Raw genomic sequence first — 227,601 nt, 5'->3', positions numbered from 1 at the left:
GTCGATGAACTGGCAGTGGATGTGTCGGCGCGCCGTCATGGCGTAGCCCGGTCACTGTTGGACGTGGCGCAGTTCTGGAGTCGCAAGCGCGAATTGGCAGGGGTGATGCTGGAAACCCAGAACAACAACCTGGCGGCCTGTCGTTTATACGAGCGCTGCGGTTTTGTCGTGGGCGGGGTCGATCACCTGCGATATCGCGGTATCAACCCGCAGAGCCGCGAGGCGGCGGTGTTCTGGTATCTATTGTTTTAGCTAGCGCCTGATTCCGCCCTGCTGGAGCGAGGCTTGCCCGCGAAGGCGGCTTTTGAGCCTCAAAAAAAGTGTCGGATATACCGATTTTTTCGCGGGCAAGCCTCGCTATAACAAGGAGCGTTAAATCAGGGCGTACGCGTCATCTTCACGCCGGACTGCAATAGTTCGAAATCGTCGCCACCCAGATGCGTCACACGGTCGCCGATCGCCAGACGGTAGCTCGAAACCGGCGCGCTGGCGCCAGGTTCAGCCCCGGCGGGCGAAGATTCCTGGAACTCATGCACCGAGTAGACCCGTCCCTCCGCGTCCCTTGCATGAAATTTTCCAACCAGAACTGCAACCATTTGCTTTGTAACCTCTGAAAATAACCGCTTGTTTACCACGCCAGCCTGCCATCGATGTGGGCTGACTCTGTGCCAGCCAAGACTTGTAACATCTTTGCAGGCGCTCTGTAGACCGATGTTTTTCCATGTAGTTTTCTTCTGGCGAAAAAATACCGGGTTCATGGCCGTTAATGGGCAACGTGCGAATTAAGGCAAGGCAGGGAGGCAGGATCATCTATAACTACAGTTCCGATTTTTCCTGAACTGATAACGGATGTATGCCATGAGCCAGATCTATTCAATTGCAGTAGTTGTCGGCAGTCTCAGAAAGGATTCGATCAACCGCAAGATCGCCCAGGCCCTGGCTGACCTGGCTCCTCCCAGCCTGAAGCTGTATATCGTCGAAATTGGCGAACTGGCGCTGTACAACGAAGACATCGATACCGCTACCCATACGCCGCCAACCTATGCGGCATTCCGCCTGCAGCTCAATGCCGCCGATGGCGTTCTGTTCGTGACTCCGGAGTACAACCGTTCGGTGCCCGGCGTGCTGAAAAACGCCATCGATGTAGGGTCGCGCCCTTACGGGCAGAGTGCCTGGTCCGGCAAACCCGGTGCGGTACTCAGTGCATCGCCGGGCGCCATCGGCGGTTTTGGAGCCAACCATCACCTGCGCCAGTCCCTGGTCTTCCTCAACGTGCCCTGCATGCAGCAGCCGGAAGCCTACCTGGGCAATGCCGGGTCCTTCTTCGATGAGTCCGGCACGTTGTCCGAGAAAACCCGGCCATTCCTGCAGACGTTCATCGACGCCTACGCGGCCTGGGTGGCCAGACACGTCTGAGCGAAATAAGCAGCGGCGAGTATCTATCTACCGCTTTCTCCGAGGCGTCCCTCATTAAGCTCTTTTTCATTCTCGACCCCGTGCGCCTTGCTCGCACGGGGTTTCAGCGTGAAAAGGACAGGCTTGATGACTTCTATACTCTCCGCTCATTTTCAGATCGAACTGCTGCGACGACGATTTATCCAGAACGTCGATGACGCGTTTCGCGATGGCGGTATTTCTGCCGACGAGCGCCGCTGGCTGGCGCAATTGGGAACTCTGGGCGACGACAACGATGTACCGTTGAACCCGCCGCGGGTAGACCGCCTGCTGCTTGAGGACGGCTCGCTGGCAGGCTCGGAAATGACCGGCGCGCTGTTACTCAGCAGCCGGGATTCCGCAGTCGGGACGGTTTATCTCGATACCCTGCTATACGGCCTGATGCGTTTTGACACTCGAGATGCCTTGCTTGTCGCGGTCAAGCGGCTCTTTTCCGAGGAGGCCAGCGGTAACGGAACCTTCGAATACCAGTTGCTCGAAGGCGACCCCTTTGAGCAGCGCATGTACCTGTTGGTCGATCAGCAGATGCAGTATCTGCGTCTGCTCAATCAGGTCCTGCAGCGCCTGCCCTCCCTGCGCGAGGCTTTGGCCGACACCCTGATCGACAATCTGGGTGCTGCCTTGCCCGATACCACGATTGATGTAAAAGGCCTGGCAATCCAGATTGTTCGCGACGAACCGCAGGCGGCCGAGAGCATCCCCCTGAACTCCGTGCTCCGTTTGCAGACTCTGGAACAGGCTCTGGTCGGTGACTTCATGGACGATGTTCCGGGGGCGGGAAAGAAGCGCCAATGGCTTGGCAACACGGGGAAATTGCTCAACGAAGAGGTCGCGGCGGTTTGTCAACAGGCGTTGACCCGCACCTGTACGCAATTCAAATCAGCGTATGCGGCCTTGCTCCATGGCTTTTGGGATGAGCCCGACGACAAGGGCACGACACAGCGCGAAGTGCTGGCGCAGGCGGTAGCAGAAACCTTCCATCAGGAGCTGCTGAGCCGCTGCGAGGACGGCACCTTCGGTGCGGATGAGTTCCGTCAGTTGGCGAGCCTGCTGCAGCCCATGGCCGTGCGTCTGGCCCTGGAATATCGGGCTCAGACCCATCGGTTGGCAATCAGGCTGGGTGCACAGGAACCGAAACTGCTGGCGGGGTTGTTTACCCTGACCTGCGATAACTGGCCCGGCCTGCTGTTGTACTCGACTATCAACGGTCTGCGTCGGTTCCAGGACAGCGCTGCTCTGGCCGAGTATTGCGCCAGTATGATCGGTCGTGAGGAGTTATTGCATTATCTGAGCGCCAGCGATCAGCTTCTGCTGAGGGCCGCGGCCTCTTTCTCACTGAGCTCTGCGGCGGTCAAGGATGCACTGTTTATCGAGATCAGCGACTCGATCATCGCGTTGCAGTTGGAGAACCTTGAGTTCGTTCTCGATCAGCCACGCAAGGATTTTGGCGCCCTTGCCGCGATGGTCGATGATGCTCTGGATATCCGTCACCTGGTGGATCGCCGCTTGTTGCGCCTTGACGGGGGTGGCCGCTGGCTTGGCCAGCTTCAGGCCTTTACCCGACGCTGGCCGGAGGCCGTTCCCGTGCCTGAGCCGCGCAAGGTTCAGATCGTGCGCGATCTGCTGACGTCCAGGGATCCGGCCCTGATGTCCTGGGGTGATCAGGTTGTTGCGCTGGAGTCTCTCACCCGGCAACGGATACAGAATTGTCCTGACCCCCGACGTCATGCCTGTGCAGCGCTTGATGAGTATCTGGCAGCGATGGGGGCGGCGGCCCCTGATGCGCAAAGCATCGTCGTACAGTGGGTAGACAATGGCGGTACGAGTGACACGGCGCGCTCCGTTAGTACGAACATTGACCTGCCCGACCTGCTGTTGGACCGGGTCATGGGCCTGCGCGCCGCAAACTTGCCCACTGGCAGCCGGATAGTGCGTCATAGCAGTGATGGCAGCGCTCTCCTGCCCGAGCCTCTCTTGACCCCCGGCCTGATCGATCACCTGACGACACGTGTTGCCGACGGCTTCGTTATCGATCACCTAGCACTGGTGCAGCGTTATATGGGGCGCTCCCTGCGCTTGCCTGAGCGGCGACTGGAGCCTGAAGCGACTGGCACGCAAATACTCCATGAACTGCTGTACCTGGACAGCCTGTTGCTCAAGCGCAGTGGTTTCATGACCGAGTACATTCTCAACGCCATCACCCAGGTCCTGACGCGGCCTGTGGCGAACCTGCGTGAAGTCTTCGGTGATGAACGGGTTGAGGTGTGCTCCGTCTCAGTGATTATCGACGGTCGGCAAGCACCACTGCCCATGACCAATGTGTTTCTCCTGCGCCATCCCGCACACGGTGAACGGCTCAAGCTGTTCTGGTCGGTCATTTCCGGCCTGGATCTTTTCCGCACGCAGCAAGCTCTGGAAGAGAAACTCGATGAGCGCTTGAGTACCGGCGATTTTCAGGACAGGTACTTGTCACTGTTCAGCGATGCAGATCAGTGGGTATTGCGCGAGCATCTGCGTACGCCGAATCGCTCACCTCTGAAAGTCAGCCTTTCGTCGGTCGAGGGACACTTTATCCGGGAGTTGCAGCGTAACGAACAGGCCCGACACATCGCCGGTATTTCCCAGGCACTGGATCGATCCGTGGCCAGTCGGCTTCCCGCCGCGCTGTTCAATCGCTTTGTCGAGATCGCCCAGAGCGATGACAAACTGTCCCTGGCCGTTGACTTGCTGTCGTCGGAAATTCAGAACCTGAGCTACACCGTGCAGATCCTCGACTGGCTTAAAGCCGCCTCAGTCGACGATCTGGTGAGCTACGTTCAGATGCTTGAACGCTACTATCTGAGTAATACCCCCAGTGAGGACTTCCTGTCCGGCATTGCCGGGCTCAAGAGTTTTTCCGCCCAGGCGCTGCAAAAGCAACTCAAGCTGGACTTCCCCGATTACGCCCTGGATTCCGACGCCATAACGGTGAAAATGACTCGTTATGTGGGCACTCCCGTTGCCATTGGCGATACACCCTCCGGTATCGCGGCTGTGACTCAGGTCTATCAGGAAAGCCTGACGCTGTTTGCCCTCAATCACTTTGCCGAACTGCAGAATGCGCTGCTGACCCTTGAATTTGTGCCCGATACCCCTGTCCCGGCGGGGCTGACTCCTCAGTATGTCAATACTCTGGTAAGCAAGCTGGATGTAGGACATCACTACCGCGTCATGCTGGAAAGCAGGCTGGATGTGCGCGATCCGGAGTATGTCCTGCGCCGCGAGCGCTTCATCGCCCAGATACCGTCGCGCATGCTGATCGTTGCGCTCGAACTGAAGATGCGCAACCTGCTAAGCGCCAAGGCGTACGCTTATATCGAAGGCTTGCTCGATATGCCCGACGGTCTTGCCCGCCAGCAGGTGCTGGGACAGGACATCACCTTGCGCCCCCTGCAATTGCTGCCGCGTGCGGGCATGCCGGTGGACCCTGTCGAGGGGGCGTACCTGATTGGCCCGAAGGATCGGACCCAGGGGCCGGTGATCCTGCATGCGTTGTTCAATCATTCCTACAGTTTCAAGGAGTTTCGCGATGAGGCGCACTTGCTGACCGAACTGCGTTCGTCGCCGTCCTTGCAGGCGATCGTGCTGGGGCGTCTTGATCCCAAGCGAATCGCGCGTTACAGCAACGGCGGGTTCCTTGAAGCACATGTGCCATGGATTGTCGGGGCGTCGTTCGACGATCCCATACCGCAGCGAGAAACAGTGACCCTGGGGGAAGCCCCGGTTATGGGTAACGCGCTGCAGTTCCTGTTTGTTGAAACCTTTAGTGTGCTCAAGTCCATGAGCCGTAAGCAGACGGTGACCACGGCCCAGGCCGATTGGGATGCGTTTGTTTACCTGATGGGCCTGGGGGTTGACCAGATTCTCATGTTCACGCCAGGCAGGCTGGGCATGCTCATCAACCTGCTGCAGAGCCAAAGCTTGTTCAAGGCTTCGTTCGAGGCCGTTTATGATCAGCAATGGGGCAAGGCCCTGTCGGAGATGTCTGCGGCGATAGGGGGCATCATTTCATTTCGCAGCGGCAAGGAAGATATTAAGAGCAACAGGCACGAGCCAACCGCAACCGAAACGGTTCTGACCGGCCTGCCGACATTTTCCTGGAGAAACTCCCAACTGACCCCGGCACTGAAAAGCCGTCTGCGGCTGTTCGAGGTGCATGACGTGGCCTTGAACACCCTGGAAAAAGATCCCTTGCTCAATGTCTACCGGGACCCGGCAACGAGACGCCAATACGCCGCAGTGGTCGGGCAGGTCTATCGGGTGCAGTTTGCCAGCAATCATTGGCACATCATCGACGATACCCAGAAAGGCCCGCGGATAAAACTGAACGGCCAGCAGCACTGGGAGCTGGATCTGCAGCTGGGCCTGTACGGCGGCGGTGGCACTGTCAGCAGGCTGCGCGCTTCCAGCCTGACACCGTCCATGGTCGAGCAGATTTTCGTTCCTGAGTTTTACGGCATGCGGGAGATTCGCACGTCGGCACGTTACAAAGCGCGGATGATCATTGAGGCGTATCACCAGGCGGTGAATTATCTGGAGACCTGTCTGACCAACCTCAATCCGTTGCATCAGCTGGATGCGCGAGTCAGTCAGATACTGAGCGAATTTTTCGGCGTGACGACCGTCGATAGCCAACTGCTCACCGAGGTCAAGAGCAAAGTGACGATGTTATTCAGGGAGTTCAGCGACCCGAGCCTGAGGCCTTACACCTCCGATCGATTCGTTATCGGGCAAAACCGTCCCGGCCAGGAAGGCACTACGGCTTTTATCTCCAAGAGCGATCCGCAAAAGCGTATCTACCTCACCGACGAGTATTTCTCCATCCCGGGGCGGGATCTCAACCGGCAGTTATTTACGATCTCGGGCTTTAATACCGGCACGCATTTTCGCGCCACCATCCTGCTGCATGAGCTGTCCCATATGGCGCTCGATACCCACGACCTGGCCTATGTCAGGGCGGCGGCACCTTTCCCTGACCTGCTGGATGAGGCGGATGCGTTCAAAGCGATGATCAAGCGGGAACTGGTACGGTTACGGACTCAGGGCTTTTCCCATATGTCACCACCGGCCGACCTGTTCGTCACGTTGGAGGGGCACCAGTGGCGTGACTTTGTCGATGCTGACGGCGCCGAGTTTTCGACGATCCTGGATGTCACCAACACGTTCGCATTGCCCCAGGCGCGTGCGGTGTTCCTTAGTGATGCCGTGAAGCGACGGGAGTTGATGCTGAAAAATGCCGACTCCGTTGCCTTGCTTATCACGCTTTTGGGGCGCCAACGCTATACCGCCCCGGTGCCCCCGCTATCCGCTGTCGTACCGTCGCCGCAGCCGGTTCCGTGAGCCCGCTTATGCGAGATAGTGACGCAGCTCCCTGGCAATCAGCAGGCGCTGGATTTCACTGGAGCCTTCGTAGATCTGGGTGATGCGGGCATCGCGGTAATAGCGCTCTACCGGGTAGTCCTCCAGATAGCCGTAGCCGCCATGGATCTGGATCGCCTTGGAGCAGACCCATTCGGCCATCTCCGAGGCGAACAGCTTGGCCTGGGACGCTTCCGATAAGCAGGGCTTGCCGGCACTGCGCAAGCGCGCCGCATGCAACACCAGCAGGCGCGTGGCGTTGATGCGGGTGTGCATGTCGGCGAGCATGTTCGACACGCTCTGGTGCTCGATGATCGGTTTGTCGAACTGCACCCGGTCGCGGGCATAGAGTAACGCGGCGTCGAACGCCGCCCGGGCGATCCCCAGGGCCTGAGCGGCGATGCCGATGCGCCCGCCTTCCAGATTGGACAAGGCAATCGCCAGGCCCTTGCCGCGTTCGCCCAGCAGGTTGGCGGCGGGAATGTGGCAGTCATTGAGGGTGACTGCGCAGGTGTCAGAGGCGCGGATGCCCATCTTGTGTTCGCTGCGATCGACGCTGAAGCCGGGGGTATCGGTGGGTACGAGGAATGCCGACAGGCCTTTCTTGCCCAGATCCGGATCGGTCACGGCAAAGACAATGGCCAGTTGCGCGCGCTTGCCGTTGCTGACGAACTGCTTGGCGCCATTGAGGATCCACTGGCCGTCACGCAGCTCGGCGCGGGTACGCAGGTTGTGGGCTTCTGATCCGGCCTGGGGCTCGGTCAGGCAGAAGCAGCCAATGGCACTGCCGCTGGCCAGGCGCGGCAGCCACTCCTGCTGTTGTTCGGGGCTGCCGTACTTGAGCAGCGGGCCGCAGCCTACCGAACTGTGCACACTCATCAAGGTGCCAGTAGCGGCGTCGCCTGCCGAGATTTCCTCTACGGCCAGGGCGTAGGCGACGTAATCGATATAGGTGCCGTCCCATTGTTCCGGGACGATCATGCCGAGCAAGCCCAGCTCGCCCATCTTGCTGATCATCGCATCGTCGATCCAGCCAGCCTTTTCCCAGCGCTGGGCATGGGGGGCGATTTCGTTGCGGGCGAATTCGCGAGCCATGTCGCGGATCATGATCTGTTCTTCGCTCAATTCCAGGTCTTGCATGGTTCAGTTCTCCTGGCCACTGAAGAAACTCGCCACATGCTCGGCGTTCAGTTCCTGCACGCGGGGTGGGTTCCAGTGTGGCTTCTTGTCTTTATCGATAATGAGGGCACGCACGCCTTCGAGTAGATCGCCACGGGCAAACCACTGGCGGTCCAGATGCAATTCGAGGGCAAAGCAGTCTTCCAGTGACAGATGACGGCCGCGACGAAGCAGCTCAAGCGTCACCGCCATGGCCAGGGGCGAGCGGCTTTCCAGCAGTCCGGCGGTGGCCAGGGCCCATTCATGAGTGTCGGCGACGGTGACCGCACGCAGTTGTTCGATGATGCTCGCCAGGTCCGGCAGAGCGAAGAAGTGATCGATGACCGGGCGCAGTTGCTCAAGTGGGGGATTGGGCAGGCGTTGAGTGGCGATTTTTGCCAGTACGCCTTGCAGATCCTTGAGCGGGTTTTTCTTCCAGGCCAGGTGATCGAGCATATGGTCCAGGCGTGGCAGCATGTCGCTGTTCAGGCACCAGTCGGCCAGGCCGCAGTACAGCGCGTCGGCGGCGCGAATCTGTACGCCGCTGACCCCGAGATAGATGCCCAGCTCGCCGGGCACCCGTGGCAGGAAATGACTGCCGCCGACATCCGGGAAATAACCAATGGCGACTTCCGGCATGCCCAGGCGGCTGCGTTCGGTGACCACCCGCAGATCGGCCCCCTGCACCAGCCCCATGCCACCACCGAGGACAAAACCGTCCATCAGCGCCAGCACCGGCTTGCGGTAGTGGTGGATCGCCAGATCCAGAGCGTATTCCTCTTCGAAAAAGTCCAGATGCAGGCGCTGGCCACTTTTGTAACTGTCGTACAGTGCGCGGATATCACCGCCGGCGCAGAAGGCCTTGTCCCCGGCGCCACGCAGGACTACGGCATGCAAGGCATCATCCTCAGCCCACAACTCGAGTTGCCGGTGCAGCGTGCGGACCATGTCCAGATCGATGGCATTCAGCCCGGCCGGGCGGTTCAGGGTCAGGTGCCCGATGTGGTTGCGCACCTCGACCAGAATGCTGTCGTTGACCGGTTGCCGGTCAGCGGCATGGGCAGGTAAAACCTGTGAACTCATTACTAGCTCCCTGCAATTTTTATTGTTTTGCATGTGCCAGACACACTAGCAGTGCACCTGCAAAAGACAATTGGCAAATGTGACAGGCAGAGTGGGCATTTTTGCGATAGGGGCGGCGCAACCGGCACCTGATTTACGTAGGACCGGCTTTAGCCGGGAGGAAGCCGGTACATCCGTCGTATATTTTAAATCAGGACCAGCTGCTCCCGGCTAAGGCCGGTCCTACATTATTTATTGCATCTGCTGATCAGAGCCCTTCCGGCAACCGCGCATCCCGCGCCAGCCGTAACCCCGAACACACCCAGCGCTTTTCAGTCGGGAAGAAATTGCGGTAGGTCGCCCGGCAATGCCCCGGTGAGGTGTTGCTGGCGCCGCCGCGCAGGACGATCTGGTTGATCATGAACTTGCCGTTGTATTCGCCTACTGCACTGGATGCCGGCCGAAAGCCGGGGTAGGCGTTAAAGGCCGTTTGCGTCCATTGCCACGCGACATCGTCGACCTGTTCCAGCAGCCCGGCGACGGCGGCGGCTTCCCATTCAGCCTCGGTGGGCAGGCGGGCGTCGGCCCAGTGGGCAAAAGCGGCGGCTTCGTAATAGCTGATGTGTGTGACGGGGGCATCCGGGTCGATGGCCTCCATGCCGCGCAGGGTCATGCACTGCCAACCCTGTTGCTCGTCGTGCTGCCAGTACATCGGCGCATCCCAACCATTGTCCTGAATCAGGCTCCAGCCTGCGGACAACCACAGGCCAGCCTGGCGATAGCCGCCGTCGCGCATGAATGCCAGCCATTCGCCATTGGTCACCAGACGGTCACTGATCTCGAAGGGTTGCAGGTAGGTCGTGTGGCGCGGGCCTTCATGGTCAAACGCGAAATCCGGCCCGGCATGGCCGATCTGGGTCAGGCCGCCCTTGAGCGGTTTGAATTGACCGCGACGCCCCGGCAGATCCCGTGGCCATTGCGTGTCGTAAGCCGGGCGCAGGGGCGACAGGCTGAACAGATGGAGGATGTCCATCAACAGCAGTTCCTGATGCTGCTCTTCATGGGCCAGGCCCAGTTCGATCAGGCTGCGCAGCTCCTCGGATTGGGGAGATTGCAGCAGCGCGGCCATATGCTCATCGACATGCTTGCGATAGGCCAGCACCCGATCCACGCCGGGACGAGTCATTAGCCCGCGCTGGGGGCGTGGATGGCGCGGGCCGAGGGCTTCGTAGTAGGAATTGAACAGGTAGGCGAAGTTCGCATCGAAAATCGGGTAATCGGCAAGCGCGTCCTTGAGCAGGAAGGTTTCGAAAAACCAGGTGGTATGGGCCATGTGCCATTTGGCCGGGCTGGCATCGGGCATCGACTGCACGACCATATCCTCGGCGTCCAGCGGTGCGATCAACTGTTCGCTACGGCTGCGCATGCTGCGGTAGCGTTGCAGCAGAGTCTGGGGCTCAGCGGTTTCGTAGCATTCGCTTGCAGGGCTGCTCATCAGGGCGTTCTCCGGTCTTAACGGTGCTCAGCTGTTTATAGGGCAAATGGGTATGATGTTCGCTGTTCGATGAATGTTCCATGTCGTACGACAGATAATGAATTTAATTCACCGCCTGCCGTCACAATGGCATCGGTCTTGAATCAAGGCCTCCTGGTCATTCAATTCATGCAACGCCGATTCAATTGTCGTGCCTGCGGGTCTGCGACTATGGGGATGGCTTTATCAGGTTCAGGGGACATCCGATGAACGATCAATCGCAACTGCTCGCTGCACTGGACGCTGCGCAGGCGCAAGGACAGGATGCAGTCATCGCCACGGTGATCAAGGTCGAAGGCTCGGCCTATCGCCGCCCGGGCGCGCGCATGATCATTCCACAGTTGGGCGGCGCTACAGGTACGGTCAGCGGCGGTTGCCTGGAAAGCGACGTCAGCAAAAAGGCCTGGTGGCTGACCGAGAGCGGCAAGCCGGTTATCCGTACCTATAGCACCGGCGAAGACGATGACGACCTGGAAGAGGCGGAACTGAGTTTCGGACTGGGCTGCAACGGTACGGTGCATATTCTGTTCGAACGGGTCATGGCGGGGCAGTTTTCGCTGCCGGTGCAGATGCTGCGGCAGGTGCAGACCAGTCAGCAGCCTGCTGCGTTGGCGACCGTGATCGATACACAGAACCCGCGCTTTACCGCTATTGGCGAGCGCCTGGCCCTGGCGCCGGTCGATGGTCTGTTGAGCGAGATGCGCGATCAGGGTCTGGCCGCCAGCATTGCCGAAGACTTGCAGGCGGTGCTGACCCTGGGGCGTTCGGCGAGCTGCTTGTATGAAGGTCTCGGCGGAACCGTCGAAGTGCTGCTGGAGTTCATTCCGGCGCCTCGGCGTCTGGTGATTTTCGGTGCAGGCCATGATGCTGCGCCGTTGCTGGGCATGGCACGTTTGCAGGGCTGGCATACCACCGTTATCGACGCACGACCGCAGTATGCGCGTGCCGAGCGCTTCCCCGAGGCCGATCAGGTCCTGGCCATGACGCTCAATCAGCCTCTGCCTGACGTGCTCGACGGCGCCGCAGTGGTGATCATGACTCACAGCTACAGCCAGGACCGCCACTGGCTGGAAGCCGCGCTGAACGCGCAACCGGTGTATATCGGCCAGCTCGGTCCGCGCAGCCGCACCGAACGTTTGCTGGATGAAATGGACCACGGCTTGCGCGAACAGCCTGCGTTCGCTGGACTGCATTATCCGGTCGGCCTGGACCTGGGGGGCGATACACCTGAGAGCGTCGCCTTGTCGGTTCTGGCGGAGATCAATGCAGTAGCCAATCGCCGTAATGGCGGCATGCTCAAGCATCGCGTTGCCAGTATTCATGGGGTCGAGCCCGCCAAGACGGCTGGCTCGGCGTTGCGCATGATTGGCTAAAATCCTGCGCCATATCCCTGTAGGACCGGCTTTTGCCGGGAGGGCGCTCTCGCGGCTAAAGCCGTTCCTACAAGAAAATTGTATTTTCGTGCGCCTCCTGCATTGACCGAACCATCTGATCACGCCTCGCTCCAACGGTCCGTGTCGTCTCAAATGGCTATATGCTATTTGCTACGAATATCCCGGCACCGCATCCTTCAGGCTCAGGTCAATGACTGACAAGTACGCCCCGCACAATTGGGCACCCCATGAGCGACCGACCTTGCCGGGTTCGCCGTCCACGCCGTTGCACCCCACGGCCAAGCGCCTGGCTTTTGCCGTCGTGGGTGTGATCGTGGCCCTGACTGGGGGCCTGGGCAATGCTCTGGTTGTGGCTAACCTGCCCTACCTGCAGGGGCCGCTGGGGGTGACGTCGGCGGAAATCGCCTGGCTGCCCGCTGCCTATGTCATGACCAACGTATCGATGAACCTGCTGTTGGTGAAATTTCGCCAGCAGTTCGGCCTGCGTGCCTTTACCGAAGTGTTTCTGGTGCTCTATGCCCTGGTGACCCTGGCCCATTTGTTCGTCAATGACATCGCCTCGGCCGTCGCCGTGCGGGCCGCCCATGGCATGGTTGGCGCAGCGCTCAGCTCTCTGGGGCTGTATTACATGATCCAGGCCTTTCCGCAAAAGTGGCGAATCAAGGCGTTGGTGTTGGGCTTGGGCACCTCGCAACTGGCGATTCCCCTGGCCCGGCTGTTCTCCGAGGACCTGCTGGAAATCGCCGAATGGCGCGGTCTGTACCTGTTCGAACTGGGCATGGCGCTGCTGGCCCTGGGTTGCGTGCTGCTGCTCAAGTTGCCGCCGGGCGACCGTTTCAAGGCCTTCGAGAAACTTGATTTCCTCACCTTCGGCCTGTTGGCCGGCGGTTTTGCTGCGCTCTGTGCGGTGCTGTCCCTGGGGCGTATTGTCTGGTGGCTGGAAGCGCCGTGGATCGGCATCACGTCGGTGTGCGCCATTGTCCTGATCATCAGCGGCCTGGCCATCGAACATAACCGCGCCCGGCCTCTATTGATCACGCGCTGGCTGGGCAGTGGACGAATCCTGCGCCTGGCCCTGGGGGTGACGCTGTTCCGGGTCGTGCTGTCGGAGCCGGCAACCGGGGCCATCGGTTTCTTGCAGACACTGAACATGGGCGCCGAACAATTGCGAACCCTGTATCTGGTCATGCTGCTGGGCAGTGTCGCAGGGCTTGCCACCAGCGTCCTGACGATCAACCCCCAGCACCTGTTCAAGCCGCTGATCATCTGCCTGGCCCTGATCGCCACAGGCTCCTGGATGGACAGCGGCTCGACCAGCCTGACCCGGCAATCGAACATGTATTTCAGCCAGTTCCTGCTGGCCTTTGGCGGCACCTTCTTTCTTGGCCCGACCATGGTTCTCGGGATCAGCGGGGTGATCAGCAACTCGCGCAACCTGATCAGCTTTTCCGTGCTGTTCGGGATTACCCAGAGCGTCGGCGGGCTGATCGGTTCGGCGGCGTTCGGCACCTTTCAGGTGGTGCGGGAAAAATTTCATTCCAGCCTGCTGGTCGAGCATGTGACCTTGCTTGACCCCCAGGTGGTGGCTCGTTTGCAGAGTGCCGGGGGCGCCTACGCGAGCTTTTTCGCCGACCCGGCCCTGCGTACCAGCCAGGGCATGCGCAGTCTTGCGGCTCTGGCGACTCGCGAAGCCAACGTTCTGGCCTATAACGATATGTTCATGCTCATTGCCTTGATCGCCGTGCTGACCATGGTCTGGACCTCGGCACGGGCGCTCTGGCTGAAAATGAGCACAAAACCCATAGAACCGGCGCCACCAGTGCCGGTAAGTTCGCTCCCAGTTCAACCCGACGGCGCCCACTCTTCATGACTGAAACGACTCCGCCAGCAGCACCTGTACCCACGCCGCCACCCGCTGTACCGCCACCGCCGGTGACGGCAGCGCCGACCAGCGAGCCGCGGTCAGTGCGCACCCGCGTCATCTCCTCGATGATCTTCGCCAGCGTCGCCCTGGCCGGTGTGCTGATTGTGCTGTACGCCTGGCAGTTGCCGCCGTTCAGCAGCCCCATCGAAACCACGGACAACGCCCTGGTCCGGGGTCAGACCACCATCATCGGCCCGCAGTTGAGTGGCTATGTCTATGAAGTACCGGTCAAAGACTTCCAGTTCGTCAAGACCGGCGACCTGCTGGTGCGCCTGGATGACCGCATCTACCGCCAGCATCTGGACCAGTCCCTGGCCCAACTGGGCGTGCAAAAGGCCGCCCTGGCCAATAACCTGCAGCAACGCCGCAGTGCCGAGGCGACCATCGCCCAGCGCCAGGCGGCCCTGGACAGCAGCATCGCGCAAAGCCGCAAGGCCGCCGCCGATCTGCGCCGCAGCCAGGCACTGGTTACTGATGGTTCGGTGTCGAAAAGCGAGCTGGACGTCGCCCGTGCCGCCGATGCCCAGGCGACTGCCGCTGTGGCAGAGGCCAAGGCAACCCTGGAAATCTCCCGCCAGGACCTGCAGACCGTGATCGTCAACCGTGGGTCCCTGGAAGCCTCGGTGGCCAATGCCGAGGCGGCCATCGAACTGGCGCGCATCGATTTGACCAACACGCGCATTCTCGCGCCCCGGGATGGCCAGCTCGGCCAGATCGGCGTGCGCCTTGGGGCCTACGTCAACTCCGGGGCGCAGCTCATGGCCCTGGTGCCCAGGTATCTGTGGGTGATTGCCAACATGAAAGAAACCCAGATGGCTAACGTGCGCCTCGGCCAGCCGGTAAGTTTCACGGTCGATGCGCTGAATCATCAGAAGATGCACGGTCGTGTGCAGCGCATTTCCCCGGCGGCCGGCTCCGAGTTCAGCCTGTTGCCGGCGGACAACGCCACCGGCAACTTCGTCAAGATCGCCCAGCGCATCCCTGTACGCATCATCGTCGACGCCGACCAGCCCCAGGCCGACCGCCTGCGGCCGGGGATGTCGGTGGTGGTGAGTATCGATACCAGTGCCGATGGCGGCGAGGTGCCGCAGAATCCATTGGATCAATAGCCTCTTGCTCTGTGGGACCGGCTTTAGCCGGGAAAGGGCCGGTACAGCCGCTACATTTCTTTAATCAATGAGCACGCCTTCCCGGCTGAAGCCGGTCCCACGGGACCTATGCAGGCCCAAGGTTCTCAGAAAGCAAAAAGCCCACGCATTGGCGTGGGCTTTTTGTTTAGCTGGCAGAGTTCTTAGAACAACTTGGTAAACACCCAGTACAACGAACCCGACAGCAGGATCGCCGCTGGCAGGGTCAGGACCCAGGCCATCGCCAGATTGCGCAGGGTCCGCAGTTGCAGGCCGGAGCCGTTGGCGACCATGGAGCCGGCGACACCCGATGACAGCACATGGGTGGTGGAGACCGGCAGGCCGTACATGTCCGCAGCGCCGATGGTGACCATCGCCACCACTTCCGCCGAGGCACCCTGGGCGTAGGTCATATGGGTCTTGCCGATCTTCTCGCCGACGGTCACCACGATGCGCTTCCAGCCGACCATGGTGCCCAGACCCAGGGCGATGGCCACCGCGATCTTGACCCACAGCGGGATAAAGCGCGTGGCGTTATCGATCTGGTCCTTGAACAGCTTGAGCTTGCCCTGGGTATCGGCGTCGAAGCTGACCGCCTTGTTCTTGTCCATCAGGCGGATGGTTTCGGACGTCAGGTACATGTCGTTACGTACGTTGGAAACCGCTTCGGCCGGTACTTTGTCGAGAGAACCGTAGCCTTTCACGTCGTTACCGATCTTGCCGACCATCACTGCCAGTGCTGGCGTCAGCTCGGGAGTGGCTTGTTTGCTGACCAGATAGGCCGACAACACCTGGCGCGAATCGGCGGGAGCAGGCTGGGACACGCTCTTGACCAGTGCCTGTTGGGTCACTTCGGCCACGGCCGAGAAGCGCAGGGCCTCATCGGCGGGCATGGTGCGGTTCAGGGCGTAAGCCATCGGCAGGGTGCCGACCAGAATCAGCATGATCAGGCCCATGCCTTTCTGACCATCGTTGGAACCGTGGGCGAAGGACACGCCGGTGCAGGTCAGGATCAGCAGGCCGCGAATCCACCATGGCGGCGGTGCGTCGCCTTCAGGTGCCTTGTACAGGGCGCGGTTCTTGATGAACAGGCGCATGGCCAGCAGCAACAACGCGGCAGCACCGAAACCGACCAGCGGCGAAACCAGCAGCGAGTAGCCGATCTTGCTGGCCTGGGTCCAGTCCACGCCGCTGGTGCCGTCACGACCGTGCATCAGGGCGTTGGCGACGCCGACACCGATAATCGAACCGATCAGGGTATGGGAAGACGAGGCAGGCAGGCCCAGCCACCAGGTGCCGAGGTTCCAGAGGATGGCGGCGATCAGCAGGGCGAAGATCATGGCGAAACCGGCAGAAGAGCCGACTTGCAGAATCAGCTCGACCGGCAGCAGGGCGATGATGCCGAAGGCCACCGCACCGCTGGAAAACAACACACCGAGGAAGTTGAACAGACCCGACCAGGCCACCGCGAAGCTGGGCGGCAGGGAGTGGGTGTAGATCACTGTGGCGACGGCGTTGGCGGTGTCATGGAAGCCGTTGACGAATTCGAAGCCCAGGGCGATCAGCAACGCCACGCCCAACAGCAGGAACGGTGTCCAGGTGGTGACGACCGTGTGCAGATCGTCCATGTCCTGCTTGAGACTGAAAGCGGTATACAGCAGGCCCAGGGCGAGCACGGCGAAGAACATCACCATGGTCATGACGCCCGGCTTGCCGCCGAACTTGTGACTGGCCCCGGCGCTTTTTCCCAGCGCGTCAGCCGTCATTGTGTTGGTCGCCATCATGCAAATCCTGTTTTGTAAGGGTATTGAGCATGATCATTTCAAAATGTTACAGATGTGCGACCTGGATCAACCCTCAGTCGGAAATAAGATTCCGTTGGAGCGTGGCTTGCCCGCGAAATGGGCAAATCAGGTCCATCAGATGTATCGCAGCGAATCATTCGCGGGCAAGCCTCACTCCAACAACACCACGATTCAATCCGAACGCTTGCGAAACGCCCAGCGCGCGGTGATCAGGGTGAAGCTGGCTACCACCGCCACCAGCACCCAGAAGCCGTTCGGATCAGTGGCCAGTGGTACGCCGCCGACGTTCATGCCAAAGAAACCGGCGACGATATTGATCGGCAGGGCCAGTACCGTGACCACGGTCAGGGTGTACAGGGTGCGGCTGCTCTGCTCGTTGAGGTTGGCGGCGATTTCTTCCTGCAACAGCTTGATCCGTTCGCCCAGGGCCGTAAGGTCGTTGATCACCAGAGAGGATTCCTCGGTGGACTGACGCAATTCCTGCACGTCTTCCTCAAGCAGCCACACCGGCGGCTTGTGCAGCAGACGCATCAGTGAGCCGGGCTCCAGGGCCAGCAGGCGTTGCAGGCGTACCAGCACCCGACGCATGGCGCCCAGTTCCGAGCGATTGGCACTCAGGCGCTGGGACAGCAACTGGTCTTCGATCTTGTCCACGCTGATGCTGGTCTTGCGCAGGAACTGGGTCAGTACTTCGCCCTGATCGCGCAACAGGTGTACGAGCAGCTCCAGGGGCGAGCGGAACTGTTCACCACGCTTGACCGACGAGCGCAGTTTGTCCACCGAGCGCAAGGGTTGCAGGCGCGCAGTGATCAGCAGATGGCCGAGTGTGCAGACCCACAGCGTCGAAATATCGGTGGACACCATGTTGAAGTCGAAGACCACGTCGTTGACCACTGCCAGCAGGGCTGAGTCGACGTGTTCGATGCGGGTCGAGCGCGAGCCTTCGTGCAGCGCTTCGAAGAACTCTTCGGGCAGATCCAGATTGGCCTTCATCCAGCGTTCGCAACCGGCATGGGCCAGGTTAAGGTGCAGCCAGATGAACTCCTCTGGATCTTCCGGTTCGCGCAGGCAACCCAGGGCGGTCGCCGAGCCGATTTCCCGACCGCTTTCGCCGGGGCGAAAGCGAAAACCGTAAAGCAGGCCGAAGAGATCGGAATCCTTTTGATTCTGGACGATGCTTTGGTTCATGGTTGCTCGCTGGACGGGAGGCTGCCAATCCTTGGCAATCTGAAATGTGTCCGGAGCATGACAAGCTGTTATTTCAGTTTTGTGTCAGTTTGTTGCTTGTTGTTACTGCATCGCTGCTGCGTTCAGACCATAGACAGGCGCTGCTTGCGGATGGGGGCTGGCCAGGCTCGATCGAGGTCGCGCAGGTCTTCGTCCGTCAGTTGCAAATCGGCTGCTGCCGCATTGAGGCGTAGATGCAGCGGATCCACCGCTTTGGGAATCGCCACGACGCCTGGATTGCGCAGCACCCAGGCGAGGCTGATCTGCGCGGCGCTGGCGTTGTGCCGGGCAGCGACCTTGAGCAATTCGGGATGATGCAGCAGATTGCCCGCCTGGCCGATCGGGCAGTAGGCCATCAGCGGCATGTGCTGAGTCTGCATCCACGGCAACAGGTCGAACTCGATACCTCGGGCTTCGGGGTTGTACAACACCTGATTGGTTGCACAAGCCGGATCGCCCAGTTCGAACATATCGGCGACGTCGAAATTGGACACGCCCCAGCGGCCGATCTTGCCGCTGGCGCGCAGGCGTTCGAAGGCTTCGACGGTCTCTTCCAGGGGATGCTGGCCGGGCCAGTGCAGCAGATAGAGATCGATGTAGTCGGTCTTCATGCGCCGCAGGCTGCGCTCGCAGGCATCTGCGACGCCCTGGCGGCTGGCATTGTGCGGGTAGACCTTGCTGACCACGAAGACTTTGTCGCGCTGCCCGGCAATGGCCTTGCCGACCACTTCCTCGGCGCCGCCTTCGCCGTACATCTCGGCGGTATCAATCAGCGTCATGCCCAGTTCGATGCCCTGGCACAGCGCTGAAATCTCGGCCGAGCCTTGCGCCGGATTCTCACCCATATGCCAGGTGCCCTGGCCGATCACCGGTACATTCTTGCCTGCCAGTTCGAGAGTGCGCATGGGGGGGCTCCGTCTTTATAAAAAAGGTGTGAAGACCCATAGGACAGGGTAGGAGCGAATTTATTCGCGAAGAGGCCGGTAGTATCGACACATTTGTATCGTTCTCACCATGGTCTTCGCGGATAAATCCGCTCCCACCAGTCCTCGCTGCGTGCGGCAAGGCTATTTCTTCGGCGCGGCGGGCGTTGCCTCCCAACCCCCACCCAATGCGAGGAACAGGTTGATCTGCCCCATGGCCACTTGAGTATTGGCGGCGGCGAGTTGGGCGCGTACATCGGTGTAGGTACGGGTCGCCTGCAAGTCGGCGAGGAAGGAAGCGCGACCGGCCTGATAGAAACGGTGAGTCTGGTCGGCGGCCTGTTGCGCGGAGGTCTCGGCATCGGCCAGGGCGTCGCGGCGTTCCAGCAGGGCGGTGTATTCGGCAAGGCCGGTCTGGGTTTCACGGATGGCGTTGAGCACCACACCGTCGAAATGCGCCAGGGCGGCCTGGGTCGAGGCTTCGGCTTCATGAATCCGTGCGCGGGAGCCATTGCTGGGGATCGTCCAGCTGATCAGCGGGCCAAAGCCCCAGCGGTTGGTCGAAGGCTTGCCCAGATCATCGAGGATACCCACGGTGGCCACGGTGGCGCCGATACTGACGCTCGGATACAGCTCGCCGGTAGCGACGCCGATGCCAGCGGTATACATCGCCAGACGTCGTTCGGCCTGGCGCACATCCGGACGGCGGGCCAGCAGCGAGGCGCCATCACCCACCGGCATGACCTGGGCGATATGGGGCAGCTCGTTGCAGCTTTCGACGCCCTTGGGCAATTGCTCCAGGGGCTTGGCCAGCAGCATCGACAGGCGATACAGCCCGGTCTGCCGTGCGGCCTGGTAGCGCGGCAGTTCGGCGCGCAGGGACTTGAATTGGGTCTGGGAGCGGGTGACCTGGGTCTCGTCGCCGCGCCCGGCATCGCGCAGGCGCTGGGTCAGGTTCACGCTCTGCTGTTGCAGGTCCAGCGAGTGCAGGGCGATTTCATGTTCTTCGTTGGCCGCGCAGATCTGCGTATAGGCCCGCACCACATCGGCAACCAGGGTGATCCGCGCTGTGTCGGCGGCGGCCTGGCTCGCATCGATATTGGCCTGGCTCGCCTCGATGCCGCGCTGCAGCGTGCCGAAAAGATCGAACTGGTACGAAGTGCTGATGCCGACGTCGCCGATATTGGCCACCGGGACTTTCTCCGTCAGCAGGAAGGCCTGCCCGGACTCCTGAATGCGTTCTGCCGCAGCGCTGGCCTTGCCGCTCCAGCCACCGGCGGCCTCGGCCTCGGCATTCTGATAGCGGGCCCGCTGCAGGTTGGCGGCGGCGACGCGCAGGTCGGTATTGGAGGCCAGTGCCTGCTGTACCAGAGCGTCGAGGCGCGGGTCCTGATACAGGCGCCACCAGTCCTGGGGAACCGGCGCAGAGACGACATTGACCGAGGTGCCAGCCAGTTCGCCCTGCAAATCCGGGCGATTGACGGCGGCGTCCTTGGGCAGGTGGTAATCCGGGCCGACCATCTGGCAGCCCGCCAGCAGCATGCTGAAACCGAGAGCTGTCAGGCGTGCACTGCGTATCATTGCGCGGCTCCTGGGGCGGCAGCGCCGTCTTTGTGTGCCTTGCTGTCATCGATGATCGACACCGTGGCGGTACGTCCGGCGATCATGCGAAAGTTCTTGGGCACGTCATCGAAGGCAATACGCACTGGAATGCGCTGGGCCAGGCGTACCCAACTGAAAGCCGGGTTAACGTTGGGCAGCAGGTTGCTGCCGCTGGTGCGGTCACGGTCTTCGATACCGGCGACGATGCTCACCACATGGCCGCGCAGACGGGCGTTGTCGCCGATCACGCGGATATCCACGCCCTGGCCGATATGAATGCCGTCGAGCTTGGTTTCCTCGAAGTAGCCGTCGATATGGAACGAGTTGCTGTCCACTATCGCCAGCACCGGGCGGCCGGCGCTGACGAATTCATGTTCACGAGGTGCGCGGTCGTTGAGGTAGCCGTCTACCGGGCTCTTGATCACCGAGCGGTCCAGGTTCAACTGCGCAGCATCCACCGCCACCTGGGATTCATTCAGCGCCGACAGGGCGCGGGCTTCCTTGGACTGGCTTTCTTCCAGTTGCTCCCGAGCGACCAGGTTGCCCAGGCCACGGTTACGCTTGCTCTCGCGCTGAGCCTGTTCCCAGGTTTCCTTGCGCTCGGCCACGGTGGCCTGGGCCTGGCGCAGGGCCAGGCGGAAGCGGTCCTGATCGATGGTGAACAGCACCTGGCCCTTGCGTACCGGCTGGTTGTCGGTCACCTCGACTTTCTGGATCAGCCCGGACACGTCCGGGGCGATCTGGATGATATCGGCGCGGATATGTCCGTCGCGGGTCCAGGGCGCATACATGTAGTACAGCACCATGCGCCAGACGACGATGGCGGCAAAGATCACTATCAGCAGGGTCAGGACCACACGGCCCAAAGTCAGCAGCGGTTTTTTCATGTCATCAGATATCGGCTGAGAGTGTCCACAGCGCCGAGCAGCAGGGCGTAGAGACAGACGTTGAACAAGGCCCGGTGCCAGACCAGGCGGTAAAAATGGGCCCGCAGCAACAGGGCGTGCAGCGGCACGAACAGCAGGTAGGCGATGCCCATCAGCGCCAGAAAGGTCGGAACGAAGACCCCGCTGATATCCAGGTCACCGATCATATGGGTGCTCCATCAATGCCATAGGGCGGTTGTTCTTCCGGCTCGCTGGCCACGTCGACGATCTCCACACCCGGCAACAGGGCCAGGCGCAGGCCGCTGAGGGCGTGCAGCAGGTGCAGGCGTGACGGGTCGTCGGCCAGGGTCTGACTGTTCAGGGCGCGGCGGGCGCGGTCCATGGTCATCAGCAGACCCTTGGGCGCGGCCAGGCGTTCGCGGGCCTTGAGACAGGCTTTGAAATAGTTGCCGACCTCATTCACCACCTGGCGCAGTAATAGTTGTTGCGCCGCATGGACCCGGGGAATGTGGGCCAGCAGGTCGAGCAGATTCAGCGCCACGCGCAGTTCGCGCAGGGCAATGCCGGTGTCCTGGGCGGTGGCGGCCAGGCGGGGCAGGTGCTGCATCAGCCGGTCGAGCATTTTCACGCCCATGCGCCGATGTTCGGCGAGGGTGGCGGGTTCGGTCAGGGTGACGATGTCCTTCCAGCTGAAGCGGGTCAGGCGCCGGGCGGCCATTTCCGTGCCGAACGGGCGCATTACCAGGGTCCAGATAAAGGCGAACAGCAAACCTGCCGGCCCGGCCAGGTTGGAATTGAGAAAGTTGAGGAAGTCGGCGTCGTAGGCGCTCTGGATGCTGATAAAGGACGAGGTGTTGACGATGGTCAGCAGGGTGCCCAGGTAAAAGCGCGGTTGTACGGTCAGGGTGCCGACGCAGATGAATGGCACGGCGAAGGCCAGGACCAGCATCGGGAAGTCATGCAGGTTGGGCAGTACCACGAACAGATACAGGCTGGCGAACAGCACCGAGAGCAGGGTCCAGAAGAAGAACCGGTAGATCTGCGGCGCCGGGTCGTCCATGGCGGCGAAGAAACTGCACGCCACGGCGGCCAGGGCCACGGCGGCACCGCCGTCCTGCCAGCCCAACAGTATCCACAGTAACGACGCGACGATGATTGCCAGCACCGAAGTCGCGACTGAATAGAGCATCAGGCCGCGGTCGAGGAACGGCGTCAGTCGCCCCAGGCGCCAGTGCCGATAGACTGCGCGCCACGGCGACTGGTCGTCGGTATTGATGGCCAGTTGCAGACTGCGGCAGTCCTGCCACAGGTCGATCCACTCGCCCAGCCGATAGAGGGCGTTGGACAGCACCAGTTGGCGGCGGTCGTCCAGTTGCGTGGCGGTGGGTTGCAGGCGTTCCAGCTCGGCGTGCAGGGCCTGCCATTGTTGATCCTGCGGGCCCTGGGCGGTATTTTCCAGCCAGGCCCGGGCCTCGATCAGCAGCGGTGCGAGGTTGGCCAGTTGTTCCGGAGTGCGCCGTTCCAGTGCCCACAGGGCGTCGTCGAGGGCGTCCATCACCGGCAGCAGGTGGATCATCCGTCCGCGCAGTTCCTTGGCATTGCGTACGGTCTGGGCCCGTGCGCCTTCATGGGGTAACTGGCCGATCATGATTTCCAGACCGTTGAAGGTGGTGACCATGGCGGTGCGCAGCGACGCGATGGCGTCGGCCTGGACATCACGGCCGAGGAAGCGGTCGCTATAGGCCGAGGCGTCGCTGAACCACTTAGCCGTAGCGTCACGCAGTACTGGAGCCAGACGCCGCGGCCAGAACATGCTGCCGACCACGGCGGCGCAGACGATACCGAGGAAAATCTCTTCGGTACGGGCTACGGCGATATCGAACACTGCCAGGGGGTTATCCACCACCGGCAGGGAAATCAGCGGCATGGTGTAGCCGGCCAGCATCAACGCATAGCTGTTGGCCGTGCGCAGGTGCAGGGACAGAAACAGCAGGGTGCCGGTCCATAAAGCGATGACGATCGCCAGTAATAGTGGGGTCTGCACGAACATCGGTACGATGAAGACCGACGCCGCCGCCCCGGCGAGCGTGCCCAGTGCGCGGTACAGTGCTTTGGAACTGGTGGGGCCGACAAAAGGACTTGAGACGATATAGACCGTGGCCATGGCCCAGTAAGGACGGGGCATTTCCATGATCAGGGCGATATACAGCGCCAGCATGGACGCCGCAAAGGTGCGCACGCCGTAGAACCAGTCCCGCGCCGGTGGCACGCCATCGAAAAAGCCTTTCACTGGGCCTCCGGGTTGTCCGGATTGGTGGCATCGGCGAAGGCCTTGAACACCCGCAGTGCTGCGTCCAGGTCGGCCGGGGCGACGTTTTGCAGCACGTCGCGGCGCAGGCGGATCAGCTCGTTCTCGATCTTCAGGCCTATGGTGCGACCACTGGCGGTGAGGCTCAGGCACTTGGCGCGACGGTCGGTGGGGTCTTCGCTGCGCAGGACGATATCGGCCTTGCACAGTTGGTCCAGCAGGCGCACCAGAGACGGGCTTTCCATCCCGCAGGCGTGGGCCACGGTGACCTGACGCACGCCATCACCCAGGCGCATGATCATCAACAGCGGTGCTGCGCAGGCTTCGGACACGCCGGAAGAACCCAGCGTGGTCTGGCAGATGCGTCGCCATTGGCGAGACGCTGCGACCATGCCGCCGGTGACGTTCATTTGCAGGAGATCGAGTTGCATGGCTGGACCATTTGGCGCGAAGTGAATAGTTAGGCTTCATATTGCTAGCTGCAACATTATTAGGAAGCTAACTAAATATCTCGTAACAAATGTCTGCCGTCAAATGAAAAATGCCGAGCGGCAGCGTTAACTCATTGTTAACCGGGATGGCCTATCCTGACGGGCTGATCTGACGAGGGATGTGTATGCACGGTTTATCGCGATATCTGCGCCGCAGCTGCTGGGCGACCGGCGCTCTGCTATTGGGCCTGACGGGCATGGCCGAGGCTGGCGAACCTTTTAATGTGCAGACCCCGGGGGCGGGGGATGGCGCTTTTTTCAGTCGCCAGAACGCCAGTAACGTCGGTGATTGCGGCGGTGACAATGTCTCCCCGGCGCTGCATTGGGGCCAGGTCCCGGCCGGGACCCAAAGTTTTGCCCTGATCCTGCAGGATCCTGACGGTCAGAAAGGGTTGGGTGTCGATCACTGGGTGCATTACGGTTTGCCGGCCGATCTCGGCAAGCTGGCCGAGAATGTCGGCGGCGAGGGCAAGCTGCCCGGTGTCGGCGGCAAGAACACCCGCGGCGTGACGACTTATCTGGGCCCATGTCCGCCGATAGGCGATAGCCCGCATCATTATGTGATTCAGCTCTATGCCCTGGACCTGGCGCCCGATGCCCTGGAAGCGGGGCTGACTGCCAGCGAATTGCGCACGCGGATCAAGGGGCATGTGCTGGGTAATACCAGTGTGGTGCGGCGATATCAGCGCTGATGTGACACTCGCTTCGCCACTGCGATTTTGTGGGAGCGGATTCATCCGCGAAGAGGGCCGAATATCAAAAGATATGTGTCGCCTGAAAGTATTCGCGAATAAATTCGCTCCCACAGGTGCACCGGAGCTAGTGTCAGGCATTACCGCTTGTCGGTAAATGAGGTTTTTCAGGAACTATTTTTCGCTAAATCCGTCACGCCTGAATCAAAAAACTGACGCCCCTTCTGTAGTCCCCCGCCACGACTTTCAATGCCTGCGTTGAAACGCCGCTTTTTGCTCCGCGTCCAAGCACGATCTCAAAATAGTGGCACAGCCCCACTCCAGCGGCCTTTTCGCCAGTTTGTTGGCGAGCACCCTGTTTAAAAACTAAACGATTCAGCCGATAGCCGTGAGGTCACAAATCCGGTGTCGCAGGCACCGGTCCGAAACCTTGAACCGGTGTGCAAAGCGCACCAACGAGCTACTGTCATGATCGATCTCGCCACCTGGAATCTCTCAGTCCCCGTCGGCACACCCGCCCTGACCATTGCCACCCCGCGTCTGGTCCAGGGTTACCAGGATGGTTATTTCCGCTCAGGCGACACGTTGTTCTTCTGGGCTCCGGTCACCGGCAGCAAGACTGACAACGCCATTTACCCGCGCACCGAGCTGCGCGAGACCAATGCCGATGGCAGCGTGCACAACTGGCTGTTTTCCCAGGCTGACAACTTTCTGCGGGCGGCGCTGATGGTCAGCCAGGTGCCGTCCACCGGCAAGATCGTCATCGGCCAGATCCATTGCTATCAGAGCACTGAGCCGCTGGTGAAGCTGGAGTATCAGTACAAGGAGAAGACCGCGACCGGCAACATCGTCGCCAAGTTTCGCCCGACGCCGACTTCCGAGCCGCTGGTGATCGAGATCGCTACCGGTGTGAAGCTCAATCAGCGTTTCACCTACACCATCCACCTCACGGCCAATGGCAATCTGAGCATCAACGCCGCCAACTTCTACTGGAGTGCCGCTCTCGATCCGTCCTGGGGCAGCAAGCAGCTGTACTTCAAGGCCGGGGTGTATACCCAGGACAACACCGGATATGCCACCGAAGGCGGGGCGGCGACGTTCTATACGCTGACGATCAACCACGACAAGAAGTCCTGAGGCGGCACGACTTTAGCTAGGAAAGGATAAAAAGCGGGGGTGTCGCAGGGTTATTGACACTCCCGGAATCCAGACCAAGAGAGCATGTATGGCGATTTCCTATGGCGTAAAGATGTCGTTCTTCGATTTCTGGAGGGGATTGGCCAGGGGCCATTTCTTCATTCACCGGCGCCTGCGACGGCACTTGAATGAACAAAAGAAAAACTGGCCCAAGGGCAAGCAGTACACCCAGGGTTACTACTACCAGGGGCTTGAGGAGATCGGCATCACGGGGGCCAAGCCAACAGGTTTCCGCTTTCGCCAATATGACGTCGACAGCCTGCTGGACAATGCCGAAGTGCTCGATATCGGCAGTAACTGTGGATTCGTTGCAGCCTACTGCGCGCGTCGGGCCAAGTCGGTGCTGGGTGTTGAGCTCAATCCGTATCTCAACAAGATTGCCGTGGATACGGCCAAGTATTTGAAGCGCACTAATGTGCGGATTGTTGAGGGTGACTTCACCCAATACCAGCCGCAGCAGAAGTTCGATGTAGTGCTGTCGTTTTCCAACCACCATACGATCGATGGCAACCTGAATATGGGGTTTGAAAACTACATCAGGAAAATCGCGTTATGCCTGAAGCCCGGTGGCTATCTGCTCTTCGAAAGTCATAACGTCTATGGTCCCGGCAGCGGGGCAGAAGGCGACGACGGCGATATGGAGGAAAAGATGCGGATCATGAATCAGTGGTTCACCATCGAGCGCTATCGCATGGTCAATTGCTTCCTTGAACACATGGTCTACGACGTCAACAAGTTGTTCATTGTCGCGCGATTGAGCGAGCAACCTGAGCCGGTATCTTTCAGCCTGCCGGAAGCCATCAAGCGCTTTCACTACTGATCAGTGCGTTGTCGCAAAAGCCAGCGTGAAGCAGATCCGGCCATAGGTCGACTGCGCCACGCTGACCCGACCACCGTGCAAATGCATGATGGCGGCGACAATGGCCAGCCCGAGGCCATTGGAGTCGGAGCTCTGGTTGCGCGAGGCGTCACCCCGGTAGAAGCGGTCGAACAGTTTGCCCAGGGCCGCCTCGGTCAGCACCGGTCCCTGATTGTCGACCTCGATCAGGCAATGACCGTCGCGCTGTTCGACCCGCAGGGTAATGGTGCTGTCCGGGTCGGCATAGCGGATGGCATTGGCTACCAGATTGCTTAATGCCCGGCGCAGCAGGATCGGGTCTGCCTCCACGCTACCGTCGCCCTGGGTATGCAGAATCAGCTGGCGCTCTTCAGCCAGTCCCTCGAAATACCCGGCCACCCGTTGCAGCTCGTCATGCAGTTGCAGGGGCTGGCGTTCCAGTACTGATTGCGCTTCATCGGCCCGGGCCAGGAACAGGATGCTTTCCACCAACCGCGATATCCGCTCCAGTTCTTCCAGATTGGAGGCCAACAATGCCTGGTATTCGTCGGCGCTGCGTGGCTGGCGCAACGCGACTTGGCAATGGCCCATCAACGAACCCAGCGGGGTGCGAATTTCATGGGCCAGGTCGGCGGAAAACTGGGTCAGGCGCTGATAGCCATCGTGCAGGCGATCGAGCATGGCATTGAAGGCCTCGCCCAATTGGTGCAGCTCGACGGGGGTGTCGTGGTAGTCCAGACGATTGTGCAGGCGTGCCGGGGTGATGACGGCAGCATGGGCGGCCATGTCGCGCAACGGTCGCAGGCCCCGGCGCAGCAGGACATAACCGAGCAGCGCAGTGATCAAAAAAGCCATGACCATGGCGGCATAGATGCGCTGGCGAAAGGTCGCGAGCATGGCCATTTCCCTGGTCAGGACATGGGCGGCCTGCAGATGCAGCTCAATGCCATTGGCCAGTACCTGCACCGACGCTGCCCGCAGAGGAATACCCTGGGGGCTGGCGCCGCTGCGCAGATCGGAAATATGCAGCGGTTGATCCTGTTTGACGGTTTCCAGACTCGGCAATCGGGCTTGCAGCGGATTGACCTGAATCACCGGCACCTTGCCCGGCTCGCCGAGGATGAAAATATCGTCCTCGTTATTGAGCATGTTTTCGAACAACTGCGGGCTGGCCATCAACTGATCGAGGGTCAGGTCATAGCGCAGCAGCTTGCGAAAATGATCCAGACGCGCCAGTACGCCACCGTCGGAGCGTTCGAACACCGTGGCCTTGGTGGTTTCGTAGAGGAACATGCCAGCGCTGCCGACACTGATCATAGCCACCAGGGCAAAGGCCAGGGTCGAGCGCAGGGTCAGGCTGGGCGGTCGGGCTCGCATGGCCGCACCTCGCAGACGTAGCCGATGCCGCGCACGGTATGGATGAGTTTGACCGGGTAGGGCAGGTCGACCTTACTGCGCAGGCGCTTGATCGCCACGTCGACGACATTGGTGTCGCTGTCGAAATTCATGTCCCAGACTTCCGAAGCGATCTGCGCCCGTGACAGCACGTCGCCTTCGCGACGCAGCAACAGATGCAACAGCGCAAATTCTTTGTTGGTCAGGACGATGACCTGCTGCTGGCGGGTGACCCGTCGGCGCAACAGATCCAACTCCAGATCGGCCAGATGAAAATGATCAGCCTCGCGCACCACGCCACGGCGCAGGATGGTGCGGATGCGCAGCAGCAGTTCGGTAAAGGAAAATGGCTTGACCAGATAATCATCGGCGCCCAGTTCAAGGCCACGGATGCGGTCCTGCAACTGGTCCCGTGCGGTCAGGAACAACACCGGTACGTCCTGTTTGGCCCGCAGCACTTCGATGATCTGCCAGCCGTCTATGCCGGGCAGCATCACATCCAGCACGATCAGGTCATAGCGGTTCTCCAGGGCCAGATGCAGGCCATCGGCCCCATGCTGAGCCCAATCGACTTTATAGCCGGACTCGCCAAGGCCCTTCTTAAGGTACTCGCCGGTCTTTGTGTCGTCTTCGATGAGGAGAATATGCATGGCGCAGGCCGTCTGGTGCAGCGGGGCTTGAAGTCTAACCAAGTGGTCGGCGCTTGTCGGTTACATTTCTGTCATCGAGTGCGGGTGATGTCCAATTGTGGGAGCGAATTCATTCGCGAAGAGGCCGCTGAAATCGGCATAAATTCATCATTTGAAATACAGTGTTCGCGGATAAATCCGCTCCCACCGGCCATGGAGTAAGTCTTTTCATACACGAAATGCAGAAACTCCCTTCCTCATTGTCAGGTCAGCGTTTTTTGAAGACTGCCGTTAAGCCGATTGGAATCGCTGATAATGAGGAATAACCGTGACGTTGTGTATAAATATCAACCCCAATCATACTTATAAACAGGCGGTGGAAGCCGCCTACCACAAAGCGAAAAAAGAAGGCGTTGTTCTTGATAAGGGTATCGAGGAGGACTGCCTGCGAGTGATGAGCGAACCGGGAACTCCGGAAGGGGCGGTTTATCATGAGTTTGAATTAAGGCAAGTGGTTACCAAGGGTGCAAGTGGTGGTACAACTATCTCCAACACGTCGAGCTGGAAAAGTTATGAGTATGAGAAAATACATAAGATGAAGAGTTATGCCAGCGCACTGGCCCGAGACATGGACTCGATTGCTGATGATTTGCAAAAAGAGTTGGTTGCGGCAGGATTAGATCCGAAGGATGTACGTTTTTCAGTGGGTGAAGCAGGTGAGTTAAGAGCGTGTTCGCCATCGGGTAAATTAAGTTCGGATGAAATAAGCTTGTTCTCCAAGCTGGCAAATGAGCATTCTGAATTTAAATCACACGCTGTCCAGTATACCCGGGCGTTGATCAGTTTCGTCGATCGTACAATTGACGGAATGAATGGAAAATTTGCACGGTATTTCTCTCGTTTTTGATAAAACAGGCGCAGACCATGCTGACGAATGGCTTTCCGTTAGCATGGTCAATTTAGCTACGTATTCCCCGACTATTTTTTGGGTGCAAATATGTACCAATGGCACGCGATCACCGTATCGTCTGCCAACGCCTCCCTCCTCATGACCTTCAGGACTCATATACCAATTGCCGGTGTTGTAAGTCAGTTGCCACTTGGTCCTGAAGTCGAACACGCCTACGAATGGAGTCGTCGTATACCTACCCACGCAGGCGGGTAGGGTGATATTGGTGAGCATGGCTCCACCGTGATTACTGTCTTTGCGGTAAACCTGGCCGCCAAAGGGGGATTTATCATCTATATCCATGCGTAGCTCGATAGTGACTCCTTTTAGAGGGTGGCCTGTTGAGTCACGCACGTGGGTAAACCATTCGAAGGTGTTGACGAATTTATAAACAGGGAAGTGAATGGCATAGCGATCAGCATCCCCGATAACCCTGTGATTGACGAGATAAGGGGCCGAACTGATTTGCAGTCCATAAGGCGTCCCGGGTGGGACTGGTTTTCCAGGGTCGTTTGAGATTCTAACCTTCACCTGCTGATTGGGGATTAGCGTATCTGTGATTTCGGACTTGCCGGGTGTCACAATCGTCCAATGCTGATCAACCTTATACTCGATTTTCCACGGAGATTGCTGATCGTTATAGCGAATCTCACGAATCATCACCTTTTGCCCTCGGATAGCCGTAAAGCTGTAGTACTTCACAGACTCGCCAATCTCCAGACTACCCCTGATCTTGTTCAGTTCGTCCGGCAAATCAATTGCCACAGGCTCAGTCTGTTCTACTTTCATTATTTTCGGCGTAATTGATTGCGCTGCATGCCCGTCAGCATGAAGAAAAGCCATCGGGTGACCTGAACTCATAGCAGCGCCAGAATACGCAAGAAACAGCGCGGCGAAAAAAGTATTGGATTTACAAAATTTACTTGGCATAAAAAGCTCCATTTTTATTTTGGATAGCCGCTACCGTGCAATGCGCAACTGCGCCTGCCGGATAGCCGTGCTGTTTATATCGATTAAGTTAAGGGCCCGTTTTGTTCCAGGCCTTTGCCAGTGGTGTTTATCAACTGACAGCCCGACGTAACCAATAGTCAGAAATGTTGTCAATCCCTTTGAACGACTTAAACGATCTGCGTGGCCGCCCGGTTAAATGACAAAAATGTCACGCCCCGGTCATGCCTGAGTGCCGGTAGCCGCGCAATGATCGGTACACATTCAACCCTGCCAAGGAATCTTTGATGAAGACTGCATTGCACACCACGTTCGGCTTGCTCATGCTCGGCGCTGCGATTGCCGCACAGGCAGCCGATATGCCGGTGGTCAAGCCGCTGCGCGGCACCATCGACAGCGTTCAGGCCGATACCCTGAACTACACCACTCGCGCCGGTCAGCACCAGAGCATCATGCTGACCGACAAGACCGGTATCCGCCTGATCTCCAAGACTGATCTGGATTCGATCAAGGCCGACAGTTTTGTCGGTTCTGCCGCGATCCCGCAGTCCGACGGCAGCCTCAAAGCCCTGGAAGTGACCGTATTCGAAGCCAGCCTCAAGGGCAGCGGCGAAGGTCACTACGGTTGGGAAAATGCTGATGGCACCACCGGCACCATGACCAATGGCACCGTGGGCAAGCTGTCCAAGGCCAATGGCCGGACCCTGACCGTGCAGTACAAAGGCGGCGAGAAACAGCTGGTGGTTCCAGAAGACGTGCCGATTGCCTACGTGCAACCGGGTGAGCGCAGCGAACTCAAGGCCGGTGCCAAGATCGTGCTGTTCCCGGCCGATGACGGCAAGAGCGCCCGTGGCGTAGCCGTTGGCAAGGATGGTTTCACTCCGCCGATGTAAGCTGAGCGATGCCTGCACCGAGCCTGCCTGCATCCCTTCGCGGGCAGGCTCGGTGCGCCTATAAGGAGATCCCGATGAAACCTCGTCGCATTCATCCCTGGCCGGTGCGCCTGACCCATTGGCTCAACGCCATCGGCATGACCTGTATGTTCATGAGCGGCTGGGAGATCTTCAATGCATCGCCCCTGTTCGCCTTTACCTTTCCCAAATCCCTCACTCTCGGTGGCTGGCTCGGCGGCGCTATCGCCTGGCACTTCGCCGTGATGTGGCTGTTGGTGATCAATGGGCTGATCTATGTGCTGTATGGCCTGTTCAGCCGCCATTTCAAGCGTGACCTGTTACCCGTCTCGCCGATTGCGGTGAAGCGCGACCTGATCGCCGCACTGCGCTTGCGCCTGGTCCATGAGCATGGGCGCTATAACGCCGTGCAGCGGCTGATGTACTGGCTGGTACTGGCCATGGGTGTGCTGATCGTGCTCTCGGGCCTGGCGATCTGGAAGCCGGTGCAGTTTCAGGAACTGGCGGCCTTGATGGGCGGCTTCGACACCGCGCGCAAGGTGCATTTCGTTGCCATGGCCGCCATCGGCGCCTTTGTCGTCGTGCATCTGGCACTGGTGCTGTTGGTGCCCAAGACCCTGCTGCCGATGATCACGGGCGGGCGTCATTCTGCGGAGCAAGGCCATGAATAAACCGCGCAAGCGCATTACCACGGCCGTTCGCCTGGAACCGGCACAGCAGACGCAACTGGCCAATATCCAGCGCCGGGCTTTCCTGCGTGGCGGTTTGACCGTTGGCGCCATGGCCATGCTCACCGGCTGCAATCTGCAGGACGGCGATCAGGTCGACAAGGCGTTGTGGGCCATGTCGCGCTGGAATGACCGGGTCCAGGCCTGGCTGTTCAGCGGGCAGAAACTGGCGCCGGTCTACAGCAAGGCGCAGTTGACCAATCCGTTCCCCTTCAACGCGTTCTACCCCGAGTACAACGTTCCGGACCTGGACATCTCCGACTACAAACTGGCGGTCTCGGGCCTAGTGCGGGACAAACAATCCTGGACCCTGGACGGCCTGCGCAAGCTGCCGCAACGCACGGATATCACCCGGCTGATCTGCATCGAAGGCTGGAGCGCCATTGGCCAGTGGGGTGGGGTGCCGCTCAAGACCTTCCTCGAAGCCATCGGCGCCGATACCACAGCGCGTTATGTCGGCTTCAAGTGTGCGGATCGCTATTACTCGACCCTGGACATGCCCACGGCGTTGCATCCCCAGACCCTGCTGGCACTGGACTTCGGTGAAGTCGCCTTGCCACCGGACTACGGTTATCCACTGCGGGTGCGGGTGCCGACCAAACTGGGCTTCAAGAATCCCAAGCATATCGTCGAGATTATCGTCAGCAACGAGAACCTGGGCGGGTATTGGGAAGATCAGGGGTATAACTGGTTTAGCGGGATTTGATGGGTGAGAAAGCGTAACGAGTCCTATCAGTGAAACCATTGTGGGAGCGAATTCATTCGCGAAGGCGGTAGTACATTCGATGCATGAGCGTCGCCAGTAAGATCGCTTTCGCGGATGAATCCGCTCCCACATAGGTATCACACCGGACAACCCTTGCGGCTGTCCGGCACCGAGTCTTAGTTCAGACCCAGTTTGCCACGCAGGGTGGACAGGTCTTCAGCCAGGGTGTTGACTGGGCCGACCAGGGCTTTACGGTCGTTTTCTTTGACTTTGTCATAAGTCTCGAAACCGCCGTCCTTGGTTTTGTACTTGGCCAGGATCTTGTCCACGGTGGCGAAGTTCTTGTCGACCTTGGCAGCGAAAGCCTTGTCGGATTTCTCGATCTGCGGACGGAACAGGTCAACGATTTTCTTCGCGCCGTCTACGTTGCCCTGGAAGTCATACAGGTCAGTGTGGCTGTAGCGGTCTTCTTCACCGGAGATCTTGGTCGCGGCAACTTCTTCCAGCAGTGCAGCTGCACCACCGACGACTTTCTCAGGCGGGAAGGTCAGGCCGGCGATGCGGGTCTGCAGGTCCTTGACGTCAGTCATCAGCTTGTCGGCCAGGGCAGCCTGGTCCTTGGTGCTGTTCTGCGAGAACAGGGCGTATTCCAGACGATGGAAGCCGGTGAAGTCTTCAGCGCTTACGCCTTGCTCGTGGTCATCGACGCGGGAGTCGATGGAGGCGTCCAGGTCACTGAACAGCTCGGCGATCGGCTCGATGGCTTCGTAGTGAACGCGGGTTGGCGCGTACAGTTTCTTGGCGGTGGCGATGTCACCTTTCTTCACTGCATCGGTGAACTTCTGGGTTTCATCGACCAGTTTGCCGACTTCCTCAGTCACATAGATTTTGTAGTCCGAAACCGGACCAACCAGATCCAGCGGCGCGGTTGCGGCGAAGGCGGCCAATGGGGTCTGGAGCAAGCCCAGGGTAAGCAGCAAAGCGAGAGGCGTCTTTTTCATGGATGGTTTCCGGTTAAGGGTTGTGGGTTCAAGCGGTTTTTGTTGAAGGGGGAGCCGACGCCGCGAGCAGCGAGCGACCGATGAAGTCCTGGTCATTGACCACGCCCGGAAGGGTGAAGAAATAACCGCCGCCCACAGGCTTGAGGTATTCCTCCAGCGGCTCGCCGTTAAGGCGGGTCTGCACGGTGATAAAGCCTTTCTCCAGATCATGCTGGTAGCAGATGAACAACAGGCCCATGTCAAGCTGGCCGTTCTTCATCACGCCATTGGAGTAGTTGAACGGACGACGCAGGATCAGGTTGGCCTGACTCTCACGGGTGCGCGGGTTGGCCAGGCGGATATGGGCATCCATGGGCGTTTTCTTGCCCGCGGCATCGGCCACGTAATCGGGGATGTCGGTTTCCTTGTGGCCGTCCATTGGCGCGCCGGTGGTCTTGACCCGGCCGATGATGCCTTCCTGTTCCTGCAGCGGCGTACGATCCCAGCGCTCGACCAGGTTGCGGATGATGCGCACTGCCTGATAACTGCCGTGTACCGCCCAGGCCGGTTCATCGCTGCCCGGCTGGACCCAGACCACTTCGTTCATGGTCTTCTGGTTGTTGGAGTCCGGGTTGGCCGAGCCATCGCGGAAACCGAGGAAGTTGCGTGCGCTTTCGGCCGGTTCGCTGGCCTTTTTCGGCGCCTGGGCCGGAACGCTGCCTTCCTGTTTCCAGCGCACCAGCAGCAGGTCAGGCAGGTTCTTGATCACATCACGCAGGGCGTGAATGTTGCTGTCCGGGGTGTTGGAGCAGAACTGCAGGCTCAGGTCGCCGTGGCAGCAGTCCTTTTCCAGCGCGTCGTTAGGGAAACCGACCATGCGGATCAGGCGCTTGGGCTTGACCGCAGCCAGGCCGAAACGCTCGTCGAACAGCGATTCGCCCACCGAAACGGTGATGGTCAGGTTGTCCGGCGTGACCACCGGGCCAAGGATGCCCGAGTCCAGCGGTGGCAGCTTCGGATCAACCTGGGGCACGGCGCCGCCGGTCATCAGGAAGGCAATGCGCTCGTTGAGGGTGCGGAACAGGCGCTCCAGGTCGTCGCGGTCCTGAGCCAGCACGTCGAACGACACCAGCATGCCGGCTGCCGGACGCGGCGTGACGATGCCGGTCTGGTGCTGGCCGCGGAAATCGTTATGTTCCTGGGTCTTGTCGCTCGGCGGTGCTTCGGTGACCTGGGCAGGGGCGGTCGCGGCCAGGGCATTGCCCGCCAGACTGCTGCCTGCCAGTGCGGCACCGGCGGCGCCAAGGCCCATCAGGACCCGGCGGCGATCCACGGAAACAGGGGCGTTGCTTTGATCTGCGTCTTTCTTCACGGCAATTTTCACTCGATAGTCAGCTTAAAGGGCTCTCGATCAGAGAGGCCGACAAGGCATCGGGGGCCTGGGTGGCCCCTCTTGTTAATGACCGGCTACTGTCACAGACCGGACAAGCCGAGCGCAGGGTCGATTCCATCGAGTACATCCGCCAGAGCCTTGGCGTTATCTGCAAGTTGTTTGCGTTGCGCGGCATCGACCTGATCGTACGGGCGATAGCCACTGTCGGTTTTCAGGTTATGAATGCTGCTGTCCAGTGCTGTCATGGCGCTGTCGATCTTGCCGAGCAGTTCACCGGCGGACTTGGCCAGCAGAGGGCGCAGCAGGTCGATGACCTTGCGTGTGCCTTCCAGGTTGGCGGCAAAGCCGTTCAGGTCGGTGTGGCTGTAGCGTTCTTCTTCGCCATTGCTGCGGATCTCGGCCAGGCTGCGCATGTTGCGGGCAACGATACCGGCCAGTTGCTCAGGGGCGATGCTCTGGGCCAGCAGCTGTTGCTTGAGGCTGTCGCTGTCCGTGCGCAGGCGCTGCACCACAGGGGCCAGGCCGTCGAGGGAGTGCTGTTGGAACAGCGCGTATTCGACGCGGTGGAAGCCATTGAAGCCCGGATCCTGCTCGCGTTTTTCGTAGTAGTCGGCGCGGGCGTTGATGGCGTTGTCCAGTTCGGACAGACGCTGTGCCGCCGGGGCGATCCGCTGGTAGGCGGCTCGGGCCGGGGCGTAGGCGGCCTGGGCGAGGCTCAGGTCACCGGCATCCACGGCTTGTTGCAGGGCGTCGATCGCCTTGAGCAACTGCGAACCCTGCATGCTCAGGTAGACGCGGTATTCCGACAGCGGGCCGATAAAGGCCACCATTGATGGGCGGGCCTTGGCCAGGGCATCGGACTCGGCAGTCGGCGTGACGTGCAGGGTGCCGCGCGGGTTGCTCAGCAGGCCGCAGGTGATGGTGTAGTCGCCGGGCATCAGGTTGGCGTTGATCACTTGGCTCAGGCCGGGGGCGATGTTCTCGCGCTCTTCGATGACCAGCACGCCATCGAGAATTTCCCACTCAACGGCACGTTCCGAACGGTTGACGATGCGGAAAGCATTCTTGCCGGCTGCGACCGTCAGGGCGTTAGGCTCGCAACTGTGGGCGTGAATGGTGACCAGTGTTTCGGCACCGGCAGTGGCGGCGCGTTTTTTCATGGCGGTCTGGGAGGCGGTGTAGAACATCGCGCCGCCAGCGATCATGAGGATTACGGAGCCAGCCAGCACCCAACGCAAGGCGCGGGGAGGCGTGGCTTGCGGCGCAAGCCCTGAGGGACTGTTGGTCATGGAGGCCCTTATTTATTCGTAACGGAAGAAGACGGGAGATGCGCAGGCTTGGTGGGCAGACTCACCACCGGGGCGTGCGGCAGGAAAAACAGCACCAGGGCCCCGATCAGATAGACCAGGTAGACCGTCAGGGTGCTGATGGTCGGCGCGTCCTGATAACCGAACATGCCGGCCAGAACCGAGCCGGTCGGGCCATCCATCGGCAGGGTGGCGCTGATATCGAAGACCACGGTCTGGAAGTGATTCCACAGGCCGGCTTCATGCAGTGCCTGCACGGAGTTTGCGAGGATCCCGGCCGCGACCACGAGAATGAACAGCCCGGTCCAGCGGAAGAAGCGGCTCAGGTTCAGGCGCATGCTGCCCTTATAGATGGCGATGCCGACGCCAATGGCCAGCAACAGGCCGAGCAGGGCGCCCAGAGGTGCACCGACGCCTTCGCTCTGCTGGAACACGGCGAGCAGGAAGAACACAGTTTCCAGACCTTCCCGGGCTACGGCAAAGAACACCATGCCGATCAGGGCGTAGGTCTGGTTTTTCGAGCCGGCGAGGGCGGCATCGAGGGAGACATGCAGCTCATGCTTGATCGAGCGCGCTACTTTGCGCATCCAGAACACCATGGAACTGAGGATGATCACGGCAAGCAGCCCGACCAGGCCTTCGAACAGTTCCTGTTGTTTCTGCGGGAATTCAGCGCTGACCATTTCCAGGCCGCCACCGACGAACAGGGCCAGGGCACCGGCCAGGAAGACACCGATCCACACGGCGGGCATCCACTCGCCACGGCCGGTCTGACGCAGGTAGCTGGCGATGATGCCAACGATGAGCGCGGCTTCAATACCTTCGCGCAGCATGATCAAAAAAGGAACGAGCATGTTTCATCCGAGGTAAATGCTTTAAAGTGTCTCGCTTCGTTGCGTGCCTTGGGCTTCTGTCAACGAAACAACGTGTAACATAATGATACTCATTATTGAATGCGCATAGTTGTTTTTTTGCAAAGGTTTCATTTCGCATTCGCGTTCAGCTGCAGTTCAGTTGACCTGAATCAGCTCGCAAACGGCTCCGCATCAACTTCGGTGGGACCGGCTTTAGCCGGGAAGAGGCCGCTGTATTCGCCGCATCTCTATATAGTGTTCAAAGACGCCTTCCCGGCTAAAGCCGGTCCCACAGTCAGGTGTTGGCATTTCTCATCAATTCGACAAACCGCTGCGCCGCCGGGCTCAGGCCGTGCCCCACGCGGGTAATCAGGCCGATCTCCCTTGCCACGTCGGGATGGTCAACCGGCACTCGTACCAGCTCGCCGCGACCTTCGTCGGCGGATTCTGGCAGCAGTGTCATCCCCAGCCCCTGACGCACCAGAGCCAGTACCGTGGACATGTAGTTGGCTTCCAGGCCCGGCACCAGGGGCAGTTCCTCACTGGCAAACAGCTGCTCCACGCGTTCGCGCACACTGCTGTCGCGGCCGGTCAGGATGATCGGCTGACCGGCCAGGGCTGCCAGTTTCACCGAGCGTTTGTGCGCCAACGGGTGATCGGCGGGGACGAACAGGCATAAGCGGTCGACCCATACCACCTCAAAGTCCAGGCCATGGCCCATGCGTGCCCGTACGCCCAGGCCGAAATCCACTTCGCCTTCGCGCACCAACGCATCAATACGCTGCGCTACGACGTCACGCAGGCGCACCTCGACACCGGGAAACTGTTCGCGGAAAACGCGCAAAACCGGTGGCAGCACGCTGGAACACATGGATGGCAACGCCGCCAGGGTGACCACACCGCGGCGCAGGGCGGCCAGATCCCGCGAGCCGCTGACGATGTTGTCCAGGTCCAGCAAGAGCTTTTCCATGGGCCCCAGCATGTTCTGCCCGGCCGCCGTCAGGCTGACCTGGCGCGGGCTGCGTTCGAGCAGGACGACGCCGAGCCAGTCTTCCAGTTGCTGGATCTGCACGGTCAGGGCCGAGGGCGACAGGTTCAACTGGATCGCTGCCTTGGTAAAACTGGCGCTGTGAGCGACGGCGAGGAAAGCACGGATGTGCTGGATGGAGTTTTTCATGGCCACCTGGAGTGCGGAGACAGTAGGACCGGCTTTAGCCGGGAGAGCGGCCTCGCGGCTAAAGCCGCTCCTGCGGGTGAGTGCGCATCGATGATTCGTATTTTTAGAATATGAGGCGGTGAACATTTCAATTTACAAAGCATACCCCGCTTTCAATACTCGCTGAAAACAACAATGAAAATCGGAACCCACCCATGCTCGCTACCCTTGGCGTCATCACGATTCTCTGTTTGCTCGCCGCTGTCATGAGCAAACGCCTGTCTCCCCTGGTTGCCCTGATCGCCTTGCCGATCATTGCCGCGTTGCTCGGCGGCTTCGGCCTGCAGACCAGTGCCTTCATCATTACCGGTATCAAGAACGTCGCCCCGGTGGTCGGCATGTTTGTGTTCGCCATCCTGTTCTTCGGGGTGATGACCGACGCGGGCATGCTCGACCCCATCATCGACCGCATCCTGCGCACCGTCGGCACAAGGCCGACACGGATTGTCATGGGCACTGCATTGCTGGCCCTGCTGGTGCATCTGGATGGCTCCGGCGCGGTGACCTTTTTGGTCACGGTGCCAGCCATGCTGCCGCTGTATATAAGGCTGGGCATGGACAAGCGCATTCTCGCCTGCGTCGCGGCCATGGCGGCGGGGGTCAACTTCCTGCCCTGGACCGGCCCGGTGCTGCGCTCCTCGGCCGCCTTGCATGTGCCGGTGGCGGAGCTGTTCCAGCCGCTGATCCCGGTGCAGATCGTCGGCCTGCTGTTCGTCTTTGCCTGTGCCTGGTGGCTGGGCCGTCGTGAAGAGCGGCGTCTGGGCCTGGGTGCCGATGCGGCGGTGGATGTGGTGCCGCAACGTGTTCTCAGCGCCGACGAAGAAGTGCTGCGTCGCCCGCGCCTGTTCGTCCTCAACCTGATCCTCACGGTACTGGTGATGGCGGTGATGATTGCCGGTTGGGTCGACCCGGTGGTGATGTTCATGCTCGGCACCGTCGTCGCCCTGTGCATCAACTACCCCAATGTCGACGCCCAGCGTGCCCGCATCGATGCTCATGCGAAAACTGCCCTGACCATGGCCAGTATCCTGCTGGCCGCCGGGGTGTTCACCGGCATCATGCAAGGCACCGGCATGCTCAAGGCCATGGCCGAAGTGGCGGTGGCGCAGATTCCGGCCGGGCATGGTCATTTGATTCCGGCGCTGGTGGGTTTCCTGTCGATGCCGTTGAGCCTGCTGTTCGATCCTGACTCTTTCTATTTCGGTGTCATGCCGGTGATTGCCGAAGTCGGCAAGGCTCTGGGCGTCGAACCGCTGCAAGTGGCCCAGGCCTCGCTGTTGGGCGTGCACACCACCGGTTTCCCGGTCAGCCCGCTGACCCCCGCGACCTTCCTGTTGGTGGGCCTGTGCAAGGTCGAGTTGGCCGATCACCAACGTTTCACCATCCCTTTCCTGTTTGCCGCGTCGGTCCTGATGACCCTGACGGCATTGCTCCTGGGAGTGTTCTGAATGAAAACCCTACGTATCGGTTCCGGCGCCGGATATTCAGGCGACCGCATCGAGCCGGCGGTTGAACTGGCCGAGCTTGGCGAGCTGGATTACCTGGTCTTCGAATGCCTGGCCGAACGCACCATCGCCCTGGCCCAGCAGGCGCGCCTGAGCGACCCTGAAGCCGGTTACGACCCGCTGCTCAGCGAGCGCATGCGCCGGGTGCTGCCCTTTGTCGGCGCTGGCCGCGGTCGGCGCCTGCGCCTGATCACCAACATGGGCGCGGCCAACCCCCTGGCGGCGGCGCGGGAAGTGCGGCGCATTGCCAGTGAACTGGGTCTGCATGGCCTCAAAGTAGCAGCCATCACCGGCGACGACGTGCTCGATACCCTCAAGCGTGAGCCGCAACAGTTACTGGATAACGGTGCGACCCTGGCCTCGCTGGGTGAACGGCTGATCTCCGCCAATGCCTATCTGGGCGCCGAAGGTATTGTCCAGGCATTGCGCGCCGATGCCGACGTGGTGATCACCGGCCGTGTGGCCGATCCATCGCTGTTTCTCGCACCGCAGCTGTTTGAATTCGGTTGGGCCAGTGATAACTGGGCGCTTTTGGGGCGCGGCACCTTGATCGGCCATTTGCTCGAATGTGCCGGGCAGATCAGCGGCGGTTACTTTGCTGACCCCGGTTTCAAGGACGTGCCCGATCTGGCGCGTCTGGGCTTTCCCCTGGCCGAGGTCAACGAGCGGGGCGAGGCAACTATCTGCAAGGTGGCAGGTAGCGGCGGGCGTATCGATACCGCCACCTGCACTGAGCAGATGCTCTATGAAGTGCATGACCCGGCGGCGTACCTGACCCCGGATGTCTGCGCGGATTTCAGCGCAGTGTCGTTCGATGCGGTGGCGACCAATCGGGTCGCGGTCAGCGGCGCTGATGGTCGTGAGCGACCGCAGAACTTGAAGGTCTCGGTGGGTTACCTCGATGGTTGGATCGGTGAAGGGCAGATGTCCTACGGTGGGCCGGGAGCAGTCGCACGAGCGCAGTTGGCGCGGCAAGTGGTGCTTGAGCGTCTGCAACTGATGGGCGTGGTTTATGACGATCTGCGCGCCGAGTTGATCGGCGTCGACAGCCTGCACGGCGGCGAGCTGGGCGCCCGGGCCAGTGGCGAGCCGTGGGAGGTGCGCCTGCGCGTGGCGGCCCGTTGTGCCGACAAGGCCTGCGCGGTGCGCGTTGCCAACGAAGTCGAAACCCTCTACACCAACGGTCCCTACGGCGGCGGTGGCGCAAGCAAAAACCTGCGTCAGGTGGTGGCCGTGGCATCGCTGTTCCTGCCGCGCACTGCTGTCACCGTGGCCGTGCATATGGAGGCAGCCTCATGAAGCTGCGTGAACTGGCCCACTCCCGTACCGGGGACAAGGGCGACACCTCGAACATTTCCCTGATCGCCTACCGCGGCGAAGACTATGCACGCCTGGCTGAGTTTCTGACGGTGGAGCGGGTCAGCGCCTATTTCGCCGAACTGCTCGATCCGGCAGCGGCACCGATTCGTCGGTATGAGCTGCCGAACGTTCATGCGCTGAATTTTGTCTTGCCCGGCATCCTGCGCGGCGGCGTGACCCGTTCCCTGGCGCTGGACGCCCATGGCAAGGCGCTGGGAGCGGCGTTGCTGGATATGGACATCTGATGCCTGTGACCTTGTGGGACCGGCTTTAGCGTGGAAGGAGCTCGTACATTCGTTACATCTGTATGTTCAGGAGCGATGCCCTCCCGGCTGAAGCCGGTCCTACAGTAATGCGTGGACCTCACGGATTCTGCAAAAACACCACATACCCCCTGAACCACTCGCTGCCTTGCAAGTATCCCGGCACCTGCCATTCACCACCCTGGATCAGGCCGATTTTGTAGGGCAGGCCCAGACGGTTGATGCGGGGCAGATAGGCGCCATAGTCGGGGATGCTGTGGCGGCCCTGGTAGGTCTGTACCACCACTTCGTCGACGATGCCTTTGAGCTGGCCGATGGCCGCTGGGTCAGCGTTGCTGCTCCAGTCCATTAGGCCCGTAATGCTCAGACGGTATTCGCCGGGCAGGCGCTGGCGCAGATCGCGCAGGAATTCGACGTATTCATTCAGATAGCGAGTGCGCGCGTCGAAGTCGATCTGGATGCCGACTACGTGATTGCCTGCCCGCTTCCAGCGTTCAACCTGTCCGAATAACTGTCGATAGACCGATTCCGGCCAGTGCAGGGTGTGGGCGCGGTAGACGATCCACAGGTCCGGCTGGGGCAGGGCCTTGACGCTCATGCCCTGGGCAATGAAGTTGACCCGCTGTTGCGGGTCGCGTTTGGCGATGCTGATCTGCCCTTGCAGCAGGTACAGGGTCTTGGCCTGGGCCAGCACCGGCTGGCCGTTGACCCCACCCCACAGCCAGAAGGCGTCATAGTCCCGGGCATCCACCGCGGCTGTTGCCGAGGTCGCCAGCAGCAACAGCAGCCAGGCCAGCAGGCGCATCCGACCTTACCAGTAGAACTGCAGGGATTTGCCCCAGCTGGTGTCGGCGTAAGTGGTTTTCAGCTGTTTGAACCAGGCTTTGCGCGTGGACGGTTCGACCTCCTTACCGCCACAGCTGTTATTGCCCGACGGCGCATAGCAGTTGATGGCGCGGAACAGCGCATAGGCCTGGTCCTTGTGCTCGGCCTTGGTGTTGCCGAGCACCTGCTTGTAGCCCTCCAGACGCGAGAACACTTCCCCGGCATAGCCCGGCGCTGTACCACCGAGGCGGTCGGCGTTACGCCGTTGGTCCAGGCTCATACCGTCCAGACCGTTGCGCAGGATGAATTCGCCCTGACACAGCAAGCCTTTGGGGTCCTTGGCGTCCTTTTGCAGACGCGCGGCGATTTCCGGCAGGCTCGGGCAGGCATAACCGGAGTCGGCCTTGTCGCCGTTCCACAGAAACAGGGTCAGGTTGGAGCTACTGTAGCTGTCCCCCAGGGCGTAACCGAGTTTCTCTTCCGACGGCTTGGCGGGCAGGCGCTTGACGTCTTCGGCGTAGGCGGCGTATTGGCTGCGCATCAGGTCCTTGTAGAGCAGCACGAACAGCGCGGTATTGCGTTCGGTTTCGCTGACGCCTTTGGTCACTTGCTGACGCAGCAGGTCAGCATCGGCGACCTGGCGCAACAGGGTGTAACGCACCTGACTGGCCTTGATTGGCGAGCCCTCGGCGAACACCCTGGACAGCTGCTGATCCCGCTCGTAGTTCATGGCCAGGGCCAGTTCCAGCTGATCCTGTTGCAGCGGCTGGGTGCTCAGCGGCATCAGTTGCAGCCACAGTGCTGCGGCGCCCTTGAAGTCCTGCTTGGCTTCCATGGCCAGACCACGCAGGGTCTGCTGGCTGAAGGCCAGGTAATTGAGCTTCTCCGGCAACTGGGTCGGCAGCAGTTTGAGGGCTGCGTCCGGATCATTGCCGACATAGAACGCCTGGGCGGCCTGCAAGTAACCGAACAGCTCCGGCTGCTCGGCGAAGGTGGCCTTTTGTGCCAGCAGTTGCTCGCGGGTCAGTTTGCTTTTCGATTGCTCGCGCATCCACATCAGGTCGTTGAGCGCGGCCACCAGATAGGATTTCACTGGCTGGGTATTGCCCGCGATCAGTTTGGCGTCGGCTTCCTGTACCAGGCTGTCGAGGTAGTCCTCGTCACGCTCGTTATCGCCGGTGGCGAAGAATTCGTTCTGGTAGTCCTCGGCGAGCTTGTCGGTGTCGGCGCCCAGCCAGTGAACGCGGCGCAGCAGGCCGGTGGCGGAGGTGGAGTAGTAACCGAACGGATCGCTGTCGACATACGCCTTGAAGCCATCTTCGGCGCGCTTGAGTGCGGCCTTGTCGACCTTGCTGCGGTCCAGGTCGCCGTATTCGGTAAGGGCGTTTTCCTGGGCGAGATTCAGCTCGGTGCGCGCCACCATATAGACGGCTGTTTCATGCAGCCAGGGCAGCGCCGTGTCGCTGACTGCAGTGAAGCCTTGCTTGGCGTCGTCGAAGCGGCCGCTATAGAAGTCGCCGGCCGCCTTGAGGTACTGCACCAGCTCCTTGGCCGACGCCGAGTTCATATCGGTTGGCAACAGGGCCTGCAATTGTTCCGGCTCCCAGGCACAGGCTTGCAGCATCTTCATCCGCGCGCCGGCCAAGGCCTGGCGCTCGCTGTCCGAGAGGTTAATGCTCTCGACGACCTGATTCACAAAGCTCAGTGCGCTGTTATTGTTGTTGCTCTGACAACGGCTGCCTTCCCCCTGGATCAGGTCGGCCGAACCATTGGCAACCTCTTCTCGCTGGATATGCAGTTTGGCCAATGCCTTGTCCAGCGTGCTGCTGACCGAGTCAACAACGGTGACGTCAGTGCTCTCACCTTCGCTGTTCGCCGCCGGCGCCTGGCTCAGGTACAGGCGCGACAGGGCAAACGGCATCTCGCCATAGCCTTCGGCAAGATCATCCGCTGTCAGCGGGTTGGGCGTGACCTGCATGGAACCGCCGCTGGCCAGCAGCAGGCGCAGGTTGACCTGGCTGTCGTTGCCGGGGCTGAGGAAGGCCAGGTTGCTGCACGCGTCGTAGTTTTTCTTGAGCATGGAAAAGCTCGGCGAGCATGAGTCATCGCTACTGGCATGAGCCTGGGCACACACGGTTGCACTGATGGCAAGGGTCAGGGAAGTCAGCAAGGGGGAGCGCATGGAAGGTCCTTTCCGATACAGCCTGGAGGGCGGGGGAGTCGCAGTCATTGGCGCTGGCGATGATACCTGCGGTACAGGTTGGGTTGCGGAGATGTAACCAAATATTTTTCAAAAATGAGAGCTCCTGAGCACATGTGTGCCTCGCTCCAACGGCCTGATGGCGAGTTCTAAAGCATGCGTTTGAGGGTGTCGTCCTTGCGCACCAGGTGATGCCACAACGCCGCGATCCCATGCAGGCCGATCACCCAGTAGAAAATGCTGGCAAGCAGTTTGTGCAGGTCTTCGAACTTTTCCGCCAGGCGATCCGAGGTGGGGAAGGGCGAGGGGATTTGCAGGTCGGTCAAGGGGATTGGCAGCGCGCCGGTTTCGATGACCACTGCCGACAAGCCGAGGATCGGTTGGACAAAAAGAAAGGCATACAGCGCGTAGTGGGTCAGGGTAGCGGCCCGACGCAGGGCGGTTTGCAGAGGCGGGGTAATGGGCGGCGGTGTATGCCGACGGCGCTCTGCTATACGAAAGAAAGCCATGCCCAACACAAGCAGGCCGGTCCAGAAGTGGCTATGCACGACAAAGGCCCGCACGGGGGATGATTTGCCAAACTCGACGCGGCTGAGGATCAGGCCATAGGCCAGTACGACCAGCGCCGCCATGCTCCAATGGAACCAGCGGGCTTTGGCACTGTAGCGGTGCGCCGAAGATGTGCTCACAAATCGGATTTCCTGATCAGGTAACCAAAAGTGCCAGTTTTTCAGGCACGTAGCTCACATAGCAATCCCCATGCCGTTTATTTGTGTCTGTCATGGGGCAGAAGTATTCAATATATCGGCAAATTTTATACAGGCATTAGCCCAAACTATAAGCATTGTATAATCATGGCTGTTTGATATTTCTTTAGTATGGAAGAGTCTGTGTTTGGTTATCTTTATTGCGAGCTTTAAGGTTGACATGTATTGCAATGGGTCGCATTGTTACTGGTGCGCCTAGTTGGCGGCAGGTCACTGTTAAAATAAAGCTTTGCGCTCAATAAGAGCGTGTTGTCCGGGCGTTACATTCAGTCGAGTGGAACAGCCATCATGAGTTTGCTGAATCCTCTCCATTTGTTGGTTTCATTCTGCGTATCGCCTTCCGTCCGCTGTCCGCTCGCGAGGGCCAGTACTTCGCAGGGGGAATAATGATAATGATTCTTATAATGGATGCTTGTCCAGCGCAGCATCAAGGAATGATTCGTGGACAAAAAGAAACTTCTTATCGTGGGCGGTGGAAAGTTGGGTCGGCAGATTCTGCAAATACTGGCCCCGCGCAATGTATTCATCTTCTATGTCGCCAGTCGTGAACTGGACCACGCTGTGCGCACGTGTAATCTGATTCGCCAGGGTTGTCTGCAGATGGGAGTTAGTTGTGTGTTACATCCGGTCGCTCTTGAACTGGGTGCCAGCCAGATCGACGAGAATGCCGCAGTAATCGCCCGCATCAGGCCTGACATTATTTTGAACTGTGCCTCCCTGCACTCATGGCGCTGGCTACGCGATCTGCCTGCACCTCTGTATGCCGCTCTTGGCGAAGCGCAATTAGGGCCGTGGCTGCCCATGCACCTAGCCCCGGCCTATGACCTGATGCGCGCGGTGGTAAGTTCGCGGGTCAAGGCGCTGACCGTCAATGCAGCCTACCCCGATGTGGTCAACGTGGTGCTGGACAAGGTAGGCCTGGCGCCGGATGTCGGGGTGGGTAATGTCGCCAACCTGATACCGGCCATGCGCCTGGCTATTGCCCGGTTGGCGTTGTGTGACAGCCAGCAGGTGCAGGTCAAGCTGGCGGCGCAGCATTTTCTCAGCCATCAGTTGACCCGGGTCGGCATGCCGCTGCAGTCGCATTACCGCCTTGCCTATCGAATCGGTGGCAAGGACTGCACGGGGGCGTTTGACGACGCGCTGATCTTCAACGGCGTCTGCACGCATTTTCGCAGTCTGGACGATCAATTCCTGACGGCGGCTTCTGCGGTGAGCGTGATAGAAAACCTGTTCTCGCTGAATGAGGCCGAGACTCATGCGCCGGGACCTCACGGCTTGCCAGGCGGTTATCCGGTGCGCATCGGCATGGGCCAGGTGTTGTTGTCATTGCCTTATGGGGTGTCGCGTAGTGATGCGATCAGCGTCAATCAGCAGGGCCAGCGTCAGGATGGCATTCGTGAAGTGCACGCCGATGGTCGGGTATCGTTTGAGAGCGAGCAGATGGCGATCATGGAAAGTCTGCTGGGTTATTCCATCCAGTGCCTGCATCTGACCGATGTACATGCCTGTGCCGCAGAGCTTGGGCGCAAATATCAGGCGCTGGTCAACCAGAGCCGTAGCTGAAGCCCATCTGTGCAGAGAGCTTCAGCCAGACCGGTCATTTCTGGGCAAAGATGCGCACTGCATCTACAGCATTATTGGTGCCCTGGCTGATCTGCACAATCACGGAACCGGCCTGGTCTGCCAGATCGACACCTTTAGTTGCACTGCTGCGGGTGTTGTCCATGCTGTCGATGGCCTGTTGTGTCTCGCTCTGGATCTTGCCGATCATTTCCGAGATCTCGGCTGTCGAGCGACTGGTGCGTCCGGCCAGTTGGCGTACCTCGTCTGCGACCACGGCAAAGCCGCGGCCCTGATCACCGGCGCGGGCAGCCTCGATAGCAGCGTTGAGGGCCAGCAGGTTGGTCTGTTCAGCGATGCTGCGAATGGTATTGACGATGGCGGTGATCTGCTCGGAGCGCGAACCCAGTTGGGCGATGATGCGCGATGAGTCTTCGATGTTGGAAGAGATCTGGCGCATCTCGCTGGCGGCCTGCTGAATCACTTCGGTGCCTTGCTCGGTGACTTTCTGGGTCTCCACGGAAATATGGTAGGCCTGTGCCGCGCTGTGGCTGTCCTGCTCGTGTTTTTCGACCCGCGAGGTGATATCGGAAGCAAACTTGATGATTTTGCTTAACTTGCCGTTGGCGTCATACACCGGGTTATAAGTCGCCTCGAGCCAGAGTGTCTGCCCGTTACGACCGGTGCGCTTGAACTGCCCACTAAAGAACTCGCCCTTATTCAGACGGCGCCAAAAGTCTGCGTATTCAGAACTGTTGGAAACTTCCGGCGGGCAGAGCTGGCGGTGATTCTTGCCGATCAACTCTGCTGCGCTATAACCGACTAACTGCAACAGATTCTTGTTGGCGGACAAAATGCGTCCTTCCAGATCGAACTCAATCACGGCCATGGCGCGGTCAATGGCTTCCAGTTTGCTCCTGGCGTACTGCTCGGCTTCGATACGCTCGGTGACATCCAGGGCGTACTTGACCACCTTGAGCACCTTGCCGGATTCATCCTTGACCGGGTTGTAGGTTGCTTCGAGCCAGACGGTGTGGCCGTCTGAAGCGACCCGACGAAAGGTCTCGGAGACAAAGTCACCCGCACGCAGGCGCGACCAGAACTGCTTATAAGCCGCGCTTTGGGCTTCTTCAGCAGAGCAGAACATGCGGTGTTCGCGGCCAATCACATCTTCACGGCGGTAGCGCATGGCGGCCAGGAAGTTATCGTTGGCACTGAGTACGACTCCGTTGAGATCGAACTCAATGGTCGCCATCGAGCGATTGATTGCGTGCAGCAAGCCTGCTTGTTGATCGATGGTCTGCTGAAGTACGGCCAGTTCTTTCTTGGAAGATGTGAATAACATGATGGCTGCCCGGCAAATAATGGGAATAAGGGGGTGTCCAGCTCAATGGCCGATCAACGGTCGGCCTCAGGCTTCTCCTTATGCCATGTTGCCATCATAGGGTGCAGGCTAGAGTTTTGTACAACTAATTGTAAATAGTATTTTAGTTGTAACAACGGTCCATTCCTTTGAGTGGGTTGGGAAGAATCATTCTCGGTATTATTCAGGAAATGCCCGATTTCCCGCCTTCTGTGGCGGAAACTTGGCGTCAATATAGTCGGCGATCGACGGGGTTGGGTCAACAGGGTTTGTAGTGATTATGTATAGGTTTTGTATAAGATTTGTCATGGCCTTTAGCCATAATTCTTAAAGGGCTGTATCTATGTATTCTTCCAGCCCGATTCAAGCAAAGACAGGGAGTAAGCCATGCGCATTGGATTAGTCGGGTACGGTAAGGGCGGACGGTTCTTTCATGCTCCTTTGATCGCCAGCCTGCCGGATGCGACGTTTGTCGGCGTAGTGACACGCTCCGCCGAGCGCCGCCGGGAACTGTTGGCGGATCACCCGGGGGTAGCGGCCTTTGACAGCCTCGCCGAACTTGCCGCAGCCGGTGTCGAGGCGGTGGCTATTTCCACTCCACTGGCGACGCGGCGGGCTTTGATTCTCCAGGCCATCGAGCTTGGCCTGGCTGTTGTGAGTGATAAGCCATTCAGTGCCGACGCCGCTCAGGCGCAGGAGCTGCTGGAGGCGGCTGAACGACGTGCGGTGTTGCTCAGCGTCTATCAGAACCGCCGTTGGGACTCGGATTTTCTTACCCTGCGCAAACTGTTGGCCGACGGCGTCCTGGGCGTTATCAGTCGCTTCGAGTCGAGCATAGAGCGTTATTCGCCGCGCTCCGTGGGCAAGCTGGCCGGAGGCGGTGTGCTGCTTGATCTGGGCAGCCATCTGGTGGATCAGGCCCTGCAATTGTTCGGTCCTGTCGCCAGGGTGTACGCCGAGTTGCAATACGCCAGCCCGCAACAAAGCGTCGATCACGGCTTCTTTATAGCCTTGACTCACCGCAATGGCGTTGTCTCGCATCTGTCGGGCAGTTGCCTGCAGAGCACACCGAGGCCGCGCTTTCGCCTTAGCGGTAGCGAGGGCTGTTACAGCGTCCATGGGCTGGACGGTCAGGAAGCTGCCGTATTGGCCGGTCTGACGCCAAAATCCGCGGGCGAAGGCTGGGGCGTCGAGGCCGAAGATTGCTGGGGATGGCTGGAGCAGGGCGAGCGGCGCGAACGGGTTCCTTCGCAGCGGGGTGAGTGGTTGTCCTTCTATATAGCATTCCAGCGGGCGTTGGTCGGGCAGAGCGGCAATCCGGTAACGGCCGGGGAAGTCCTGGCGAATGCGCAGGTGTTGGACGCGGCGCGCCTGAGTGCACTGGAAGGGCGGGTGGTGGTTTTGTAAATTACCTGCCTGAATTGGAATGCGCTCAGTGTAGGAGCTGCCGGAGGCTGCGAAGGCGGTGTGTCAGGCAGTCCCATTCGCAGCCTTCGGCAGCTCCTACAAATCTCATCTCAATTCAGATTTTTTAAGCCTGTCAGGACACCCGCGCCGCCTTTTGCGTCCCGCCACTGACTTCAAACTGCCCTACCAGTTTCTGCAGTTTGTTGGCGTTCATGCGTACGGTCTCGGCGCTGCTTTGCAGGACCACGACGTTTTCGCGCATTTCCCCGCAGGCACCGTCGACGCGGCGTATGGTCTTGCCGTAGTCCAGGCTGCGCTCGCTCAGTTGCTGAATGATGCCGATCATGCTCTGCACTTCATGATGCAGTTCGGCGTTGTCCGAGGCGCCGTCAACGCTGGAGCGCAGGTGGTTGTCGACATCCTGCACGCCGCTTTCCATGAAGGCCACGGCCTGCTGGGTCTCGCTTTGCAGGCCCTCGACCATCTGGCGAATTTCCTCTGCGGCGCTGGCGGTGCGCACGGCCAGTGAGCGGACTTCGTCGGCGACCACGGCAAAGCCGCGACCATGTTCACCGGCTCGGGCCGCTTCGATGGCGGCATTGAGGGCCAGCAGGTTGGTCTGGTTGGTGATGTTGGTGATCAGGCCAATGATATTGCTGATCTGCGCCATCTTCGAGTCCAGGGACTGCACGCTGGAAGCCGAGCGCTCGACCACGTCACGAATCGACTGAGTGCCGACCCGCGCCGCCTCGAACTGCTCGCGGGCACGCAGTACCACATCGTCCATGGCGCGCTTCATCTGTTCGGCAGTCAGTGAGGCCTGGCGGATTTCTTCCAGCTGGCCTTCGACGATAAGCATCATGCGATTGACCGCTTCGGTGACTTCACCGGAGGTCAGCCCGGCTTCCTGGCTACTGCCGAGCATGCGTTCGTTGGTCTTGCGCATGCTCTGGGAGGCGTGGATTACCTGACCGACCACGGCGTCGAGGTTGTCGATGAAGCTGTTGATCCAACGGCCCATGTCGCCGGTTTCGTCGTTGACCATGGTGCCGGTGTCCAGGCGCTGGCGCAGGTTGCCTTCGCCCTCGGCAATGGTGCGGATCACATCCGTCATGCCGCTCATGCGTGCCGCCAGACGCTTTGGCCCCAGTGACGAGAAGGCCAGAGCCGTGACACTCAGCCCGACCACCTTGGCCGCGTCGATCTGCCACTGGTTCCAGCCACTGAAGTGCTGCAGCACATAGTCAATCGCGAAGAAGCTGCCGATGGTCGCCAGGTAAGGCTTCATCAGGCCGTAGCTCAGGGAGCGGCGGCGGTATACCTCTTCAAGGTCGGCCTCGCACATCATGCCCCAGCGGTCAGGAGAGCCGGGCAACTGGAAGGTCACGCCCTTGCCAATCACCGGGATATGGCGGTAGTCGGCGTAACCGGGGTAGGTGGTGAACAGGTTCGAGCCGTTGCGGATGGTTTCCCGTACGCCGGGGTGCAGCTGCTGGGTGGCCGGGTCGGTAAAGCGCAGTTCCAGCTCGGTATGACGGTTGATACGCACGGTGCCCCATTCGGTCTTGACGCCGCTGCGCAGGTTGTCGCCGTGGGTGAAGGCGTCGTCCTCGAAACGCGAGCGCGACAGGGCAATGCCCGGCTGCACGCTGGGATCGAACACCGACTTGACCATGAACAGGTAGTTGTCTCCGGACTCAGGATAGATATGGCCTGCCTCGCGCTGGATCAGGTCACCCAGCACATCATTGGGGACGCGCCCGCACAGACAGCCCACGACCCGGCCCTGGGCATGCAGCGGCTGGTAGAACATCAGGGTTACTTCATCGTGAAAGCGCGATGAGGAGGGGCCGATTTTCAGGGTCAGCGGATCTACGTAAGGTCCATGTAGAAACGGTTTTTTCAGGCCTTCAGCCAGTGCACGAGGGTTCGAATCCCTTGCGTCACTTTGCCCGGTCGCCGTAGTGGCCAGAAGCTGCCCATGAGGATCGACGACAAACAGTTCGGAGAAATCTGACGCTTGTTGCAGCTTGTCCTGAAGCTGGCGCAGGTCGATTCGCTCGATGTCCCGGGCAATGCCTGCGGCCAACTCAGCCAGGTGATCCCAGTACTCCTGTGTCCAGTGTTGCAGCAGCTTCACCCGGGTTTCGGCGATGGACTCGAACGTGCGCTCGATCACCGGATAGATGGACTTGTTCAGCAGGCACGAGCGGCCCATGGCCAGTTTGCCGGTGTTGCCAAACCAGGGCAGCCAACGCTTCTCAGCGGGGGAGAGCTGCATCGAATCACTACGCAGGGTCATGCTCAAAGCTCCAAGCCAGACATCAAGGGGCCATCACCAAGGCAAAGAGCGCGCCACGAAAAAAAGCTGATCATTCAGTTAGTTACATTTCGTCTTCGCTGACAGGACAAAAACCGGCGCTCAGAGACAAGTGCTGAGCAGTGATATGTGATGGTGGGTTGTCTGATGACTTGGAAGGTTTCGCCGATCAAATCCAGAGCTTGCCGGTGAAAAACGGGTGCGAGGTGGCGACAGTGCTTGCCGGCATTTGGCCCAATGAAATCGGGGCTAAGAAGCGGTGTTGGGTCGGGTATCGCGGCTGCAACTATTTCCACTGAAAACGAAATCATAAACACGAGAAAATGCTGTTTTTAATGGCTGAATCAGCATCTTTTTGCGTGATCTTCGAAACGGTGTCTGTGCTGGTATAGACAAGGCATATGACCGTTCGTCGGAACGCATTCTCGCTCTTGTATCGACTTGCTCCGACCCGCTTCGTCCCAGAGTGACGCTGCATTTGAAGGTTGTTTTTTGCTTGCTTGTGGTGCAAAAAATCAAAAAAAGAACTGTTACGGTGCAATTTTTAAATTATATGGCGCGTTGATTGTCTGCAAATGTCGCTTTTCGGAAAGCTTTTTTTGCAAGGTAAAATCATCTTTTGTTTTTGCACTGATAGGGTGCGTTTTGCGGGCGTGGCCATAGCGTGCGCTCGACCGATTTCGGCTGTGGTTAAGGCAGGCGGCTTTACCTTTATAGGCGGGGCCGCTTATATTCGAGGTCGTCATCAGGAGCCTGACCAGGCTTCTGAGCGGATACACATCTTAAAGGGCCGATTTCGGCCCTTTTTGTGTTTTTGCCATCTGGCTGGAACCGAACGCCATGGATGCCCTCAAAGCCCCGCGCTACAAGGCTTTTACGATCAATCGCGTCAATTAGGTTGCCGATGACACAAGCCGGCCTTAGACTGCCGCCCCTCGTAAATTGAGTGCCAGGTGGCGCTTGGAGACTGTGGCGCTTTTACGGCAACGACGAGCCGCTCCCTAAATCGCCTTAATGCACGTTTTTTTTATAGAGAAATCAATGACAAAGGAAAAGTTGCTGGCCATGCCGGCCGATGACTACATGAATGCCGAACAGCACGCTTTCTTCGTCGAGCTGCTGCAGGGCATGAAGGTCGAAATCCACGAGCGCATCGAGCAGAGCCGCATTGCCATCGAAAGCCTGGATACACCTGCAGACCCGGCTGACGCTGCTTCCGTTGAAGAAGAGCGCCACTGGCTGGTCAATGTCATCGATCGTGATCAGCGCATGCTCCCACAGCTGGAAATGGCCTTGGCGCGTATCGCCGATGACAGTTTCGGCTGGTGCGACGACAGCGGCGAGCCTATCGGGCTCAAGCGTCTGCTGATCAGCCCGACCACCAAATATTGCATCGAGGCGCAAGAGCGTCACGAGCAGATCGACAAGCACCAGCGCCAGGCCTGATAGCCGCCGCTGATCCACTGCTTGTCTGTCCGACGCCGGGGGCCATCAATGGATGGCCCCCGGCGTTCTTGTGTCTGCAATAAGCCTGCGGTCGCCAATTTGCGAATTCTGCGCTGCTGAATGTTGCCTATCCTCTCTATCTTCTTCGGTTACAACTAACGACTCATGGCGCCTTGCCGGTATCTGACGTTTAATCCGTACAAATAACGATAAAACAGAGGGAGTGAGGCATATGGCAAACGGATCGTTGCTGGGGTCGCTGCCGGTGCCGGGCGAGTCCGGCGATGGGGCTGGCAGTGCCCGCGCCTTGGGTTGGCTGATGCCCGTCGTGCAGACTGTAGTGCTGTGCCTGGTGCTGGCGGCCGTGGTTCTATGGGGGCTGTCTCTCTATTTGGCAGTGCCGATCGTGCTCGTGGCGGTCTGGCTGCCCCGGGTCTTCGCGGCGCGTCCGGCCGCTGTCGACACACAGGCGGATGACGGCGGTATTGCTCGTCTGACCCGGGATTTGTCCTACACCACGAGTCATAACGCGCTATCCGCCGCCGGAGTGGCGTTTTCCGTGCGGCAGTTGGCTGGCAAGGTGCAGTCCCAGCTTGATGCGGCAGAGAAGATCGTCAGCAGCGCCGATGCCATGATCGCTACCGAGCATCAGACCTCGCTGCTCAGTCAGCAGGCGCTGTCTGCGGCCACGGAGGCAAGGCACAGCAGCGCTGCCGGTAGCGGCGTGCTGGCCGAGTCCATTGAGCGCATGCGCATGTTGAGCAAGCGTGCGGTGGGCAGTCGCGAGCTGATCGAGGCGCTGAGCCAGCGCAGTGAGGAGATCCAGCGCGTGACCCTGGTGATCCAGTCCATCGCCAGTCAGACCAATCTGTTGGCCTTGAACGCGGCCATTGAAGCCGCCCGTGCCGGTGAGCATGGGCGCGGGTTTGCGGTGGTCGCCGATGAGGTCCGTGGACTGGCGGCGCGAACCGCCAGTGCGACCGAGGAGGTCGGGCAGATGGTCGCCGATATCCAACTGCGCACGGGGCAGGTCGTGGAGCAGATTCGTCAGTTGTCCAGCGATCTGGACAGCGGTCTTGAGCAGGTCGAACACACCGGCGCGCAGCTGGAAAATATCGCCCGCCTGGCGGCTGGCGTAGAGAGTGAGGTCAGCGAGATCGCCCTGGGCGCGCAGACCAATCAGGAGCAGCTCGCCAGTCTCTTCGTCGCCGTGCAGCAGATGCGCAGCGACCTGGCGATCAGCGACGAGCAGACTCGTCATCTGGCCAAGACCGCCGTGCAGATGGAAGGACAGGCGGAAACCATCAGCGAGCGCCTGGCCGAGGTGGGCCTGGACGATTATCACCAGCGTATCTACGACCTGGCCCGGGAAGGGGCGGCGCAGATTACTGCCAGGTTCGAACAGGATATCGATCAGGGCCGGGTAAGCCTGGAAGACCTGTTCGACCGCAGCTACCAGCCAATCGCCAAGACGGTGCCAGCCAAGTATCAGACCCGCTTTGATCGTTATACCGATCAGGTCCTCCCGGCGATTCAGGAGCCCTTGCTGCCACGCCATGAGGGGCTGGTCTTTGCCATCGCCTGTACGCCTCAAGGCTATGTACCCACCCATAACAATGCTTTTGCCGAAGCGCCGACGGGGGATCCGGCAGTGGATATGGTGCGCAGCCGCAGCAAGCGCAAATTTGACGACCGCACCGGCATTCGCTGCGGCAGCCATCAGAAGCCCGTGCTGTTGCAGACCTACACCCGTGATACGGGAGAGCTGATGCATGACCTGTCGGTGCCTATCATGATCAAGGGGCGGCACTGGGGCGGTTTGCGTATGGGTTATAAGCCCGAGGGAGCGGGCACCGCCAAGCGCTGAACAGCCACTAAGCGGCAATCCGGCCCTGTTCGCGATTATTTCGCGAGCGGGGCTTTTCTTTTTATGGAAAACGGGATTAGGTGCATTGGTTGCGGAAATTAATGCTGCATTTGAATTGTTTATTTACGTTGAACGTTTTTTTGTTTTTTATAAGTTTTACCTTGGTTTGATGTAGGAGCTTTCTGATATGTAAGGTTTCTACTTGACGTTCTTTTGCTGTGTATCAATATATTAAACTTAATAAGGATTTTGATGTTGGCGGCGAGCTTCATCGTCGCGCACAAAAGGGAAGCAATCATGGAAAGTACAAGGAAAGTACAGGCGACAGGGGCTTTGTCAGCCGCTATCGCATCGGCGGTGGTCGTGCGCGTCGGCTTGTTTTTTGACGGCACGGGAAACAATCGGGTCAATAGTCGTATTGGTGCCGATTGCCGCGCCATGGCTGAAGTCAATGAGTACGAGCATATTATTGAGTGTCGGGGCTGTCGCGATAATCCCCTCAGCAGTTATGCCAGTGCGCTGAGCAATATTGCCCGGTTGTTCGAGTTATATCCCGACCGGCCTAAAGCCATTGCACAAGCGGGGCAGTTAAATGTGTATTGGCCTGTTTATATCAGCGGCGTGGGAACAACTTCCAAAGGCAGTGATTCGTTGTGGCCGGGGCAGAGTTTTGGCCGGGGTTCAACAGGAGTGGTCGCCAAGGCAGAACAGGCAATCAGAAAGATCGGTCGCTGTCTGGACGCGTTCAGGACGCATAACCCGGATTGCTGCATTGTACGCCTTGAACTGGACCTGTTCGGTTTCAGTCGCGGCGCCGCCTCGGCGCGGCATTTTGCCAATGAAGTGCTGAAACGCGACAAGGGTGGGCTGGATCCACTGTTCAACCGTTACGCCAGCGCATTCAGTGAGGATTTCGCCTGGGGTGATGACGCTGTGCAGCTCAAGGTCATCGGGCTGTTCGACACGGTCGCTGCGGTTGCCGGTCTGCTGGACATGGGCAATGTGCGGGACTCCACGAACAGTCAGGTCAACCTGTATCTGCCGCCGGGCTGTGCGCAGCAGGTTTTGCATCTGGTGGCGCGGGATGAGCAGCGGCGCAATTTCGCCCTCAACAGTATTAACCCGCAATGGCCTCGGGAAATCCTGCTACCTGGGGTGCACTCGGATATTGGCGGGGGTTATCACCCGCAGATCAGGGAAAAGGTTCTGGTGACCCGTCCCCGACGTTGTGTGGTCAGCTGTGGCACGCCCAAAGAGTCGACATCTGCCTGGATTCAGGCCCAGGCAGATCTGCAGGCACTGGACGCCGGGCATTGGCTGGACCCTGAGGATTCGCTGGCGTCGTTGCAGGTGGAGTGTGCCGAAGAGGACACGACCCGTTTGCGTGGACGCTGTTCGTTGGGGCTCAAATCGGTGGTGGCGGCGTGTTGCCTGCGGCGTCAGGTATTCGGCCATCTGGCCTTGGTGTCATTGCGGGTGATGCACGCTCTGGCCTGCGACGAAGGTGTGCCCTTCGCCCCGATCGGGGGGCAGCATGAGCTGCAGTTGCTGCCGGAGCTGTTCGATATCAACGCCAAGTTGATTCGCTATGCCCGGGGTGCTGATTATGAGCTTGATGCCCGTGAGGAGCGCATGTTGCGTCATCGCTACATTCATCGTTCGGCGCACTGGCACAGTCTGATCGGGCGCAGCGGCCGTCTTGGTCATATGTGGTTCGTGCATGCGCCGCAGCCTGGGGGGCGGATTCGTCATCCGAATCGGCTGCAGCCGGGGTAGGGGCATCTGCCCATTTGAGGGGCAAGCATAATGTGGGACCGGCTTTGGCCGGTCCCACGAAACAGCGCTTGATCCCAGCAACAGGCCGGCCGCATCACTCGCTGTGCAGCAGCACATTCAGCTCGTCGACTACCGGTGCCCAGTCATCATCGCCGCGCAGTTTTTCCTTGAGCAGCGCTTTTTGGCTTTCATTCCAGAACTCGGCATCCACCAGTTTTAGGTCATCGGGCAGTGAGTGACTGCGGACAAAATCGTCGATGTCTGCCTGCCCACTGAGCAGCCCCAATTGGTCGAACAGGGTGCTCAGGGTCGGAGTTTCAATATCCATGTCATCACCTCGGGGTGTGGGATTTATGCGCCAATACATCAAATGTGAGCCCGGTGCACTGGCGTTAGTTCAGTCTTTCATCCCTGCCTGATAATCACTGGTGAATCTGTGCTCTTTTTCAGCCGGGTGGTAAGTGATAGTGTGCGTGTCTTGCAGGATGCGCATCACCATGACGGCCCTGAGCCGACTGAATAACCCGTCGCTGTCAACACCAGTCAATGTCTGCTGCCGATGCAGTGGTGGACCGTGCGCGTGAGCGTGCATGCATTTGATGGCTGAGTCCTGTGGCCTTGCCCAGGCCCGAGGCGGCGAAGGGGCCGATTCCGTATTTTTCCACTGTCCGTGGTCCATGGCTGGCTGGACAGCATCATTTGTCATGTTTGGGGGTTGGTACTTTGGCAGTCAGTAATCTGGATACGCACGCGCTGTTCGTGCTGGGCGACCTTCGGGCCAAGTTGGTCAAGCAATTCCAGTCGCGCTTCGTTTATGTCTGTGAGCAAACCGCCGAAGGTATTTATATTGCCGAGATCGATACCGAAACCGCACTGGTAGTGGACGACAAGCCACGCCTGGAGCTCAAGGTCGGCGATCATTTCCGTGCGGCGGTATTGCCCAGCCGTGAAGGCGGCAAGTTCGAATTGAAGTTTCGCGAAGTCAAACTGACCGTCTATGGGCTGGGTGAGTACGCCTTTGTCTCGACGGCAGACGGCACGGGTATTGTCTTCAAGGAAGGTCATACCGTGATGATGGTGTTTTCCGGCCCTGAACAATTGCAGGGCGGCTTGACCAAGACGCTCAAGGCGGCAACCGCCAAGGCAGCCAAGTGGCGCAAAGGCGAGTTGACGTTCAAGGCCAGCGAATAATCCGGCGCAACGAATGAGCGCATGGGCGCTCGATTCGTTAGTGGCTGCTTAGATTTTCAACACAAGTTTGCCGAAGTTTTCCCCGCTGAACAGTTTCAGCAAAGTTTCAGGGAAAGTTTCCAGGCCTTCGACGATATGTTCGCGGCTCTTGAGTTTGCCCTGGGCCAGCCAGCCCGCCATTTCCTGGCCCGCTTCGGCGAAGCGTGGGGCGTAGTCCATGACGACGAAGCCTTCCATTTGTGCGCGGTTGAACAGCAGCGAGAGGTAGTTGGCTGGGCCTTTGACCGGTGTGGTGTTGTTGTACTGGCTGATTGCACCGCAGATGACCACCCGGGCCTTGGGGGCCAGACGGCTGAGTACGGCATCGAGGATATCGCCGCCGACGTTGTCGAAAAACACATCCACGCCGTTGGGGCATTCGCGCTTCAGGGCGGTGTGCAGGTCTTCGCTTTTGTAGTCGATGGCGCCGTCGAAGCCCAGTTCGTTGATCAGCGAGTAGCACTTCTCTTCGCCACCTGCGATGCCGATGACCCGGCAACCCTTGATCTTGGCAATCTGCCCGGCAACGCTGCCCACCGCACCGGCCGCGCCGGAAATCACTACGGTATCGCCGCGTTTCGGCGCGCCGACGTCGAGCAGGGCGAAGTAGGCGCTCATGCCGGTCATGCCCAGTGCCGAGAGGTAACGCGGCAGTGGTGCCAACTTCGGATCGACTTTGTGCAGGCCCTTGGGGTCGCCGAGAAAGTAGTCCTGCACGCCGACGGCGCCCTGCAAATAATCACCCACGGCGAATTGCGGGTGTTTCGAGGCAATCACTTCACCCACGCCGAGAGCGCGCATCACATCGCCCAGCGCCACCGGGGCGATATAGGACTTGCTGTCGTTCATCCAGCCGCGCATGGCCGGATCCAATGACAGGTAACGGTTCTTGAGTAGCACCTGGCCATCCGCAGGCTCGGCAACCGGGACTTCCTTGAAGGTGAAGTCTTCCCGGCTGGCCTGGCCAACGGGGCGCCGGGCGAGCAGGAATTGACGATTGGTCTGGGCGGTCATGGCAGTTCCTCGAAATTAAGGCGAAGGCCTGATTGAAGCCCCGCTATGGGCGCGGCGCAAGCAGGGCGGTTGCGGCGAATGTGCGGCGATCCAGATGGATGATGAAGCGGTGCAGGCTTAATCACCATGACTCATGAGGTCCTAACCGACACCTTGATAGTGCTGACCGACAGGCCCTGACCCTGTCTAGACTCTCGCCAACTTCCCACAACGATAAAAAGGATGAAGGCGATGAGCATGACGTTTTCCGGTCAAGTGGCTCTGGTTACCGGTGCAGCGGCGGGCATTGGCCGGGCGACGGCGCTGGCGTTCGCGGCGCAGGGCTTGAAAGTGGTGGTGGCCGACCTGGATGCCGCTGGCGGCGAAGGCACGGCCGCGTTGATCCGCGAGGCGGGTGGCGAGGCCCTGTTCGTGCGTTGCGACGTGACCCGGGATGCCGAGGTGCGGAGCCTGATGGCGTCGGTAATCGACGCGTACGGCCGTCTGGATTACGCCTTCAACAACGCCGGAATCGAGATCGAGAAGGGGCGTCTGTCCGAAGGCAGCGAGGCCGAGTTCGATGCCATCATGGGCGTCAACGTCAAGGGCGTCTGGCTGTGCATGAAGTACCAGTTGCCGCTGATGCTGGCCCAGGGCGGCGGTGCCATCGTCAATACCGCGTCGGTGGCGGGCCTGGGTGCGGCGCCGAAGATGAGCATTTATAGCGCCTCCAAGCATGCGGTGATCGGCCTGACCAAGTCGGCGGCCATCGAGTACGCGAAGAAGAAAATCCGCGTCAACGCCGTGTGCCCGGCGGTTATCGACACCGATATGTTCCGTCGTGCCTACGAGTCCGATCCGAAGAAGGGCGAGTTCGCCGCCACCATGCATCCGGTCGGGCGTATCGGCAAGGTCGAGGAAATCGCCACGGCCGTGCTGTACCTGTGCTGCGATAACGCCGCCTTCACCACCGGCCAGGCCCTGGCGGTGGATGGTGGTCTGACAGCCATGTGACGTTGACGCTCTCGCTCCGCTCCGGGCTCTCGGTTAAGCTGCGACGTTAGCCACAATCCAGTAACGCCGGGATGGAGCAAGTCGATGGATCTTCCGTGGGTCGCCTATCCGCTGACCAGTGCTTCGCTGCTGCTGGTCGTTGATCTGCTCCTCTGGCACAACCTGGACCCGCGCTGGCTGCGCTGGAAGGTACTGCTGCGCCTCGGGCTGTTCCTGGTGTTCAGCATGTGCCTGACCAACGCCGGTCTGAGTCCATTGAATGTGGTGCCAGCGGACCTGCCGGTATCACGGCACGCGCTGTCGGCGATTCTGAGCATCGCCTGGTGGCTGCTGGGTGCACGCACCCTGACCATCCTCACTGGGCTGGTCCTGGAACCGCGCATCGGCGGCAAGGGCCACCTGCTGCAGGATGTGCTCGGCGCGATTATCTTTCTGGTGGCCGCCGTGGCCGCCGCCGCTTATGTCCTCGATCTGCCGGTCAAAGGCTTGTTGGCAACGTCCGGGGCCGTGGCGATCATTCTCGGCCTGGCGGTGCAGAGCACGCTCAGCGATGTATTTTCCGGGATTGTGCTCAACGCCACCAAGCCGTTCATGGTCGATGACTGGATCAAGGTCGATGACACCGAAGGCAAGGTGGTGGAAATCGACTGGCGCTCCACCCATCTGCTGACCGCCGAGGGCAGCATGGTGGTGATCCCCAACGCCATCGCGGCGAAGAACCGCATCGTTAACTTCAGTCGTCCCGATCACTATCACGCCATCACCCTGAACATCGAGTTGCCGGTGCGTTTGCGGCCCAGCCTGGTACTGGATTCCATCGACAAGGCGCTGCAAGGCAGTCGCGAGTTGCTGGCCAAGCCGGCACCGGGTGCGGTGGTGCTCAGGTCCGGCTTGCGCAGTGTGCAGTACCAGATCACCGGTTATGTGAAATCCCGTGATCGGCGTTCAGCGGTGAGCAACCAGTTGCACGACCTGATCTACCGCCAGCTCGCCGCCACCGATATCCGTCAGGATCAGGCTCGACCGGCGACCCGTTCCCTGGCGGTGCTTAATACCGTCAGCGCCCTGCGCATGCTCAGCGAGGCCGACCTGGCCGGGCTTGAGCGCAACATGCGCCTGCATGCCTTCGGCGCCCGCGAGGTGGTACTCGCCCAGGGCGTGGTACCCGAGGCCCTGTACATCATCGAGTCGGGGGTGGTTTCGGTGTCGGTGGAGCAGGGCGAGACCTGGCAGGAAGTCGGGCGCATGGGGCCGGGGGAATTGCTGGGCGAGACCGGTTTTGTCGATCAGTCGCCGAGCATGGCGCGCTTCTGTGCCATGACCGATTGCATGATCTATCGTATCGACTATCAGGACCTTGAGCCCTGGATCAAGGAGCATGCCGAGCTGCGCGGCGCCCTGGCCGGCCTGGCGCGCTTCCGGGCCAAGGCGCGGGCTTCGATGCTGGAAAGCAAGCCCGTGGCCCCTCCACCGGGCGGCTTTATCAATTGGCTGAGCAAGAGTGTTACGCGTTGGCAGGGAAGCAGAAGCCGAAGCCGCGCGGACAAGAGCAGTGACAACAACAGTTGAGGTTGCCCCTGTAACCGCTGCGATGCATCGCCTACAGTGTCGCTTCACTCATCTCAAGTGGACTTTTTCAAATGCCTGGCACGACCTTGCCCATCCTGCGTCCCAACGTATTGCGCCCTGGGGATGCCGTCGCACTGGTTTCTCCCGCCGGCCCGGTGCCTGCCGACAAGATCGAGTCTGCCGTGCAAGTGCTCAAGAGTTGGGGCCTGCAACCACGGGTTTACCCGCACGCGCTGGACCGTCACGCATTTTTTGCCGGCACCGACGAAGATCGGCTCGCCGACCTGAATGCAGCCCTGGCCGATCCGCAGATTCGCGGTATCTTCTGCAATCGTGGCGGCTACGGCATGCAACGTATCGTCCAGCAGCTGGATTTCGCTGCGGTACGCCGTGACCCCAAGCTGGTCATCGGCTTTTCTGATATCACCGCCTTGCACACGGCCCTGTGGACCCAGGCCGGGCTGGTTTCGGTGCATGGCCCGGTATCGACGCAACTGGAGCGCGGTGATGATTTTACGCGCAGCATCCGCCATGCCCTGATGAGCACCGAAGCGGTGCGGATCGAAGCCGATGCCGCCGAGGCGACCTTCTCTGTACGCACGACAGGCCGCGCCCAGGGCCTGTTGCTGGGCGGCAACCTGAGTATCCTTTGCACCTCCATCGGCACCTCGTTCATGCCCGACCTGCGCGGCGCCATCTTGTTGCTTGAGGATGTCGGTGAGGCGGCGTATCGGGTCGACCGCATGCTCACCCAACTGGGCAACTGCGGCATCCTGCAAAGCCTGGCGGGCATTGCCATCGGCCAGTTCAGCGAACCATCCGGCATGAAGGGCTCCATCAGCCCCTCCGATGTTTTGCGAGAGCGCCTGTGCGGCTTGGGTATTCCTGTGTTGGGTGGCCTGTCGATCGGCCATGAACAGAAGAATATTGCGGTGCCTTTGGGGTGCGAAGCTACACTGGATATCGAAGCTGGCACCTTGCTGGTTGCTTGCGCCGGGCAATGAAAATCGGCGCAAATCCCCAGGACTGATCGGCCCGACCGGGCCACTGTCCTGAAAGCGACCTTGACGTAGCTTTTTGCCATTATTCCGGCGTCAGAGACTTGTTTTGCCTTTGCCCCGGCGCGAATCTGCACGATTATTGAATGGCCAGATTTGGTGGCCTGATTCGTTGGTCAATGTGCCGTGAGTATTCGATCGGGGAAAAGCGCTATGATTTCGGCCGTGCAAGCACGCTTCGCTAACCTGGGAATGGCTAAGAAGCTGGCCCTGGGCTTTACCCTGGTCCTGCTCCTGACCGCAGTTGTTGCGGCCATCGGTGTCTGGTCCCTGAAAAACATCAGCCTGCATGTCGACAGTCTGCAGCAGATGTCGAATCTCAATAGCGGCCTGCTCAAGGTGCGTCTGCTCGAGCAGGAGTACGCCCTGCACAGCAACCCCAAGACAGTCGATGCACTGCACAAGGGCATTGAGGATCTGAACGCGTTGGCCGAAGAGCTCAAGGGCCAGTCGAAAAACAATCAATCGATGATGACTGCGGTGCAGCAGGCACTGGGTGACTATCGAAAATCCTTCGATCAGTTCGTGTCGATCAGCCAGAGCAAGGACCTGGCGCTGGAAATGGCCGCCTGGTCGGTCTCCAGCGTGGCCAACAACCTCGATGTGTTGCAGTCCGGCCTCAACGATGACGGCACCTATGAACTGAAGAAATCCAACGGCGCCAGCGGCAGCGAGTTCATCGAGCAGGCCAATCAGGTCAGCCAGGTCTCCAAGCTGATGATGCAGGCCATGGACGAGGCGCGGGTGCGTCTGGACCAGAGTCGCAAGACCGGCAGCGGCGACGAGGCCAAGACCGGCAAGATCGAACAGGCCGAGCAGGCCAAGGTCATCGCCGAACAGCTCAAGGGCTTGATCAAGGACGATGGCTACCTCACCGTGCTGGGCGAAGTTGGCACCCATATCGTCAACTTCAGCGACAAACTCAACGAATACACCGGCCTGCTCAGTGACGAAGCCAAGGTTTCCCTGCAACTGGCGGCCAACGCCAGGCAGGTCGTGCAGCAGGTCGATCAGGCGTATGCCGCTGAAGATCAGTCCATGGCCAGTGAGCTCAAGCTCAACTCGCTGCAGATCATCGGTTCGTCCATCGTCGCCCTGATCGTCGGGGTGATCGCTTCTCTGCTGATTACCCGCCTGATCGTCGGCCCGCTGCGCAGTGTCATCGCCATGGCGCAACGCATTGCTGCCGGTGACCTGAGCGGCAGCGTGACGGTGACCCGCCGCGATGAAATCGGTCAGATGATGCAGGCCATGCAACAAATGGGGGCAGGGCTGAGCCAGATCGTCAGCGGCCTGCAGGCAGGCATCGAACAATTGGCCAACTCCGCTCACTCGCTGTCAGCGGTGACCGAGCAGACCAATCTTGAGGTCAACAGCCAGAAAGAAGAGACCGAGCAGGTCGCTACGGCCATGAATCAGATGACCGCTACCGTGCTCGACGTCGCCCGCAACGCCGAAGAAGCCGCGATGGCGGCCCAGACCGCCGACGAGAAGGTCGATAGTGGCCAGGTGGTGGTGCGCCAGAGCATGCAGCGCATCGAGCAACTGGCCAGCTCATCGGCCTCGGCCAGCCACGGCATCGAAAGCCTGAGCGCGGAAATCCAGAATATCGGCAAGGTTCTGAGTGTGATCAAGAGCGTTGCCGAGCAGACCAACCTGTTGGCCCTCAACGCTGCCATCGAAGCCGCCCGGGCCGGTGAGCAGGGCCGCGGCTTTGCCGTCGTGGCAGACGAAGTACGGGCTTTGGCCAAGCGCACTCAACAGTCCACTGAAGAAATCGAACGCTTGGTCATCAGCCTGCAAAGCGGGGCGCAGGCCTCGGTCGCGCAGATTCAAAGCAGTGGTGAATTGGTCAAGCTGGCGGTGAGCGATGCGCTGCAGACCGAAAGCGCCCTGGGCAGCATCGCCGCAGCCGTATCGATGATTCAACAGATGAACCAGCAGATCGCCGCAGCCGCCGAAGAGCAAAGCTCGGTGGCCGAAGAGATCAACCGCAGCGTCACCAGTATCCGCAGCAGCGCCGACCAGTCAGCCCTGGCCATGCAGGGTAACGCGGCGTCGAGCATCGAACTGGCTTCGCTGGGGATGGAACTGAAGGGTATGGTCGGGCATTTCCGCTTGTAATCGATGCCCTGTTCGCATTGTGGGAGCGGTTTGTGGGAGCGAATTCATTCGCGAAAGCGGTATTGCGACCGATAAATCTTTATTGATTCTACCGTCGTCTTCGCGAATGAATTCGCTCCTACAACTATGCTCTCAGCCCTTACGGGCATTCAGAATCACCAGCGTCAACACCCCCGCCACAATCCCCCAGAACGCCGAACCAATGGAAAACAGGGTCAGCCCTGAAGCTGTGACCATGAAGGTGATCAACGCTGCTTCACGCTCCTTGGGCTCGGTCATGGCCACGGTCAAACCATTCATGATCGAGCCGAACAGCGCCAAGGCTGCAATCGACAGCACCAGTTCCTTCGGGAAGGCGGCGAACAACGCGGCCAGGGTCGCGCCGAAGATTGCCGCGATACCGTAGAAAATCCCGCACCACACCGCTGCGGTATAGCGCTTGTTACGGTCTTCATGGGCGTGCGGCCCGGTGCAGATGGCTGCGCTGATGGCCGCCAGGTTGATGCCGTGGGAGCCGAACGGCGACAGCAGCAAGGATGCGATACCCGTCACGGAAATCAGCGGCGAGGCGGGCACCATGTAGCCATCGGCGCGCAGTACGGCGATACCGGGCATGTTCTGCGAGGTCATGGCGACCACAAACAGCGGAATACCGATGCTGATGGTTGCGGCCAGGGAAAACGACGGCGTGGTCCACACGGGCACCGCCACTTCCAGGGCGAAGCCGCTGAAGTCGAGCAGGCCGAGCAAGCCCGACAACGCCGTGCCGACCAGCAACGCTGCCAGCACCGCATAACGTGGCGACACGCGCTTGACGATCAGGTAGGTGAAGAACATGCCCAGCACCAAGCCGGTGCGGTGTTGCGCGGCGACGAAGATTTCGCTGCCGATCTTGAACAGGATTCCCGCCAGCAAGGCCGCAGCGAGGGAGGCGGGCAAGCGCTTGACCAAGCGTTCAAAGCTGCCGGTCAGGCCGCAGATCATCACCAGTACCGAACAGGTGATAAATGCGCCGATGGCTTCGGGGTAAGTGACGCCGCCCAGGCTGGTGATCAGCAGCGCCGCGCCAGGCGTCGACCAGGCCACGGTAATCGGCGAGCGATAGCGCAGGGACAGGCCGATGCTGCATACCGCCATGCCGATGAACAGCGCCCAGATCCACGAGGAAATCTGCGCGCTGGTCAGCCCGGCGGCCTGGCCGGCCTGGAACATCAGCACCAGGGAGCTGGTACAGCCGGTCATCATGGCAATGAATCCGGCGACGACGGCGGACAACGACGAGTCGGTCAATGGGCGCAGCGGGGCTTGAATCGCATCGGTCACGGCGGTTTTCCTTGGGTGGCACGAATGACAGGCGCCAAGCCTAAACGCAATGGCTACGGGGCTTTGCAATACAGCCAAGGACGTATTTGACAGTACAGTTGCAGGCAGTCGCTCATTAAGGCGATTTTGTACTGTTAGCCATCTGTGGGCTTTAGGGCGCTCTGCAAAGTCTGGCCCAGCGCTTGATTCACCGCCAGCCAGCCATCGACGGCCTCTTGCCCGGCCTCATTGAAAACCCGTTGCAGCAGCTTGACCTGCTCGCGCCGTAGCGCCTGTTCGAACTTCTCTCCTTCGGCGGTCAGGCCCAGCAGGCGTTTGCGCTTGTCGGCGTCCGGGGCAACGCTTTGCACCAGTTCCATGCCGAGTAACTGGCGCAGCGGTGCATTGAGCGCCTGCTTGCTCACCCCCAGTACATCCAGCAGTTCCTTGACGCTCAGGCCAGGATAGCGGGCGATGAAAAACACGATGCGCTGATGCACCCGGCTGAGGCCGCGCCGGGCCAGCATTTCGTCGGCCTTGGCGGTGAAGGCCTGATAGCCGAAGAAGAACGCTTCCATGGCGGCTTGCTGCGTGGCTGAATTTTTAAGGTCAAGCATATTGACGTATCTATGTCCGGCATCGTAGTTTCGGTCAACCAGTTTGACGTATTTTCCTTTGTCTCTGCCAGCGGTGATCTTGATGGCCTTCTCCGAACGTATCACTCGTCTCAAAAGCTCGTTGATTCGCGAAATCCTTGCCGCGGCCCAGCGCCCGGAGGTGATGTCATTTGCCGGCGGTCTGCCGGCCCAGCAAATGCTGCCCCATACCGACTGGACCGAAATGCCGCGTGGCATCGGCCAGTACGGCATGAGCGAAGGCGAGCCCGAGCTGCGCGAAGCCCTGGCGGCCGAAGCGCGGGCCATTGGCGTGCCTTGCGAGGCGAGCCAGGTACTGATCGTCAGCGGTTCGCAGCAGACCCTCGACCTGGCCGCCAAGCTGTACCTGGACAAGGGCACCGAGATCCTCCTTGAAGCGCCGACCTATCTGGCCGCGCTGCAAACCTTCCAGTTGTTCGGCGCCGAGTGCCTGACCGTGCCGCTGCAAGCCGAAGGACCGGATCTGATCGCGCTGCGTCAGCGCCTGGAGCAACACAAGCCGGCGTTCGCCTACCTGATCCCGACCTTCCAGAACCCGTCAGCGGTGCGCTACAGCGAAGCCCGGCGCGATGCGGTGGCGGCGTTGCTCGACGAGTTCGGTGTGACCCTGATCGAAGACGAGCCTTATCGCGAGCTGAATTTCGACGGCGGCAGCGCAACGCCCATTGTCAGCCGCCTGAAAAAGGCCAGCTGGATCTACACCGGCACTGTGTCGAAAACCCTGGCCCCGGGCCTGCGCGTGGGCTTTCTGATTGCCTCTGCTGACCTGTACCCCTACCTGTTGCGCTTGAAACAGGCGGCGGACCTGCACACCAACCGCGTCGGCCAATGGCAGGCCCTGCAATGGATCGGCACCGAGCGTTATCGCGAGCACATGGCCGGGCTGCGCGACTTCTATCGACAGCGCCGCGACGCCTTCGAGGCTGCCCTGCAAGAGCATTTTAGCGATCTGGCCGAATGGAACAGTCCTCAAGGTGGCCTGTTCTTCTGGCTGACCCTCAAACAACGTTTTGACACCCGGACCATCCTCAACGCGGCCTTGGCCAAGGATGTGGCTTTCATGCCGGGCGAACCTTTTTTCACTGACCCCGATGCGAATCCGGGTTATCTGCGGCTTAATTTCAGTCATATTGATCCGTCTCGGCTGGACGAAGGATTGCAAAGGCTGGCAGCGGTCATCAGACAGGCGCAGGCGGTACGGGCGGCCTGATTCGGGAATTCACAGGAGAGCGTGGCGATGTACAAGGTTTACGGGGATTACAACTCGGGCAACTGCTACAAGGTCAAACTGATGCTCAACCTGCTGGGCGCCGAGTATCAGTGGGTCGATATCGATATTCTCAAGGGCGAGACCGAGACTGAGTTCTTTCTGGAAAAGAACCCCAATGGCAAGGTGCCGGTGCTGGAGCTGGAAGACGGCACCTGCCTGTGGGAGTCCAATGCGATTCTCAACTTCCTCGCCGATGGCAGTCATTACCTGCCCAGTGAGCCGCGCTTGCGTACCCAGGTGCTGCAATGGCAGTTCTTCGAGCAATACAGCCATGAGCCCTATGTGGCGGTGGCGCGCTTCATTCAGTTCTATCTGGGGCTGCCGGAAGAGCGTCTTGCCGAGTACCGCAAGATGCACAAGGCTGGTTACCGGGCACTGAATGTCATGGAACAGCAGCTCAAGCGCACGCCGTTTCTGGTCAGCGATACGTTCTCCATCGCCGACATTGCGCTGTATGCCTATACCCATGTGGCCCACCAGGGCGGTTTTGACCTAGCAGCCTATCCGGCCATTCAGCAATGGCTGGAGCGGGTCAGTCAGCAGCCGGGGTATGTCGGGATGCTGGATTAAAATTTGCTGTAAGGACAAGGGTGGGAGCGGACTCATCCGCGAAGGTGTCGGCGCATTCACCGGCCTATTCGCGAATGAATTCGCTCCCACTGAATTCGCTTCCATCCAAACGGTTCCCACACATCAGGTAACAGGTGCATGCTTTGCCCCCGCTGCGCTTTGTCATTAGCCTGCGCGGTTTTATCGGCACGAGGGAACAGTTTTATGGGTAACTGGATGAAGGGCGTCGCCGCATTGCTCGCCCTGGCGGGCAGCGGTGTGGCGTTGGGGCAGGATTGTGATTCGAACCAGGCGGCCATGAACGTCTGTGCGGCCAATGACTTCAAGGCCGCCGACAAAGAGCTCAACGAGCTCTACAAGACTCAAATGGATTACCTGCAGGATGCCAAGACCAAGGCGGCGTTCAAGGACGCCCAGCGCAAGTGGATCGCCCTGCGCGATGCCGATTGCCTGTATCAGGTCGGCCCGCGCGAAGACTCCGGCTCAATCTGGGCGCTGCTGCAATTCAGTTGCGAGACCGGGCAGACCAAACTACGCATCGAGCAGCTTAAGAAATACGTCGCCTGCCGCCAGGACATGTGCCCGAACTGATCGCTCGGGCGTGCTTCAGACGGCTGCGAAGCGCTGGTTCAGGTAATCGATAATGACCTTGGATTCGTACATCCATACGGTCTTGTCACCTTCCTCGATACGCAGGCATGGCACCTTGATCTTGCCGCCTTGCTCAAGCAGGGCCTGGCGATCGATCTCGCTGTTCTTGGCATCGCGCAGGGCCACGGGCACGTTGAGACGGCGCAGGGTACGGCGGGTCTTGACGCAGAACGGGCAGGCGTTGAACTGATACAGGGTCAGGTCCTTGGCCGATTGCTCGACCGCCGTCTGAGCGTCGGGGCTGCGTTTTTTCTTTGCCGGACGGGTAAGGAAGTCGATCAGAATGACCAGTTGGCCAAGACCAACCCTTAATGCCTTCATGAACACGGTAGAGCCTCGCTGGGAAACACGTGCGCCGTGACCAGGGCCACGGCGCGGGGACTGCCTGGGCGGTTACTTGATCAGGCTGAGAAATTCGCTGCGGGTCGCGGCGTTTTCGCGGAACTCGCCCAGCATCACCGAAGTGATCATCGACGAATTCTGCTTTTCCACACCGCGCATCATCATGCACATGTGCTTGGCCTCGATAACCACGGCCACGCCCAGGGCGCCGGTGATCTGCTGGATCGCCTCGGCGATCTGGCGGCTGAGGTTTTCCTGGATCTGCAGGCGACGGGCGAACATGTCGACGATGCGTGCGACCTTCGACAGGCCCAGCACCTTGCCATTGGGGATGTAGGCCACATGGGCCTTGCCGATGAACGGCAGCAGATGGTGCTCACACAACGAATACAGCTCGATGTCCTTGACCATCACCATCTCGCTGGCGTCGGAGCTGAACAGCGCGCCATTGGTGACTTCTTCAAGCGTCTGCTGGTAACCGCGGCACAGGTACTGCATCGCTTTGGCGGCGCGTTTTGGCGTGTCGAGCAGGCCTTCGCGGGAGACGTCCTCGCCCAGTTGGCCGAGGATCGCGGTGTAATTCTGTTCCAGTGTCACAGGGCTGTGTTTCCGTGTGGATGTCGATGAACGCGAGGGCAGGGCCCTCGCCAAGTCGCACATAGTAACGTACGCCTGCGGGCAGGGTAAGTTCGCTGGCCGACAAACCGATGCTCAGGACCGCCCGGAGCAATTGTATCGAGTTGTTTACCCAACCTTTACCAAGTGCCTACGTGGATCGCGGGGATCTCGCGGTCAGATGTTTCAGGTAAGTAATACCTGCCGCAAAGAGAGTGTGTGAAATGTTGAGTCGAATCGCAAAAGTGTCAATGGTCATTGCCGTACTGGCGTCCCTGTCCGGATGTTTTCCGTTCTGGGGGCCGCACCACGGAGGGGGCTGGCACGGCGATCATCGTTTTGACGGTGGCCCCCATGGGGGCGGCTACTACGGAGGCCCACGTTGAGGCAGGGGGGTTATTCGTCGCGGCCTTCCATCATTGTCCGCTTGAGCATCACATAGAGCGCGCCTGCGCCACCATGCTTGGCCAGGCATGAGCAAAAGCCCAGCACCTGCGGGTGCTGGCGCAACCAGGTGTTGACGTGGCTCTTGATCATTGGCCGTTTGCCATCCAGGCGTACGGCCTTGCCATGGGTTACCCGCACACAGCGAATTTCCAGCTTGGTGGCTTCGGCGAGGAAGGCCCACAGGGTTTCCCGGGCCATTTCCACGCTCATGCCATGCAGGTCGAGGCTGCCCTCGAAGCTGATCTGACCCAGCTTGAGCTTGCGCATCTGGCCTTCCTGCACGCCATCGCGCGACCAATGCAAGACATCTTCCGGGCCGACATCGATGACGAACTGGTCGGAGAGGCCGTCCACAGTGACCGAATCGGTGCGCACAGTGGCAGCCTGGCGCAGTTTTGCCAGGTTCTTGCGATCGGTACGGGGCTTGCCCACGTCGGCGTGCTGTTGCTTGAGCGGCTTGATGCCGCGGGTTTCAGATCGAAACAGGGAAAAGTCGTCGTCTTGCATGGGGCCTCCGCGTAGCGGGCTAGTTTAACCGGGTCGTGGCGACCTGGGCGCAACTAAAACATCGGAGGGAGAGGCGGGTGGGGCTTAATCGTGCTTTTTCATCAAGTGCGGCGACAGGCTCAGATCGCCCTGACGACGCTGGCGGCGGCGACTGCGACGCCATATCCACACGCCTACGTACAGCGTAAACAGGCCACCGACGGCGATGACCGCCGCGCCAGCCGGGCTGGCATTGAGTTCGCCCAGGGCCTGGGGATGGCCGATCAGGCTGGAAACCCCGGCCACGATCAGCAGGATGCCGAAGGCTGCCAACAGTGCGGCGAAGGTCGCAACGATACGCATCCGCCAACTGCCGGAGCCCCTTGGGCGCAGGCGTCGGGCATCGAAACCATCGGATACTTTCATTTCGACTTTCCTCCAGATCTATCGGCGCTCTGACCGGGATATGACCCGGTGGTTCCCGTTTTTCCGGAGTCTGCGGGCAAATGCCGGGATTAACGGATAGGCGGTTATGTGAGCGGGTTCACATAACCTGCTGGCGGATACCATTGCCCGAAGTGCACGGGCATCGGTTCAAATCAGATCTTTGGTCAGGGCCAGGGTGGCAAAGTTGTCGGCCATGATTACCATTTCGGTCTGGTGTACGACTACGGCGCTGATCACCCCGCCTTTGTTCGGCAGGTCGCGGGTGGCGCAGGCATCTTCCACCAGGGTGCAGCGGTAGCCGTAGTCCTTGGTGGCGCGCACGGTGGTGCTGATACTCGAATGGCTCATGAAGCCACAGACGATCAGGTCAACGGTGCCGAGCTCCTGCAGCTTCTGGTGCAGGCCAGTGTCCTGGAAGGCGTTGGGCAGACGCTTTTCGATGACGTATTCACCGTCCACCGGCAGCAATTCGTTCATCAGCTCGCCGCGTTCGCCCTGAGGGTCGAACAGGCCGCCGACGGTGCCCAGGTGGCGAATGTGGATCACCGGGCGCTTGGCGGCGCGGGCGGCGTCGACCAGGCTGCGGATATTGGCGACGGCTTCATGGACGCCGGTCAGGGCCAGGGGGCCGCTGAGGTATTCCTTCTGGGCGTCAATGATGATCAGGGTGGCATGACTCAAATTGGCCGGGGCGTAACCCTTGCCGCTGAGTTGGAACATGGTCTTTAAATCGGACATCTGGGGCTCCTTTGAGTAGGGCTTTTGCCGCATTGTCCCCCGGCAGAGCTGTTCTGGGAATGGCAACGGTGATATCCCGCGTTTTTGTCGCAGCCAAGGCAGGCAAAAAAGCAGGTGATGGCGATTTGCTAGTGACGCGCCGGTGGACGAAACTAGCAGTTGCCGCGGCGGCAATCAATCATGCCATTAAGGCATCGTTTGTCGCTGGTCCGGCTGTTAGAATCGACTGTCGTTTTCTCCAAGGAGCTTGCCCGTGATCAATTCCCGTCTGCGCACCCTGCGTGACCACATTCGATGGGCCGTCAGCCGTTTTCATGAAGAAGACCTGTTTTTCGGTCACGGCACCGACAACGCCTGGGATGAAGCCCGGCAGTTGATTCTGGGGGCGTTGCACCTGCCTTGGGAAATCGCCGACAGCTATCTGGATTGCCGCCTGGAGGTTGACGAAATCGCCGACCTGCAGCGTTTGATTGCCCGCCGCGTCGACGAACGCGTGCCGACGCCTTATCTGCTGGGCGAAGCCTGGTTCTGCGGCATGTCGTTCATTGTCGACGACCGCGTGCTGATCCCGCGTTCGCCCATCGCCGAGCTGATCGAAAGCCACTTCGCACCTTGGCTGGACGGCGAGCCTGCACGCATTCTCGACCTGTGCACCGGCAGCGGCTGCATCGGTATCGCTTGCGCCGACGAGTTCCCTGAAGCCGAGGTGGTGTTGTCGGATCTGTCCTATGACGCCCTGGAAGTGGCCAACCAGAACATCGAGCGCCATGGCGTGGAAGGCCGGGTCTTTACCGTCCAGGGTGATGGCTTTGAAGGCTTGCCCGGCCAGCTGTTCGACCTGATCGTCTCCAACCCGCCCTATGTCGATGCCGAAGACTTCGCCGACATGCCAGACGAGTACCAGCACGAACCGGAACTGGCCCTGGCCTGCGGCGATGATGGCCTGAACCTGGTGCGCAGGATGTTGAGCGAGGCGGCCAACCACCTGACCGAGAAGGGCTTGCTGATCGTCGAAGTGGGCAATAGCCAGGTACATGTCCAGGCGCTGTACCCGGAAGTCGATTTCCACTGGCTGGACTTCCAGCGCGGCGGCCACGGCGTATTCATGCTCAGCGCGGCGCAATGCCGTGAGCATCAGGCGGTGTTTGCTGCGCGGGTTTGATGGGCACGAAATTTTTGGGCAATGAATTGTGGGAGCGAATCCTGTAAGGGACTGAATTCTATAGAGGAGCGGATCCTGCAAGGGAATGTGTTCTGTGGGAGCGAATTCATTCGCGAAGGCATTATTACAGGCGATGAAATTTATTGGATTTACCGGCCTCTTCGCGAATTCGCTCCCACAACTGCTTCCACAACTGCTCCCAATATTGATGCCTGCTCCGATGTTGGCGATGCGCTTTAACAATGCACCCGACCCATAATCAGGCATCTTGCTGATACCCCGCAAAAATTGGTTCGCCTGCCGCTGAACCAATCCTCCACCCCCTCCCGGACCAATCCCCCGAACCTTTGCTGATTGGCCCGAGCCACCTCGCTTACTCCTCCTCACCCGTCAGCAATGCTGCGAAAGCGGCTGAACCAATTTCCATTGGCATCGCTATTGCAGTCATCCTGACAGCGCAACGCGGTGTGCTGACCCGTGTTTGCAACGTTCTTAAAGCCTGTCACGAGAAACCATGATGCAAAGGTCCGAGACTGACGCCGATCACGACAACGCCTCCAGGCTGGCCCTTGATGCCCTGCGGCAGATGGTGGCCCAGCATGCGGCGTTCCCTCAGCGGCCATTGCCTACCGAGCGTGAGCTGGCCGTTGATTTCGGCGTCAGCCGCCGGGCTATCCGGCGGGCGCTGGCGGTGCTGGAAGCCGAAGGCCAGATCTGGCGTCGCCAGGGCAAGGGCACGTTTGTCGGGCCTACGCCGCCAAGCGCGGCAATGAGTTTCGCCAAATTATCGAGCCGGACCAATTTCAGCGAAGTGATGGAGGCCCGCCTGCACCTTGAACCTGCTCTCGCCTCATTGGCCGCCGTACGGGCCAGTGGCGATCAGATGGCCATTCTGCGGCGTCTTGCCGAGCGCACTAATCGTCAGCAGCACGCCACGGAAATCGATGCCGAAGCCATCGAGCTGTGGGACAGCGCCCTGCATCGCGGTATCGCCGAGGCCGCAGGCAACCGGCTGATGCTGGATATCTTCGAAATGCTCGACGCCATCCGCCTCGACCCGGCCTGGCGCGGTTTGCGCCAGCGGGCGCGCAATGCCGATCGCCTGGACACCTACAGCCATGACCACGACGACATCGTCGGCGCCATCGAAAGCCGTGACCCGGTCAAGGCCGCCTCCGCCATGCGCGGTCATTTACGCGCCTTGCAGCAGGCGCTGGACAACGTTATCCATCAGGACCTCGAGGCGAGCTTATGAGTCAGCAACAGCGAAACAGCTGCGGCCCGGTACTGAGCGTCAGCCAGCTCACCGTGCGTTTCAAGGGCGCACCGGCCAATGTGGTCGATGGCGTGTCCTTCTCGGTGCAACCGGGCAAGACCCTGGCGATTGTCGGTGAGTCCGGCTGCGGCAAAAGCGTCACCTCGATGGCGTTGATGGGGCTGTTGCCGGACACCGCCAGCGTCGAAGCCAGTGCTTCCAGCCTGTTGGATGAAACCCTGTTGGGTATGTCCGCCGAGCGTCTGCTCAATGTGCGCGGCAATCGCATGGCGATGATTTTTCAGGAGCCCATGACCTCCCTCAACCCGGTGTTCACCATTGGCGAACAGATCGCCGAAAGCGTGATGCGCCATCAGGGCCTTTCCAGCAAGGACGCCCGGCAACGCGCCTTGCTGATGCTGGAAAAGGTCCGCGTACCCGACGCCGCGCAGCGTCTGGATGCCTATCCCCATGAACTCTCGGGCGGCATGCGTCAGCGCGCGATGATTGCCATGGCACTCGCCAACGACCCGGCGCTGATCATTGCCGACGAACCGACCACTGCCCTGGACGTGACCATTCAGGCGCAAATCCTTGCCCTGGTGGCCAATCTGCAGGCCGAGACCGGCACATCAATGATCCTGATCACCCATGACCTCGGCGTGGTCGCCGAAGTGGCCGACGACGTCATGGTCATGTACGCCGGGCAAGTGGTTGAAAGTGGCTCGGTGAAGACCCTGTTCGATGATCCGCAACACCCTTACACCATTGGCCTGATGGGCTCGATGCCATCCATAGGCCCGCGCGAAGGGCGCCTTGCCACCATCAACGGTCGTGTGCCAACGCCGGCTGAGATGCCAGCGGGTTGCCGTTTCGCCGGTCGCTGCCCGTTCGTTATCGCGGCCTGCCGTGAAGCGCGTCCGCCGTTGCTTGAAGTTTCGGCAGGGCATTTCGCTGCCTGTATTCGCGTTCCTCTGGAGCAGCATCTTGGAGTCAGTGCATGAGCCAGCCCGAAAGCCATCCTGATCAGCGTCTTGATGTGCACAAGCCGATTCTGGAAAGCATCGCCCTGAGCAAGCATTTCAGCAGCGAAGCCGGTCTGTTTCAGCGCAAGAAGCCGCCTGTGCAAGCCGTCAACGAAGTGTCCCTGGCCGTGCGCCGGGGCGAGACCCTGGCGTTGGTGGGGGAGTCCGGTTCGGGCAAGTCGACCCTTGGCCGGCTGCTGTTGAATCTACTCAAACCCACTGCGGGCGACGTGATTTACGAAGGGCGCAACCTGGCCAATCTGCCGCCCGACAAGCTGCGTCAGGTACGGCGTGACTTGCAGATCATCTTTCAAGACCCCTTCGCCTCGTTGAATCCGCGCATGAGCGTCGAGGCGATTGTCGGCGAGCCGATTTGGCTGCACCGGGACGACAGCCGTAGCGCGCGGCAAGACAAAGTCGCCGAACTGCTGCGCACGGTGGGCCTGGCGCCGGAGCACGGCAGTCGCTACCCCCACGAATTTTCCGGTGGCCAGCGCCAGCGCATCGGCATTGCCCGCGCCCTGGCTTCCGAGCCACGGCTGATTCTCGGCGATGAGCCGGTGTCCGCCCTGGACGTTTCGGTACAGGCCCAGGTGGTCAACCTGCTGGAAGACCTCAAGCATCAGTTTGGCCTGACCCTGGTGATCGTTGCCCACGGCCTCGCGGTGATTCGTCACATGAGCGACCGGGTGGCGGTGATGTACCTGGGCGAGATCGTCGAACTGGCACCGGTCAACGAACTGTTCGAAACGCCTCTGCATCCCTATACCCAGGCATTGATGGCCGCCGTGCCAGTCAGCCATCCCGATCTGCGCCATCCGCGTCCGCTACTGGGTGGCGACATGCCAAGCCCGAGCAAACCGCCGGCGGGCTGCCGCTTCCACACTCGCTGCCCCCACGCGCGGCCGTTATGCCGCGAGGTCAAGCCGCTGTTCGAGAGCGTCGAAGCCGGGCGTCAGGTCGCCTGTCATTACTGGCGTGAGATCGCCAACGCCGGGGCCGGTTCACTGGTGGTGCCGACGCCAAGCGCGGCCTACAGCCAACGCCTGAATCTGTTCAAAAGCCATCAAGCCCTATCTCTGGAGAGTCAGCCATGAAGTTCGCACACCTGATGACAGGAACGCTTTTACTGCTCGCTGCCAATGCCGCTTTTGCCGAAACCACGCTGCGCATCGGCATTCAGGACGACCCTGATGTACTCGACCCGCATCGCTCGCGGACCTATTCGGGCCGCCTGGTCTACACCGCGCTGTGCGACAAACTAGTGGATATCAGCCCGAACCTGACCTACGTGCCGCAACTGGCAACCTCGTGGAGCTGGAGCGAGGACGGCAAGACCTTGACCATGATTCTGCGCGACGGCGTGACCTTCCACGACGGTGAGGTGTTCGACGCCGCTGCGGTGAAGTTCAACCTGGACCGCGCCCGCACACTGCCGGACTCGCTGCGCAAGAGCGAGCTGGCGTCGGTGGAGAGTGTTGAGGTGATCGATGCGAAGACGGTGGCGATCAAGGTCAAGCAGCCCGATGCCACACTGATCTCTCAGCTGTCCGACCGTGCCGGGATGATGCTGGCGCCGAAGGCCTCGGCCACTGAAGTGGGTTCGAAGCCGATCTGCTCCGGGCCGTACAAGTTCGTGCAGCGGGTCCAGCAGGACCGCATTGTCCTGGAGCGCTTTGACAATTATTGGAATAAGCAGGCCTACCACTTCGACAAGGTGATCTTCCTGCCGATTCCCGACACCTCGGTGCGTCTGGCCAACCTGCGTTCGGGTGACCTGGACATCATCGAACGCGTGGCGCCGACTGACGTGAAGACCGCCAAGGCCGACAGCAAGCTGCAGGTGTTCAACACCCCTGGGCTCGGCTATATGCAACTGATGTACAACACCGATAACGGCGAGAAATCCAAGACGCCGATGGGCCAGGACAAGCGCGTGCGCAAGGCTTTCGAGCTGGCCATCGACCGCGACGCGATCAATCAGGTGGTCTTCGAAGGCCTCTATGCACCGAGCGCCCAGCCATTCCCGAAAAGCAGCCCTTACTACGATAAGGACCTGCCGATCCCGACCCGTGACATCGAACAAAGCAAGAAACTGTTGGCTGAAGCCGGGGTCAAGCTGCCTCTGAGTGTCGAACTGAAAGTGGCCAATAATCCGATTGCGCAACAGGTCGGCCAGATTATCCAGGCGATGGCCGAAGAAGCGGGCTTCAAGGTCAACCTGATTGCCACCGAATACGCCACGCTGCTCAGCGAACAACAGGCCGGCAACTTCCAGATCGGCATGAGCGCCTGGTCGGGTCGGCCTGATCCAGACGGCGACATTCATCAATTCGTGACCTGTAAGGGCGGCCAGAACGACGGCCACTTCTGCGACCCGAAACTCGACGAGCTGTTGAACAAGGCACGTACGGTCAACGATCAGGCACAGCGTCAGGCGCTGTATTTCGAAGCGCTGCGCCTGCTCGCCAGCGACGTGCCGACCAGCTACCTGTATTTCGATCCGCGCATCATCGCCATGAAAAGCACTATCAGCGGGTTTGTGCCGAATCCGGATGGCCTGATTCGCCTGGCTGATGTGGCCTTCAAATGATTTGTACCCCGCATTGGGACCTTGTGGGAGCGTGGCTTGCCCGCGAACCGGTTTATCGGACGACATATCCGTCGTCTGACTTGACGCCTTCGCGGGCAAGCCTCGCTCCCACATCGGTAGAGGTATGCGCATGCTGACCTTCATCTTCAGACGCCTGTTCAGCGCCATCCCCACGCTGATCCTGGTCTCGCTGTTCGTCTTCACCCTGCAGAAACTGCTGCCGGGTGACCCGGTGCTGGCAATGGCGGGGGAGGAGCGCGACCCGGCGGTTATGGAATACCTGCGGGACAAATACCGGCTCAATGATCCGGTGCCGCTGCAGTACATCCATTGGGTCGGCAACGTGCTGCAAGGCGACTTCGGCACTTCGCTGCGTACCGAACAGCCGGTGACCACGCTGCTCGCCTCCAAGCTGCCGGTGACCATCGAGCTGGCGGTACTGGCCTTGATCATTGCGTTGCTGATCGGAATTCCTACCGGGGTGATTTCCGCCGTGCGCAAAGGCACGGCGGTGGATTACGGGGCCAATGTGGTGGCGTTGTCCGGCATCTCGATCCCGCACTTCTGGCTGGGCATTCTGCTGATCATGATTTTTGCCGTGAAGCTGCAATGGTTACCGGCGTCGGGCTTCGTGCCTCTTGCTGAGGACATCGGACAAAACCTTAAAACCCTGGTGCTGCCTGCTTTTGTGCTTGGTGCTGGACTGTCCGGGGTGCTAATGCGTCACACCCGCAGCGCCATGCTCGAGGTGCTGCGCGCCGATTACGTGCGCACGGCCCGAGCCAAGGGCCTGTTCCCGCGCACGGTGATTCTCAAGCATGCGCTGCGCAATGCGTTGATGCCCATCGTCACCCTGACCACTCTGCTGTTTGGCGAATTGCTGGGCGGCGCCGTGCTGACCGAGCAGGTCTTTAGCATTCCCGGCTTCGGCAAGATGATTGTCGATGCCGTGTTCAACCGCGACTACGCCGTGGTGCAGGGCGTGGTGCTGTGTGTCGCCATCGGCTTCTTGCTCCTGAATCTGCTGGCCGATGTGCTCTACCGCATGATCAACCCGCGCCTGAGGACTGCCTGATGACTTCGATCGCTCCGCTGGCGGCAAGGGCAACGGATATCGCCCTGAAACCCCGTACGCGTTCACCGTTCGTGCGCAAGTTCCTCGCCAATAAAGGCGCGGTGATTGGCACAGGGGTGTTGCTGGTATTCATCCTGGCCGCGCTGCTGGCGCCGTGGATTGCCCCTTACGACCCGCTCAAGGCCAATTTCCTCGCGGTGCGCAAGGCGCCGTCGCTGATGTACTGGCTGGGCACTGACGAACTGGGTCGCGACCTGTTTTCCCGCCTGCTGTGGGGCGCGCGCAGCTCGTTGCTGGCCGGGGGCGTTTCGGTGGCCATCGCCATGGTTATCGGCGTGCCCCTGGGCCTGATCGCCGGTTACTTCGGCGGCAAACTGGACGCGATCATTTCGCGGATCATGGAAGCGCTGCTGTCCTGTCCGTTCCTGGTGCTGGCAATCGCTCTGGGCGCGTTCCTCGGGCCGAGCCTGACCAACGCCATGATTGCCATCGGTCTGTCGGCCATGCCGATCTTTTCCCGGCTGACCCGTGGCCAGGTCCTGGCAATCCGCCATGAGGATTATCTGGAAGGCGCCCGGGCCATTGGCTTGCCGGATCGCTGGATCATCCTGCGCTACGTGCTGCCCAACGTGATGTCGCCGTTGGTGGTACAGGCGACCCTGACCATTGCCTCGGCCATTCTTGCCGAAGCCAGCCTGTCGTTCCTCGGCCTGGGCCAGCAGCCGCCTTCACCGTCCTGGGGCTCGATGCTCAATACCGCGAAGAATTTCATGGAGCAGGCACCGTGGATGTCGATTGCGCCGGGTGTGGCGATCTACATCACAGTCCTGTGTTTCAACCTCCTGGGCGACGGTTTGCGTGACGCCCTGGACCCTAAAAGCTGATCACTGCCCAAAGAGAGCTCTTTCATGTTCGATGATCTGGATTACAGCCAACCCTACGCGTCCGCCCGCTCGCCGGTGATGGGCAACAACATGGTCGCCTGCTCGCAGCCATTGGCGGCACAGGCCGGCCTGGACATGCTGCGCAAGGGCGGCAACGCCGTCGACGCGGCCATTGCAGCGGCCATGGTGCTGACGGTGGTCGAGCCGACCGGTTGCGGTATCGGCAGCGATGCGTTCGCTATCGTCTGGGACGGCAAAAAGTTGCAGGGTCTGAATGCATCCGGTCGCTCGCCACAGGGCTGGACACCGGCATTTTTCGACGGCCAGAAAGAAATGCCGCAGCGTGGTTGGGGCGCCGTGACAGTGCCCGGCGCGGTATCGGCGTGGGTCGCGTTGTCCGAGCGCTACGGCAAGTTGCCGTTTGCCACGCTGGCCGAGCCTGCCATCGGTTATGCCCGCGACGGTTATCAGGTCACGCCGATCATCGCCGAACTGTGGCGCCGTGGTGCCGGGCTGCTCAAGGATCAACCGGGCTTTGCCGAATGCTTCCTGCCGGGGGGCAAGGCGCCGAAGGCGGGCGAGAAGATCAAGCTCACCGATCACGCCAAGACCCTGCAATCGATCGCCGAGACCAAGGGCGAGTCGTTCTACCGTGGCGAACTGGCCCAGGCCATCATCGCCCACGCCAATGCCAACGGCAGCGTGATGAGTCTTGCGGATCTGGCCAGCCACAGCGTCGACTGGATCGAGACCCTGTCGGTGCCCTATGCTGGCGCCGTAGTGCACGAACTGCCGCCCAACGGCCAGGGCATTGCCACGCTGTCCGGCCTGACCATGCTTGAGGCGCTGGGTGTCGGTGAGTATCCGGTAGACAGTATCGCCACGGTTCATCCGGTCCTCGAAGCGATGAAGCTGGCCCTGGCCGACCTCAACGAACACGTGGCAGACAATGACCACATGCGTTTGCGCTCCGAACAGTTGCTCGACCCGACCTACCTGAAGGAACGGGCCGCGCTGGTCACCGAGCAGGCCGCCAACCCCGGCCACGGCTCACCGAAAGCGGGCGGCACGGTGTATCTGTCAGCGGCGGACGAGAGCGGCATGATGGTCTCGTTCATTCAGTCCAACTATATGGGCTTTGGTTCCGGTGTTGTCGTGCCCGGCACGGGGATCAGCCTGCAGAACCGCGGTGCCGGTTTCAGCCTTGATCCCGCGCATGTGAACGTCGTTGCGCCGGGCAAGCGGCCTTTCCACACCATCATTCCTGGCTTCGTGATGAATGCCGACGGCACGCCATTGATGTCGTTTGGGTTGATGGGCGGGCCGATGCAGGCTCAGGGGCACTTGCAGATGATGATGCGCATCCTGCGCTACAAGCAGAATCCGCAAGCCGCCGCCGATGCACCACGCTGGAGGCTCGAAGCCGGGCTGAAAGTCGCGGTGGAGCGCTCGTTTGACCGGCTGGTGGTGGAAGAACTGCGAGCCAAGGGGCACGACGTCGATATAGAAGAGCCGAGCGGGGTGTTTGCCTTTGGCGGCGCGCAGATCATTCAGCGCACCGCCCATGGCTATGTCGGCGGGACCGATCCGCGCAAGGATGGGTTGGTGGCGGCTTACTGATCTAACTGGACGTATCACAATTTGTGGGAGCCGCCTTGGTGGCGATCGAGTGCGCAGCGCTCGTAATAGCGTCAGTGACTGAACTGACGCAATCGCCAGCAAGCCGGCTCCCACAATGTCATTCCATTTCTGGCAGCTGTGTCATCCAGAAATCAATCAGCGATGCGTCGCAATCCAGATCAATAACCCGGCCTGGAACACCGCAAAGGTCACCAGGCAAGCGATGGTAAAGCGCAGGCTGCTGTCTTCGCGCTTGTACTTGCCGACCTTTTCTTCATGCTGGCGAATCTGGACTTCCTGTTCCTTCATGTTCTGTTCGGCTTTCTCGAGCATCTGCGAGGCTTCGAGAATTTCGATGATTTGCACCTTGTCGTTGTTCCAGGTGTTGTTCAGATTGCCAACCTGGACTTCCTTGACGCTGCCTTTAAGGTGCTGGGCATCGGCATAGCCGACCTCAAAACCACGGGTGCGCAGGAAGTGGTCGCGGCGCAGGCGGGTGTCTTCGTTGAGGCCGTCCTTGCTCGCCAGGTCAAAGCCTTCGATGCGATAGGTGGCCCAACGCTTTTGCGTCCAGTGGATGGCCTGGGCAATGAGGAAACGGCCGATACCACGGTTCCAGGGTTCGATCTGGATACCGGAGGCGGGGCCAAAGCTGACAATACGGGTGACATGATCGACCCACACATCCAGGGTGTTCTGTTCGCGGCGCACGCGCTGGCCCGGCAGCTGGATATTCATGCGCAGCAGGCTGGTTTCCTTGCTATGGCGCTCGGCCTTGCCGAACTGGACGAAACGCAGCGGTCGGCCACCGGTGGCCCGATCCGTCTGCAAGGGCGCCAGGCGCAGCATCTGGAAAATCTCGGGCTGCACGTCGTCCCACAGCTTGGGGGTGGCTTCTACTTCGGGTGTGGCTTCGGCTTCGGCGGTTTCGGTCATGGGATTTGCTTCAGTCATTAACGACGATCCTGTCCAAGGCATTACGGAGCAAACACGATGCCAGTTCCCCATTATCGGCCACGTTGGCGGAATCTGAAGGGCGCGCAGGTTTTGCTGGCGTCAAAAACTTTGCTCAGGCCGCCGGCAACGCACCGATAAAGCGCAGGATCCGCTCGGACAACTGGCTGGCCAAGGGTAGATCCGGATTCTTATAGGAGGCCAGTTGCTGTTTGATGTCATCGGGCACGATACGCATGACATGGTTCATGCCGTCGATCAGCGCCAGTTCGGCCTTGGGATTGGCCCTGTGCAACAGTTCGGCGTCCTGCACGCCGACTTGAATATCGTTGCGGCCCTGAATGATCAGTGCCGGGACGCGCAGTTGGCCGAACGCGGCCGCCGGGTCCTGGCGAAACAGCGAGATCAGGTACGGCTGCACACTGGGGCGGAACAGCACCTGCAATTCGTCCGGGACATTGTCGTCGGTCTTGCCCGCCTTGAGGCTGCTCAGCAATTGTTCACTGCGTTGCAGCAACGGCGGCGGCATGCGCTCCTTGAGCTGCTCGCGCAGGACCTGATCCACCGGACGACCGGTGCCCGCCACGGAAATTACCGCCGCCGCGCCGCTTTTTTCTGCCGCCAGGGTCGCCACCAATGCGCCTTCGCTATGACCCAGCAGGATCAGCGGGCCCAGGCGCGGGTCGGTCTTGAGTTTCTGGCTCCAGGCCACCGCGTCAGCGACGTAGTGGTCGAAGCTCAGGTTGCGCTCATCCGGGGTGGCGGGGTGACTGGCGGCCACGCCGCGCTTGTCGTAGCGCACGCTGGCGATGTTATTGCTGGCCAGCATCACGGCCAGGCGGCGCAGATTGTCGTTGCGCCCGCCATCGGGGTTGTTGCCGTCGCGGTCGGTGGGGCCGGAGCCGGCGATGATCAATACCACCGGCACCGGTTTGCTCGATTGCGGCAGCAGCAGGGTGCCGAACAGCTCGCCGCTGCCGGTGTCCAGGCTGATCGGCCGTTGCAGCACGACCGGGGCCGCCTGGGCCAGGCCAGTGACTAATAAAGGGAGGAGCAGGGCAAGCATGCGTAACATCGTAAGGCCACTATTTGCGGGAGTGCCGATTGGACGCGGCGCAACGCATAAGGTTCGAGGGTGAAGTCGATGATAAGCCCGCGTATACTTGTCGGCTTGTTTTTATCGATCTCGCTGATTTCTCGGAGCCTCCTGCATGTCCGGCAATACCTACGGCAAGCTGTTCACTGTCACCACTGCCGGCGAAAGCCATGGTCCGGCACTGGTTGCTATCGTTGACGGCTGCCCGCCGGGCCTTGAGCTGTCGCTGCAGGACCTGCAGATCGACCTGGATCGACGCAAGCCCGGCACCAGCCGTCATACCACCCAGCGCCAGGAAGCCGACGAGGTGGAAATCCTCTCCGGCGTCTTCGAGGGCAAGACCACCGGCACCTCCATCGGCCTGCTGATCCGCAATACCGATCAGAAATCCAAGGATTACTCGGCGATCCAGGACCTGTTCCGCCCGGCCCACGCCGATTACACCTACCACCAGAAGTACGGTGTGCGTGACTACCGTGGCGGTGGCCGCAGCTCGGCGCGGGAAACCGCCATGCGCGTGGCCGCAGGCGCCATTGCCAAGAAATACCTGGCGACCCTGGGCATTCAGGTGCGTGGTTACATGAGTCAGCTGGGGCCCATCGAGATTCCGTTCAAGACCTGGGATTCGGTAGAGCAGAACGCATTTTTCTGCCCGGACCCGGACAAGGTGCCGGAACTGGAAGCCTATATGGACCAGTTGCGTCGCGATCAGGATTCGGTCGGGGCGAAGATCACAGTGGTGGCCGAAGGCGTCATGCCGGGTCTGGGCGAGCCGATCTTTGATCGCCTGGATGCCGAACTGGCCCATGCCCTGATGAGCATCAATGCGGTCAAGGGCGTGGAGATCGGCGCCGGTTTCGCCAGTGTCGCCCAGCGTGGCACCGAGCATCGCGACGAACTGACCCCTGAAGGCTTCCTGTCGAACAATGCCGGCGGCATCCTCGGCGGCATTTCTTCCGGTCAGCCTATCGTCGCCCATCTGGCTCTCAAGCCGACGTCCAGCATCACCACGCCGGGGCAGTCCATCGACGTGCATGGCAACCCGGTTGACGTCATCACCAAGGGTCGTCACGACCCGTGCGTGGGTATCCGTGCCACGCCTATCGCCGAGGCGATGATGGCCATCGTGCTGCTCGACCATCTGTTGCGTCATCGCGGGCAGAATGCCGATGTGCGGGTGACCACGCCGGTGCTGGGGCAACTCTGATGGCCAGTGGCGTCACCACCGGCACGGTTTCCTGAGGTGACGCCATCGCCCACGGGGCAGCTTCCTTATTGGCGGCTGTCCGGTTTCTACCTGTTCTATTTCGCCCTGTTGGGGTCGACTGCGCCGTTCCTGGCGCTGTACTTCCACCACTTGGGCTTTGCCAGTGCGCGAATCGGCGAACTGGTGGCGATTCCCATGCTGATGCGCTGCATCGCACCGAATATCTGGGGCTGGCTGGGTGACTACACCGGGCGGCGCCTGGCTATCGTGCGTTTCGGCGCTGTCTGTGCGCTGCTGAGCTTTTCCCTGATTCTGTTCGACAAGAGCTATGCCTGGCTGGCGATGGTCATGGCCCTGCATGCGTTTTTCTGGCATGCCGTGTTGCCGCAGTTCGAAGTCATCACCCTGTCGCACCTGCAAGGCCAGGTGTCGCGCTACAGCCAGATTCGCCTGTGGGGCTCGATTGGCTTCATTCTCGCTGTCGTCGGCCTGGGCCGGTTGTTCGAAAGCTACAGTCTGGACCTGTACCCCCAGGGTTTGATGGTGATCCTGGCCGGGATCATGCTCAGCAGTTGGTGGGTGCCGAGCGCACCGCCCGCCACTTCGACTCGACCGGCGGCAGCGGGTGGTTTTCTCACGCAACTGGGGCAGTCAGGCGTCTGGGTGTTCTACCTGTGTGTGGCGCTGATGCAGTTCAGCCACGGGCCGTACTACACCTTCCTGACTCTGCACCTTGAGCATCTCGGTTACAGCCGTGGCGTTATCGGCCAGCTATGGGCAGTGGGCGTGGTGGCGGAAGTGCTGATGTTTCTGATCATGAGCCGCCTGTTGCAACGGTTCTCGGTGCGCCGGGTGCTGATGGTCAGTTTCTGCCTGGCCGGCATACGCTGGTGGCTGCTGGGCAGCGAAGCAGAATACCTGCCGGTGCTGATTTTCGCCCAGATCCTGCACGCCGCGACGTTTGGCAGCTTTCACGCGTCTGCCATTCATTTCGTGCAACGTACCTTCGGCCCGCAACAGCAAGGCCAGGGCCAGGCGCTGTATGCCGCGCTGTCCGGGACCGGCGGTGCACTGGGGGCGTTGTACGCCGGTTACAGCTGGAACACTCTGGGCCCGGCCTGGACCTTCAGTATCGCCAGCATCGCGGCCATGGCCGCCGCGATCCTGATTGCCACACGAATGAAAGAGGAGGGCGTATGACCCGCGAACAATTGAGCCAGGAAATCATCGATGCCGGGCGCTTCCTGTACGGCCGTGGCTGGTCGCCTGCCACCAGCAGCAACTATTCGGCGCGCCTGTCGGCGACCGAAGTGCTGCTCACCGTATCGGGCAAACACAAGGGCCAGTTGGGCCTGGACGATGTGCTGGCCACTGACCTGAATGGCAACAGCCTGGAGCCGGGCAAGAAGCCATCAGCGGAAACCCTGCTCCACACCCAGCTGTATCAGTGCCGCCCGCAAGTCGGTGCGGTATTGCATACCCACTCGGTCAACGCCACCGTATTATCGCGCCTGACCGAGGCCGATCACCTGGTCTTCGAGGACTACGAGCTGCAAAAGGCTTTCAGTGGCGTGCAGACCCACGAGTCCCGGGTGGTCGTGCCGATCTTCGACAATGACCAGGATATCGCCCGCCTGGCCAGCAAGGTACAGCCCTGGCTTGATGCCCATGCCGATTGCGCCGGGTATCTGATTCGCGGTCATGGCCTCTATACCTGGGGTGCGAAGATGAGCGATGCCTTGCGTCAGATCGAAGCCTTTGAATTTCTGTTCGAGTGTGAGCTCAAGGCTCGCGCCGTATTAAACCGTTGATAGCTTTTAACCGATCGAGGAAGCCGTGCCATGAGCAGCCTGTCCGTTTATCACGAATCCAGTCCTGAGCAGCCGAACAAGGTCCTGACCCACCTTGAAGACATCGTTTCGACCCTGGCCGAGCATGGCGTGGGCTTTGATCGCTGGCAGGCGGCTACGCCGATCACCCCTGGCGCCAGCCAGGAAGAAGTGATCGCCGCCTACCGCGAGCAGATCGACACGCTGATGACCGAGCGCGGTTATGTCACCGTGGACGTGATCAGCCTCAACAGTGATCATCCGCAGAAAGCCGAGTTGCGTGCCAAGTTTCTCGATGAACATCGCCATGGCGAGGACGAAGTAAGATTTTTCGTTGCCGGGCGTGGGTTGTTTACTCTGCATATCGACGATCACGTCTATGCCGTACTCTGCGAAAAGAACGATCTGATCTCGGTCCCGGCTGGTACTCGCCACTGGTTCGACATGGGTGAACACCCGCATTTCGTCGCGATCCGCCTGTTCAACAACCCGGAAGGCTGGGTCGCCAATTTTACCGGCGAGTCCATTGCCAGCCGTTTTCCCCGTCTTGAAGACTGAATTGAGCTGCTACAGGAACCTGAACTGATATGGCGATAAAAGCGGTCCTGACGGATATCGAAGGCACCACCAGTGCGGTGAGCTTCGTCTTTGATGTGCTGTTTCCCTTTGCGGCCCGGCATCTGCCGGACTTCCTGCGCCAGCATGTCGAGCGCGAAGAAGTGCAAGTGCAGTTGCGCGCCATACGCCTGGACAGTGGCGAACCCTTGGCCGATCTCGAACGGGTGATCGAGATTCTCCTGCAATGGATCGCCGAAGACCGCAAGGCTACGCCGCTCAAAGCGTTGCAGGGCATGGTCTGGGAACAGGGCTATCAGGCCGGGCAGCTCAAGGGCCATGTCTACCCGGACGCGGTCGAGGCGCTCAAACGCTGGCATCAGCAAGGCTATGAGCTGTACGTGTATTCGTCGGGCTCGATCCAGGCCCAGCGGCTGATCTTCGGCTGCTCCGAAGCGGGTGATCTGTCGCCGTTGTTCAGCGGCTATTTCGACACCACCTCCGGGCCCAAGCGCGAAGTGAAGTCCTACCGGTCCATCAGCGAGGCGATCAACTATCCGCCACGGGAGACGCTGTTTCTCTCGGATATCGTCGAAGAACTGGATGCCGCCCGGGCTGCCGGCATGGCGACCTGCGGGCTGACGCGAGATGGCGGCGAGCTGGCCGGGCATCCTTGCGTGAGCAGTTTTGCCGAGATCGATTTGAACACGTTCTGATAACGGGCCCGTATCTCAGTGCCGTATTTCATGCGGCGCTGTCGCGCAGCCAACCCTTGGCAGGGGCGAGGGCAAATCCTGTGGGAATCAAGTGGGAGCGAATTCATTCGCGAAGAGGCCGGTACATCCGATCGATATTTGTTGCCTGGAATCAGGCTTTCGCGAATGAATTCGCTCCCACAATGTTCTGGCGATGGCGTCGGAGCAGTCACCGGCGTGTTGCGCCACCAAGGCGGCTCCTACAATCACCAAGCCGACTCTCACCTGGCATTTCAACTCGTTTGCTTGTTCCGCGTTCGGCCGCTTCTGCAAACGGATGTGTTGATCTCCATCGCCATATCTATCTTTCAAATATAAATCAATCAGACGCTTGTAAGTGATGTCCTGTTTAAAAGTAGGACGCGCCTTTCATATTTGTCAGTAAATCCTGTTTGTTTTGACCTCGGGTTTTAAACGTTTTTATTCGTGTAAGTTTCGCTTCATCAGCCCTCGCCGTTATGCAGATAACCAGGCCGTTGTGCGCGGGGGTTGAATAAGGAGCAGGTCACTATGCGAAGTGCCATACCGGTCAATTCCACCATGGATTTACTTATACAAAAAATGGTCAGCAGTATTACAGAACTTGATGGCCAGCGAGCCATTGAAAACGCCCTGGGTTGGTTAAGGCAGCAATGCGACTGTGAGCGCGCGATGTTCTACCAGTTCAAGGGGACTTCATTACTGACATTCGTGACGTCCAACGTTGACGGTCGCTGGGGGCAACTCTATCAGCGTGGACGCATGTTGAAAGATGATCCTGTCATCAAATGTTACCGCGAACGCCAAGGCTTCCTGGATTGGTCTGAAGCCCATCGACATTATCCGGCCAGCGACGACCTCAACGATGCGGTGATCGACTGCGAGTTGATGCCCGGTCTTTCCTACGGCTATAAAAGTCAGTGTCGTGGGGGGCACGGGATTATTTCGGTGTGTTCGCTCAACGGTATCAAGCGTGCGCTGTCGGTTTCGGATCGATACCTGGTCGCCAGTATGGTGCCGGTCTTGCACATGGCGGGGCGGGGCGTGCGTTTCAGAACGCGCGGGCTGACGGACAGGGAAGTGGAGATTCTGCAATGGGCGCGGGAAGGCAAGACCTCCTGGGAGATTGCCCGCATACGCGAAGTCTCCGAGTCCACCATCAAGTATCACCTCAAGGCCATCTACAACAAGCTCGGCGTCAGCAACCGTGCTCAGGCGGTGGGTGAAGCACTGGGGCAGGGGATTATCAGATAAGGGCAATAAAAAAGACCGCGAGAGCCAAGGGGCAATCGCGGTCAATAAAGGGTATGAGAGTGAATCAGCAAACGTGAGTCAGGTGATGCTACAGCTAGCCCGCGCAATCAGCGGGTGTGGTATGTCGGCAGATCAAAACGGTGTTGGCTTTGCAGCATGGAAATGGCGGGCAGTTCACTCGCCTGGGCGGCGAGGTCGCGGCGAATGGCGCTGATTACCCACTCCAGTTGCACCGGTGTGTGCAATTGGGCGTAGGAGATGCAGCGACGCGTCTGCTTGCCTTCGCGGTTACGCAGGGACAGCAGCACACCACCGTCGGGACGGGCCTGGGTAGTGACGTCGAATTCGGAGAATACGGAAGCGAATTTTTCTTGGATAAAAGTCATGTCCAGCGGCTCCATTGCTCATGGGATAACAAGCTTGGAATGACTAGTGCAGCCTCTGTGCCACTATTTGAAATGATATTTAATCTTTATTTATCAATGGCTTATGATTTTTTGAAAAAAACCGTGTCGTGCATTTTGCATGAATGCCTGTCGGGCATCCTGCATTTTGCGGTTTGGGAGAGGGGATTGTGCAAGGGTTTACCGACTTAAGACTGTCATCCTGGGGTTTTATCCCGGGCCAGCAGGATGCGTCGGACCAGTGGTCGAGGCCACGACAAATTTTGTAATCGAGCCCATAGCTTGACCCTGGCGCGGGCGCTCCGGGAGACTGGCCACATATTCAAATCAGCAGGTTCAAGGAGTTATCCCATGTCAGAGCAAAAGCCCGGCGAGTCCACGCGGATGTCCGACGATGAAGCCCTGGAGTTCGCCGAGCAGGTGTTTGATCTTGCCCGGCAGGGCAATGCCGAGCTGCTCGACAAGCTGCTGGAGAAGGGATTGAACCCTGACTTGCGCAATCACAAGGGCGATACCCTGTTGATGCTGGCCAGTTATCACGGCCAGCAGGAGACTGTGCAGGTCTTGCTCAAGCACCACGCCGACCCGGAAATCCGCAACGACAATGGTCAGAGCCCGATTGCTGGCGCGGCCTTCAAGGGCGATCTGGAGGTGGTCAGGCTGCTGGTCGAAGGCGGTGCCAGTGTTGAAGGCGCTTCCCTCGACGGCCGCACGGCGTTGATGATGGCGGCGATGTTCAATCGCACGGCCATTGTTGACTACCTGATCGGGCAGGGTGCCGATCCTCGTGCCACTGATGCCAAGGGTGTGACACCCATGGCAGCGGCCCTGGCCATGGGCGCCGCCGAGACCGCCGAGCAGTTGCGCCAGCTGGTATCGGCATGAAGATAGAGGTGCGCAGGATTTCCCGTTATCCTGCGCGCCTTGTTTTTTGACCGACCGGGAACGCCCATGAAAGACCAACTCAACGAATTAATCAGCAAAATCAGTTCGGGGTGCATGGGCGACGCAGAAATTGCGCAAATCGCCGACGAAGCTGCCCAGGCTTATGCCGATCCGCAGGCGTTCCTCGCGGCCAACCCGGATATCAATTACGACGACAGCTTTCCGATTCCCCTTGGGGAGTGGGTGGTGATCGGCAGTCTGCCCGAGACGGTATTGTTCCAGGCCGACACCTATATGGACCTGTTCGCCCAGATCGTCGCCTCGTTCGGCCCGGGCGTCGAGTTCAATATCAAGCCCAAGCAACTGGCCAAGACCGAGCCGTTGACCGCACTGAACCGCATCCAGATTCAGTTGGGCAGCATGAACAAGGAAATGGGCGGCTACGTGCTGATGAACCTCAGCCAGCCCCTGGATGACGAGTTGCAGGCCGTACTGGTCTACGGCAACGATCAGGCCCGGGTCCTGGAGTTGTGTGCGGCAGTCGGCATTGCCGCAGCCCCGTCCCTGGAAGCTCTGCGTGTGGCCGTTCACGTTTAAGTGGTTGATAGTACGGAACCCTTGCGAAGTGCAGCTATCCTAGGAAGGTGCACTTATCATCTGGAGTATTACCATGGGTTCCGGCTTTAATGGATTGGTTGGACTGATCATTCTGGCCCTGGATATCTGGGCCATTATCAACGTGTTAAAAAGTGGCGCCGAGACCGGGATGAAAATCCTCTGGGTCCTGCTGATTGTGCTCTTGCCCGTGCTGGGCCTGATCCTCTGGGCGATCCTTGGCCCGCGGGGTAATGTGCGGATCTGACGCCTGCCTGTTTCACCAACGCCTGATTGCCTGTGCAGTCGGGCGTTTTTGTTTTTTCGGCCAACATACGCCTTCGGCAGCTCCTGCAGAATTTCATTCCAAATCCGATCTTCCAGGCGGTCTAAGCGAGCGCAGGTTCGACCTGTCATGATTAGCGACGTAGAATGCGCGCCTTTCTTATGGGGCGGCTCACCGTCCTGCCATCAGCATTAAGGGACTCAACCCATGAGCGATTATCAAGAAACGTTGTACGAAGGTTATGGCCAGCGTTTTCGCATGGAAAAAATGCTTCACGAAGTGCGTACCGAACACCAGCATCTGGTGATCTTCCAGAACCCGCGCATGGGCCGGGTCATGGCGCTGGACGGCGTGATCCAGACCACCGAAGCCGACGAGTTCATCTACCACGAGATGCTCACCCATGTGCCGATCCTGGCCCATGGCGCAGCCAAGCGCGTGCTGATCATCGGTGGCGGCGACGGCGGCATGCTGCGTGAAGTGGCCAAGCATCGCAGTGTCGAGCACATCACCATGGTCGAGATCGACGCCACTGTGGTCGAGATGTGCAAGGAGTTCCTGCCGGAGCACTCCAAGGGCGCATTCGAAGACCCGCGTCTGAACCTGGTGATCGACGACGGCATGCGCTTTGTCGCCACCACTGAAGAGAAATTCGACGTCATCATTTCTGACTCCACCGACCCGATCGGTCCGGGCGAAGTGCTGTTTTCCGAGAACTTCTATCAGGCCTGCCATCGCTGCCTGAACGAAGGCGGCATCCTGGTGACCCAGAACGGTACGCCGTTCATGCAGCTCAGCGGCGTGCAGACCACGGCCGGGCGCATGCGTGGCCTGTTTGCCGACTGGCATTTCTACCAGGCGGCGATTCCGACCTATATCGGCGGCGCCATGACCTTCGCCTGGGGTGCGACCAACAGCGACTATCGCAAGTTGCCCCTGGACACCCTGCGCCAGCGCTTCGCTGGCAGCGGCATCATCACCCGTTACTACAACCCGGAAGTGCATATCGGCGCCTTCGCTCTGCCGCAATACGTGCTCCAGGCTGTGAACAAGCCAAGCAACGACTGAGTATGTGAAGCGCCCGGGCATAGTCGAAAATGCCCGGGCGAGCGCATTTTTGCGGTGTTGAACACAACTGCTTACACAATCTCCGGCTTTGTCGATGCTCCGTTACAACGCCACAACCCGCGTACGACAGAATTTTCACTCTGCCGCCTCGAAAATCCTCGATGAAATTTTGCCTGCCAACGGTGTAGGCCCTTGCATTGAGAGGCGTTAGCTTTCAGGCTTGCGCGCCATGTGTGCTGCCTGTCGGTCACAAGCTGGGGCAATGACGTAACATTTGCCCCCTCATCGGCGGCTGACTCTCTTGTCGCAACCGGCTGCACCGGTAATTTTGAACTTCAACCTGAATCCAACGGATCCTAGAACGACATGGCCCAAACGGACGCCCTGAGTCATAAGCCCGCCTCCGCGCGCGCGCTTCAACCCACCGTCAAATCGCATCTGGCCTACACGCTGATCAGCGGTCTGGTGCTAATGGTGATGTACAGCCTGCTGCGGCTGGCGCTGCTGGTCTACAACCGGGAAATGATCGGTCAGACCCCGGCTTCGACCTTTTTCGAGGCGTTCGGCAATGGCCTGCGTTTCGACCTGCGCCTGACGGTCTACCTGATCGCGCCGTTGCTGCTGGCTCTGCTCAGTGCCAGGGTCATGCGCTGGCGTGGGCTGTTCCGTTTCTGGCTGACGCTGGGAGCGAGCATCACGCTGTTCCTGGGCCTGATGGAAATGGATTTCTACCGTGAATTCCACCAGCGCCTCAACGGCCTGGTCTTCCAGTACATCAAGGAAGACCCCAAGACCGTCATGAGCATGCTCTGGTACGGCTTCCCGGTGGCCCGCTACCTGATCGCCTGGGCGCTGGTGACCTGGCTGCTGAGCCTGGTGTTCAAGGGCGTTGACCGTATGACCCGGCCGCGTCGCGAATTCAGCATTGGTGCCAACAGCAATCGTTCGGTTGCCCCCTGGTACAAACGCATCGCCATTCTACTGGTCTGCGTCGCCATCGCCGTCGTTGCTGCCCGCGGCACGCTGCGCCAAGGTCCTCCGCTGCGTTGGGGGGATGCCTACACTACGGACTCCAATTTCGCCAACCAGATGGGCCTCAATGGCACGTTGTCGCTGATCGAAGCGGCAAAAAGCCTGGGATCCGAAGATCGCGACAATATCTGGAAGGCCACCGTACCGCAGCCCCTGGCGCAGCAGACCGTGCGCGATATGCTGCTGACGGCCAATGACAAGCTGGTCGATTCTGACATCGCCGCCATTCGCCGTGATTTCACGCCGCCTGCTGCCAATACGCTACCCGTGAAAAACGTGGTGGTGATCCTGATGGAAAGCTTCGCCGGTCACTCGGTAGGGGCTCTGGGCGCCAAGACCAATATCACGCCGTACTTCGACAAGCTTTCCCAGGAAGGCCTGCTGTTTGACCGTTTCTTCTCCAACGGCACCCATACCCACCAGGGTATGTTCGCCACCATGGGTTGCTTCCCCAACCTGCCGGGCTTCGAATACCTGATGCAGACCCCGGAAGGCGCCCACAAGCTGTCCGGCCTGCCGGCGCTGCTCAGTGCGCGCAACTATGACGATGTGTATGTCTACAACGGCGACTTCGCCTGGGACAACCAGTCGGGCTTCTTCAGCAACCAGGGCATGACCACCTTCATCGGCCGCAACGACTTCGTCAATCCGGTGTTCTCCGATCCGACCTGGGGTGTTTCCGACCAGGACATGTTCGACCGTGGCAACCAGGAACTGAAGGCTCGCGAAGCAACCGGCAAGCCGTTCTATGCCCTGTTGCAGACCCTGTCCAACCACACGCCTTATGCCTTGCCGGAGAACCTGCCGGTGGAACGCGTCAAGGGGCAGGGGACGCTGGATGAGCACCTGACCGCCATGCGTTATTCGGACTGGGCGCTGGGCCAGTTCTTCGAGAAGGCCAAGAAAGAACCGTACTTCAAGGACACCATCTTCGTCATCGTCGGCGACCATGGCTTCGGCAATAACACGCAACTGACCGAAATGGATCTGGGCCGCTTCAACGTGCCGATGCTGATCATCGCACCGGGCATCCAGCAGAAATTCGGCCAGCGCAGCCACACCGTGGGCACGCAGATCGATATCGTGCCGACCATCATGGGCCGTCTGGGTGGTGAGACACGTACCCAGTGCTGGGGCCATGACCTGCTCAACCTGCCGGAAGGGGACAAGGGCTTCGGTGTGATCAAGCCGTCGGGCAGCGAGCAGACCGTCGCCCTGATTACCGGTGACCGTATCCTGATCGAGCCCAAAGGCATGGATCCGAAGGTCCTGACTTACACCCTGGGTGGCAATCAGCACGCCGAAGAACTCAAGGATGTGCCTGACATGGACGCATTGCGCCTGAAGCTGGAAAGCTTCCTGCAGACCGCGACCAAGAGCCTGCTTGATAACACGGCGGGTGTAGCGCCGAGCAAGAACAAGGGCCAGTAACGGTTTTGTTCGGAACAAGAGAGGGCGCCAGTGATGGCGCCCTTTTTTTTGCAATGAGTTGATGAACGAGTTTTTGTGTGGGAGCCGGCTGGCTGGCGATAACGGTGGATCAGCCACCGACGTCATTGCGAGCGCTTCGCACTCGATCGCCACCAAGGCGGCTCCCACGAGCCCTGCATGCTCAGGTGGTTTTTTGAACGAATGCCCGCGCGCTCATGTCCGAATCAGGTAAGCCGTTTTCCCGGCCGAGCTGAGGAGACATCATGAAGCAGTGGATCATTTCGTATCAGGATAAAGATGGCGAACAACGCAATTACGATCACCCCGCCGAGCAGCGGCCAACCGAGGAGGAGGCTGCCCGTATCCTGCGAAAATATCTGTACCCGGTGACCTCGGAACTGGATCTCAACGATCTTGAGGGACGCACCGCAGAACCCACGGTCAAGTCGTTGGATGAGCAGAACAGCGTCAAGATTATCTCGATCGCCGAAGCGCCCTGAACGACCAGCAAAAAGCCCATTGGCAGAACGCCGAAGTTGGGGTTACTCTGCAAATGAGTCCGGTCAATTCCTTTGCCGGACTCGTCCATGTCTACGCCGGGCACACTGCCCGGGCTTGTCCGCTTCATGCTTGACTCCTTCGCGGCAGAGTATCTGTTGCGTTCGGGAGCGTTGAAACTCTATCTATCGTTGCATAGGAGGACGTTTCATGAGCACAGCCTATCAAGATGACATCAGCGGTCACGTACTGCGCCGCATGAAAGAGAGCGGTTTCGATTTCGCACGTATCCATCCCATCGAGTTCTATGCCACTTTCCCGAATGAGGAGCGGGCCCGGCAGGCAGCAGAGCAGTTTCGTGGAGAATCCTTGAATACCCAGATCAACCCCGGTGATGACGGCGCATGGCATATGCAGCTGAGTAAAGTCATGCATGCCACCTACGATGGCATTGGGGATTTCGAACAGGACTTCCAGATGGTCATCACCCCGCTCGATGGCGAGGTGGAGGGCTGGGGAGTGGTCCAGGAAGTGTCAGCTGAGCAACGCCTTGCAAATATGACTCCGCGTTACTCGTGTTAAAAGCGGCGGTCAGCCCCTCACAGGGCTGGCCGTTTTTTTATTGTTTTGAAATGTCGTGCGCAAAAAAAAGCCACTCAAGAGAGTGGCCCAAAGGGAAGTCCAATAATAAATCCGGTCATCGCAAACGCTGTTGTCTTTTCGAAAAATCTTCGCGTGGCTGCGGCTGACACTCGTGTTTGCTCGGTTGCCGGGGATTATCCGGAAACAAATGTCTCCTCGGGAAATCAACTCTGGCTATGCTGGTGATAGATTTCATGATGAAGAACGCTTCCGAATGAAGCGTAGGAGAATTGGTGAGGGCGGATATTGCACAGGAATGGTGCGTTGTTCGTTTGTTTTATATCTAACCAATTGATAAATAAGCGTTTATGCCGATGGCACGGGCCTTGCGAAGGCTCTTGGTGTCCGTGGTGACAAGGAGTACGGCATGATCCGCACCTTTTATGATGAGATGTACGATGCAGGCGGCCTGGTCCGTCCGCATTATCGGGAGTTCGCCCGCTGGCTGGGTGACACGCCTCCTGAATTGCTGGCTCAACGCCGGCGTGAAGCCGACTTGCTGTTCCACCGCGCCGGGATCACGTTCACGCTCTATGGTGACGAACAGGGCACCGAGCGCCTGATCCCCTTTGACACGATCCCGCGCAGCATCCCCGCCAGCGAATGGCGGATCGTCGAACGAGGCTGCATCCAGCGCGTCAAGGCGCTGAACATGTTTCTCGCCGACCTGTATCACGACCAACGCATCATCAAGGCCGGGATCATTCCCGCCGAGCAGGTGTTGGCTAACGAGCAGTATCAGTTGGCAATGCAGGGCTTGAACCTGCATCGTGATCTTTACTCTCATATCTCCGGTGTCGACCTGGTACGCGATGGCGACGGCACGTATTACGTGCTCGAAGACAACCTGCGTACCCCCAGCGGCGTGAGCTACATGCTCGAAGACCGCAAGATGATGATGCGTCTGTTCCCCGAGCTGTTCTCCGCGCAACGCATTGCCCCTATCGACCATTATCCAAGCCTGCTGCTCGATACCCTGAAAAGCTCAAGCCATCTGGATAATCCGAGCGTGGTGGTGCTGACGCCCGGTCGCTTCAACAGTGCGTTCTTCGAACATGCCTTCCTGGCACGGGAGATGGGCGTGGAACTGGTGGAAGGCGCCGACCTGTTCGTACGTGACGATCGCGTTTTCATGCGCACTACCGATGGCCCCAAGGCTGTCGACGTGATCTACCGCCGTCTGGATGACGCTTTCCTCGATCCCCTGGCGTTCAACCCGGATTCGATGCTGGGCGTGCCCGGCCTGTTGTCGTCCTACCGTTCCGGCAATGTCGTGCTGGCCAACGCCATCGGCACTGGTGTCGCCGATGACAAGTCGGTTTATCCCTATGTCACGGACATGATCCGTTTCTATCTGGATGAAGAGCCGATCCTCAAGAACGTACCGACCTGGCAGTGCCGCAAGCCCGAAGAGTTGTCCCATGTACTGGCCAACCTGGGTGATCTGGTGGTCAAGGAAACCCAGGGCTCCGGCGGTTACGGAATGCTGGTGGGACCTGCGGCCACGGCGGCGGAAATCGAGTCTTTCCGCGCTCGCCTCAAAGCCAAGCCACACGCTTATATCGCGCAACCCACATTGTCCCTGTCGACCTGTCCGACCTTTGTCGAGAACGGCATCGCCCCGCGACACATCGATCTGCGCCCATTCGTTCTTTCCGGCCGCGAAACCCGCGTCGTGCCCGGCGGCCTGACCCGCGTTGCATTGCGCGAAGGCTCGCTGGTGGTGAACTCGTCGCAGGGTGGCGGAACCAAGGACACCTGGGTGGTCGAGGATTAAGGATGCCTGCCAATGCTAAGTAGAACTGCCTCGGATCTGTACTGGATGTCACGTTACCTGGAGCGAGCGGAGAACCTCGCCCGAATGCTGGACGTGAGCTATTCGCTGTCATTGATGCCCCAGGACGGGCGTGGCGACGGGCTGGATGAAATCGCCATGCCGCTGCTGATCACCGGCACCCTGGAGACCTATCTGGAGCGTCATGGCGAGCTGCATGCCGAGCGCATGCTGCATTTCTTCGCCCTGGACGCAGCCAACCCGGCGAGCATCTACAGCTGCCTCGGCGCGGCCCGGGCCAGTGCCCATGCCGTGCGCGGGCGAATCACCGCCGACATGTGGGAAAACATCAACTCCACTTACCTGGAGATTCGCGGGATCGCCGAGCAGGGCTTGAGCCGTTACGGCATGAGCCGTTTCTGCGAGTGGGTCAAGGAGCGTTCGCACCTGTTCCGTGGCGCGACCTACGGCACCATCATGCGTAACGATGCGTTCCGTTTCATTCGTCTGGGCACCTTTATCGAGCGCGCCGACAACACCATGCGCATGCTTGATGCCCGCTACGAAATGCTCGAACTGCGCGGCACCCAAGCCAATGCGGCGGCCGATAACTCGGCGGCCGGCTATTACGAATGGAGCGCCTTGCTACGTGCCCTGTCGTCGTTCGAGGCCTATACCGAGGTCTACCGCGACGCGCCGGGTGCCCGTCATGTGGCCGAGCTTTTGTTGCTGCGCGCCGATATCCCGCGCTCCCTGCGAGCCTGTCTTGAAGAGCTGGACCAGATTCTCGCCAGCCTGCCGGGCGCCAACGGTCGTCCGGCCCAGCGCCTGGCGGCGGAAATGGATGCACGCCTGCGTTACACCGGGATCGACGAGATCCTCGATGAAGGCCTGCACGAATGGTTGAACGAATTCATCCCGTTGGTAGCCCAACTGGGTGACGCTATCCACACTTCATACCTGGAGGCTGCATGAGACTCTCAATTAGCCACGAAACGACCTATCACTACGACGATCAGGTTCGGGCAAGCATCCAGTATTTGCGCCTCACGCCCCATGACAGCGAGCGCCAGCACGTCTTGAGCTGGCAGTTGAACCTGCCGCGTCCGGTGCGCGCGCAGATCGACCCGTTCGGCAACATCCTCCATGTGCTGACCCTCGACGAGCCCCATGAAGCCATCATCATTGGTGCCCGTGGTCAGGTCGAGATCGACGAGAAGCGCGAGTCCGAGCACGAAAGCCAGTCGGCCCTGCCATTCCTGCGTTTTACCCGCTTGACTGAAGCCGATGAGGCAATGCGCATCTTTGCCGCCAAGCAATGTCGCAAGCGCAAGGATCGCACCGCGCTGATCGACTTGATGCACGGCATCAACGAGCACATTACCTACACGCCGGGCTCGACCGAGGTCGAGACCAGCGCGATCCAGGCGTTTGCCGGTCGTTCCGGTGTCTGCCAGGACCATACCCACACCTTCCTGGCCTGCGCCCGCAGCCTGGGAGTTCCGGCGCGCTACGTGTCTGGCTACCTGTACAGCGAAGACAGCGAACACCTGTCCAGCCATGCCTGGGCCGAAGCCTGGATTGATGATGCGTGGTACAGCTTCGACGTGACCAACCAGTTGGCCGTACCTGCCCGTCACCTGAAACTGGCGGTGGGTCTGGATTACCTGGATGCCTGCCCGGTTCGTGGCATGCGCCGTGGTGGTGGTTCCGAGCAGATGCACGCCAAGGTCTCGGTCACGCCATCGCCGGTGGCCTTGCCGATGATGCAGGCGCAGGTGCAGTAAGCGCTGGCAAGTGATGGGACATAGTGTGGGAGCGAATTTATTCGCGAATGAATTCGCTCCCACCTGATCTTATTAGTCTGTAAAAAGGTGCTGTTTCAATTCCCTGCCCGCCGCTGCGCCATATGCTGCAAATACCCGATTACCTGGTTCAGCTCACCGTCCGACAGCACCTCTGCCGGGATGGCGGGCATGCGCGCCTGTGGCCATTGGCGCAGGTCCTGGGGATTGCGGATATACAGTTTCAGGTAATCAGCAGTGAAGTATTCGGTAGGGCTGTGGGGCATGTTCAGATCGGGGCCGACCTGGGCATCGCCTGCACCGTTGAGCCGATGGCAGGCCAAACAGTGTTTCTGGAACAGCGCGAAACCCAGATTGACCGGATCGTCGGCGGCCAGTGCCGGGTCCGGAGTCAACGCCGGGAAGCGTTCGGCCACTGACGCCAGCAGGCGCACCTTAGCCACGGCGTAGGGCCACTGCTCCGGGCCGATGTCGCCAGCCTGAGGATCGGTCCACACCAGATAAAACGGTCCGGCGCTGTGTTTGCCTGCGCCCAGTGACGGCCAAGGCTGGGCCGGGTCTTCAATGGCCAGCCAAGCCCGTGCGCCACGGTTCTGCAGCAGGGGCCCGGCAGACAGCTCGGCGGCAAAGCCATCAGTGGCCACGGCCTGCAAATGGTTCTGCGGGCTGACACCGCCAAGCAGGGCCGACATCGGCACCACGCGGTAAGTCATCTCTCGCTTGTAGGAAACATCATTGGCAATGCGCACTTCCTGCGCCAGAGGGTGGCTCAGCAGTTGCGCGGTGTCCCAGGTATGGACGCCGTCGGCCAGTTCGACGGTCAATTGCGCGGCGTGCAGCGGAAGCGCCAGCAAGGTGCCGGCCAACAGGGATAAAAAACGCAAGGACGTTACTCCGCAGGATCATCGCTGGTGTCATACAGGGCGTTATGCAGTTCTTCATAATCGCCGCCGTTGATGATGCCGGAATATCCCGCTCTTATCAGCCGGTCTTGCGCTTTACTGGCCTTTTCAATGCTGCTGCTGAAGATGACTACGGAGACGTTGCGGTCGTTGAGCACCTGTTTGAGTTGATTGACCAGGCGCACTTCATCGACGCGGATTGCGTTGAGTACCGTACCGGCATCGTAGTCGGTCTGGGGACGCACATCGATTGCCAACTTGCCTTCGCGCAGCGCACTCACGGCGCCAGCCTGATCCACCTCTCCCGCCACGGCAGTGCCGCAGCAGACTAGAGTAATGACTGCGATCCATTGATGCATTGGCCGTCCTCCACGAGTCCATGGAAGAAGATTGGCACAGATAAGCTCAACCTGCCGAGTCAATCAGCCGAACAGACGTGTCATGTTCGGCAGGATCAGCAAGAGCGTGGTGACGAACACGATAAGTCCGGCTTGGCGTAGTTTTGACTGCTTGTACTTGAACATGGCTGACCGCCTTTATTGTTATTGCCTGAGCGAAAAAAGCTCACCGATTTCATTCAGAGAGAACCGGGCAGCTTGCAAAGGTGATTGCGCTGAACAGTGGCTTCGACCGCATGAGGGGCGACAGCCTGGGCACATGATCTGTTTTTTATTGTGCCCGCTGCTACAGACCTAACCTTAGAGCCCGCGTGCGCCATGGCTTAGAACCATTTCGTATCTAAAATTCGACGCGTCCGGCCTGAAAGTTATTTGGCAGGGCGCATGACTTGCGCTGTTGGCTGGCTAGACACCTTGCCGACTTTGCTCAAGGCAACTGGCCATTATTACCGTTCGTCTGACTCCGATGGTTCCGGCGAGGCTCGCCTTACTGTCGCCCCCACTTAACAGTTCAGGTTCAGGCGTTTGTGGGCAGACTGGTTAAACGCCGCTTGCCATGCGCCGCCGGTTCAAGGCAGGCTCTATTCCTGCACTATTGCCTTTATTGCTTCAGGTATTTTTATGTCGTTACGCATCTGCATTCTGGAAACCGACATCCTGCGCCCGGAACTGGTCGATCAATATCAGGGTTACGGGCGGATGTTCGAGCGGCTGTTCTCGCGTCAGCCGATCGCCGCTGAATTCACTGTCTACAACGTGATGCAGGGCGTCTACCCCGCGCTGGATGAGCGTTTCGACGCTTATCTGGTCACCGGCAGCAAAGCCGACTCCTTTGGCAGTGACCCGTGGATACAGGTTCTCAAGGAATATCTGCTGCAGCTCTACGGCCGCGGCGACAAGCTGCTCGGCATCTGCTTTGGTCACCAATTGCTGGCGCTGCTGCTCGGCGGCAAGACCGAGCGTGCCACCCAGGGTTGGGGCGTGGGCATTCACCATTACGACCTGGCCCCGGCAAAGGCCTGGATGACCCCGACCATGGACAAGCTGACCCTGCTGATCAGCCACCAGGATCAGGTCACCACCTTGCCAGCCAACGCCACGGTGATTGCCTCCAGCGAGTTTTGCCCGTTCGCCGCCTACCATATCGAAGATCAGGTTCTGTGTTTCCAGGGCCATCCCGAGTTCATCCACGAGTATTCGCGCACCTTGCTCGATATTCGTCAGGAATCCCTGGGCGAGCAGATCTATCAGAAAGGTATCGCCAGCCTCGACCACGAGCACCATGGCACCACGGTGGCCGAATGGATGATGCGCTTCGTCGCCAACAAACCGGCGACCGAAACGCTGTGAAGGGCTGGGCTCAGAACCAGCCCAGACGCCGGAATAGCACAAACAGTGACGTACAACCGGTAAAGATCACGCCCAGCACAATGAAGTAGCCGTATTGCCAGCTCAGCTCCGGCATATGCTGGAAGTTCATCCCGTAGATTCCGGCAATCGCCGTGGGGAAAGCCAGGATCGCCGCGCCTGCGGCGAACTTGCGCTGCACGATGCTCTGTCGCGATGACTCCAGCAGCATGCCGACTTCGATAGTCTGGCTGGCGATATCGCGCAGGTTGGCGAGGTCCTCCATCTGCCGTTTGACATGGATTTCCACATCGCGGAAGTACGGCCGCATGTTCTTGTCGATAAACGGGAAGTTGAGCTTCTGCAGCTCTTCGCCGACTTCCACCATCGGCGATACATAACGCCGCAGACGCAGCACGTCACGGCGCAGGCTATGGATACGCTGGATATCGGCCTCGTTCAGCGAGCCGCTGAGCACGCTGTGCTCGAGGTCTTCCAGCTCGCAATGAATGGCCTCGGTGACCGGCTGGTAGTTCTCGGTGACGAAATCCAGCAGGGCATACAGCACGAAATCCTCGCCATGTTCCAGCAGCAACGGCCGCGCTTCACAACGTTGGCGCACCAGCCCGTAGGACTTCGACTGGCCATTGCGCGAGGTGATGATGTAGCCCTTGCCAGCGAAGATATGGGTTTCGATGAATTCGAGTTTGCCGTTCTCGCGAATCGGCGCGTAGGTCACGATAAACAAGCCGTCGCCGAAGCTTTCCAGCTTGGGCCGACTGTGAATTTCCAGGGCGTCTTCGATAGCCAGTTCGTGCAGGTTGAACTGCTTCTTCAGGCTGGCCAGTTCGCTGGGGTCGGGCTGCTCAAGTCCGATCCAGACAAAATGCCCCGGCTTGGCGGCCCAGGCTGCGCCTTCATCAAGGGTGATATTGGTGACTTTCTTGCCAGCGTGGTAGACAGCAGCAGCAACGACTCGGCCCATGGCAGTTCACTTCTTTCTTATAGGGTGGCAGTAAGGGCAGCTTAGCGCGTCAAACTCCTCAACTGTAGGAGTTCAGCACAGCGTTTATGGGACCCATCACCTGCCGGATAATTTCACCCGACTCGGCGGTCGAGAGATCTTGCCTGTTTTTTTTCGCGGGAATCTAACTCTGCCGAGACGATTAATCAGCACCATAACGCACCTGTTCAGTGCGAGCGGGACCATTTAAATGGCTGTAAATGCGCACTTTTACAGGGCTCTCGCACCACGGACGTGCTATGAGTTTTTGCGAAGGCTCTGCTCTAAAACCGTCACTTGTTCACTGTTTTTCGCACTCCTAGGATGACCCCACGAATTATCCAGCCATCGAACAGGCGTGCAAAAAATGAAAATTAAAAATGCTCTGCACAGACCCCTGGTGGTCTTTGTTCTTTTGTATCTCGGTTATGTCATTTCTTATATCGACCGCTCGGCGATTTCCCTGGCGCTGTCCCATATTGGCAAGGACTTCAATCTGGGCCCGGCAGAACTGGGTGTGGTGCTCAGCGCGTTTTATCTCGGTTATGCGGCCATGCAGATTCCCGGCGGTTGGCTGGCGGATCGCTTCGGTGCCAAGAGCGTGGTCATTGTTTCGATCAGCCTGTGGTCGATCTTCACCCTGATGACCGGGCTGGCCTGGTCCCTGGCTTCTCTGCTGGTGATCCGTTTTCTGTTCGGTCTTGGGGAGGGCAGCTACCCCTCTTCGGCGATCAAGGGGGGTGCCGAGATTTACACGCGCAAGGACCGGCCGAAGATGGCCAGCCTGATGATTTCCTCCAACTACACAGGCAGCTTCATCGCCCCCCTGATCATTGCGCCATTGATCCTCTGGCTGGGCTGGCGGGACGTGTTCCTGGCCATCGGTGTGGCCGGCATTATCTTCGCGGTAATGTACGCTGCCGTCGTCAAGCGTCCTGAGGCTTATGGCAACTATCAGCCACAAAGCGGCTCGCTGGAGGGCAAGGCCAGTACCCGGGAACTGCTGCGCATGCCGTTGCTGTGGAAGATCGTAGCCATCTGGTTCGCCCTGGGCCTGGTCAACAAGGGGCTGGATGCCTGGATGCCGATGTATCTGTTGACCGCTCGCGGACTGGATCTGAAGACCGTCGGCCTGCTGGTGCCGTTGCCCTTCATCAGTGCGGCGATCGCCACGGCCATGGGTGGCTGGCTGATGGTCAAGTACTTCGACGGTCGGGAAAAATACCTGATGACGGGTAGCTGTATCCTGACCGGGGTGTTTCTGTATGGTATGTACACTTCGCAAACCACTTCTGAAGTGATTGCCTATCAGGCCGCGGCATACTTCTTCAAATCCTTCGTGTTCGCCGCGGCGTTTGCCCTGCCGACCAAGATTCTCTCGCAGCGCCTGGTAGGTACCGGCATTGGCATGGTCAATTTCGGCGGGCAGTTGGCCGGTTTCGTATCGCCCATGGCGATCGGGTTCCTGGTGTCGTACTACAAGACTTACGATTCGGCTTTCCTGTTCCTGATTGGCGCCACGGCGGTGGCCACTCTGATCAGCATGTCCCTGAGTGCCAGCAAGATTCTCTCGGTGCAACAGGCCAACGCAAACGAGGCCTGATCATGTCACGCGTCCTCGGCAAGCCGACGGGCAATGGATTAAGCTCGACCGCCTACCGCACAGAGAAATCCATTCCCATGAGCGCTCGAACCTTGAGTGAGACCGCTGTTCGCTACTTCCTGCAAGTGGTCAACAGCGGGTCGATCAGCGAAGCAGCTGTGCGCCTGCATGTGGTGCCGTCTGCGGTCAGCCGCCAGATCAGCCGCCTGGAAAGCGAACTGGGTTCGGTGCTGTTCGAGCGCCAGTCCCGTGGTGTCAGCCTGAGTCCGGCAGGGGAGTTGCTGGCCGCCTATGCTCGCCGAACCCTGCTCGACGCCGAGCAGGTCAGCCAGGAAATCAGTGCTCTGCGGGAGCAGTCCGAATCCCTGATCAGCATCGCCTGCACCGAGGGTTTTGCCTCGCAGTGCCTGCCGGGCGCCATCGCCGGTTTTCGGGCTGCGGGCGCCGGGAGCTGTTTTCGGATCGTCGTTGCCTCGGCCCTGGAAGTGACACGGATGGTCCGTGAGGCCGAAGTGGACATCGGCTTTTCCTTCAGCCTTGGCGTGGCCAAAGACATCAGCGTGGTCTACAGCCAGCCGGCACCGATCCTGGCGGTGGTCTCGCCGGGCCATCCGCTGGCTGCCAGCGGGACCCAGGCGTTGAAACAGGTGGTCGAGCATCCGCTGGCGCTGCCGGGGCCGGACACCACGATCCGTCAGTTGCTGAACCTGTATTGCAGTCGCGAAGGGCTCAATTACAAAAGTGTTCTGGACAGTGATCACCTCGAAGCATTGTTGACGTTCTGCATGTCCGGTGCCGCGATCACGTTCTGCGGTGAGTTGTTCGTACGCGAGCGTTTGCGTCAGGGACATCTGGTGGCGCTGACCGTGCCCGAGATGTGTGGTGGCGAGCGCTCCATCGAGATCCAGACCATGGCCAGGCGGCCCTTGTCGACGCACTTGCAAGCCTTTGTCGAATACATGAAGTGCGTGTTACCCGACACCCATTACTGACCTTGAATAATCGTTGCAACTGGCATCTTTAAAAGGCATCGCAGCCTTCTAAAAATGTCGGTTGTTGCCCCGTGCGCCAATTTTTATATTGGCCGCAGACTTTTAGTTGAGAACCCTTTATGCAAACGCAGAACGAACTGGTCGGCAAGAGCGCCGTCGAGCTGAAGAAGTTGATGGACAGCCAGGAAGTCTCGCCCGTGGAATTGCTCGATGCCTGCATTGCACGTATCGAGGCGCTTAATCCGAAGATCAATGCGTTCTGCGCCACTTCTTTCGAACGTGCCCGTGAGGAAGCGCGGGCCGTCGAGCGGGCAATCATGAAAGGTCAGCCGCGCGGTCTGCTCAGTGGCCTGCCCATCGGGATCAAGGATCTGGAAGAAACCGAGGGATTGTTGACCACCTATGGTTCGCCGCTGTTTCGCGGCAATGTGCCGGCCAAGGACAACGAGCTGGTGCGGCGCTTGCGCGAGGCCGGAGCGGTGGTGGTTGGCAAGACCAACGTGCCGGAAATGGGGGCAGGGGCCAACACCCGCAATCCGGTCTGGGGTGCCACGGGGAACCCGTTCAACCCACGACTCAATGCTGGCGGTTCTTCCGGTGGCGCTGCGGCGGCCCTGGCCGTAGACATGGTGCCGCTGTGCAGCGGTTCGGATACCGGTGGCTCGTTGCGTATCCCGGCAGCCAAATGCGGGATTGTCGGCCTGCGCACTTCGCCGGGCCTGGTACCCAGCGAACGCAAGCTGTTGGGCTGGACGCCGATTTCCGTGGTTGGGCCCATGGGCCGCACGGTCGATGACACCTGGCTGCAACTGGCCGCGACAGCGGGCGTGGCCGCCAGCGACCCGTTGAGTTATGAGTTCAGCATGCCCGGTGCCGTCAGCGGTGGCGTGGACCTGTCGACCCTGCGGGTGGGCTACACCGAAGACTTCGGTGTCTGTGATGTCGATGACGATATCCGTCAGGTATTCCGTAACAAGATAGCCGCGCTCAAAGGCGTATTTGCCGTCTGTGAAGAAGTCCAGATCGACATGCAGCACGCGCATCGCTGTTTTGACGTGGTGCGTGCCGAAGCGTTTGTCGGCAGTCTGCAGGCCGCCTATGAGAAAGATCCGGACTCTCTGGGCCCCAATCCGCGCGCCAATTATGAAATGGGCGCGCAGATGTCGCTCAAGGACTGCGTCTGGGCCGGTGCCGAGCAGACCCGTATCTTTCGGCGTTTCCAGCAACTGTTCAGCCAGTATGACCTGATCCTGTCGCCGACCACGCCGGTCTCGGCGTTCCCTTGGGAGCAGCCATACCTGACCCACGTCAACGGCGTGGAACTGGAAAATTATTATCGCTGGCTGGCCCTGACCTACGTCGTCACGCTGGCGACCAACCCGGCCCTGTCCATGCCGCTGGGAGTCGATCACTTGGGCATGCCGTTCGGGATGCAACTGATCGGCAGGTTCCGTGGTGATCTGGAGCTATTGCTGGCAGCCCGCGCCCTGGAGAGTCACTGCGAGCAGAGCGCCGATCTGCGTCGCCCGCTGCCCGATCTTGAGGCCCTGGCCGCCAGTGCCGTGGACCTGTGGACGCCGGTCACCCATCCGCCGCTGGAGCAGGCCGTGAGCACTAGCGCCGGTCTCTCCGCTGTTTGATTTGCCTATTTGATGAGTTACGCACAGCCATTAAGGTGCGCGCAGTGGAGACCTGAGCATGCTTACGTCGGTGTATGGAAAAAAACTGTCGGACTGGACGCGGGAATTTCCGTTGCTGTCGGCAGTGCTGCAACTCAAGCCTGTCACCTGGTTCAACCCGGCCGTGGCGCCAATGGCCCAGGCCCTTGATGACATTGTCCTGAGGCCGGCCGATGTGGCCGATGCCAGCGCGCGCCTGCAACGTTTTGCGCCGTTCCTGGCCCAGGCATTCCCTGAGGTTGCGGTCAGCAATGGCATCATCGAGTCAGAGCTGGTCGAGGTGCCGGACTTTGCTCAGGCGCTGTGCGAACGCTATGCCGTCACCGAACCGGTCAGGTTGCTGCTGAAAAAAGACAGCCATCTGCCGATCTCCGGTTCGGTCAAGGCGCGGGGCGGGATCTACGAGGTGCTATTTCATGCCGAACAATTGGCCATCCGCCATGGCCTGCTGAGCGTCGACGATGACTACCGCAAACTCGCCGAGCCTGAATGCCAGGCGTTGTTTGCTGCGCACAAGATCGCTGTCGGCTCTACTGGCAATCTGGGCATGTCCATCGGCATCGCCGGTGCCCGTCTGGGTTTCGCGACCACCGTGCATATGTCCGCCGACGCCCGGCAATGTAAGAAAGACAAGCTGCGCAGCCATGGCGTCAGCGTTATCGAATATGCCGGAGATTACGGTCAGGCTGTTGAGCAGGGCCGCAAGGAAGCGGATGCCGATCCAGGCTGTCATTTTATCGATGACGAAAACTCTACCACGCTATTCCTCGGCTATGCGGTGGCGGGGCAGCGTCTCAAGGTGCAGTTCGAGCAGCGCGGGATCAAGGTCGATGCCGAACATCCTTTGTTCGTTTACCTGCCTTGCGGGGTGGGTGGCGGCCCTGGCGGCATCGCTTTCGGCCTGAAGCTGGCGTTTGGTGACCACGTTCACTGCGTATTTGCCGAGCCTGTTCAGTCGCCGTGCATGCTCATGGGCGTCTATACCGGATTGCACGACGGTCTGGCCGTGCAGGATTTCGGCATCAGCAATCTGACCGCTGCCGACGGACTGGCCGTGGGGCGGCCCTCAGGGTTTGTCGGCCGCTCCATGCAGCGCATGCTGGATGGTTATTACACGCTCAGCGATGAAGAGATGTTCGCCTTGCTCTACCTCATGCAGTCGACCCAGGGTATCGCTCTGGAGCCTTCAGCGCTGGCCGGGGCGCCGGGTTTTGCCAGGGTGTTGCAGGATCGGGCCTATCGTCAGCGCGTCGGGCTTGACGGGGCAGGATGCGCCAATGCCACCCATCTGATCTGGGCCACGGGTGGCGGCATGGTGCCTGAGGCCGAAATGGACAAGTACATCGTCGCCGGGCATACGCTGGTCACGGCGGGGTTGTGATGGCCTGCGGGGCCGAATTTTGCCGGCCCCGCCGTTTTTTATGCTCACACAACCGTTGCGTTCGACGGCTTACAACGCGTGGTGCTGATCCTCTTCGATCGCCTTGTCCAGAGTCTCCAGCAGCGCCTTGCGCACCTTGAGCTTGGTTTTTTTGTGCGCGCTCATGTTGATCTTCTGCAATTGCAGGGCGACGTTGCGCGCCGCTTCCGGCAACTCTTCGACGCTGACCAGCTTGTCGAAGAAGCCAGCTTCCATCGCACCTTTGGGATCGAACATCTCGCCATTGATCACCGAGCGGTTGAACGCCGATTTGCGCAGGCGATCGCGGGCCAGTTCGATGCCGACATGGTGCATGGTCATGCCGATCTGCACCTCGTTCAGGCCGATACTGAATGGGCCTTCGACACCGATGCGGTAATCCACCGACAACAGCAGGAACGCGCCCTTGGCCACGGCATGGCCAGGGCAGGCGGCGATCACCGGGAAGGGGTGTGAGAGCAGGCGGCGCGACAGGGTGGAGCCGTCCTTGACCAGATTGATCGCCGCCTCGGGGCTGGAGGTCATGACCTTGAGGTCGTAGCCGCCGGAAAGAATGCCCGGCTGACCGGTGAGGATGACCACCGCGCGATCCTTCTCGGCCTGGTCCAGCGCCGCATTCAGAGCGCTGATCACATCCGGGGAAAGGGCATTGACCTTGCCGTTGCTCAGGGTCAGCGTGGCGATGCCCTCTTGTAGCTGATACGAGACCAAATCACTCATGACGCCATTCCTTTTTATTGAAGTGTGCAGACGTTACTCACCCGCGCGGAGCAGGTAAAGCGATGACTGATGGGTCAGGATTTTTGATCGCGATGGTCAATTCTTTGGGTGCGAATTCTGTGGAAGCGGATTCATTCGCGAAGAGGCCGGTACATTCAACCCATTTCCACGGACTGTAATAATGCTTTCGCGAATGAATTCGCTCCCACGAAGAATAAATTGATCCAGTGGGTCACAGGTTGTTCGAAAGAACAGGCACCTTCGCCGTAAACAACGCCACCTTACCGACCACCTCAATCTCCACCTCGGCAAAGTGCAGCGCCAACGCCGTACGCAACCCTTCAACGCTGTCGCTGCGATTACCGAAAATCCCCTTCTTGTTGTAGACCTCCATCAGCTTGATGCCAAAACCGTTGTGCCCGGCTTCGTCGCCAAGAATGGTCGCACCGTAGAGCACGCCGCCATCGGCCAGGGCGTGCTTGAGGTTGGCAAAGACGTGGGCCTTTTCCAGCATGCTGCCGGGCAGGCAGTGCAGCAGGTAGAACAGGGAAATCGAGTCGTACTGCCCGGGCAGCTCGGCGGGCAGCGGCTGGAATATGTCGTGGCGGATGACCCGGGTGCTGGCGCGGTTCAGGCGCTTGCGGGCGGCTTCCAGGCTACTGGCGTTAAGGTCGACCAGGGTCACTGCGGTGGAGTGGGGCAGTTGCGCCTTGGCCAGGTAGTAACCGGTGCCGACGCCCACGTCCATATGGCGAAAACCCACATGGCGGCGGAAGAACGGCAGCAATACCTGGCGAGTCGGGCACTGCCAGGCCCATTGGTTGGAGATGCCCAAGACCCAGGCGTCGTAGAGTTTCAGGGTCAAGGGGGAGTAGACGGCAGCGCCTGCTTCGGTAACGGGTTTCATGGTGGCCTCGGGAGATGTGCTTCAGGCAGTCGATTAAAGGTGCTCTATTCGAGTGTGCGAATCATCGCGTGTTCAACCTGACATTACGCTGTTGCAAAGTGCGGGATTTTTGGTTTTGCCGTTGCTGATCAGATCGTCAAGTTGAGCGGGGTCAGCCTGAGCCAGATCAATGCAGCGGATCCGGTTGCCTGATAACAACTCGCGTCGCATGAAAAACCAGCGCCTTTGCAAGAAAGCGCTGGTTTTTCACATTTTGAGCATGGCAAAGTCGGGGGCCCTTAGACCCAGAGAAACGCCGTGGACTCTTCAGACTTCGAACTGGATAACCCCGTCTGGCACGCCCTGAGCGGCCCCCACGCATCTCTCGGCACTGCCACGCCACTGGCCGCCATTTACAACCCGGCGGTGTCGCGCTTTGCCGGGTTGCTTGAGCCCTCTGCCGAAGCCTTCGCCCAACTGGCAAGCCTGGTTGAACCCGAGGAAATCATCGCCCTGGACACGGCTTGGCACGTCAGCCCGTCGCCGCACTGGCAGGTGGTCAATGTCGAGAACCTTGAGCAGTTCGTCTGCGAGCAGCCCATCGCATCGGCCATTGCCGGGGCGGACAGGGTGGTGGCATTGAGCACGGCAGATGTCGAGCAGATGCTTGATCTGGCTGCCCGGACACAGCCCGGCCCGTTCAGTGCCGAGACCATTCGTTGCGGCTATTACGCGGGGGTGTGGGGGAACGCAGAATTGGTAGCCATGGCCGGTGAGCGCCTGACCTTGAACCATGCTGTGGAGATCAGCGGGGTTTGTACTGCGGCAAGCCATCGTGGCCAGGGGCTGGCCGGGACATTGGTGCAGCTGTTGGCGGCGCGGGCCCAGGGTGTGGGGAAGTTGCCGTTTTTGCATGTAAGGACCGCCAATGTTTCGGCGATCCGTCTTTATGAAATGCTCGGCTTTCGCCATCGCCGCACGATGCAGTTGACCATTCTCAAGCGCACCTCGAGGGTCTGAGGCGCAGCGAGGTCTCGTGGGAGCCGGCTTGCTGGCGATGGCGGTAAACCGGTCACCGACATTATCGCGAGCGCTTCGCACTCGATCGCCACCAAGGCGGCTCCCACAGGTTTTGCCCCGCTTAGAAATCAAACGACGTCTGCAGGTAAACCGTACGCGGTTCTCCCGCATATTTGCCCTTGTTGTTGTCATCGAACGAGCGGGTGAAGTACTCGTGGTTGAGGATGTTTTTTACCCCCACGGCAACGTTGAGGTTGGACAGCTGCGGGCCGAAGTTGTAGGCGGCGCGGCTGCTGAACAGCATGTAGCCAGGGATCTTGCCGGTGCTGCCGTCGGCGCTTTCGGCGCGGGTGTTGGCGTTGTCGGCGAACTGGTCGCTCTGGTAGCTGCTGTCCAGGTTGAGCTTCCAGCGGCCTTCGGTATAGCCCAAGCCCAGGGTGCCTTTGTGGCGTGACGAGAAGGGCACGCGATTGTCCTGGTTCGGCCCTTGCTCGCGGATGGTGGCGTCGACAAAGGCGTAGGTGGCGTAGACATCAAAACCATCGAGCAGCGGGCTCAGGCCGCTCAGACCATAGTTGATGCTGGTCTCGATCCCCTGATGGCGGGTCTTGCCCCGGGCGATCACCGTGTCGTTGGTCTGGTTGCTGTCGTACTGGTTGTTGAAGTTGATCAGGAAAGTGCCGATCTCGGCGCGCAGGTTGCCATTGTCATAGCGGGTGCCGAGTTCCCAGGTGCGGGCCTTTTCCGGTTTCACTTCGCCGCTGCTGACGCGGTTGGGCATCTGGCTGTACTGCACACTGCCGAAGGAGCCCTCGGTGTTGGCGTACAGGTTCCAGCTTTCGGTCAGGTGGTACATCACGTTCAGTGCGGGCAAGGCGGTGTTGTAGTCACCCTTGAAGTCCTCCCTGCTCAGGTTGTTGGCCTGCTCGGACTTGATCCGCTCATAGCGCACGCCCGGCGTAATCGTCCACTTGCCGATATCGATACGATCGTCGATGAAGAACGCATTGGCCTCGGTGCCGCCACGGGTGTCGCGGTCGTTGCGGCTGTCGGTGGTGGGCAGGGTATTGGAAGCGATCGGCGTGCGGAAACGCAGTTCGTGACCTGCTTCGTTGATGTAGCGGTGGCCGATGCCGACTTCATGCCAGCTGTCGCCGAGGGCAAAACCCTGAGAGAAGCGGCTCTCGATACCGCGCACCCAATACTGGCGCGGCGACAGCGAAAGGAAAGTGCCCTGATCGAGATAGCCACTGCGCAGGGTCTTGGTGAAGAAGGTATTGACCGTGAACTCACGGGCATCTTCCTGATAGCGATAGCCCATGTTGACCATGGTACGGCGGCCCCAGAACTTGTCGTTGGGACGGGTCGACTGAAAGCGATCAGCCTTGTAGTCCGCCGTGCTCAGACCGCCGGGCATATCGGCTTCGCCTTCGTAGTACTGCGCTTCGGCATTCAGGCTGTTGGCTTCGTCGATCTGGTATTTGCCCTTGAGAATCAGATCGTCGATCTGCGTATCGCTGTGCTCGCGCCAGTCACTGCCACGGGTGCCGGAGTAGAGCAGGGCGCCGCCCAGGCCGTTGTCGGCGGTGCCACCCGCGAGCAGGTTGGCGCTTTTCTTGAAGCCGTCCTGGCTGGAGGACGGGCTGATCGAAGTCTGGAAACCGCCCTTGACAGTCGGCGCATCGGGAATTGCCCGAGTGACGAAGTTGACGATCCCGCCGACGTTCTGCGGGCCGTAGCGCACGGCACCGCCGCCGCGGACCACGTCCACGGCGTCCATATTGCCCATGCTGATCGGTGCGAACGACAACTGCGGCTGGCCGTAGGGCGCGAAGGGCACGGGGATGCCGTCCATCAGCACCGTCGAGCGGGTAGCCAGGCGCGGGTTGAGGCCGCGAATGCCAAAGTTCATTGCCATGTCATGGCTGCCGGTGCCGTTGTTTTCCGGGGCATTGACGCCGGGAATGCGGTTGAGTACTTCGCGTGCGGTAGTCGCACCGCTGCGTTCGAACTCTTCGCGGCGGATCACATCACGGGCGCCGGGGTGTTCGAAGACGTTGCTCTGCTCGGCCGAACCCAGCCAGTCCCCGACCACGGTGGAGGATTCCAGCTCGACGGTTTTCGGCGTGCCATCTGCGGGCTGGGCTGCCACTGGTTGCAGGCTATAGGCATTCTCGCCCTCGACGCGGGCGTGCAGGCCGCTGCCTTCAAGCAGCATCGCCAGGCCCTGATCCGGGGTGTAGGCGCCGTTGAGGCCTTTGCTCTGCAAGCCTTGGGTCACTTGCGAGCCAAAGGAAATCAGCACGCCGGACTCACGACCAAACTGATTCAACGCCGCTTCCAAAGAACTGGGGCCGATATGATAGGCGCGGGGCTGGGCATCCTCGGCCATGGCATAGGGCAGGCTTGCCAGGCTGAGGCTGGTGCCGAGCAGCAGGCGGCGCAGGGTGTGGGCGAGCGGGGTGAGTTGTATTGACATTAAAACAGCGTCCTTCAGAGATGCGTTCAAGTGGGCATTACCCTCTTGTCACGCGAGACGCAGAAAACGGCTCACTCTAAATAAAAATAATGCTGAAAATGATTCAGGCCCGGGCAGCCCAAACACAAATCTCGTGGGAGCGTGGCTTGCCCGCGAAGGGGCCGGTACATCCGCTACATCTTCCAGGCCGGAACCACCGTATTCGCGGGCAAGCCTCGCTCTCACACTGATCATTCCAATTCAGGCTCGGGCTTCGACATTCACCCAGTAACGGGTAAAACGCCTTACCCGCACCGGCAGGCTGGTTTCCAGCAGGTCGAGAATGCGCTCGGTATCGCCCAGTGGATAACTGCCGGAAATCTGCAGGTTGGCCACGCTCGCCGCACAGTTGAGTTGCCCACGACGGTAGCGGCCCAGTTCGCCGAGGAAGTCCTCAAGGCGCATATGCGCGGCGACGAGCATGCCGTCGATCCAGGCGCCGCTATTGGCATCCAGGGGGCGGGCGGGTTGCCAGGTCAGTGGACTGAATTCGACTTGCTGGCCGCTCTCCACGGTCAGCGGGTAGCCGCGTAGCTGATTGGGACTGAGTTCGATGCGCCCACTGAATACCGACAGCCGCGTTACCCCGGCCAGTTGCCGGACATCGAAGCGCGCCGCCTGGGCGCTGACCGTGCCTTCGGCAGTAGCGACCAACAGAGGCATGGACGCCGCGCTGCTGGTCAGCATGATTTCCCCTTCCAGCAGACGCACCAGACGCTGACGAGAGTCGATGCGCACGTCCACGGCACTCGCAGTATTGAGCTGCAATTGCGTGCCATCGCTCAACTGCCGGGTACGGCGCTGACCCAACGGGCTGCGGTAATCGGCCAACAGCGGCGGCAGCCATTCGCGCTGCTGCAAGCTCAGGCCCGCAGCCGAGCCTACGCCCAACAGAAGGGCCAGTTTCAGGGCGCGACGGCGACTGGCCTGGGCCGGGGCATTCAGCGCCGCGTGGGCCAGAGACGGATTGACGCCACGCAGCCGCTGGTTGACCGCCTGGATATGCTCCCACGCCCGTTGATGGTCCGGTTGCGCGCTCAGCCACTGGCGCCAGGCCTGTTCCCGGGCGGCGCAGGGTGGGCCTTCCTGACGCTCCAGTAGCCAGTGCACGGCCTGTTCGGCGACCTGCTCGGGGATATTCATGGCCGCACTCACAGGGCGAAATAGCAGCGCATGGCTGCCTTGTGTAAATGGCGTTTGACCGTTGCCAGGGAGATCCCCAGTTGCGCGGCGATTTCGCCGTAGCTCAGGCCATCGACCTGGGCCAGCAGGAAGGCACGCTTGACCTGACCGGGCAGGCCGTCGAGCAGGCGGTCCAGCTCCATGAGAGTTTCGAGAATAATGGCGCGGTGTTCTTCCGACGGCACTTCCTGCTCAGGCAACTGCTGCAAGGCCTGGTAATAGGCGCGCTCGAGGTCCTGGCGGCGGTAGTGGTTGAACAGTACGCGCTTGGCGACGGTGGTGAGAAAGGCGCGGGGTTCATTGATGGCGTGTTCCTGCCGATTGCTCAGCAGGCGTACGAAGGTGTCCTGGGCCAGATCGGCGGCGCTATGAGGGCAGCCCAGGCGCCGTTGCAACCAACCGGTCAGCCAGTTGCGATGGTCGAGATACAGGCCTTCGACACTCGACGAGGCTGGGGGAGGGGGATGCGACACCACATGACTCCGGCGCAGCTATTGCGCATGCATTTAAGAATGATTCGCATTGTAGGGTCGTGATCGGGTGAGAGCAATGGGTGATGTGAAACGGCGTAACTTCTGCTCATGACGTCGGCGTTTATGCAGGCTGCTTCTCTCCCTATCTGGTGCGCCTCTAGACCCGCTGACAAAGGTGGGCGAGTAAGGGCTCGGAGTCAGTTCTGTGGGAGCGCCCGCCCCATCTACGACGTATTAACCGGGGGAAGGGGCAAATCTTGTGGGAGCGAATTCATTCGCGAAGGGGCCGGTAGATTCGATGCATCTTCATCGCTTGGAACACCGCTTTCGCGAATGAATTCGCTCCCACAGAATTACGTACGCACACACACACAGAAACTGCGTCCGCAACATGAAACTTGCTTGCGGGTACCAATCCCCTACCGATTTTTCACGCCGCCTTTACTTTTTCCACGGCATAGTTGGCGCCGGGCCTGTGAAACCTTCGCAGGGTTTGTGTTCCAAGGGTTTGCAGTGAATATCTTTCTTGATTCCGTGCTGTTTCTGGTGGCGTTTGTCTTGGTGATCCTGGGCCTGCGCATGGCTGTCCGTTATTTCTTCCTGACCCCCGAAGAACGACTTGGCAACGACGTGCAACGCTCCATGACCGAGCCGGTCGGGCTGATTCGTCGCCTGTTGCAGGTGGCCGGTGCAATGGCCGTGTGGCTGGTGGTGCTGGCGACCCTGGTGATGAAGTGGCCCGGTCAACTGGTACTGGACACGGCCGTCAATAACTCGCTTACGGCGTTTCGTGCGCCCTGGCTGCTGCATCTGTTTTTGCTATTGACGATCCCCGGCACGGTTATCTTCGCGACCCTGGCCGTGGCCACGGTTTCGGCGCTGCTGTTCTGGGCCGATCGGTACAAGCGCGTCATCCCCCTGTGGGTGGCATTCGTCGGCGCCGAATTCACTACCTGGGTCTTCAAATACATCGTCAACCGTACCCGGCCACCGTTTCTCGATGGCATCGTCGAACTCAACCCTTCTTTCCCCAGCGGGCACGCCACGGCTTCTACGGTGGTTCTGGGTTTTATCGGTTACATGCTGGCGAGCACGCTCACGCGCCGCCAGCAGCGGGTCGAAGTGAGTTTCTGGTTTGCGGCGGTGGTGGCTTCGGTGTGCTTGAGCCGCCTGTTCCTCAGCCTGCATTACCTCAGCGATGTGCTGGCCGGGCTGTCGATTGGTGGCATGTGGCTGTTGATCGGCATTGCCATTGCCGAGTGGCAAAAGACGCTTTCGTGGGAGCCGGCTCGCTGGCCATCGAGTGCGAAGCGCTCGCAAGAGCCGCGGTGACTGATCGGGCGCCGTCGCCAGCAGGCCAGTTCCCACGGAGATATCGTTTTCAGGCCCGCGCCTTGAGCTTATGCAGCATAAATCGATGGTCCGTCGAAAACAGCCGGCGGTAGGTCATCAGCACCGCACCCACCGTACCCAGCGCTGCCGAGGCGGCAATCAGGAACATGATCACGATCTGATAGCGCACCGCATCCACCGGGCTCTCCCCGGCCAATACCTGGCCGGTCATCATGCCCGGCAGGCTGACGATGCCCACCACGCTCATCTGGTTGAGGGTCGGGATCATCCCCGCCCGTACTGCCTGGCGCACGGCCACCTGCGCCGCTTCCCATCGCGATCCGCCCAAAGCCAGGATCATCTCCACCGTGCCGCGTCCGGAGGTGAGCTCCTGAGTCATGCGCTCGATGCCCAGGGACACGCCGGTCAGGGTATTGCCCAGAATCATGCCCAGGATCGGGATCGCATACTGCGGCTCATACCAGGGGCGAATGCGAATGACCACAAACAGCCCGATAGCCGCGATCAGCCATGAACTGACCCATACCGACACGATGCTGTCGACGTACTGCCCCTTGTAGCCACGCTTGCCGCGTCCGGCGGCAGAAATACCGGCAATCAGGGTCATCAGGCACATCAGTGGCAGTACCACATACCAATAGGCGAACTGGAAAACCCAGCCCAGCAAATAGCCGATGGCGAGCAACTGCACCACGGTCCGCACCGCAGCCACCAGTAGCTGTCGGCCCAGGCCCAGTTTCAGGACCACGGACAACAGGCCATTGATCAGGATCAGCGCGGCGGCGATGGCCAGGTCGGTGACGGAAAGATTCTGATAGTTCATTGCGCTTGGGGCCCTGTCATTACGCCAGCGTCCATGGTCCAGTGGCTGCCGCCCATGCGTCGAGCCTGGTCCAGGTCATGGGAGACCCAGATAAAGGCTCGTTCCTGCGCGGCATCAGTATTGAACCAGGCCTGTATCAGCGCTTCGATTTCCCTGGCTGATACCGGGTCCAGCGCCGCCGTAGGTTCATCCAGCAACAGCACGTCCGGGTCCAGTTGCAGGGTTCTGATCAAGGACACCACCTGTGCTTCACCGCCTGACAGATCGCCTGCGGTCTTGGCCAGAAAGCCCGTGCCTTTGCCTGCGCGATCCAGCAGCGCCCGAACCTTGTCGAGGGAGAACAACAAATGTCGTGAGGCCTTGAGGCTGTAGGGGAAACGCAGGTTATCTTCCACGGTGCCTTCAAGGAGCACTGGCCGTTGCGACAGGTAACAGACGCGACTGCGATAGTGCGGCACCTGTGCATCTGCGACAGGTTGGCCGCGCCAGAGGATTTCGCCGGAAGTTGCCCCATCCAGCAGCGCCAGAGTGCGCAGAAAAACGCTTTTCCCGGAGCCTGATGAGCCGGTGATCGCAACGTGATCGCCCTTGCGCAGGGCGAAGTGGGTAGGTTGCAAAAGCACCTGCGCACTGCCGTCGGCGACTCGCGTCAGTGCCCTGGCCTCGACCAGTATTTCACTGCTCATAGTGAATATTCCGCCATTTTTACGTGGGCAGAAATTAACATCCGGGACGTGATAGCTTCGTTAAATCCATTAGCGCCTTTCATCTAGCGAGGAGTCACCATGAGCGTCTACCTGTACGTTGAAATCACCGATAAAGACGAAGCCGCCAAAGCCCGCTATGCCGAGGTCGCTGGCGCGACCATTGAAAGCGTCGGCGGCCGCTTCCTGACCCGCGGCCCGTTGACCGCCCTACATGGCGAAAGCCCCTTCGAGCGTGGATTGATCGTTGAGTTTCCGGATCGCCAGACCGCCATTGACTGGTACAACAGCCCGGCATACCAGGCCATTCTCGAAACCCGCAACACTGCGTTTGACAGCCGCTTCGTCTTGATTGGTTGATAGAGAATTGATGTGGGACGGGCTTTAGCCGGGAAGGCTCAGGCAAGGGCGATACATTTCTATCGTCCGGCATAATATCTTCCTGGCTAAAGCCGGTCCCACAGGGAAACATCATCATTTATGAAAATCGGCGTAATTTCCGATACCCACGGCCTGCTGCGCCCCGAGGCGCTGGCGGCATTGCAGGGCTGCGAACAGATCATCCATGCGGGCGATATCGGCAAGCCCGAGATTCTTGAGCAACTGGCGGCCATCGCGCCGTTGCAGGTGGTGCGTGGCAATAACGACCTGAATCTGCCCTGGGCCGAGCGCATTGCGGACTCGCTGCGCCTGGATTTCAATGGTTGGCAGGCCTTGTTAGTGCATGACATCGCCGATGTCCCCGCCCAACTGGATACGGATATCAGGCTGGTCATCACCGGCCACTCCCACAAGCCGCGCATTGACTGGCGCGGCGAGCGTTTGTGGCTCAATCCGGGCAGCGCCGGGCCGCGACGCTTCAAGTTGCCGGTGACGCTGGCCGTGCTTGACGTGCAGGCCGGGTCAATCGAATCTCAATTGATTTCCCTGCTCGAATAAAAAACCATCCGAGGCGCCGATTTGACCCACACAGCAAATAATTGCGCGACGCCCCAGGACATCATCGAGTTCTGGAAAAGGGCCGGCCCCAAGCGCTGGTTCCGCAAAGACGATGACTTTGATCAGCTGTTTCGCGAGGCCTTTTACAGCGCCCACTTCCAGGCCGCCCGCCGTGAGCTGGAACACTGGCTGAGCGACACCGAAGGTGCTCTGGCATTGCTGCTATTGCTCGATCAATACCCGCGCAATGCCTTTCGTGGCACGGCGCATATGTTCGCCACGGATTCACTGGCCTGTCACTACGCCCGGCGCATGGTCGAGGCGGGGCTGGATAAATTGATCGAAGCGCCATTGCGGGCATTCTGCTATCTGCCTTTCGAGCACGCGGAAAACAACGACGATCAGCGTCTGGCCGTGCAACTGAATCAGGCCCTGGATCCCAAGGACTTCAAGTGGGCCAAAGAGCATGCGGCCATCATCCAGCGCTTCGGCCGTTTTCCCCATCGCAATGCGCTTTTGGGGCGGGTGAGCACTGAGGAGGAACTGGCGTTTCTCGAGGGTGGCGGTTTTTCCGGTTGAGAAGTTGCGTGCCTGATATCCCTGTTTACGCCTACAAAGCCCATTTCAGCCCAGTAATGACTTCTCCAGAAAATACCGCCCGTCGCGATTCGCAATTCTTTCTAAACTTTTACTGGGGTCAAACGTTTCTGATATCGGTGGGCGTCATCTTCGTGTCGCCATCGAGTGCTCAGCAACAGTAGGGAGGTCACGTGGCAGAATCGGTTTCGCCCGACAGGGGCACGGTGCATTACTGGTCAGGCGTATCGTTCTGGCTGACCCTGACGGTAGTCGCCGCCCTGTTACTGGCCAGCGGCTACAGTGCGCTGACCGGCGCCAGCGGTGATCATCTGCGCCTGGCCATGCTCGGTGGCACCGGCGGTTTTGCCGCGACTGCACTGGGCGCGGTGTTTGCACTGGTGCTGCGCAACATTGCCGCTCGCACTCAGGACATCATGCTGGGCTTCGCTGCGGGCATGATGCTGGCCGCCAGTTCCTTCTCTCTGATTCTGCCCGGCATCGACGCCGCGCAGGCGCTGGTCACCAACAAGGTGCTGGCCGCCGGGATCGTGGTGATTGGCCTGGGCCTTGGCGTGGCGCTGATGATCGGCCTGGACCGCTTCGTCCCCCATGAACATCAGGACCTTGGCCGCAAAGGCCCGGAAGTTCAGCGGATCAACCGGATCTGGTTGTTCGTCCTGGCGATTACCCTGCACAACCTGCCCGAAGGCATGGCTATCGGTGTCAGTTTTGCCGACGGCGATATGAAAGTCGGTCTGCCGCTGACTACCGCCATCGCCATTCAGGACATCCCGGAAGGCCTGGCCGTCGCCCTGGCCCTGCGCGTAACCGGCATCAGCGCCTGGAAAGCCGCGCTGATCGCCGTCGGCTCGGGCCTGATGGAACCCTTGGGCGCACTGATCGGCCTGGGTGTTTCCATGAGTTTTGCCCTGGGCTACCCCATCGCTCTGGGCCTGGCGGCCGGGGCGATGATCTTCGTGGTCTCCCACGAAGTGATTCCCGAGACCCACCGCAACGGCCACGAAACCCCCGCGACCCTGGGCTTGATGCTGGGGTTTGCGGTGATGATGTTTCTGGATACGGCGTTGGGTTAAATTCCCGATGCCCACCGCCATACGGCCCAGGCCAGTCCCAGCCAGGTCATCACTATCCCGGCTGCCATCCACAGGCGGCCCTTGAACACGATGCGCTGCCCGGCCATCGCCTCGGCCTGCGGGCGGCAACGTTGCTGCAGGGCTACTGGAATCAGGCGCAGGGCCAAGGCAATACCCAGGGGCAGCAGGATCGCGTCGTCCAGATAGCCCAACACCGGGATAAAGTCGGGAATCAAGTCTATCGGGCTGACGGCATAGGCCACGGTGATCAACGCAATGACTTTGGCCTGCCATGGCATATCCGCTTGGCGATAGCACAACCACAGCAGGATCAACTGGGTCTTGAGGCATCGGGCCCAGGCGTCGAGGCGTTGCATCAGGGCGGGGGCGTTCATTGGGCGGCTGTACTCAGGGTGCTGAAACACACCTGCTCATGAAAAATAAACTTCAGGTCGGGCAGGGTGGTGAACTCGCGGATCAACCGGCGATATTCCGCATCGGGATCGAGGTCGATAAATGCTTGAGGCCAGAACAGTTTGGCCAGCCATTGCGCCCCGACAATATTGAACACGCTGTTGTAGAACTGATGATTCAGCCCTTGTACGCAGGCTTGCGGCGAGGGGGCGATAGCGCTGAAGCCCGGGCGTAACATCAGCCTCTGCATTTCGCTGCGTACCCGCTGCGCATTGGCGCCGTAGCCGAACGGAATGGCGCCGACGCCTTTGCGCATGCGCTGGGTACCGGTCATCAGATACAGATCAGGCTTGCTCAGGATGAGGGTCTCCAGTGCCACGTCGGCCGCCTCGCTGCGCAGGTAGCGAGAACCCAGATTGATCGCGCCCAGACGTTCACTGAGCAGGCCCCAGCCGCTATGGCCCTGGGTATGGCAGCAGCCACCGGCCCCAGCCTGCCCGGCCCGGGCTTCGACAAATACCCTTGGCGCGGGCAGCCCTGCCGAGCGTTGCCGGAGCTCGTTCAGCTGTTGGCGATAGACATTCAGATAAGCCGTGGCCTGCTCCTCGCGGTGCAGAACGCGACCGAGCAGTTCCAGACTGCGTGGCACGTTGGCCAGCGGGTCGATTTCGTTGTCGACATAGATCAGTGGGATACCGAGGCGCTGCAACACACTGTCGAGCACGGTGTTCTCGATGGCTGCCCGGGCGCTGAGGCGCGCGACGATCAGGTCGGGATGCGTGCGCAACAGGCTTTCGATATCCAGCTGGCCGCTCTGGGGGAAATCGATGTCCTGCACCTGCAAGGCCTGCGGCCAGCGCTGGCCGACCACTTTCCACAGCGCCGGGTCGGAACTGGCCAGGTTATTGTCCCAGGCGACGATGTTCGCCAGAGGGTTTTCCCGCTCCAACAGGGCCATGGACAGCAGGTCGTTGCTGTCCTGCAGGACGATGCGCTGCGGCGCATGGATCAGGGTGACGCTGCGCTCGGCCAGGTCGGTGACGGTCAGGGGATAGTCAGCAGCTGGCAGACCTGAACAGAACAGCCACAGCAGCAGTATCCAGCGATTCATGACACCGACCCGTCAACATGAATCTGCACCCGGCCGTGGCTGCAGGGCTCGACCCGCGCCTGTACCCGATAGACCTGTTTCAGCATGGCCGGTGTCAGGGTCTGCTCGGGCGTGCCTGCGGCGTACAGTTGACCCTGTTGCAGCACCATGATGCGGTCGGCCCAGCGTGCGGCCAGGCCCAGGTCGTGCAGCACGACAACGACAATGCGTTGCTGATCGGCGAGCCGGCGGACCATGCTCATTACATCGTTCTGATAGCGCAGGTCGAGGGCGCTGGTCGGCTCATCGAGCAATAGCAGACGCGGCTGGCGAATCACCGCCTGGGCCAGGCTGACCATCTGCCGCTGGCCGCCGGAAAGACTCTCCAGCGGATGCAGGGCCAGGTGCAGGATGCCCAGTTGCTCCAGCACCGCGCAGGCCTTTTCCTGCTGTTGATGTGCACTGCCGCTAACGGCCAATGGGTCGCCGCCGCGCAGGGCGCCGAGCAGGGTTTCCAGCACGCTGAGGGCGATGCCATCCGGCAGGGTCTGGGGCATGAAGCCGACCACGGCCGCCCGCTCGCGACGGGTGCAACTCAACAGGTCCAGTTCACCCAGACGGATCTCGCCACTGGCCTTCAACAGCCCGGCCAGACAGCGCAGCAGGGTGGATTTGCCCGCGCCATTGGGGCCGACTAGCGCTACCACCTGGCCCGGTTCGATATTCGGCAGATCAATGCCATGCAGCACTGTACTGCGTTTATAGCCGACGCTCAGTTGGCGTACCTGCAACAGGCTCATGACTTGCCCCGCTTGAGGATCAGGGCCATGAACAGCGGCACACCGACCACGGCGGTGACGATGCCGATAGGCAGCACGACGCCTGGTATCAGTTGTTTGCTGACAATGGCCGACAACGACATGATCAACGCACCCGTCATGGCGCTGACCGGCAGGAAAAAACGGTGGTCTTCGCCGATCAGCATTCGCGCAATGTGTGGCCCGACCAGGCCAATAAAGCCGATGGTGCCAACGAACGCCACTGCTGTAGCCGCCAACAGGCTGATGCGCAGCAACGCGCCCAGTCGCAGGCGGGCGACATCGATGCCCAGTGTGGCGGCACGTTCATCGCCCAGTCGCAGGGTGGTCATCTGCCAGGCTGCGCGCAGGCTGAACGGCAGAGCCAACAGCAGCACTGCACCGAGGGTTTGCACCGCTGGCCAACTGACCCGGTTCAAGCTGCCCATGCTCCAGAATACCAGTTGTTGCAGGGCGTCGGCCGAGGCGAGGTATTGCAGCAGCGCAACCATGGCGTTGAAGCTGAACACCAGGGCGATGCCAAACAGCACCAGCGATTGCACACCCCCAGTGACACTGGCCACCGCCTGTAATAGCAGCACCGAGGCAAAGGCGAAGACAAAGGCATTGGTGGTGATCAGCCAGCTACCGGGGATCCCGGGAATGCCCAGGTCGAGGACAATGGCCAGGGCCGCGCCGAACGATGCCGCCGATGACACCCCCAGGGTAAAGGGGCTGGCCAGGGGATTATTGAGGATGGTCTGCATTTCCGCCCCGGCCAGGGACAGCGCCGCACCCACCAGCACCGCCATCAGGGCGAAGGGCAGGCGCAGCTCGCGGACGATGACCTGGGTGTCGGCGTCCACCCGTGCCGGGTCGAAGATCGCTAACAGCACGTCCATGGCGGCAAAGTGCGTGCTGCCGAGCATGATGTCCGCCAGCAGGCAGGTCAGCAGCGCCAGCAGCAGCCCGGCGCAGATCCACAGACGCTTGCGCAGGATCCGGCCATAGGCGATGTGCAGCGATCGGGCGTCCACCAGCGGCGCGGATCGACTCAAAACTTCACGCTCAGGGTCGCGACTGCCGACGCCGGTGCCCCGGCGTAGTTGCCATCGGTGCCGGCGACGGTCTCGATGTATTTACGGTCGGTGAGGTTACGCCCGTTCAGGGAAATCCGCGTCTTGTCGTTGATGTCGTAGAACACGCTGGCATCGAGTCGCGCATAGCCGCTGACGTCATAGCTGTTATTGATATCGCCCTGGCGCTCGCCGACGGCGATCACTCCCGCGCCGAAGCCCAGACCGCGCAGTGGGCCTTCCTGCAATTGGTAGCTGGACCAGATCGAGCCACTCATGATCGGCACGCCGTCAAGGCGATTGCCGGTCTTGATCACGGTGTCCTTGGTCACTTCGGCGTTCAGCGCGCTGATATTGCCGATGATCTGCCAGCCGTCCAGCGGCGTGCCGCTGACGTCCAGTTCGACGCCGCGCACCCGCTGCTCGCCGGTCTGTACTGAATAGTTATCATCGGTAGGGTCCGGGGCAGCGACGTTCTCGCGGGTAATTTCGAATACCGACAACGTCGCGCTGAGGCGATCGGGTATCAGGTCGAACTTGGCGCCGATTTCATACTGCTTACCCTCCTCAGGGTCCAGGGTGCTGCCGCTGCGCTGGATATCACTCTGGGGCGTGAACGAAGTGCTGTAGCTGGCGTAAAGCGCCAGCCAGTCGGTGGGCTGATAGACCAGACCGAGCCGTGGTGACACTTTGGATGGATCGATATTGGTCTTGGTGACGGCATAGTCGGCGTCGGTGGTGCTGTTGCGCTGGCGTGTGTCGTCGTAACGAGCGCCAACAATCAGCTTCCACTGGTCATTGAGATCGATCTGGTCTTGCAGGTAAAAACTGTAGGACTCGACTTTGTAGTCAGTTTCTTCGTTGAAGGCGAAGCGTCCCGGCTGGGCGCCGTAGACGGGGTTGAAGATATCGATGGACGCCAGGGAAGCGCGGTCGCTGTAGACATTGCGCTTGCCGTCGATGTACTCGAAACCGGCCAGGGCCGTGTGCTTCAGGCCGCCAGTGGCGAAGCGCGCGATGGCCTCCAATTGCATATCCAGGGTCTTGATTCGTTCGTCGCCATCGGTCGCACGCCTGGACAGAGTCCGGCCGTCGGAACCGAGGGTGCGCAGGTCGACTACGTAGCGGTCCTTGTGCGATTGGTCCCAGCGACTCATCTGGCTCAGGGTCAGCCAGTCATTGACGTCATGCTCGGCGCGATACCAGACCGAGACTTTGTCAGCCTTGTCCCGAGACCAGGGCTCATGCAGATAGCGGTCGGCGTTCATGCTGATCTTGCCGTTCTGCGGGATCAGGCCGCGGTCGAATGGACTAGTTTGGTCGATGTAATCAAGGCCTGCGTCGACCCGGGTCGAATCACTGGGCTCCCAGCGCAGGGTTGGCGCCACGTAGGTGCGGTTGCTGTCGCGGAAAGTATCGCGCCAACCGCGGCTGGTCTGGGTTGCAACGGCGATGCCGCCAGCAAGGGTTTTGGCTTCGTCCAGTGGGCCGCTGGCATTGGCTTCAAGCCGATAGAAATCATAGGAGCCGACCTGGGTGCTGATCTGTGCCTCGGGGCTAAAGCCGGGTCGACGGGTTACCAGATTGATCAGCCCACCGGGATTGCCGCGCCCGTACAACACCGAAGCCGGACCTTTGAGCACTTCTACACGCTCGACGTTCGCCAGGTCGCGCAACGCTTCCGGGCGGGACACCAGAGGGTTGATCAGCATGCCGTCGACCGCATAGGTGGTGGCTTTGAATCCTCGAATAACGAAGCTTTCCGATGAGCCACCATGGCTATTGCCGCGCTGCACGCTGCTGACGTTGGTCAGGGCATCGCCCAGGTTATTGACCTGCTGGTCTTGCAGTACTTGCCGCGAGACCACCTGGATCGATTGCGGGATATCGCGCAAGGCTGTGTCGGTCTTGCTTCCGGTCGCGCTGCGTGTTGCCCGGTAACCCGGCACTGGGCCGTCGGCTAGTTCGACGAAGCCACTGGCTACGACGCTGGACGGCGCCAGGTTCACCGCGCCGCCGGTCGGCTGTGGAAACAGCAACAAGGTACGTTCTTGCGTCAGCGACCAACCCAGCCCGGAATCCCTGAGCAGTTGTGTCAGCGCTTCGCTTTCGCTCATCTGGCCGGTTACCGCAGGCGCCGTCTTGCCCAGGGCCAATGCTGCGTCGAAGCTCAATTGCAGATTGTTCTGCCGGGCGAATTGAGCCAGGGCCGATGCCAGAGGCTGCGGGCCCATGGCATAGCGCGCAGTACGGGGCTGATCCGGTGCTTCAGCGGCCCAGGCGCCGCCTATCGGCAGTACGAACAACAGGGCCAGAGACGGCAGAGCAGGGAGACGCGACATTGATACAATCCTTCATACGTCTGAATTACATTTGAGAAAAATTCTCAAACTGACCATGAAAGACGTGCTGCTCCGGGATTTTTTCCACCTTCAGGCAAAAAAACTCAAAAATTTCCCAAGGTATGAACCCACGGGGTCATTTGTCGGCTCTCGACCGCCAGGGACTGAGCCAGAGCCTTGAGCGCGCGTTGCGGGTCGGTCAGGTCAAACACCCCGGTGATGCGCCGCTGTTTCAGTGCCGGATCGGCAATCACAATCCAGCCTTGGGTATAGCGTTGCAGATGATCGACGATCTCGGCCACGCTCTGGTTTTCCACAAACAATGAACCACTGCGCCATGAGGCCACTTCGTTGGGGCTCAGCCGTGAACGCTCGACCTGGCCGGACGGCCAGCTGAGTTTCAGGCGCTGGCCGGGCAACAAGCGTTCGCTCAGGGGCGGCTGGTCGTTTTCCGCCTGGATCTGCCCGTGTTCCAGTGCGACTTCGGCGGCATGGTCCTGCAAGTCCAGATCAAAGGCGGTGCCCAGCACACGGATGGACAACTGCCCGGCCCGCGCGATGAACGGGTGCTGCGGGTCGGGGGCAACCTGAAAGTAGGCCTGGCCCTTGAGCAGTTCTACCTGTCGGGTATCACCACTGCTCAGGCCATTGACCACACTCAGCGCACTTTGCGGGCCAAGGGTGACTGTTGAGCCATCGGCCAGTTGCACTGCGCGGGTTTCACCGACGCCGGTCTGGAAGTCGGCACGCAATGCCAGGCCGGCCTGGGGGGCGATCAGTACGGCAACCGCCGCCAGCCCTGCGGCCACGGCCAGGCCCGGCCAGACTAGCCGAGGGCGGCGACGTGCAGGCGGCGGTGCAACCGTTATCGACTCGACAACGGGGGTGGGCGCGACAGGAAGCTCACCCAGGGCACCCCAGAGTTTTTCCATTTTCCGCCAGGCGGCGCGGTGTTCATCGCTGTCCTGCAACCATTGCTCAAAGGCTTCCCGGGCCTGGGGCTCCTCCTGCAGGCGGATCTGCCAGTCTGCTGCCTGTTCGAGGGCGTCGTGCTTAATGTTCACGGGACGCTTCCTTGTTGTCGGGCTCGGCATAATCAGTCTCGTCCACCACTTTGGCCAGCTCCACCAGTGCCTCGCGCAGCAGACGGTGGGCGGTGGTCAGGGACACGCCCAGTTGTCGGGAGATCTCGGCCAGGGTGCAGCCGCCGAAACGGTGCAACTCCAGGGCCCGGCGGCTGTTTTCCGGCATGGCGTCGAGGGCAGCGAACAGCCGCTCCAGAGCCATGGTGTGCTGGCAGGTGTCGGCCGGGTCGCTGGCAGCAGGCAATAGCCAAACGGGCGGGGCGGCCTGATGTTCGTGCTCGCGACTGCGGCTGCGCATCAGGTCCAGGGCCAGATTGCGCACGATCCGATACAGATAGGCCACCGGTTGTTCGACGGCTGGTCTGGCGTTGCTCTGCTGCGGGGTAAAGCGAATCCAGGCTTCCTGAACGATATCCTCGGCCTGAGTGCGATCACCAATGATCTTCGCCGCATAGGTGACCAACTCCCGACGGACCGCGAGAAACATATGCAACTGCGCGGCAGGATCGGTCATCGGCAAGGTCTCGAAGGCATGGGTAAAGGCGGGGAGTTTAGGGCTGAACGATACGTGTTTTCAATTGCTAAGGGCGCTGACCGATTTCGGCGGGGCGAATATTTGAATGGGAATGATCATTGTGGGAGCGAGGCTTGCCCGCGAATACGGTTTTCACCCGTAGAGGATTCGGCGGGTGTACCGGCCTCTTCGCCGGCATGCCACGCTCCTGCGGGGATGTTGTTTCCTGTGCGACAGCACCTTGTCAGAGCCAGGCCTGCGCCGGGCTAAAAGACTACGCCTATCGTCCACCAATACTGCCTCTATTAGACCCCTGCCCAGAGCCGACTATCTTTATTCAAGCTCTGCAAAAACTGACACCTGATCAGCTCATAAAAACAGCAGAAGTCCGTATCGACCGAATACGACCCGAGGTAGCCCGACATGACCACCGAATCAAAATGCCCGTTCAACCACGCCGCTGGCGGCGGCACCACCAACCGTGACTGGTGGCCGAACCAGTTGAATTTGAAGATCCTCCATCAGCACTCGTCCTTGTCCGACCCCATGGGCGAGGCGTTTGACTATGCCAAGGAGTTCAAGAGCCTGGACTTCGAAGCGGTCAAGCAGGACCTGCGCGCCCTGATGACCGATTCCCAGGACTGGTGGCCCGCTGACTTCGGCCACTATGGCCCGCTGTTTATCCGCATGGCCTGGCACAGTGCCGGGACCTACCGCACCGGCGATGGCCGCGGCGGTGCCGGGGCAGGGCAGCAGCGTTTCGCCCCGCTCAATAGCTGGCCGGACAACGTCAGCCTGGACAAGGCCCGGCGTCTGATCTGGCCGATCAAGCAGAAGTACGGCCGCAAGATTTCCTGGGCTGACCTGATCGTCCTCACCGGCAACGTCGCGCTGGAAACCATGGGCTTCAAGACCTTCGGTTTCTCCGGCGGCCGCCCGGACGTCTGGGAGCCGGAAGAAGACGTGTACTGGGGCAACGAGAAAGTCTGGCTGGGCGGCGACACACGTTATGGCAAGGCTCAACCGCCTGGTGATGGCGCTCTGGTCGCCGAGCCGGAAAAACACGGTCAGGAACAAAGCCGCACCGGTCCGGCTGGCCGTAATCTGGAAAATCCTCTGGCCGCCGTGCAGATGGGCCTGATCTACGTTAACCCCGAAGGCCCGGAAGGCGTGCCCGATCCCGTTGCCTCGGCACTGGATATCCGCGAAACCTTTGGTCGCATGGCCATGAATGACGAAGAAACTGTCGCCCTGATTGCTGGCGGTCATGCCTTCGGCAAGACCCATGGTGCCGGCCCGGCCTCCAATGTCGGCCCTGAACCGGAGGCTGCGGGTCTGGAAGAGCAGGGCTTCGGCTGGAAAAGCAGCTTTGGCAGCGGCGTGGGTGGCGATGCCATCACCAGCGGCCTGGAAGTGACCTGGACTTCGACCCCGACTCAATGGAGCAACGAGTACCTGGAAAACCTGTTCGGTTTTGAGTGGGAGTTGAGCAAGAGTCCGGCCGGTGCCCATCAGTGGACGCCCAAGAACGGCGCGGGCGCAGGCAAGATCCCCGACGCCCATGACCCGAGCAAACGCCGCGCGCCGAGCATGCTCACCTCAGACCTGGCCCTGCGTTTCGACCCGATTTACGAGCAGATTTCCCGACGTTTCCTGAATAATCCCGAGCAGTTGGCCGACGCCTTTTCCCGCGCCTGGTTCAAGCTGACCCACCGTGATATGGGCCCGCTGGCCCGTTACCTCGGTCCGGAAATGCCAACGGAAGAACTGCTTTGGCAGGACCCGATCCCGGAAGTCGATCACCCGCTGGTGGACGATCAGGACATCGCCGCCCTCAAGGCCAAGGTGCTGGCTTCGGGCCTTACCGTCTCGCAGCTGGTTTCGACTGCATGGGCCGCTGCGTCGACCTTCCGTGGTTCTGACAAGCGCGGCGGCGCCAATGGCGGACGCCTGCGTCTGGCGCCGCAGAAAGACTGGCCGGTCAATCAGCCGGAACAACTGGCTCGCGTGCTCACTACCCTCGAAGGCATTCAGCGTGAGTTCAATGCAAGCGGCAAGAAAATCTCCCTGGCCGACCTGATCGTGCTGGCGGGCAGCGCCGGAGTCGAACTGGCGGCGAGCAAGGCCGGTTATCAACTGGATGTGCCGTTCACGCCGGGGCGCATGGATGCTTCCCAGGAACAGACGGATGTCGAGTCGTTCGGCTTCCTGGAACCCGTCGCCGATGGCTTCCGCAACTACCTCAAGGGCCAATACACGGTTTCTGCCGAAGCGCTGTTGGTCGACAAGGCGCAACTGCTGACCCTGAGCGCTCCGGAAATGAGCGTGCTGCTCGGCGGCCTGCGGGTGCTGAAAGCCAATGTCGGCGATAGCGCCCACGGCGTGTTCACTCAGCAGCCGGAAGCCCTGACCAACGACTTCTTTATCAACCTGTTGGATATGAACACCGAGTGGCGCCCAGGCTTCAACGACACCTTTGAAGGGCGTGATCGCAAGACCGGCGCGACCAAGTGGACCGGCAGCCGGGTCGACCTGGTATTCGGTTCACATGCGCAGTTGCGGGCGATTGCCGAGGTCTATGGCAGTGCGGATGCCCGGGACAAGTTCGTCGCGGACTTCGTCAAGGCGTGGGTCAAGGTGATGAATCTGGACCGGTTTGATCTGAAGTAGCTGTTCACCCAAGGACACCAAGTGATCAAGTGGGAGCGGATTCATCCGCGAAGACGGTATTTCAATCGATGAAGATCCATCGAGTGTACCGACCTCTTCGCGGATAAACCCGCTCCCACCCATGCGTCGCCCCCGAAAGGGGATTGATCGCAAATCTCACTCCTGAATCGCGTTCACCGCGCAATACTCGGCCCATTCCATACCCAGCGCCTCGGCCACCTGACGGTGGGCTTCCAGGCGCATGGCTTTGAGCTGTTCAGGGGTTTCAGCTATCCATTGCAGGGCAAACTCCCAGGTCTCGATACCCAGTGCCTCGGCTTCGTCCTCGAACGCCCACTGCGTCTGCTGCTTCTGCTCGTGGGCGCTCAGGTCCTTGATCTCGTCCTGCAACGTGGTGTTGCTCGCGAGGTATTTCGCCAGTGCGGCGTCATTCCATTCCAGTGCGTCCATGGCGGTACTCCTGCGTTGGGTGAAATTAGGCGGCGTGGGATTGTGCGCGATAGCGTAGACGGCTACCAGCATAGGTGTAGAGTCGGCTGGGTTTTTTACGGTTTCCTTTTTCCGACGACGAGGACGTTCAGATGATCAAAGTCAGTGTGATGTATCCGTTCCAGGAAGGTGCCCGGTTCGACCACGACTACTACCGCGACAAGCATATGCCGCTGGTGCAGTCGCTGATGGGCGACGCCTGCAAGCAGTATGCGGTGGACAAGGGCATTGGCGGCGGCATCCCCGGCTCGGCGCCCATGTTCGAGGCGGCCTGCCATATCTATTGCGAGTCGGTGCAGGCTTTTCAGGATGCGATCGGTCCGCACTCGGCAGTGATCCAGGCCGATATCATCAACTACACCGACCTGACGCCGGATATTCAGATCAGTGAAGTGCGGGTGGGTTGAGGCAGTCGATCAGGGATGAACGATGACCTTACCACCCTCGAAGTTGCCGTAAGTGATCTTGATCCGACTGGCTTCTTTGGCGGTGGACTGGCCGCCAGAAGGGTCGAAGCATTCGGCCTCGTAGCGTGCTTCCAGGCAGTTTGACGGTACTTTCGGCGGCGGCGGGCGCATGGCCTGATTGCTTTTGTACAGGTCCGACTCAACCAGGGTGGTTCTGGCGCCGAGGGGGATCTGCAGGATCCGCGTGGCGTTGTTATTGATGATAAAGACGTGATCCGCAGGCTCACCATCGCGCGCCAGGAGCGGCGGACCGCGGCGTTGCAGGGCGACATCGCCGACACCATCCGGACAGGCGGTCGAGGAATAGATGACCTTGCCTTCAGGCGTCGTGCATTTAAAGATTTCGCTATGCGCCTGCGTGCAAATAACGGTTGCCGCGGCCGCCAAAGCAAACGATATCCGTTTCATCGCTCAACACTCCTTGTTAATGGCGCAAGGCTAGCATTTGCCCCCCTTATCGGGCAAACATCCCCCACCAGAACACATGACCAAGAATGGCTATCTGTTCTTCCTGAACCTGCTGAAAGGTGTAGTCCTCGTCCGGGTGCTCGTCACGGTTGAAACTGCGAAAACGAATGCCCGACGGCAGGCGATAGACCTGCTTCACCCGCAACTGGCCGTTATGGTTGATGGCATAGAGATCGCCATCGACGATATCGCCAATGGCCGACTTGCCGACATTGACCCCTACCGTGGCGCCATCGCGCAGCACCGGCAACATGCTATTGCCACGCACGGTGACGCATTTGGCCTGATCGAACTGCACGCCGTTATGGCGCAGGCTGCGCTTGCCAAAGCGCAACGATGCGTTGGAGCTCTCCTCGATCACGAATCTTCCTGATCCTGCCGCCAATTCAACCTCGCGAAGAAAAGGGACCGACACTTCATCGTCGTCCAGAGGCGTCTGGTCATCCCAGATGCTGATGTCCTGCAACTCGGTATGCGCGGCATTGGCGCGTGAAGTCACCGCCGCCAGGGGCACACGCCCGCGTAGCTGATCGGTGGTCACGCGGAAATACTCGGCGATTTTCGAGATGTGCTTGTCCGCCGGATCGGCGATTTTATCGTTGAGGATCCGGGACAGAGTGGATTGAGGCACTTCGGTGCGGCGATGGAGTTCCGTGGGGGAAATTCCGTCCCGGGCCAGCAGCTCTCTTAAAACGGTCGATACGGTGCGATTGTGCATGGCGTGCATATTGATTCGCGTTTGTGCATATTGCAAATGCTATTTTGCATTGAAAACATGCGTTAGTGCATATATATTTATGTCGTCGGAGATAAATGCACTTCAATCCCGAGAGACTCACCATGACGCCGGAACTCTATCCATCAGTCTGGGCTGGCATCTGGCTGACCCTCACCCAACCTCTTTGGCAAGGCGTAGTAATGGCTATGGCCATCTCCGTCCTGCGTGTCTTGTATGAAGCCAAGGAAACCAGCGCTTTGCGCATTCTGCTCGAATCCTTGCTTTGCGGGGGGCTCAGCTTATGCGCCAGCAGCATCATTGAATGGATGGCGTGGCCACCCAATCTGTCGATTGGCGCAGGTGGGGTGATTGGTTTTGTCGGTGTCAAAGCTCTTCGCGACGTAATTGTTCGCTTCATTCATCGCAAGGTCGATGCGGCCTGATGTGCCGGCCGCCGCTGGTTGTTTGAATAGCGCGATCGGACTCTGTGGGAGCGAGGCTTGCCCGCGAAGGCGATGCGTCAGGCTCGGAAAAGTTTAGCGGATGTACCTGCCTCTTTGCGGGCAAGTCGGATCGCCGCCCGCTCGCTCCCACAGGATGGTTGATGGTACTTCCTGGAGGGCGTTTCTCTTTCTCTTGAATGAAATTTCTGAAGTGAGTTTGGCCTCTTGCTCGTGCCATTTCGAGACTCTAGGATGCGCCGTCGCTAAGGTATTGGTGATCGGGTTTAGCAGCCTGTTTTCGGAATATGAAACGCAAATGTTGTTACGGATAACGGCTTTGCAGAGCGCATTTTTTTTGATGCGCTGAACATTCATCAATAACGAGACAGACCATGATCAAAACACTTACACCCGAATCCCTCGCTGCCCTCGAAAAATCCCTGCTCACGATCTCCGACATGCTGCGTTGCACCACCGCCGTCGCTTATGAAAGCGGCGAAGCGCGGGCGGGCGATGAGCGTGATTTGCCCTTTGCTGTTGTGCATATGCTGGGTGCAATGAGGGCAGAGTTGGACCTGTCGTTGCGTCACGTCGGTGCCTGCTGAGACCTGGTAAACGTGGGAGCCGGCTTGCTGGCGAGGCGTCAGGTCAGTCACTGACGCTATTGCGAGCGCTTCGCACTCGATCGCCACCCAGGCGGCTCCCACAGGTCTTGCGCTAGATATGCAACCACGCCAACAGACCCAACACCACACTGCCACCGGCCGCCGTGTAGGCGAGGTTTTTCAGCCATTCCTTGCGCGTCAGCAACGTGATGGCGGCCATTGAAATGGCAATCTGAATGGCCATCATCGCCTGTGCCCAACGGTGGTGCTGGTGCAGGGCCTTTTCCGATTTCTCGTCCCATTCGCTGGCCTGGGCTTCGAGTTCGTCGGCCTTTTTCTTGACCTCTTCTTTCTCGGCCTTATAGCGCTGCGCTTCGGCGGCGTAGTGCTTGCTGTCGACGCCTGGGATCTGCATGGCCAGTTCCGACAGGTTCTGGCGGCTGGATTTGGCCTGGTAGTAATTCCACTGGTTCGACGCTTCGGTTTTCTTGATGGCCGCGTTGTTCTTGTCGATAGCCGCTTCGCTTTCGCTGGAGCCCGCCTGATAGCTGAGCAAGGCGCCGAGGGTGGCCATGATGGCCGTCATGACCGCGATTTTGCTGGCGAAGCTGTCGCCGTGACGGTGGGCGTGCTCGGTAACGTGTTCCACATGGCGCTCGTGAGGGCTGGGAACTTCGAACTCTTCAATCATGGGGGCGGATCTTTGGGCGAAGGGGGAGGGCACGCAGTGTAATGGCGCTTCATATACAAAGTGCTATCGTAATGTATCGATTCTGATACCGTATCTGAACAGTAGCTGAACGGATGGCAAAAACGCCAAATGCGTCAGCGTATTTGCCCTTTAATGCGCTGAATCTGCCATCCGTAACGTAGGAAAAGCCCGCCGGGCTTTTTTTGCGTTTGGGCATGGCGACAGACTGTCGGGTTTTTCCGTGAGAACCCGTAGAAAAACAATAAAGCGCCGTTCCCTGATGGGCGGCAATGGATAAGACATGTCTCGCCTCGTTGTAGCGGTTAGCGCCGTTGATATGCAGGACGTTACCGGGGTTGGTGACGGGCAGGACGATCAAGGAATGATGTTATGAGCAGTACGCGCTTTTCCCATATAGATAGCCTGCGGGCGATTGCCGCTCTGTTGGTGATCTGGATGCACACCAGCGAGCAGTTTGTGCTGATCGCGACCCCGTCTATTCAAGACCGGCTTCATGACTTTGCCGCGCTGATTGATGTCGGCCGCATTGGCGTGGTGATTTTCTTCGCCGTCAGCGGTTTCGTGATTCCGTCCAGCTTGCGCGGCGAGCGACGAGAGTCCTGCCGCGAGTTTCTGATCAAGCGCCTGTTTCGCTTGTATCCGGTCTACTGGTTCTCCATTCCTTTTGGCCTGATTACCTTTTGGTATATCTGGGGCAAGGACATCTCTCTGTCGTCGATCCTGTGGAACCTGACCATGCTGCAGGAGGCCATGGGCCATCCTTCGGTGCAGGGGCAGTACTGGACTTTGCAGACCGAGCTGGCGTTCTACGTCTTGTGCGTGGTGCTGTTCGTGCAGGGTGTATTGCGTTCGCCAACCGTATTGATCGGGCTGATTTTTGCCTTCAGCACCTTTACGTTGTTGCCGCTATTGGTGGCGTTTGTCGGCCATCCATTGCCCTACACGCCGGATCCGGTGCTGACGATGTTATCGCTGCACTTGAGCATCATGTTCTGGGGCGCATTATTTCGCATGTGGTATGACGGCCAGGCGCTGCCCGTACTGGCGAAACTGTCAGTATTTGGATTCGTCGGCCTGTGGGCGATGTTTGCCGGGGTGGCGGTCACTTATTACATGGTGAAAGTCGATCCGGATATCAAAGTTATTCACTTCTTTATCCCTTATGCCATTGGCATCGTGACCTTTCTGGCACTGGCCACGGTGTGCAAGTTGAACTGGGCCTGGCTGGCCTGGTTGGGGGCGATCAGTTATTCGCTGTACCTGTTCCACCCGGTGGTGATGTACAGCATGGTCTGGGTGATCCAGAACTGCCATATCGAGTGGCTTCAACACTGGTACACCGGCGCTTATATGGCCGTTGCGCTATTGGGGACTATCGGGATGTCGGCACTGACCTATAAGTACATCGAGCTGCCGGCGATCCGCATGGGCAACGCCCTGGCGCGTCGCTCGCGCACGCCGGTGCAGATCGTGCCTCAGGCCGGAGTGCTGAAGTAAGGCGCAGGCACTATCGGTAAAGAAAAAGCCCTGACCTGCTCAGGGCTTTTTTATGCGCGATTTATTGTGCCGAGAGCAGCCATTTGCCGCCGACCAGGGTAAAGGTGTCCTGCTGTTTAATGCTTGTGCCCGTGAGCATGCTGATGTTTGCGCTCACCCGTGCTTTATCACCGGGTAGCAGCTGCACCCCAGTCACATCCACCTGCTGGACGAACTGATGCAGGCTGACAAGGCTATCGCACAGTTCCTTATCGTTGCTGTGCATTTTTGCAACGAGCTGGGGCCAGTCGCTGAGCTTGCGCATGTCTGCGCAGTTGGTCGATGCCCAGAAAACCTTGAAGGCGTTTGCGGCAGATTTTTCCTGTTCGGATAGATCCTGTGCCCAAGCAACAGTGCTTGTCAGAGACAGGGCGAAAGCGAGGGCGAATATCAGGTGTTTCAATACTTAGTCCTTGGATGAGCATGGTCGAGCGTTTTGTCGCATTCGCGACACGACGAAACCGCAAGCCTGTTGCAGCGCTTGCGGAGCATGAAAGGGAGGGGCTGTCGGAGGCTGCGATCCGTTCGCAGCCTTCGGCAGCTCCTACAAAGCCTCTGTCTGACTCAGGAGTGATGTTCGCTGTGAGTCGGATGAGAGTGTGGAATGTTCTTGGGCCCCATGATCGCCCAGAGCATCACGCCCAACACTGGCACCCAGATGATTATCACCTGCCAAAATGCCTTGCTCTCAGCATTGGCGGCGCTGCGCCGAATACTGAAAACAGCAAACAGATCAGCAAGCACCACGACTACAGCCAACATTATCCAGTAATACTCAGTTCTCATGTGTCACCTCCGCACGGTTACAGGATTAGTGTAGGCGGGAGTGGGAAGGGTTCAGAGAAATTCACGAACTGACGATGGATGGTGCATTTGCATCGCTCGACTGAATGAGTCTTGGCAGTATGCACGGGACAAGAAGGAGTTTTTTTCCAAACGCCAAAAACCACAAAGCCCCTGAGTTCGCTAGGAATCTCAGGGGCTTTGCGTTGTTTCAATTTGGCGGTGAAGGAGAGATTCGAACTCTCGATACAATTTCTTGTATACACACTTTCCAGGCGTGCTCCTTAAGCCACTCGGACACTTCACCGTATCTCGTCACAGGCTTGCTGTGTCGAGGCGCGCTAATGTAGTTGAAACCTTTCCCGAACGCAAAACTTTTTTTCAGAATTTTCATGCGGTTAAGCAGAAAAGCGTCCGGCAGTGGCTAAAAGCCTTGCCGGACGCCTGGGGTTGCCTTGGATCAGGCGCCGAAGCCGCCGTCGATGGTCAGGCCGGCACCGGTGATGTAACCGGCTTCCGGGCCTGCCAGGTAGCTGACGAAGCTGGCGACCTCTTCAACGTGGCCGTAGCGACCGACGGCCATCAGCGGGATCAGCGAGTCGGCGAAGTCGCCGCTGGCCGGGTTCATGTCGGTGTCGACCGGGCCGGGCTGAACGTTGTTGATGGTGATGCCGCGCGGGCCCAGGTCGCGGGCCAGGCCTTTGGTCAGGCCGACCAGCGCCGATTTGCTCATGGCGTAGACGCCGCCACCGGCGAAGGGCATGCGGTCGGCGTTGGTGCTGCCGATGTTGATGACGCGGCCGCCTTCTTTCATATGCTGTGCGGCGGCCTGGGTGGCGATGAAGACGCTGCGCACGTTGATGTTCAGGGTGCGGTCGAAGTCTTCCATGCTGAAGTCTTCCAGCGGGCCGACGGCCAGTACGCCAGCGTTGTTGACCAGAATGTCCAGGCCGCCAAAGGCTTGCACGGTGCTGGTGACCGCTGCGCGGATGGCTTTTTCATCGGCGCTGTCGGCGTGGATGGCCAGAGCCTTGCCGCCTGCAGCGGTGATGCTGTCCTGCAGTTCCTTGGCCTTGGCTTCGGAGCTGACGTAGGTAAAGGCGACTGCTGCGCCTTCTGCGGCCAGGCGCTTGACGATGGCGGCGCCGATGCCGCGTGAGCCGCCCTGGACCAGTGCGGTTTTGCCGGTGAGGTTTTGTGCGTAAGTCATGGTGTTCTCCAGTAGTGGGGGGGTGAGTTGATGGGGGCCAGTATCGAACTCTGATTAACTCCTGAGTAGCCGGTAATTGAGATAGTCTGTGTAAACCAAAAGTATCGAATCGCGACGTCATGGAACACTTCAACAGCATCGAGTGTTTCGTTTGCAGCGCCGAGGTAGGCAGTTTTGCCGAGGCCGCACGGCGTTTGAGCCTGACGCCAGCGGCAGTGGGCAAAAGTGTCGCGCGCCTGGAGGCCGGACTTGGCGTGCGGCTGTTCCAGCGTAGTACCCGCAGCCTGACCTTGACTGAAGCGGGGCAAAGATTTCTGGCCGAGGTCGGTACCAGCTTCCATACCATCCAGAATGCCGTGGCCAATATCGCCAGCGCCCAGGGTCAGCCCGCAGGCACGCTCAAGGTCAGCATGGGCACGATATTCGGGCGGCTGTATGTGTTGCCGCTATTGGGTGAGTTCCTGCGGCGCTATCCGGCGATCAGTCCGGACTGGCATTTTGATAACCGTCAGGTGGATTTGATTGCCCAAGGGTTCGATGCTGCCATTGGCGGCGGTTTCGAGCTGCCTCAAGGCGTGGTGGCGCGCAAGCTGGCGGTGGCGCATCGGGTGTTGGTGGCGTCCACCGGCTACCTGGCCAGTCATGCGCCGATCAGCCATCCGGACGATTTGTTCGGGCACGATGGCATTCTGATCCGTTCGCCCCAGACTGGCCGTGTGCGCAATTGGCCGCTGACCAGTCGCCAACAGACGCAAAGCCCGCTGAGCCTGAAACAACGCATGACCATGAGCGATTCCGAGGCCGCCTGCTCTGCCGCCGAACAGGGCCTGGGCGTCGCCCTGGTGAGCATGCCGTTCGCCTTGCCTTATCTGAAGAGCGGCGCCTTGCAACGGGTGCTGCCGGACTGGTATGTCGATGATGGCAATATTTCGCTTTATTACCGCGAGCACAAACTGCTGCCCGGCAAGAGCCGGGCCTTCGTCGACTTCATCATCGAGCAGTTCGCCGAGCAGGGTTTGGCTCAGCGATTCAGTGCGATTTGACCATTTACCTCTTCGGGACACTCCCATGCACCTGCACTCCAACACCACCCTGATCATCATCGACATGCAACAGGGCATGAACCACCCAAAGTTGGGGCGGCGCAACAATCCGGATGCAGAGAGCCAGATGCTGGCGCTGTTGCAGGCATGGCGCCAGGCCGGGCGGCCGGTGATTCATGTGCGGCATTTTTCCCGTTCGCCGGATTCGGTGTTCTGGCCCGAGCAGTCGGGGGTGGAGTATCAACCGGCTTTTATGCCGTTGCCGGGCGAGCGGGAGTTGCGCAAGCAGGTGCCGGATGCGTTCAGCGCCAGAGTTTTGCAGCAATGGCTGCGCGATGACGCGATCACTCAGGTGGTGATCGTCGGCGTGATTACCAATAACTCGGTGGAGTCTACGGCGCGCAGTGGCGGCAATCTGGGCTTCGAGGTGATCGTGCCCCATGACGCCTGTTACACCTTCGACGGCGCGGACTTCTTTGGCACGCCGCGTACGGCTGAAGAGGTGCATGGCATGTCCCTGGGCAACCTGCATGGCGAATATGCAACGGTGCTGGCGACCCGGGACTTGCTGGCGGCTGACTGATTATTCGTGATGGGCCCGGGCGCGCTTGAGCAGCTTCTTGCAGCGCTCGGACAGGTGAATGATCCGCACATGCTTGCCCGCCTTGGCGTAGCGCTCGCGCAGAGTATTCAGGGCGGCGATTGCGGAGTAGTCGACGAAGGCCAGGTGGCTGCAATCCAGGGTGACGTGGTCCGGGTCGTTGGCCGGGTCAAACTGATTGAGGAAGGCGGTGGTCGAGGCGAAAAACAGTGTGCCGTGGACGTGATACAGCTTCTCGCCGTTTTCCACATGGCTGTCCGAGTACAGCTGTCGGGCGTGCTGCCAGGCGAAATTCAGGGCGGCGATGATGATGCCGTAGAACACTGCCGTGGCCAGGTCGGTCAGGACTGTGATGACGGTCACGGCAATGATCACCAGGACGTCGTTGAGCGGCACCTTGTTGATCACACGCAACGAGGCCCAGGCAAAGGTCTGCTGTGACACCACGAACATCACCCCGACCAGGGCGGCGAGGGGGATGCTCTCGATCATCGGCGAGAGAAACAGTATGAACAACAGGATTGCCACGCCCGCGACGACGCCCGACAACCGGCCGCGCCCACCCGAACCCAGGTTGACGGCGGTCTGCCCGATCATGGCGCAGCCGCCCATGCCGCCGAACAGGCCCGAAGCGATATTGGCCGCGCCCAGGGCGACGCATTCGCGATCTGGATACCCGCGGCTTTCGGTGATTTCGTCGGTGAGGTTGAGGGTCAGCAGGGTTTCCAGCAGGCCGACCAGAGCCATGAGGATTGCGTAGGGCGCGATGATGCGCAGGGTATCGAGGTTCCAGGGGATATCCGGCACGGCAAAAGCTGGCAGGCCACCGGCGATATGGGCCATGTCGCCAAGGGTATGGGTCGGCAGTTTCAACAGGTAGACCAGCAGCCCGGTGGTGAGGATCGCTACCAGAGCCGGCGGCACGCTACGGGTCAGGCGCGGCAGCAGGTAGACGATGGTCATGGTCAGGGCCACCAGGCCGACCATCAGATACAGCGACGGGCCGCTGAGCCAGGTGTCACCGGACTTGAAGTGCTCCAGCTGAGCCATGGCAATGACGATGGCCAGGCCGTTGACGAAGCCGAGCATCACCGAGTGCGGCACCATGCGCACCAGCTTGCCCAGTCTCAGCAGACCAAAAGCCATCATCACCACGCCGCCCAGCAGCACCGTGGCCAGCAGGTATTGCACGCCGTGTTGCACCACCAGCGCGACAATCACCACCGCCATTGAGCCCGCCGCACCAGAAACCATTCCCGGCCGTCCACCGAACAGTGCCGTAAGGGTGCAGATAATGAATGCGCCATATAGGCCCATCAGCGGGTTGAGATGGGCCACCAGGGCAAAGGCAATACATTCAGGGACAAGGGCGAACGAGGTGGTGAGCCCGGCCAGGGCGTCGGTGTATAGGCGTTTGGCGGTCATGAATTACCTGTTGAACCTGGGGCGGGGAATGGGGCCAATGAGAATGGCAGCGCCATGTGTCGCTATTTCGGGGATGGCAATCCTACAGCAATTTGCCTGCCATTCGATTTGCTCAATTGACCATGCCTCTGCGTAGGAGCTGCCGATGGTGGTCATGCCATCGCGCGGGCCATCTGCTATATGCTTGCACCCCTTGCCCAGACAGACGGTGATTGGTTGATGAGCGCGGTATCCCCCCTGCAAGCCTACGAACAGGCGGTCGCACAACGTGGTTTTCAGCCTGATGCAGCGCAATTGCAGGCGGCGCAGCAACTGGAGGCGTGCTATCAGGCGTTGCAGGGCAACGGCGTTCCGGCCAAGGGTGTGTACCTGTGGGGGCCGGTGGGGCGTGGTAAAACCTGGCTGATGGACCGCTTTTTCGACAGCCTCAGCGTGCCAGCCCGGCGCCAGCACTTTCATCACTTCATGCGTTGGGTGCACAAGCGCCTGTTCGATCTGGTCGGCACTGCCCAGCCACTGCAGGTGCTGGCTAAAGAGCTGGGGCGGGATGTGCGGGTGCTGTGTTTCGATGAGTTATTCGTCACCGATATCGGCGATGCGGTAATCCTCGGCGGCCTGTTACAGGCCATGTTCGAAGAGGGCGTGGTGCTGGTTTCGACCTCCAACCAGCCGCCCGAGCAGTTGTATAGCAACGGCCACAATCGTGAGCGCTTCGTTCCGGCCATTGCGGCGATCAACCGCTATATGCAGGTGCTCAGCGTCGATGGTGGCGAGGATCATCGCCTGCATCCGGGGCAACTGCATCAGCGCTACTGGCTGAGTCAGGCCGGTGTGGCCAGTGCCCTGACGGGTGTATTCGAGCGTTTGAGTGCAGGTCAGGCGGCGTCTGCTGAGCCGGTCATGCTGGGTCGCCGGGCGATCAATGTGGTGCGCCAGACGCCTACGGTTCTGTGGTGTCGCTATGCCGACCTGTGCGAGCAGCCCTTGGCGGCCATGGATTTCATCGAGCTGTGCGACCGTTTCTCGGCGGTGCTGCTTGGCGAAGTACCGGCATTGAGCGCGCCCCAGCGCGAAGGGCGGATTGCCCGTGGCACCGAGGATGCAGTGGAACAAGTGGTGGCCGGGGACCGCGAATTGCCTCAGCTATCGCCGCATGACGATGGCGTGCGCCGTTTCATTGCCCTGGTGGACGAGTGCTACGACCGCCGCGTACCCCTCTATATCGAAGCGGCACAGCCCATGGACGCGCTGTACACCCAGGGTTATCTGTCGTTCGCCTTTCGCCGCACGTTGAGCCGTTTGCAGGAGATGCAGCTGGAGCGGTTTACCGACTGACTGCCTTCATCGAACCTATGCCTTGAAACGCAATCCCGTGGGAGCCGGCTTGCTGGCGATAGCGTCGGGTCAGCCACTGACGTTCTGCGAGCGCTTCGCACTCGATCGCCAGCAAGCCGGCTCCTACGGGTTCGTAGTCTTATCCAGGCGTGTCAACGGCGCCTTTGCGCCAACAGATGTTTGCAGCCTTCACCCATCAGCACCAGCACGGCCAGCCAGATCGGCAGATAAGTCATCCATTCATCACGGCCAATGCTTTCCCCCAGCAACAGCGCGACCCCCACCAGCAGCACCGGCTCCACATAGCTGAGCAGGCCGAACAGGCTGAATGCCAGCAGGCGACTGGCGAGGATGTAGCTGATCAGGGCCGAGGCGCTGATCAACCCCAGTAACGGAATCAGGCCGTACAACGCGGGAAACTCGCGCAGCGCACCGGGGTTGCCATGGACGATGAACCACAGGCTGGCGGGCAGCAGCAGGGCCATGTCGCACCACAGGCCACCGAGGTTATCGACCTTGAGCCGGCGGCGCAGAATGAAATAGAACGGGTAGCCCAGGCAGACCAGCAGGGTCTCCCAGGAGAAACTGCCCAGGCGCAGCAACTCGTTGCCGACCCCGACCAGCGCACAGGCAGCCGCGATTTTTTGCAGGCGCGACAGATGTTCGCCGTACACAACACGGCCGGTAAGAATCATGCTCAACGGCAGCAGGAAATAACCGAGGGACACCTCCAGGCTGCGCCCGTGCAACGGCGCCCACATGAACAGCCACAGTTGCACGCCCATCAACGCCGAGCACAATGGCAGGCCGATCCATAGCAATGGCTCGCGGCGGATGCGGGAGAGCAGGCTGCGTACCAGATGCCATTCACCGCTGAGCAGCAGGAACAGGGTCGCGCAGGGGGCGGTCAGGAGCATGCGCCAGCCGAAGATTTCTTCGCCGCTGAGCGGTTTGAGCAAGGAGGTGTAGTAGTACATCACGGCAAACAGGCAGGACGCCGAAACCGACAAGACAATCCCTTTGTACACAGCGGCCTCGTTTATCTTTTTATTGGATGACTGAACGAGGGCCAGTCTATCCGAAGCGCACCACAAAAGGGCTGGCAGGAAACGACCTACGTTTGGCAGGGAACGATATACCGCGCCGATTGAGCGGTGTCGGGCCAGCCCCGAAACTATATCCAACGCGTCAAGACGGCGCGACTTCCTACAGGACAGCCTTCATGAGCACTTCCATCGCCGGTATCAAAATCCCTGACAGCGCACTGGCCCGGGCTACCACCGAGTACATCCGCGAGCAGGAAGACGACCTGCTGTTCCATCACTCGCGCCGGGTGTTTCTCTGGGGTGCCCTGAGCGGTGAGCGCAAGGGTCTCAAGTACGACGCCGAGCAGCTTTACGTGGGTGCGATGTTCCATGACCTGGGCCTGGTTGAGGCTCATCGCAGTGAGAAAGATCGCTTCGAAGTCGACAGCGCCAACGCGGCGGTGAAGTTCATGAAGCCATTCGGTCTGACCGATGCGGATATGGAACAGGTCTGGTTGTCCATCGCCCTGCACACCACGCCGGGCGTGCCCGAGCATCTGCGGCCGAATGTGGCACTGGTCACCGCCGGTGTGGAAATGGACGTGCTGGGTATCGACTACGCGGCGTTCCCCACCATGCAGCGTGAAGCCGTGGTGCATGCTCACCCGCGTGGTGATGGCTTCAAGGAATGCATCCTGTGTGCCTTCGCCAATGGCTTCAAGGACAAGCCCGATACCACGTTCGGCACGGTTAACGCGGATGTGCTGGTCGACGCGGTGCCGGGCTTCAAGCCGCTGAACTTCGTCGAGATCATCCGCAAGTCGCCCTGGATATCCTGATTCCACACATCTCTGTAGCAGCGAGGCTTTCCCGCGAAGGCGGTATTCCAGGCGATGAAGCATTTGTCAGATGTACCGATGCCTTCGCGGGCAAGCCCGGCTCCAACAAATTTGTGTGGTGCTGTTGGAGCAGGCCTCCCTCCAATTTTCCTCACCAGGAATGTTAGGCTTACGCATCTGCCGGATGGAACCGCCCGGCGTTTGCGAAGGATTCGGCATGACCTCCATCAGTACCCCCGCTCCCGTCCTGCCGGGGCGGGCGGAGCAGTTTTCCACGCGGGTTGCGTTTTTCATTGCCGGTTTTGGTGTTGCTGCCTGGGCACCGCTGGTGCCTTATGCCAAGGAGCGGGTCGGTCTGGATGATGGCACGCTGGGCTTGCTGCTATTGAGTCTGGGCCTGGGCTCGATCATTGCCATGCCCCTGGCCGGAGCGCTGGCGGCGCGTTTTGGCTGCCGTCGTGTGCTGACGGTTTCCAGCCTGTTGATCTGTTTGTGTCTGCCCTTGTTGGCGGTGGTTTCCAGCCTTCCTGTGTTCATTGCCACGCTGTTTGTGTTCGGCGCCAGCCTTGGCGCACTGGATTGCACGATCAATATCCAGGCGATCATCGTCGAGCGGGCCAGTGGCAAGACCATGATGTCGGGCTTCCATGGCCTGTTCAGCCTTGGCGGGATCGCGGGCGCAGCGGGCGTGAGTGCGGTGCTTGCCCTCGGTGCGTCGCCATTGATCGCCATGCTGGTGGTCGCGGCGGGTCTGCTGATCGCCTTGCTCAAGGCCTGGCCGCACCTGTTGACCTACGGCAGCGAACGCGGCGGCCCGGCTTTTGCCATTCCTCATGGGGTGGTGCTGTTCATTGGTCTGCTGTGCTTTACCGTGTTCCTCACCGAGGGCGCGATGCTGGACTGGAGCGCGGTATTCCTCACGTCCTTGCGCGGTGTGGAGACGGCGTATGCCGGGTTGGGCTATGCAGTGTTTGCCCTGACCATGACCCTTGGGCGCCTGTCCGGCGACTGGATCGTGCAGCGAATCGGGGCCAATCGAGTGATCATTTTCGGCGGGCTGTGTGCGGCGGCGGGCCTGGCGCTGGGTACGCTGGTTCCGAGCTGGGAGGCGACCTTACTCGGTTACGCCCTGGTCGGCGCCGGTTGCTCGAATATCGTGCCGGTGTGTTACAGCGCGGTGGGGCGGCAGACAAGCATGCCGGAAAATGTCGCGGTCCCGGCCATCAGCACCCTGGGTTACGGCGGCATTCTGGTGGGCCCGGCGGCGATAGGCTTTGTCGCCCATGTCAGCAACCTGGAACTGGCGTTTATGGTGATTGCCGTGATGCTGCTTGGTGTTGCGGCGAGCGGACGAATCCTGAAAACCTGAGCCGAGATGTGGGCGGATGCTGTGGGCTGGCGAACCGTGGGAGCGAATTCGCTCCCACCAGACTCGCTCCCACAACCCGTTCCCACAGTATTGCCTTAACCGTGCCTGTCACATCAGCTTACGCGCCATCCCCGACACCCGGATCGAGCTGCCCGGCTCATCCTTGATCTCTGCCCGTAGCAGCGAGCGGCTGCCCATGTCTTCGCCCTGGACGATATCGATCACGCCGCCATGGGGCCAGCCCAGATCACGCAGGTAGCCGGCAAAGGCGGCGGTGGCTGCGCCGGTGGCCGGGTCTTCGTAGACGCCGCCGTAGGCAAACGGGTTGCGGCTGTGGAAACGCTGCGGGCTCTCGGCAAAGATCAGCAGCACAGTGCCCCAGTTCTCGGCGGTCATCAGCTGTTGCCCGGCCTGTTGCTCGTAGTGCATGGCCTTGAGCTTTTCCCGACTGTTGAGGGCGATGACCAGGTGCTGAATGCCACCATTGATCAGCGCGGGCGGGATGGCCGGGTCGAGGTCGGCATGACTGTAACCGAACAGCGCCAGAGCTTTTTCCAGAGCCAGCGGGTCGAGCGGTTTGCTGAAGGTGGGCGGCGATTGCAGGGCGGCGCTGATCAACTCGCCCTGGGCATAGCCTTCGACGCTGATCTGCGCGTTGTTCAAGGTCAGTTGGTATTTGCCATCCCCGTGCAGACCGGCCAGTGCCGCGCCGAGGGCGATGGTGGCATGGCCGCAGAACGGCACTTCGGCTTCTGGCGCAAAGTAGCGCACGCGCCAGCCGCCTTCGATGGGCATGGCGAAGGCGGTTTCCGAGTAGCCAACCTCGGCGGCGATGCGTTGCATATCGATGGCTTGCGGCAGGCTGTCGCCAATCCAGACACCCGCCGGATTACCGCCTTGATCGCCATCGGAAAACGCTGCCAGTTTTAGAACGCCGCTTGTCATGCTTACAAAACCTTATGCGGGAAAATGAACGCCAATCTTGCGCGGATCGGCGTGGTTGTTCCAAGCAAAAGTTCTGATGCATGGCATTCAGCCGGCTGATCCACTCAAGCGGTCGGCGACATGGCGAAGCCGACGCCGAAACGGTTCCAGGCATTGATGGTGGCGATGGCCAGGGTCAGGTTGACCACTTCGGCTTCGCTGAAATGCTCCAGCAGGTTTTCATACTCGGCCTGATGCGGTTGGTGATGGGTTAGCAAGGTCATGCTTTCGGTCCAGGCCAGGGCGGCTTGTTCACGCGGGGTGAAGAAAGTGGTCTCTTTCCAGACGCTCAAGGTTTGCAGGCGTGCTTCGGTTTCGCCGGCCTTGCGCGCATCGTTGGCGTGCATATTCACGCAGTAGGCGCAGCCATTGAGCTGGGAAGCGCGCAGGCGCACCAGTTCCAGCAGCGAGTTTTCCAGGCCGGTCTGGCCGAGGGCGGCTTCCAGTGCGGCCATGGCTTTGTAGGCTTGCGGTGCGGCAGAGGCCCAGGCGAGACGTTTGTTCATGGGGAGGTGCTCCGTAAGGCAGTGAGTTTCGATGGCGCTACCTTAGTCTTTGGTTGCCATGAATTGGATAGCCAATTTCCTGCCTTTCAGGCAGACCAATTCACAACACACTTCATGAACGGGGCCGCCACGTTTTGCGCCTTGTGGGGAAACCCCAGCGAACTAGCATGTAGTGACAATTCCAAGGGAGTCATTTCCATGTTCGCCGGATTCCAGAAAGACCAGCGTCACGTCAATGGCGTCGATATCGCCTATCGCATGGGCGGCTCGGGGCCGGGCCTGTTGTTGCTGCATGGTCACCCGCAGACCCACGTGATCTGGCACAAGGTTGCCGCGCAACTGGCGGAGCATTTCACCGTGGTCGCCGCTGACCTGCGCGGTTACGGCGACAGCAGCAAGCCTGAGGCCGATGAGGCCCACGCCAATTACTCCAAGCGCGAGATGGGCCGTGACGGTGTGGAACTGATGCGCTCCCTGGGTTTCGAGACCTTCTCGGTCCTGGCCCACGACCGTGGCGCCCGGGTCGCCCATCGTCTGGCCCTGGATCATCCGCAGCAAGTGACGCGCATGGTCCTGCTGGATATCGCCCCGACCCTGGCCATGTACAGCCAGACCGACGAAGCCTTTGCCCGAGCCTACTGGCACTGGTTCTTCCTGATCCGCCCGGCGCCGCTGCCGGAAAGCCTGATCGAAGGCAATCCCGAACAATACCTGCGCAGCGTCATGGGCAGCCGCAGCGCCGGGCTGTCACCGTTCACCGACGAGGCGTTCAGTGAATACGTGCGCTGCCTGAGCCTGCCGGGTGCGGCGCGGGGTGTCTGCGAGGATTATCGCGCTGCGGCCAGCATCGACCTTGAGCACGACCGTATCGATATCGACGCCGGGCATCACCTGCCTATGCCGCTGATGGTGCTCTGGGGCGCCCAGGGTATCGTCGGCCGCTGCTTCGATCCGCTCAAGGAATGGCAGCAGATCGCCAGTAATGTCCGCGGCCGGGCCCTGTCCGGTGGCCATTACCTGGCCGAAGAAGTCCCCGAGGAATTGTTGAGCCATGTGTTGCCGTTCCTGAGCTGATGAAAGCCCGCCACCGTATGACCTGATGCCTTCAAAAAAGCCCGCGCGCATGAGCCCGATCATGCGCGACGGCAGAGCTTTGCCTGCTGCTTTTGCAGCCCACACACCCGAGATAATAAAAATGACAATTCGAAAACTGCTGGGCACTTTGTACTTCCAGGTAATCGTCGCGATTATTCTGGGCGTGCTGATCGGAAACTACTGGCCGGCCATCGGCATCGATCTCAAACCGCTGGGTGATGGCTTCATCAAGCTGATCAAGATGATCATCGGCCCGATCATTTTCTGTACCGTGGTCGGCGGCATCACCAGCATGCACGACGTCAAGCAGGTCGGCCGGGTCGGCGGCAAGGCGCTGCTGTATTTCGAAGTGGTGTCCTCGATTGCCCTGGTGCTCGGGCTGCTGGCGGCCCATGCGCTGCATCCGGGGGCGGGCTTCAATGTCGACGTCAATACCCTTGACGCCAAGGCCATTGCCGGTTTCGTCAGCGATGCGGCCCATGGCGAAGGGGTCTCGGGCTTTCTGTTGCACGCCATTCCGGCGACCTTCTTCGATGCCTTCGCCAAGGGTGAGATCCTGCCGGTGCTGCTGGTATCGGTGATGTTCGGCATCGCTCTGGTCATGGTCGGCGAGAAGGGCCGGCCGCTGGTAGCGGTGGTCGGTCAGGCCAGCGAAGTGTTCTTCCGTATCGTCGGCATGATCAGCCGCGTCGCACCCATCGGCGCTTTCGGTGCCATTGCCTTTACCGTGGGTAAATACGGCCTGGCGTCGCTGCTGCCCTTGCTCAAGTTGATCGGCACTTTCTACCTGACGGCTTTCCTGTTCGTGGCCTGTGTACTGGGCAGCATTGCGCGCTACACCGGCTTCAGCATTTTCCGCCTGATGGGTTACATCAAATCCGAACTGATGATCGTGCTGGGCACCAGTTCATCGGAGTCGGCACTGCCGCAACTGATGCAGAAACTGGAAAGCCTGGGCTGTTCCAAGGGCGTGGTCGGTATCGTCGTGCCCACCGGCTACACCTTCAATCTGGACGGCACCAATATCTACATGACTCTGGCGGTGCTATTCCTGGCTCAGGCGACCAATATCGACCTGAGTCTGGAGCAGCAACTGACGCTGTTGGCCGTGGCCATGCTGACCTCAAAAGGCGCGGGAGCAGTGGTGGGCGCCGGTTTCGTTGCATTGGCGGCGAGCCTGGCGGTGGTGCCAACAGTGCCGGTGGCGGCAATGGTGCTGATCCTGGGGGTGGATCGCTTCATGGCCGAATGCCGCTCACTGACCAATATCATCGGCAACGCCGTCGCAGCCTTGGTGGTGGCTTCCTGGGAAGGTCAACTGGACCGAGAGAAGATGGCACCGATCGCCTTGCGTTGTGGGCGCAAGGCGGCGGTGGAAGTCGTCAAGCAGGGTTGAGTGCTGGCTTGGCAGCTTTGGTTTCAGGCGAACGCCCGCGCAAGGTGTGGCCATAAAAGGCCATGGCGGTAAGCAACGTCGACAACCAGACAAAGATCCCGGCCCAGAAAGTGTGGGACATGAAATGCCAGCCCTGTACGACTCTCGTGGTGCCATAAATGCAGCCGAGGATCATCGAGGCCCAGAATAGAGTACTGGCATGGCGCCAGCGATAACGCAGCGCAACGAAATACAGCGCCACCAGGGTGAAACCGCCGGACGCATGACCGCCCGGCCAGCAACGGCCTGCGCCGGCTTCATGTAGCAGATTGAAGTTTTCGTACCATTCCTGACGCGGCATGTCGCCGCCGTACAGGGTGGTTTCCACCGGGCAATAGATGCTGGTGTGGCTTTTCAGGTAGTGGATCACGCCGGTGGCGATGGCGAAGGCCACGACTACGAAGAAGAAGTCCAAACGGTAGCGAGTGAGCCATTGCAGCGGCCCGGCGATTCTTGCCGGGGCGCGCTCAGGCTTTAGGACCAGCGGAATCAGCGACAGCATCGCACCGACGATTGCCAGTTCGCCGACCCAGTTGGGAATGATGCGTGCCCAACGGTGAGTGATGTTTTCGAACAAACGGTTATGTTCAAAAGGGAATGTGTGATCGAGCGGATTATAAAGCCAATTGCTGATCGTTATATCAAGCCCGGCCAGATCGAACAGGACGAAGACCAGCAACGCCAATAACAGCGGCGTACCGAACTTGATCAGATAGAAGCGCGCGTCAAACCGGTTCAAGTCATGAAACTCCAGCGATAAAACAGATTGTATTCAAGGCGTTTTTGCCAGAACGGTTTTCCAGCCTGGCGCATCCATAAATCCGATAATCTTTGGCTTATGGCTGTTGGGGTCGATGGAAACGATCAGCGATGCACCGTAATTCATCATGGTTCGGGGAATATTCAGGGACTTTTCCAGTTGGTCGATACATTCACTGTGGGTGACCAGGATCAGATTACGTTGACCGACCTTATGTGCCACGACGTCTTGAAGCATGGTCTTGCGGCAATTGATCAGCCAGTCCTGATTGGCGACTGTGCGATCGAAGACAAAATGCGAGGTCTGGGTGGTACGCAGCAGCGGGCTACTGAAAATATCGGTGTTGTTCAGGCCCAGGGTCCTCATCGACTTGTTCAGTTCGATGGCCATGTTCTGGCCCTTGCGGGTAATGCCTGCGGGGTCGCCCATGCAAGGGTTGGTGGAGTGATCACAGCGTTCGACATGGCGCATCAGCACCACCAGTTCGCCACGACCCCAGAGGCCATTGATGTCGGCTTTCTGGAAATTGTTGCGCTGGGCGAGGTCCGGAGCAGAGGCGGGGGAAAAGGCATAGGCGCTCAAGGCTGCCGTGATGATCAGGCCGAATACGATGAAAAGGATGTTTCGATAAGGCCGCAGGGTGCTGAAGCCGCTGCGCCCGTTCAATACGATTCGGCTGAGAAATGTTTCCATGGTCAAACAGTTCCGGCAAGAGGGGGATTAACGCTCTGGGCCGGAGTTTATGAGGCGACAAGTCAATGTCCGGTGAAAGGGATGTGAAAAGCTTTTCACAACTGTAACAGCGGGCACAGGGTGCCCGCGTAATTGACAGTGGCAGGGTAGTAAATCCTGCTTCTGTAATGTTTTTGTCTTGAAACTGTGCGGTTGGAAGTATTAGAAGAACACTTTCACCAACAAGCTCGCGGTATTTTGATTGGTGTCGAAGTTACGGCTGTTTTCAATGCCGTACTTGTTGCTCCAGTAATCATACTCGATGCCGACGTAGAGCTTTTTCTCCGGGTAGTTCAGCGCTTTGCCCAGGTCGTATTTGATCTGTGGGTTGAAGTGCAGGTTGGAGTGGTAGCTGCCATGGGAGTTGACGTCGTTGTCCACCACCCAATCCATGAAGCCGTCGATCAGCACATCGGACTTGCCTACGGGGATGGTGTAGGACCACACAGGCGTGATCTGCCAGGCGTTGTCACCGGCACGCGGGCCTTCGGTGTAGCGCTTGTAGAAGTTGAGCTGGAAGTAGTCGAAACCTGGGACGTTGAGGTCGAAGCCGGGGCCGATCAGATAAGACTCGACATCGCCTTCGCCGAACTCATAGGTCGCGGCCAGTAGCACGTCGGTGATCGGGCCGAACTGGAATTTCTGGCCGAAGATCTTGCCCATGGACAGGCGCGGGGAGAACTCGCCGTAGTAGGTGTTGGTGCCGACGCCAGGGTCGCGCTTGCCGTTGTAGAAGATCTTGTCGATGAACAGGAAGTTATCGCCGTACTTCCAGCTGTCGGCGTGTTCGAAGGTGAAGGTCTGCTGGATTTCCGGGTTAACGGCGAAGTCCTTGCCGTTCAGGTAGGTCAGGCTGTTGCTCTGCCATTGCAGCAAGTCCTCTGCCATGGTTGGCCCGGCGGCCAACAGACTGGTGGCCAGAATCGCGCTGGAAAGAATACGGTTCATCGATTTGCTCCCTTGGGTCAAAGTTTTCGTTGAGGGCTAACGCTCTGTTTTGGCGTCTTTTCCCGGTTATAAATACTGTCTGATTGGTCAGCTTTAAGGTGATAGCAAGAGCTGCGCCAATCGCCTGAAAAAAGACGAAAAAAAGCATTCGGCTGAGGAGAAATCAGTCGGTTTCGCAGTTTTCAGGGTTATTCCGGCTGAAGTTTCCGGGATTTATTAATGGTCTGACCGGTCAGGAAGATTTCTACCCCTGGCGGGCAGGGGGCGCGCAGGATACTGAGTGGGCCGGGGTGGTTCAAGTGCGCCTGGATGGGGCGCAGCGGGAGAAGATGGGGCGGGGATATCAAGCGCCGAATACTGTTGTGGGACCGGCTTTAGCCGGGAAGGCGCAGGCAAGATCGATAAATGTCTATCGCCTGCTCTAATGTCTTCCCGGCTAAAGCCGATCCCACAGAGTTTGCATTAATCCAGGCAGGTGTTAATTGATCTTCGCCCCGGCATCGATCCACGCCCCGAGCATGTCCCGTTCCTGCTGAGTCATCTGGGTGATGTTGCCCAAGGGCATGATTTGCGCGGTCACGGCCTGGGCCTGGATGCGTGGCGCCAGTAGCTGGATCTGCTGTGGGGTGTCGAATATGATTCCGGCCGGGGCACTGCTGAACAGCGAGCTGGTCGGTTTGGCCGAATGGCAGACGGCGCAGCGTTGCTGGATCATCTGATGGATCTTCTCGAAGTCCACCTCGGGCACCTTGGCTACGACTTCGGGTTCGGGCGCCGCTGCCGGTTTCACTTCATCAGCCCGATGGCCGCCGATGGCCGTGGCCGGCAGTGGCTGATAGTCGATCTTCGCCGGGCCTGGCGCAGTAGCCGAAGGCAGTGGCACCGGGCCGGTGACATAGGCCAGGCAAAGCATGCCCAATGCGGCCACGGGCAGGGTCCAGGCGAACTTGTGGCTGTTGTGGCGGGTGTTGAAGTAATGCCGGACCAGCACCGCCAGTACCGCGATACCTGCGAGGATCAGCCAGTTGTAAGGGCTGCCGTAGGTGCTCGGAAAGTGGTTGCTGATCATGATGAACAGCACTGGCAGGGTGAAGTAGTTGTTGTGCCGCGAACGCAGCAGGCCCTTGGCCGGAAGTGCCGGGTCCGGCGTGCGGTTCTCGGCGATGGCCGCGACCAGGGCGCGCTGGGCGGGCATGATGATGCGGAACACGTTGCCGACCATGATGGTGCCGATCACCGCGCCGACATGCAGGTACGCGCCACGGCCGCTGAAGATCTGGCTGTAGCCGTAGGCAGCGGCCACCAGCAGGATGAACAGGATCAGGCCGAGCAGGGCCGGGCGCTTGCCCAGGGCTGAGTCGCACAGAAAGCTGTAGACGAACCAGCCGACGATCAGCGAGCCCAGGCCGATATGCACGCCTTCGGCGCCGGTCAGGCTGCTGCCGGGGGCGAGCAGGTAAAGGGTCGGGTTGGCGTAGAAGACTACGCAGAGCAGCGCCACCCCGGACAGCCAGGTGGAGTAGGCCTCCCATTTGAACCAGTGCAGGTTCTCCGGCATGGTTGGTGGTGCCAGTTTGTATTTTTCCAGGTGGTAGATGCCGCCACCGTGGATTGCCCAGAGGTCTCCGGACAGGCCGTCACGCGGGTTGACCCGGTTGAGGTTGTTCTCCAGCCAGACGAAATAGAACGAGGCGCCGATCCAGGCCACGCCCACGATCATATGAACCCAGCGCACGCTCAGGTTCAGCCATTCCATCAGATGTGCTTGCACAGTCATTACCGTTCGCCTGCCCCCATTTGCGGGTGTACAGGCCCTTTTTAAAAGTGGGGATCAAGAACCAGCATCTGGTCCTCTTCGAAGAAATGCTCATCGCAGTTATTGCCACTGCCACTGCGATCAACCACCAGGAAGTCATCCCGCTTTTCGATCGTCAGCACCGGGTGGTGCCAGACGCCGCGATGGTAATTAACACCCTGCCTGCCATTGCTGATGAAGGCGCGGGTCAACTCTGAGTCAGGTGCATCGCCAAGTGGCGCGACCACGACCAGAAAAGGGTTGCCGAGCAGCGGCACAAAGGCCTGGCTGCCCTGCGGATGGCGCTCGAGCATGCGTACGGTCAGCGGCATTTCCAGGGCCTCGGCGCGGAAGATGCTGATGATCGCCTTGTCGTCCGGCTGCGCGGTCTGCACCTCGGCCAGGCGATGGAAGCGCTGGGTCGAGCCGTTGTTGATCATGAAGTGGGCGCTGCCGTCGGTTTCGATGACATCACCGAACGGGGCAAAGGCTTCTTTGGTCAATGGCTCGATAATCAATGTGCGCATGCGGGGTCTTCTGTTCTCAAATATTGGCAAATCACATCACTGTGGGAGCGGATTCATCCGCGAAAAGGCCGATACATCCGACACATCTACGGCCTTTGAAATACCGCCTTCGCGGATGAATCCGCTCCCACAATCAGGCCTGTACTTATTTTACGACTTTGCCCAACACGCGCAGGCGACTCACCCCGCCATCCGGAAACACATTCAGGCGGATATGGGTGATCGGGCCCAGGGCCTTGATCTGTTCGGCGAATTCGTGCTCAGCGTGCATGCTCAGTTTCTGGCTGGGCAGCAGTTCGCGCCAGAACAGGCTCTGGGTTTCGATCTGGCTGTCGGTGCCGCCTTTGACGAACGCCGCCTGGATCGAGCAGCTGTCCGGGTAGTTGCCCTTGAAGTGCAGGGTGTCGACTATGACTTTTTCCACTTCGCCGGCATGGCCCAGGGCGATGATCACCCAGTCATTGCCTGGCGTGCGGCGGCGCGCGGTTTCCCAGCCGTCGCCCATGTTCACACCACGGCCGGGGTTGAGGATGTTGCTCATGCTGCCGTAGTGCTCGTCAGAGCAGGCCAGGGAGCGGCCACCGTTGAGGGCGCTGACCAGGTCGATCTGCTCATCGGCGCTGACCGTAGCCCAGTCGCGGTACGGCACGCCATATACGCGCAGACGCGCCACGCCGCCGTCCGGGTAGATATTGAAACGCAGGTGGCTATAGGCCTGGCTGTCGTCGATAGCATGGTAGTGATGGCTGTTGCCTTGCAGTTCGACGGCAGGCAGCACTTCAACCCACTGGGTGTTTTCGTCCGGTTCGCCCGAGGCCAGGAAGCAGGCTTCAAGGGAAGCCGAAGGCGGGAAGTTACCGGTGAAATACGAAGTGTCGATGTCCACGCCCTTGATCGTGCCGGGTACGCCCAGGCGGATCACGGCAGTGTCGAAGCCTTCAAAACGCTTGCGCCGCGATTCCCAGCCGTCCATCCACTTGCCGTTGTCATCGAACACGCCTTCTTTCCACACCGCCGGGGTCGGCTGGAACAGGCGGTTGGCGTCGGCGAACCAATCGTCGGTGACGGAAAGGATTTTGGTGCCGAGGCGGGCATCGGCCAGGTTGACGAACTTTTCGAACGGTGCGGCGTAAACTTTCATTCTTGGGTCTGCCTTGTGATGACGGGGACGCTATCGGCTGAGCCTACAGGGCTTGTAGGCGAAATAGCGCGATCTTGTTGATTTCAGCCAGGGCGCAGGCGAATTCGGTGGCGGCTTCGTGGTGAATGCGCGTTTCAAAGGCGGCGAGGATCTGATGCCGGTTGCTGCCCTTGACCGCCATGATGAACGGAAAGCCGAATTTTGCCTTGTAGGCCGCGTTGAGTTCGGTGAAACGCTGGAATTCTTCCGGGGTGCACTGGTGGATGCCAGCGCCGGCCTGTTCGCCAGTGCTGGCGGCAGTCAATTGGCCTTGCACGGCAGCCTTGCCGGCCAGGTCCGGGTGGGCGTTGATCAGGGCCAGTTGCGCGGCGTGATCGGCGCCGAGCAGCACCTCGCTCATACGCCCGTGCAGCGCCTCTACTGAGTTGAGCGGGGTGTCGTGGTAGCGGTCCCAAGTGGTTGCCGCGACCCAGGGCGAATGCTCGTAGATATCGGCCAGGGCGCGGACAAACTCCTCGCGATTGGATGACGCGGGCAGGCCGCTCATTGGGCGGCCTCGGTTGCCTGGTACGGATGTTCGCTGTGCCAGTGCCGGGCGATATCGACGCGCCGGGCGAACCATACCTGCTCATGGCCCTTGGCGTATTCGATGAAGCGCTTGAGGGCGGCCAGTCGCGCCGGGCGGCCGATCAGGCGGCAATGCAGGCCGATGGAAAGCATCTTCGGCGCTTCGCTGCCTTCTTCGTAGAGCACGTCGAAGGCGTCCTTGAGGTACTGGAAAAACTGTTCGCCGTTATTGAAACCCTGCACCTGGGTGAAACGCATGTCATTGGTGTCGAGGGTGTAAGGGATCACCAGATGGGGCTTGCCGGTGGGGTTGTTCGGCTCCCAGTAGGGCAGGTCGTCGTCGTAGGTGTCGCAATCGTAGAGAAAGCCGCCTTCTTCCATCACCAGGCGCCGGGTATTGGGTCCGGTACGACCGGTGTACCAACCCAGTGGCCGCTCGCCGCTGATCTCGGTGAGGATGCGGATGGCCTCGAGCATATGGGCGCGCTCCTGGGCCTCGTCCATGTACTGATAGTCGATCCAGCGATAACCGTGGCTGCAGATCTCATGGCCCAGGGCAACCATGGCGCGGATCACGTCCGGGTGACGCTGGGCGGCCATGGCCACGGCGAAGATGGTCAGGGGAATGTCGAATTCTCTGAACAGCTTGAGGATGCGCCAGACGCCGGCGCGGCTGCCGTATTCGTAGAGCGATTCCATGCTCATGTTGCGCGCGCCCTGCAACGGCTGCGCGGCGACCATCTCGGACAGAAAGGCTTCGGATTCCTTGTCGCCATGGAGGATATTACGCTCGCCGCCTTCTTCGTAATTGAGCACGAACGACAACGCAATGCGGGCATTGCCGGGCCAGTGCGGATGGGGCGGGTTACTGCCGTAACCGATCAGGTCGCGTGGGTAATCGGTGCTCACTACAATTTTCCTTCAAGACAGGTGGCGGCGGGCAAGGTGTTGATTGTATACAATCTTTGTTTTGAATCGTAAGCCCATTGACGAAAACGCCATGGCTCAAGGTAATGCAATAAACTTGCCTGATTGGTCAGGTTAACGGTAAAAAAACCAATGCTTTCCTCGGTGTGCCCTTGAACAGGGTGATCTCGGTTGCTCAGACTTTTACGCAGCCAGCGTTACGGGATTTATTGTGTACAGTTTTTCCCCGAAATGTCTTAATCGTGCATCGTTTTGGTTTTTCCTGCACCTTCAAGGTGCGTGACTTCACTATCCTCTACCGCCACAGGAGCGTCGATACGCCATGGGACGATTGACTACACACGTACTGGACTCGGCCTACGGTCGTCCGGGCAGCAATATTGCTGTCGAACTGTACCGGGTCGCAGGCTCGCAGCTTGAGCTGCTTGCCAGCACCCTGACCAATAGCGATGGCCGCTGCGACACGCCCTTGCTGCAAGGTGAGGCGTACTGCTCCGGGGTCTATCAATTGCATTTCCATGTCGGTGATTACTACCGCGCAGGTGCTGTCGACCTGCTCGATCCTGCGTTTCTCGACGTCGTGGTGCTGCGCTTCGGGATTGACGCCGGTCAGGAGCACTACCATGTGCCGCTGTTAGTCTCGCCCTACAGTTATTCGACCTATCGCGGCAGTTGAACCGTCGCGCCGGGCCTGACGGCTGACGCTTGCCTGCCCACACTGCAGGCTTTTTTATGGGCGCTAAAAAAGCACTGTTGTACATAGTTAGCGCCATTTCCCGCCCTGCTTTAGGGAAGCTCCAGCGATCTGAATCAATGGAGCTTCACCTGATGGAAGACTCACACGACACCCTCGACGATCTGCTGACTCTGGGCAGCCTGTCCCCGGCGTTTCCCGAAAGCCTGCTGCGACAGAACATCACCGACCTTGAGCGGCGCATTCTTGCCTGGGTCGGGCAGGAGATCGAACACGCTACGCGGCTGGCGAGCTACCAACTCTGGAATGGCAAACTCAAGGCTGCCGTCGAAGCCGCGCAAGCCATCACCCAGGTTTTTCATGATCGTGTCGCGCCGCTGGAAAGCGACTTCCTGCTCAAGCACCAGGCTTCGCTGATCAGGCTGCGTCAGCAGGGGCTGCTGGCCGAAGCGCAGTTGCAGCTCAGTGAAGGCCGACTGGATGACGCCGACCTGCAACGTCTCAAGCAGGCTCTGGAGATGGTTGCGAATGTCGAGACGAGTGCCGACACGGTCTATCTGGATCTGTGCATTGCCGATGACGACGTGCCCATCGAGTTGAGCGGGGTTCTGATTGTCACTTCGGCCCAAGCCGCCAGCACGCCTGGCCTTGAAGAGCCCGCGTTGTTGTACGTTCCCGGCAGTGGCGGCGGCCTGCATAAGTTCGCGTCATTGCAAGCGCTCAAGGCCCGCCTGCGCCTGACCCTGTGCAGTGGCCTGGCAACGCCGCTGTGGCGTCACGTGTCGGCGCGCAAAAGAATGTGGGCAATGAGCGGTGAGGTGCAGTTACTCACCCGCGTTATCAGCGGGCGCCCGGTCGGCCACGGCATACAGGCGCAAATCAGGCAGCTTGAAGCGTCCTTTCAGGCCGCCCAGGCCGGAGAGCGTTTTTTCCCTGACAGTGATACTCGGGACGAAACCCTTATCCGGTTGTATCGGGAGATGGCCGACAATCTGTCAGTGCCGGTCAATGAAGTACGTGAACAGGTCGTTGAGCGCATCGCCGAGCAGCAACGCACCGCCGAACTGGCGGCGAAACTTCCGCAGTGGCTGCTCAATGCCCCGGTCGATAGCCGTGTCGAGTACGTCGACATGCTCAAGGAATATCGCAGTGCCGCCGTGCTGCTGGAAACCCATCTGCAAGAGGTCCTGCCTGGTTATGAGGACTTTGCTGCGCAATGCCTGGCCGAGCGGATCAGGCAGGACCTCAAGCTGGACGTGGATGCCGCACAGCTGATGGTCGAATTGCCGCAAGAGGTACGTCACGCTATCGATATGGCGCCCGAGACTCCGCGACCGTTCAGCTTCTGGCAAGCGTCCGGGCCCTGGGCAAAGCAGAACCTGGCGCAACTGGCCTGCTACAACCTGGACCCGGACGATGTGGCCACCCGGGCACTGTGGTCTTTCGCCAGAATCAGCTACCCGCCAGCGCCGCAATTATCGGGGTTGGCAGCCATCGACGGGGCCTACCTGCACGGCATCATTCCCGCCTTGGATGTGACGCAAAAATACCGTCGATTGCTGCAACAGGTTTTCGGGACGCGCTCCAACGGGGCGGTTGCCCACGCCGAAATGAAACTCAAACCCTTCGAGCTGGAGCTTGTCCTCAACGGCTTCACCGCCCGTCACCGTCGCCTGCTGACGGACGCGGGTTACGATCTGTTGCGGCAGGCGGCGCGGGCGTGTTCGGTCAGTGAGCTCAACCGCGCTGGAATATTTACCGATTGGGTGATCTTCAAGCCGGGGCAGGCGCTCAGTGGCGAGCGCAGCGATACGACCCTGCAAGGGCTGTGCGTGATCCGTCATCCGGCGAGCAGCAAAGTGCTGATGTATCTGCCCCAAGTGCCGGATGGCGACTGCCTGATCGAAGCCGATAGCCTCGATCAAGCCCGTGAGCGCCTGATGCAAAGCCTCAAGCGGTTCAGCTCGCGGGTCACCTGGCTGGCCTCGCGAGCGGACGACACGGTTGATCGCGAACGCCATGAGCACTACATCAATCAAGCCCTGCAGCGCAATTTTGCCGGGTTCATTGGCTTCGTCCCTGCACTGGATCTGTTGCCCTGCCAGCAGCAATGCAACGCCCGCGAGTGGCTGCACTATCAGCAGACGCGCCTTTACGGGCGCAGCAATCGCGAACTCGGCATGGCGCGCGAGCGCCAGCGCAACGAGGTCTACCTGATGTTTCTCAAGGCCGGCCTGGCGTTCATTCCGGGGCTGGGTGTGTTGCTCAGTGTCAAGGATGGCTGGGATGATGCCCAGGCGGCTGAAGACGCCTTGCATAACGGCAGAGTGGAGGACGGCGTATGGATGGCGGGCAGCGCGCTGCTCTGCGTGGCGGATGTGCTGCTCTCGGTGGTGCCAGGAGCCGCTGGCGTGACGGCATTGGCCCGCACGGCGCGCAAGGCGACCCGTGTCCGGCAGGCGGCCCGATTATTGGAGTCAGTGCCTTCAGTGTCGCGCAAACGTTATGTGATCAAGCCGTTCGCCGGCTATGAAACCGCGCTGGCCCGGGCCGGAGCCGTACCCCTCAGCGGGCGTGATGCCGGTGTCTGGCGCAAGGATGGCAAGTGGTTCATCTATCGCCAGGACAAGGCCTACGAGGTTTATCGACGTTCCAACGAACAGACCCTGCGCCTGAAGAAAACTGCCGGTCAGGGCTACGAGCCAGCGGTGCGTCTGGTGGGCGGGCAGTGGGTCTATCACACCGATGTCGGCCTTAAGGGTGGCGGGCGCTCATGGATCGCCGAGATTCTCATCAGCCAGTGCGGGCTCTCGCGGCAGGAGGCCCGCCGGCTGCTCGAACAATTTGCCTTTCCCGAAGCGTTGCAACAACGCATGGAGCTGGATGTGGCCTGGTTCTATCAGGCGCACCGGACCACGCCGTCCTGGGCCGAGCGCTACCGGCGTCCGATAACGAGTCAACCGGGCGCGTCAACATCGACGGCGACCGGAACCAAGCGCAGGCACCCTGAGTCCGGACAGGGCGAAGCTCAGCGTCGTCCCGAGCAGCCCATTGCAGGACCGTCGCGGCCGACGGCAGCGCCTGATAACTGGCAGGACTGGGCACTGACCTCTACCGAGGCCGGCGCCATGGATCAAATCAGCTTCACCCCGCCGATTTTCCGTTACAACCGCGGGCCGGACCTGGATGCCATCCGCATCGGCAAGGATTATTACGAAATATTGCCAAGGAATATCGGCGAACCCGGTATGGACGCGCTGATTCGCAACAGACAGGTGCCCTGCGTCAGCTTTGCGGATCTGAGCGACGTGCTTCGCCACAATCTCAACAATCAGCCTTGGGTTGCCCGATTTGATCAGGGGGCGGGGCAATGGCGGATACAGGGCGTGCTATTCAGCCAGCCACTGGAGAACCTGATCCAGGCCAGCCGCCCAGGTTTTACCGGCGCAACGCAAAGGGTCCTGGCGCATAAGCTGTTTGACCTCGCTCAGACCGAATCGCCGCATTTGACGGCAGACCGCTTACTGACCATGAACGCCACGTTCAAGGCCTGGCAGCAAGGCGGCCAGGCACCCTTGGCGCAGCTCAATGACCCGCTGCTGATGCTCAGTGGTGCCAGACACTTGAGTAATGCCGATGGCTCGCGTTTTTGGCGGGTCGGCAACGAAAGTGCGCATCAGCCCTTTTATCGCCTGGATTTTTCCGCACGCGATCCGATGATTGCCGCTCATCTCTACGATTTGACTTTCGATGCCAGCGCCCAGGCCTCGAGAACCCTCAGGGCGCTGATGGCTCGTGCGCTTAGCCTCAATGGTTATGAGGTGCTTGGCCATGAGTTTCAGTGGCGGCAACGCAATTTCATGGTATTTCGCCGCCCAGGATTGGAGGAGGTGTTTCTACTCAATCTGCGCCAGGGTCGGCATTCGATCATTGAATCAGCACCGGGCCGGGTGATCGCCTACGATCAGTTCCTCGCTCCATGGCTGGCTTCGCCCGCCCTCGGTGATGCTGCGGACCCTGTTGTAGTGGCGTTGCGCGATGCTCACGCCAACGGCAGGCTGGTGTTGCTGATTGGCGGTATCAATATCAACGCTCTGGAACTGGGAGGGACCCAGGTGTTCATCATGCGTCTGGCCAATGACCTGAGCGGCTGAACTCACCCTGAACCTTGCATCGCGGTGGCGCATAAGTGCCGCCGCGATGTTCTGTTGCGATGGCGTGTGTACAATGTGTTGATACAAAATGGCCACACTTCTGGCTGCAATTGCCAGATTCCACCTCAAACGAGCGCTCATGAACGAACCATTGACCCCCCTCAAAAAACAGCCGCGCCCGGCCAAGACCGTGCGCAGCGGTACCCAGGACGATATGGTCTACACCTATGTTTTCGAGGCGATCCTTGAGCAGCGTCTGGCACCCGGCACCAAGTTGAGTGAAGAGGCGCTGGGCGAGATCTTCGGTGTCAGCCGTACCATCATCCGCCGCGCGTTGTCGCGTCTGGGCCACGAAGGTGTGGTGCTGTTGCGGCCCAATCGCGGCGCGGTGGTTGCCAGCCCCAGTGTCGAGGAGGCGCGCCAGGTGTTTTTTGCCAGGCGCATGGTGGAGAAGGCCATCACTGAATTGGCGGTGCAGCACGCCACCGCCGAGCAACTGGCGCAGCTGCGGCAGATGGTCAATGACGAGCGCGACAGTTTTTCCCGTGGCGACCGTGGCGCCGGCATTCGCCTGTCAGGGGAGTTCCACCTGCAGCTGGCGGTTGCGGCGAAAAACGCGCCACTGATCAGCTTCCAGCGCAGCCTGGTGTCGCAGACATCCCTGATCATTGCCCAGTACGAGACCAGCAACCGTACCCACTGCTCCTGGGATGAGCACGCTGAGCTGATCGACGCCATCGAATCCCGGGATGCTGCCCGTGCTGTGCAGCTGATGATGCATCACATGGACCATATCGACAGCCAACTCAACCTCGACGACGACAGCGCCTCGGATGATCTGCATGCGGTGTTCTCGCATTTGATGCTGGGCAAGAAAAAGCCGCGTTCGGCCTGAGTCAGGTGGGAGCGAATTCATTCGCGAAGAGGCCGGTACATCCGACGCATCTTCATCGCCTGGAACACCGCTTTCGCGAATGAATTCGCTCCCACAAGATTTGCTCGCTACCTCTGTTGGTGTTTGCTACGTGACAGCGCGGCATCGTAGACGGGGCGGGATCTCCCACAGAATTGGCTCCCACAATTTGCCTCCCCACCAAAACTTCTCTAATTTCTGCTGTGCACCAATTTCCCCGCCGAATACGTGCGGCTCACGGTCCGGTCGTCCCCCAGCGTCATTAGCACAAACAGAATCTCGGCAATGTCCCTGGCCTGTTTCAGGCGATAGGACAGCAGGGGTGTGGCGTGATAGTCCAGTACCACGAAGTCAGCTTCGTTGCCCGCTCGCAGGCTGCCAATACGCTCGTCCAGGCGCAGGGCACGTGCGCCGCCGAGGGTGGCCAGGTACAGCGACTTGAACGGGCTGAGTTTGGCGCCCTGCAACTGCATCACTTTGTAGGCTTCGTTCAGGGTCTGCAGGATCGAAAAGCTGGTGCCGCCGCCGACATCGGTCCCCACGCCGACATTGACCTTGTGCCGCTCTGCCATGGGCAGGTTGAACAGGCCGCTGCCGAGAAACAGGTTCGAAGTGGGGCAGAAGGCGATGGCCGAGCCGGTCTCGCCCAGGCGCGCGCATTCGGCGTCGCACAGGTGCACGCCGTGGGCGAATACCGAGCGCTCGCCCAGCAGCTTGAAGTGGTCATACACATCCAGGTAGCCGCTGCGCTCGGGGAACAGTGCCTTGACCCACTCGACTTCTTGCAGGTTCTCGCTGATATGGGTCTGCATGTACAGGTCTGGGTATTCCCCCAGCAGCTGCCCGGCCAGGGCCAGTTGTTCGGGTGTGCTGGTCGGCGCGAAGCGTGGCGTGACCGCATAGTGCAGGCGGCCCTGACCGTGCCAGCGCTCGATCAGCGCCTTGCTGTCGACATAGCTCGAATCGGCGGTGTCGACCAGGTCATCCGGGGCGTTGCGATCCATCATCACCTTGCCCGCGATCATTCTCAGGTCGAGCTTCTGTGCCACCTGAAAGAACGCCTCCACCGATTCCTTATGCACGCTGCCGAACACCAGGGCAGTGGTGGTGCCGTTGCGCAGCAGTTCCTTGACGAAGATATCCGCGACTTCGGCGGCATGGGCCGGGTCGGCGAACTGTTTTTCGCAGGGGAAGGTGTAGGTGTTGAGCCAGTCCAGCAACTGCTCGCCATAGGCGCCGATCATGCCGGTCTGGGGCAGGTGGATATGGGTGTCGATAAAGCCTGGGGTGATCAGGGCATCGGGATACTCGATCAGTTCGACGTCCACTTCCAGGCTGCCCAGCAGATCGGCGGCATGGCCGATGGCGACGATATGACCGTTCTCAACCAGCAGCAGGCCATCGGCAAAGTACTCGTAGGAATCCTCGATGCCCACTTCGGCGGGGTCGGCGATGCTGTGCAGGAGGGCGGCGCGGTAAGCGGTTTTCTTGTGGCTAGGCGTAGGTGACATAGAGCTCATCGAGGTCCCTGGCTGCGGCGCGAGACCGGCAATAGTTGGGCGACCGGCTCTTGTCCGGCGCTGGATTGGCCAAAGCTGGCGTTATAGGTGGCGATCACTTCGGCGGCGATGGACACGGCAATCTCGATCGGCAACTTGCCTTTGACCTCGGCCAGGCCCATGGGGCAGCGCATGCGTTGCAGCAGGGCCGGTTCATAGCCGCGATCACGCAGACGATGCTCGAACTTGACCCGCTTGGTCTTCGAACCGATCAGGCCGAAATAGCCGAAGTCAGCGCGCTTGAGGATGGCTGCGGTCAATTCAAGATCCAACTGATGGTTATGGGTCATGACGATGCAGTAACTGCCCGTGGGCAGTTCGGCGACTTCGTCCAGCGGCTCTTCGTTGACGATTTTCAGCACCCCGGCGGGCAGGGTGTCGGGGAACTCGTTTTCCCGGGAGTCAATCCAGCGCACCCGGCATGGCAGGCTGGCAAGTAACGGCACCAATGCCCGACCGACATGCCCGGCACCGAATACGGCGATCTGCGCCTGAGGCTGGCCCATAAGTTCGAACAGCAGGACATTCACTCCGCCGCAGCACTGGCCGAGGCTGGCACCGAGGCTGAAGCGTTCCAGGCGTGTGCCCTGGCTGCCGCTGGCGAGCATGTCCCGGGCGATTTCCATGGCCTTGTATTCCAGATGGCCGCCGCCGATGGTGTCGTAGATCTTTGCGGCGCTGACTACCATCTTCGAACCGGCATTACGCGGGGTCGAGCCGCGCTCTTCGATGATGGTCACAAGCACGCAAGGCTCGTCCCGGGTTTGCAGATCGGCCAGGGCGCTGATCCAGTTGGTCATACGATTCTCCCGCCAGGCACAGGGCTTGTTGGGCTTGAGAGACTTGTGGGAGCGAGGCTTGCCCGCGAAAGCGATAATTCAGACGCAAGAGATGCATCGGATGTACTGGCCTCTTCGCGGGCAAGCCTCGCTCCCACAAGTAATTCGCGCATCTGCTCGCATCCCCACAACACCCGCTCCGGCGTGGCCGGGGCGTCGATGCGTGGTTGTTGGCGGTAGTCGCCGAGGCTGGCCACGGCGTCCTTGATTGCGCACCATGCAGCGATACCAAGCATAAATGGCGGCTCGCCCACGGCCTTGGAGTGGAACACGGTGTCTTCCGGGTTCTGGCGTTTTTCCACCAGCTTGACCCGCAGGTCCAGCGGCAGATCAGCAACGGCGGGGATCTTGTAGCTGGCCGGCCCCGAGGTCATCAGCTTGCCCTTGTCGTTCCACACCAGTTCTTCGCAGGTCAGCCAACCGGCGCCCTGGATATAGCCGCCTTCGACCTGGCCGATATCGATGGCCGGGTTCAGCGATGCGCCGACGTCGTGCAGGATGTCGGTGCGTAGCATCTTGTATTCGCCGGTCAGGGTATCGACGATGACCTCGGCACAGGCCGCGCCAAAGGCGAAGTAATAGAAGGGCCGGCCACGGGCCTGAGTGCGGTCGTAGAAGATCTTCGGCGTCTTGTAGTAACCGGTACTCGACAGCGATACCTGGCCCATCCACGCCTGCTGCGCCAGCGCAGCGAAGCTCAGCAGTTGCTCGCCGACGCGCACATGGCCGTTGCGAAACTCGACCTCGGACTCCGGCACCTGATAGTGCCGCGCGGCAAATTCCACCAGGCGCTGCTTGAGGATTTCTGCGGCATTTTGCGCGGCCTTGCCGTTCAGGTCGGTGCCACTGGAGGCGGCCGTGGGCGAGGTATTGGGCACCTTGTCGGTATTGGTCGCGGTGATCTGGATGCGCCCGATATCGACCTGGAACACCTCGGCCACTACTTGGGCGACTTTGGTATTGAGGCCCTGGCCCATCTCCGTGCCGCCGTGGTTCAGGTGGATACTGCCGTCGGTGTAGATATGGATCAGCGCGCCAGCCTGGTTGAGAAAGCTGGCGGTAAAGGAAATGCCGAATTTCACCGGGGTCAGGGCCAGACCTTTCTTCAGGATCGGGCTGGCGGCGTTGAAGGCACGGATGGCTTCACGGCGCTCGGCGTAGTCGCAGCTGGCTTCCAGCTCGGCAGTCATTTCCTCAAGCAGGTTGTGCTCGACGGTCTGGTAGTAGTGGGTGACGTTGCGCTCGTCCTGGCCGTAGTAATTGCGTTTGCGCACGGCCAGCGGGTCTACGCCCAGATAGCGGGCGATACTGTCCATCACCTCTTCGATGGCCACCATGCCTTGCGGGCCGCCAAAGCCGCGATAGGCGGTATTGGACGCCGTATGGGTCTTGCAGCGATGGCCGTTGACGGTGGCGTCGCCCAGGTAATAGGCGTTGTCGGCATGGAACATGGCGCGGTCGACAATGGACGCCGACAGGTCCGGCGAGTAGCCGCAGTTACCCGCCAGATCCAACTGGATACCGTGCAGGCGACCAGTATCATCGAAGCCGACGTCGTATTCGATATAGAAGGGGTGGCGCTTGCCGGTCATCAGCATGTCTTCGACCCGGGGCAGGCGCATCTTGGTCGGCTGGCCGGTCAGATGAGCGATCACCGCGCACAGGCAGGCGGGGCTGGCGGCCTGGGTTTCCTTGCCGCCGAAACCGCCACCCATGCGGCGCATATCAACGACGATGCGGCTCATGGGCACGTCGAGGACTTCGGCCACCAGCTTCTGGACTTCCGTCGGGTTCTGGGTCGAGCAGTAGACGATCATGCCGCCATCTTCGCTGGGCATGACCGACGACACCTGGGTCTCCAGATAAAAATGTTCCTGACCGCCGATATGCAGGCTGCCTTGCAGGCGATGGGGCGCCGAGGCCAGGGCCGTGGACGAGTCACCGCGCTGATGGGTATGGCTGTCGAGGACAAAGTGCTTCTTGCGCAGGGCTTCGACCACATCGAGCACGGGCACCAGGTCTTCGTATTCGATTACTGCCGCCATGGCTGCCTGCCGGGCGATTTCCAGGCTGCTGGCGGCGACGGCCAGGACCGGCTGGCCGACGAACTCGACGATATCGATGGCCAGCAGCGGATCACCGGGCAGCAGCGGGCCGATGTCCTTGAGACCGGGAATATCCTCGTGGGTGACAACGATGCGCACACCCTCGAAGGCCAGGCACGGCGTCGTATCAATACTGAGAATACGTGCGTGGGCGCGGTCGGACAGGCGCGCATAGACGTGCAACTGGTTGGGAAACTCCAGACGATCGTCGATATACAGCGCCTCGCCTGACACATGCTTGTCGGCGCTGTCGTGCTTGACGCTGCGACCGACGCCGGTGGTCAGGTCCTGACGAAACAGGTCGGCCAGTTCGGCCTGGGTTTTCTGCGGCGCGTGATTAGACATAAGCAGTCACCCGCGTCTGGATATTCGGCGTTTGCAGTTCGATAAAAGCCTTGCGCAGCAGGTTGCGCGCGGTCAGCAGGCGGTATTCCTTGCTGGCGCGGAAGTCCGACAGCGGCGTGAAATCATCACCGAGGGCGGCGCAGGCCTGCTCCAGGGTGTCAGAATTCCAGGTTGCGCCGATCAGCGCCTGTTCACAGGCAGTTGCACGCTTGGCAATCGCTGCCATGCCGCCGAAGGCCACCCGGGCATCGACGACCCTGCCATCGTTGATTTCCAGACGCAGGGCTGCGCAGACGGCAGAGATATCGTCATCCAGGCGTTTCGACACCTTATAGGCGCGGAACCACTGCCGGGCGTTGGCCTTGGGCACAACGATGGTCTCGATGAACTCGCCGGGCTGACGGGCGGTGACCCGGTAATCAATGAAGTAGTCCTCAAGCGCCAGGGTGCGGCGGTTGTCGCCCTTGCGCAGGATCAGTTGCGCGCCAAGGGCGATCAGCAGCGGCGGGGTATCGCCGATGGGCGAGGCATTGCCGATATTGCCGCCCAGGGTGCCCTGGTTGCGGATCTGCAACGAGGCGAAACGCTGCAACAGCTCGCCGAAGTCCGGGTATTGCGCAGCCAGTGCGGCGTGGCAATCGCTCAAGGGTGTGGCGGCGCCGATTTCCAGGCGATCGTCGAAGTGCCGGATGCCCTTGAGTTCGGCGACATTGCCGACATAAATCATCACCGGCAGTTGGCGATGCAACTGGGTCACTTCCAGTGCCAGGTCGGTGCCACCGGCCAGCAACCGGGCGTCGGGGTTCTGTTGGTAAAGATTGGCAAGGTCAGCCACGGTGTAAGGCATCAGGCAACGCTTGTTGCCGTCGCTCAGCTCAAGATGCGGTTGCGGGGCGATGGCGCGCAGGCGGGCGATGGTTTGCGCTTCGTGCTGATCGAAGGGATCGGGCTGACGCTGGCTGCACGCCTGTTCGGCGGCGGCGAGAATCGGCCGGTAGCCGGTGCACCGACACAGATTGCCCGCCAGGGCTTCGTGGGCCTGATGGCTGTCGGCGCCGCTGCTGTTCTTTTGCAAGGCAAACAGCGACATGACGAAGCCTGGCGTACAGAAACCGCATTGCGAGCCGTGGCAGTCGACCATGGCCTGCTGCACGCTGTGCAGACGGCCTTGATGCTTGAGGTCTTCGACACTGATCAGTTGTTTGCCGTGCAGCGAGGCGACAAAGGTCAGGCAGGAATTGAGGCTGCGATAACGCAGGCGGTCCTGGCCGTCGCCGTCGGTTTCCAGCTCGCCAACCACCACCGTACAGGCGCCGCAGTCGCCGCTGGCACAGCCTTCCTTGGTGCCGGTCTTGTGCACATGCCCGCGCAGGTAATTGAGCACCGTCATATTCGGGTCCAGTACATGCTCGGTCTGCAGGGTCTGGTTGAGAAGAAACTGGATCACGGCGCAGCGCCTCTATCTTTTGTAATCGAACGTGTCGATGAATCTATCAGCTCTGATTATAGGATCAATTAAAATCTGACTTTCAGGTCAAGAAAGTCTGTTTTTCCGGCTTCGCACGATCAGTGGCTGTCGGGGGATGCAATGAATCTGTAAGAAGATGTTCAAAGGTTTGCGTATTTCGTGCCAGTTCGCGGCAAGTGGCCCTGCGCCATCGCACTCCAGTGCGATACACTTCGCCGCTTTGCCGCCACAGACTCCAGATTCAAGGGACAAACATGACGTTCAAGGCCCCGGACAGCCTCGCCGAGCAAATCGCTCAACACCTTGCCGAGCGCATCATTCGTGGTGAGCTCAAGCCGGGCGAGCGCATCCAGGAACAAAAGGTCACTCAGGCGCTGAACGTCAGCCGCGGTTCGGTGCGCGAAGCGCTGCTGATCCTCGAGCGCCGCCACCTGATCGTCATCCTCCCGCGCCGTGGTGCTCAGGTCACCGAGATCACTGCCCATAACGTGATCAGCCTGTGCAACCTGATGAGCGAGTTGTATGTTCTGTTGGCCATAGCCGTCGCGCGCACCTGGACGGAGCAGGCTGATCTGGGCGCCTTCCTGCAAATCCAGCAGCGGCTGATCGCCAGTTCCGAGCGCGCGGATGTTCAGGCCTTCGTCGAAGACAGCTTCAATGTCATGCGTGCCGCGTTCCCGTTTGCCGACAACCCGTATCTGCAAGAGACGGTGGAAAATCTGCAACCGTCCATGAGCCGTAACTATTCTCTGGCCCTGGAGCAGCGCAAGGCGGAAATGGGCGATTACCTGAACCTGTTCGCGAATTTGCTCGGCGCCGTCATTGCCCGCGATGAAGTGCTGATCCGCAAGGTCCTGGGTGACTACGCCGAGCGCAGTTGCAAGCTGATCCTGTCCGCGTTGACGGCAGGCTGACCCCGTGCGGCTGAAGTGCATCAAGCTGGCGGGGTTCAAATCCTTCGTCGACCCCACCACGGTGAACTTCCCCAGTAATATGGCGGCGGTCGTCGGCCCCAATGGCTGCGGCAAATCCAACATCATCGACGCCGTGCGCTGGGTGATGGGTGAAAGCTCGGCGAAGAACCTGCGCGGCGAGTCGATGACCGACGTCATCTTCAACGGCTCCACCAGCCGCAAGCCGGTGAGCCAGGCCAGCATCGAACTGGTATTCGACAACTCCGACGGCACCCTGATCGGCGAATACGCCAGCTACGCGGAAATCTCCATTCGCCGCAAGGTCACCCGCGACAGCCAGAACAGCTACTACCTGAACGGCGCCAAATGCCGTCGTCGTGACATTACCGATATCTTTCTCGGCACCGGCCTGGGGCCACGCAGCTACTCGATCATCGAGCAGGGCATGATCTCCAAGCTGATCGAGGCCAAGCCCGAAGATCTGCGCAACTTCATCGAAGAAGCCGCTGGCATCTCCAAGTACAAGGAGCGCCGTCGCGAGACGGAAAACCGCATCCGCCGCACTCATGAAAACCTTGCCCGCCTGACCGACCTGCGCGACGAGCTGGAGCGCCAGCTCGACCGTCTGCACCGTCAGGCCCAGGCCGCCGAGAAGTTTCAGGAATACAAGGCCGAGGAGCGTCAGCTCAAGGCGCAATTGTCCGCCCTGCGCTGGCAGGCGCTGAACGAGCAGGTGGCTCAGCGCGAGTCGGTGATCGGCAATCAGGAAGTCGGTTTCGAGGCGTTGGTTGCCGACCAGCGCAGCGCCGATGCCAGTATTGAGCGCCTGCGCGACGGTCATCACGACCTGTCCGAACGCTTCAATCTGGTGCAGGGGCGCTTCTATTCGGTCGGCGGCGACATTGCCCGGGTCGAGCAGAGCATCCAGCATGGCCAGCAGCGCCTGCGCCAGTTGCAGGACGATCTGCGCGAAGCAGAGCGCGCCCGTCAGGAAACCGAGTCTCATCTTGGTCACGACCGTACCTTGCTGGCGACCTTGGGCGAAGAGCTGGAAATGCTCGAGCCCGAGCAGGACATCACCCAGGCCGCCGCCGAAGAGTCGGCCATTGCCCTGGAAGATGCCGAAATCGCCATGCAGAGCTGGCAGGAGCAGTGGGACGCCTTCAACCTGACCTCCGCCGAGCCGCGGCGCCTGGCTGAAGTCCAGCAGTCGCGCATTCAGCAGCTTGAGCAGAGCATGGAGCGTCTGGCCGAGCGCCAGCGTCGTCTGGGCGAAGAACGGGCGTTGCTCGCCGCCGACCCGGAAGACGCTGCCATTCTCGAACTGAGCGAAGACCTCGCCAGCCGTGAAATGACCCTCGAAGAATTGCAGGTGAGCGAAGAGCAGCTCGTCGAACGCCTTGAGCAGTTGCGCGACGAACTGCAGCGGGCCAATCAGGCGCAGCAACAGGCCCAGGGCGAACTGCAACGCCTTAATGGTCGTCTTGCATCGTTGGAAGCCCTGCAGCAGGCCGCTCTCGATCCGGACACCGGCACCGCCGAATGGCTGCGCGAACATGAACTGAGCGAGCGGCCGCGACTGGCTGAAGGATTGCGGGTCGAGGCCGGGTGGGAAATGGCCGTGGAGACCGTGCTGGGCGCCGATCTGCAAGCGGTATTGGTCGATGATTTCGCCGGTCTGGATCTGGCCGGTTTCAGTCAGGGCGATCTGCGTCTGCTCAGTCCTTCCCATGAGGGCGCCCGCATGCCCGGTAGCCTGCTCGACAAGGTCGACAGTGATCACGATCTGTCTGCCTGGCTGGGCCAGGTGCTGCCGGTGGAAAGCCTCGACGAAGCTCTGGGCCGCCGTAGTCAGTTGAGCGCCGGGCAGAGCCTGATCAGTCGTGATGGCTACTGGGTTGGCCGCCACTTCCTGCGGGTGCGCCGGGCCAGTGAAGCTCAGAGCGGCGTTCTGGCCCGTGGTCAGGAGTTGCAACGTCTGAACCTTGAACGGGACGAGCGCGAAGCGACCCTGGCCGGCCTCGAAGAGCAACTGCTCAGCCTGCGTGAACAACAGCTGCAACAGGAAGACGCTCGCGAACAAGTACGGCGCCGCCTGCAGGACGAAGCCCGGCAGCAGGGCGAACTCAAGGCGCAGCTGTCTGCCGCCAGGGCCAAGGTCGAACAGTTGACCCTGCGCCGCACACGCCTGGACGACGAACTGACCGAGCTGGCCGAGCAACGCGCCATCGAACACGAAGAACTGGGCGAATCACGCCTGCAATTGCAGGACGCTCTGGATGCCATGGCCCTGGACAGCGAGCAGCGCGAGCAACTGCAAGCCCGCCGTGACAGTCTGCGCGAACGCCTTGACCGGGTGCGCCAGGAAGCACGTCAGCACAAGGATCATGCCCATCAACTGGCGGTGCGTCTGGGCTCGATCAAGGCTCAGCATGATTCGACCCGTCAGGCCCTCGAGCGTCTGGAGATGCAGTCCGAACGCCTGAGCGAACGCCGTGAGCAACTAAGTCTGAATCTGGAAGAGGGCGAAGCACCGCTGGAAGAGCTGCGCCTCAAGCTCGAAGAGTTGCTGGAACGGCGTATGGTCGTCGACGAAGAAATGCGTACGGCGAAAAACGCTTTGGAAGACGCCGACCGTGAACTGCGCGATGCGGAAAAGCGCCGTACCCAGGCCGAACAGCAATCCCAGTTGCTGCGTGGCCAGCTTGAACAACAGCGCATGGAGTGGCAGTCCCTGACCGTGCGCCGCAAGACCCTCGAAGATCAACTGCACGAAGACGGCTACGACTTGCACGGCGTTCTGGCGACCCTCACCAGTGACGCCAACGAGAAAGAAGCCGAAGAAGAACTTGAGCGCATTGCCGCGCGTATTCAGCGTCTGGGTGCCATCAACCTCGCCGCCATTGACGAATATCAGCAGCAATCCGAACGAAAACGCTATCTCGATGCCCAAAACGCGGATCTGGTAGAAGCACTTGAGACGCTGGAAAACGTTATTCGCAAGATCGACAAGGAGACGCGCAACCGTTTCAAGGAGACCTTCGATCAGATAAATAGCGGAATTCAGGCACTTTTCCCGAAAGTTTTCGGTGGTGGCAGCGCTTATCTGGAACTGACGGGCGAAGATTTACTCGATACAGGGGTGACAATCATGGCGCGTCCCCCGGGCAAGAAGAACAGCACCATCCATTTGCTGTCCGGCGGCGAGAAAGCGCTGACTGCGTTGGCCCTGGTATTTGCCATTTTCAAACTCAACCCGGCACCGTTCTGCATGCTCGACGAAGTCGATGCGCCATTGGACGATGCCAACGTAGGACGCTACGCCAGGCTCGTGAAGGAGATGTCGCAAACTGTGCAGTTTATCTACATCACTCACAACAAGATCGCCATGGAAATGGCCGATCAACTGATGGGCGTGACCATGCATGAGCCCGGTTGTTCGCGGCTGGTGGCGGTGGATGTCGAGGAGGCCATGGCGCTGGTGGACGCCTGATGGCCCACTGGTAAATGGCTATTTGATAACGCAATGTGCGGTAGATAGCGCTTGTGACACAAAGCAGATGTAACAACCGGTGTAAAGTTACCTTTGGTCGTGCTAGCTTAATGTCCACTTTTTACTTTTTGCGTGGGCAAAATGCCAGTTAGAACATAGACTTGGCACCACGTTTTAAAGGGGTTTAAGCCCCTTATATTTCAAGCATTTTTCATAGAGGCACTGGATTACATGGAAATCGGTCTGCGCGAGTGGCTGATCGTCATCGGCATCATTGTCATCGCCGGTATTCTTTTTGATGGCTGGCGGCGGATGCGTGGCGGTAAGGGCAAGTTGAAATTCAGGCTCGACCGCAGTTTTTCCAACCTGCCGGACGACGATGAACCGTCGTCCGCAGAGTTGCTTGGACCGGCCCGAGTACTCGATACACAGAAAGAGCCGCAGCTCGACGAACACGACCTGCCTTCCATGTCCGCCACCCCGCGTGAGGGCAAGCGCAAACGCAAGGATGAGCCGCAGCAGGGCGATCTGAACCTGGAGGTCGAAGCGACCCCGAGCCTGTTCAGTGCCCGCGACGACGATTTCCCGGACGACAAGCCGGCGCAGCGCATCACCGAAGACAAGGACCTGGCGCCGGTCGAGGAAGTGCTGGTGATCAGCGTGATCTCTCGCGACGAAAGTGGCTTCAAGGGCCCGGCTCTGTTGCAGAACATTCTGGAAAGCGGCCTGCGCTTCGGCGAAATGGACATTTTCCATCGTCACGAAAGCATGGCAGGTAACGGCGAAGTGCTGTTTTCCATGGCCAATGCGGTCAAGCCGGGCATTTTCGATCTGGACGATATCGACCATTTCAGCACCCGCGCCGTGAGCTTCTTCCTCGGTCTGCCGGGCCCGCGCCATCCGAAACAGGCCTTTGACGTCATGGTCGCCGCTGCCCGCAAGCTGGCCCATGAGCTGAACGGCGAGCTGAAGGATGACCAGCGCAGCGTGATGACGGCACAGACGATCGAACATTATCGTCAGCGCATCGTCGAATTTGAACGCCGCGCACTGACTCAGCGCCGCTGAAAGGTTGCCGTAACCTGTGGGAGCGCGGCTTGCCCGCGAAAAACGATAACGCGGTATGTCTGGTTTATCGCGTTGATTCAATCGCGGGCAAGCCGCGCTCCCACAGCGGTACACAACACATGCATGAATTGAGCAGCCTCGGCTGCTCTTTTGCTTTTCGAGAGAACACCGTATGAACGCCGCCGAAAGCCGAATCCTGGAACTGCGTGCCGAGCTGGACCAGCACAACTACCGTTACCACGTCCTCGACGAGCCGAGCATCCCTGACGTCGAGTATGACCGCCTGTTCCACGAGCTCAAGGCGCTGGAAGCCGAGCATCCGGATCTGGTCACACCTGACTCACCGACGCAACGGGTGGGTAGCGCGGCGCTGACAGCCTTCACTCAGGTGCGTCATGAAGTGCCGATGCTCAGCCTGGGTAACGCCTTTGAAGAAACCGACATGCGCGAATTCGACCGCCGTGTCACCGAAGGCCTGGACCTGCCCGCCGGCGACCTGTTCGGTGGCGGCGCGGCGGTGCAGTACAGCTGCGAGCCGAAACTCGACGGCCTGGCGGTAAGCCTGCTCTACGTCGACGGTGCTCTGGTCCGTGGCGCGACCCGTGGCGACGGCACCACCGGTGAAGACATCAGTGTCAACGTGCGCACCGTGCGCAATATCCCCCTCAAGCTGCACGGCAGCGGCTGGCCGCAGACGCTTGAAGTGCGCGGCGAAGTGTTCATGTCCAAGGCCGGTTTCGAGCGCCTTAACGCCAGCCAGCTGGAAATCGGCGGCAAGACCTTTGCCAACCCGCGTAACGCCGCGGCAGGCAGCCTGCGCCAGCTGGATTCGAAGATCACCGCCAATCGCCCGCTGGAATTCTGCGCCTACGGCCTGGGGCAGGTGTCTGCCGAGTTTGCCGACACCCATATCGGCAACCTCAACAAACTCAAGGAGTGGGGCATGCCGGTCAGCCGCGAGCTGAAACTGGCCAATGGTATTGATGAGTGCCTGGCGTATTACCGGGACATCGGTGAGCGGCGCCTGACCCTGTCCTATGAAATCGATGGCGTGGTGTTCAAGGTCAACAGCCTGGCATCTCAGCGCGAACTGGGCTTTCGCGCCCGTGAGCCGCGCTGGGCCATTGCGCACAAATTCCCTGCGATGGAAGAGCTTACCGAGCTGCTCGACGTCGAGTTTCAGGTCGGCCGTACCGGCGCCGTGACTCCGGTGGCGCGCCTCAAGCCGGTCAAGGTCGCGGGCGTGACCGTGGCCAACGCGACCCTGCACAACATGGATGAAGTCGCGCGCCTGGGTGTGATGATCGGCGACACGGTGATTATCCGCCGCGCTGGCGATGTGATCCCCCAGGTGGTGCAGGTGGTGCTGGAACGCCGTCCGGAAAATGCCCGGGCTGTGGAAGTACCGCAAACCTGCCCGGTGTGCGGCTCCCATGTCGAGCGCACGCAACTGATCAAGCGCAGCAAGGGCAAGGAAACCGTCAGTGAAGGCGCGGTGTATCGCTGCGTCGGCCGCCTGGCCTGTGGTGCGCAGCTCAAGCAGGCGATCATCCACTACGTGTCGCGCCGGGCCATGGATATTGAAGGCCTGGGCGACAAGACCATCGAACAACTGGTGGACGAGAAGCTGATTGGCTCGCCGGCCGATCTGTACAAGCTCAAGTACGACGACATCATTGATCTGGAGGGCTTTGCCGAAATCTCCAGCAACAAGCTGCTCAAGGCCATTGCCGATAGCCGTCAGCCGACCCTGGCGCGGTTTATCTACGCCCTGGGCATTCCCGATGTTGGCGAAGAAACGGCCAAGGTCCTGGCCCGCTCCCTGGCTTCTCTGGAGCGCGTCGCACAGGCGTTGCCGCAGGTTCTGACGTACCTGCCGGATATCGGCCTGGAAGTGGCCCACGAGATCCACAGCTTCTTCGAGGACGAACATAACCAGCAGGTGATCAAGGCGCTGCGTGATCCGGCTGAATGCGGGCTGCAGATTCAGGGCGAGGGCGACCTGAGTGCCGAATTCGCCGCCAGTGCTGACCTGGCCGGGATGCTCGACAAGCTCAATATCCCTTCGGTCGGCCCCGGTGGTGCGCAGAAGCTGGCGGACAAGTTCGGTTCGCTGGACGCGTTAATTGCCGCCGACTGGCTGGACATGCGCCAGACCCTGCCCGAGAAACAGGCCAAGGCCGTGCGCGACTATTTCGACTTGACGACCAATGTCGAACTGGCCCAGGCCATCGAAGCCCAACTCAAGGCCTTCGGCATGCACTGGCACAGCGAGAAGAAAGTCGTCGAAGGCCTGCCCCTGGCTGGGCAGACCTGGGTCCTGACCGGCTCGCTGGAACTGATGAGCCGCGATGTCGCCAAGAGCAAGCTCGAAGGCCTGGGTGCCAAGGTTGCCGGTTCCGTATCGGCCAAGACCCATACCGTGGTCGCCGGGCCAGGGGCAGGGTCGAAGCTGGCCAAGGCCAATGAACTGGGGCTCAAGGTGCTGGATGAAGAGGCGTTTGTGGCGTTTCTCGCAAAACAGGGTGTCGCTATCGATTAACGAGCTGCGGTCTTGTAGAGCCAACTTGCAGGGCTGAGTGGTGGAAGCGAATTGTGGGAGCGAATTCATTCGCGAAGAGGTCGAGACAACCGCCACATCTTCATCGACGGGAATCGCTTTCGCGAATGAATTCGCTCCCACAGGTCCCGGGTAGAATTCGTCGTTTGCCCTGGATATGTTCCTCACGAAATAAACGGAACCCCTACAACCGGCCATGATCTAGTTCATGTCCTCAAGGAGATCGACATGTTCCGTTATTTCGACCAGCTCACCTCGCGCATTGCCGCGCCCTTTATCAGCGAGACCCGGCGCAACAGCAAGGTCTGGCAATGCCGCTGCGGACAGTCGATCTTTTTCCCCAATACCCAGTGCCTGGCCTGCTCGGCGGAGCTGGGTTACTTGCCGGAAACAGGGCGCGTCGCGGCGATCGAGCCGGATCACGATTTCAACGTCTGGCGCGTCCTCGACGAGCCCGGCCGTGGCCTGTATCGACGCTGCGCCAATCTGGATACCCCGGCGGCCTGCAACTGGTTGTTTCCGGCCTGGGCTACCGGCGAGTTTTGCGTGGCTTGCAGCCTCAATCGCACCATTCCTGACCTGTCGATCGCGGAAAATGGCGAGCGCTGGCGTAAGGTCGAGACGGCAAAGCGGCGGATGGTGGCGCAGTTGATCAGCCTGGGCCTGCCGGTCATTCCCAAATCGGTGAATGAGCGGAACGGCCTGGCGTTCGATTTCGTCGGTGTCGACCTGGAAGGCAAGCGGCCCATGACGGGTCATGCCGATGGGTTGATCACCCTGGATATCAAGGAAGCGGACGACGCCCATCGCGAAGCGATTCGCGTGCAGATGCACGAGCCGTACCGCACCTTGCTCGGCCATTTCCGACATGAAGTCGGCCATTACTACTGGGATCGGCTGATTGACAACAGCTTCTGGATCGATGGCTTTCGCCAATTGTTCGGCGACGAGCGCGCCAGTTACGCCGATGCCCTGGAACATCACTACCAGAACGGCACGCCGGACAACTGGCAGCAAGGCTTCGTCAGCGCTTACGCCACCATGCATCCGTGGGAAGACTGGGCGGAAACCTGGGCTCATTACCTGCACATGATGGATGCGGTAGACACCGCTCTGGGCTTTGGCATGAGCGCTCAGGAAATGGACCTGGATTACCAGCCGTTTCCCCTGGAAACCCTCTACGACCCGCAACACCCTGGCGGTCCGGCGTTTCTCGCCTTCGTCAACGCCTGGATCGAACTGGCTGGCATGCTCAACGAATTGTCGCGCAGCATGGGCCAGCCGGACTTCTATCCGTTTGTCCTGTCACCTTCGGTGATTACCAAGCTGCATTTCATTCATCTGGTGATCCAGAATACCGGTGGCAAAGCGGATGAGGTGTTGCAGGCGACATGACCTTGCGCGGGAGGGGGTGCGAGAGACCGCAACTTTGTAGGAGCGAATTCATTCGCGAAAACGGTAATACAGACGGTACAAATGTGTCAGATGTACTGGTCTATTCGCGAATGAATTCCACAGGGTCTGCTTGCACGCCATCCCCATTACAGCGCCAGTACCATGCGCCGTTCATAACCGATGCGTCCTTCATAAGCCTGGCCGGTGTCGATCCAGCCCTGGCTGCGATACAGGTTCATCGCCGCCAGATTGTCGGCATCTACCGACAGCATCAATTGTTGTACCTCCGGCCATTTGAGTCGGGCGGCCTGGGGTAGTCCCTGCAAAAAGACCTTGCCCAGGCCTTGGCCCTGAACACGATGATCGATCTGCAATGCGTGCAGGGTCGCTGCATCCGCTTGCGCCCAATGAGGCAGGCAGCTGCGGCGCTTGAGCAGGAAGAAACCACGGGGTATGTCATCGACCAACAGGGCGAAGCCGGCAATATCGCCACTGGGCCTGATCAGCAACGTATTCAACGCACAGTAGATATCTCCGGAGAAGGCCAACTGCTCAGGCAGAATCTCCAGGGATTCGAGCTGTTGGCGCTGAATTTCATTCAGTTCTTCGTAGGACACAACGTCGGTTTTCTTCACAGCAGGGATGCACCGTCTGACATGCGATGTAGGCGGTGCGCAGTATGACGAGTGTTTGGGCGAATCGCTCGGCTTAAACACAAGGCGCTGCTCAACTCCCGACTATTGCCAGCGCCTCACTGCAGGATAAAGGCCGCTTCATGCGTTGCGACAGGGTGGCCATGAGGCGCTGACGCTCGCAGGCGACCACTGACTCCACCTGATCATCGACGCAAAGCAGCGCGATAAAGGCATGTTGCTCGGGCTCACCGACATACTCAATACGGTTCCAGTCCCTGGCGTAGCCCAATACTTCGTAGGTCTTGCCATAGTGGTAGGTCCAGAAGAACGGTACATCGGCAAACTCACCCTGCTCGCCGAGCATGTTGCCAGCAGCGACGCGGGCCTGTTGCTGGGCTACACGCCAATGCTCAATGCGCACCGGCTGACCCGCCAAGGGGAAAGTTACTACATCCCCCGCCGCCCAAAGGCCGTCCGCAACACGCATACCGGCATCAGCCATCAGGGAGTGGTCATCGGCCAGGGCCAGTTCGCGCAACGGTTCAGTCGCCGGGCTTACCCCGGTGCCGATCAGGACGAGGTCGGTTTCCAGGCGCTTGCCGTTATCCAGTACCACTTCATGTACCTTCGCGGCTCCCTCCAGCAGCACTGGCTCGGTGCCGGTATGGAAGACCACACCGTTGCGCTCGTGCAGTGCACGCAGGGCGCGGCCGATACGTTCGCCCATCTGCTTTTGAAACGGCACCTCATGGCGAGTGACTACCTGGACCTCAAGCCCGGCCTTGCGCAGTGCCGCAGCGGCTTCCAGGCCAATGAAGCTGTCGCCGATGATCGTCACTCGGGCATGGGCCTCGGCAGCCTCCAGCAACTGCTCTGCATCGGCCAGGGAGCGCAGTACGAATACGCCGGGCAGGTGGGCGCCTTCGATTTGCGGGCGCAGGGGAGTACCCCCGGTCGCCAGGAGCGCGGCGTCATAGATCAGGCTGCGGCCTTCGTCAAAGCTGATGGTTTTGGTCTGGCTATCGACCCTTTGCACTCGTCCGTGCAGGCGCTGTATCCGGGCGCCTTGATAAAAGCTGTCGTCGAGCAAGGGCGGAGTTTGTGCCGGGGCCATTTCACCGGCCAGAACAAACTTGCTCAGGGCGGTCCGGTCATAGGCATTGCGCTGCTCTTGATCGATCCACAGCAGTTGCCCGGTGTAGCCTTTTTCGCGCAAGGCCGCCACCGCCGCCGAACCTGCAGCGCCAGCGCCGATTACGACGAAACAGCGGTTGTCGGGTTCGACGGGGCCGTCGGCAGCAGACCCTGGCTGATCGTCTACCCAGATCCTGTTGCCTTCGATACGCACCGCATGACGTTGCAGGCTGGCCAGGGCAGGGGGCTCGCACACGGCACCGCTGTCGATTGCAAATGCCGCCTTGTGCCAAGGGCAGATCAGGTAGCCCTCGCAGATCGCGCCTTTTTCCAACGGAGCACCCGCGTGAGGGCAATTGGCCTGAAAGGCTCGCACCTGTTTGACGTTGGACACCAGCACCACCTCTGTGGAACCGGCCTGTACCCGTATAGGGCGAGAGTCATTCACCTGGTCAAGATCCGCGACCGCGTGGAAGGTCATGGGCAATCTCCTGTGGGTTTTATGGGACCGGCGTCAGACGAGATAGCGTCCGCCCGGCTAAAGCCTGTCCCGCGCGATGGATAGGGACGCTACTCACGAACCGCCGCCACCCGCCCCACCACCTGCGCCGCCTCCGGCCCCGCCACTGCCGCCAGCCCCGCCACCCGCGCCGGAGCCTGAACCTGCACCCGTACCGGAGCCAGAGCTGCCGGTCCCCGAGCCACCTGTACCGGTCCCCGTGCCAGTGCCGCCCGTGCCATCACTGTTGCCGGAGCCGGAATTGATGCCACCACCGCCGCCACCATTATTGGTGCCTGGCATGCTGCTGCCGTTGCTGTTGCCCATGCCATTTCCGGAGTTGGTCGACCCATTGGGCGCACCGGGATTGGAACCCGGCGGTAATGCCGAGCCGTTTATAATGCCGCCGTTGTTAGTACCGCTCGGGTCAGTGGTACTCGTCGCTGCCACTACAGGCACCGACAGCACGCAGGTCAATCCGGCCAGGGCCAATGCACGACTTAGAGAGCTTTTCATGAAAGAACCTCTTGTTGTTTTTTCGAGCGTTGCGTGGGTGAGCGTTTACAAGCCTCACAGAATTGGGAAATGGCCAGCCGCGCAAAGTTTGAAAAAACCTGCGGATTGACGACGAATGGAGTGGCTGGCTTATCAGGCTGCCGCTGGTCTAGTTCAGTGGCACTCTGGCCTGACGGACGTTTCTCAACTGCATGTCCGGATGGTCCGGACCGTGTAATGGAGATCAATCATGCAACGTGAACCCGAGACACCCGAAAACCCCGATGACGATCTGGGTTTCGATCCGGAGTCGCCGGATGTCAGTGATCCGCAAGTCGATCCGACGCACCCCGCGCGCACCGGCAATGAACCCCATAACAAACCGCGGCCGAAAACCAATCCGGTCGACGAGGTTTAGCGGTGAGATAAGCAGTGCTCCGAAGACGCTGCTGCGCTTCGGCCAGCGTCGTCAGAGCACCTGATCACGTAACGGAATCGATTCGTTGGCGCCTGTTGGAGGCACTGCGCGAGTCAAGGTAACCGGGATGGACTTTGCCGCCGGTACTTTGCTGCGTTCGGCGTAATGCCAGAGCGGTACCAACGGGTTGCACTCAGGGTAATAGGCGGCGGCGCAGCGTTCGGGAATGTCGTAGGCGATGATCTGCAACGGTCCGACTTCCCGTACCACGTCAGGCTCAATCGCTGTGCGAACCATGATCCAGTCTCCGGGTGCAAGGTTGAGGCGGATGATGTCGTTGCGGTTAAGAAATATTACGCTGCGGGTCCCACTCACGCCCCTGAAACGGTCGTCATAGCCGTAGATGGTGGTATTGAACTGGTCGTTGCTGCGCAGCGTCATCAACTGCACAACGTCCCGGCGCGCGGCATTGCGGGAAATATCGTCGTCTTCATCCAGAGCTCTGGGCGTCTTGAATTGTGCCTTGCCGGTTGCCGTGGGCCATTTGCGTTCGCAGGCAGGCAGTGGCCGATGAAAGCCGCCGCGTTGCCACATGCGTGCCTCCATATCTTGAAAGATGTCCGGGTAGATCTGAGCGATTGCTTTGCGGATCAGGCTGTAGTCTCGCTGCCATTGTGCCCAGGGTATCGTTGTCCGTCCCTCCAGCGTGGCCTGGGCCAACCCACTGATGATCGCGACTTCGGACAATAACTGGTCGCCCGCAGGCTCTCGGGCGCCGCGCCAGCCATGAATGCAGCCGGTGCTGTCTTCGGTGCTGTAGGCCTGTTCGATGCCGCCCTGACGGTCGATTTCGGTATGGCCCAGGCAGGGCAACAGCCAGGCCTGCTCGCCAGGCAAGAGGTGTGAGCGGTTCAGCTTGGTGGCGACCTGAACGTTTAGCGCCAGTCGCGACCAAGCCGGTTCCATACGTGAAGTGTCGGGAATGGCCCGCAGGAAATTACCGCCCAGGCCGATAAAGCCCTGCACACTGCCATCGAGCATACCTTCACAGGTTTCCACCGTGGCCCGGCCTTTGTCGGGCGGTACGCTGAAACCGAACAGCGTCTGGATCCTGTCCCCCGGCACCTTGGCAGGGTCTTCGGTAATGCCCACCGTGCGTTGCCCTTGCACATTGGAGTGCCCGCGTACCGGACAGATGCCCGCGCCGGGCTTGCCGATATTGCCGCGCAATAGCAACAGATTGACCAGCATCTGCACGTTTGCCACGCCGTGGCGGTGTTGGGTCATGCCCATGCCGTAGATCACCATGACCCGTTCGCTGCGGGCATACACGGTGGCTGCAGCCTCCATGGCGCCCCGAGGCAGGCCGGAACGATGCTCCAGATCGTCCCACGAGTAATGGTCGACCTGAGCAACCAGATCCATCAGGCCTTCGGTGTGCTCGGTCATGAACGCATGATCCAATACCGCTTGCCTGCCCTCGGTCTCGGCCGCGCGTTCCATGGCCAGTAATGCCTTGATGATGCCCATGATCGCTGCGGTATCGCCACCTATGGCTACCTGATGGTACTGGGTACTGATGACGGTGGACTCGGGGCCGAGCATTTCGCTGGGCGATTGCGGGTTGACGAAACGCTCCAGACCGCGCTCGCGCAACGGGTTGAAGGTGATGATCGGCACGTTGCGTCTGCGTGCTTCCTGCAGTGGATGGAGCATGCGCGGGCTGTTACTGCCGACGTTCTGGCCGAAGAAAAAAATGCAGTCGGTATGTTCGAAGTCGGCCAGGGTTACCGTTCCGACCGGCACGCCAATGCTTTCCTGCAAACCCACCGAGGTGCTTTCGTGGCACATGTTGGAGCTGTCCGGCAGACTGTTGGTCCCGTAGGCCCTGGCCAGCAGCTGATACATGAACGAGGCCTCCAGGGATGCCCGTCCCGAGGCATAGAAGACCACTGAGTCCGGGGTCATACGGCGTAACTGCGCGCCGATTTGCTGGAAGGCTTCTTCCCAGGAGGTCGGTATGTAGCGATCACTGGTCGGGTCGTAGCGCAGCGGATGAGTCAGTCGCCCCTGTTGCTCCAGATCATAATCACGCCAGGTGCGCAGTTCACTGACGGTGTGTCTGGCGAAAAACTCCGGCGAAGTTCGCCGCGACGTAAGTTCCCAGGCGGTGGCCTTGGCGCCGTTCTCGCAAAACTCCAGAACATGGGGATTGCCGGGCTTGGCCCAGGCGCAGCTTGCGCAGGCGAAACCTTTGGGTTTGTTCTGTTTCGCCAGGGCCGCAAGCGAACCACCCAAGGCCTGTTCACGCCATAAAATATTCATCACCGAAAACGCCGAACCCCAGCCGCCGGAAGCCGAGGTGTAGGGGTGATAGTGAGCGGTGGAATGAAGGATGCGCATGAGTTCACCTCTGAAGCACTGGCGGGCAAGTGAGCAGTTATTGCGCTACGACGCGGGAAGCACGGCAAAGGTTCGACGGTATTCACCGAGCGGCGCACACCGCTGGTCAATGTCGCAGGGAACCGGAAAAAAATGCCCAGGGTCTACCGGCGCAGATATTCGAAAGCAATCTCGGGAGCAGCAGAAATGGAAAAGCCACGCAAAACCCCGGAGCTGGATGCCTGGTACCTGGTGCTGGAAGACAGCGGCTATCGCAATGATTCGCCGGACGCCTGGCATGAAACCCTGATCAGCGCGGCCGATGAACTGTTACGTGGGGGCGTGATCGACTGGGATGATTGTCAGGCACTCAAGGCGCGGGCGGACCTCAGCTATGAACGCGCTGTCGATGAAGCAGTGGCGGCGAAACTGGATGATCCTGAGGAGTAAGCCTCACGAAGGCTCGTCCTCTTCGTGTTCTGACCAGTCCCGGGTATCCGCCCGGGACTGATCGTTCTTGCGCTCGGGATCATCGGGTTTGATCGGCGCGGACAGCGGGTATTCCGGCGTTTGCTCGTCATCGTGCTGATCGTGAGTCTTCATGGGTCTCACCTAGTTACCGTCGGCCACTTTGCGCTCGATCTCGGCAGTTTTTTGATTGAGCTCTTCCACCTCCTGCTCCTTGGTCCGGGTCGAGGAGGGCGTGATGGTTTCATCGACACCTTTGGTGGCGTCACTGCGGTCTTCAAGATCGCGTTCGACGACGTTGACGGGTTTGCCGGCGGCATCGGTTGGCGGATTGTTTGACGCCGAGTTGACCGGGTTGGAACGTTCTTGGGTGCTCATCGGGACTTCCTCCATAGTGTGAACTTTGGAGGGGAACAGTTCACATGAGTTCGATTCAGTTGCCGGGCGGTAGCGACAACGCCCAAATAAAACCGGCCGCCCAATCGGGCTGAACTTTCTGATTCGGCCTTGCCTCCCATTTTTTGTCTGCCCGTTCAGACGGGCCAATTTGACTAGAGGAAGACCATCATGAGTACCGAGCTGCAAGGCAAGAAAATCCTGATCATCACCTCCAATTCCGGCATTGAGCGCGATGAATTGCTCAAGCCGCTGGAAGCCCTGCGGGGTTTTGGCGCGACCGTCACCCATGGTTCGAGCAAGGGCGGTATCACGCAAACCTGCCTGCATGACGCCGACAAGGACGTAACGGTAAAGTCCGACAGCGCGCTCGCCGCTCTCAACGCATCGGACTTCGATGCCCTGGTGATTCCGGGCGGTACGGTCAATGCCGATACGTTGCGTCAGGACGCCGATGCCCAGCGAATCGTCAATGAGTTCGTCAAGGCGGGCAAAACCGTTGCGGCGATCTGTCATGGCCCCTGGCTGTTGATTGATGCCGGTGTGGTTGAGGGCAAGACCCTGACGTCCTACCCCAGCGTGCGCACCGACCTGATGAACGCCGACGCGGCGGATTGGGTCGATACCGAGGTCAAGGAGTGCCCGGCCAATGGCTGGACGCTGATCACCTCGCGCAACCCCGACGACCTGCCAGCGTTCAACAAGGCAATCGCCGGCGCCCTGCGGGCCGCCTGAGGCACTCAAAAGGCCGCCGCGCCCCGCCACACAAGTGCTTGAGCACTCTCAAGTTTTTTATCCGCAACAACGGGTTGTAACTTCGCTCAAGACCGGTACAATGGCGCGGCTCGCCGAGAGGTGAGCGTCGTTATGGTGACCCCATCGGTCCCCCCGCAACGATTACCCGTCAACCTGGTCAGATCCGGAAGGAAGCAGCCACAGCGGGAACATTGTGTGCCGGGGTGTGGCTGGTGGGGTTGCCTCCTTAACGGCCCTTCGCTTTGCCTCCTCGCTGCAATGCTTCGCCCTCCAGACTTCACATTTTGTCTCGATTGTTTCAATCTCGCGCGTCCCGTCGTGTGATGCAAGCAAACCCGGTTGCTGTTATCCGCTCTGCCACGTTTAGACTGGCTGAAGCTCGATATTGGCAGCGCAATAGTCTTGTTTGGATATACGGCGTTGCCGTATAATTGCGACTATGTATACGATTATCGAAACCGAAATTTTCAAGCGCTACGCCGAGTCAATATGGTGCGATGGTGAACGTGAGGATTTCATTGCCTGGCTCGCTGCGAACCCATTGGCGGGTGATGTGATTCCAGGAAGTGGCGGCCTGCGTTAAGTCCGTTGGTCTCGCAGCGGGATGGGTAAACGCGTTGGTACGCGTGTGATCTATTACAACACGCTTTCTGAAGGCTATATCTGGTTGCTGATTGCCTACACAAAGGCAAAATTTGACAACCTCCCAAGCGCTTTTCTGAATCAGTTGAAAGAGGAAATCAGCCATGGACAGTGAAATGGAGCAATTTCAGAGCGACTTGCTGGCTTCGGTGCGTCAAATGAAGGCTGGCAAAGCTGCTCGTTCAACCGAGGTGCGGCTGTCGGTTGCTGCTGAAGCCCGCGCCAAGGTCGGTATTTCTCAAACCGCTTTTGCTTTGCTCCTGGGAGTCAGCCTGCGTACTTTGCAGGATTGGGAGCAAGGACGACGTCAGCCAACAGGCGCAGCGCAGACTCTATTGCGTGTGGCAAGCCAGCATCCCGAGGCATTGCGTGACTTGCACGCAATCTGAGGCGCCATCGATTTCGACAGAACTCATATCTCACCACGAAGACGCATGGCCGTGCTCAGTGAATGCTTTCTAAGTCGTTTCGAGTTGCGCCGATTACAGGCTACTAGTGTGTGATTGTACCGGAGCCTACCCATGCCCCGCCTCGAGCAAATCCGCCTCATGGCCGCCTACAACCAGTGGATGAACAACCGCCTCTATGAAGCCGCTGCCGGCCTTCCGGAAGAGGCACTGCGCGAAGGCCGAAAGGCGTTTTTTGGCTCGATCATCGGTACGCTGAACCATCTGCTGGTCGCGGACACCATCTGGTTGCAGCGCTTTGCCCGGCACCCGTCCTTGCACCCGGCGCTGGATCCGCTGCGTCAGTGGCCTGCGCCGCAAGGCTTGAGCCAGTTGCTGTTCGAGAGCTTCGGCGAGATGCGCGAGCACCGGGTTTTGCTGGACCGGATCATCACCGAGTGGGTCGAGGTCTTGAGCGAGGCGGATCTGGATAGGGCGGTGTCTTATGCCAATACCCAGGGCACTCCTTTTTCGCGTGATTTCCATGCACTGCTGAGCCACTTCTTCAATCATCAGACCCATCACCGCGGCCAGGCAACGACGCTGCTGTCGCAAGCGGGCGTCGATGTCGGCTCCACCGATCTGTTGAATCTGATCCCCGTCCTATAGGGGGCCGAAGCGTTCTTTCAGCCATGGGTTGATATCGAATGAAGGGCAGGCCTTGGTGTATTCATTCGGGGTGATGCGACCGTCGCTGTTCTTGTCCGGCGACAAATCGCGGTGGCCGCAGATGCGCGCTTTTGGATAGCGGACCTTCAGTTCCCGGAGCAGGCATTCCAGGGTCGTGAACTGCTCGTCGGTGAAGTTATTGGCTGGTTTGTTATTGAGATCGACACCCCCTACCAGGCAAATGCCGATGGAGCGGGCGTTGTGGCCGGTGGCATGGGCACCGATGGCGTTTTCCCTGCGGCCCGTTTCCAGTTCGCCATTGCGGCGGATGACATAGTGATAGCCCACAGTCGTGAAGCCGCGCTGGACATGCCAGCGGGTAATGTCGCGTACGCCGACGTCGACGTGGGGACCTGAGGCGGAGCAGTGTACGACCAGCAGGTCAGTGCCGAAGCGGGTTTTAAGGGCGGTCATGATTCGGAGTTTCCTTACAGGGTTAATCAGGCCCTGTAAGAAATACTCATGGGGTTTTCAGGACAAGTCGGCCTTGCCGTTATGGCTTGTACGATTTGTCGCTGGTTTATGCAGGAAGTGAAGCGTGCCCACAAGGCAAATGCAGCCCCATCTATAACGCCGCGCTGTCACGCAGCCAACACCAACCGGAGCATGGAGCAAATCTTGTGGGAGCGAATTCATTCGCGAAGAGGCCGGTACATCCGACGCATCTTCATCGCCTGGAACACCGCTTTCGCGAATAAATTCGCTCCCACTGAGTTTTGGTAGTTCACGCCAAATGACTCAACCCGGGAAATGCAGGGCGTTGGTCAGGTCACCCATGGGCTGCTGGCCGCGGGCTTTCATGGCGTCGTCGCGTTGCTTGAGGCCATCCAGGGTTTCCAGGCCGTGGACGCGGGTGATCAGACGCAGGATCGAGGCGGTGTCGTAGACGGTGTGGTCCACCGTGCCTTTGCGGGCGAACGGCGAGACGATCAGCGCCGGAACACGGGTGCCGGGGCCGAAGCGGTCGCCCTTGGGCGGTGCCACATGGTCCCACCAGCCGCCGTTTTCGTCGACGGTGATGACGATGACCATGTTGTTCCATTGCGGGCTGTTGCGCAGGACCTTGATCACCCGGTCTATATGGCGGTCGCCTGAGGCGACGTCGGCATAACCGGCGTGCATGTTGAGGTTGCCCTGGGGTTTGTAGAAGGTCACTGCTGGCAGCTTGCCTGCTTGCGCGTCAGCGAGGAATTTGTTGCTGCTCGCCTCGTCGCCCAGGCCACCGTCGCGCAGGCGCTTGGCGCGCTCCGCCGGGTTCTCCGGCCCCTGCTGCTTGAAGTAGTTGAAGGGTTGGTGGTGGTACTGGAAGTTGGGGATCTTGGGGATGCCGGTGGAATCCTTGTATTGATCCAGGGTGACTTGCCAGGCACCGGCGTACCAGGCCCAGTCGATGTTCTTCTTCGACAGTTTGTCGCCGATATGCTCGTGGCTCTGGGGCACCAGCACGTTGGCCAGGTCAGGCTTGGAGTAGTCGGGCTTTTCCGGATCGCGCAGCCAGGTCGGCCAGTACGGCGGGGCCATGGTGTTGACGGCAAAACCGTCTGGCGTCAGCAGGCTCGGGCCGAACTGCGGGGCACCGGTCATGGCGCTGGCCGGGGATTTCTCCAGCGGCTTGAGGCGCAAGTCGAGCGGGTCGTCGCTTTCCACCGTGGCGATCTGCGTCTTGGCGACCGACGCAGCGGCGTCCGGGTAGAACGGCGCGCGGGCCGAGATCAGGTACTGGTGGTTGAGGAAGGAGCCACCGAAAGCGCCCTGGAAGAAGTTGTCACACAGCACGAATTCCTTGGCCACGTCCCATAGGCGCAGGGAGTACTGGCTTTGCGGGTAGTAGCCCATGGTCAGGCCACCGGAGTCGGCCCAGGCGACGAATTTGTCGTTCTTGCCGCCGTTGATTTGCATCTGGTTCTGGTAGAACACATGCCACAAGTCGCGGGTGACCAGGCTCAGGGGCAGGTCTTCGGCGTTCGGGCCCTTGAGCGCGAAGGGCGCGTTGGGCAGGTTTTCCTGGAATTGGGTGTTGACCGGATAGGTCACGCCATCGACGGTCTGCGGGCCGACCTGCAACACACCACCCCAGGCCGGAGGCAGGGTATTGAGCAGGCTGCCATCACGGTCGCGCTGCTGATATTGCTCAGGCTTGACCGTGGAGAGTGGGCTTTCAACGCCGGGGAAGTCGCCGAACAGGTTGTTGAAGCTGCGGTTCTCGGCGTAGATGACCACCACCGTCTTGACGTGTTCGTGCAGGGCTTTGTCCAGCGCCGGGCCGGCCAGGTGTTTCTCGGCCTTGGCGCCGCTTGGCTCATGGGCCGAAGCGTGGCTGCTGAGGGCCGCGCCGGCACCCAGAACGGCGACGCCGCCGAGGAAGCGGCGGCGACTGGTGTCAGTGGGGGTGCCGGTTGCTTTGGAAGTGTCGTCCGGTTTGTCGCTCATGCGCTTCGCCCTGCCCGTTGGTCTGGTTGTTACCAAATATTTCAGCAAGGGTAGTGGCGCATTGTGACGATATTGCTACAGGTTGGCGGCAGGTTGAGCGGGTCAAGGCGCCATGAGTGCGGGCGGAGCACTGGAGGTGCGATAGCGTTCGATGATGCGGTCGATTTCCCCGGACATTTTCATGCGCAGCAGGGCGCGCATGATGCCTTGCACCGGCAAGTCCAGATCGTTGCGGGCAATGCAGCCCACGGGCTCTTCATTAATGACGGCCACGGCCTGCATCGGGTCGCCGGCGCCATCGTTCTGGTTGAACCAGTCCAGCGCCCACTGGCTGCTGACGGCATAGAAGTAGCGCCGAGCCTTGAGCTTGAGCAGGACCTGGTCCTGGCCGCGGGCGTCTTCGCGAATCAGTTGCTGGCTGTCGAACAGCGGTTGCAGCTTGGGATAGAAGTAGCCCAGTACCGTGCCGATGGGTTGTCGATGCAATTGTGCAGCGGTGATGGGGAAGGCGTTACGCGCAGTGGTCACCAGCAGGTCGCGCTGGATCAGCAGCGGCAGGCTCCAGGTGTAGTCGCCGGACAGGCCGCCCAGCCAATCGGGGGAGACGTAGCAGCGTACGTCGATCTCGCCGCGCTCCATGGCGCCCTGAATGCGGTTACGCGGCAGCACATGGTAAATGGCGGTGCGGCCCATGTGCTCGCTCAGGCTTTGCATGATGTCGAACAGGATCCCCGCATTGGGTTGACCATCGCGGACATTGACCAGCGGCATGGACCAGCTGTCGGCCAGGGAAAAGCGCAACGAAGGCTGATCGGCCAGGCTGGGGGTGGACGCCCACAATAGAATGCTGAAAATCAGTAGGCGCATAGACTCTCTAATGTCGGTGCAACGGCACGCTGACAGGTGCCGGGCCGAGTGGTGGGGCCTGCTATTTACAAGCTTAGTCATATTCCAACAGCACATCAGATGCAATTTTGCCCCTGCTCCGCTAGCATTGGCGGTCTTCCGCTTTTCAGTCGCGACGGTTTTCGATGAGTTATCAGGTTCTTGCACGTAAATGGCGTCCGCGCTCGTTTCGCGAAATGGTTGGCCAGACCCATGTGCTCAAGGCTCTGATCAACGCGCTCGACAGTCAGCGTCTGCACCATGCCTATCTGTTCACCGGTACCCGGGGCGTAGGCAAGACGACTATCGCGCGCATTATCGCCAAGTGCCTTAACTGCGAAACCGGCATCACTTCCACGCCGTGCGGCACCTGCTCGGTCTGTCGGGAAATCGACGAAGGTCGCTTTGTCGACCTGATCGAGATCGACGCCGCGAGTCGCACCAAGGTCGAGGACACCCGCGAGCTGCTGGACAACGTGCAGTACGCGCCCAGCCGCGGACGCTTCAAGGTCTACCTGATCGACGAAGTGCACATGCTGTCCAGCCATTCGTTCAACGCCTTGCTCAAGACCCTTGAGGAACCGCCACCCTACGTCAAGTTCATCCTGGCGACGACTGATCCGCAGAAACTTCCGGCAACCATTCTGTCACGTTGCCTGCAATTTTCCCTGAAGAACATGACCCCAGAGCGTGTGGTTGAGCATTTGACCCACGTCCTGGGGGTCGAGAACGTGCCGTTTGAGGACGATGCCCTGTGGTTGCTGGGGCGCGCGGCCGACGGTTCGATGCGCGATGCCATGAGTCTGACCGACCAGGCGATAGCCTTCGGCGAAGGCAAGGTGATGGCGGCGGACGTACGGGCGATGCTCGGCACCCTTGATCATGGTCAGGTCTATGACGTGCTGCATGCGTTGCTTGACGGCGATGCCCGGGCGTTGCTGGAGGCCGTGCGCCATCTGGCCGAACAGGGGCCGGACTGGAATGGCGTGCTTTCGGAAATTCTCAACGTGTTGCACCGGGTGGCGATTGCCCAGGCATTGCCTGAGGGCGTCGACAACGGCCATGGCGACCGTGACCGGGTACTGGCCCTGGCCCAGGCGCTGCCGGCCGAGGACGTGCAGTTCTACTACCAGATGGGCCTGATTGGTCGTCGCGACCTGCCGCTGGCGCCTGAGCCGCGGGGCGGGTTCGAAATGGTGCTGTTGCGGATGCTGGCCTTCCGCCCCGCTGACAGCGATGACGCACCCCGCCAGCCGCTAAAGACGGTGGGGCTCAACCCGGCCACGGTTGATTCCCCGAAAGCAGTGGCTAGCACTGCCCCTGCACCTGTTTCAGTACCTGTGGCAGCCCCGGTTGCGCCTCCTGCTGCTGTTGCAGCGCCTGATCCGGTCACACCTGCTCCGGTAGCGGTTGCACCGGTTGCGCCCGTCGAGCCGCCGGTGGTAGAGCCCGCCGTTGACCTGCCGTGGAACCCGCAGCCTGAACCGGTCGCCGCAGTTGCCCCTGAACCGGTCCTGGAGACCGTGGCCGAACAGCCTGCACTGACGCCGATGCCGACCCCCGCTCCCGACACCCCGGTGCCCGAAGCGCCGCAGGTCGAGGAGCGTCAACCCGAGCCAGTGGCGACCGTTGCCATGCTTGAGCCGGTCCCCTCGGCAGCGGCCTATGTGCCTGCGCCCATGGAGCGGGACGACGAGCCGCCGCTGGACGACGATTACGTCGAGCCGGATATCGATATCGACCCGGCGTCCTACAGCTATCTGGACGATCTGGCCCACGACAGCGTGGCTGAGTCCGAGCCGGTCGAAGCCGAACCGGCCCCGGCATTGATGCCTGCCACCGGGCTGGCTGCCGAGTGGCTGGAGCTGTTCCTCAAACTGCCGATTTCCGGCATGACCGGCAGCATCGCCGCCAACTGCACGTTGATCGCCCGTGATGGCGACAACTGGCTGCTGCACCTGGATCCCGCTCACAGTGCGCTGTTCAACGCGACCCAGCAGCGGCGCCTCAATGATGCGCTGAACCAACAGCAGGGCCGCACGATCAACCTGAGTATCGAGCTGCTCAAGCCCGAGCAGGAAACCCCGGCCCAGGCCGCTTCCCGTCTGCGTGCCGAGCGCCAGCGCCAGGCTGAAGCGTCGATTCATGCCGATCCGTTCATCCAGCAGATGCTGCAACAGTTTGGCGCAGTGATCAGGGAGGATACGATCAAGCCTGTGGATGCTGCCCCGTTGGCGGGCTGACGAATTAACAGGTGAGGTGCCTTGCGTGGCACCGCACCCCGTAACCATCGATTTTCGAGGAGATACCCCATGATGAAAGGTGGCATGGCTGGCCTGATGAAGCAGGCCCAGCAAATGCAGGAAAAAATGGCCAAGATGCAGGAAGAGCTGGCCAACGCCGAAGTGACCGGCCAATCCGGTGCCGGCCTGGTCAGCGTCGTCATGACCGGCCGTCACGACGTCAAGCGCATCAGCCTGGACGACAGCCTGATGCAAGAGGACAAGGAAATCCTCGAGGACCTGATCGCCGCAGCCGTCAACGACGCCGTGCGCAAGATCGAGCAGAACAGCCAGGAAAAAATGTCCGGCGTAACTGCTGGCATGCAGCTGCCGCCAGGCATGAAACTGCCGTTCTGATTCGATGCTGTACGTTGCACCCATGCCAGGCCTTGTGCCTGGCATTTTTTTTGGCTGTATCCATCGAATAAACGCAAATATCCGGGTTGGAGCCGGGCTTGCCCGCGAAGAGGCCAGCAAGCGGCGCACATTTTTCGTCTGGAATATCCTGTTCGCGGGCAAGCCACGCTCCAACAGAATCGCTCCATGCCTTGGGCCCGGGGTTGTCATGGCACCGCCCACCAGCCAGGACTTGCTCCTGTTGGTTGTTCTACAACACTTCGCCCCAGCCCGACTAAGCTCTGTAGGACGCATGTGCCTGTTACGTTGTGTTTCCGGCTTTCGTTGATATGCTCAAGTTAATGGCTAACTAATGGCGAGAGCGGTTTAGTGGGTGAAGGGGCGGAGTGAAATGCCCGTTTAACGACGGATTGGTCTCTGGAATCAGGGGGCCGGATTAATCTGCACAGGGACGAAGCATGTTTGCTCAGACTGGTGTGGCGGATGCGGTCATTCTTATCGTGGATGACCAGGCGCACAACGTTCGGATTCTCAGGGAAGCGGTGCATGACCTGGGTGAAGTATTCTTCGCCACCAATGGTCAGGATGCCATTGCCATGGCTCATCAGTGTCGTCCGGATGTCGTGCTGCTGGATATCGAGCTTGGCGTCATGGATGGCTATGAAGTCTGCGCGCTGTTCAAGCGCGATCCTTTGCTGCGCGACGCCGCAATCATTTTTGTCACCTCCCATACCCAGGCCGAATTCGAGTTGCAGGCGCTTGAGCATGGCGCCCTGGATTTTCTGCAAAAACCCCTGAACGTTCCGGTGGCTCGTGCGCGCATCAAGACCCATGTGGCGCTGCGCAGCGAGAGCAAGAAATTGCTCGCTGCCCAGCGTGATCTTGAGGAACTGCTTGAGCATTTACCGGTGCTCGTTGCCAGTTGGAGTCAGGACCTGCGCTGCCTGTTCTGCAACGACGCCAACGGCAGCTGGTTTGCAAGGCCCGCACGGGAGATGCCTGGCCTTGAACTGAGCGATATTCTCGATCCGGCTTATTTGCAGGCCTTGCAACCCTGTATCAAAAGCGTGCTTGAAGGCCAGGCGGTGGATTGCGAGATTGAGGTACAGCGGCTGAGCGACGACTGCCGCTACAGCCATGTTGTGCTGATTCCGCGTCAGATCAATCAGGTGCACAGTGGCTTTCTGATGCTGTTGACCGACATCACCGATCGCAAGATGGCCGAGGTCAAGCGCCTGGAGTTCATGACCTCTCATGATTCGCTGACCCATCTACCCAATCGCAGGATGCTGCAACAGCGTATTGCCCTGGCGTTGCGCGCCGTGCAACTGCGTGACCAGCAGGTCGGGATGCTGGTGGTGGACATCGATCAGTTCAAATCCGTCAACGACGCCACCGGCCATGCGGTGGGCGACAACCTGCTGCAAGTGCTCGCCAGGCGCATGCAACAGGTGTGCAGCGAAGGGCAGACAGTCAGTCGGCAAAGCGGTGATGAATACGTGTTATTGGTGCCGGGGCTGGTCAACGTCCGCGACCTGGCCGATTTTGCCGAGCGCATTCAGGGGGTGATTCACGAGCCGATCTGGATCGAGGGCGTCAGCTATGAGCTGACGGCCAGTATTGGCATCAGCGTATACCCGGACGATGGCGATGATGGTGATTCGTTGTATAGCCATGCCGAAGCGGCGATGTATCAGGCCAAGCAGGACGGGCGCAATCGCTACCGTTTTTTCAGCTCGGATCTGGAAAGCAGCACGCGCTCGCGCTTATTGCTCATCCGGCAGATGCGCGAAGCCCTGGCCACGGGGGCTTTCGAGGTCCACTACCAGGCCAAGGTCGATGTGCTGCATGAGTGGATCGTCGGCGTCGAAGCCTTGGTGCGCTGGCCGGACGCGCCTGGCGGCCCGCTTTCGCCTGCAGTGTTTATCCCCCTGGCCGAAGAGACCCGACTGATCATTCCCCTGGGCCACTTTGTCCTGCGCCAGGCTTGCCTGCAGGGGCGGGTCTGGCAGGATCGCGGGCATGGGGTGGTGGTCAGCGTCAACGTCTCGGCAGTGCAATTCCAGGACGGCAGCTTTCAGCAACAGGTGCGTGACATCCTCGCCGAAAGCGGCTTGCGCCCTGCAGCGCTGGAGCTGGAAATCACCGAAGGCGTGCTGATCCAGGACGTCGGCAGCGGGCTGGCCACGCTCAACGCGCTCAAGGCCCTGGGCGTGCGGATTTCCATCGATGATTTCGGCACGGGGTATTCGAGCATGAGCTATCTCAAGCGCTTGCCCATCGATGTCTTGAAGATTGACCAGAGCTTTGTTCGCGACATGCTGTCCACCACGGCGGACGCGGCCATCGTCGAAGCCATCATCAGTATCGGCAAGGCGCTGAATCTGGAGATGATCGCCGAAGGCGTGGAAACCCCGGAGCAGGCCAGGGCGCTGCTGGTCAGGGGCTGTCCAATCATGCAGGGTTATCTCTACAGTCGACCGGTCCCGGCCATGCACATGAGCGCGTTGCTGGAGCAGGGCGCCGAGACCCTGTTGACCTCCACGCTGGGGGCACGGCCTTGAGCTCCATGGCCAAGGTGGCATTTCTGATCGGCGTGCTGCTCAGTGGGCTGGCAGCCTGGCAGGTACAGCGCAATAACGACGAGCAGGTACGCCAGGCCCTGCAGGTGGAATTGCAGGAGACGACCCAGGCCGTGTTCGCCCGGATCAGTCTCTACAGCTATGGCCTTTACGGTTTGCGTGGCGCCTTGCAGACGGTTGGCATCGATGCGTTCAACGAAACCCTGTTTCAGCGCTACAGCCAGACACGCAGCTTGCAGCGCGAGTTTCCCGGCGCTCGCGCCTACGGGGTGATTCGTCGCGTGACCGAGCAACAGGCGCCTACTCTGGTCCAGCAGATGCGTGAAGCCGGTCGGCCGGACTTCATGATCAGCCAGTTCACGCCCCGGGCCGGTGACCGCTTCGTGATCCAGTACATGGACCCGCTGCCGCCCAACGTGCGGGCGCTGGGTGTGGATATTGCCTCTGAGCCGTCAAGGCGCAGGGCGGCGGAAGAAGCCATGCGCAGCGGCGAGCCGATGCTGACGGCGCCCATTGCGCTGGTTCAGGACGGTGGTGAACAGCAGTCATTCCTCATGCTGCTGCCCTTCTATGACAGCGTGACCCTGCCTGCGACCCCCGCCGAGCGCGAGCGGCGCCTGCTGGGCTGGACCTTTGCACCACTTAACATGGGCGAGGTGCTGGAAAACCTGGGCATTCATACCAGCGGCCTGGGCCTGCGCATTTATGATCATCAGGTCAATGGCGACGATGTCCCTTTCTTTCGCGACCGCCGGGCGTCGGCCTCCTCGGGCGAACTGCGCGTGATGGAACAGGAGAACCTCGATCTCTTCGGGCGGCAGTGGCGCATCGAGGTCGACGGCTATCAGCTGTTTATCGACAACCTGAATCTGTTTTCGCCCTATACCGCTCTGCTTATCGGCGTGTTGCTGACAACGCTGCTCTGCGCCCTGGTGTCGATGCTGCAGGTCACCAATCAGCGGCGTCAGGAGATCGCATCCGAACAGGCCAAGCTGGCGGCGATTGTCGAAAGCTCGTCTGACGGCATCATCGGCAAGGATCTGACCGGGGTCGTGACCAGTTGGAACAGGGGCGCCGAACATATCTTCGGGCATACCGCCGAACAGGCCTTGGGAAGTCGCCTGGCCACGCTGATCGTGCCCTCGACCATGCAGGATCAGGAGTTCGATATCCTGCGTCGGGTCGGGCGCGGCGAGCGGGTTCCGCATTTCGAGACCCAGCGCCTGCACCGCGACGGGCATATTGTCGATGTCTCGGTAGCGGTTTCGCCGATCCATGATGCTGACGGCCGGGTCATCGGTGCTTCGAAGACCGTGCGCGATATCTCCGTGCAACGGGCTGCCCAGGCCAGCATTCAGGCCCTGTATGCCGATCTGGAGCGGCAGGTGGAGCAACGTACTGCCGAGCTGACCCAGGCCAAACAGCTGGCCGATGGTGCCAACGCGGCCAAATCATCGTTCCTGGCCAATATGAGCCATGAAATCCGTACGCCGCTGAATGCGATCCTCGGCATGTTGCAGTTGATCCGCCAGACCCCGCTGAATTTCCGTCAGAACGATTACGCCAGCAAGGCGCAGTCGGCTGCCCGTTCGTTGCTGGCGCTGCTCAACGATATTCTCGACTTTTCCAAGATCGAGGCCGGCAAGCTGGTGCTGGAGCAGCATCCCTTCGAGCTGGAAAAGCTCATGCGCGAACTGGGCGATGTGTTGACCGGCAATCAGGGCGACAAGGTGATCGAGGTGATTTTCGACCTCGATCCCAACCTGCCCAGTGTGCTGTTCGGCGACAGCCTGCGCCTGCAACAGGTGCTGATCAATCTGGCTGGCAATGCCTTGAAGTTCACCTTGCAGGGGCATGTCATCGTCAGCGTCAAGGCACTTGGCCGCGCAGAGAGTACGGTAACCCTGCGTATCAGCGTGACGGACACCGGCATCGGTATCAACGACGACCAGCTGGAGCGGATTTTCGAAGGCTTCGCCCAAGCCGAAGCCTCCACCACCCGGCGTTTCGGCGGCACAGGGCTGGGGCTGGTGATTTGCAAGCGCCTGGTGCAGTTGATGGGCAGCCAGTTGCAGGTGGCCAGCGAGGTCGGCAGGGGCAGTCGCTTCTGGTTCGATATCGAGTTCGGCGTACGTCGACATTCGCCCCTCAAGGCTTCTTGCCCGGCGGTAGGGCGCGATCTACGCGTGCTGGTTGCCGACGACAATGCCGTCGCCGGTGAGTTGTTGGGCAGCACCATTGTGTCCTTGGGCTGGCGGGTTGATCGGGTCAGCAATGGCCGTCAGGCGGTGGATCGGGTCTTTCAGTCCAGCAGGGACGGGCAGCCCTATGACGTGGTGCTGATGGACTGGCGCATGCCGGAGCTGGATGGCCTGGCGGCGGCTGGAGTGATTCACGAGTCGGTGGAATTAGCCAACCAGCCGGTGATCATCATGGTCACGGCGTTTGGCCGGGAAATGCTCGATGATGACAAGTCCCGTCGTGACCCGCGGCAGGTGAATTTCCTGACCAAGCCGCTGACCCCGCAGCAATTGGCCAATGCTGTGCAGCGGGCGCTGGACGGCAAGTCCGACATTGCCGTGGTGCCTTGCGTCTATGCTCCGACCCGGCGCCGTCTGGAGGGCCTGCATCTGCTGGTAGTAGAGGACAACGAGCTGAACCGCCAGGTCGCTGCCGAGCTGTTGGGTCTGGAGGGTGCCAGCGTGGTTCTGGCCGAAGGCGGCTTGCAGGGGGTTGAGCAGACCCTGACCGCCTCGCCGCCATTTGATGCGGTGATCATGGATGTGCAGATGCCGGACATCGATGGCCTGGAGGCGACCCGCAGGATTCGCGCCCATGCCGGTTTTTCCAGTCTGCCAATCCTGGCCATGACCGCCAATGCCTCGCCGAGCGACCGTGCGCTGTGCCTGAAAGCGGGGATGAATGAACATGTGGGCAAGCCCATCGATATCAATCAAGTGGTGGACATGCTGCTCAGGCTGACCGCGCACTATCGCCTGGAACACCCGACTATCGGCGAGGAGGAGGTGGTTGCTCAGGAGTCGAGTGCGGTTGAGGCGCCGGATTCTATCCGCAACCGCTTCGGCGGCAACCTGCATCTGTTTCAACGCCTGCTGAAAACCTTCCGGGTCGATGCGCTGCGGCATCTGAGCGAACTGGAACGGCTGCTGGAACACCCCGATGCGGCGGCGATTCTGGTGGTATTGCATACCCTCAAGGGCAGTGCCGGCAGCATGGGCGCCAGGGCGCTTTACCTGAGGGTGCGGGAGCTGGAAGCGCAGGTGCGCGATCCGGATCACCCGCAGATGTTTGAGGCGGCTCAGCTGGACGAACTCAAGGCGCTGACTGATCAGTGCAGCGATCAACTCAGTGCGTGGGTCGAAGACTGTCTCGACGAGAAACCGCCTCCCGGCCTCACTGCCTGGGCTATGACGCCCCGGCAATGGCACGATGAGCTGGAGCGCATCCTGCCATTGCTGGAAAGCCGCAATATGCGCGCAGTGGAATGGTCGGACGAATTGCTGGGCGATGTCGGCTCATGCTGGGACCGGCGCTTCCTGTCCCTGGTCGAGCAGATTCAAACCCTGGAGTTCGAGAAAGCGGCGGATACGGTGCGGCAGTTGCTCGCCGAAGCGGATCAGTAACAGAGCATCATGCTATCGTTGAGCTTTTAGAACGACACTTTTTAGAACGCGCGTGTGACGCTGCGGTCTGCACTCTATCGCTTAGAAGGTCTTCTCAGGAGCTGCCCGATGCCGCAAGAACTGATCCTCAACCAACGTATTGTCCTGGCCTCCCGTCCTCACGGTGCGCCGACCCCGGAAAACTTCCGCCTGGAGCGCGAGGCGTTGCCGGATCTGGAAGAGGGCCAGGTGCAGTTGCGCACCCTGTACCTGTCCCTGGACCCCTATATGCGCGGGCGGATGAGCGATGCGCCGTCCTACGCCGACCCGGTGGCCATCGATGCGGTGATGGAAGGTGGTGCCGTCAGTGTCGTCGAACAATCACGCAATCCGGCATTCAAGGTCGGTGATCAGGTGGTCGGTCAGACCGGCTGGCAGAGTCACAGCCTGTCCGACGGCAAGAACCTGATGCGCCTGCCCGAAGGCATCCCCAGCCCGTCCATGGCGGTCGGCGTGCTCGGCATGCCGGGTATCACCGGTTATATGGGACTGATGGATATCGGCCAGCCCAAGGCCGGTGAGACCCTGGTGGTGGCGGCTGCGACCGGCGCGGTAGGCACTGTGGTCGGTCAGGTTGCCAAGCTCAAGGGCCTGCGCGTCGTAGGCGTGGCCGGTGGTGCTGACAAATGCCGATATGCGGTGGAAGAACTGGGCTTCGATGCCTGTATCGACCACAAGGCCGCAGATTTCGCCGCGCAATTGGCCAACGCGTGTCCGGCGGGCATTGATATCTATTTCGAGCTGGTCGGCGGCAAGGTCCTCGAAGCGGTGGTGCCGCTGCTCAACGCGCGCGCACGGATTCCGCTGTGCGGGATCATCGCCCAGTACAACGCCACCAGCCTGCCCGAGGGCCCGGACAAACTGCCGTTGCTGATGCGTACCCTGCTGACCAAGCGCGCGCGGATCCAGGGGTTTATCGTCTACGAGCAGTATTACCATCGCCTCGACGAGTTCATGCAGGCCATGGTGCCGCTGGTGCGCGAGGGCAAGGTGCGTCTGCGTGAAGATGTGGTCGAAGGCCTGGAACATGCGCCCGATGCCTTTATCGGCCTGCTGCAGGGGCATAACTTCGGCAAACTGGTGGTCAAGGTCTCCGAGGCCTGAATTGACGCTTACCCAAGGCGCGGGTATAAACCGCGTCTCGTGTTTTTGTCGGACTTTTCGCCATGAGCTTCAGCCCCCTGATTCGCCAACTGATCGACGCCCTGCGCATCCTGCCAGGCGTGGGGCAGAAAACCGCCCAGCGCATGGCTCTGCAACTGCTGGAACGTGATCGCAGCGGCGGTTCGCGCCTGGCCCTGGCCCTGAGCCAGGCCATGGAAGGGGTCGGCCACTGCCGCCTGTGCCGGACCCTGACCGAAGACGATCTGTGCCCGCAGTGCTCCGATACGCGCCGCGACGACACGCTGTTGTGTGTGGTCGAGGGGCCGATGGATGTCTACGCGGTGGAGCAGACTGGCTATCGCGGTCGTTATTTCGTGCTCAAGGGCCACCTGTCCCCCCTCGATGGCCTCGGCCCTGAGGCCATCGGCATCCCCCAGTTAATGACGCGGATCGAGGAGCAGGGCAGCTTCACCGAAGTGATCCTGGCCACCAACCCGACAGTGGAGGGTGAGGCCACGGCCCACTACATCGCGCAACTGCTTGCCAACAAGGGCTTGATTGCCTCGCGCATCGCCCATGGCGTGCCGCTGGGTGGCGAGCTGGAACTGGTCGACGGCGGCACCCTGGCCCATTCGTTTGCCGGGCGTAAGCCGATAGCTTTGTAAATGCGCGTGCCTTATCTCTGACACCCCCGTTCATGCACAACAAATGCACTCTAATGTGGGAGCCGCCTCCGGTGGCGATCGAGTGCGCAGCGCTCGCCAGTTTTTGCGGCTGCTGCGCACCCGATCGCCAGCAAGCCGGCTCCCACAGGTATCTGTGACAAACCCAAAGCTGCGGGGAGGCGGGTGACTCACATCCTGTGGGAGCGTGGCTTGCCCGCGAATACGGATTTTCAGGCGCAGAAATTGGCAGGATGTACCGACCTCTTCGCGGGCAAGCCACGCTCCCACAAAATCCCATTCCAATTTAGCGGGGTGTACGACCGTTACTGCTCGGACAGACCAAACTGCGTCAGGCAGAACGTCGGCACCAGCATGGCTTGCAGGCGCTTGGAACCGCCCAGTTCCGGCAGGTCGATGATCGCCGCCGCTTCATGGATGTGTGCGCCCATGCGCCGGACCAGATTGGCTGCGGCGATCAGGGTGCCGCCTGTGGCAATCAGGTCATCGAACATCACCACCGAGTCGCCATCGCACAGGCTGTCAGCATGCACTTCCAGCAGGGCTTCGCCGTATTCGGTCTGATAGGCCTCGGACAGCACGTCGGCCGGCAGTTTGCCTTGCTTGCGGAACAGGATCAGCGGTTTGTTCAGCTCGTAGGCCACCACCGACCCGATCAGGAAACCACGGGCGTCCATCGCCCCGACATGGCTGAAGTCGGCGTCGATATAGCGCTGCACGAAACTGTCCATCACCTGGCGCATGGCCTTGGGTGACTGGAACAGAGGGGTAATGTCGCGAAAGATCACGCCCGGCTTGGGGAAATCCACAACCGGGCGGATCAGGGACTTGAAATGCGGTTCGTCAAAAATCATCGAAGAGTGATCCAGAGCAATGAGGGCTGGCAGTGGTTCGCTAGTCTAATCCCCTCAGGCTCTAAATCACACGTTTCAGCTCTCTATGGCGCCACCGGCCAGCGCACAGAGTTGAATCGGATCGAGAATATGGATTTCCTTGCCCTCGGCAGCGATCAGCTCGTTCTGCTGGAAACGGGTGAAGACCCGGGACACGGTTTCCACCGCCAGGCCCAGGTGATTGCCGATTTCATTGCGCGACATGCTCAGGCGGAACTGGTTGGCCGAGAAGCCACGGGCGCGGAAGCGTGCCGAGAGGTTGACCAGGAAGGTGGCGATGCGTTCGTCGGCGGTTTTCTTCGACAGCAGCAGCATCATTTGCTGGTCGTCGCGAATCTCGCGGCTCATGACCCGCATCAACTGCCGGCGCAGCTGCGGCAGCTGGACGGAAAGCTCGTCGAGGCGTTCGAAAGGGATTTCGCAGACTGAAGTGGTTTCCAGAGCCTGTGCCGATACCGGATAGGCCTCCGAGTCCATGCCCGACATGCCGACCAGTTCGCTCGGCAAGTGGAAGCCGGTCAACTGCTCTTCGCCGCCATCGCTGATGCTGAACGTTTTCAGCGCGCCGGAGCGTACCGCGTAGACCGATGCAAAGGTGTCGCCCTGGCGGAACAGAAATTCGCCTTTCTTCAGGGGGCGACCGCGTTTGACGATCTCGTCCAGCGCATCCATGTCTTCCAGATTCAGGGACAGGGGCAGACACAACGGGGCCAGGCTGCAATCCTTGCAATGAGCCTGGTTATGGTTACGCACTTTGACGGGCTCGGACATCACTTCATTCCTTGTAGGAAATCACTCATAAGTTGTAAGGGTAACTCACTGGGAGCGGTTCCGGCCAGTGCCCGAAAGTTCACCAACGGTACTCAAACTTATGGTTCGGGCGCCGATAGCAATAGAGTCATGTGCTTTTCAAGCCGGAGCGTTCTCATGCAATCCATAGGTCCAAGCATTCTCGCCACCCTGGGAATTCGTCCGGCCAGCAAAGATGGCAAGTCGACCACGACCTCGTCGGCGACGGCTGATCAGCCGGCCAAAGCGGGTATCCAGGTGGACCTCTCGGCACTGGGCAAAGCCCAGGCGGCAAAGGCTCTGGCGGGGCATTCCGAGTATGCCGATATAGCTCAGAGCGGGTTGCCGGAGTCGGTGCAGAAGACTCTGCGGGCGGTGCGTGATACCCAGACCAGGATCGAGCAATTCAACCAACAGTTGCAGACTGCGCTCAAGGATCAGAGCCTGACGCCGGATATGCGTCAGGCCCGCACCGCCGGTCTGCAAACCCTGTTGGGAGCCTTGCAGCGTCAGGTCGCCAACTCCACCAGCGACCTTTCGTCGCAGATGAGCAGCCTGCAATTGAGCCAGAGCGACAAGGTCAAGGCAGGCATGCTGGTGCTGGCGAAGATGTGAGAGTGTCACTGGGGGAGCTAATTCAGTGGGAGCGAATTCATTCGCGAAGAGGCCGGTACATCCGATTGATATTTGCTGCCTGGAATACCGTTTTCGCGAATGAATTCGCTCCCACAATTCGCTCCCACACTATGTGCTCCCACACCCTGCCAAGCGTTTGCCGCGCGCCAGTGCGTTGCCGGTTACGCCTCAAATCACCCGTGAAAACCTCTGCCGGTTCTGTTGGGTCAGGTAGGCATCGAACACCATGCACACCGAACGCACCAACAGCCGACCCGCGGGCTGCACTTCGATGCCGAAGTCGTCGATGGTTATCAGACCATCGGTAGTCATTTCCTCCAGTAGTGGCCATACCTCGCTGAAGTAGTCACGGAAGTTGATGGCGAATTCATTTTCGATAGTGGCGAACTCCAGGGTGAAATGGCAGATCAACTGCTGGATCACTGCCCGGCGGATCCGGTCATCGTCGTTGCATTGCAGACCGCGCTTGGTTGCCAGTTGATCGCTGGCCAGTAGCGCCTGGTAGTCGCTCAGGTCGCTGCTGTTCTGCGTATACAGATCGCCAATCTGGCTGATGGCCGAAACGCCCAGGCCGATGAGGTCGCAGTGGCCATGGGTGGTGTAGCCCTGGAAGTTGCGTTGCAGGGTTAGTTCTTCCTGGGCCACGGCCAGCTCGTCATCGGGCAGGGCGAAATGGTCCATGCCGATATAGCGATAGCCGGCCTTGGTCAACTGATCGATGGTGCGCTCGAGCATCAGCAGCTTTTGCTCGGGCGACGGCAGGTCATTGCTGTCGATACGCCGCTGCGGCATGAAACGCTCCGGCAGGTGCGCATAGTTGAATACCGAGAGCCGGTCCGGTTGCAGGGTGATGACTTCTTCCACGGTGCGGGCGAAGGCCTCCGGTGTCTGCCTGGGCAGGCCGTAGATCAGGTCGATGTTCACCGAGCGAAATTGCAGGGTGTGCGCGGCGTCGACGATGGCGCGGGTTTCCTCCAGGCTTTGCAGGCGATTGACTGCCCGCTGCACGTCCGGATCAAGGTCTTGCACACCGAGGCTGACCCGGTTGAAGCCCAGTTCACGCAACAGACCCATGGTCGACCAGTCGGCCTCCCGCGGGTCGATCTCGATACCGTAGTCGCCGGAATCGTCGTCCAGCAGATTGAAGTGCTTGCGCAGGTGGGCCATCAGCTGACGCAGTTCGTCGTGGCTGAGAAAGGTCGGGGTGCCGCCACCGAAGTGCAATTGCTCGACCACCTGGCCCGGATCGAGGTGGCAGGCCAGCATCTGGATTTCCTGTTCCAGCCTTTGCAGATAGGGTTGGGCGCGGCCGCGGTCCTTGGTGATGACTTTGTTGCAGGCGCAGTAGTAACAGATGTTGGCGCAGAACGGGATGTGCACATACAGCGACAGCGGGCGCACGGCCTTGCGGCTGTCGCGCAGCGCGTGGAGCAGGTCAAATGCGCCCACTTGCGTGTGAAATTGCACTGCGGTCGGGTAGGACGTGTAGCGTGGTCCTGCGCAGTCGTAGCGGCGGATCAAATCAGAGTCCCAACGAATGGCGTCGAGCATGCGGGTATTCCCCCGGATAGGCTTGCAGTGCGTGTCAGTCTAGGGAATGTGCTTTCGGGGAGTCTTGATTTGGGTCAAGGCGCTTTTTAGCGTCATGTTCGTATGACGATTGTTAATGTCCCATCAGCCAGTGCTGATGCGGCCCCGGCAGGGTCCACAGGCCGAACAGCATCACCAGCAGGCCGCTGGCCATGCGCACGCCGCGCTTGCGCAGCAGGGCGGTGGTGCGCTCGGCGGCCAGGCCTGTGGCCAGGAGGATCGGCCAGGTGCCGATGCCAAAGGCCAGCATCAGCAGGGCGCTATCGACAGCATTACCCTGGCTGGCCGCCCATAGCAAGGTGCTGTAGACCAGCCCGCACGGCAGCCAGCCCCACAGCGCGCCCAGCAGCATGGCGCGGGGCAGGCTCGACACCGGCAGCAAACGACTGGCAACTGGCTGGATATGCCGCCACAGGCCGCGACCGAGGCCTTCGAGACGGGTCAGGCCGCTCCACCAACCGGCCAGATACAGGCCCATGGCAATCAACAGCAGCGCGGCGATGACTCGCATCAGGGTGGCGGCGGGGCTATTGGCCACTGCCCAACCGGCGAGGCCGGTGAGCAGTCCGGCCGTGGCGTAGCTCAGCACTCGCCCCAGGTTATAGGCGAGCAGCAGGCGAAAACGCCGGTTGCGTTGCTCTTTGGGGATCGCCAGGGTCAGCGCGCCCATCAGGCCACCGCACATGCCCAGGCAATGACCACCGCCCAACAGACCCAGAATCAATGCCGACAGCAGCAGCGGAACCAGCTCAAGCATGGGGTCGCGGCTCGTCTTTGCTCGGCTTGCCGGTACTGGCAGGGTGGCTGATTGCGGCCTGATGGTTGGGGTCCAGATCATCGAACAGGATGCTGTGGGCCGGGCTTTCCAGGTCGTCGTACTGGCCGCTGTCCACGGCCCAGAAGAAAATGCGCACGGCGATGGCGACGATCAGCAGTGCCGCAGGAATCATGATGTAGAGCGCAGGCATGGAGCCTCCCAGCAGGTCCGGCGAGTCAAGTCGCCAGTACCGGATTGACAGAATTGACAGCGATGCTGCTGCGGGCCTGAGGCAGGCGGGTCAGGCGCAAGGCATTGAGGACCACGGTCAGGGAGCTGATGGACATGCCGATGGCGGCCCACACCGGGGTGATCCAGCCCAGTGCGGCAAAGGGCAGCATAAGACCATTGTAGAGCCCGGCCCATAGCAGGTTTTCGATAATCACCCGGCGCGTACGTCTGGCCAGACGGAAGGCTTCGACCAGAGCCTGCAGGCGATTGCCCAGCAGCACGGCATCGGCACTGGTTTTCGCCAGATCCGTGGCCGAGCCCATGGCCACACTGATATCGGCGGCAGCCAGCACCGGTACGTCGTTGACCCCGTCGCCGAGCATCAGCACCTTACGCCCCTGTTGGTGCAGTTGATGCAGCACGGCGAGTTTGTCGTCCGGGCGCAGGCCGCCCCTGGCTTCGTCGATGCCCAGTTCATGGGCGACGCTGGCGACCATCGGTGAACTGTCGCCGGACAGCAGCAGGGTTTTCCAGCCTCGGGCCTGACAGGCTTGCAGCAGTTCGAGGGCGTCGTCGCGCAGGCGGTCATCGAGGATGAACCAGGCCAGCGGCCCCTGGCTGTCGCCCAGCAACAGGCACTGGCCTGTTGTCTCGGGCATGGCTGGCAGGTCGCTGGCGCTCAGGGCGCAGACAAAACCCGGCTGGCCGATGCGCAGGCGCCGTTCACCCACCGTACCTTCCAGGCCTTCACCCGGTCGGCTGTGAACATGCTCGGCGGCTACCGGCGCGCGGCCGAAGGCGCGGGCGATCAGATGTTCCGAGCGGTTTTCCAGGGCGGCGGCGAGATCCAGGCAGGTGTTGGCGTCCAGCTCTGTCAGGGGCTTGATGCTGCGCATGGTCAGGCGGCCCTCGGTGAGGGTTCCGGTCTTGTCGAAGATGACCGTGTCGATCTGATTCAGGCCTTCAAGCACATGGCCACGGGTCAGCAGCAGGCCGAGTTTGTGCAGGGTGCCGGTGGCGGCGGTCAGCGCGGTCGGGGTGGCCAGGGACAGTGCGCAGGGGCAGGTGGCGACCAGCATCGACAGGACGATCCAGAACGCCCGGCCCGGTTCCAGATACCACCAGAGCAGGCCGATGAACATCACGGCCAGCAACGAAAACAACAGAAACCATTGCGATGCACGATCGGCGATCTCGGCCAGGCGCGGCTTCTCGCCCTGGGCGCGATCGAGCAGACGGACGATGGCCGACAGCCGGGTATCTTTACCCAGAGCGAGGACTTCCACGGTGAGTGCGCCTTCGACATTCAACGTCCCGGCGGTGACCGCATCGCCAGCATGGCGTGGCTGCGGCAGGTATTCGCCAGTCAACAGCGACTCATCGACGCTGGATTGTCCCTGCAAAATCCGCCCGTCAGCAGGAATGACCGCGCCGGGGTGGACCAGCACCTGATCACTGATGCGCAATTCGCTGAGCAGGATGCGCTCGCTCTGGCCATCGGCGCTCAGGCGCAGGCAGGAGGCGGGCAGCAGGTTGACCAGTTGCGCCGTCGCCGCCGCCGTGCGCTCCCGGGCACGGCGCTCCAGATAGCGACCGGTGAGCAGGAACAGGGCAAACATGCCCACGGCATCGAAATACAGCTCGCCGCTGCCGGTGATCGCCGTCCAGATCCCCGCCAGATAGGTGCTGCCAATGGCCAGGGACACCGAAACATCCATGGTCAGGTGGCGGGTGCGCAGATCGCGCAGGGCGCCATGGAAAAACGGTGCGCAGCTGTAGAACACGATGGGGGTGGTCAGGAACAGCGCGACCCAGCGCAGAATGGTATGCATCTCCGGGCTGAGGTCGATGTTGAATTCCGGCCATGTCGCCATGGTGGCCATCATCGCCTGGAACCACAGCAGACCCGCCACCCCCAGTTGGCGCAAGGCCCGACGGTTTTCCCCGGCCAGTTGCTCGGCGGCCCGGTCGGCCTGCCACGGATGGGCGGCGTAGCCGATGCTGCGCAATTCGGTAAGGAGTTGGCTGAGGGGCAACTGGCTGTCGACCCAGCGCACATGCAAACGATGGTTGGACAGGTTCAGCCGCGCTTCGGCCACGGCCGGCAGGCGTGACAGATGACGCTCGATCAGCCAGCCACAGGCGGCGCAGCTGATGCCTTCCATCATCAGGGTGGTTTCGCTCAGCTCGCCTTCGTGATGGACAAAAGGTGCCTGAACGTCAGCGCGGTCGTACAACGCAAGCTCGTCCACAAGCTGCACCGGCAGCGTCTCAGGGTTGGACGACGCTTCGCTGCGATGGCTGTAATAGCTTTCCAGGCCACCGGCCACAATGGCCTCGGCCACAGCCTGGCAACCGGGGCAGCACATCTCCCGGTTAGCCCCGAGGATCACCGTGATAAAGCGGCTGCCGGGGGGAACGGGCAGGGCGCAGTGGTAGCAGGGCGTGGGTTGGGTCATGAGTTCATATGTCTGTTGGAGCGAGGCTTGCCCGCGAAGAACGATAACGCGGTAGGTCTGATTCACCGCGGCGATTGATTCGCGGGCAAGCCTCGCTCCCACAAAGGGCTGTCGTCCCTGTTAATTATCGATATCTTCCGCCCCCTGGATCGGTTCGTCGCCCAGGGTCAGGTCCTTGAGGTGGCTGACCTGTTCTTCTTCGAACAGGCGCCAGGTCTGGCCGTTTTCAACGCCCATCAGCTCGACGAAGCGGCGGCCTTCGATCTTGTCTGGCAACTGGCCAATATAGCGACCGGCTTCACTCGGGCTGCGGTTGAGGACGATCTTGCGATCCTTCTCCGGTTGGGTCGGTGACATCAGGTTCAGTTGCAGGCTGTCGGGCTGGCTGTTGCCGCTCAGGCGCAGTTCCAGCTCGCCGGTCACTTCGTCCAGATGCAGGCTGGCGCGCAGCTTGAGAGACTGGGCCAGGCGCTCGCGATCCAGGGACCGATTGATGCCCTTGCCCGCTTCGTAATAGTTGTCGTTGACCAGGTTGTCCGGGTTCTTCACGGCAATCACCACCATGGACAGGGTCAGACTGACCGAGCAGGTAAGAATGCCGATCAGGATCCAGGGCCAGAGTTGCTTGTACCAGGGGCTGGGTGCAGGTGCCGAAGTCGGTGCGTACATGACAATGTTCTCTTAACGAATCTGTGGGCCGATAAACCGGCTCTTGGCTTCAACGTGGCTGCTGCTGTCGTCCGCGTCCTTGAGGCTGAAAATTACTTCGTTGGTACTTGACGGCAGCTGTTCCGGGGCACTGGACAGCTCGACCGGCATGCTGAAGATTTCGCCGGCCGGGACGCGGAACTCGCGGCGCCCCTGCAGCTTCAGGTCAGGCAGGCCGGAGGCATCAAGCACATAGGTGTGATCGACCTGATCCTTGTTCATGATTTTCAGGGTGTAGACGTTTTCGATCCGCCCCTCGGCGTTTTCCCGGTACAGCACGCGGTCCTTGCTGATATCGAAACCCACCAGCGAGCGCATGAAGAAAGCCCCGGCCAGCAGGCCAATCATCACCAACAGGACCACGGCGTAACCGATCAAGCGCGGGCGCAACTTGTGGGTGACCTGGCCCGACAGGTTGTGTTCGGTGGTGTAGCTGATCAGGCCGCGCGGGTAGTGCATCTTGTCCATGATGGTGTCGCAGGCATCGATGCAGGCGGCACAGCCGATGCACTCGATCTGCAGGCCGTCGCGAATGTCGATGCCGGTGGGGCAGACCTGGACACACATGGTGCAGTCGATGCAGTCACCCAAGCCCTGGGCCTTGTAGTCCACTTCCTTTTTGCGGGTGCCGCGTTTCTCGCCACGGCGTGGGTCGTAGGAGACTATCAGGGTGTCCTTGTCGAACATCACGCTCTGGAACCGCGCATACGGGCACATGTAGATGCACACCTGCTCACGCAGCCAGCCGGCATTGCCGTAGGTAGCCAGCGTGAAGAAACCGACCCAGAAGTAGGACCAGCCATCGGCCTGGCCGCTGAAGAATTCGATGACCAGCTCACGAATCGGCGCGAAGTAGCCGACGAACGTCAGCCCGGTAACGAAACCGATGATCAGCCACAGGCTGTGCTTGCCCAACTTGCGCACGAACTTGTTGGCGCTCATGGGCGCCTTGTCGAGCTTGATGCGCTGGTTGCGGTCGCCTTCGGTGACTTTTTCGCACCACATGAAGATCCAGGTCCAGACGCTTTGCGGGCAGGTATAGCCGCACCAGACACGCCCGGCGAACACGGTGATGAAGAACAGGCCGAAGGCGGCGACGATCAAAAGGCCCGACAGCAGGATAAAGTCCTGAGGCCAGATAGTGGCGCCGAAGATGTAGAACTTGCGCTCCGGCAGGTTCCACCAGACCGCCTGATGGCCGCCCCAGTCGAGCCAGACGGTACCGAAATAAAGAAGAAACAACAGCGCGCCACCGGCCATGCGCAAGTTGCGGAAAATACCGGTAAAGGCACGGGTGTAGATCTTCTCGCGTGACGCATAAAGATCGACAGTGGTCGTGTCTTTTTTGGGTGGCGGGGTGATGTTTTGGACCGGAATCTGGTTACTCATCGGAGCGTCCCACGGCAGTGGAAAAATGCCTCAGCCAGTACGTGCCGACTGTGGTCAGAAGGTGCTGCTTTTGTGCCGTCAATGATACGCCTGTCACTCTAACGCAAGGCTGCGGCCTGTGGTCGCGTTGGGCTCCAGCGAGTGATGGTGTAAGTGATCCAAGTCAATTGACGTGTTAATTATGGTTGGTTTTTCGAGGATTAAAGAGCAATGCGATGAATTAGCCGTCGCCTCAGTACCCTGTTCGACACTGCGCATCGCAGGACGAATGTGGGACCGGCTTTAGCCGGGAAGACGTCGGCAGGACCAATATATTTCTATCGGTTGTTACATCGTCTTCCCGGCTAAAGCCGGTCCCACAAACCTCATTCCAATTCAGAGGGTTGCGTTGCTTCTATTTGGTCTCGGTCGGCTTCTCCCCATGGGACAGGCTATACACATACGCCGCCAACAAATGAACCTTGTCATTACCCTGCAGCAACTCCTGGGCCGGCATCTGGCCCTGGCGGCCGTAGCGGATGGTCTGTTGCAACTGGGCGAAGCTTGAACCGTAAATGAATGCTGCCGGATGGGTCAGGTCGGGGGCGCCCATGGCGGCGGTGCCCTTGCCTTCGGGGCCGTGGCAGGCGGCGCAGTTGGCAGCGAACAGCTTCTGCCCGGCGGCCGGATCGGCCTTGGCGTCGTCGGGCAGTTTGCGCCCGTCCAGTTGGCTGACGACAAACGCGGCGACATCGCGCACGCCTTGCTCGCCGATGACTTCACCCCAGGCCGGCATCACCGCCTGACGGCCACCCATAATGGTGGTCTTGATGGTCTGGGCATCGCCGCCCCAGCGCCAGTCGGCGTCGGTCAGGTTGGGGAAACCGTAGGCACCCTTGGCGTCGGAGCCGTGACATACCGAGCAGTTGGAGGCGAACAACCGCGCGCCCATTTTCAGCGCTTGCGGGTCCTTGGCCACTTCCTCGATGGGCATGGCGGCGAATTTGGCGAAGATCGGCCCGAAGCGGGCTTCCGAGCGGGCCATTTCCTTCTCCCACTCATGCACGCCGGTCCAGCCCTGCTGGCCATTGGAGAAGGTCACTTGCTTGTCGTTATCGACGTAGTTGTAACCAGGCAGCAGGCCTTTCCAGTTACCCAGGCCGGGGTACAGCACCAGGTAGCCGAGGGCGAAGATGATGGTGCCGACGAACAGCATGAACCACCAGCGCGGCAGTGGGTTGTCGTATTCCTCGATGCCGTCGAAGGAGTGGCCGACGGTCTGGTCGGTTTCCCCGCTGCGCTGGCCCTTGCGGGTTGCCAGCAGCAGCCAGCTCAGGCCGAAGATGGTGCCCAGGGTCAAAACCGTGACATACAGACTCCAGAACGTACTCATGCCTTGTCTCTCCCGGCGGCCTTGGCTTGCTCGACCTTGCGGATGGCCTCGGGGTCATCGGCAAACGGCAGCAGGGTTGCATCTTCGAATTCAGATTTGCGCTTGGGGCTGAACACCCACAGCGCAAGACCAATGAAAGCCACCATCACGACGAGGGTGCCCAGGCCACGAATCATGCCGATATCCATCATGCTCACCGTTTGCTCTTGATAAGGGTGCCCAGGCCTTGCAGGTAGGCTACCAGTGCATCCATTTCGGTCTTGCCCTTGACTGCATCCCGGGCACCGGCGATGTCGGCGTCGGTGTAGGGCACGCCAAGGGCACGCAGCACTTCGAGTTTCTTCGCGGTGTCCTTGCCATCGAGCTTGTGTTCGACGAGGAACGGATAGGCCGGCATGATCGATTCCGGCACCACGTTGCGCGGGTTGTACAGGTGCGCCCGATGCCAGTCATCGGAGTAGCGCCCGCCGACCCGGGCCAGGTCCGGGCCGGTGCGTTTGGAACCCCACAGGAACGGGTGGTCCCAGACGCTTTCCCCGGCCACCGAGTAGTGGCCGTAGCGTTCGGTTTCGGCGCGGAACGGGCGGATCATCTGCGAGTGGCAGCCGACGCAACCGTTGGCGATGAACACGTCGCGGCCTTCCACTTCCAGCGCCGGGCGCGGCTTCATGCCTTCGATGGGCTTGTTGGTGACGTCCTGGAAAAACAGCGGGACGATCTGGGTCAGGCCGCCGATGCTGACGGCGATGACCATGAAGAAGGCCAGCAGGCCAATGTTCTTTTCAACGACTTCGTGTTTCATCAGTGCGCCCCCACGACAGCGATCTGCGCAGCGGCTTCGGCTTCTTCAGGAGTCGAAGCACGTACGGTGCGCCAGACGTTGTAGGCCATCAGCAGCATGCCACTGGCAAAGAAGGCGCCGCCCAGCGCGCGGACGATATAGCCCGGATGGCTGGCTTGCAGGGCTTCGACGAAGGAGTAGGTGAGGGTGCCATCATCGTTGATGGCCCGCCACATCAGGCCCTGGGTGATGCCGTTGACCCACATCGAGGCGATATAGAGCACGGTGCCGATGGTAGCCAGCCAGAAGTGTGCGTTGATCAGGCCGATGCTGTGCATCTGCGGGCGGCCGAAGATTTTCGGGATCATGTGGTAGATCGCGCCGATGGAAATCATCGCCACCCAGCCCAGGGCCCCGGCGTGGACGTGGCCGATGGTCCAGTCGGTGTAGTGGGAGAGGGCGTTGACGGTCTTGATCGCCATCATCGGCCCCTCGAACGTCGACATACCGTAGAACGCCAGGGACACCACCAGGAAACGCAGGATCGGGTCGACGCGCAATTTATGCCAGGCGCCGGAGAGGGTCATCATGCCGTTGATCATGCCGCCCCAGCTCGGGGCCAGAAGGATGATCGACATCACCATACCCAACGACTGCGCCCAGTCCGGCAGGGCGGTGTAGTGCAGATGGTGGGGGCCGGCCCAGATATACAGGGTGATCAGCGCCCAGAAATGCACGATGGACAGGCGATAGGAATAGATCGGCCGTTCGGCCTGTTTGGGCACGAAGTAATACATCATCCCGAGGAAACCCGTGGTCAGGAAAAAACCCACGGCGTTGTGCCCGTACCACCACTGGATCATCGCGTCGGTGGCCCCGGCGTAGGCCGAGTAGGACTTGAAGAAACTCACCGGCAAGGAGATATGGTTGACGATATGCAGCATCGCCGTGACCAGGATAAAGGCGCCGTAGAACCAGTTGCCGACGTAGATGTGCCTGGTCTTGCGCTTGACGATGGTGCCGAAGAACACCGCTGCATAAGTGATCCAGACCACCGCGAGCAAAATGGCCAGGGGCCATTCCAGTTCGGCGTATTCCTTGGTGGTGGTGTAGCCCATGGGCAGGGTGATCAGGGCGCCGACGATCACCGCCTGCCAGCCCCAGAAGTGAAACGCCGCCATGCTGTCGGAAATCAGCCGCACCTGGCAGGTACGTTGCACCACGTAATAAGAGGTGGAGAACAGCGCGCAGCCGCCAAAGGCGAAGATCACAAGGTTAGTGTGCAGCGGTCGCAGGCGGCCGAAAGTGGTCCATTCCAGACCGAAATTCAGGTCCGGCCAGACCAGCTGCGAGGCGATGAACACGCCCAGGCCCATGCCAAGAATCCCCCAGACCACCGTCATGATGGCGAACTGGCGGACGACCTTGTAGTTATAAGCCGTCGGACTTATTGCTGTGCTCATTCTAAGGTTCCACGGTTTGGCTATTTATTAGAGTGCAAACCGGGCGCAGTCGATGACACACCTTGGTAGGTGTTCGAAGGCCCTGTCTGACGAATCCCTCGCAAGCGCACGCAAGCGGAATTCGTTTTAGCAGACCGAGGAAGACGGGGCAGGTCGAGTGGCGTGTGAGTCCTGAGTCAGGAGCTTCCCTTCACTTGGCCTGTGGCCAGCAAATGCCGGTCCACTATGGTGGCAAGCTTAGTCGTGATCGGCAGGGGAGGGAAGTCGGTGGCAGCGCAACTGCGACACTTGGTCACGTCATCAACGAAAACTGCCGCGCTCCATTGCGGAGTGCGGCAGTTGGGGATTCAAAACCTGTGGGAGCGAGGCTTGCCCGCGAAGTCGATCTTTCAGCTTGAAAGAATGTGGCGGATGTATCGGCCGCTTCGCGGGCAAGCCGCGCTCCCACAGAACAGCTTTCATCGATCTTACGGTTGCTTCTGCGCCGCCTTGTCCGCCGGTTGATCAGGACCATTGGACAGGCTGTACACATAAGCGGCCAGCAATTGCACTTTGTCGTTACCCAACAATTCAGACTGGGCGGGCATATGGCCCTGGCGACCCAGACGAATGGTCTGCTGCAACTGTGCCAGGCTGCTGCCGTAGATGAAACCGCCCGGTTGCGTGAGGTTTGGGGCGCCCATGGCTTCGGTACCTTGGCCGTTAGCACCGTGACAAGCTACACAGGTAGTGCTGAACACTTGCTGTCCGGCAGCCAGGTTGGCGCTGTCGTCGGCGGCCAGAGGCAGGCCCGCCAGGGATTTGCGCACATAAGCCGCCACGTTCTTCACGCCTTCTTCACCGATGACCGGGCCCCAGGCCGGCATCATCGCCATGCGACCGCCCATGATGGTGGTCTTGATAGTGTCCGGGCTACCGCCCCAGCGCCAGATAGTGTCGGTCAGGTTCGGGAAGCCGTAGGCACCCTTGGCGTCGGAACCGTGGCACACGGAACAGTTGGACGCGAACAGCCGGCCGCCCATCTTCAGTGCCTGCGGGTCCTTGGCCACTTCGGCCACCGGCATGGCAGCGAACCTGGCGAAAATCGGGCCGAACCTGGCGTCTGCCTTGTCCATTTCCTTTTCCCACTCGTGAACGCCGGTCCAGCCGTTGTCGTAGCCTGGCAGAACGCCTTTCCAGTTGCCCAGGCCCGGATAGAGGATCAGGTAGCCGACGGCGAACACCAGGGTGCCGGCGAACAGCATGAACCACCATTGCGGCAGTGGGTTGTCGTACTCCTCGATGCCATCGAAGCTGTGCCCCATGGTCTGGTCGACACTGCCCTTGGTCTCGCTCTTGCGTGTGCCGATCAACAGCCAGGTCAGGCCGATCAGGCTGCCAAGGGTCAGCACGCAGATGTATGTGCTCCAAAAGGTGGTCATGGCTGCTTGCTCCGCACGACGGGTTGTTCTGCTTCGTTTGTTGAATCCGCGGATGGCGGCAGGGGCTCATCCGCGAAGGGTGCCATGCGCGCCTCGGCGAAAGCCGGATTGCGTTTGCCACTGAACACCCAGAGGGCCAGGCCGATAAATGCGATCGCGACTACCAGTGTGCCGAGGCCGCGCAAGTCTCCGATATCCATGGCTTACCTCTTGCTCTTGATCGAAGTGCCGAGCACTTGCAGGTAGGAAACCAGGGCATCCAGTTCGGTCTTGCCCTTCACCGAAGCAGCTGCGCCAGCGATGTCATCGTCGGTGTACGGCACGCCCAGGGAGCGCATGGCCTTGACCTTGGCTTCGGTATGGCTGTTGTCGAGCGGGGATGCACCCAACCATGGGTAGGCCGGCATCTTCGACTCAGGCACGACGTTGCGCGGGTTGTACAAGTGCGCGCGGTGCCAGTCGTCGGAGTAGCGGGCGCCGACCCGGGCCAGGTCCGGACCGGTACGCTTGGAACCCCACAGGAACGGGTGGTCCCAGACGCTTTCCCCGGCCACCGAGTAGTGGCCGTAGCGTTCGGTTTCGGCGCGGAACGGACGGATCATCTGCGAGTGGCAGCCGACGCAGCCTTCGCGGATATAGATGTCGCGCCCTTCCAGTTGCAGCGCGGTGTAGGGCTTCATGCCTTCGACCGGCTTGTTGGTGACGTCCTGAAAGAACAGCGGGACGATCTGGGTCAGGCCGCCGATGCTGACGGCCAGGACCATCAGGATCATCAGCAGGCCGACGTTTTTCTCGATGACTTCATGTTTCATGACTAGCTCCTCAGGCCATCTGCGCGGCGGCGGCTGCTTCGGCAGGATTGGATTCCCGCACGGTGCGCCAGGTGTTGTAGGCCATCAGCAGCATGCCGCTGAGGAAGATCACGCCGCCGACCAGGCGCACGATGTAGCCCGGATGGCTGGCCACCAGTGTTTCGACGAAGGAGTAGGTCAGGGTGCCGTCCTCGTTCACTGCACGCCACATCAGGCCTTGAGTGATGCCGTTGACCCACATCGACGCGATGTAGAGCACGGTGCCGATGGTGGCGAGCCAGAAGTGCGCGTTGATCAGGCCGACGCTGTGCATCTGCTGACGACCGAAGACTTTCGGGATCATGTGATACAGGGCACCGATGGAGATCATCGCCACCCAGCCCAGGGCGCCGGCGTGTACGTGGCCGATGGTCCAGTCGGTGTAGTGGGACAGGGCGTTGACGGTCTTGATCGCCATCATCGGACCTTCGAAGGTCGACATGCCGTAGAACGCCAGGGACACCACGAGGAAGCGCAGAATCGGGTCGCTGCGCAACTTATGCCATGCGCCCGACAGGGTCATCATGCCGTTGATCATGCCGCCCCAGCTCGGTGCCAGCAGCACCAGCGACATCACCATGCCCAGGGATTGCGCCCAGTCCGGCAGCGCGGTGTAGTGCAGGTGGTGCGGACCGGCCCAGATGTACAGGGTGATCAGTGCCCAGAAGTGCACGATGGACAAGCGATAGGAATACACCGGACGCTCGGACTGCTTGGGCACGAAGTAGTACATCATCCCCAGGAAGCCCGCCGTCAGGAAGAAGCCCACGGCGTTGTGACCGTACCACCATTGCACCATGGCATCGGTCGCACCGGCATACACCGAGTAGGACTTGGTCAGGCTGACCGGTAGTTCCAGGTTGTTGACGATATGCAGAATGGCCACGGTGATAATAAAAGCACCGAAGAACCAGTTACCGACATAGATGTGCTTGGTGGTGCGCTTGGCCAGGGTACCGAAGAACACGATGGCGTAGGCGACCCAGACAATGGTGATCAGGATATCGATCGGCCATTCCAGCTCTGCGTATTCCTTGGAGCTGGTGTAGCCCAGTGGCAGCGAAATGGCCGCCAGCAGGATCACCAGTTGCCAGCCCCAGAACGTGAACGCGGCCAGGGCCGGCGAGAACAGCCGGGTCTGGCAGGTACGTTGTACGGAGTAGTAGCTGCTGGCAAACAGCGCACAGCCGCCGAACGCGAAAATCACCGCATTGGTGTGCAGTGGGCGTAATCGGCCGAAGCTTGTCCAGGGTAAGTCGAAGTTGAGTTCGGGCCATACCAGTTGGGCGGCGATAAAGACGCCGAGTCCCATCCCGACAATCCCCCAGACCACCGTCATAATGGCGAACTGGCGGACCACCTGATAGTTATAGGCGGTACTGTTAGTTGTGTTCATTTAGGTGTTTTTCCCATCCAGCTTGGTCGGGGCCATTACGCACGGTTATAGCTCCGGGTTATTGGCAGACTCATCAAAAGCGAGGCAAGCATGAGCACTGAGTCAAATACCGGTATTGACGGGGATCAATGCGCGCAACTGGCGCAGGACAACGGCTGGCTGTGGCATGCAGCCAGACAGGACGGGGCGGGCAGCGCAACGGCGACGCTGATCCTCGCCCATGGCGCGGGCGCGCCGATGGACAGCGATTTCATGAACGACATCGCTGCACGCCTTGCCGCGCAAGGGGTGAGCGTGATGCGCTTTGAGTTTCCTTACATGGCCCAACGGCGCACGGGAGGTGGCAAACGGCCACCCAACCCTCAGGGGCAGTTGCTCGACTATTGGCGCGAGGTTTATGGCCAAGTGCGACCCCATGTCACTGGGCCTCTGGCCATTGGCGGCAAGTCCATGGGCGGGCGCATGGCCAGCCTGCTCGCCGATGAGCTGAAGGTCGATGGCCTGGTGTGTCTGGGTTATCCGTTCTATGCCGTGGGCAAGCCGGAAAAACCACGGGTGGCGCATCTTGCGCAGCTGCATGTGCCGACCCTGATCGTCCAGGGCGAGCGCGATGCTCTGGGCAGTCGCGAGGCGGTGGCCGGTTACGCGTTGTCCCCGGCCATTGAAGTGCTCTGGATACCGACTGCCAACCATGACCTCAAACCCTTGAAAGCATCGGGCCTGAATCAGGCGCAATCCCTGGACACTACGGCCGTGGCGGTCGCGCAGTTTTTACGTCGAGGCTGAGAGGCTGCAATAAAGGTCAAACGCGCCTTCGGTGACTTCGAAATCCACCGCCGAAACGCTGAAGCTGAATTGCCCGGCCAGCTTGTGCCGGTCCAGATCGGCTTCGGTGAGAATCAGGCTGCCGGTCTGGAAGTGCGCCGAGTGATAAATGACATTGCTCGACGAATGGGGCGACTGGTTGTAGACGATCCTGATGCGCGGGTCATTGGCGATATCGTACTCACCGGGCGCGATATCGTGATCGAGAAACAGCCCGAAACTGGCACGCCGGTTGGCGACCTTGCCATCGGCGATCACCTTCCATATCCAGTGCCTGGGCACGCAGCCCAACTCGGGGCGCGGAGTCAGGCTGCCCAATAGCGAGGTGAGTCGCATAGGGTTGTTATTGACCATGGCCTTAAAGCAGCCGGGATTTGATGCGGGGCGAGTCATGGGTTTTACGGGCCGTGCAGTAGCGCTCATGCGTGTGCTCTTGGAAAGGTGTTCGGGAGTACGAGGGCGCTATGCCAAGGTAACGCCCCCGTAAACGTCAGTGGCGTATCAGCGAATGCCGACGCCAAGGGCGGAGCTTAAATCCCAGATGCCGTAGGGTGGCACCGCACCTGTGACCAGATCTTTCACCTGCATCATTCTTTTCAGCAGCGCGTAATGACTGACGGTCGAGGTCCAGTAGTAGCCATGGCCCATCGGCCAGCGATTGCCATAGGCACTGTGGATTTGTCCCATTTCCTCGAGGGATGGCACACGGGCCTGCTGCCGCGCGGCCATTGCCTCGATCTCGGTATATTTGCCGCCGCCCAGGCCCACGCAATGAATGACCCCGGTCACTGTCACCGGGTAACTCAGGCTCGCGCCCTGGCTATCGGTCACCGAAATGGTCGCAGTGCCCTTGCCGCGCACCGACGTCAGGCCAGTATCATCGACCACCGCCACCCGCTCATCGCTGGAGCGATAGGTATAAGGCGGCCGACCACCACTGGCCACGCGATGCAAGGTGGTGCCGGCTGGGAAGGTGGGCAGAACCTCGGGATTGCCCGGCAACAGATAGACCTTGCCGTCCAGGCGGGCAGGCGAGGTGTCGAACTCCAGGCCGACGCTGCCCACTACGCGCAATGACAGGCTGGCGGACTGCTGCGCCACACCATTGGCGCGATGGACCACATAGGCAATCGCCACCGTCGTACCCTGATTGGCGCCGACCACGGCACTGGAAAACAGCACCGGCAACTCCAGGCCAGCCTCGGCGGCGGTAATGACCTTTTCCTTGCTGTCGCTGGCATTGACCCCCTGCCAGTTGACCACCACCCGATCGCCAGCCCGCAAATTGGCACTGGCATCGACCAGCACCGTCGCGCCATTAGTCGCGTTGGCCGGATCCAGCACATCACCGACTGCCTCCCTGACCTGCGGCACCGGCAGCGGCGCAACCACCGCCAGTTGCAACTTCACCCGTACCGGCGCCGCACTCATCGACAGATTGCCCGCCAGATCGGTCACGGTGTAATGCACCGGCGCCTCGATATCACCGATGGACTCCAGAAACGCCCGGGTGAAATCAACCATCACCCGCCTGAGCCCCATATCGTCCTCACCCACAACCGCCTCCGGCCCAGGCTGACCGTTCCAGAACGTGCGAATACGGTCGAGTTTGGCCATGCCGTTATAGCCAGCGATGGTGCCTTGCAGGACATTGCCCATGGCTTGCAGCTCATCGCTGGTCAGGCCGTCGAGGGCGGCGGCGGGGAAGATGATGGGGGCCAGCAAGGGGTTGCCGGGGGAGGTGCGGTCGACTTCTAGTGAGGTCGGACGGGATTGGTTGGTGGTGTTGTTGTTTGTGTTGGTGAGCAGGTATGCAATCCGGTGTTTGCCCTCAAGCAGCACGTTAATCGGTATTTCCAGCGTCAGAATATCGCCCGGCCTGTCCATAGGTTGGACGTTTTTGATCGGACCCGTGGGTTGGCCGTTCCAGAGCAATTGGTAAGTTGTCCCGACGCGGATATCGTTCCAGGCCGCAAAAGTGACCTGAACCGGAGCATTCAGGGCACTAAGCGGCAGCAAGCCGTCCTCGTTGAGGGCAATTGCGATGTTGAGGAGAGGGAGGTTGTTGTCAACCTCACCGCTATAAACCTGGATTTGTGGTTGCTGATACATAAGTAAACTCCTTGTATTGCTAAAAATTCAGAGTCCGTTATCGCCGCTCGGGCGATAACGGGTGTACAACTGATTACTCAGATGCTGCGGCGAGCCAGTTACAGCGTTTGCCAGCGATGGTCATGTCGATGGGTACACGTGTGGTTCTGGAAGTAGCGGCGCTTTGATTGCTGCCTGCGGCTGGCACTACTTTGAAATAAGCCTCGCCAAAGCCGAAACAGATTCGTTTGAGGTTATCCAGCGGAACAGTGAAGGCGTAACCATTGATCACGTCGTTTCTATCCAGTGTTCGTTCACCGGAAAAGTCGGCTGCTGGAAGAGGGTTATTCGTTTCGTCGAAAGCCTTGAAGGTGAATTCAATGGTTTGCCCTTCGCGAATATTCAAGTAGGGAGCAATGGTTACTACCGCGCCGTTGGGGTTTTCGATAGGGCCGACGTAGCCTTCTGGTGTTGTATTGAATGTTGGGCCGTTCGGACCATCGACACCTCCCGGCATTTCATCCTTGGAGCGCACCACGACCTCCTGCACGAGGGACTCTTTCGGATTGGGGTTGCCCAGGCGAGTCAAGGTGTAGAACACGGGAATTTGTGCCCCTGTTCCTTGGGCTTTCATCGTTTCATTGGCGATTGGCAGGATCAGGTCCCGCTGCGCACTGATATCGCTGGCCTTGATTTGATACCAGGCAAGGATAGTTTCACCGCCCCAATAGAGGTTCAGCTCATCGCTGAGGGCAAAACCGGTTTTCCATTTGATGATGGCGCGACTATTAAGCTCATAATCATCCTCATCAATGAAGTTATCGTCAGTGTTCGGGTTCGATGCGCTGCTGCCTTGAATGACCGGTGCGTCCAGTTCGCTGGGGCCGGGCAAGGTGACGAAGACGTCGATACTGCTCTCCAGCGAGGTGCCAAAAAGCTGCCCGGCTTTGTGTACCGAATAGGTCACATGGGCAACGCCTTCCGCTTTCGCGGCAATCGTCAGGTAAGGCACGGTGAATGAAAGCACTGCAGGCTGAGTTTCACTGCCCTCTGGAACAAGTTGTGGAGCAGAAGCGATGCCTTCCCAGGTCAGGATGATCTGGTCAAGCGCCTCAACACCCGGATAGCGAGGAATATCGACGGTGATGCCTGAGCGGGCTTCTGCATAATCAATTAGCGCGCCGACGGCAGGATCGATAATGGGCGCCGGGAAATCATTAGGCGCGTCGTTCAGAGCCAACTGAACATGGGTATTCAGCGACGGCGCGGAAAGATTACCGGCACGATCAGTCACTGTATAAGTGACGTCTCCATTGAAGTCACCCAGGCTTTCCAGAAATGCACGGGTATAGGTTATCTGGACGCGGTTAAGTCCCATGTCGGTGTTATTGACCACCGCTCCTGGCCCTTCTACCGCGCCCCAGTAAGTTCTAATCACGTCATGTTGGTACATGCCGGTATAGCTGCCGATCTCGGCGACCAGTACATCGCCCAGCGAGGTCAGCTCGGCTGAAGTCAGGCCACCTTCGATTTCCTGCGGAAACTTCATCGGTCCCAACTGTGGTCGTCCGGGTGGGGTCAGATCGATCTCCACACGGACCGCTGGCGAGTCCTCATGGGTGCCGTTGCGCACATTGACTGTACGATAAGCAAGGCCATGCGCGCCTTCCATTTGGAGAAACTGGACCGGCAGTTCGAGAAAGATTGGATCGCCTTCCTGTTCAGCGGCGATTGTTTTAACGGTACTCACCAGTACGCTGTTCCAGAGAAGTTGGTATGTATCGCCCGTGCGGGCAGTGTCCCACACGGTGAACTCAACTTTCAGGGGCTGGGTCAGCGCATTGACGGGCAACAACCCCTCATGATCTTCGTCGTAAATGGCGCCTATCACGGTGGGCGGCGTTAGCTCACGAGGCTGTCCTGGATACGTGCGAGTGGTATTGAGGACGGGTTTTTGCTGTGAAGTGTTCATATGCTTCTCCATTGTATTGATTAACGTTTATTACTTGAGTTGGGTGGACAGAGAACTGTGCAGATGCAAAGTGATATCCACGACATTATGGGAATGGCGGTCAGAGGCGGCCTTATCATCAGTTTCCAGATTTTTGGAACACTCAGAAACGTTGTTTAATAACAGTCGAATGTGAGTGCCCAGCGAAGGTTCGGAAATATTTCCGGCGCGATCCTTCACGGTGTAAGTGACGAAGCCATCAAATTGCCCAGGCTTTGCAGAAAGTCTCTGGTGTAAGTCACGTGGATACGATTAAGTCCGGTGGCCGTTTTGCTGACAACCGCGCCTGGCCCTTCCATGTCACTCCAGAATGTCCTGATTACATCATGTTGGTAAATGCCGGCGTAACTACCGATCTCCGCGACCAGTTGATCGCCCAGAATGGTCAGTTCTGCCGAGGTGAGCCCGCAATCGACTTCATCCGGGAACTTCATAGGCGCCAGTTTTGGTAAGCCGGGTGGTGTCATTACGATTTCCAGGCGCACTGTTGCGGAATCTGCATGCACACCGTTCTCGGTATTGATTGCACGATAAGCAACGGTGTAGATACCTTCCACCAAGTATTCGACAGGCACGTCAAGAAACAGCGGATCAAGCGGTTTCTCTGTGGTAGTCATTTTAATTTCACCGATGAGGGCGCCGTTCCAGAGCAGTTGATAGCTGTGGTCAGGAGCAATACCAGGCCACCCGGCGAATTCAACCCGCAGAGGTTTGTTCAACATGCCAAGTGGTAACAGGCCGTCGTGATCCTCATCATAGATAGCGTCTGGAATATTGGGCAGGACCATCTGCCGATATTGAATGTCATCAATAAAGTTATGGGTGTCTGTTGTTTTTTGCGAAGCAGTATTCATGGATATCTCCATACAATTAATAGAAAATTCGATAAAGTGAATGTGGGTGATGCGCTTTCTAGTTATGCCGTCATAGCCACCGCGCTATTGGCGTAAATGACCGGGCAGTGACAACCACATAACGATGGCTGCCTTTTACGGCGTACGATGACCCGTTGTTCCGGCGATTTTGACGGGTTGGGATTGCCCAGGCGGGTCAATGTGTAAAACACCGGGATCTGCGAGCCGCTACCACCGATTTTCATGATGGTTTGAGGGATCGGAATCAATAGATCCTGTTGTGCACTGATATCACCGGCCGTAACCTGATACCACTGCGCAATATTTTCATGGCCCCAATGCAGGTTCAATTCATCATTGATTGCAAATCCACTGTTCCATCGAATGACGGCGCGGCTATTGAGCTCATAATCATCCTCGTCAATGAAGTTATCGAGAGCATCCGGGTTCGCGCTGGTGCCCTGAATAACCGGCGCGACCAGATCACTGGGACCGGGCCAGCTGACAAAGACTTCGATGCTGCTTTGCAAGGAAGTACCAAACAATTGCCCGTCTCTTGTGACTTCATAACGGACGCGGGCCAGGCCTTGAGGCATCGCCGCTGTGGTGGTGTAGGGCACGGTAATCGTCAACACGGCGGCATCATTTTCATGACCTGCGGCAACCAGTTGAGCTGCCGAGGCAATGCCCTCCCAGTACAACGTGACCTGATCACCCGCTACAGCGCCTGGATATTGGGGAATAACAACCAACACGCCCTGACAGGCTTCGGCGTAATCGACCAGCGTACCGAGTGCCGGGTCGATAATCGGCGCCGGGAAGTCATCGGGAATCATCACGGATGATTGAAACGGAGCGCCAAGGGACGGCTGGGAAACGTTCCCTGCACGGTCCATGGCCGTATAAGTGACGATGCCATTGAAGTGGCCCAGACTTTCCAAAAACTCGCGGCTGCAAATAATCTGCACGCGTCCTGACTCTACGTCGGCTCTATTGACGACAACACTTGGCCCTTCGATATCACCCCAAAAAGTACGAATAACGTCGTGTTGATACATATCGGTATAGCGATCGACTTCAACGACCAGTTGATTACCCATGGCGGTAAGTTCCGCCGAGGTCAGGCCGTCTGCGATCTGTTCGGGGAACTTGAGGGGGGCCAGTTGCGGCAGGCCGGGTGGGGTAAGGTCGATTTCTATGCGGACGGGAGCCGAGTCTTCATGCGTACCGTTGCGGACATTGACGGTGCGATAGGCGAGGGAATATATACCTTCTTCGTAGTAGTGTTTGTTTGTTTCAAGATCGTATTTTCCATAATACTCAAGAAATAAAGGATCTCCGGGTAGTTCGCTTCTGATTGTTTTGACCTGCGCTATAAAAACATTGTCACAAAGCAATTGGTAAGTATCACCAGGCTTAGCGTCATTCCATACGGAAAATTCAACCCTTATTGGGGTTGTCAGTGCGCTAATGGGTACTAATCCTTGATGGTCCTCGTCGTGAATAGCAGCGGGGATCTTGGGTAATACCACGTTTTCGTACTGCCTTTGATCAATATCCTCACGATTGGGTGTTGAGTTTTTCAGCGATCTATTCATATGAAGCTCCACTCTATTCAATTATTTTGCTCCCTCGCATGAGCAAGGTGGCA

204 protein-coding genes, 1 tRNA gene, 1 other RNA gene and 2 pseudogenes (1 of these 208 cut by a window edge) are annotated in these 227,601 nt (G+C 60.1%); 100 read left to right on the top strand and 108 right to left on the bottom strand.

Annotated elements, in window-relative coordinates; genetic code table 11:
• Positions 1 to 252 carry the end of a GNAT family N-acetyltransferase gene (locus M2401_RS10220; RefSeq protein ID WP_259102313.1) on the top strand. 291 nt of this gene lie to the left of the window's left edge, so only the last 252 of its 543 coding nucleotides appear in the window; the start codon falls outside the window, past its left edge; its stop codon occupies positions 250 to 252.
• A 125-nt stretch (positions 253 to 377) separates the two neighbouring features.
• Here M2401_RS10220 and M2401_RS10215 read toward each other — a convergent pair whose 3' ends face one another.
• Positions 378 to 596 carry a hypothetical protein gene (locus M2401_RS10215; RefSeq protein WP_259102696.1) on the bottom strand — a complete coding sequence of 73 codons (219 nt, stop codon included), beginning with the start codon at positions 594 to 596 and terminating at the stop codon, positions 378 to 380.
• Between the two features lie 262 nt (positions 597 to 858).
• Here M2401_RS10215 and M2401_RS10210 point away from each other — a divergent pair, with 262 nt between their 5' ends.
• A complete protein-coding gene (locus M2401_RS10210; RefSeq protein WP_259102311.1) occupies positions 859 to 1,416 on the top strand; it encodes an NADPH-dependent FMN reductase in 558 nt (185 codons plus the stop codon).
• A gap of 126 nt (positions 1,417 to 1,542) precedes the next feature.
• Positions 1,543 to 6,834 (top strand): dermonecrotic toxin domain-containing protein, encoded by a 5,292-nt coding sequence (locus tag M2401_RS10205; RefSeq protein ID WP_259102308.1) that lies wholly within the window; start codon positions 1,543 to 1,545, stop codon positions 6,832 to 6,834.
• A 6-nt stretch (positions 6,835 to 6,840) separates the two neighbouring features.
• Here M2401_RS10205 and M2401_RS10200 read toward each other — a convergent pair whose 3' ends face one another.
• From M2401_RS10200 to egtB, 3 genes are all read right to left on the bottom strand, one after another.
• Positions 6,841 to 7,992 (bottom strand): acyl-CoA dehydrogenase family protein, encoded by a 1,152-nt coding sequence (locus M2401_RS10200; RefSeq protein WP_259102307.1) that lies wholly within the window; start codon positions 7,990 to 7,992, stop codon positions 6,841 to 6,843.
• Positions 7,993 to 7,995: 3 nt separating this feature from the next.
• The gene (locus tag M2401_RS10195) at positions 7,996 to 9,093 is read right to left on the bottom strand and encodes an enoyl-CoA hydratase/isomerase family protein (protein WP_259102304.1); all 1,098 of its coding nucleotides are present in this window, start codon (positions 9,091 to 9,093) and stop codon (positions 7,996 to 7,998) included.
• Between the two features lie 247 nt (positions 9,094 to 9,340).
• Positions 9,341 to 10,567, bottom strand: a complete 1,227-nt coding sequence (gene egtB / locus M2401_RS10190; RefSeq protein ID WP_259102302.1) for an ergothioneine biosynthesis protein EgtB — start codon at positions 10,565 to 10,567, stop codon at positions 9,341 to 9,343.
• Between the two features lie 245 nt (positions 10,568 to 10,812).
• Between egtB and M2401_RS10185 the strand changes: the two genes are divergently transcribed.
• The 3 genes from M2401_RS10185 to M2401_RS10175 all read left to right on the top strand — a co-directional run bounded on the left by M2401_RS10185 (position 10,813) and on the right by M2401_RS10175 (position 15,033).
• Positions 10,813 to 11,979: an XdhC family protein gene (locus M2401_RS10185; RefSeq protein ID WP_259102299.1), complete on the top strand. Its 1,167-nt coding sequence runs from the start codon at positions 10,813 to 10,815 to the stop codon at positions 11,977 to 11,979.
• A 211-nt stretch (positions 11,980 to 12,190) separates the two neighbouring features.
• Positions 12,191 to 13,870: an MFS transporter gene (locus tag M2401_RS10180; protein WP_259102296.1), complete on the top strand. Its 1,680-nt coding sequence runs from the start codon at positions 12,191 to 12,193 to the stop codon at positions 13,868 to 13,870.
• The gene (locus M2401_RS10175) at positions 13,867 to 15,033 is read left to right on the top strand and encodes an HlyD family secretion protein (protein ID WP_259102295.1); all 1,167 of its coding nucleotides are present in this window, start codon (positions 13,867 to 13,869) and stop codon (positions 15,031 to 15,033) included. Before M2401_RS10180 ends, M2401_RS10175 begins: the two co-directional genes overlap by 4 nt.
• Before the next feature lie 182 nt (positions 15,034 to 15,215).
• On the opposite strand, the gene M2401_RS10170 is transcribed toward M2401_RS10175, so the two are convergent.
• From M2401_RS10170 to M2401_RS10135, 8 genes are all read right to left on the bottom strand, one after another.
• Positions 15,216 to 16,832, bottom strand: a complete 1,617-nt coding sequence (locus tag M2401_RS10170) for an inorganic phosphate transporter (RefSeq protein WP_259102293.1) — start codon at positions 16,830 to 16,832, stop codon at positions 15,216 to 15,218.
• Positions 16,833 to 17,027: 195 nt separating this feature from the next.
• A complete protein-coding gene (locus M2401_RS10165) occupies positions 17,028 to 18,044 on the bottom strand; it encodes a transporter (protein ID WP_259102290.1) in 1,017 nt (338 codons plus the stop codon).
• Between the two features lie 122 nt (positions 18,045 to 18,166).
• Positions 18,167 to 18,988, bottom strand: a complete 822-nt coding sequence (locus M2401_RS10160; protein WP_259102288.1) for an aldo/keto reductase — start codon at positions 18,986 to 18,988, stop codon at positions 18,167 to 18,169.
• 162 nt (positions 18,989 to 19,150) lie between these two features.
• The gene (locus M2401_RS10155) at positions 19,151 to 20,587 is read right to left on the bottom strand and encodes an efflux transporter outer membrane subunit (RefSeq protein ID WP_259102286.1); all 1,437 of its coding nucleotides are present in this window, start codon (positions 20,585 to 20,587) and stop codon (positions 19,151 to 19,153) included.
• Positions 20,584 to 21,495 carry an HlyD family secretion protein gene (locus M2401_RS10150; RefSeq protein ID WP_259102283.1) on the bottom strand — a complete coding sequence of 304 codons (912 nt, stop codon included), beginning with the start codon at positions 21,493 to 21,495 and terminating at the stop codon, positions 20,584 to 20,586. The genes M2401_RS10155 and M2401_RS10150 overlap by 4 nt, the downstream gene beginning before the upstream one ends.
• Positions 21,492 to 21,701 carry a DUF1656 domain-containing protein gene (locus M2401_RS10145; protein ID WP_259102282.1) on the bottom strand — a complete coding sequence of 70 codons (210 nt, stop codon included), beginning with the start codon at positions 21,699 to 21,701 and terminating at the stop codon, positions 21,492 to 21,494. The genes M2401_RS10150 and M2401_RS10145 overlap by 4 nt, the downstream gene beginning before the upstream one ends.
• Positions 21,698 to 23,785, bottom strand: coding sequence for an FUSC family protein (locus M2401_RS10140; protein ID WP_259102280.1), 2,088 nt, complete (start codon positions 23,783 to 23,785; stop codon positions 21,698 to 21,700). The genes M2401_RS10145 and M2401_RS10140 overlap by 4 nt, the downstream gene beginning before the upstream one ends.
• Positions 23,782 to 24,234, bottom strand: coding sequence for a MarR family winged helix-turn-helix transcriptional regulator (locus tag M2401_RS10135; RefSeq protein WP_259102279.1), 453 nt, complete (start codon positions 24,232 to 24,234; stop codon positions 23,782 to 23,784). The genes M2401_RS10140 and M2401_RS10135 overlap by 4 nt, the downstream gene beginning before the upstream one ends.
• A 185-nt stretch (positions 24,235 to 24,419) precedes the next feature.
• Here M2401_RS10135 and M2401_RS10130 point away from each other — a divergent pair, with 185 nt between their 5' ends.
• From M2401_RS10130 to M2401_RS10120, 3 genes are all read left to right on the top strand, one after another.
• The gene (locus M2401_RS10130; protein ID WP_259102277.1) at positions 24,420 to 24,986 is read left to right on the top strand and encodes a YbhB/YbcL family Raf kinase inhibitor-like protein; all 567 of its coding nucleotides are present in this window, start codon (positions 24,420 to 24,422) and stop codon (positions 24,984 to 24,986) included.
• A 468-nt stretch (positions 24,987 to 25,454) separates the two neighbouring features.
• A complete protein-coding gene (locus M2401_RS10125; RefSeq protein ID WP_259102275.1) occupies positions 25,455 to 26,123 on the top strand; it encodes a polysaccharide lyase family 7 protein in 669 nt (222 codons plus the stop codon).
• A gap of 88 nt (positions 26,124 to 26,211) precedes the next feature.
• On the top strand, positions 26,212 to 27,003 hold the full coding sequence (locus M2401_RS10120) for a bifunctional 2-polyprenyl-6-hydroxyphenol methylase/3-demethylubiquinol 3-O-methyltransferase UbiG (RefSeq protein WP_259102274.1): 792 nt from the start codon (positions 26,212 to 26,214) through the stop codon (positions 27,001 to 27,003).
• Here the strand turns inward: M2401_RS10120 and M2401_RS10115 are convergent, their stop codons facing one another.
• Complete coding sequence (locus M2401_RS10115) at positions 27,004 to 28,398, bottom strand: heavy metal sensor histidine kinase (RefSeq protein WP_259102272.1); 1,395 nt, start codon at positions 28,396 to 28,398, stop codon at positions 27,004 to 27,006.
• Positions 28,374 to 29,066: a heavy metal response regulator transcription factor gene (locus M2401_RS10110; RefSeq protein ID WP_259102271.1), complete on the bottom strand. Its 693-nt coding sequence runs from the start codon at positions 29,064 to 29,066 to the stop codon at positions 28,374 to 28,376. The genes M2401_RS10115 and M2401_RS10110 overlap by 25 nt, the downstream gene beginning before the upstream one ends.
• Positions 29,067 to 29,373: 307 nt before the next feature.
• Here M2401_RS10110 and M2401_RS10105 point away from each other — a divergent pair, with 307 nt between their 5' ends.
• Complete coding sequence (locus M2401_RS10105) at positions 29,374 to 29,952, top strand: hypothetical protein (RefSeq protein WP_259102269.1); 579 nt, start codon at positions 29,374 to 29,376, stop codon at positions 29,950 to 29,952.
• Here M2401_RS10105 and M2401_RS10100 read toward each other — a convergent pair.
• On the bottom strand, positions 29,854 to 30,924 hold the full coding sequence (locus M2401_RS10100; RefSeq protein ID WP_259102268.1) for a hypothetical protein: 1,071 nt from the start codon (positions 30,922 to 30,924) through the stop codon (positions 29,854 to 29,856). The genes M2401_RS10105 and M2401_RS10100 overlap by 99 nt on opposite strands.
• 305 nt (positions 30,925 to 31,229) lie before the next feature.
• On the opposite strand from M2401_RS10100, the gene M2401_RS10095 reads away from it, so the two are divergent.
• From M2401_RS10095 to M2401_RS10085, 3 genes are all read left to right on the top strand, one after another.
• On the top strand, positions 31,230 to 31,835 hold the full coding sequence (locus tag M2401_RS10095) for a hypothetical protein (RefSeq protein ID WP_259102266.1): 606 nt from the start codon (positions 31,230 to 31,232) through the stop codon (positions 31,833 to 31,835).
• A gap of 74 nt (positions 31,836 to 31,909) precedes the next feature.
• Positions 31,910 to 32,524, top strand: coding sequence for a cytochrome b/b6 domain-containing protein (locus M2401_RS10090; protein WP_259102264.1), 615 nt, complete (start codon positions 31,910 to 31,912; stop codon positions 32,522 to 32,524).
• Positions 32,517 to 33,287, top strand: a complete 771-nt coding sequence (locus M2401_RS10085) for a molybdopterin-dependent oxidoreductase (RefSeq protein ID WP_259102261.1) — start codon at positions 32,517 to 32,519, stop codon at positions 33,285 to 33,287. The genes M2401_RS10090 and M2401_RS10085 overlap by 8 nt, the downstream gene beginning before the upstream one ends.
• Positions 33,288 to 33,463: 176 nt before the next feature.
• Here the strand turns inward: M2401_RS10085 and efeO (M2401_RS10080) are convergent, their stop codons facing one another.
• From efeO (M2401_RS10080) to M2401_RS10060, 5 genes are all read right to left on the bottom strand, one after another.
• The gene (gene efeO, locus M2401_RS10080; RefSeq protein ID WP_259102259.1) at positions 33,464 to 34,288 is read right to left on the bottom strand and encodes an iron uptake system protein EfeO; all 825 of its coding nucleotides are present in this window, start codon (positions 34,286 to 34,288) and stop codon (positions 33,464 to 33,466) included.
• A 28-nt stretch (positions 34,289 to 34,316) separates the two neighbouring features.
• A complete protein-coding gene (efeB, locus tag M2401_RS10075) occupies positions 34,317 to 35,639 on the bottom strand; it encodes an iron uptake transporter deferrochelatase/peroxidase subunit (protein ID WP_259102256.1) in 1,323 nt (440 codons plus the stop codon).
• 101 nt (positions 35,640 to 35,740) lie between these two features.
• The gene (efeO, locus tag M2401_RS10070; RefSeq protein WP_259102254.1) at positions 35,741 to 36,949 is read right to left on the bottom strand and encodes an iron uptake system protein EfeO; all 1,209 of its coding nucleotides are present in this window, start codon (positions 36,947 to 36,949) and stop codon (positions 35,741 to 35,743) included.
• A gap of 8 nt (positions 36,950 to 36,957) precedes the next feature.
• Entirely contained in the window at positions 36,958 to 37,821 is an 864-nt protein-coding gene (gene efeU / locus M2401_RS10065) for an iron uptake transporter permease EfeU (RefSeq protein ID WP_259102251.1), read from the bottom strand.
• A 295-nt stretch (positions 37,822 to 38,116) separates the two neighbouring features.
• The gene (locus M2401_RS10060; RefSeq protein WP_259102249.1) at positions 38,117 to 38,998 is read right to left on the bottom strand and encodes a LysR family transcriptional regulator; all 882 of its coding nucleotides are present in this window, start codon (positions 38,996 to 38,998) and stop codon (positions 38,117 to 38,119) included.
• A 194-nt stretch (positions 38,999 to 39,192) separates the two neighbouring features.
• On the opposite strand from M2401_RS10060, the gene M2401_RS10055 reads away from it, so the two are divergent.
• Genes M2401_RS10055 through M2401_RS10045 form a run of 3 tightly spaced genes read left to right on the top strand, consistent with a single transcriptional unit; the run spans position 39,193 to position 42,146 of the window.
• Positions 39,193 to 40,485: a CitMHS family transporter gene (locus M2401_RS10055; protein ID WP_259102246.1), complete on the top strand. Its 1,293-nt coding sequence runs from the start codon at positions 39,193 to 39,195 to the stop codon at positions 40,483 to 40,485.
• Positions 40,486 to 41,841, top strand: a complete 1,356-nt coding sequence (locus M2401_RS10050; RefSeq protein ID WP_259102245.1) for an acyclic terpene utilization AtuA family protein — start codon at positions 40,486 to 40,488, stop codon at positions 41,839 to 41,841.
• The gene (locus tag M2401_RS10045; RefSeq protein ID WP_259102242.1) at positions 41,838 to 42,146 is read left to right on the top strand and encodes a hypothetical protein; all 309 of its coding nucleotides are present in this window, start codon (positions 41,838 to 41,840) and stop codon (positions 42,144 to 42,146) included. The genes M2401_RS10050 and M2401_RS10045 overlap by 4 nt, the downstream gene beginning before the upstream one ends.
• A gap of 118 nt (positions 42,147 to 42,264) precedes the next feature.
• Here M2401_RS10045 and M2401_RS10040 read toward each other — a convergent pair whose 3' ends face one another.
• The 3 genes from M2401_RS10040 to M2401_RS10030 form a co-directional block, all read right to left on the bottom strand.
• Positions 42,265 to 42,969 carry a DUF3142 domain-containing protein gene (locus M2401_RS10040; RefSeq protein WP_259102240.1) on the bottom strand — a complete coding sequence of 235 codons (705 nt, stop codon included), beginning with the start codon at positions 42,967 to 42,969 and terminating at the stop codon, positions 42,265 to 42,267.
• 6 nt (positions 42,970 to 42,975) lie between these two features.
• Complete coding sequence (locus M2401_RS10035) at positions 42,976 to 45,171, bottom strand: outer membrane assembly lipoprotein YfiO (RefSeq protein ID WP_259102237.1); 2,196 nt, start codon at positions 45,169 to 45,171, stop codon at positions 42,976 to 42,978.
• Positions 45,172 to 45,338: 167 nt separating this feature from the next.
• Positions 45,339 to 45,878 carry a cytochrome b gene (locus M2401_RS10030; protein WP_259102235.1) on the bottom strand — a complete coding sequence of 180 codons (540 nt, stop codon included), beginning with the start codon at positions 45,876 to 45,878 and terminating at the stop codon, positions 45,339 to 45,341.
• Between the two features lie 519 nt (positions 45,879 to 46,397).
• On the opposite strand from M2401_RS10030, the gene M2401_RS10025 reads away from it, so the two are divergent.
• Complete coding sequence (locus tag M2401_RS10025) at positions 46,398 to 47,522, top strand: hypothetical protein (protein ID WP_259102232.1); 1,125 nt, start codon at positions 46,398 to 46,400, stop codon at positions 47,520 to 47,522.
• A gap of 34 nt (positions 47,523 to 47,556) precedes the next feature.
• Here the strand turns inward: M2401_RS10025 and M2401_RS10020 are convergent, their stop codons facing one another.
• A complete protein-coding gene (locus M2401_RS10020; protein WP_259102230.1) occupies positions 47,557 to 48,864 on the bottom strand; it encodes a PAS domain-containing methyl-accepting chemotaxis protein in 1,308 nt (435 codons plus the stop codon).
• Between the two features lie 405 nt (positions 48,865 to 49,269).
• Between M2401_RS10020 and M2401_RS10015 the strand changes: the two genes are divergently transcribed.
• Positions 49,270 to 50,289 (top strand): Gfo/Idh/MocA family oxidoreductase, encoded by a 1,020-nt coding sequence (locus M2401_RS10015; protein WP_259102227.1) that lies wholly within the window; start codon positions 49,270 to 49,272, stop codon positions 50,287 to 50,289.
• 133 nt (positions 50,290 to 50,422) lie between these two features.
• On the opposite strand, the gene M2401_RS34460 is transcribed toward M2401_RS10015, so the two are convergent.
• On the bottom strand, positions 50,423 to 51,076 hold the full coding sequence (locus tag M2401_RS34460; protein ID WP_409033909.1) for a methyl-accepting chemotaxis protein: 654 nt from the start codon (positions 51,074 to 51,076) through the stop codon (positions 50,423 to 50,425).
• A 2,574-nt stretch (positions 51,077 to 53,650) separates the two neighbouring features.
• On the opposite strand from M2401_RS34460, the gene M2401_RS10005 reads away from it, so the two are divergent.
• The 3 genes from M2401_RS10005 to M2401_RS09995 all read left to right on the top strand — a co-directional run bounded on the left by M2401_RS10005 (position 53,651) and on the right by M2401_RS09995 (position 57,698).
• Positions 53,651 to 54,055 (top strand): TraR/DksA C4-type zinc finger protein, encoded by a 405-nt coding sequence (locus M2401_RS10005; protein ID WP_259102222.1) that lies wholly within the window; start codon positions 53,651 to 53,653, stop codon positions 54,053 to 54,055.
• A 232-nt stretch (positions 54,056 to 54,287) separates the two neighbouring features.
• Entirely contained in the window at positions 54,288 to 55,922 is a 1,635-nt protein-coding gene (locus tag M2401_RS10000) for a methyl-accepting chemotaxis protein (protein WP_259102220.1), read from the top strand.
• Positions 55,923 to 56,219: 297 nt separating this feature from the next.
• Entirely contained in the window at positions 56,220 to 57,698 is a 1,479-nt protein-coding gene (locus M2401_RS09995) for a DUF2235 domain-containing protein (RefSeq protein WP_259102217.1), read from the top strand.
• Between the two features lie 94 nt (positions 57,699 to 57,792).
• Here the strand turns inward: M2401_RS09995 and M2401_RS09990 are convergent, their stop codons facing one another.
• Positions 57,793 to 58,026 carry a DUF2789 domain-containing protein gene (locus tag M2401_RS09990; protein WP_259102215.1) on the bottom strand — a complete coding sequence of 78 codons (234 nt, stop codon included), beginning with the start codon at positions 58,024 to 58,026 and terminating at the stop codon, positions 57,793 to 57,795.
• Between the two features lie 395 nt (positions 58,027 to 58,421).
• Between M2401_RS09990 and M2401_RS09985 the strand changes: the two genes are divergently transcribed.
• Positions 58,422 to 58,889: a hypothetical protein gene (locus M2401_RS09985; protein ID WP_259102212.1), complete on the top strand. Its 468-nt coding sequence runs from the start codon at positions 58,422 to 58,424 to the stop codon at positions 58,887 to 58,889.
• Positions 58,890 to 58,937: 48 nt separating this feature from the next.
• Here the strand turns inward: M2401_RS09985 and M2401_RS09980 are convergent, their stop codons facing one another.
• Positions 58,938 to 59,942, bottom strand: coding sequence for an NADP-dependent oxidoreductase (locus M2401_RS09980; protein WP_259102209.1), 1,005 nt, complete (start codon positions 59,940 to 59,942; stop codon positions 58,938 to 58,940).
• A 231-nt stretch (positions 59,943 to 60,173) separates the two neighbouring features.
• Between M2401_RS09980 and M2401_RS09975 the strand changes: the two genes are divergently transcribed.
• From M2401_RS09975 to M2401_RS34450, 5 genes and pseudogenes are all read left to right on the top strand, one after another.
• Positions 60,174 to 60,935: an SDR family oxidoreductase gene (locus tag M2401_RS09975; protein WP_259102206.1), complete on the top strand. Its 762-nt coding sequence runs from the start codon at positions 60,174 to 60,176 to the stop codon at positions 60,933 to 60,935.
• Positions 60,936 to 61,019: 84 nt separating this feature from the next.
• Entirely contained in the window at positions 61,020 to 62,504 is a 1,485-nt protein-coding gene (locus M2401_RS09970) for a mechanosensitive ion channel domain-containing protein (RefSeq protein WP_259102204.1), read from the top strand.
• 71 nt (positions 62,505 to 62,575) lie between these two features.
• Positions 62,576 to 63,508 (top strand): LD-carboxypeptidase, encoded by a 933-nt coding sequence (locus M2401_RS09965; protein ID WP_259102201.1) that lies wholly within the window; start codon positions 62,576 to 62,578, stop codon positions 63,506 to 63,508.
• 207 nt (positions 63,509 to 63,715) lie between these two features.
• A pseudogene (locus tag M2401_RS34455) lies at positions 63,716 to 64,828 on the top strand (HAMP domain-containing protein); the annotation flags it as partial.
• Complete coding sequence (locus M2401_RS34450; RefSeq protein WP_409033908.1) at positions 64,802 to 65,686, top strand: methyl-accepting chemotaxis protein; 885 nt, start codon at positions 64,802 to 64,804, stop codon at positions 65,684 to 65,686. The pseudogene M2401_RS34455 and the gene M2401_RS34450, both read left to right, overlap by 27 nt.
• Positions 65,687 to 65,818: 132 nt before the next feature.
• Here M2401_RS34450 and M2401_RS09955 read toward each other — a convergent pair whose 3' ends face one another.
• Together M2401_RS09955 and M2401_RS09950 are read right to left on the bottom strand one after the other, a co-directional pair.
• Positions 65,819 to 67,009 (bottom strand): benzoate/H(+) symporter BenE family transporter, encoded by a 1,191-nt coding sequence (locus tag M2401_RS09955; protein WP_259102196.1) that lies wholly within the window; start codon positions 67,007 to 67,009, stop codon positions 65,819 to 65,821.
• Positions 67,010 to 67,143: 134 nt separating this feature from the next.
• A complete protein-coding gene (locus tag M2401_RS09950) occupies positions 67,144 to 67,605 on the bottom strand; it encodes a MarR family transcriptional regulator (RefSeq protein ID WP_259102193.1) in 462 nt (153 codons plus the stop codon).
• Between the two features lie 82 nt (positions 67,606 to 67,687).
• Between M2401_RS09950 and M2401_RS09945 the strand changes: the two genes are divergently transcribed.
• The 3 genes from M2401_RS09945 (at position 67,688) to M2401_RS09935 (ending at position 70,075) form a co-directional block, all read left to right on the top strand.
• Complete coding sequence (locus M2401_RS09945) at positions 67,688 to 68,854, top strand: PLP-dependent aminotransferase family protein (protein WP_259102192.1); 1,167 nt, start codon at positions 67,688 to 67,690, stop codon at positions 68,852 to 68,854.
• A gap of 27 nt (positions 68,855 to 68,881) precedes the next feature.
• Entirely contained in the window at positions 68,882 to 69,484 is a 603-nt protein-coding gene (locus M2401_RS09940; RefSeq protein WP_259102189.1) for a glutathione S-transferase family protein, read from the top strand.
• A 204-nt stretch (positions 69,485 to 69,688) separates the two neighbouring features.
• Entirely contained in the window at positions 69,689 to 70,075 is a 387-nt protein-coding gene (locus M2401_RS09935; protein WP_259102186.1) for a lysozyme inhibitor LprI family protein, read from the top strand.
• 15 nt (positions 70,076 to 70,090) lie between these two features.
• Here the strand turns inward: M2401_RS09935 and M2401_RS09930 are convergent, their stop codons facing one another.
• The 5 genes from M2401_RS09930 to M2401_RS09910 all read right to left on the bottom strand — a co-directional run bounded on the left by M2401_RS09930 (position 70,091) and on the right by M2401_RS09910 (position 73,210).
• Positions 70,091 to 70,462: a glutathione S-transferase N-terminal domain-containing protein gene (locus M2401_RS09930; protein ID WP_259102184.1), complete on the bottom strand. Its 372-nt coding sequence runs from the start codon at positions 70,460 to 70,462 to the stop codon at positions 70,091 to 70,093.
• A gap of 66 nt (positions 70,463 to 70,528) precedes the next feature.
• Positions 70,529 to 71,074, bottom strand: coding sequence for a GTP cyclohydrolase I FolE (folE, locus tag M2401_RS09925; RefSeq protein WP_259102182.1), 546 nt, complete (start codon positions 71,072 to 71,074; stop codon positions 70,529 to 70,531).
• Between the two features lie 414 nt (positions 71,075 to 71,488).
• Positions 71,489 to 72,046: a Smr/MutS family protein gene (locus M2401_RS09920; RefSeq protein ID WP_259102179.1), complete on the bottom strand. Its 558-nt coding sequence runs from the start codon at positions 72,044 to 72,046 to the stop codon at positions 71,489 to 71,491.
• Between the two features lie 84 nt (positions 72,047 to 72,130).
• Entirely contained in the window at positions 72,131 to 72,451 is a 321-nt protein-coding gene (locus tag M2401_RS09915) for a hypothetical protein (RefSeq protein WP_259102176.1), read from the bottom strand.
• A gap of 168 nt (positions 72,452 to 72,619) precedes the next feature.
• Positions 72,620 to 73,210, bottom strand: a complete 591-nt coding sequence (locus tag M2401_RS09910) for a cysteine hydrolase family protein (RefSeq protein WP_259102173.1) — start codon at positions 73,208 to 73,210, stop codon at positions 72,620 to 72,622.
• 253 nt (positions 73,211 to 73,463) lie between these two features.
• Between M2401_RS09910 and prmB the strand changes: the two genes are divergently transcribed.
• From prmB to M2401_RS09870, 8 genes are all read left to right on the top strand, one after another.
• Positions 73,464 to 74,372, top strand: coding sequence for a 50S ribosomal protein L3 N(5)-glutamine methyltransferase (gene prmB, locus M2401_RS09905; RefSeq protein WP_259102171.1), 909 nt, complete (start codon positions 73,464 to 73,466; stop codon positions 74,370 to 74,372).
• 517 nt (positions 74,373 to 74,889) lie between these two features.
• Positions 74,890 to 75,627, top strand: a complete 738-nt coding sequence (locus tag M2401_RS09900) for a FadR/GntR family transcriptional regulator (RefSeq protein ID WP_259102695.1) — start codon at positions 74,890 to 74,892, stop codon at positions 75,625 to 75,627.
• Positions 75,624 to 76,631 (top strand): ABC transporter ATP-binding protein, encoded by a 1,008-nt coding sequence (locus M2401_RS09895; protein ID WP_259102168.1) that lies wholly within the window; start codon positions 75,624 to 75,626, stop codon positions 76,629 to 76,631. The genes M2401_RS09900 and M2401_RS09895 overlap by 4 nt, the downstream gene beginning before the upstream one ends.
• A complete protein-coding gene (locus tag M2401_RS09890) occupies positions 76,628 to 77,749 on the top strand; it encodes an ABC transporter ATP-binding protein (protein ID WP_259102166.1) in 1,122 nt (373 codons plus the stop codon). Before M2401_RS09895 ends, M2401_RS09890 begins: the two co-directional genes overlap by 4 nt.
• On the top strand, positions 77,746 to 79,245 hold the full coding sequence (locus M2401_RS09885) for an ABC transporter substrate-binding protein (RefSeq protein WP_259102163.1): 1,500 nt from the start codon (positions 77,746 to 77,748) through the stop codon (positions 79,243 to 79,245). Before M2401_RS09890 ends, M2401_RS09885 begins: the two co-directional genes overlap by 4 nt.
• A 130-nt stretch (positions 79,246 to 79,375) precedes the next feature.
• Positions 79,376 to 80,320 (top strand): ABC transporter permease, encoded by a 945-nt coding sequence (locus tag M2401_RS09880; RefSeq protein WP_259102162.1) that lies wholly within the window; start codon positions 79,376 to 79,378, stop codon positions 80,318 to 80,320.
• Complete coding sequence (locus M2401_RS09875) at positions 80,320 to 81,204, top strand: ABC transporter permease (protein ID WP_259102159.1); 885 nt, start codon at positions 80,320 to 80,322, stop codon at positions 81,202 to 81,204. The genes M2401_RS09880 and M2401_RS09875 overlap by 1 nt, the downstream gene beginning before the upstream one ends.
• 24 nt (positions 81,205 to 81,228) lie before the next feature.
• The gene (locus M2401_RS09870) at positions 81,229 to 82,824 is read left to right on the top strand and encodes a gamma-glutamyltransferase family protein (RefSeq protein WP_259102157.1); all 1,596 of its coding nucleotides are present in this window, start codon (positions 81,229 to 81,231) and stop codon (positions 82,822 to 82,824) included.
• Between the two features lie 156 nt (positions 82,825 to 82,980).
• Here M2401_RS09870 and M2401_RS09865 read toward each other — a convergent pair whose 3' ends face one another.
• Together M2401_RS09865 and M2401_RS09860 are read right to left on the bottom strand one after the other, a co-directional pair.
• Positions 82,981 to 83,778, bottom strand: a complete 798-nt coding sequence (locus M2401_RS09865) for a hypothetical protein (protein WP_259102154.1) — start codon at positions 83,776 to 83,778, stop codon at positions 82,981 to 82,983.
• Between the two features lie 115 nt (positions 83,779 to 83,893).
• Positions 83,894 to 84,853 (bottom strand): alpha/beta hydrolase, encoded by a 960-nt coding sequence (locus tag M2401_RS09860; RefSeq protein ID WP_259102152.1) that lies wholly within the window; start codon positions 84,851 to 84,853, stop codon positions 83,894 to 83,896.
• A 136-nt stretch (positions 84,854 to 84,989) separates the two neighbouring features.
• Between M2401_RS09860 and aroC the strand changes: the two genes are divergently transcribed.
• The 6 genes from aroC to M2401_RS09830 all read left to right on the top strand — a co-directional run bounded on the left by aroC (position 84,990) and on the right by M2401_RS09830 (position 90,453).
• Positions 84,990 to 86,081, top strand: coding sequence for a chorismate synthase (gene aroC / locus M2401_RS09855; RefSeq protein ID WP_259102149.1), 1,092 nt, complete (start codon positions 84,990 to 84,992; stop codon positions 86,079 to 86,081).
• Positions 86,082 to 86,117: 36 nt separating this feature from the next.
• Positions 86,118 to 87,281 (top strand): MFS transporter, encoded by a 1,164-nt coding sequence (locus M2401_RS09850; protein ID WP_259102147.1) that lies wholly within the window; start codon positions 86,118 to 86,120, stop codon positions 87,279 to 87,281.
• Entirely contained in the window at positions 87,278 to 87,892 is a 615-nt protein-coding gene (locus M2401_RS09845) for a methylthioribulose 1-phosphate dehydratase (RefSeq protein WP_259102144.1), read from the top strand. The genes M2401_RS09850 and M2401_RS09845 overlap by 4 nt, the downstream gene beginning before the upstream one ends.
• Before the next feature lie 30 nt (positions 87,893 to 87,922).
• Positions 87,923 to 88,468, top strand: coding sequence for an acireductone dioxygenase (locus M2401_RS09840; protein ID WP_259102142.1), 546 nt, complete (start codon positions 87,923 to 87,925; stop codon positions 88,466 to 88,468).
• Between the two features lie 29 nt (positions 88,469 to 88,497).
• Entirely contained in the window at positions 88,498 to 89,181 is a 684-nt protein-coding gene (gene mtnC, locus M2401_RS09835; RefSeq protein WP_259102140.1) for an acireductone synthase, read from the top strand.
• 549 nt (positions 89,182 to 89,730) lie between these two features.
• Positions 89,731 to 90,453, top strand: coding sequence for a LuxR family transcriptional regulator (locus M2401_RS09830; RefSeq protein ID WP_259102137.1), 723 nt, complete (start codon positions 89,731 to 89,733; stop codon positions 90,451 to 90,453).
• A 107-nt stretch (positions 90,454 to 90,560) separates the two neighbouring features.
• Here the strand turns inward: M2401_RS09830 and M2401_RS09825 are convergent, their stop codons facing one another.
• Positions 90,561 to 90,839, bottom strand: a complete 279-nt coding sequence (locus M2401_RS09825) for a DUF3509 domain-containing protein (RefSeq protein ID WP_259102134.1) — start codon at positions 90,837 to 90,839, stop codon at positions 90,561 to 90,563.
• Between the two features lie 369 nt (positions 90,840 to 91,208).
• Here M2401_RS09825 and M2401_RS09820 point away from each other — a divergent pair, with 369 nt between their 5' ends.
• The 10 genes from M2401_RS09820 to M2401_RS09775 all read left to right on the top strand — a co-directional run bounded on the left by M2401_RS09820 (position 91,209) and on the right by M2401_RS09775 (position 100,854).
• Positions 91,209 to 91,742, top strand: a complete 534-nt coding sequence (locus M2401_RS09820) for an ankyrin repeat domain-containing protein (RefSeq protein ID WP_259102131.1) — start codon at positions 91,209 to 91,211, stop codon at positions 91,740 to 91,742.
• A 66-nt stretch (positions 91,743 to 91,808) separates the two neighbouring features.
• Entirely contained in the window at positions 91,809 to 92,339 is a 531-nt protein-coding gene (locus tag M2401_RS09815) for a hypothetical protein (protein WP_259102127.1), read from the top strand.
• A 73-nt stretch (positions 92,340 to 92,412) separates the two neighbouring features.
• Positions 92,413 to 92,604: a PLDc N-terminal domain-containing protein gene (locus M2401_RS09810; RefSeq protein ID WP_259102125.1), complete on the top strand. Its 192-nt coding sequence runs from the start codon at positions 92,413 to 92,415 to the stop codon at positions 92,602 to 92,604.
• A 225-nt stretch (positions 92,605 to 92,829) separates the two neighbouring features.
• Positions 92,830 to 93,690: a polyamine aminopropyltransferase gene (speE, locus tag M2401_RS09805; protein ID WP_259102122.1), complete on the top strand. Its 861-nt coding sequence runs from the start codon at positions 92,830 to 92,832 to the stop codon at positions 93,688 to 93,690.
• A gap of 366 nt (positions 93,691 to 94,056) precedes the next feature.
• Complete coding sequence (locus tag M2401_RS09800) at positions 94,057 to 96,153, top strand: LTA synthase family protein (RefSeq protein WP_259102121.1); 2,097 nt, start codon at positions 94,057 to 94,059, stop codon at positions 96,151 to 96,153.
• 263 nt (positions 96,154 to 96,416) lie between these two features.
• Positions 96,417 to 96,653, top strand: a complete 237-nt coding sequence (locus M2401_RS09795; protein WP_259102119.1) for a hypothetical protein — start codon at positions 96,417 to 96,419, stop codon at positions 96,651 to 96,653.
• 208 nt (positions 96,654 to 96,861) lie between these two features.
• Positions 96,862 to 97,233 (top strand): ribonuclease E inhibitor RraB, encoded by a 372-nt coding sequence (locus M2401_RS09790; protein ID WP_259102116.1) that lies wholly within the window; start codon positions 96,862 to 96,864, stop codon positions 97,231 to 97,233.
• A gap of 427 nt (positions 97,234 to 97,660) precedes the next feature.
• Complete coding sequence (locus tag M2401_RS09785) at positions 97,661 to 99,070, top strand: circularly permuted type 2 ATP-grasp protein (protein ID WP_259102114.1); 1,410 nt, start codon at positions 97,661 to 97,663, stop codon at positions 99,068 to 99,070.
• A gap of 12 nt (positions 99,071 to 99,082) precedes the next feature.
• The gene (locus M2401_RS09780) at positions 99,083 to 100,042 is read left to right on the top strand and encodes an alpha-E domain-containing protein (protein ID WP_259102112.1); all 960 of its coding nucleotides are present in this window, start codon (positions 99,083 to 99,085) and stop codon (positions 100,040 to 100,042) included.
• The gene (locus M2401_RS09775) at positions 100,039 to 100,854 is read left to right on the top strand and encodes a transglutaminase family protein (protein WP_259102109.1); all 816 of its coding nucleotides are present in this window, start codon (positions 100,039 to 100,041) and stop codon (positions 100,852 to 100,854) included. Before M2401_RS09780 ends, M2401_RS09775 begins: the two co-directional genes overlap by 4 nt.
• A 95-nt stretch (positions 100,855 to 100,949) precedes the next feature.
• Here M2401_RS09775 and M2401_RS09770 read toward each other — a convergent pair whose 3' ends face one another.
• The gene (locus tag M2401_RS09770; protein ID WP_259102107.1) at positions 100,950 to 101,756 is read right to left on the bottom strand and encodes a cytochrome c; all 807 of its coding nucleotides are present in this window, start codon (positions 101,754 to 101,756) and stop codon (positions 100,950 to 100,952) included.
• Positions 101,757 to 101,761: 5 nt separating this feature from the next.
• On the bottom strand, positions 101,762 to 102,133 hold the full coding sequence (locus M2401_RS09765) for a rhodanese-like domain-containing protein (RefSeq protein WP_259102104.1): 372 nt from the start codon (positions 102,131 to 102,133) through the stop codon (positions 101,762 to 101,764).
• A gap of 660 nt (positions 102,134 to 102,793) precedes the next feature.
• Between M2401_RS09765 and M2401_RS09760 the strand changes: the two genes are divergently transcribed.
• The gene (locus M2401_RS09760; RefSeq protein ID WP_259102101.1) at positions 102,794 to 103,522 is read left to right on the top strand and encodes an amidotransferase; all 729 of its coding nucleotides are present in this window, start codon (positions 102,794 to 102,796) and stop codon (positions 103,520 to 103,522) included.
• Between the two features lie 10 nt (positions 103,523 to 103,532).
• On the opposite strand, the gene M2401_RS09755 is transcribed toward M2401_RS09760, so the two are convergent.
• A complete protein-coding gene (locus tag M2401_RS09755) occupies positions 103,533 to 104,504 on the bottom strand; it encodes a magnesium and cobalt transport protein CorA (protein WP_259102099.1) in 972 nt (323 codons plus the stop codon).
• A 385-nt stretch (positions 104,505 to 104,889) separates the two neighbouring features.
• Here M2401_RS09755 and M2401_RS09750 point away from each other — a divergent pair, with 385 nt between their 5' ends.
• From M2401_RS09750 to M2401_RS09735, 4 genes are all read left to right on the top strand, one after another.
• Complete coding sequence (locus M2401_RS09750) at positions 104,890 to 106,125, top strand: MFS transporter (RefSeq protein WP_259102097.1); 1,236 nt, start codon at positions 104,890 to 104,892, stop codon at positions 106,123 to 106,125.
• Positions 106,126 to 106,127: 2 nt separating this feature from the next.
• Positions 106,128 to 107,117: a LysR family transcriptional regulator gene (locus M2401_RS09745; protein ID WP_259102094.1), complete on the top strand. Its 990-nt coding sequence runs from the start codon at positions 106,128 to 106,130 to the stop codon at positions 107,115 to 107,117.
• 119 nt (positions 107,118 to 107,236) lie between these two features.
• Positions 107,237 to 108,757 (top strand): amidase, encoded by a 1,521-nt coding sequence (locus M2401_RS09740; protein ID WP_259102092.1) that lies wholly within the window; start codon positions 107,237 to 107,239, stop codon positions 108,755 to 108,757.
• Positions 108,758 to 108,815: 58 nt separating this feature from the next.
• Complete coding sequence (locus tag M2401_RS09735; protein ID WP_259102089.1) at positions 108,816 to 110,177, top strand: D-serine ammonia-lyase; 1,362 nt, start codon at positions 108,816 to 108,818, stop codon at positions 110,175 to 110,177.
• Positions 110,178 to 110,246: 69 nt separating this feature from the next.
• Here M2401_RS09735 and M2401_RS09730 read toward each other — a convergent pair whose 3' ends face one another.
• Complete coding sequence (locus M2401_RS09730) at positions 110,247 to 110,936, bottom strand: crotonase/enoyl-CoA hydratase family protein (RefSeq protein WP_259102085.1); 690 nt, start codon at positions 110,934 to 110,936, stop codon at positions 110,247 to 110,249.
• Between the two features lie 232 nt (positions 110,937 to 111,168).
• Positions 111,169 to 111,843 (bottom strand): class I SAM-dependent methyltransferase, encoded by a 675-nt coding sequence (locus M2401_RS09725; RefSeq protein ID WP_259102083.1) that lies wholly within the window; start codon positions 111,841 to 111,843, stop codon positions 111,169 to 111,171.
• A gap of 297 nt (positions 111,844 to 112,140) precedes the next feature.
• On the opposite strand from M2401_RS09725, the gene M2401_RS09720 reads away from it, so the two are divergent.
• Entirely contained in the window at positions 112,141 to 112,842 is a 702-nt protein-coding gene (locus M2401_RS09720; RefSeq protein ID WP_259102080.1) for a GNAT family N-acetyltransferase, read from the top strand.
• Positions 112,843 to 112,963: 121 nt separating this feature from the next.
• Here the strand turns inward: M2401_RS09720 and fecA are convergent, their stop codons facing one another.
• The 3 genes from fecA to M2401_RS09705 all read right to left on the bottom strand — a co-directional run bounded on the left by fecA (position 112,964) and on the right by M2401_RS09705 (position 117,015).
• Positions 112,964 to 115,321 carry a TonB-dependent Fe(3+) dicitrate receptor FecA gene (gene fecA, locus M2401_RS09715; RefSeq protein ID WP_259102078.1) on the bottom strand — a complete coding sequence of 786 codons (2,358 nt, stop codon included), beginning with the start codon at positions 115,319 to 115,321 and terminating at the stop codon, positions 112,964 to 112,966.
• 240 nt (positions 115,322 to 115,561) lie between these two features.
• A complete protein-coding gene (locus M2401_RS09710; protein WP_259102075.1) occupies positions 115,562 to 116,503 on the bottom strand; it encodes a FecR domain-containing protein in 942 nt (313 codons plus the stop codon).
• 8 nt (positions 116,504 to 116,511) lie between these two features.
• Positions 116,512 to 117,015 carry a sigma-70 family RNA polymerase sigma factor gene (locus tag M2401_RS09705; protein WP_409033902.1) on the bottom strand — a complete coding sequence of 168 codons (504 nt, stop codon included), beginning with the start codon at positions 117,013 to 117,015 and terminating at the stop codon, positions 116,512 to 116,514.
• Between the two features lie 513 nt (positions 117,016 to 117,528).
• Between M2401_RS09705 and M2401_RS09700 the strand changes: the two genes are divergently transcribed.
• A complete protein-coding gene (locus tag M2401_RS09700; RefSeq protein WP_259102070.1) occupies positions 117,529 to 118,347 on the top strand; it encodes a phosphatase PAP2 family protein in 819 nt (272 codons plus the stop codon).
• A gap of 49 nt (positions 118,348 to 118,396) precedes the next feature.
• On the opposite strand, the gene M2401_RS09695 is transcribed toward M2401_RS09700, so the two are convergent.
• Positions 118,397 to 119,191 (bottom strand): ABC transporter permease, encoded by a 795-nt coding sequence (locus M2401_RS09695; protein WP_259102068.1) that lies wholly within the window; start codon positions 119,189 to 119,191, stop codon positions 118,397 to 118,399.
• A complete protein-coding gene (locus tag M2401_RS09690; RefSeq protein WP_259102065.1) occupies positions 119,188 to 119,877 on the bottom strand; it encodes an ATP-binding cassette domain-containing protein in 690 nt (229 codons plus the stop codon). The genes M2401_RS09695 and M2401_RS09690 overlap by 4 nt, the downstream gene beginning before the upstream one ends.
• Positions 119,878 to 119,976: 99 nt before the next feature.
• Here M2401_RS09690 and M2401_RS09685 point away from each other — a divergent pair, with 99 nt between their 5' ends.
• The 4 genes from M2401_RS09685 to M2401_RS09670 all read left to right on the top strand — a co-directional run bounded on the left by M2401_RS09685 (position 119,977) and on the right by M2401_RS09670 (position 122,507).
• Positions 119,977 to 120,255, top strand: coding sequence for a DUF1330 domain-containing protein (locus M2401_RS09685; RefSeq protein ID WP_259102064.1), 279 nt, complete (start codon positions 119,977 to 119,979; stop codon positions 120,253 to 120,255).
• 120 nt (positions 120,256 to 120,375) lie between these two features.
• Positions 120,376 to 120,834 (top strand): metallophosphoesterase family protein, encoded by a 459-nt coding sequence (locus M2401_RS09680; protein ID WP_259102062.1) that lies wholly within the window; start codon positions 120,376 to 120,378, stop codon positions 120,832 to 120,834.
• Between the two features lie 21 nt (positions 120,835 to 120,855).
• Positions 120,856 to 121,413, top strand: a complete 558-nt coding sequence (locus M2401_RS09675; protein WP_259102059.1) for a DUF924 family protein — start codon at positions 120,856 to 120,858, stop codon at positions 121,411 to 121,413.
• 191 nt (positions 121,414 to 121,604) lie between these two features.
• Positions 121,605 to 122,507, top strand: coding sequence for a ZIP family metal transporter (locus tag M2401_RS09670; protein WP_409033901.1), 903 nt, complete (start codon positions 121,605 to 121,607; stop codon positions 122,505 to 122,507).
• Here M2401_RS09670 and M2401_RS09665 read toward each other — a convergent pair.
• The 7 genes from M2401_RS09665 to M2401_RS09635 form a co-directional block, all read right to left on the bottom strand.
• Positions 122,504 to 122,902 (bottom strand): YkvA family protein, encoded by a 399-nt coding sequence (locus M2401_RS09665; RefSeq protein WP_259102056.1) that lies wholly within the window; start codon positions 122,900 to 122,902, stop codon positions 122,504 to 122,506. The two genes, M2401_RS09670 and M2401_RS09665, sit on opposite strands and share 4 nt — an antisense overlap.
• Positions 122,899 to 124,032 carry an ABC transporter substrate-binding protein gene (locus M2401_RS09660; protein WP_259102053.1) on the bottom strand — a complete coding sequence of 378 codons (1,134 nt, stop codon included), beginning with the start codon at positions 124,030 to 124,032 and terminating at the stop codon, positions 122,899 to 122,901. Before M2401_RS09660 ends, M2401_RS09665 begins: the two co-directional genes overlap by 4 nt.
• Positions 124,029 to 124,811, bottom strand: coding sequence for an ABC transporter ATP-binding protein (locus M2401_RS09655; protein ID WP_259102050.1), 783 nt, complete (start codon positions 124,809 to 124,811; stop codon positions 124,029 to 124,031). Before M2401_RS09655 ends, M2401_RS09660 begins: the two co-directional genes overlap by 4 nt.
• Positions 124,808 to 125,866 carry a FecCD family ABC transporter permease gene (locus M2401_RS09650; protein WP_409033900.1) on the bottom strand — a complete coding sequence of 353 codons (1,059 nt, stop codon included), beginning with the start codon at positions 125,864 to 125,866 and terminating at the stop codon, positions 124,808 to 124,810. Before M2401_RS09650 ends, M2401_RS09655 begins: the two co-directional genes overlap by 4 nt.
• The gene (locus tag M2401_RS09645) at positions 125,863 to 128,226 is read right to left on the bottom strand and encodes a TonB-dependent receptor (RefSeq protein WP_259102048.1); all 2,364 of its coding nucleotides are present in this window, start codon (positions 128,224 to 128,226) and stop codon (positions 125,863 to 125,865) included. Before M2401_RS09645 ends, M2401_RS09650 begins: the two co-directional genes overlap by 4 nt.
• Positions 128,227 to 128,330: 104 nt before the next feature.
• Complete coding sequence (locus M2401_RS09640) at positions 128,331 to 129,290, bottom strand: FecR family protein (RefSeq protein ID WP_259102044.1); 960 nt, start codon at positions 129,288 to 129,290, stop codon at positions 128,331 to 128,333.
• Positions 129,280 to 129,825 (bottom strand): RNA polymerase sigma factor, encoded by a 546-nt coding sequence (locus M2401_RS09635; protein WP_259102042.1) that lies wholly within the window; start codon positions 129,823 to 129,825, stop codon positions 129,280 to 129,282. The genes M2401_RS09640 and M2401_RS09635 overlap by 11 nt, the downstream gene beginning before the upstream one ends.
• 423 nt (positions 129,826 to 130,248) lie before the next feature.
• Here M2401_RS09635 and katG point away from each other — a divergent pair, with 423 nt between their 5' ends.
• On the top strand, positions 130,249 to 132,495 hold the full coding sequence (gene katG, locus M2401_RS09630) for a catalase/peroxidase HPI (RefSeq protein ID WP_259102039.1): 2,247 nt from the start codon (positions 130,249 to 130,251) through the stop codon (positions 132,493 to 132,495).
• 156 nt (positions 132,496 to 132,651) lie between these two features.
• Here the strand turns inward: katG and M2401_RS09625 are convergent, their stop codons facing one another.
• Entirely contained in the window at positions 132,652 to 132,945 is a 294-nt protein-coding gene (locus tag M2401_RS09625) for a DUF6388 family protein (protein ID WP_259102037.1), read from the bottom strand.
• Between the two features lie 131 nt (positions 132,946 to 133,076).
• Here M2401_RS09625 and M2401_RS09620 point away from each other — a divergent pair, with 131 nt between their 5' ends.
• On the top strand, positions 133,077 to 133,391 hold the full coding sequence (locus M2401_RS09620) for an EthD family reductase (RefSeq protein ID WP_259102034.1): 315 nt from the start codon (positions 133,077 to 133,079) through the stop codon (positions 133,389 to 133,391).
• A 9-nt stretch (positions 133,392 to 133,400) separates the two neighbouring features.
• Here M2401_RS09620 and M2401_RS09615 read toward each other — a convergent pair whose 3' ends face one another.
• The gene (locus M2401_RS09615) at positions 133,401 to 133,859 is read right to left on the bottom strand and encodes a DUF4124 domain-containing protein (protein WP_259102032.1); all 459 of its coding nucleotides are present in this window, start codon (positions 133,857 to 133,859) and stop codon (positions 133,401 to 133,403) included.
• Between the two features lie 46 nt (positions 133,860 to 133,905).
• Positions 133,906 to 134,637, bottom strand: a complete 732-nt coding sequence (locus tag M2401_RS09610) for a S24 family peptidase (RefSeq protein WP_259102690.1) — start codon at positions 134,635 to 134,637, stop codon at positions 133,906 to 133,908.
• Between the two features lie 122 nt (positions 134,638 to 134,759).
• Between M2401_RS09610 and M2401_RS09605 the strand changes: the two genes are divergently transcribed.
• On the top strand, positions 134,760 to 135,080 hold the full coding sequence (locus M2401_RS09605) for a phage holin, lambda family (RefSeq protein ID WP_259102029.1): 321 nt from the start codon (positions 134,760 to 134,762) through the stop codon (positions 135,078 to 135,080).
• A 392-nt stretch (positions 135,081 to 135,472) separates the two neighbouring features.
• Positions 135,473 to 135,685, top strand: a complete 213-nt coding sequence (locus M2401_RS09600; protein ID WP_259102027.1) for a DUF3077 domain-containing protein — start codon at positions 135,473 to 135,475, stop codon at positions 135,683 to 135,685.
• A 112-nt stretch (positions 135,686 to 135,797) separates the two neighbouring features.
• Here the strand turns inward: M2401_RS09600 and M2401_RS09595 are convergent, their stop codons facing one another.
• On the bottom strand, positions 135,798 to 136,376 hold the full coding sequence (locus M2401_RS09595) for a DUF4337 domain-containing protein (protein ID WP_259102024.1): 579 nt from the start codon (positions 136,374 to 136,376) through the stop codon (positions 135,798 to 135,800).
• Between the two features lie 390 nt (positions 136,377 to 136,766).
• On the opposite strand from M2401_RS09595, the gene M2401_RS09590 reads away from it, so the two are divergent.
• Positions 136,767 to 137,894: an acyltransferase gene (locus tag M2401_RS09590; protein ID WP_259102021.1), complete on the top strand. Its 1,128-nt coding sequence runs from the start codon at positions 136,767 to 136,769 to the stop codon at positions 137,892 to 137,894.
• A gap of 61 nt (positions 137,895 to 137,955) precedes the next feature.
• Here the strand turns inward: M2401_RS09590 and M2401_RS09585 are convergent, their stop codons facing one another.
• The 4 genes from M2401_RS09585 to M2401_RS09570 all read right to left on the bottom strand — a co-directional run bounded on the left by M2401_RS09585 (position 137,956) and on the right by M2401_RS09570 (position 139,926).
• Positions 137,956 to 138,336 (bottom strand): hypothetical protein, encoded by a 381-nt coding sequence (locus M2401_RS09585; RefSeq protein WP_259102019.1) that lies wholly within the window; start codon positions 138,334 to 138,336, stop codon positions 137,956 to 137,958.
• Positions 138,337 to 138,497: 161 nt separating this feature from the next.
• Positions 138,498 to 138,719 (bottom strand): PLDc N-terminal domain-containing protein, encoded by a 222-nt coding sequence (locus M2401_RS09580; protein ID WP_259102016.1) that lies wholly within the window; start codon positions 138,717 to 138,719, stop codon positions 138,498 to 138,500.
• Positions 138,720 to 138,933: 214 nt separating this feature from the next.
• A tRNA-Ser gene (locus M2401_RS09575) sits at positions 138,934 to 139,023 on the bottom strand.
• A gap of 153 nt (positions 139,024 to 139,176) precedes the next feature.
• Complete coding sequence (locus tag M2401_RS09570; protein WP_259102013.1) at positions 139,177 to 139,926, bottom strand: 3-oxoacyl-ACP reductase family protein; 750 nt, start codon at positions 139,924 to 139,926, stop codon at positions 139,177 to 139,179.
• Between the two features lie 119 nt (positions 139,927 to 140,045).
• Between M2401_RS09570 and M2401_RS09565 the strand changes: the two genes are divergently transcribed.
• On the top strand, positions 140,046 to 140,969 hold the full coding sequence (locus M2401_RS09565) for a LysR family transcriptional regulator (RefSeq protein WP_259102011.1): 924 nt from the start codon (positions 140,046 to 140,048) through the stop codon (positions 140,967 to 140,969).
• 25 nt (positions 140,970 to 140,994) lie between these two features.
• On the top strand, positions 140,995 to 141,552 hold the full coding sequence (locus tag M2401_RS09560; RefSeq protein ID WP_259102008.1) for a cysteine hydrolase family protein: 558 nt from the start codon (positions 140,995 to 140,997) through the stop codon (positions 141,550 to 141,552).
• On the opposite strand, the gene M2401_RS09555 is transcribed toward M2401_RS09560, so the two are convergent.
• A complete protein-coding gene (locus M2401_RS09555) occupies positions 141,553 to 142,995 on the bottom strand; it encodes a SulP family inorganic anion transporter (protein WP_259102005.1) in 1,443 nt (480 codons plus the stop codon). It abuts the gene before it with no gap.
• A gap of 219 nt (positions 142,996 to 143,214) precedes the next feature.
• Here M2401_RS09555 and zapE point away from each other — a divergent pair, with 219 nt between their 5' ends.
• A complete protein-coding gene (zapE, locus tag M2401_RS09550; protein ID WP_259102004.1) occupies positions 143,215 to 144,330 on the top strand; it encodes a cell division protein ZapE in 1,116 nt (371 codons plus the stop codon).
• Positions 144,331 to 144,482: 152 nt separating this feature from the next.
• On the opposite strand, the gene rarD is transcribed toward zapE, so the two are convergent.
• A complete protein-coding gene (rarD, locus tag M2401_RS09545; RefSeq protein WP_259102001.1) occupies positions 144,483 to 145,358 on the bottom strand; it encodes an EamA family transporter RarD in 876 nt (291 codons plus the stop codon).
• 194 nt (positions 145,359 to 145,552) lie between these two features.
• On the opposite strand from rarD, the gene M2401_RS09540 reads away from it, so the two are divergent.
• Positions 145,553 to 146,194, top strand: coding sequence for an HD domain-containing protein (locus tag M2401_RS09540; RefSeq protein ID WP_259101999.1), 642 nt, complete (start codon positions 145,553 to 145,555; stop codon positions 146,192 to 146,194).
• Between the two features lie 217 nt (positions 146,195 to 146,411).
• Complete coding sequence (locus M2401_RS09535; RefSeq protein ID WP_259101997.1) at positions 146,412 to 147,563, top strand: MFS transporter; 1,152 nt, start codon at positions 146,412 to 146,414, stop codon at positions 147,561 to 147,563.
• Positions 147,564 to 147,671: 108 nt separating this feature from the next.
• Here the strand turns inward: M2401_RS09535 and M2401_RS09530 are convergent, their stop codons facing one another.
• Both M2401_RS09530 and M2401_RS09525 read right to left on the bottom strand, forming a co-directional pair.
• Positions 147,672 to 148,508, bottom strand: coding sequence for a PhzF family phenazine biosynthesis protein (locus M2401_RS09530; protein WP_259101995.1), 837 nt, complete (start codon positions 148,506 to 148,508; stop codon positions 147,672 to 147,674).
• Positions 148,509 to 148,612: 104 nt separating this feature from the next.
• Positions 148,613 to 149,053 (bottom strand): carboxymuconolactone decarboxylase family protein, encoded by a 441-nt coding sequence (locus M2401_RS09525; RefSeq protein ID WP_259101992.1) that lies wholly within the window; start codon positions 149,051 to 149,053, stop codon positions 148,613 to 148,615.
• A gap of 198 nt (positions 149,054 to 149,251) precedes the next feature.
• Here M2401_RS09525 and M2401_RS09520 point away from each other — a divergent pair, with 198 nt between their 5' ends.
• Complete coding sequence (locus M2401_RS09520; protein ID WP_259101990.1) at positions 149,252 to 150,127, top strand: alpha/beta fold hydrolase; 876 nt, start codon at positions 149,252 to 149,254, stop codon at positions 150,125 to 150,127.
• Positions 150,128 to 150,248: 121 nt separating this feature from the next.
• A complete protein-coding gene (locus tag M2401_RS09515; RefSeq protein WP_259101987.1) occupies positions 150,249 to 151,544 on the top strand; it encodes a dicarboxylate/amino acid:cation symporter in 1,296 nt (431 codons plus the stop codon).
• Here M2401_RS09515 and M2401_RS09510 read toward each other — a convergent pair.
• The 8 genes from M2401_RS09510 to puuE form a co-directional block, all read right to left on the bottom strand.
• Positions 151,531 to 152,322, bottom strand: coding sequence for a phosphatase PAP2 family protein (locus tag M2401_RS09510; RefSeq protein ID WP_259101986.1), 792 nt, complete (start codon positions 152,320 to 152,322; stop codon positions 151,531 to 151,533). The two genes, M2401_RS09515 and M2401_RS09510, sit on opposite strands and share 14 nt — an antisense overlap.
• Positions 152,323 to 152,355: 33 nt before the next feature.
• A complete protein-coding gene (locus M2401_RS09505; protein WP_259101983.1) occupies positions 152,356 to 153,036 on the bottom strand; it encodes a histidine phosphatase family protein in 681 nt (226 codons plus the stop codon).
• Positions 153,037 to 153,237: 201 nt separating this feature from the next.
• Positions 153,238 to 154,023, bottom strand: a complete 786-nt coding sequence (locus tag M2401_RS09500) for an outer membrane protein OmpK (RefSeq protein WP_259101980.1) — start codon at positions 154,021 to 154,023, stop codon at positions 153,238 to 153,240.
• Between the two features lie 478 nt (positions 154,024 to 154,501).
• The gene (locus M2401_RS09495) at positions 154,502 to 155,794 is read right to left on the bottom strand and encodes a urate hydroxylase PuuD (RefSeq protein WP_259102689.1); all 1,293 of its coding nucleotides are present in this window, start codon (positions 155,792 to 155,794) and stop codon (positions 154,502 to 154,504) included.
• A gap of 47 nt (positions 155,795 to 155,841) precedes the next feature.
• The gene (locus M2401_RS09490; protein ID WP_259101978.1) at positions 155,842 to 156,345 is read right to left on the bottom strand and encodes an ureidoglycolate lyase; all 504 of its coding nucleotides are present in this window, start codon (positions 156,343 to 156,345) and stop codon (positions 155,842 to 155,844) included.
• A 145-nt stretch (positions 156,346 to 156,490) separates the two neighbouring features.
• Positions 156,491 to 157,486 carry an allantoicase gene (alc, locus tag M2401_RS09485; protein WP_259101975.1) on the bottom strand — a complete coding sequence of 332 codons (996 nt, stop codon included), beginning with the start codon at positions 157,484 to 157,486 and terminating at the stop codon, positions 156,491 to 156,493.
• A gap of 43 nt (positions 157,487 to 157,529) precedes the next feature.
• The gene (gene uraD, locus M2401_RS09480) at positions 157,530 to 158,033 is read right to left on the bottom strand and encodes a 2-oxo-4-hydroxy-4-carboxy-5-ureidoimidazoline decarboxylase (protein ID WP_259101973.1); all 504 of its coding nucleotides are present in this window, start codon (positions 158,031 to 158,033) and stop codon (positions 157,530 to 157,532) included.
• Positions 158,030 to 158,962 carry an allantoinase PuuE gene (puuE, locus tag M2401_RS09475; RefSeq protein ID WP_259101969.1) on the bottom strand — a complete coding sequence of 311 codons (933 nt, stop codon included), beginning with the start codon at positions 158,960 to 158,962 and terminating at the stop codon, positions 158,030 to 158,032. Before puuE ends, uraD begins: the two co-directional genes overlap by 4 nt.
• Positions 158,963 to 159,302: 340 nt before the next feature.
• Here puuE and uraH point away from each other — a divergent pair, with 340 nt between their 5' ends.
• The 3 genes from uraH to M2401_RS09460 all read left to right on the top strand — a co-directional run bounded on the left by uraH (position 159,303) and on the right by M2401_RS09460 (position 164,723).
• Entirely contained in the window at positions 159,303 to 159,656 is a 354-nt protein-coding gene (uraH, locus tag M2401_RS09470; RefSeq protein ID WP_259101967.1) for a hydroxyisourate hydrolase, read from the top strand.
• A 152-nt stretch (positions 159,657 to 159,808) separates the two neighbouring features.
• Complete coding sequence (locus tag M2401_RS09465) at positions 159,809 to 163,828, top strand: dermonecrotic toxin domain-containing protein (RefSeq protein ID WP_259101965.1); 4,020 nt, start codon at positions 159,809 to 159,811, stop codon at positions 163,826 to 163,828.
• A gap of 139 nt (positions 163,829 to 163,967) precedes the next feature.
• Positions 163,968 to 164,723, top strand: a complete 756-nt coding sequence (locus tag M2401_RS09460) for a GntR family transcriptional regulator (RefSeq protein ID WP_259101962.1) — start codon at positions 163,968 to 163,970, stop codon at positions 164,721 to 164,723.
• Between the two features lie 209 nt (positions 164,724 to 164,932).
• Here M2401_RS09460 and guaD read toward each other — a convergent pair whose 3' ends face one another.
• The 4 genes from guaD to xdhA are packed head-to-tail and all read right to left on the bottom strand — an operon-like array spanning position 164,933 to position 171,036.
• Positions 164,933 to 166,261 (bottom strand): guanine deaminase, encoded by a 1,329-nt coding sequence (gene guaD, locus M2401_RS09455; protein ID WP_259101961.1) that lies wholly within the window; start codon positions 166,259 to 166,261, stop codon positions 164,933 to 164,935.
• The gene (xdhC, locus tag M2401_RS09450; protein WP_259101959.1) at positions 166,258 to 167,100 is read right to left on the bottom strand and encodes a xanthine dehydrogenase accessory protein XdhC; all 843 of its coding nucleotides are present in this window, start codon (positions 167,098 to 167,100) and stop codon (positions 166,258 to 166,260) included. The genes guaD and xdhC overlap by 4 nt, the downstream gene beginning before the upstream one ends.
• Positions 167,097 to 169,589 (bottom strand): xanthine dehydrogenase molybdopterin binding subunit, encoded by a 2,493-nt coding sequence (gene xdhB, locus M2401_RS09445; RefSeq protein WP_259101957.1) that lies wholly within the window; start codon positions 169,587 to 169,589, stop codon positions 167,097 to 167,099. Before xdhB ends, xdhC begins: the two co-directional genes overlap by 4 nt.
• On the bottom strand, positions 169,582 to 171,036 hold the full coding sequence (gene xdhA / locus M2401_RS09440; RefSeq protein ID WP_259101954.1) for a xanthine dehydrogenase small subunit: 1,455 nt from the start codon (positions 171,034 to 171,036) through the stop codon (positions 169,582 to 169,584). Before xdhA ends, xdhB begins: the two co-directional genes overlap by 8 nt.
• A 275-nt stretch (positions 171,037 to 171,311) precedes the next feature.
• On the opposite strand from xdhA, the gene M2401_RS09435 reads away from it, so the two are divergent.
• The 5 genes from M2401_RS09435 to M2401_RS09415 all read left to right on the top strand — a co-directional run bounded on the left by M2401_RS09435 (position 171,312) and on the right by M2401_RS09415 (position 180,487).
• On the top strand, positions 171,312 to 171,971 hold the full coding sequence (locus M2401_RS09435) for a GntR family transcriptional regulator (protein WP_259101951.1): 660 nt from the start codon (positions 171,312 to 171,314) through the stop codon (positions 171,969 to 171,971).
• 4 nt (positions 171,972 to 171,975) lie between these two features.
• The gene (gene smc, locus M2401_RS09430) at positions 171,976 to 175,464 is read left to right on the top strand and encodes a chromosome segregation protein SMC (protein ID WP_259101949.1); all 3,489 of its coding nucleotides are present in this window, start codon (positions 171,976 to 171,978) and stop codon (positions 175,462 to 175,464) included.
• A 231-nt stretch (positions 175,465 to 175,695) separates the two neighbouring features.
• On the top strand, positions 175,696 to 176,532 hold the full coding sequence (gene zipA / locus M2401_RS09425) for a cell division protein ZipA (protein WP_259101947.1): 837 nt from the start codon (positions 175,696 to 175,698) through the stop codon (positions 176,530 to 176,532).
• A gap of 172 nt (positions 176,533 to 176,704) precedes the next feature.
• Positions 176,705 to 179,074: an NAD-dependent DNA ligase LigA gene (gene ligA, locus M2401_RS09420; RefSeq protein WP_259101944.1), complete on the top strand. Its 2,370-nt coding sequence runs from the start codon at positions 176,705 to 176,707 to the stop codon at positions 179,072 to 179,074.
• Positions 179,075 to 179,320: 246 nt separating this feature from the next.
• Positions 179,321 to 180,487 carry a putative zinc-binding metallopeptidase gene (locus M2401_RS09415; RefSeq protein ID WP_259101943.1) on the top strand — a complete coding sequence of 389 codons (1,167 nt, stop codon included), beginning with the start codon at positions 179,321 to 179,323 and terminating at the stop codon, positions 180,485 to 180,487.
• 146 nt (positions 180,488 to 180,633) lie between these two features.
• Here the strand turns inward: M2401_RS09415 and M2401_RS09410 are convergent, their stop codons facing one another.
• The 3 genes from M2401_RS09410 to M2401_RS09400 form a co-directional block, all read right to left on the bottom strand.
• Positions 180,634 to 181,122, bottom strand: coding sequence for a GNAT family N-acetyltransferase (locus M2401_RS09410; protein ID WP_259101940.1), 489 nt, complete (start codon positions 181,120 to 181,122; stop codon positions 180,634 to 180,636).
• A 91-nt stretch (positions 181,123 to 181,213) separates the two neighbouring features.
• On the bottom strand, positions 181,214 to 182,737 hold the full coding sequence (locus tag M2401_RS09405; RefSeq protein WP_259101938.1) for an FAD-dependent oxidoreductase: 1,524 nt from the start codon (positions 182,735 to 182,737) through the stop codon (positions 181,214 to 181,216).
• 93 nt (positions 182,738 to 182,830) lie between these two features.
• Positions 182,831 to 183,271, bottom strand: coding sequence for a hypothetical protein (locus M2401_RS09400; protein ID WP_259101936.1), 441 nt, complete (start codon positions 183,269 to 183,271; stop codon positions 182,831 to 182,833).
• A gap of 229 nt (positions 183,272 to 183,500) precedes the next feature.
• Between M2401_RS09400 and M2401_RS09395 the strand changes: the two genes are divergently transcribed.
• The gene (locus tag M2401_RS09395) at positions 183,501 to 183,668 is read left to right on the top strand and encodes a DUF6021 family protein (RefSeq protein ID WP_259101933.1); all 168 of its coding nucleotides are present in this window, start codon (positions 183,501 to 183,503) and stop codon (positions 183,666 to 183,668) included.
• Positions 183,669 to 183,719: 51 nt separating this feature from the next.
• Here M2401_RS09395 and M2401_RS09390 read toward each other — a convergent pair whose 3' ends face one another.
• On the bottom strand, positions 183,720 to 186,071 hold the full coding sequence (locus tag M2401_RS09390; RefSeq protein ID WP_259101931.1) for an FdhF/YdeP family oxidoreductase: 2,352 nt from the start codon (positions 186,069 to 186,071) through the stop codon (positions 183,720 to 183,722).
• A gap of 186 nt (positions 186,072 to 186,257) precedes the next feature.
• Between M2401_RS09390 and M2401_RS09385 the strand changes: the two genes are divergently transcribed.
• Positions 186,258 to 186,500: a hypothetical protein gene (locus M2401_RS09385; protein WP_259101929.1), complete on the top strand. Its 243-nt coding sequence runs from the start codon at positions 186,258 to 186,260 to the stop codon at positions 186,498 to 186,500.
• A 3-nt stretch (positions 186,501 to 186,503) separates the two neighbouring features.
• On the opposite strand, the gene M2401_RS09380 is transcribed toward M2401_RS09385, so the two are convergent.
• Together M2401_RS09380 and M2401_RS09375 are read right to left on the bottom strand one after the other, a co-directional pair.
• The gene (locus tag M2401_RS09380; RefSeq protein ID WP_259101926.1) at positions 186,504 to 186,653 is read right to left on the bottom strand and encodes a hypothetical protein; all 150 of its coding nucleotides are present in this window, start codon (positions 186,651 to 186,653) and stop codon (positions 186,504 to 186,506) included.
• A 9-nt stretch (positions 186,654 to 186,662) separates the two neighbouring features.
• A complete protein-coding gene (locus M2401_RS09375; protein ID WP_259101924.1) occupies positions 186,663 to 186,896 on the bottom strand; it encodes a hypothetical protein in 234 nt (77 codons plus the stop codon).
• Between the two features lie 189 nt (positions 186,897 to 187,085).
• Here M2401_RS09375 and M2401_RS09370 point away from each other — a divergent pair, with 189 nt between their 5' ends.
• The 5 genes and pseudogenes from M2401_RS09370 (at position 187,086) to M2401_RS09355 (ending at position 189,367) form a co-directional block, all read left to right on the top strand.
• Positions 187,086 to 187,649, top strand: a complete 564-nt coding sequence (locus M2401_RS09370; RefSeq protein ID WP_259101921.1) for a type 1 glutamine amidotransferase domain-containing protein — start codon at positions 187,086 to 187,088, stop codon at positions 187,647 to 187,649.
• A gap of 142 nt (positions 187,650 to 187,791) precedes the next feature.
• Positions 187,792 to 187,888: signal recognition particle sRNA small type (gene ffs, locus M2401_RS09365), an RNA gene on the top strand.
• A 221-nt stretch (positions 187,889 to 188,109) separates the two neighbouring features.
• A pseudogene (locus tag M2401_RS34325) lies at positions 188,110 to 188,427 on the top strand (transcriptional regulator).
• Positions 188,417 to 188,701, top strand: coding sequence for a DNA-binding transcriptional regulator (locus M2401_RS09360; protein WP_259101919.1), 285 nt, complete (start codon positions 188,417 to 188,419; stop codon positions 188,699 to 188,701). The pseudogene M2401_RS34325 and the gene M2401_RS09360 overlap by 11 nt, the downstream one beginning before the upstream one ends.
• 132 nt (positions 188,702 to 188,833) lie before the next feature.
• On the top strand, positions 188,834 to 189,367 hold the full coding sequence (locus M2401_RS09355; RefSeq protein ID WP_259101916.1) for a DinB family protein: 534 nt from the start codon (positions 188,834 to 188,836) through the stop codon (positions 189,365 to 189,367).
• Here M2401_RS09355 and M2401_RS09350 read toward each other — a convergent pair.
• From M2401_RS09350 to M2401_RS09340, 3 genes are all read right to left on the bottom strand, one after another.
• Positions 189,362 to 189,841, bottom strand: a complete 480-nt coding sequence (locus tag M2401_RS09350; protein ID WP_259101914.1) for an N-acetylmuramoyl-L-alanine amidase — start codon at positions 189,839 to 189,841, stop codon at positions 189,362 to 189,364. The genes M2401_RS09355 and M2401_RS09350 overlap by 6 nt on opposite strands.
• Before the next feature lie 324 nt (positions 189,842 to 190,165).
• On the bottom strand, positions 190,166 to 191,857 hold the full coding sequence (locus M2401_RS09345) for an acid phosphatase (RefSeq protein WP_259101911.1): 1,692 nt from the start codon (positions 191,855 to 191,857) through the stop codon (positions 190,166 to 190,168).
• A gap of 102 nt (positions 191,858 to 191,959) precedes the next feature.
• Complete coding sequence (locus M2401_RS09340) at positions 191,960 to 192,724, bottom strand: ABC transporter substrate-binding protein (RefSeq protein ID WP_259101908.1); 765 nt, start codon at positions 192,722 to 192,724, stop codon at positions 191,960 to 191,962.
• Positions 192,725 to 192,888: 164 nt separating this feature from the next.
• Here M2401_RS09340 and dnaX point away from each other — a divergent pair, with 164 nt between their 5' ends.
• The 6 genes from dnaX to recR all read left to right on the top strand — a co-directional run bounded on the left by dnaX (position 192,889) and on the right by recR (position 203,415).
• Complete coding sequence (gene dnaX, locus M2401_RS09335) at positions 192,889 to 194,985, top strand: DNA polymerase III subunit gamma/tau (protein WP_259101906.1); 2,097 nt, start codon at positions 192,889 to 192,891, stop codon at positions 194,983 to 194,985.
• A 69-nt stretch (positions 194,986 to 195,054) separates the two neighbouring features.
• Positions 195,055 to 195,381 (top strand): YbaB/EbfC family nucleoid-associated protein, encoded by a 327-nt coding sequence (locus M2401_RS09330; RefSeq protein ID WP_259101903.1) that lies wholly within the window; start codon positions 195,055 to 195,057, stop codon positions 195,379 to 195,381.
• 458 nt (positions 195,382 to 195,839) lie between these two features.
• On the top strand, positions 195,840 to 197,945 hold the full coding sequence (locus M2401_RS09325; protein WP_259101900.1) for a bifunctional diguanylate cyclase/phosphodiesterase: 2,106 nt from the start codon (positions 195,840 to 195,842) through the stop codon (positions 197,943 to 197,945).
• A 5-nt stretch (positions 197,946 to 197,950) separates the two neighbouring features.
• On the top strand, positions 197,951 to 201,607 hold the full coding sequence (locus M2401_RS09320; protein WP_259101898.1) for a CHASE domain-containing protein: 3,657 nt from the start codon (positions 197,951 to 197,953) through the stop codon (positions 201,605 to 201,607).
• A gap of 108 nt (positions 201,608 to 201,715) precedes the next feature.
• Positions 201,716 to 202,750, top strand: a complete 1,035-nt coding sequence (locus M2401_RS09315) for an NADP-dependent oxidoreductase (protein ID WP_259101895.1) — start codon at positions 201,716 to 201,718, stop codon at positions 202,748 to 202,750.
• A gap of 62 nt (positions 202,751 to 202,812) precedes the next feature.
• A complete protein-coding gene (recR, locus tag M2401_RS09310) occupies positions 202,813 to 203,415 on the top strand; it encodes a recombination mediator RecR (protein ID WP_259101892.1) in 603 nt (200 codons plus the stop codon).
• A gap of 323 nt (positions 203,416 to 203,738) precedes the next feature.
• Here recR and M2401_RS09305 read toward each other — a convergent pair whose 3' ends face one another.
• Together M2401_RS09305 and fnr are read right to left on the bottom strand one after the other, a co-directional pair.
• Entirely contained in the window at positions 203,739 to 204,287 is a 549-nt protein-coding gene (locus M2401_RS09305) for an adenine phosphoribosyltransferase (protein WP_259101890.1), read from the bottom strand.
• 75 nt (positions 204,288 to 204,362) lie between these two features.
• A complete protein-coding gene (gene fnr / locus M2401_RS09300) occupies positions 204,363 to 205,097 on the bottom strand; it encodes a fumarate/nitrate reduction transcriptional regulator Fnr (protein WP_259101887.1) in 735 nt (244 codons plus the stop codon).
• Positions 205,098 to 205,253: 156 nt separating this feature from the next.
• Here fnr and M2401_RS09295 point away from each other — a divergent pair, with 156 nt between their 5' ends.
• Complete coding sequence (locus tag M2401_RS09295; protein ID WP_259101885.1) at positions 205,254 to 205,730, top strand: chemotaxis protein; 477 nt, start codon at positions 205,254 to 205,256, stop codon at positions 205,728 to 205,730.
• Positions 205,731 to 205,919: 189 nt separating this feature from the next.
• Here M2401_RS09295 and hemN read toward each other — a convergent pair whose 3' ends face one another.
• From hemN to ccoN (M2401_RS09225), 14 genes are all read right to left on the bottom strand, one after another.
• A complete protein-coding gene (gene hemN, locus M2401_RS09290; RefSeq protein ID WP_259101882.1) occupies positions 205,920 to 207,302 on the bottom strand; it encodes an oxygen-independent coproporphyrinogen III oxidase in 1,383 nt (460 codons plus the stop codon).
• 112 nt (positions 207,303 to 207,414) lie between these two features.
• Positions 207,415 to 208,098 (bottom strand): sulfite exporter TauE/SafE family protein, encoded by a 684-nt coding sequence (locus M2401_RS09285; protein ID WP_259101880.1) that lies wholly within the window; start codon positions 208,096 to 208,098, stop codon positions 207,415 to 207,417.
• Positions 208,091 to 208,309, bottom strand: coding sequence for a cbb3-type cytochrome oxidase assembly protein CcoS (ccoS, locus tag M2401_RS09280; protein ID WP_259101878.1), 219 nt, complete (start codon positions 208,307 to 208,309; stop codon positions 208,091 to 208,093). Before ccoS ends, M2401_RS09285 begins: the two co-directional genes overlap by 8 nt.
• A 25-nt stretch (positions 208,310 to 208,334) precedes the next feature.
• Positions 208,335 to 210,788, bottom strand: coding sequence for a heavy metal translocating P-type ATPase (locus M2401_RS09275; RefSeq protein ID WP_259101876.1), 2,454 nt, complete (start codon positions 210,786 to 210,788; stop codon positions 208,335 to 208,337).
• A 120-nt stretch (positions 210,789 to 210,908) separates the two neighbouring features.
• Positions 210,909 to 211,457: a FixH family protein gene (locus tag M2401_RS09270; protein WP_259101873.1), complete on the bottom strand. Its 549-nt coding sequence runs from the start codon at positions 211,455 to 211,457 to the stop codon at positions 210,909 to 210,911.
• A 12-nt stretch (positions 211,458 to 211,469) separates the two neighbouring features.
• Positions 211,470 to 212,885 carry a cytochrome c oxidase accessory protein CcoG gene (gene ccoG, locus M2401_RS09265; protein ID WP_259101871.1) on the bottom strand — a complete coding sequence of 472 codons (1,416 nt, stop codon included), beginning with the start codon at positions 212,883 to 212,885 and terminating at the stop codon, positions 211,470 to 211,472.
• A 394-nt stretch (positions 212,886 to 213,279) separates the two neighbouring features.
• Complete coding sequence (gene ccoP / locus M2401_RS09260) at positions 213,280 to 214,257, bottom strand: cytochrome-c oxidase, cbb3-type subunit III (RefSeq protein ID WP_259101868.1); 978 nt, start codon at positions 214,255 to 214,257, stop codon at positions 213,280 to 213,282.
• Positions 214,254 to 214,445 carry a cbb3-type cytochrome c oxidase subunit 3 gene (locus tag M2401_RS09255; protein WP_259102688.1) on the bottom strand — a complete coding sequence of 64 codons (192 nt, stop codon included), beginning with the start codon at positions 214,443 to 214,445 and terminating at the stop codon, positions 214,254 to 214,256. The genes ccoP (M2401_RS09260) and M2401_RS09255 overlap by 4 nt, the downstream gene beginning before the upstream one ends.
• A 5-nt stretch (positions 214,446 to 214,450) precedes the next feature.
• The gene (gene ccoO, locus M2401_RS09250; protein ID WP_259101866.1) at positions 214,451 to 215,059 is read right to left on the bottom strand and encodes a cytochrome-c oxidase, cbb3-type subunit II; all 609 of its coding nucleotides are present in this window, start codon (positions 215,057 to 215,059) and stop codon (positions 214,451 to 214,453) included.
• Complete coding sequence (ccoN, locus tag M2401_RS09245; protein WP_259101863.1) at positions 215,059 to 216,501, bottom strand: cytochrome-c oxidase, cbb3-type subunit I; 1,443 nt, start codon at positions 216,499 to 216,501, stop codon at positions 215,059 to 215,061. Before ccoN (M2401_RS09245) ends, ccoO (M2401_RS09250) begins: the two co-directional genes overlap by 1 nt.
• A gap of 467 nt (positions 216,502 to 216,968) precedes the next feature.
• Positions 216,969 to 217,922 carry a cytochrome-c oxidase, cbb3-type subunit III gene (ccoP, locus tag M2401_RS09240; RefSeq protein WP_259101862.1) on the bottom strand — a complete coding sequence of 318 codons (954 nt, stop codon included), beginning with the start codon at positions 217,920 to 217,922 and terminating at the stop codon, positions 216,969 to 216,971.
• Complete coding sequence (locus tag M2401_RS09235; protein ID WP_259101859.1) at positions 217,919 to 218,122, bottom strand: cbb3-type cytochrome c oxidase subunit 3; 204 nt, start codon at positions 218,120 to 218,122, stop codon at positions 217,919 to 217,921. The genes ccoP (M2401_RS09240) and M2401_RS09235 overlap by 4 nt, the downstream gene beginning before the upstream one ends.
• A gap of 3 nt (positions 218,123 to 218,125) precedes the next feature.
• On the bottom strand, positions 218,126 to 218,734 hold the full coding sequence (gene ccoO, locus M2401_RS09230; protein ID WP_259101856.1) for a cytochrome-c oxidase, cbb3-type subunit II: 609 nt from the start codon (positions 218,732 to 218,734) through the stop codon (positions 218,126 to 218,128).
• 10 nt (positions 218,735 to 218,744) lie between these two features.
• Entirely contained in the window at positions 218,745 to 220,169 is a 1,425-nt protein-coding gene (gene ccoN, locus M2401_RS09225) for a cytochrome-c oxidase, cbb3-type subunit I (RefSeq protein ID WP_259101854.1), read from the bottom strand.
• Between the two features lie 90 nt (positions 220,170 to 220,259).
• On the opposite strand from ccoN (M2401_RS09225), the gene M2401_RS09220 reads away from it, so the two are divergent.
• The gene (locus M2401_RS09220; protein ID WP_259101852.1) at positions 220,260 to 220,955 is read left to right on the top strand and encodes an alpha/beta family hydrolase; all 696 of its coding nucleotides are present in this window, start codon (positions 220,260 to 220,262) and stop codon (positions 220,953 to 220,955) included.
• Here M2401_RS09220 and M2401_RS09215 read toward each other — a convergent pair.
• The 5 genes from M2401_RS09215 to M2401_RS09195 all read right to left on the bottom strand — a co-directional run bounded on the left by M2401_RS09215 (position 220,941) and on the right by M2401_RS09195 (position 227,548).
• The gene (locus M2401_RS09215; RefSeq protein WP_259101849.1) at positions 220,941 to 221,417 is read right to left on the bottom strand and encodes a hypothetical protein; all 477 of its coding nucleotides are present in this window, start codon (positions 221,415 to 221,417) and stop codon (positions 220,941 to 220,943) included. The two genes, M2401_RS09220 and M2401_RS09215, sit on opposite strands and share 15 nt — an antisense overlap.
• A gap of 78 nt (positions 221,418 to 221,495) precedes the next feature.
• Complete coding sequence (locus tag M2401_RS09210; protein ID WP_259101847.1) at positions 221,496 to 223,106, bottom strand: Ig-like domain-containing protein; 1,611 nt, start codon at positions 223,104 to 223,106, stop codon at positions 221,496 to 221,498.
• 73 nt (positions 223,107 to 223,179) lie between these two features.
• Positions 223,180 to 225,057 (bottom strand): hypothetical protein, encoded by a 1,878-nt coding sequence (locus tag M2401_RS09205; protein WP_259101844.1) that lies wholly within the window; start codon positions 225,055 to 225,057, stop codon positions 223,180 to 223,182.
• 215 nt (positions 225,058 to 225,272) lie between these two features.
• Complete coding sequence (locus tag M2401_RS09200; protein WP_259101841.1) at positions 225,273 to 225,950, bottom strand: hypothetical protein; 678 nt, start codon at positions 225,948 to 225,950, stop codon at positions 225,273 to 225,275.
• Positions 225,951 to 226,012: 62 nt separating this feature from the next.
• The gene (locus tag M2401_RS09195) at positions 226,013 to 227,548 is read right to left on the bottom strand and encodes a hypothetical protein (RefSeq protein WP_259101839.1); all 1,536 of its coding nucleotides are present in this window, start codon (positions 227,546 to 227,548) and stop codon (positions 226,013 to 226,015) included.
• Positions 227,549 to 227,601 lie beyond the last annotated feature (53 nt).

Source organism: Pseudomonas sp. JUb42 (assembly GCF_024807945.1).
In the GTDB taxonomy this organism is placed as follows: domain Bacteria; phylum Pseudomonadota; class Gammaproteobacteria; order Pseudomonadales; family Pseudomonadaceae; genus Aquipseudomonas.
The sequence above is the reverse complement of the archived record's forward strand: the minus strand, read 5'-3'. Positions and strand labels throughout refer to the sequence as shown.

What these genes read in the sequence shown, in the direction of transcription:
- M2401_RS10120 (WP_259102274.1), top strand. Translation starts at nt 26,212, where the DNA reads ATGGCGATTTCCTATGGCGTAAAGATGTCGTTCTTCGATTTCTGGAGG.
- M2401_RS10155 (WP_259102286.1), bottom strand. Translation starts at nt 20,587, where the DNA reads ATGATACGCAGTGCACGCCTGACAGCTCTCGGTTTCAGCATGCTGCTG.
- M2401_RS09840 (WP_259102142.1), top strand. Translation starts at nt 87,923, where the DNA reads ATGAGCAGCCTGTCCGTTTATCACGAATCCAGTCCTGAGCAGCCGAAC.
- zipA (WP_259101947.1), top strand. Translation starts at nt 175,696, where the DNA reads ATGGAAATCGGTCTGCGCGAGTGGCTGATCGTCATCGGCATCATTGTC.
- fecA (WP_259102078.1), bottom strand. Translation starts at nt 115,321, where the DNA reads ATGTCAATACAACTCACCCCGCTCGCCCACACCCTGCGCCGCCTGCTG.
- M2401_RS09665 (WP_259102056.1), bottom strand. Translation starts at nt 122,902, where the DNA reads ATGAACGCCCCCGCCCTGATGCAACGCCTCGACGCCTGGGCCCGATGC.
- M2401_RS09935 (WP_259102186.1), top strand. Translation starts at nt 69,689, where the DNA reads ATGGGTAACTGGATGAAGGGCGTCGCCGCATTGCTCGCCCTGGCGGGC.
- alc (WP_259101975.1), bottom strand. Translation starts at nt 157,486, where the DNA reads ATGAAAGTTTACGCCGCACCGTTCGAAAAGTTCGTCAACCTGGCCGAT.
- M2401_RS09735 (WP_259102089.1), top strand. Translation starts at nt 108,816, where the DNA reads ATGCTTACGTCGGTGTATGGAAAAAAACTGTCGGACTGGACGCGGGAA.
- M2401_RS09725 (WP_259102083.1), bottom strand. Translation starts at nt 111,843, where the DNA reads ATGAAACCCGTTACCGAAGCAGGCGCTGCCGTCTACTCCCCCTTGACC.
- M2401_RS09195 (WP_259101839.1), bottom strand. Translation starts at nt 227,548, where the DNA reads ATGAATAGATCGCTGAAAAACTCAACACCCAATCGTGAGGATATTGAT.
- M2401_RS09885 (WP_259102163.1), top strand. Translation starts at nt 77,746, where the DNA reads ATGAAGTTCGCACACCTGATGACAGGAACGCTTTTACTGCTCGCTGCC.
- M2401_RS09350 (WP_259101914.1), bottom strand. Translation starts at nt 189,841, where the DNA reads ATGACCGCCCTTAAAACCCGCTTCGGCACTGACCTGCTGGTCGTACAC.
- M2401_RS09635 (WP_259102042.1), bottom strand. Translation starts at nt 129,825, where the DNA reads ATGACCGATCCTGCCGCGCAGTTGCATATGTTTCTCGCGGTCCGTCGG.
- ccoP (WP_259101862.1), bottom strand. Translation starts at nt 217,922, where the DNA reads ATGACCACCTTTTGGAGCACATACATCTGCGTGCTGACCCTTGGCAGC.
- M2401_RS09975 (WP_259102206.1), top strand. Translation starts at nt 60,174, where the DNA reads ATGAGCATGACGTTTTCCGGTCAAGTGGCTCTGGTTACCGGTGCAGCG.
- M2401_RS10205 (WP_259102308.1), top strand. Translation starts at nt 1,543, where the DNA reads ATGACTTCTATACTCTCCGCTCATTTTCAGATCGAACTGCTGCGACGA.
- M2401_RS09610 (WP_259102690.1), bottom strand. Translation starts at nt 134,637, where the DNA reads ATGCACAATCGCACCGTATCGACCGTTTTAAGAGAGCTGCTGGCCCGG.
- M2401_RS09205 (WP_259101844.1), bottom strand. Translation starts at nt 225,057, where the DNA reads ATGAACACTTCACAGCAAAAACCCGTCCTCAATACCACTCGCACGTAT.
- M2401_RS10135 (WP_259102279.1), bottom strand. Translation starts at nt 24,234, where the DNA reads ATGCAACTCGATCTCCTGCAAATGAACGTCACCGGCGGCATGGTCGCA.
- M2401_RS10095 (WP_259102266.1), top strand. Translation starts at nt 31,230, where the DNA reads ATGAAGACTGCATTGCACACCACGTTCGGCTTGCTCATGCTCGGCGCT.
- ccoS (WP_259101878.1), bottom strand. Translation starts at nt 208,309, where the DNA reads ATGCCTGCGCTCTACATCATGATTCCTGCGGCACTGCTGATCGTCGCC.
- M2401_RS10125 (WP_259102275.1), top strand. Translation starts at nt 25,455, where the DNA reads ATGATCGATCTCGCCACCTGGAATCTCTCAGTCCCCGTCGGCACACCC.
- M2401_RS09895 (WP_259102168.1), top strand. Translation starts at nt 75,624, where the DNA reads ATGAGTCAGCAACAGCGAAACAGCTGCGGCCCGGTACTGAGCGTCAGC.
- M2401_RS34450 (WP_409033908.1), top strand. Translation starts at nt 64,802, where the DNA reads ATGATGCAGGCCATGCAACAAATGGGGGCAGGGCTGAGCCAGATCGTC.
- M2401_RS09995 (WP_259102217.1), top strand. Translation starts at nt 56,220, where the DNA reads ATGGAAAGTACAAGGAAAGTACAGGCGACAGGGGCTTTGTCAGCCGCT.
- M2401_RS10200 (WP_259102307.1), bottom strand. Translation starts at nt 7,992, where the DNA reads ATGCAAGACCTGGAATTGAGCGAAGAACAGATCATGATCCGCGACATG.
- M2401_RS09815 (WP_259102127.1), top strand. Translation starts at nt 91,809, where the DNA reads ATGAAAGACCAACTCAACGAATTAATCAGCAAAATCAGTTCGGGGTGC.
- M2401_RS10115 (WP_259102272.1), bottom strand. Translation starts at nt 28,398, where the DNA reads ATGCGAGCCCGACCGCCCAGCCTGACCCTGCGCTCGACCCTGGCCTTT.
- M2401_RS09360 (WP_259101919.1), top strand. Translation starts at nt 188,417, where the DNA reads ATGGACAGTGAAATGGAGCAATTTCAGAGCGACTTGCTGGCTTCGGTG.
- M2401_RS09460 (WP_259101962.1), top strand. Translation starts at nt 163,968, where the DNA reads ATGAACGAACCATTGACCCCCCTCAAAAAACAGCCGCGCCCGGCCAAG.
- M2401_RS09400 (WP_259101936.1), bottom strand. Translation starts at nt 183,271, where the DNA reads ATGAAAAGCTCTCTAAGTCGTGCATTGGCCCTGGCCGGATTGACCTGC.
- M2401_RS10150 (WP_259102283.1), bottom strand. Translation starts at nt 21,495, where the DNA reads ATGAAAAAACCGCTGCTGACTTTGGGCCGTGTGGTCCTGACCCTGCTG.
- M2401_RS09320 (WP_259101898.1), top strand. Translation starts at nt 197,951, where the DNA reads ATGGCCAAGGTGGCATTTCTGATCGGCGTGCTGCTCAGTGGGCTGGCA.
- M2401_RS09875 (WP_259102159.1), top strand. Translation starts at nt 80,320, where the DNA reads ATGACTTCGATCGCTCCGCTGGCGGCAAGGGCAACGGATATCGCCCTG.
- M2401_RS09590 (WP_259102021.1), top strand. Translation starts at nt 136,767, where the DNA reads ATGAGCAGTACGCGCTTTTCCCATATAGATAGCCTGCGGGCGATTGCC.
- M2401_RS10195 (WP_259102304.1), bottom strand. Translation starts at nt 9,093, where the DNA reads ATGAGTTCACAGGTTTTACCTGCCCATGCCGCTGACCGGCAACCGGTC.
- M2401_RS10100 (WP_259102268.1), bottom strand. Translation starts at nt 30,924, where the DNA reads ATGCCAAGTAAATTTTGTAAATCCAATACTTTTTTCGCCGCGCTGTTT.
- M2401_RS09685 (WP_259102064.1), top strand. Translation starts at nt 119,977, where the DNA reads ATGAGCGTCTACCTGTACGTTGAAATCACCGATAAAGACGAAGCCGCC.
- M2401_RS09900 (WP_259102695.1), top strand. Translation starts at nt 74,890, where the DNA reads ATGCAAAGGTCCGAGACTGACGCCGATCACGACAACGCCTCCAGGCTG.
- M2401_RS10180 (WP_259102296.1), top strand. Translation starts at nt 12,191, where the DNA reads ATGACTGACAAGTACGCCCCGCACAATTGGGCACCCCATGAGCGACCG.
- M2401_RS10040 (WP_259102240.1), bottom strand. Translation starts at nt 42,969, where the DNA reads ATGCGCCTGCTGGCCTGGCTGCTGTTGCTGCTGGCGACCTCGGCAACA.
- M2401_RS09565 (WP_259102011.1), top strand. Translation starts at nt 140,046, where the DNA reads ATGGAACACTTCAACAGCATCGAGTGTTTCGTTTGCAGCGCCGAGGTA.
- M2401_RS09595 (WP_259102024.1), bottom strand. Translation starts at nt 136,376, where the DNA reads ATGATTGAAGAGTTCGAAGTTCCCAGCCCTCACGAGCGCCATGTGGAA.
- M2401_RS09435 (WP_259101951.1), top strand. Translation starts at nt 171,312, where the DNA reads ATGACGTTCAAGGCCCCGGACAGCCTCGCCGAGCAAATCGCTCAACAC.
- fnr (WP_259101887.1), bottom strand. Translation starts at nt 205,097, where the DNA reads ATGTCCGAGCCCGTCAAAGTGCGTAACCATAACCAGGCTCATTGCAAG.
- M2401_RS09740 (WP_259102092.1), top strand. Translation starts at nt 107,237, where the DNA reads ATGCAAACGCAGAACGAACTGGTCGGCAAGAGCGCCGTCGAGCTGAAG.
- M2401_RS09275 (WP_259101876.1), bottom strand. Translation starts at nt 210,788, where the DNA reads ATGACCCAACCCACGCCCTGCTACCACTGCGCCCTGCCCGTTCCCCCC.
- M2401_RS09570 (WP_259102013.1), bottom strand. Translation starts at nt 139,926, where the DNA reads ATGACTTACGCACAAAACCTCACCGGCAAAACCGCACTGGTCCAGGGC.
- M2401_RS09825 (WP_259102134.1), bottom strand. Translation starts at nt 90,839, where the DNA reads ATGACTTTTATCCAAGAAAAATTCGCTTCCGTATTCTCCGAATTCGAC.
- M2401_RS09620 (WP_259102034.1), top strand. Translation starts at nt 133,077, where the DNA reads ATGATCAAAGTCAGTGTGATGTATCCGTTCCAGGAAGGTGCCCGGTTC.
- zapE (WP_259102004.1), top strand. Translation starts at nt 143,215, where the DNA reads ATGAGCGCGGTATCCCCCCTGCAAGCCTACGAACAGGCGGTCGCACAA.
- M2401_RS09865 (WP_259102154.1), bottom strand. Translation starts at nt 83,778, where the DNA reads ATGACTGAAGCAAATCCCATGACCGAAACCGCCGAAGCCGAAGCCACA.
- M2401_RS09765 (WP_259102104.1), bottom strand. Translation starts at nt 102,133, where the DNA reads ATGCATCAATGGATCGCAGTCATTACTCTAGTCTGCTGCGGCACTGCC.
- recR (WP_259101892.1), top strand. Translation starts at nt 202,813, where the DNA reads ATGAGCTTCAGCCCCCTGATTCGCCAACTGATCGACGCCCTGCGCATC.
- M2401_RS09690 (WP_259102065.1), bottom strand. Translation starts at nt 119,877, where the DNA reads ATGAGCAGTGAAATACTGGTCGAGGCCAGGGCACTGACGCGAGTCGCC.
- M2401_RS09730 (WP_259102085.1), bottom strand. Translation starts at nt 110,936, where the DNA reads ATGAGTGATTTGGTCTCGTATCAGCTACAAGAGGGCATCGCCACGCTG.
- M2401_RS10055 (WP_259102246.1), top strand. Translation starts at nt 39,193, where the DNA reads ATGCTCGCTACCCTTGGCGTCATCACGATTCTCTGTTTGCTCGCCGCT.
- M2401_RS09645 (WP_259102048.1), bottom strand. Translation starts at nt 128,226, where the DNA reads ATGTCGCGTCTCCCTGCTCTGCCGTCTCTGGCCCTGTTGTTCGTACTG.
- M2401_RS10005 (WP_259102222.1), top strand. Translation starts at nt 53,651, where the DNA reads ATGACAAAGGAAAAGTTGCTGGCCATGCCGGCCGATGACTACATGAAT.
- M2401_RS09215 (WP_259101849.1), bottom strand. Translation starts at nt 221,417, where the DNA reads ATGAGCGCTACTGCACGGCCCGTAAAACCCATGACTCGCCCCGCATCA.
- ligA (WP_259101944.1), top strand. Translation starts at nt 176,705, where the DNA reads ATGAACGCCGCCGAAAGCCGAATCCTGGAACTGCGTGCCGAGCTGGAC.
- M2401_RS09370 (WP_259101921.1), top strand. Translation starts at nt 187,086, where the DNA reads ATGAGTACCGAGCTGCAAGGCAAGAAAATCCTGATCATCACCTCCAAT.
- M2401_RS09235 (WP_259101859.1), bottom strand. Translation starts at nt 218,122, where the DNA reads ATGGATATCGGAGACTTGCGCGGCCTCGGCACACTGGTAGTCGCGATC.
- M2401_RS10045 (WP_259102242.1), top strand. Translation starts at nt 41,838, where the DNA reads ATGAAGCTGCGTGAACTGGCCCACTCCCGTACCGGGGACAAGGGCGAC.
- ccoN (WP_259101854.1), bottom strand. Translation starts at nt 220,169, where the DNA reads ATGAACACAACTAACAGTACCGCCTATAACTATCAGGTGGTCCGCCAG.
- M2401_RS09255 (WP_259102688.1), bottom strand. Translation starts at nt 214,445, where the DNA reads ATGGATATCGGCATGATTCGTGGCCTGGGCACCCTCGTCGTGATGGTG.
- M2401_RS09210 (WP_259101847.1), bottom strand. Translation starts at nt 223,106, where the DNA reads ATGTATCAGCAACCACAAATCCAGGTTTATAGCGGTGAGGTTGACAAC.
- M2401_RS10090 (WP_259102264.1), top strand. Translation starts at nt 31,910, where the DNA reads ATGAAACCTCGTCGCATTCATCCCTGGCCGGTGCGCCTGACCCATTGG.
- M2401_RS09890 (WP_259102166.1), top strand. Translation starts at nt 76,628, where the DNA reads ATGAGCCAGCCCGAAAGCCATCCTGATCAGCGTCTTGATGTGCACAAG.
- M2401_RS09200 (WP_259101841.1), bottom strand. Translation starts at nt 225,950, where the DNA reads ATGAATACTGCTTCGCAAAAAACAACAGACACCCATAACTTTATTGAT.
- M2401_RS10160 (WP_259102288.1), bottom strand. Translation starts at nt 18,988, where the DNA reads ATGCGCACTCTCGAACTGGCAGGCAAGAATGTACCGGTGATCGGCCAG.
- M2401_RS09625 (WP_259102037.1), bottom strand. Translation starts at nt 132,945, where the DNA reads ATGGACGCACTGGAATGGAATGACGCCGCACTGGCGAAATACCTCGCG.
- M2401_RS10175 (WP_259102295.1), top strand. Translation starts at nt 13,867, where the DNA reads ATGACTGAAACGACTCCGCCAGCAGCACCTGTACCCACGCCGCCACCC.
- M2401_RS09605 (WP_259102029.1), top strand. Translation starts at nt 134,760, where the DNA reads ATGACGCCGGAACTCTATCCATCAGTCTGGGCTGGCATCTGGCTGACC.
- M2401_RS09340 (WP_259101908.1), bottom strand. Translation starts at nt 192,724, where the DNA reads ATGCGCCTACTGATTTTCAGCATTCTATTGTGGGCGTCCACCCCCAGC.
- hemN (WP_259101882.1), bottom strand. Translation starts at nt 207,302, where the DNA reads ATGCTCGACGCCATTCGTTGGGACTCTGATTTGATCCGCCGCTACGAC.
- M2401_RS09695 (WP_259102068.1), bottom strand. Translation starts at nt 119,191, where the DNA reads ATGAACTATCAGAATCTTTCCGTCACCGACCTGGCCATCGCCGCCGCG.
- M2401_RS09375 (WP_259101924.1), bottom strand. Translation starts at nt 186,896, where the DNA reads ATGAGCACCCAAGAACGTTCCAACCCGGTCAACTCGGCGTCAAACAAT.
- xdhC (WP_259101959.1), bottom strand. Translation starts at nt 167,100, where the DNA reads ATGACCAACTGGATCAGCGCCCTGGCCGATCTGCAAACCCGGGACGAG.
- M2401_RS10130 (WP_259102277.1), top strand. Translation starts at nt 24,420, where the DNA reads ATGCACGGTTTATCGCGATATCTGCGCCGCAGCTGCTGGGCGACCGGC.
- M2401_RS09580 (WP_259102016.1), bottom strand. Translation starts at nt 138,719, where the DNA reads ATGAGAACTGAGTATTACTGGATAATGTTGGCTGTAGTCGTGGTGCTT.
- M2401_RS09660 (WP_259102053.1), bottom strand. Translation starts at nt 124,032, where the DNA reads ATGAATCGCTGGATACTGCTGCTGTGGCTGTTCTGTTCAGGTCTGCCA.
- M2401_RS10185 (WP_259102299.1), top strand. Translation starts at nt 10,813, where the DNA reads ATGAACGATCAATCGCAACTGCTCGCTGCACTGGACGCTGCGCAGGCG.
- M2401_RS10050 (WP_259102245.1), top strand. Translation starts at nt 40,486, where the DNA reads ATGAAAACCCTACGTATCGGTTCCGGCGCCGGATATTCAGGCGACCGC.
- dnaX (WP_259101906.1), top strand. Translation starts at nt 192,889, where the DNA reads ATGAGTTATCAGGTTCTTGCACGTAAATGGCGTCCGCGCTCGTTTCGC.
- M2401_RS10085 (WP_259102261.1), top strand. Translation starts at nt 32,517, where the DNA reads ATGAATAAACCGCGCAAGCGCATTACCACGGCCGTTCGCCTGGAACCG.
- M2401_RS09325 (WP_259101900.1), top strand. Translation starts at nt 195,840, where the DNA reads ATGTTTGCTCAGACTGGTGTGGCGGATGCGGTCATTCTTATCGTGGAT.
- M2401_RS09505 (WP_259101983.1), bottom strand. Translation starts at nt 153,036, where the DNA reads ATGGAAACATTTCTCAGCCGAATCGTATTGAACGGGCGCAGCGGCTTC.
- M2401_RS09795 (WP_259102119.1), top strand. Translation starts at nt 96,417, where the DNA reads ATGAAGCAGTGGATCATTTCGTATCAGGATAAAGATGGCGAACAACGC.
- M2401_RS09880 (WP_259102162.1), top strand. Translation starts at nt 79,376, where the DNA reads ATGCTGACCTTCATCTTCAGACGCCTGTTCAGCGCCATCCCCACGCTG.
- M2401_RS09540 (WP_259101999.1), top strand. Translation starts at nt 145,553, where the DNA reads ATGAGCACTTCCATCGCCGGTATCAAAATCCCTGACAGCGCACTGGCC.
- M2401_RS09940 (WP_259102189.1), top strand. Translation starts at nt 68,882, where the DNA reads ATGTACAAGGTTTACGGGGATTACAACTCGGGCAACTGCTACAAGGTC.
- aroC (WP_259102149.1), top strand. Translation starts at nt 84,990, where the DNA reads ATGTCCGGCAATACCTACGGCAAGCTGTTCACTGTCACCACTGCCGGC.
- M2401_RS09745 (WP_259102094.1), top strand. Translation starts at nt 106,128, where the DNA reads ATGTCACGCGTCCTCGGCAAGCCGACGGGCAATGGATTAAGCTCGACC.
- M2401_RS09785 (WP_259102114.1), top strand. Translation starts at nt 97,661, where the DNA reads ATGATCCGCACCTTTTATGATGAGATGTACGATGCAGGCGGCCTGGTC.
- efeO (WP_259102259.1), bottom strand. Translation starts at nt 34,288, where the DNA reads ATGAAAAAGACGCCTCTCGCTTTGCTGCTTACCCTGGGCTTGCTCCAG.
- M2401_RS09950 (WP_259102193.1), bottom strand. Translation starts at nt 67,605, where the DNA reads ATGCTTGACCTTAAAAATTCAGCCACGCAGCAAGCCGCCATGGAAGCG.
- M2401_RS09870 (WP_259102157.1), top strand. Translation starts at nt 81,229, where the DNA reads ATGTTCGATGATCTGGATTACAGCCAACCCTACGCGTCCGCCCGCTCG.
- M2401_RS09790 (WP_259102116.1), top strand. Translation starts at nt 96,862, where the DNA reads ATGAGCACAGCCTATCAAGATGACATCAGCGGTCACGTACTGCGCCGC.
- ccoO (WP_259101856.1), bottom strand. Translation starts at nt 218,734, where the DNA reads ATGAAACATGAAGTCATCGAGAAAAACGTCGGCCTGCTGATGATCCTG.
- M2401_RS10015 (WP_259102227.1), top strand. Translation starts at nt 49,270, where the DNA reads ATGCGCATTGGATTAGTCGGGTACGGTAAGGGCGGACGGTTCTTTCAT.
- egtB (WP_259102302.1), bottom strand. Translation starts at nt 10,567, where the DNA reads ATGAGCAGCCCTGCAAGCGAATGCTACGAAACCGCTGAGCCCCAGACT.
- speE (WP_259102122.1), top strand. Translation starts at nt 92,830, where the DNA reads ATGAGCGATTATCAAGAAACGTTGTACGAAGGTTATGGCCAGCGTTTT.
- M2401_RS10215 (WP_259102696.1), bottom strand. Translation starts at nt 596, where the DNA reads ATGGTTGCAGTTCTGGTTGGAAAATTTCATGCAAGGGACGCGGAGGGA.
- M2401_RS09305 (WP_259101890.1), bottom strand. Translation starts at nt 204,287, where the DNA reads ATGATTTTTGACGAACCGCATTTCAAGTCCCTGATCCGCCCGGTTGTG.
- M2401_RS09560 (WP_259102008.1), top strand. Translation starts at nt 140,995, where the DNA reads ATGCACCTGCACTCCAACACCACCCTGATCATCATCGACATGCAACAG.
- M2401_RS09405 (WP_259101938.1), bottom strand. Translation starts at nt 182,737, where the DNA reads ATGACCTTCCACGCGGTCGCGGATCTTGACCAGGTGAATGACTCTCGC.
- ccoP (WP_259101868.1), bottom strand. Translation starts at nt 214,257, where the DNA reads ATGAGTACGTTCTGGAGTCTGTATGTCACGGTTTTGACCCTGGGCACC.
- M2401_RS09755 (WP_259102099.1), bottom strand. Translation starts at nt 104,504, where the DNA reads ATGGGCCGAGTCGTTGCTGCTGCTGTCTACCACGCTGGCAAGAAAGTC.
- M2401_RS09990 (WP_259102215.1), bottom strand. Translation starts at nt 58,026, where the DNA reads ATGGATATTGAAACTCCGACCCTGAGCACCCTGTTCGACCAATTGGGG.
- M2401_RS09970 (WP_259102204.1), top strand. Translation starts at nt 61,020, where the DNA reads ATGGATCTTCCGTGGGTCGCCTATCCGCTGACCAGTGCTTCGCTGCTG.
- M2401_RS09525 (WP_259101992.1), bottom strand. Translation starts at nt 149,053, where the DNA reads ATGAACAAACGTCTCGCCTGGGCCTCTGCCGCACCGCAAGCCTACAAA.
- M2401_RS10020 (WP_259102230.1), bottom strand. Translation starts at nt 48,864, where the DNA reads ATGTTATTCACATCTTCCAAGAAAGAACTGGCCGTACTTCAGCAGACC.
- M2401_RS09515 (WP_259101987.1), top strand. Translation starts at nt 150,249, where the DNA reads ATGACAATTCGAAAACTGCTGGGCACTTTGTACTTCCAGGTAATCGTC.
- M2401_RS09810 (WP_259102125.1), top strand. Translation starts at nt 92,413, where the DNA reads ATGGGTTCCGGCTTTAATGGATTGGTTGGACTGATCATTCTGGCCCTG.
- xdhB (WP_259101957.1), bottom strand. Translation starts at nt 169,589, where the DNA reads ATGTCTAATCACGCGCCGCAGAAAACCCAGGCCGAACTGGCCGACCTG.
- M2401_RS10170 (WP_259102293.1), bottom strand. Translation starts at nt 16,832, where the DNA reads ATGGCGACCAACACAATGACGGCTGACGCGCTGGGAAAAAGCGCCGGG.
- M2401_RS09465 (WP_259101965.1), top strand. Translation starts at nt 159,809, where the DNA reads ATGGAAGACTCACACGACACCCTCGACGATCTGCTGACTCTGGGCAGC.
- M2401_RS10145 (WP_259102282.1), bottom strand. Translation starts at nt 21,701, where the DNA reads ATGATCGGTGACCTGGATATCAGCGGGGTCTTCGTTCCGACCTTTCTG.
- mtnC (WP_259102140.1), top strand. Translation starts at nt 88,498, where the DNA reads ATGGCGATAAAAGCGGTCCTGACGGATATCGAAGGCACCACCAGTGCG.
- M2401_RS09415 (WP_259101943.1), top strand. Translation starts at nt 179,321, where the DNA reads ATGTTCCGTTATTTCGACCAGCTCACCTCGCGCATTGCCGCGCCCTTT.
- M2401_RS09530 (WP_259101995.1), bottom strand. Translation starts at nt 148,508, where the DNA reads ATGACAAGCGGCGTTCTAAAACTGGCAGCGTTTTCCGATGGCGATCAA.
- M2401_RS09800 (WP_259102121.1), top strand. Translation starts at nt 94,057, where the DNA reads ATGGCCCAAACGGACGCCCTGAGTCATAAGCCCGCCTCCGCGCGCGCG.
- M2401_RS09295 (WP_259101885.1), top strand. Translation starts at nt 205,254, where the DNA reads ATGCAATCCATAGGTCCAAGCATTCTCGCCACCCTGGGAATTCGTCCG.
- M2401_RS09915 (WP_259102176.1), bottom strand. Translation starts at nt 72,451, where the DNA reads ATGAAAGTATCCGATGGTTTCGATGCCCGACGCCTGCGCCCAAGGGGC.
- M2401_RS09330 (WP_259101903.1), top strand. Translation starts at nt 195,055, where the DNA reads ATGATGAAAGGTGGCATGGCTGGCCTGATGAAGCAGGCCCAGCAAATG.
- M2401_RS10035 (WP_259102237.1), bottom strand. Translation starts at nt 45,171, where the DNA reads ATGCGCTCCCCCTTGCTGACTTCCCTGACCCTTGCCATCAGTGCAACC.
- M2401_RS09315 (WP_259101895.1), top strand. Translation starts at nt 201,716, where the DNA reads ATGCCGCAAGAACTGATCCTCAACCAACGTATTGTCCTGGCCTCCCGT.
- efeU (WP_259102251.1), bottom strand. Translation starts at nt 37,821, where the DNA reads ATGCTCGTTCCTTTTTTGATCATGCTGCGCGAAGGTATTGAAGCCGCG.
- M2401_RS34460 (WP_409033909.1), bottom strand. Translation starts at nt 51,076, where the DNA reads ATGGACGATGTGGTACTGCGTGCCCGCGAGCAGTTCGAGGCGGCGCGG.
- M2401_RS09270 (WP_259101873.1), bottom strand. Translation starts at nt 211,457, where the DNA reads ATGTACGCACCGACTTCGGCACCTGCACCCAGCCCCTGGTACAAGCAA.
- efeO (WP_259102254.1), bottom strand. Translation starts at nt 36,949, where the DNA reads ATGACCAACAGTCCCTCAGGGCTTGCGCCGCAAGCCACGCCTCCCCGC.
- M2401_RS09845 (WP_259102144.1), top strand. Translation starts at nt 87,278, where the DNA reads ATGACCCGCGAACAATTGAGCCAGGAAATCATCGATGCCGGGCGCTTC.
- M2401_RS09980 (WP_259102209.1), bottom strand. Translation starts at nt 59,942, where the DNA reads ATGACCGCCCAGACCAATCGTCAATTCCTGCTCGCCCGGCGCCCCGTT.
- M2401_RS09710 (WP_259102075.1), bottom strand. Translation starts at nt 116,503, where the DNA reads ATGAATATCCCCGAGCAGGTCGCCGAACAGGCCGTGCACTGGCTACTG.
- M2401_RS09355 (WP_259101916.1), top strand. Translation starts at nt 188,834, where the DNA reads ATGCCCCGCCTCGAGCAAATCCGCCTCATGGCCGCCTACAACCAGTGG.
- M2401_RS09830 (WP_259102137.1), top strand. Translation starts at nt 89,731, where the DNA reads ATGCGAAGTGCCATACCGGTCAATTCCACCATGGATTTACTTATACAA.
- M2401_RS09500 (WP_259101980.1), bottom strand. Translation starts at nt 154,023, where the DNA reads ATGAACCGTATTCTTTCCAGCGCGATTCTGGCCACCAGTCTGTTGGCC.
- M2401_RS09910 (WP_259102173.1), bottom strand. Translation starts at nt 73,210, where the DNA reads ATGTCCGATTTAAAGACCATGTTCCAACTCAGCGGCAAGGGTTACGCC.
- M2401_RS09385 (WP_259101929.1), top strand. Translation starts at nt 186,258, where the DNA reads ATGGAAAAGCCACGCAAAACCCCGGAGCTGGATGCCTGGTACCTGGTG.
- M2401_RS09750 (WP_259102097.1), top strand. Translation starts at nt 104,890, where the DNA reads ATGAAAATTAAAAATGCTCTGCACAGACCCCTGGTGGTCTTTGTTCTT.
- uraD (WP_259101973.1), bottom strand. Translation starts at nt 158,033, where the DNA reads ATGAGCGGCCTGCCCGCGTCATCCAATCGCGAGGAGTTTGTCCGCGCC.
- M2401_RS09220 (WP_259101852.1), top strand. Translation starts at nt 220,260, where the DNA reads ATGAGCACTGAGTCAAATACCGGTATTGACGGGGATCAATGCGCGCAA.
- M2401_RS10165 (WP_259102290.1), bottom strand. Translation starts at nt 18,044, where the DNA reads ATGAACCAAAGCATCGTCCAGAATCAAAAGGATTCCGATCTCTTCGGC.
- M2401_RS09965 (WP_259102201.1), top strand. Translation starts at nt 62,576, where the DNA reads ATGCCTGGCACGACCTTGCCCATCCTGCGTCCCAACGTATTGCGCCCT.
- M2401_RS09820 (WP_259102131.1), top strand. Translation starts at nt 91,209, where the DNA reads ATGTCAGAGCAAAAGCCCGGCGAGTCCACGCGGATGTCCGACGATGAA.
- ccoN (WP_259101863.1), bottom strand. Translation starts at nt 216,501, where the DNA reads ATGAGCACAGCAATAAGTCCGACGGCTTATAACTACAAGGTCGTCCGC.
- M2401_RS09285 (WP_259101880.1), bottom strand. Translation starts at nt 208,098, where the DNA reads ATGCTTGAGCTGGTTCCGCTGCTGCTGTCGGCATTGATTCTGGGTCTG.
- M2401_RS10110 (WP_259102271.1), bottom strand. Translation starts at nt 29,066, where the DNA reads ATGCATATTCTCCTCATCGAAGACGACACAAAGACCGGCGAGTACCTT.
- M2401_RS09780 (WP_259102112.1), top strand. Translation starts at nt 99,083, where the DNA reads ATGCTAAGTAGAACTGCCTCGGATCTGTACTGGATGTCACGTTACCTG.
- M2401_RS09390 (WP_259101931.1), bottom strand. Translation starts at nt 186,071, where the DNA reads ATGCGCATCCTTCATTCCACCGCTCACTATCACCCCTACACCTCGGCT.
- M2401_RS09600 (WP_259102027.1), top strand. Translation starts at nt 135,473, where the DNA reads ATGATCAAAACACTTACACCCGAATCCCTCGCTGCCCTCGAAAAATCC.
- M2401_RS10000 (WP_259102220.1), top strand. Translation starts at nt 54,288, where the DNA reads ATGGCAAACGGATCGTTGCTGGGGTCGCTGCCGGTGCCGGGCGAGTCC.
- M2401_RS09615 (WP_259102032.1), bottom strand. Translation starts at nt 133,859, where the DNA reads ATGAAACGGATATCGTTTGCTTTGGCGGCCGCGGCAACCGTTATTTGC.
- M2401_RS09520 (WP_259101990.1), top strand. Translation starts at nt 149,252, where the DNA reads ATGTTCGCCGGATTCCAGAAAGACCAGCGTCACGTCAATGGCGTCGAT.
- ccoO (WP_259101866.1), bottom strand. Translation starts at nt 215,059, where the DNA reads ATGAAACACGAAGTCGTTGAAAAGAACATTGGCCTGCTGGCCTTCTTC.
- M2401_RS10060 (WP_259102249.1), bottom strand. Translation starts at nt 38,998, where the DNA reads ATGAAAAACTCCATCCAGCACATCCGTGCTTTCCTCGCCGTCGCTCAC.
- M2401_RS09395 (WP_259101933.1), top strand. Translation starts at nt 183,501, where the DNA reads ATGCAACGTGAACCCGAGACACCCGAAAACCCCGATGACGATCTGGGT.
- M2401_RS09490 (WP_259101978.1), bottom strand. Translation starts at nt 156,345, where the DNA reads ATGCGCACATTGATTATCGAGCCATTGACCAAAGAAGCCTTTGCCCCG.
- M2401_RS09380 (WP_259101926.1), bottom strand. Translation starts at nt 186,653, where the DNA reads ATGAAGACTCACGATCAGCACGATGACGAGCAAACGCCGGAATACCCG.
- M2401_RS09775 (WP_259102109.1), top strand. Translation starts at nt 100,039, where the DNA reads ATGAGACTCTCAATTAGCCACGAAACGACCTATCACTACGACGATCAG.
- M2401_RS09680 (WP_259102062.1), top strand. Translation starts at nt 120,376, where the DNA reads ATGAAAATCGGCGTAATTTCCGATACCCACGGCCTGCTGCGCCCCGAG.
- M2401_RS09860 (WP_259102152.1), bottom strand. Translation starts at nt 84,853, where the DNA reads ATGTTACGCATGCTTGCCCTGCTCCTCCCTTTATTAGTCACTGGCCTG.
- guaD (WP_259101961.1), bottom strand. Translation starts at nt 166,261, where the DNA reads ATGAGCTCTATGTCACCTACGCCTAGCCACAAGAAAACCGCTTACCGC.
- M2401_RS09760 (WP_259102101.1), top strand. Translation starts at nt 102,794, where the DNA reads ATGTCGTTACGCATCTGCATTCTGGAAACCGACATCCTGCGCCCGGAA.
- katG (WP_259102039.1), top strand. Translation starts at nt 130,249, where the DNA reads ATGACCACCGAATCAAAATGCCCGTTCAACCACGCCGCTGGCGGCGGC.
- ccoG (WP_259101871.1), bottom strand. Translation starts at nt 212,885, where the DNA reads ATGAGTAACCAGATTCCGGTCCAAAACATCACCCCGCCACCCAAAAAA.
- uraH (WP_259101967.1), top strand. Translation starts at nt 159,303, where the DNA reads ATGGGACGATTGACTACACACGTACTGGACTCGGCCTACGGTCGTCCG.
- M2401_RS09345 (WP_259101911.1), bottom strand. Translation starts at nt 191,857, where the DNA reads ATGAGCGACAAACCGGACGACACTTCCAAAGCAACCGGCACCCCCACT.
- M2401_RS09555 (WP_259102005.1), bottom strand. Translation starts at nt 142,995, where the DNA reads ATGACCGCCAAACGCCTATACACCGACGCCCTGGCCGGGCTCACCACC.
- M2401_RS09945 (WP_259102192.1), top strand. Translation starts at nt 67,688, where the DNA reads ATGGCCTTCTCCGAACGTATCACTCGTCTCAAAAGCTCGTTGATTCGC.
- M2401_RS09535 (WP_259101997.1), top strand. Translation starts at nt 146,412, where the DNA reads ATGACCTCCATCAGTACCCCCGCTCCCGTCCTGCCGGGGCGGGCGGAG.
- M2401_RS10210 (WP_259102311.1), top strand. Translation starts at nt 859, where the DNA reads ATGAGCCAGATCTATTCAATTGCAGTAGTTGTCGGCAGTCTCAGAAAG.
- M2401_RS09920 (WP_259102179.1), bottom strand. Translation starts at nt 72,046, where the DNA reads ATGCAAGACGACGACTTTTCCCTGTTTCGATCTGAAACCCGCGGCATC.
- M2401_RS09655 (WP_259102050.1), bottom strand. Translation starts at nt 124,811, where the DNA reads ATGAGCCTGTTGCAGGTACGCCAACTGAGCGTCGGCTATAAACGCAGT.